Below are 225,753 nucleotides of genomic sequence, written 5' to 3'. Positions count from 1 at the left end.
CGAGACATATCCGCCATGCGGAGCATGAACTTCCCGGATCACATTGGCCTCCGGCAAAAACCGATCCCATGTGTCAACGAAATGCACCGGTCCACCCACGGCAGCCATCATGCGTCCGAACCGTTCGGCTGCACGACCATCGCGGATCACTTGGGTTATTCTGGCGTTCCCTTCCTCTGCCGAAGCGCACATACCGGCATCCGCCATGAGAACGCCCCCCAACTCGGCCGAGATTTCCGCCAAAGGTGATCCCTGCCCGCTGGTTAGCGCCTTCATCACCTCAGCCACCTCCAGCGCGTTGCCCAGCGCGGACGCAAGGGGCTGACTCATGTCGGTGATCACGGCGGAAGTCCGGCAACCAGCGGCATTAGCTGTTTCGGTCAAGGCCTGCGCCAAATTGCGTGCCTCATCGAGTGTCTTCATGAACGCGCCGCTGCCCACCTTAACGTCCAGAACCAACGCATCCGGGCTAGCCGCCAGCTTCTTGGACAGGATTGATGCCGTAATCAGGTCAAGGCTCTCCACCGTCGCCGTCACATCGCGCACCGCATACAGCCGCTTGTCCGCAGGGGCGATCTGGCCCGTTGCCCCCACGATGGCTGCCCCTGTGTCTTTCAGCACTTGCGTCAGTCGCGCCTGCCCGATCTGAGTGGTCACTCCCGGTATGGCCTCGAGCTTGTCCAGAGTGCCCCCGGTATGGCCCAGACCACGCCCCGAGATCATCGGCACATACGCCCCGCATTCCGCCAAAGCCGGGGCAAGCAGCAGGCTGACGCAATCGCCAATGCCACCGGTCGAATGTTTATCGACCACCGGCCCGTCCAAATCCCACGTCAGCACCTCGCCGCTGTCGCGCATGGCAACAGTCAGATCAGCCCGCCCATTGGCCCCCAGACCGCCCATACAGACAGCCATCGCAAAGGCCCCGGCCTGCGCGTCACTGACGCCACCATCGGCCAGGCCTTGCGCGAACCACATTAGTTCGTCGCCAGTTGGTACTTCCTGACGGCGAAGTTTGGCGATGATCGAGCGCGCATCCATGAAGTCAGACATCCTCCATATGCGACGCGTCGAACGCACCGGGCAACAGATCGGCAATCGTGGTTTTGGTTTCCAGACCATCAACCGTCGCCATCGTAACGACCACATCCCCATTGCCGAATTCGGCCAGTTTCTGACGGCATCCACCACATGGGGGCACCGGCTGCGGGCTGCTGGCGACCACGTAGACCTCGGTCAGTTCTTTTTCACCAGCGGCGACCATTGCCGCGATTGCCCCGGCCTCGGCGCACGTACCTTCGGGGTAAGCAATATTTTCGACATTGCAGCCAAAATAGATCACACCTGAACTGGACCGGATCGCCGCCCCGACCTTGAAATTCGAATAAGGCGCGTGGGCATTTTCCCGAACGGCCAAAGCTGCATCTTTCAAAGACATGGCGAATCCCAATTTTTGATCATCTGGTCAGAATATCATACCCTACTGGAAAGCGACGGGGGAATTGAAGCCCCCTTGACGCCATTATCCACTTCTTCATGGCCCTAACCCAACGTCGTGTTGAAGGTCCCCGGCAAAGTCACCTCAAGCAGTTCCACATCCTGCGAGGGCTCCGACAGCCGCGTTCGCATTCCCGGCGGGATGACGAAGGCATCGCCCTGTTCCAACTGATAGGGCTCGCGCCCTTCACCCTCAAGTGTCACCTCGCCGGTTATCACGAAGGTAAAGTGTATGTCGGTGTCGTGGCTGGCCCATTGAGGGTTACCCTCGCCCCGGCGCACGACCTGAACGCCCGCCACGCCTTTGGTATTCTCGGCAATCGTCGTGTCACGACAGATGTAACCGGGCAAACGGAATGGCACCCATTCTGCCCCGTTCGCCTGATTGTAAACGAACCGCTGCCCATCCCATTCCCGATCCGGGCGGAAATGCGGTGTGGGCAGTTCCATCTCATGATCAATCTCCGTGACATGCTCGGCTGGGACACCAATCTCGATCACCTGAACGTTGTCTGACGCTTCCAGCACGCGGTGGCGGATTTCAGGCGGCTGAATAAAGCAATCGCCTGCCGTCAGGCGCATCTTGTCGCCCTGATCTTCGTAGACCACATCGACCCAGCCGTGGATGCAGAAGATCAGCTGAAATCCGACTTTGTGGAAATGCACCATATCGGGCACAGGACCACCATCTGGGATACGTATATGGCTGGCGATAATCGATCCGCCCAGCCGGTCCGGCACGAGATCGCGATAGTGCATCCCTGCCCGTCCAATGATCCACGGCGCCTGATCCTTGAGCCTACGGACAACAAAAGAGTGGACCGTATCCGGCATGACCAGCGGCGGGTTCAACTCGTCAATCTCGATCCGGGTGCCGTTTGGGGCTACAAGACTTCGTTGACCTTCTGCAAAACCCTCTGGATCGGATGTCAGAATGCGCAACGTTCCCGCCGCTTCAGCTGCATCTTTCTCGACCCGCAAGCGCAGACCGTGACCAGAGAACACGGCAACCCGAGGGTCATCTGCCGGATAGATCATATCCATCCGCATCCCCAGTACCTTGGTATAAAACGGGATATCGTTGCGCAGTTCCTGCGTCGGCAGTCGGATTTCAGCGCGCGTGAGGGAGTCGCCGGTATTGCTGGTCATTCTGTTTCTCTTCGGATTTTGGTTTTGGCCATCCGATCAGAACAGCAGCCAAAATGCCAATCGAAAAGTACATCTCCAGTGTTTCTTCCATCACGAACAAACGTGTAGCCATCGCAACCGAAAGGTATTCGTCGAACAATCCGCTGATTTCCTCAAGAAGCTGAGCCAGCACCGCAACACTTCCGGCCAGGAAAAAAATCATCAAAAAAGGCGCGCGGATCTTAAGTGCCTTAATTCCGTTCGGTATCCCATGCCAGAGCAATCCACCAATGACGATCGCAGCCAAAGCGATCCTTACTGCAGTCACATCAAGCAATAAATCAATCCAGTTTAGCACCACGAAAGGCGCGCTGCCTTCTGTGTACACCTCTGCCTCCAATTCGCGCTCGGCCAACAGCAGGCAGACCAATCCGATATACAGCCGCGAGATGCCTCGGAAACGCGTCAACGCGACCAGCCCGGAAACCAGTAACGCAGTGGCCGATATCGTCTCAATCAACCCACCTTCTTGGTTGAAAGCCGCAGCCGCTTCGGGCCAAATCATAACCACAAAAAGAAATGAAACCGCCGAAACAAGCACAACAAAGAAGACATTCCGATTGGCACCAATCCTGATTGAAGGGTTGGCAAATTGCGCACTAGCACAAGCTTTGTCTTCATGGCGCATGATAAGGTCCGCCGCTTCTGGTGTCCGTCAGGTTCCCCGGAATTGGCTGTACATAAAAACAATGCAGCAACTCTCAACCAACGTTTCGTTAACGTATCCGTGAGGCCTGTCTCTGACTTCGGTCCGAGGCGACATAGCCAAGCGCTGAGAAATAGTTTAACCATCAAACGAATATTGGAACGGAGTTGTATTACCGATGTCTGACACACCGAACCTGAGACAGGCCGCGCTTGACTATCATGCGCATCCAAAGCCCGGAAAGCTTGAGATCAAGGCAACCAAACCAATGGCAAATGGTCGGGACCTTGCGCGGGCATATTCGCCAGGCGTCGCCGAAGCCAGTCTTGAGATAAAGAACAACGCCGCCAATGCTGAGAAATACACGGCCCGCGGCAATCTTGTTGCAGTTGTGTCAAACGGCACCGCAGTTCTGGGCCTTGGGAATATAGGCGCATTGGCCTCGAAACCGGTGATGGAAGGCAAGGCCGTCCTGTTCAAAAAGTTCGCAGGCATCGATTGCTTTGATATCGAGGTGGATCAGCCTGACCCAGAAAAGCTGGCAGATATCGTCTGTGCTCTGGAGCCCACATTTGGCGCGATCAACCTTGAAGATATCAAGGCACCGGATTGTTTTATTGTCGAAAAACTGTGCCGGGAACGGATGAACATCCCGGTGTTTCATGACGATCAGCACGGCACGGCAATCGTTGTTGGTGCCGCAGCGAAGAACGCCCTGTATGTGGCAGGAAAGAGCTTCGAGGATATCAAAGTAGTTTCGACCGGCGGCGGTGCTGCCGGGATCGCCTGCCTCAGCATGTTGGTGAAGCTCGGCGTCAAACGCGAGAATATCTGGCTCTGTGACATTCACGGGTTGGTCTATGAAGGTCGCGCCGAGGATATGAACCCGCACAAGGATCAGTTCGCGCAGAAAACCGATCTGCGCACTCTGGATGATGTGATCGGAGGTGCCGATCTGTTTCTGGGGCTGAGCGGACCAAATGTGCTCAAGCCTGAGATGGTCGAGAAGATGGCCAAGACCCCGATCATCTTTGCGCTGGCCAACCCAACTCCGGAAATCCTGCCACAGGCGGCGCGCGAAGTTGCCCCTGACGCGATCATTGCAACCGGTCGCAGCGATTTTCCGAACCAAGTGAACAATGTGTTGTGCTTCCCGTTTATCTTCCGAGGCGCCCTGGACGTAGGCGCGACTGAAATCAACGACGAGATGCAGATCGCCTGCGTCGACGGCATCGCCGACATGGCTCGCGCGACGACCAGCGCCGAAGCCGCGGCGGCCTATAAGGGTGAGCAGCTGACTTTTGGTCCAGATTACCTGATCCCAAAACCCTTCGACCCGCGCCTCGTTGGGGTCGTTTCCTCATCGGTAGCACAGGCTGCTATGAAGAGCGGGGTCGCAAAACGACCCATTGATGACCTCGAAGCCTATAAAGAACGCCTGAACCAGACCGTGTTCAAATCTGCACTGTTGATGCGGCCAGTGTTCGAAGCCGCAGCCGTCGCATCGCGTAGAATTGTCTTCGCAGAAGGCGAGGACGAGCGTGTTTTAAGGGCTGCGCAAGCGATATTGGAAGAAACCACGGAAACCCCGATCCTGATCGGGCGACCGGACGTGATCAGCGCACGGTGCGAAAGGCTAGGCCTGACAGTACGACCGGGGCAGGATTTTCAAATCGTGAACCCTCAGGACGATCCCCGTTACTACGATTATTGGAATTCGTACCATCAAATAATGCAGCGTCGGGGGGTCACTCCGGATCTGGCCAAGGCCATCATGCGCACCAACAACACCGCCATTGCAGCAATCATGGTGCATCGCGGTGAGGCGGACAGCATGATCTGTGGCACTTTTGGTGAGTATCGCTGGCATCTTAACTATGTCGAACAGGTTCTGGATGATGGCGATTTGCGCCCGCATGGCGCGCTTTCGCTGATGATTCTGGAAGATGGCCCTCTGTTCATTGCAGACACGCATGTAAGGCAATTGCCGACACCAGAAGAACTTGCCGAATCCACCATTGGAGCTGCTCGTCACGTGCGGCGGTTCGGGTTGGAACCCAAGATCGCATTTTGTTCGCAATCGCAATTCGGCAATCAGGCCGAGGGATCAGGCAAGCGGCTGCGGGCTGCGCTTGAGATTCTCGATTCCGAGCCACGCGACTTCAGCTATGAAGGCGAGATGAACCTTGATCTGGCTTTGGATCCTGAATTGCGTGCACGTATCTTCCCGAACTCGCGTTTGGAAGGCTCTGCAAATGTCCTGATCTTCGCCCATGCGGATGCGGCAAGCGGTGTGCGCAATATCCTGAAGATGAAAGCGGACGGGCTTGAGGTAGGTCCAATCCTCATGGGAATGGGAAACAAGGCGCATATCGTAACGCCCTCGATTACGGCCAGGGGACTGCTGAACATGGCGGCCATCGCAGGTACGCCAGTCGCGCACTACGGATAAGCCCAGCGCCTATATCATTACGAATACATGACCGGGCACCAGATTAGGTGCCTGGTTTGATTCTGTTAGCGCCAGCACATTTGCAGTAATAAATTTGCAGATTTGCAAATCCTTACATATGACACTCAGAAGTCTGCTCAGATCAGAAGATTTGCAAAAATTTGCAAGCCAATCTGCGAGGTTCTGCAAAGATTTTGCGATAAACTGACGCGCCGTTATGCGCATCGCTTGCTCGAAACATCCACGATGCCTAACACATAGCTCAAGGAATTTGGGAGGAGGCCATCATGGCATATCAGGACGTCTACGAGAGCTGGAAGAATGACCCCGAAGCATTCTGGATGGATGCAGCCAAGGGGATCGATTGGGTTCAAGCGCCCAGCAAAGCTCTGTTTGACGACAATGCGCCTCTTTACGAATGGTTCAGTGATGCCAAGGTAAATACGTGCTGGAACGCAGTTGATCGCCATGTGGAAAATGGTCGTGGTGAGCAAACCGCGATCATCTATGACAGCCCCATTACTCATACCAAACGCGAAATCTCATACGTCGAGTTGCGCAATCGGGTTGCTAATCTGGCCGGCGCACTCCGTGCAAAAGGTATTGAGAAAGGTGACCGCGTCATCATCTACATGCCTATGATCCCCGAAGCGCTGGAGGCAATGCTGGCTTGCGCCCGACTAGGAGCAGTGCATTCAGTGGTATTCGGCGGTTTTGCCAGCAACGAACTGGCCGTACGTATCGACGATGCCAAACCCAAGGCGATCATCGCCGCCTCGTGCGGGATGGAGCCGGGACGCGTTGTGCACTACAAACCTCTGCTGGATGGCGCGATCGATCTGGCCACCCACAAACCTGAGTTTTGCGTAATATTCCAGCGCGAGCAGGAAGTCGCACAACTAATCGAGGGGCGCGACGTCAATTGGCACGGTTTCCAATACGGTACGGAGCCCGCAGAATGTGTACCAGTCAGCGGCAATGATCCAGCCTATATCCTCTATACATCCGGCACCACTGGTGCGCCCAAAGGCGTCGTGCGCCCGACTGCCGGCCATCTGGTCGCGCTGAACTGGACGATGAAAAACATCTACAATGTCGATCCTGGAGATGTGTTCTGGGCGGCTTCGGATGTCGGCTGGGTCGTTGGCCATTCCTATATCTGTTATGCCCCGCTGATCCACGGCAACACGACGATTGTTTTTGAAGGCAAGCCCGTCGGAACACCTGACGCCGGAACTTTCTGGCGCGTGATATCCGAACACAAGGTCAAAAGCTTCTTCACCGCCCCAACCGCCATTCGTGCCGTAAAACGCGAAGACCCAAACGCAGAATTGATGGCGAATTACGATCTATCCTGCCTTAAGGCTCTGTATCTTGCAGGAGAGAGGGCTGATCCAGATACGATCATCTGGGCGCAGGATGCGCTGAAAGTTCCGGTCATCGATCATTGGTGGCAAACCGAAACTGGCTGGACCATCGCTGGCAACCCGCTCGGAATCGAAGAGCTTCCGGTCAAGCTGGGATCACCTGCCAAGCCTATGCCGGGCTATGACGTTCAGATTCTGGACGAGGGCGGCCATCCTATGAAACCGGGCGAGTTGGGCGCGATCGCAGTCAAGCTCCCGCTTCCGCCAGGCACATTGCCAAACCTGTGGAATGCCGAGGCGCGCTTCAGAAAATCCTATCTTGAGCATTTTCCCGGCTATTACGAAACCGGTGATGCGGGCATGATCGACGAAGATGGGTATCTCTATATCATGGCCCGTACCGATGACGTGATCAACGTCGCCGGGCACCGACTTTCGACGGGCGGGATGGAAGAGGTGTTGGCCGCTCACCCCGATGTGGCAGAATGCGCTGTGATTGGGGTATCTGATCAACTGAAAGGCCAGATGCCTGTCGGTTTCCTGTGTCTGAATGCCGGTTCCGATCGGAATCACGCGGAGGTGGTAACCGATGTGGTCCAGATGGTTCGTGACAAAATCGGCCCAGTCGCTGCGTTCAAGAAAGCAGTGGTGGTGGATCGTCTGCCCAAGACACGCTCGGGCAAGATCCTGCGTGGTACGATGGTGTCGATCGCGGATGGCAAGGCGTATAAAATGCCTGCCACAATCGATGACCCAGCAATTCTGGACGAGATCACGGTGGCCCTGCAAACTATCGGCTACGCGCAGTAATTTCACGGTACGATCAAGCGGAGCGCCTTACGGCGCAACCGATTTGCGCTGTCGCGCGTGTGCGAGGCTCTGCCTCGCGCTCAGGGATATTTTTGGCCAGATGAAGGTTGGATCCGTTTTGCGATTGCGGGGCTTGTCATTGGGTCCTCCTCACCTCAGTTTGAGGTGAGGAGGACGAGCATGACACAGGGCGATATCTGGCGTTTTGATGCAACAGAATTGGCTGCGCTGACCCAAGCTGGCGAGTTGAGCGCAGAAGAGGTGATCAGTGATGCATTGGAGCGGATGCATCAGGTAAATCCCTCGCTGAATGCTGTCGTGGACGATCTGGGCACAGAAGCGTTAGAGCGTGCATCTGCGCTTGATAAGGCGCGCAGCAATAGTGCCTCGGTTGGGCCGCTGCACGGGGTACCCGTGACCATAAAAGTGAATGTCGACCAGAAGAACCATGCCACTACAAATGGTGTGGTTGCCTTGAAGGATGTCATTGCCCCTGATGACGCCCCGGTGGTTTTAAACTTGCACAATGCGGGGGCCATTGTCATCGGGCGGACCAACACGCCCGAATTCTCGTTCCGCGCTGACACGGATAATCCACTTCATGGGCGCACGCACAATCCTTGGGGCCGCCATATCTCGCCCGGTGGGTCGTCCGGGGGCGCGGGGGCTGCGGTCATGGCGGGCATCGGCGCACTGGCTCATGGCAACGATATCGGAGGTAGCTTGCGGTTCCCTGCTGCAGCCAATGGTGCGGTTACAGTGAAACCGGGGCTGGGCCGCGTACCGGCCTGGAACCCCAGCCAGAAGGTGGAACGCGGGATGCTGGCACAATCGATGTCGGTACAGGGCTTGATCACAAGAAGCGCAAAGGACCTGCACCTTTCGATGCCCAGCCTGATCGCCCCGGACGCCCGCGACCCCTTCCATGTGCCAATGCCTTGGCGCGGCGCGGGGCCGGACGTCCCAATCAAAGTTGCGTTCACCAAAAATACGTTCGAATACGCTTTGCATCCCGAAGTGGACAAAGCGCTAAGTACTGCTCGGGAGGCGCTGGTAGATGCCGGATATATAGTTGAAGACATTGATCCGCCGGATGTGTTCGAATGCGGGCGCATCGGCTATCGCGCGCTGATGGGTGAAGTGCTGACGTTGATGAAAAACGATATCGAGGCAGCCGGGTCTCAAACCATTCGTGATATTTTCGAGGTTTATTTTCAGGAGTTTCCTCCGATCGTAGGCGACGAACTGATTCAGGCGTTGGCGCAACGCAGCCATTATGCGCGCCAATGGTCGCTATTCATGCAGGAATATCCTTTGGTCCTGTCTCCTTTCCTGCCGCAACCGTTCTTCAGACCCGATCGTGATACCGAAGGTGCCGAAGGCGTTCATGAGGTGTTAGGATGCGCGGTCTATTCTTATGCGATGAATTTCCTCGGGCTGCCCGCCGCCAGCGTTCCCGCACGCTTGGCCGAATTGCCGAATGGGCCGCAACCGATCAATGTTCAGATTGCTGCTCGACGCTGGCGTGAGGACATGGCGGTGGATGCAGCGGTCGCGATCGAAGCGCGTGTGGGGCAGATGGCTCCGATTCTGTGGGATCGAATGAGCGCGCAAACCTGAGACATCGTCACTCAGGCCTCACAAATGAAATAGACCCCGGGATTTTGTCCCGGGGTCCGCATACTAAAATATGCCCGGATTAAGATGACGAGCGTAGCACCACCCACCCTCGCCAGCGCGAAAACTGCGCAACCATTCGAAAACACCTTTAGATGGCCACTCACTTCCACCTCGGCGTGTTCTCCGGGCAACTTGAAGTTAACAAACCCTTATCGCGTTGCATGTGAACTGGTTCACACAAGCGGTGGAAAAATGATCAACACGCTGAGATTTAAGTAAATTGTTCAGAGATCAACCGTTCTTCCAGGCCGTGGCCAGGGTCAAATAGAATACGATGCTGGATCGCAATCTCAGACCTGATCTCGACCCAATCGATATCCGGAAACGATATGGAATCGGCCGCAACGATAACCGGGCGTTTGTCAGCCTCGATCACATCGAATCTGACTTTCGCAACTTTCGGCAGCAAGGCGCCACGCCACCGCCGGGGGCGAAACGCGGCGATTGGCGTCAATGCCAGAACGTCCGCGCCAATGGGTACAATGGGTCCGTGAGCGGAATAGTTATATGCGGTTGAACCCGCCGGCGTGGCAAGCAATGCACCATCACACACGAGTTCGGCCATACGTACCCGCCCATCCACGCTGATCCGCAGCCGCGCTGCCTGCGGCCCCGCGCGAAGCAGCGAAATCTCGTTGATTGCAAGTGCTTGGTGCTTTTGGCCCGCCTGGTCCATTGCAGTCATCGCCAGTGGATTGATGACTTCTTCCTCTGCCTCTGCTAGCCGGGCCATCAGATCAACTTCGGCATATTCGTTCATCAGAAACCCGATGGTACCGCGATTCATTCCGTAAACCGGCTTGTCCAAGTGCTGGACGCCCTGCAACGTCTGAAGCATGAAGCCATCACCACCCAGCGCCACCACAACATCTGCGTCTCTCGGCGCTGCATTTCCGTAGCGCGCGACAAGCGCATCCCGGGCGGTCTGCGCAACCTTGGCATCGCTGGCCAGAAAGGCGATTCTCTTTGTCATGTTTTATAGTTTCCAGTGCTGCACATTTGGTTCCGAAACAAACATACCTTTCCGCAATAGGCCAGAGTTGACGCCATAGAGGGCCATTTCGTCGCTTTACAACCTTTCTGACACACGTCGTTTCCGATAGGAAATCCGCCAGATACACCCCAGCCATGCGGAGCGCACATGAACGCCAATCTTCGTGACAACGGATTTTTCACCCAGTCCCTCGCGGATCGTGACCCCGAGCTGTTCGGCTCGATCACATCTGAATTGGGCCGCCAGCGCGACGAGATCGAACTGATCGCCTCGGAGAACATCGTCTCTGCCGCCGTGATGGAGGCGCAGGGCTCGGTCATGACCAACAAATATGCCGAAGGTTATCCGGGCCGCCGGTACTATGGCGGTTGTCAGTTCGTCGACATTGCCGAGAACCTGGCTATCGACCGTGCCAAGCAGTTGTTTGGGTGTGAGTTTGCCAACGTCCAACCGAATTCGGGATCGCAGGCGAACCAAGGTGTATTTCAGGCGCTGATCAAGCCCGGTGACACCATTCTAGGAATGTCGCTGGATGCAGGTGGTCACCTGACCCATGGTGCGGCGCCGAACCAGTCGGGCAAGTGGTTCAACGCGGAACATTATGGCGTGCGCAAGCAGGACAACCTGATCGACTATGATCAGATCGAAGCGCTGGCAAAGGAACATAACCCCAAGCTGATCATCGCCGGAGGCTCGGCCATCCCGCGCGTCATCGATTTTGCCCGCATGCGTGAAATCGCCGATATGGTCGACGCCTATCTGCATGTGGATATGGCCCATATCGCCGGTCTGGTTGCCGCAGGCGCGCACCCTTCGCCCTTCCCGCATGCGCATGTGGCCACCACCACCACGCATAAAACCCTGCGCGGCCCGCGCGGCGGCATGATCCTGACCAATGATGAAGCGATTGCCAAAAAGGTAAACTCGGCCATCTTCCCGGGCATTCAGGGTGGCCCACTGATGCATGTGATTGCTGGCAAGGCCGTTGCCTTTGGCGAGGCACTGCGTCCTGAGTTCAAGGACTATATCAAGCAGGTCGTTGTGAATGCGCAGGCCCTTTCAGATCAGCTGATCAAGGGTGGCCTGGACACTGTGACCCACGGCACCGATACCCATGTGGTTCTTGTCGACCTGCGCCCCAAAGGCGTTAAAGGCAACGCAACCGAGAAAGCTTTGGGCCGGGCACATATCACCTGCAACAAGAACGGTGTGCCGTTCGACCCCGAAAAGCCGACGATCACCAGCGGTATCCGTCTGGGCTCGCCCGCCGGAACCACCCGCGGTTTTGGTGAGGCCGAGTTCCGCCAGATCGCAGACTGGATCATCGAAGTGGTCGACGGTCTGGCCGCAAATGGCGAAGACGGAAACGGTGCGGTCGAAGCCAAAGTCAAAGCCGAAGTCGCCGAACTTTGCGCGCGCTACCCGCTTTATCCGAATCTCTGATCCAATACGGATCTTAGAACAGAAAACGGCGCCCTGATCGGCGCCGTTTTTCTTTGAGGCGTGCAGCGGTCAGATATACCCGCGCCATCGTAGTACGAACACAGCCAACGCCGCCAACACGATCAGGCCCAACGCAAGCGAACCAAGAAAGCTCAGGAACCATCCCCAACGTCGATCTGCCAGATTGATCGCGTTCAGGTGGCCTTGCACCTCGTCCGATGCTTTTTCGAGCCGGGGCATATCCAAAACCATCCGCAGTTTGGGATGCTCGGCCATCTGCTCGGCCTCTGCCAGAACCAAGGCCTGTTTATAGACCTTGCGCGGCAAACGCCGCTTTGCGCGCCGGACCGAGGCAATCAGGGTCTTGTCTTTCACGCCAAGCTTTTTACGCAGCAACCGAATGGTCTCTGCGATCCGGGTCTGGATATCGATTTCCTGCGTCATTGGCGCCTCCTGACGGGACAATTTAGCCGCGCGTCACACCGGCGACAATGGGGCTGGTTGTTCCGCGCGGTGACGCGTATCACAGAAGCATGCTGAATACGATCATCCATGGCGACCCGACCGATCATCCGCCCCTGCTGATAGCGCATGGCCTCTATGGTTCGGCGCGCAACTGGGGAGTCATTGCGCGGCGACTGTCGGACGAAAGACAGGTGATCGCCGTCGATATGCGCAATCACGCCTACAGCTTTTGGGATGCTCAGCATGGCTACCCGGATTTGGCGCATGATCTGGCAAAGGTCATCGACAGCGTTGGCGGCATCGCCGATATCGTCGGGCATTCCATGGGTGGAAAAGCTTCGATGGTGCTGGCGCTGGAATATGGCGATCTGGTGCGCAAGCTGGTCGTCGCAGACATCGCACCAGTGGCATACAGCCACAGCCAGATTCAATTCATCGAGGCAATGCGGGCGGTCGATATGTCCCGCGTTCAGCGTCGTTCAGATGCCGAAGCACAGCTGGCCGATCTGGGCGTCGAAAAGGCGCTGCAGAGCTTTTTTACGCAGTCTTTGGATGTTGAGGGAGGCCGCTGGCGGCTGAACCTGGATGTACTGGCCAGCGAAATGCCAAAGATCATGGGCTTCCCCGAGATTTCGACCCATTGGGACGGCCCTGCTCTGTTCCTGTCCGGCGCAGCATCAGATTATGTGCTGCCCGAACACCGAGAGCAGATTCGCACCCTGTTTCCTGCAGCTCGCTTCGCCAAAATTCCCGGTGCGGGGCACTGGCTGCACGCCGAGAAACCCCGCGAATTCGAAGCTGCAGTCAGGACCTTCTTGAACGCTTAATCAAGCGCCTTGATACAGGCGTTTTGCCACCAGCCACGACACCGGCGCGGCAACAACCGCCCCTGCTGCTGCGGCGGAAACGATGGCCATCCAGGTCACCATCCCAACCGCTAGGACCGCAATCACGGCAGAACCCGCGATGGCTGTGGCGATCAAAGAATAAAGCGTGGCTGCTAGGCGTATCATGGCCAGTATCCTGTGTTTAAGCTTCTGGCCTTTACATTACAGCAACGGAATATGTGTGACTTTGATTTGGGTCAGATATGTAGCTACATCCCGCGATCCATGGGCCCGGTCGCCTCACCACCGCCATTCACCCAATCCGCAAAGCCACCCAGATTGTAGACGTGTAAATATCCCATTTCCTTAAGCAGTTTTCCAGCCAGCGCTGCCCTTCCGCCAGACGCACAATGCAGGATGATCACCCGATCCCTGCGCAGTTCTGCATCATGGGAAGGCAACTCGGGGTCGGCCCGAAACTCCAGCATACCGCGCGGGATATGATGCGCACCGACCGCGCGCCCTGTCCTTTCCAGTTCAGGCGCATCGCGAATATCCAACAGCAAGGCACCCTGCCCGATCAGTTCTTTGGCCCGGCTGGCGTCGATACGCTCAACTACCGCGTTTGCAGCTTGCATCATGTCTTTGACCGTCAATGGCATTTGCGCCCCTCCAGGAAATGAATCCGTGAAAGGCTAACATGCAGAAAATTGAAGGTGTAGACATTCAGGCGCTTAATGTTCGCGGAAAGCACGCGACATACTGTCAACCACCGGCTTGGCGATATAGGCCGCAAAGGTGCGCTCCTCGGTCTGGATCATGATCTCGGCGGGCATTCCGGGTGTCGGCACGAAGCCCCGCACGCGACCCATCTCTTCCGTGGTCAGAGAAATGCGCGCCAGATAGACCTCTTGCGGCATACCGGCAGAATCCTCGACAAGCGAGTCAGCCGAGACGTAATAGACCTCGCCCTCAAGCACTGGGGTTGTCCGTTGATTGAGCGCAACGAGGCGCACCGTCGCGATCTGCCCGGTGACCACGCTGTCGATCTCGGTACGCGGGATCTGCGCTTCGATGATCAATGGCGCATCGGCGGGCAGAATCTCAGCAATCTGTTCGCCAGTTTCGATCACCCCGCCCGGCGTGTGGTGATGAAGTCGCACCACTGTGCCTGTCACCGGTGCACGCACAACGGCACGGGCCAGAACGCTACGGGCCTGACGGGCTTTTTCACGCACACTTTCAAGATCGGCTTCAATCACGCCCAACTCGTCCAGCGCAGCCTCGCGGTAGGCTGAGCGGGTGCGCAGAATCTGCTCTTCATACTTCAGCAGCATCTGGTTTACCTCGGCCGTTTCAGCGCGCAGACGCGCCAGTTGACCTTCGGCTTCGGCCTGCACCCGGCGGATCGTATTCAGATCACCTTTGCGCACTAATCCTTTTTCAAACAACGAATATTTGGTCTCGTATTCTTCCTCGAGAATCTCTGATCGCCTTTCCATGCTGACCAATTGTGCTTCAAATCCTGACGCACGGATTTTCAACGCCTCCATGTTGCGCTGCAGCAAAGCAATATCGTTCAGCAGCGTCTTTCGCGATACATCAAAGCTGAGTTTCTGATTGTCGAGGATCGTCATGACCTCGACGTCGTCCGATGCTTCGATCAATCCGGGCGAAAACACGAGGGTTTCCTGTTCGCTATGCTCAGCCAGCAACCGTTCGGTCATGGCCTGAAGGCGAAGTTTGCGAATGAACAATTCGCGTTCACTCGCCTCGGCCGAGGTCTGATCCAAAGTCATCATGATCTGTCCGGCTTGAACAGATTCACCTTCCGAGACCAGTATGTTCTCGATGATACCGCCTTCCAAATGCTGCACGATCTTGTTGCGACCGGTCGCGACAAAGCTGCCTTGCGCGATGACTGCAGCGGCCAGAGGTGCACGGAAGGACCAGACGCCAAAGCCGCCAAAACAGACAATAAGCATGATAAAGCCAATCACGATGAATTTGGTGATCGAGCGCGGAACCTCAGAGTACCAAAGACCGCCTTCATCGGTGCGTGCCACGTCGTTCATCGCTTAATCCCCCTTGCCCTGTATTTCGGGCGGTTGCTGGCGCGGCCCGTTGAGCTGTTCCAGCACCTGTTCGCGCTGCCCGAACAGCGCCACGCGCCCATCGGTCAGCAGCATGATCTTGTCGACAACATTCAACAGAGTCGGCTTTTGCGTAATCACCACAACGGTGATCTTGCTTTCCTTTGCTTGCTCAATCGCACGCGCAAGCGCCTTGTCACCCGCCACGTCGAGGTTCGAGTTCGGCTCATCCAGAACAACCAAACGTGGGTTGCCGAAGAAGGCACGCGCCAAAGCAATACGCTGCTTCTGGCCACCTGAGAGAGGTGAGCCGTCCGCAGCAACCACCGTCTCATACCCCTGCGGCAGTGTAGCGATCATGTTGTGCACGTCGGCCAAAACGGCGGCATCGTGGATCTGCTCATCCGTGGCATCGGCACGCATCCGGCCAATATTGTCTTTGATGCTGCCGGGGAATAGCTGTACGTCTTGCGGCAGATAGCCAATATTTTCGCCAAACTGACGGGGATCCCAGTTGCGGATATCCATCAGGTCCAGCCGCACACTGCCCGAGGTCGGCAGGATCGACCCCACCAGCGTTTTGCCAAGCGTCGTTTTCCCCGCGCCTGAATTCCCGATGATCGCCAGAGTTTCACCCGGGTTCAGCGCAAAGGTAATCCCGTTCAGAACCACCCGCTTGGTGCCGCCTGGGACATATAGCAGGCGTTCGACATCCAACCGCCCCTCAGGCCGTGGTAGGCGCAGTTTTTCATATTGCAGGGCCGAGTTCGACAGCAGAGCCTTGATCCGCCCAAAAGCGCCGCGCGTCAGCAGGAAAGTATTCCAACCCTCAATCGAGCCTTCGATCGGCGCAAAAGCCCGCCCAGCGATGATCGAGGCGGCGATGACCATACCGCCGGTAATTTCACCTTGAAGGGCCAGAAAGGCGCCCCAGCCCAGAATGCCGATCTGCGTCAAAAGACGGACGGCACGTGAAATGGCCGCGAAGATCACGTTACGATCCTGCGCCTTGACCTGCCATGTCAGCGATTGTGCGGTGTCACGCCCCCAGATGCGCACTGCCTCGGGGATCATCGCTAAAGCGTTGATGATCTGACTGTTGCGCGACATTGAATCCAGATGCTGGTTCGCCAGGGATTGCGCCTGGTTGGCCTTTGCAAAGGGCTTGGCGGTCATTTTCTGGTTGATCAGCGCGATAATCATCAGGATCACAGCGGTCGTCACCACAATCATGCCAAGTTGCGGGTGCACTAGAAAAATCATCAGTATGAATAGCGGCGCAAATGGAACATCCAGAAATGAGATCAGAGTGCCCGAGACCAGAAAGCCCCGCACTTGTTGCAGATCCCCAAGAGTCTGATATTCGCGCCCATTGCCGTGCAGCGAGGCATGAGCGGCGGCGCTGAGAACCGGGGCACCAAGACGGGCAGCCACCTCGACCGCTGTGCGCATCAGCATGAACCGCCGAACGGCATCAAAGGCTGATTGAAATATTACGGCTCCGGCAACGATTGCCGTCAGCATGATCAGCGTATCCAGCGAGCGACTGGTCAGAACCCGGTCGCTGATCTGAAACAGATAAATCGGGATCGCAAGGATCAGGACGTTGGTCGCGCAGGTCAGCACCAGCACGAAAGCCAGATTGCGCCAGATCGCGCGCAGTGAGGTGCGCAGCGTCTTCTGGAAATCCTCAGGCGGCGTGCGTTTGTGGAATGTTTGGGGTGGCCCCTTGCCATCGCCACCACCCGTCCCCAGGCGCAGCAAGGGTTGGTTGGCCTTGGCCTCGATCGTGGTGCCCATGCGGTCTTTACCATCCGACGGCGCAGAGGGGGTCATGCGTGCTGTCGATTGGTCGGCGGTTTCACAATCGGGGGCTTCGGTATCGGCCACCCCAGTGTCGCCACCCGCAGGATCCTTATCTTGCGCGGGCCGCGACGACGCGCGCCGAAGGGGAGAACCAGCGCGCGGTTGTGATGTTTGATCCAACTGCTCTGCCTGGGTCTGCCCCGGATCATCCGGTTGTGTCGTCGCCTGAGGCGCTTCTGATTGTTGCCGCGAACGTTTCACGGGTTTTGCAACCGAGGTGTCACTTGCATCCAAGGTATCCGGTTCGGGTTCAGAATCCGCCAACTGCATTTCGCTTGTCAAACGCAGACGGGACGCTGTTTTTGCAAGTTTACTTTCATTTGGTTTTGCTACTCGATCTCGGGGTTCAAGGGTCAATGGGCCTCCGCCTCCGTGCCGGTCCAACGGACTTGCAAAACGGGTGCGGCGCGACGAAAAAACGATCGACATAAACTAACCTTCCGGTCACTCGTTAATCAGGAAATATCAGGCCAGCATGGTCTGCAGGCCATCAGAGGAATTCGCCATTTCGCTTGGCGTGAGATCGTTACCATTCGGGCCAATGCCGTTCTCGTAACCGGGCATTCCCGCCTCTTCCATCAAGGCGGCTATCGCCTCGTTGGTCATCTCTGCAATGTCCTCATTCGTGGGTATGTCGAGCAGGCTTGCCTGATGCAGCAACAGGTCAGAAAATGCCCCGTCCTCGGCCATGACAACCGAGTCTACTCCGGCCTTGGTTACATTGGCGGCATTCAGCATCGCATTGCTGCCTGCCAGAACCTCGGTCTGGTTCGCGTGGGGACCATTCAGATATACGTCATCCTGATCGGCAAGCATCGTCGATTGCTCGGCTACGTTGACCTGCACCAACGATCCGTCGATCTTGAGCACTCGCATCTGCTCCATGCCCGCGAACATCGGATCGTTCATCAGCGCCTCTTCCAGCGCCGCCATATCGTCCTCGCCCAAGGTCATTGCGCTGGCCATGGAATCGTTCATCGCCTGATGCGTGTCTTCGCCTTCTTTCTTGAGAGAGACCTGGTTCATGACCAGGTTCTCGTCCGATCCATCAATGGGTCCTGGCAATCCGCCCATCACCACGTCGTCATCCATCAAGACGTTTGTCTGGATAAACGCATCGACCGATATCATGTCGCCTTCGATCATGATCAGGTCATAATAACTGCCAAGTTGAAGAATATTGGTGACATCGATCAACTCGTTGTCGCCCAATGCGTACAGCGTGGTCGTCGCGTTAATCTCGGTATCAATATGATCGATATCCGTTGCGTCGATGTCCTGCTTGACAAAATTAGCAACGATCAGGTCGGTCGTAATCCAATCAACATGCACATATGCCGGGGCATCGTCTTCACTTGAACCTGTCTTAAGCCAAGGGGCTGACTTGCCTTCGACTTCGATCGTCGACGAGTGCACCACATTGGTGCCCGAGCCGCCATTCGTGCCCTTGTCTGTGTCAGATACAACGGCGACCTGGCTTACCATTGCCAGTTCGATCGCTTTTCCACCGACCGCGATATAAGGCGCATCGATCCAGGCTACGGTTGCGTTCATCTCGTTGATCGCAAGGTTGCCGCCTGCAATCACCGTGTGACCGTCGGCAAATTCGTCTTCCTCATCCTGATCCCATTCGGCGGGCATCATATCGGGCGTGTCGTCTTCTTCTTCCTCGTCCGGTCTATGATGCGCGGGCAGAAGATCGTCCCATTCCGGGGCTTCGTCCACATACTCACCATTGACGATCACGCCCATCGCTTCTTCGCCGTGGAACTGATAGACAACTGCACCTTCAACTTCGACATTGATCGGCGCCAACATCGCTTCGGCCAAAGATTCTACATACTCAATCGACAAGTAGTCCGAGATCGAGAACGAGGGCACGGCAAACGCGTGCATCGATGCTGCGACCTGCGCAGCCGCCTCGGCCAATGCGATCAGCTGTTCGACATCGCGGAAATCTCCCTCGCCGACAACGTCATTGTCGCGCAGGAAAATCGTCTGGAACGTGTAGGTCACAGCAGACCCGATAAGCTCTGTCACAATCTCCAGCTGCTGCTCGATCACAAACGTTGCACCTAGGCCGGTTGTCGCTTCGGGTAACGGCGGACCGTCTGAGAGTGGTGGTTCAAGTACAACGACCGTTTCAAATTCAGGGCCGTCGGTTGGGGGTGGAAGTTCAGGAGTGGCGGGGGGGGTGTCAAACCGATAGGAAAGCGGACCATATTTGCCCGGGTCCAGTTCCAGATCTGCCTTGATCCGGATCTTTGCAGGTTCTTCCAGTTCGTCCAGTTCAGCCTTGCGCCGCATGGCGGTGAACTCTTCGTACTGATCCCTCAACCGGGCTTTTTCAATCGTAAGATCAAAAGATCCAATAAAGTGTGCAATCTTTTCGGTAACACTATCGAATAACATTTCGATGATCCCTTACCCCCTTGCCAGCTAAAATTTCCGGTTCGGGATTTTCTGGGCCGAGGCCACATTGCGCGGCCCCGGCGATTTCATTGATCGGGGGCCGATAATGCGGCCCCCGATTTTTTGTCTTAGACGTCAGTGTCGTCGCTTGCGTAGGACGAGGTCATCGAACCACCAACCATGGTCGTATCGACTGAGTTACCTAGCACATTGGCACCCTGTACGATCGATTGGTTGAAGGCGTTCGTATCGACTACGGCAGCGGCCGAGGCGTAGGATTCACCGGTCACGATGCCATCGCCACCGTTATTCGAACCCCAATCACCGCCATGGCCTCCGGCACCGCCGTCACCCGAATAGGCACCGGCTGCGCTTCCGCCTGTCGTGTTGCCGCCCATTGTGTCACCAGACATGACGTCAACCATTGACGCGCCGCTAGTTCCACCTGCCGCAGTACCAGCAGCACCTGCACCGCCATCACCGCTGTATGCGGTACCAGTGGCATTGCCCGTTGCGGACGAATCCGAGTCATTGTCCGATGCAGATGCACCGCCGTATCCGGCAATCGCCTCAGCGAGGCTATCAGCAGAACCATCCGTGTCGGTCTCTGAGAATACATCTGATGCACCACCCAGACCACCTGTGGCCTCGGAAGCGCCAGATCCAGCAGCACTGGCGTTTGAATCCGATGCAGCAGAACCAGTTCCACCTGCACCGCCATCACCATCAGCCGTTGAAGTACCTGTACCCGTGCCATCACCGGAACCGTTGGCAGCGTTCGAACCACCATCGCCACCATCAGCGTCCGCATCACTTGCGTTGGCAGCCGAACCGTCAACATCACCAGATGTCTGATCGACACTTGGGCCTTCAGCGTCTTGATCACCTAAACCTTGAACATCGGCATCAGCTGCTGAACTTCCGTTGTTGTCTCCGCCGTCTCCGTCTCCACCGGTGGATGAACCACTGCCAGAATCAGCTCTGGAATTACCGGTGTCGGCATCTGCATCACCACGGCCGCTTTCAGAGATTTCCTGCTGGAGGCGCGCGATTGCTTCTTCGACTAGGCGCGAGAATCCACCCGAGCCATCGCCGCCGTCGCCTGAAGCGTCGCTATCGGTAGTACCAGTTCCTGTTCCGTCAGCTGTGTTGTCACCGCCGTCATTGTCGTTGGCGTCGGTGTTGTTATCGCTGTCGTTATCAGCGTTGCCATCCGCATTCGAGTCGCCGTCGCCACCATCTGCACCAGATGCATCTGCGTCGTTATCCGCTACACCCTTGCCTTTGGCGCTGGACTCTGAGTCAGCATCACCACCGTCAGCATCAGCATCGGACTCGCTGTACGCCTTACCATAGCCTTTGCCTACACCTTCGGAATCGGCATAACCGCCATCTCCGCCTTCGCCATCAGTCGTGTTATCGCTGTCGGTGTTGTTGTCAGCATTCGAGTCGCTGGTGCTGTCACCACCGTACCCGCCAATGCTCTCACCATCAGCGTTCGAATTGGATTTAGCTTTGCCGGTGCTTGCATTGTCGGCATTACCTGAATCGCCACCGCTACCACCTTTGGCATGGGCATCAGCGTCACCAGTGTCTCCGCCTTCACCGTAAGCGTCGCTACCAATGGTCTTGCCGCCTACAGCTTCACCGCCATAACTGGTTCCGCCTTTTCCGGAAGCTGCACCATTTGCATTGGAACTAATACCTTCCGCAGCGTTGGCTTCGCCACCATTGGCATCACCGTTTTGCTTGAATTCTCCGTAGTTACCAACTTCGGCATTATCCAACTGATCGTTGTCTTCCAAGCTTGCCAGCTGATTGTTGATCGACGACATATCGTTGCCAGGACCATCCAGCGAAATATCAAGGTTCAGATCATCACCGGGATCATAATTCAAGTCGCGACCGGCGGTGATTACATCACCAACGCTGGCGTTGTCGCCCAGATCCAAGTCTACCTGATCGTCATCGCGGGGAATCCATTCGCCGCCACCGAAGTCAATGTTGACCGCATTATTGTTAGAGTTGTCATTATCATTATTGTCTTCACCACCATTGGTGTTTTGCTGCTGCTGCTTCTGATTTTGATCCTGATCTTGCGCGTTGTCATTGTCGTTATCATTTTTAGAACGCTGTGACTGATCTTGTCCTTGTGAATCAGAGTTGTTCGCAGAGTTTTCAACGTCCTGATCTTGCTTTTGCTTCTGAGCGTTGATGTCAGCTTCGATATAGGCTTCGTCTACCGCTATATCTGTTTCGAAATCGGCGTCCAGATTATCGATTTGGACGTCATCAATTGTGGTCACGGTTGTTGTTTGGTTGGGTTGGCGTCTCATAAAATTTTCCACTTTTACTTAAGCACCGGACCGCCATTCATCTACAAAGCGGCTACAGGCGCGGTTGAAAACAGAGTTCGCGCACAAGGTGTCAAACTGGACACTCGCGCGGCAGTGAAAGTCTTCTGTTTGGTTTGTCCCCCTTTCTCGGCTAAGCCGATTCCATGACCACGAGAAATTCGCTGAAATACGCGGACCGCAGACACGTCAGGTTCAAGTTCACTTCACAAATAGAAGCCTAGGAATGGTCGCAGCGATAAAGGGGTATGCATAGCTGGCCGAAAGCATTATTTTCTGCAAATCACTGTTTAATATATATTTTTTTGAAATTCGGCTTATTTCGCGCCAGATTTTACCCGGAAACAATCATGCGCAAACATATAGGATTATTAACCCTGATATTTCATGGAGTTACGCTATAACCAGATGCGAAGAACCTGATCAAAGGTTCTAGTAAGCGGTATTGCAGAACCCGCCTTTGGTTGCTGAAACACGTACTTTCAGCTATGATAAGGGACTATTTGAGTTCAAAGTTACTGTTTCGCGCCATCCAGTTCTGTACCCGATTTAAAGTTTCAGAGGGTGGCGTTTGTATTAGTGGGGGGAAGATCAATGAATATTTCATTGCAAGAAGACGCCCGTGATCAGATTGAATATCCCGAAGAGCTGTCGATCATTTTTATCGGCAAGGAACTGTTCTACTCGAACCAAACCCTGAGAAGTGTTCAAAGCGAATTCGGCGTTCGTGCGTCAAGATATGAAAGCCTTGACGACCTGCTTGCCGAGAGTGGGAACTCTGTTCCCTCCGAGCGCATCATTGTCGTGGATCAGATGATGCTCGAAGATCTGTTGGCGCGGCCCGCTGATTACTCCCGGCTCGCCGAGACAGGATGTCTGGCCTTCGCCTATCGCAAGAAAAGTCCGGCCCGGGTTCTGTTCGAACGCTGGGATCGTACCCGTTTCGGCAGTGTCGGGTATTTGCCAATGAACGTGGCGCCGGATGTTTGGCGCGCAATACTGCGCCTTCTGATGCACGAGGAGCTGCACCTGCCCTGCTTTCTTGCCGACAGCATGACCGCAACACAAAGTGCGCCAGGCACACCTATCGAAAAACAGCCTGCAACCAGAACCCGGTCGCCTGACAAACTGTTGCGATACTCAAAGCTGACGCGCCGCGAAAAGCAAGTCCTGAGGCTGGTATCGCAAGGCAAGAGCAACAAGACCATTGCGTCGAATCTGGGCATCACCGAACACACCGTCAAACTGCATATGCACAATGTCTCGGGCAAGATCGATGTGAGCAACCGGACTGAAGCTGCGCATTTCTACTTTGAGGTCGCGCCGAACGAAGCGCGCAACGCGCCCGTTGGATGAGGCATTCGAAACCCGGTTCGACCGGCTCATTCTGTTGGTGGGTCGGCTCAACTATATGTGGACGAACACGGAAAGCCTGCTGATCCACCTGATCGCAGGTCTGACCGGGGCCAATAAAGATGTTGCGGTCATCATATTCCTGACGCTTAACACCACACGTGCCCGTATCGATCTGGTCGAACGTCTCGCCAAGATGGAGGGTCGCCCCCCTGAAATCCGCGATCCGATTCTCGAACACACCCAGCGGTTGTCGCGCCTGTCCTCTATTCGAAACAAGTACAATCACTGCATTTATTCTTTCGATCAGGAAAGCGGAAATCCAAAGACCATCCTGATGCGCATTGCTGATCGCAAGACCGACATCAAAATTGGTCGTGAAGACACAGTTGACGACAAAGCAATGAAAGAAATCGAGGATGTTGTCACTCAGCTCTCGAATGCCAACAGGGATATCTGGAAATTGATCACCCAGCTGGGTTTCCCTGTCTGAGATGGTACTGGTACGGGCGGTGGGACTCGAACCCACACGGCACTAAGGCCTTCGGATTTTAAGTCCGATATGTCTACCATTCCATCACGCCCGCACATCATCGTCGAAGTTTTGTCTCACCGCGCCGATGTCGTGTGCAGACACTTACAACCAACCAAAACGATTGAAAAGATACTCATTCATCAGATCCAGGGATGCATGCAGAACACGAACACAATCCTGCTGAATCAAGGCCGAGCTTGACAGCCTTCGGCCAATTCGTTCACGTCGGCGCAACACAAGATCAGGGAGCGAGCGATGAAACTAGTCAGTAACCCGTTTCGAGGTGGTTCTAAGCTTTCGGATCAGGCCCCTTATCCCTCCGTAGAGACAGATGGGTTGGGCCGGCATCGATTCTTCTGCCCTGACTTTGTCGAAACGCCCCTTGTGAATGCATCGGCGCTGGCACCCGTCGCGAATCTCTGGGTTAAAGATGAGCGAAGCCGTATGGGCCTGGGATCGTTCAAAGCGCTGGGTGCGGCTTATGTGATCGCCTGCGAAGCGAATGACATCTCGATCACGCCAGATGGTAACACGCTCAAAGGGCGCACCTATGTTACAGCAAGCGCGGGCAATCACGGGATGAGCATGGCCGCGGGCGCGCGCACTTTCGGAGCTGATGCAGTTGTCTACATCGCAGAAACAGTTCCAGAAAGCTTTGCAGATCGCCTGCGCGCTCAAAACGCACAAGTGGTCCGGGCGGGTGCGGATTACGCCGCCAGCATGGAAGCAGCCAGTCAGGCGGCGCAGGACAATGGCTGGACTTTGCTCTCGGACAGTTCCTGGGAGGGGTATACTGAACTACCGTACTTGCTGATGGAAGGGTATCTGCAAATGGCGGTCGAAGCCGCCGAGCAATGTACTGAGGCACCAACGCACGTTCTTCTGCAAGCCGGCGTTGGCGGCATGGCCGGAGCCGTCGCTGCCTATGCGCGGGTCGTTTGGGGAGATGCTCCGCAGATCATTATTGTCGAGCCAACCTCTGCCCCGGCGCTGCAGGCCAGTATCGAAGCGGGGCATTGTGTGTTTGCTGACGGGCCCGACAGCATCATGGGGCGACTGGATTGCAAAGAGCCCTCGCTGATCGCCTTGAACGGCTTGGCCCGAGATGCCGATCTGTTTGTGACAATCGAGGATGACACTGTCGAAGCACAGCTTCCGGCCATGGCGAAGGCCGGGTTGGAAACCAGCGCCTCGGGCGGTGCTGGCATTGCGGCCGTTCTGAACGACGCGATCCGTAGTGAACTGGGTATTGGACCGAATTCCAAAGTGCTCTGCATCTTGAGCGAGCAACCTGCATGAGAGGTTTCGCACCAGAGGAATTCGCGACCCGCGTTGCGCGCGCCCAGCATCGGATGCAAGAAACCGGTCTATCGGCCCTGTTGCTTACGACCGAGCCCCAGCTTCGCTATTTCACCGGTTATCTCACCCGTTTCTGGGAAAGCCCAACGCGGCCTTGGTTTCTGATCGTTCCGATTTCTGGCAAGCCGGTTGCAGTAATCCCATCCATCGGTGCTGCATTGATGGCACAGACATGGATCGACGACATTCGAACCTGGAGTGCACCCGACCTTGAAGATGATGGGGTATCCCTGCTGGCCGATACACTGAGAGAGTTGACGCCTGAAAACGCCTCAATCGGCTGCCCCGACGGGCATGAGACCCATGTAAGGATGCCACTGGCCGATCTAAGGCATCTCGAATCCGCAATTGGAGCGCGCCAAATTACGGGTGACCATGGCATCCTGCGGGCGCTGCGGATGGTGAAATCTGACGCCGAGATCGCAAAGATTCGAACTGCCTGTCAGATTGGTGCCCACGCCTTTGCACGAGTGCCCGAGATTGCCTCAGCAGGGACACCGCTGGATCAGATATTTCGAAACTTTCAGAGACTCTGCCTTGAAGAGGGTGCCGACTGGGTGCCCTATCTGGCCGGAGGGGCCGAGCAAGGCGGGTACTCGGATGTAATCTCACCCGCGACACAGACCCCGCTTCGTATAGGCGATGTACTGATGCTCGACACCGGCCTCGTCCACGATGGCTATTTTTGCGACTATGATCGCAATTGGTCCGTCGGCCCAGCGAGCAAGGCGGTACGCGATGCACATGCCAGATTGGTCGAGGCTTCGGATGCAGCGTTTGATCAAGCCCGTCCAGGCGTGACGGCTTCTCAGCTTGTTCATACGATGAACACAATACTTACCGATGGCAGCGCGGGAACCGATGCAGGGCGTCTGGGCCACGGGTTAGGAATGTCGTTGACCGAATGGCCTTCGCTTATTCCGGATGATCATACTGAACTGCAACCAGGAATGGTTTTGACGCTTGAACCGGGTATTGCGGTCGATGGCAAAATTCTCGTGCACGAAGAAAACATCCTGATAACCGAAGGCGCGCCCGAATTCCTCAGCCCCCGGATAGGACCGGAGATTGCCGAAATATGAGCACGTTGCCGTACACACTGGATCCTGACGATCCCTCGGCCGTACCAATGGGGCTGATCGTTTTACAGACCGACGAGACAATCGAACCTGAGTTTCGTAGCCTTTTTATCGATGACAAAAGCCCGCTTTATGTCAGCCGCATTCCCAGCGGGGCTGAGGTCAACACCGGCACTCTGGCGCAAATGGAAACCGACTTGCCCGCCGCGGCTGATCTGCTGCCAAAGGCGCGGCCCTATCGAGTTGTTGGCTATGGATGCACATCAGCCAGTTCGGTAATCGGATCGGATCGGGTTGAGCAGATGGTCATGCAGACCTGTAATACAGCGACCGTCACCAACCCGTTGCGGGCAGCCTCCGCCTGCGCGAGACATTTGGGCGTCTCAAAATTTGCACTGCTGTCGCCCTACATCGAAGAAGTAAACACTCCGTTGCGACGCGCGTTTGCAGAACAAGGCATCGCGATGGATGTGTTTGGCACTTTCGGCGAATCCGAAGAAGCCAAAGTTGTGCGCATCTCGACCGATTCCGTGGTCGATGCCGCCGTGCGACTGGGAAGAGATTCAACAGTCGACGCCGTATTCCTAAGTTGTACGAACCTTCGGACACTGACGGCTATCCCAAGGATCGAGGCGCAGATCGGCAAGCCTGTCCTGTCAAGCAACCAGAGTTTGGCCTGGCATATGAAACAACTGAACGTGTCGCAAAATTAGGCAAATGCGGCGTTTACGCGACTCCAATTGCTTTACGGGCTTGCGACCATTTGTTAGCCTCGTCATCAATGCACGAGAAGATCAATGAGGCCCGGACCAACCGGGTAATCATTTGACGCAACAGGGGGTCTTGTGACCGACACAAATAGCGACGCCGCGTTTGTTGAATTTCAACGCGTTCAAAAGTCTTATGATGGCGAGAACCTCGTCGTCAAAGATCTCAACCTGGCAATGCCAAAGGGCGAATTCCTGACCATGCTCGGGCCGTCCGGATCAGGTAAGACAACCTGCCTGATGATGCTTGCTGGATTCGAAACCGCCACCCATGGCGAGATTCTTCTGGATGGAAAACCCATCAACAATATCCCTCCGCACAAACGTGGCATCGGGATGGTGTTCCAGAACTACGCTCTGTTCCCGCATATGACTGTAGCCGAGAACCTTTCGTTCCCGCTGGAAGTCCGCAAGCTGGGCAAGTCCGAGCGCGAGGAGAAAGTCAAACGCGCGCTGGACATGGTGCAGATGGGTGCCTTCGGCAATCGTCGCCCCGCGCAGTTGTCGGGTGGTCAGCAGCAACGGATCGCACTGGCACGTGCGCTGGTTTTCGAGCCCGAACTGGTGTTGATGGACGAACCGCTGGGTGCGTTGGACAAACAACTACGCGAGCATATGCAGTTCGAAATCACCCGTCTGGCGCATGAACTGGGCATCACCACCGTTTACGTGACCCACGATCAGACCGAAGCTCTGACGATGTCCGACCGCGTGGCAGTGTTTGACGATGGTCGCATTCAGCAGTTGGCTCCGCCGGATCAACTTTATGAAGAGCCCGAAAACAGCTTCGTCGCGCAATTTATCGGTGAAAACAATACGCTAGAAGGCGTTGTTAAATCGATAGACGGTGACACTTGCCTTGTACAGCTGGATGACGGTTCGGAAATTGATGCAGTTCCGATCAACGTGCACAATCCGGGTGAGCGCACCAAGGTCTCGATCCGGCCCGAGCGTGTGGAATTCAACAAGGACCGTCTGCATGCCGATGCGCATACGCTGAAAGCCACGGTCAAGGAATTCATCTATATGGGCGACGTGTTCCGCTTCCGCATGTCGGTGGCGGGCAATGACGAATTCATTGTCAAAACACGGAATGCCCCCGACGCCATTCGCCTGCAACCGGGGCAGGAAATCGAAATCGGATGGTTGGCACAGGATTGTCGTGCGCTCGACGCATAGACCAAGCCGCGCGATACAAACGTGGTTTACCGAGGGACCAGCTGGCGAAAACCCGTGCGTCAGCTGACCAAACAACAAACGGGAAGTACTGGGAGTAACACATGAAAACTACCAAAACACTGCTGACAGCAGCTGCTATTGCGACAGCGGCTGGCGGCGTTTCCGCCGAAGAGATGACCATCGTCTCGTGGGGCGGCGCCTATTCCAAATCGCAGCTCAAGGCTTATCACGAGCCCTATTCGGAGAAGACCGGCGTCACCATCCTGAACGATGACAGCTCGAACGAGGCCGTCGCCAAACTGCGCGCGATGAACGAAGCGGGCAACATCACATGGGACGTGGTTGATGTGGTTGCGGCGGACGCAATCCGCCTCTGCGACGAAGGTCTAGCACTTGAGATCGATTTCGACACTCAACTGGCCCCTGCCCCCGATGGCACGCCTGCCTCCGAAGATTTCGGTGACCTTCTGGTCAGCGACTGCTTTATCCCGCAGATCGTCTATTCAACCACTTTCGGTTATCGCACAGATCTGGTCGGTGATACTCCGCCAACCGACATCTGCGCAGTATTCGATCTTGAAGCCTATCCCGGCAAGCGCTCGCTGGAAAAGCGCCCGATCAACAACATGGAATGGGCGCTGCTGTGTGACGGCGTCGCAAAAGACGACGTCTACGACGTTCTGGCCACTGCTGAAGGTCAGGACCAGGCCTTGGCCAAATTGGATACCATCAAGGACAGTGTCGTCTGGTGGTCTGCCGGTGCCGACACGCCACAATTGCTAGCCGATGGTGAAGTTGTCATGGGTTCGACCTATAACGGCCGCCTGTTCAGCGTGATCGAAGAACAAAAGCAGCCGGTAGCGATGCTGTGGGATGCTCAGGTATTCGATCTTGATGGCTGGATCATTCCGGCTGGCCTGAGCGAAGAGCGTCAACAGCGCGCGCTGGACTACATCATGTTCGCAACTGACACGCAGCGTCTGGCAGATCAGGCCAAGTACATCTCGTACGGCCCGGCTCGTGCCTCCTCTGCACCGCTGGTAGGTCAGCACGCCGATCTGGGCATCGACATGGCACCACACATGCCGACCGATCCGGAAAACGCCAAGAACACGTTCCTGTACAACTACGAGTTCTGGGCGGATTACCGCGACGATATCGACGCCAAATTCCAGGCTTGGCTGGCGCAATAAGCGTCTGATTTCCTGAGATTGTCGGGGGCGGCCTATCGCCCCCGACCCCAAAAATACCCAAGGGGTAACGATGACTGACGCCACCCAAAATACTGGTCCCATGCTGGCCGCGGACGGCACGCCACTCAAGCAATCGCTGGCCCGGTCACTGCGACGGCAAAAGCTGCGGGCCCTGATGCTGGTCGCCCCACTGCTGCTGTTCGTTATGTTCTCGTTCATCGTGCCTATTGCGGCGATGCTGTTCCGATCTGTGGAAAACAGCATCGTACAAGAGACACTGCCCCTGACGGTTGAAGCATTGCAAAGCTGGGATGAAACCAGCAGCGAGTTGCCCGACGAAGCCGTTTATGACGCCTTTGTCCGCGATATGGTCGTGGCCGTCGATAACAAGACACACACCCGGCTGGGTTCGCGTCTGAACTACGAAGAGACAGGCATGTCTTCGATGTTCCGCCGCTCGGGTCGGAAAATGGGTAAGCTGGACCCCGAAACCGATGGGCCGTTCAAAGACCAGGTCATCGAGATTCACGACGGCTGGGGTGAACCGCAGACTTGGGCGGTTATCAAGACGCATTCGCCCGCTGTCACCAATGGCTATTTTCTGAACGCTGTGGACATGCGCCGCACGCCCGAGGGCGCGCAGGCGCAGCCCGAGGACAAGCAGATCCTGATCAAGCTGTTCGGGCGCACTTTGTTCATGTCGCTGGTGATCACCGCGTCCTGTATCCTGCTGGCCTATCCGGTCAGTTATTTGCTGGCGACACTTCCGATGCGGGTGTCGAACCTGCTGATGATCCTCGTGTTGTTGCCCTTCTGGACGTCATTGTTGGTGCGAACCTCGGCGTGGAAGGTGATGTTGCAGCAACAGGGCGTGATCAATGAAACATTGGTCTGGCTAGGACTGGTCGCCGACGACGCCAGGCTGGTGATCATCAACAACCAGATCGGCACGATCATAGCTATGACGCATATCCTGCTGCCGTTCATGATCCTGCCAATGTATTCGGTGATGCAGACCATACCACCCTCGTACACCCGCGCCGCAAAATCCATGGGCGCGACCAACTGGACGACATTCTGGCGCATCTACTTCCCGCAATCCATTCCTGGCATTGGCGCGGGCTCAATCCTCGTGTTCATTCTGGCGATCGGCTACTACATCACGCCTGAAATCGTTGGCGGCACCAAAGGTGTCTTTATTTCGAACCGGATTGCCTATCACATCTCGTCCTCACTGAACTGGGGGCTGGCCGCGGCATTGGGAACGATCCTTCTGGGCGTCGTACTGCTGCTCTACTGGTGCTACGACAAGATTGTCGGCATTGATAACGTGAAGCTGGGATAATCGACATGGCCGCACTTACTCCGATATCCCGCAAACCTTTGTCCATGGTTTTGCCAAGCGTTGCGCTGGCAGGCGCCTTCGCCGGTATCTTTGTCGGCGCGGGCAATGGCTCGGTCTTCCTCGGCATCATTGGCGGTGCAGCCTTGATCGCCGCTGTGGCCTGGGTCTACATCAAGATACTCAAGAACGAAAAACTGGCCCGATGGATCAATATCCTTGGCTTTGGCATCGTCGGTTTTCTGTTCTCTGGCCCAATGGGCGGCGTGCTGGGCCTGTTGGGTGGATGGTTCTTCGTCTGGTTTATCTTTTGGCTGTACGAAGGTCGATATCGCCAAAAACTGTTGCCCTATCTGACCGCGAAACAAGTGTTCTATCACTACTTGTTCCGGGTGATCTGCGGCGCGATCTTCGTGTTCCTGATCACCCCGATCCTCGTGGTTTTGCCGCTTTCGTTCAACGCGCAGGACTTTTTTACCTTCACGCCTGAAATGCTGCGGCTCGACCCGGAAGGGTACTCGCTCAAGCACTACCGCGATTTCTTCACCAACAATGAATGGCAGCGCAGCTTCAAGAACTCACTCATCATTGCTCCGATTGCGACGATCATCTCGGTCTCGCTGGGCACGCTGGCGGCCATTGGCCTCAGCCAGAGCCACGTTCCAGGCCGCCGCGCCATCATGGGCATCCTGATCTCGCCAATGATCGTGCCGCTGATCATTTCAGCCACAGGCATGTTCTTCTTCTACAGCGATATCGGCCGCTTCATGGAGGGAACACTGGGCATGAACAAGAACTTTGTGGGCTATGTGAAAGTGATCCTCGCTCACGCCGTTCTGGGTATTCCATTCGTCATCATCACCGTGACCGCAACGCTAGTGGGCTTTGACCGCTCGCTGACGCGGGCGGCTGCGAATATGGGCGCGGGTCCGGTGCGGACATTCTTCAAGATTCAGATGCCCTTGATCTTGCCGGGTGTGATCTCAGGCGGCTTGTTTGCCTTCATCACCTCATTCGACGAGGTGGTCGTGGTACTGTTTGTCGGCTCGGCTAGCCAAAAAACGCTGCCATGGCAGATGTTCACCGGCCTGCGCGAACAGATCAGCCCGACCATTCTGGCGGTGGCCACGATCCTCGTGGTGATCTCGATTGCGCTGCTGACCACGGTCGAGCTGCTGCGCCGCCGGTCCGAGCGCCTGCGGGGCCTTTCCCCCGCTTGACGCAGGCCTAGGTCTGATCTAACGATTCACCTGTTCATCCCAGCCGCGATGGCGTCGCGGACGCACTGGGATGATCGGCTCTCGGACCCCGAGACCGCCTGTCCTGAACGCCGGGACAAGTGGCCGGGTTTGCCGCCCGGCAATGATGAGAGACCAAGTCATGACAGACACAACAAAACGCCCCGAATTCTTCATTTGCCACAATGGCGACAAAGCGCCCCTGCCGTTCAGCAAGGGCGAATACGACCGCCGCCTTGGCGCCCTGCGCGCAATCATGGCCAAGCATGACGTCCCCGCCGTCCTGCTGACCTCGATGCAGAACATCGCCTATTATTCCGGCTTTCTGTACTGCTCTTTCGGCCGCCCCTACGGCTGCGTAGTAACACAGGACGCTTGCACCACTGTCTCGGCAAACATCGACGCGGGCCAACCGTGGCGGCGCTCGGTTGAGGACAACGTCATCTACACCGACTGGAAGCGCGACAATTACTGGCGCGCAGTGGCCAGCCTGATCGGCGGGGCCAAACGGATCGGGATCGAAGGCGACCACATGACATTGGCGGCGCGCAACACGGCGCTGGACATGCTGGGCGGACCGGAACTGATCGATATCGCACCTGACACGATGTTTGCCCGCATGGTGAAATCCGCAGAAGAGATCGAGCTGATCAAAGGCGGCGCGCGCACCGCTGACGTGGGTGGGGCCGCCATTCACGCAGCGATCCGTGAAGGCGCCACCGAGATCGAGATCGCCATGGCCGGGCGCGATGCGATGGAAGAGGAAATCGCCCGCGCCTACCCGGATGCCGAATACCGCGACACATGGGTCTGGTTCCAGTCGGCGCTTAACACCGATGGCGCCCATAACCCTGTCACCAAACGCGCGCTGCAAAAGGGCGATATCCTGTCGCTGAACACCTTCCCGATGATCTCGGGCTATTACACCGCGCTGGAACGCACCCTGTTCCTGGGCGAGCCCGACGCAGACAGCCTGCGCCTGTGGAAGGCCAACGTTGCCGCGCATGAGCTGGGCCTAAGCCTGATCAAACCCGGCGCGACCTGTTCGGGCATCACGGCTGAGATCAACCGCTTCTTCGCGGATGAGGGCCTGCTGCAATACCGCTCGTTCGGGTATGGCCATTCCTTCGGCATCCTCAGCCACTATTACGGGCGCGAGGCCGGTCTGGAGCTGCGCGAAGATATCGACACGGTGCTGGAACCCGGCATGGTCGTCTCGATCGAGCCGATGCTGTGGATCCCCGAAGGCCAGCCCGGCGCGGGCGGCTATCGCGAGCACGATATCCTTGTGGTTGGCGAAGACGGGGCCGAGAACATCACCGGCTTCCCCTATGGTCCCGGCCACAACATCATCGATGCATGAAAAAACGGGTGGGGCGACATGCCCCACCTTCTACCGCTGGGCGCGTTCGTGAAAGATGAAGCCCAGAAAGTTCAGCAATAGCTGCGCCGCCAGAATTTGGGTACTTTCCGTCGGGTCGTAAGCAGGCGCGACTTCGACCAGATCGATGCCCACAACATCCCCGCGTTTGGCCAGACCCTGTAGAATTTCCAGTACATCGTAGTAGAGAAACCCGCCATGGCTGGGCGTACCTGTGCCCGCTGCGATTGAAGGGCAAAAAGCGTCGATATCTATCGTTACGTAATACCGTGCCCCCTGCGGGATACGCGCCAGCACTGCCTCGGCCCCCAGTTTGCGCACCTGCCGCACCGACAGGATATCCGAGCCCCGCGCGCGGGCGTCCTCGTAGCCCTCTTTCGCAGTGGATGAGACATTGCGGATGCCCAACTGCGTCATGCCCGAGACATAGTCTTTCTCAATCGCCCGCCGCATCGGGTTTCCGTGCCCGGCGGTCACCCCGTGGCGTTCATCGACGAAATCCAGATGTGCGTCGATCTGCACCACATGGATCGGGCCGTTCTGCGCGCAATCCTCGGCGAAGGCATTGATACAGGGGATGTTGATCGAATGGTCCCCGCCAATTGTCACCGGCAAGGCCCCTGCTTTCAGGCTCTTGCCCACCCCCAAGGCGATATTCGCATGACTCTCGTCGGTCTTGGTGTGGATGATATCTGCATCCCCCAGATCAACGATCCGCACCGAGCCATCCAGATAGGTTGCGTCATCTTCGTGATCATAAGCCCCGGCGTGGCCGAAACTGAACAGGGTCGAGGCTTCGCGCACGGCCCGAGGTCCAAACCGCGCCCCCGGTCGCCATTGGGTCCCGAAATCGAAGGGCGCGCCGAGAACGGCGATATCCGCCTCTATCTCATCCCAATTCTCAACATATGGAGATTTGGCGAAGGTTGAGATGCCGACAAAAGGCAGGTTTAGTCGCCCCGCCTTATAACCATGGTCTTGCATGGGTATTTCCTTTTTCATTGCCACTGTCACGTTCGATGACATCAATCGCAGCAGCATCTTGTGCTCAGGATGGACCAATGTCGAGATGCCCGGCGTGCAGCTTCAGAAATTCGAGCCACTCACGCGAGTGTTGCGTGTATGTGATCTGCTTTGCGGGCAAGATCGAATATGAACCCGATCGGAGGATGCCATGTCGATTCCACGTCGCAGCTTTGTCGGCCTGTTGGGGGCAAGCGCTGTAGCACCTCGCGCTCTTTGGGCGCAGGATGACCCTGTTTACGATGCCGTACGTTCAACTTTGTATGGCAGTCGGACCGATTTCGAAGCCGGGATGGCGTTCCTGACCGAGCGCGGCAACCCGGACGTTGTGCCCGCGCTTTTGACGGCGATGCGCTATGGCAGACGGCGAGAGCGAGACATTGCCAAAGTCATGGAAGCGTTGAGCGGCGCGCGCCACGGCACAGACTGGTTCGAATGGATGCTATGGCAAGAACGGAACGCTCAGATTGTACCTCATCCATCTTTGATACCGTTCAAACGCGAAGTTCTTTTGGGCATCGATCAGAACTTCGATGTTTTCCTGAAACCCGAATATTTGCAACGCGACAAGATGAAGATTCGGCTGGAAGAGATCAGTTGGGGTGGTGTGCTCAAGGACGGTATCCCTTCGCTGGACAATCCCAAGCTGATCCCGGCGGCGCGGGCGGACTACATGAAAGACGACGATCTGGTCTTTGGCGTCTCGATCAACGGCGATGTACGCGCTTATCCGCTGCGCATCATGGGCTGGCACGAGATGTTCAACGAGGTGATCGGAGGCGTTCCGGTAGCACTGGCCTATTGTACGCTGTGCGGATCGGGGATTTTGTTTGAAACGCAGGTCGAGGGGCGGCGGAAGCCGTTTGTATTTGGCTCGTCCGGGTTCCTGTATCGGTCGAACAAATTGATGTTCGACCGTGAGACGCATTCGTTATGGAACCAGTACACAGGTAAGCCCGTGGTCGGACCGCTGGTCAACAGTGGGATCGAGCTGAAGCAGCGTCCTGTGGTGATCACCCGCTGGGACAGCTGGAAGGCGTCGCATCCGGATACGCAGGTGCTGTCGCTCAGCACCGGTCATCGGCGCAACTATGGCTCGGGCGTTGTGTATCGCGATTACTTTGCCTCACCCGATCTGATGTTCCCGGCCTTGGTCGATCAAAGTAGGCATCGCCAGAAGGACTACGTGTTCGCCGTGCGCCAGTTCGGCGCGGCGCGGGCGTGGCCGTTGGACGCGTTCAAGGGCAAGCCGGTGATCAACGATGCGATTGGCGGGCGGGCACTGATGCTGATGGGCGACCCGGACAAACGCAGCGTGCGCGCCTACGAGCGTGGATCGCGCCAGTTCCGCGCGACCACCGATGGCGGGCTGCTGGACGAAACGGGCAACAAGTGGCGCGTCACCGAAGAGGCACTGATTGGCCCGGATGGCGCAGAGTTGCCGCGCGTCGCGGGACATATCTCGTATTGGTTTGCCTGGGACAATTATCTGGGCGACGCAGCCAGCGTTTACGGACGCTGATCAAGAATGTTCCTCGGCCGCTGTGGCGGCCAGCGCGCGGTTGTAAGCTTTCAGCGCGTCGATGTGATAGAGCGCGCCAACGGGGTTTTCACAGCCGTCCTTGTCGATGATCACCACCGGGATGCAAGGGATGTCATCGCGGTCGAAATATGGCATCGCGGCCTCAAGCGTGGCGCTGGCCTTGACGCATAGGCCTTGTTCGATCAATGCCTGCGCGTCTTCCTTGGAGATCGAACGCGCGTCCCCCAGCGGGCGCATCACAGCGCCTGCCCGCAACATTGCCAGCAGGTACGCCTGCGGCCCGGCGGCCAGATGTACATTGCGCCGTTCCAGCTGGGTCAGGAAGAAGGACCGGTCTACAAGGCGCGAGGCTAGCGCAGTGGACATCGAGACCGAAACCATCACGGCGAGGCCGATCTGCCAGTCTCCGGTCAATTCAAACACGATGAGCGTGGTCGAGATCGGCGCGCCCAGCACCGCCGCCGCCACCGCGCCCATCCCGGCAAAGGCATAGAGCGTATGGGTGCCTGAAACATCTGGCAGCAATCCGGTGGCGATCAGGCCGAAGGCCAACCCGGTCAGCGCTCCGATCATCAATGAAGGGGAAAACACACCACCACCCATGCGACCGCCCATGGTAATCGCCACTGCGACGGTCTTGATGACCGCGAACAGGATCGCGGTCGTCAGCACGAGGTCCCCGGTCAAGGCACGGATCGTGGTTTCGTATCCCACGCCGATGATGTGCGGAAACCAGACCGCCAACAGGCCGAGCATCGCGCCCGAAACACCGGGGCGCAGCCAGCGCGGCAGAGACAAGCGGTTTTGGATATGCGTGCCGATATCCTCGGCGAAGAAGATCGATCGCATCAGCAGCAGCGAGACCAGCCCGCAAATCAGGCCTAGGATCAGGAAGGCGGGCAGCTCGACATAGAATTGCAACGACCCGGGCGTATCCAGCGTGAATTCGGTCACGTCACCATAAGCCAGCCGGTTGATCACGGTCCCCGCGACCGAGGCGATGACAATGGGCGCAAAGGCATGAACGGCGAAGTGGCGCAACACAACCTCAAGCGCAAACAAGGCCCCGGCGATAGGGGCGTTGAAACTGGCCGAAACAGCAGCGGCCACAGCGCAACCCAATAGGTCGCGCCCGGTGATGCCGTCGGCGTGGATACGGTCGCTGACCCAAGTCGAGATGACCCCGGCCATATGCACAACAGGTCCTTCCCGCCCCGTGGATCCGCCTGAGCTGAGCGTGATCAGCGAAGCGAAAAAAGATGCGATACCGGCCTTCTTTTCAACCCGTCCATCAGTGATGGCCGCACCCTCGATCACATCAGCTACCGAACGCACACGGCCATCATCGGTGTACCTGTTCAGGATGATCCCGACGACCAACCCGCCGACCACAGGTGTAAGGAAAATCCAGAGCCAATGCAGCTTCTCAGCATGGCTGTGCAGGAATAGGATATCTTCGGTGTTGTAGAGATAAGCCTGCAACGACGAGATCGCCATCCGGAATCCCAGCGCCATGAAGCCTGCAGCGATCCCGATGACCAGAGCGATAAACCAGAACTGAATCTGGCTGGGGCCACGATGAAGCATTACCCGCCATGCATCCCGCAGCGCCGAGAGGGCTTGATTGAGCTGATTGCGCAGCACGGTGCGGGTCGATTGGGTCATTGGCCCTCGTTGGGGTGGTCGCCTGACCCTTAGTAAGCCACGCGCGCGCCTTAGAAAAGTCGGTTCACGACAAGATGCTCACAGAATGCGCGTCATGCATCCAACAGGGCACGGGCAGCGGCACGTGCCTCATCCGTAATGGTGTCGCCTGCGACCATCCGGGCGATTTCGTCGACGCGGTCGGGGTCGGCCAGCGGGATCACGGTGGACAGGGTCTGATCGCCGGTGACCTGTTTCTGCACCCGCCAGTGATGCGCCGCCCGTGCGGCCACTTGCGGCGAGTGGGTGACGACCAGCACCTGCCCGCCCTGCGCGAGTGCGGCCAGACGGCGGCCCACCGCGTCCGCCGTGGCACCGCCGACACCGCGGTCAATCTCGTCAAAGATCATCGTGCGGGCACTGTCTTCGCCCGTTAGGCAGACCTTAAGCGCCAGCAGAAAGCGGCTGAGTTCGCCGCCCGAGGCGATTTTGTTGAGCGGCCCTGACGGCGCCCCCGGGTTGGTGGCGACGGTGAAGGCCACCGCGTCGATGCCTTCGGGGCCTGCGTCGGTCGCGGTGATCTCGGTCCGGAACACAGCGCGTTCCATTTTCAGGGGCGCGAGTTCAGCCATTACTGCGGTGTCCAACGCACTGGCGGCCTTACGGCGCGTTTCGCCAAGCGCGGTGGCCGCGTTGTAATACGCAGCCTGTGCCGCGTCCACAGCAGCGCGTTTGTTGCTGAGGTCGGCGTCACCCGCATCCAGCCGGTTCAGGCGGTCGCGCAAGGTATCGGCGAAGGTGCCCAGATCATCGGGGGCCACATCGTGTTTCCGTGCCAGCGCGCGAATGGCAAAGAGGCGTTCCTCGGCCTGTTCCAGTTCCGCTGGGTTAAAATCGAGCGCTTGCAGACAGGCGTTGACCCCATCCTGCGCCTCGCCCAGTTCGATCAGGGCGCGACCCAGCGCTGCAATGGGGCCTTCCAACTGGCCACCCGCATTGTCCGACACGCCTTCCAGCCAGCGCACGGCATCGGCCATCGCGCCCTCGGCCCCGTCGCCGCCCAGCAAGGCAAAGGCACGGGCCACGTCATCGCGAATCCGTTCGGCCCCTTGCATCATGCGGCGGCGGGCGTCGAGATCTGCGTCCTCGCCCGGCTGCGGATCAAGCTGATCCAACTCGGCAACGGAATGACGCAGGAACTCTTCTTCGGCACGCATAGCCTCCAGCGCTGCCTCAGTCTGCGCCAGAGCTTTGCGGGCGATGGACATCTGGCCCCATGCGGCACGCACGGCGGCCAACTGATCCCCTGCCCCGGCATAGGCATCCAGCATTGCGCGATGCCCGCGTGGGTTCAGCAGGCCTCGGTCATCATGTTGGCCGTGCAGTTCGATCAAAGTATCCGACAGCGCCCGCAACACTTCGCCCGAACAACGGCGGTCATTGACCCATGCAGTCTTACGTCCCTCGGCCGTGTTGACGCGGCGCAGGATCAGCTCCTCGCCACCGGGCAGACCCGCCTCGGCCAGAACCGAATGGGCAGGGTGATCGTCAGGCAGTTCAAACTCGGCCACAACTTCGCCCTGTGCGGCCCCCTGACGAACCAGCTCGGCGCGCCCTCGCCAGCCCAGCACAAAGCCCAGCGAATCCAGCAAGATCGACTTGCCCGCGCCGGTTTCACCGGTCAAAGCATTCAAGCCCGGCTGAAACGTCAGCTCCAGCTGGTCGATGATCAGCATGTCGCGGATATCAAGGGCGCGCAGCATCGGGTTTTTAGCGTCCCAAGCCTTTAGCCATGGCCGTTACAACCACTCACCCTTGACGGTCTGGCGATAGATCGTGCTGAGCCAATTGTTACCTCGGCTCTTTAGATCGAGACCACGCGACGTCAGCAACGTGTACCCCGCGTCGTACCATTCCGAGGACTGATAGTTGTAACCCAGAATCGCACCCGCGGTCTGCGCCTCGTCCACCAGTCCCAGCGCCAGATACGCCTCGATCAGGCGATAGAGCGCCTCGGCGGTATGAGATGTGGTCTGAAAATCCTCGACCACCACGCGGAATCGGTTGATCGCCGCAGTGAAGTGATCCTGACGCAGATAATAGCGCCCGATCTCCATCTCTTTGCCAGCCAGATGGTCAAAGGCAAGGTCGAATTTCAGTACGGCAGATGTGGCATACTCACTGTCTGGGTAGACTTCGATCACCGTGCGCAGCGCCTGCAGTGCCTGAAAGGTCAGCCCCTGGTCACGGCCCACTTCGTCGATCTGATCATAGTAGCTAAGCGCCAGAAGATACTGGGCATAGGCCGCGTCTTCGTCAGTGGGATAGAAATCGATATAGCGCTGCGCGGCGGCGCGGCTTTCTTCATAGTTCTGGTCCGAATGGAATGAGAACGCCTGCATGATCAGCGCACGTTTCGCCCAATCGGAATAAGGATAAAGCCGCTCTACTTCAGAGAAATACCAAGCCGCGTCGTCCGAGCGATTCTGCGACAGCTCGTATTCACCGCGGGTGTAAATCTGTTCAGGCGTGAAACCTTCGAGGTTTTGGCTGCGGTCTGCCCCACGGTTACCAAACAGACCTCCGGCATTGCCACATGCCGTCAAAGTTGCTGCCAGAAGAAGCGCACCTGCGATTCTGACTGCCGCTTTGCTGCCAACCATTCCGCCCATCCTTGTCGTCTACTTAGCGGGAATTACCCCTGATCGGGCCTCGGTCTAGCACATAAAATTCCAGTGCAAAACGCCTTATCCACCCTCATGGCGCAAATGTCGTCAGAGTTGATCAGATCACGCAACCTGCGGGATTTCGCTTCGCACAAGGCCCTGGCCGGGCAGACGCGCGGCTTGTTCAGGGGTGCAAAGGATCGGACGCACAGCGCCCGGTGTTTCGAACAGTTTGCGCAGCAATGTGTTGGTCATCGAATGCCCCGACTTCTCGCCGACAAAGCGCCCCAGAATCGGACCACCTGCAAGATAGAGATCACCCAGAGCGTCCAGCATTTTGTGGCGCACCGCTTCATCCGTGTGACGGAAGCCACCCGGGGTCAGGACTTCGTCGCCCTGTACGACTACGGCATTGTCCAATGTGCCGCCCAAGGCCAATCCGTTTTCACGCATCGCTTCGACATCTGTGCGGCGGCAAAACGTGCGACTGTCGCAGAGTTCACGCGCAAACGATCCATTGCGCATGTCCAAAACCTTTGTCTGGCTTCCAATGGCGTCATCTTCGAAATCAATGTGGAACTCGATCTCCAGACCTTCCGCAGGCGCGATCGATGCCTTTGCGCCCTCTCGTTCAACAGAGACGGGCTTAAGCACCTCATAAGCTAGTACCGGACTAGCCTGACGACGAACGCCTTTGGCCATTATGCCCTGAACAAAGGCCACGGATGAGCCATCCATGATCGGGACTTCGGGACCATCGATTTCAATCAGTGCATTATGCACACCACATCCGGCAAGTGCCGCCATGATGTGTTCCACAGTCGATACCGACACATTCGCATCGTTAACCAATCGTGTGCAAAGAGGCGTCCGCTCAACAACGTCATAGATTGCGGGGATCAACGCATTGCCCAGCTCGATATCAGTCCGTTTGAACCAGATTCCATGACCTGCCGCTGCAGGCTTCAGAACCATCGTCGCAGGCTTGCCGCTATGCAGCCCAGTGCCCACAAACGTGACTGAAGATTTGAGCGTATGTTGCAATGTGAGCCTCGGTGAGTTGTGTCCAGCCTATCAGAGGCTGTGTTGCACCCTCAACTAAGGAAGGGGGCGTTGAGGCTCAACTCACCTTTTGCAACCGAATGAAACATGAATGTGACACATCGGCAAATCCCTGCTTACACCAGCTCAACACCTTGTGTTTCCACAAAAAAGGGCCGCGCGATGGCGGCCCTTCGGGATGATTTTGTTACCGCGATCAGTTGGCCTGACGCCGTAGGAAGGCGGGAATTTCGATGCGCTCCTGATCAGGATCGGCTTCATCCTGAACAGGTGCCGTTGCGTCAACCGACCGCATCGCAGGCTGTTGGCGCACCGGTTGAGCGGGCGTATCGGCCGCATGGCCGGTCATCCGGTCAATCAATCGGTTGAAGCCAAAACGCGGGCGATCCTCGGTCGCTTGCTGCGGCTGAGGGGCCGGTTCGCGAGGTGCCTCAGGCGTCGGACGCAGCCGGTTCGAAGGTACTTTCTGAACTGCGGCCTGCAACCGCTGCATCGCTTCCGGAGACGGTGTGCCGGGGGTCTGGGCACGCGGTGCGTCGTAGGAGTCGACTGTCTCTTCGACTTCGGGTTGCGGTTCGAACTGTGCAACCTGAGGCTGATAGGCGGGCGGAGGCAGCCCGTCATCTTCCTGCTCGGCAGCGGGTTGTTCGTCTTGCCAGCCATCGTTGAACTCGACATCTTCGATGGACTCGAAGAGCGTGGGCGCAATGTTGTCCTCAGCCAGGGCCTCATCTGCAGCGATTTGTTCAGGCGTGGAGTCTTCTGCCGAAACCGTGCGTGTCAGCGGAGCCGACATCGAACGGCGGGCGACCGGTACATCTTCGGTTTTCTCGCTGGCATCGATACCGGTGGCAACGACTGAAACGCGCATTCCGCCTTCCATCTCGGTGTCCAGGGTCGAACCGACAATGATATTGGCCTCCGGGTCCACTTCCTCGCGGATGCGGTTGGCGGCCTCGTCCAGTTCGAACAAGGTCAGATCGTGCGCACCGGTGATGTTGATTAGCACACCCTTGGCACCCTTGAGGCTGATTTCGTCCAACAGCGGGTTGGCAATGGCCTTCTCGGCTGCCTGAATGGCGCGATCTTCACCGGTCGCTTCGCCTGTGCCCATCATCGCCTTGCCCATCTCGTCCATCACGGCTCGAACGTCGGCGAAGTCGAGGTTGATCAGACCCGGACGCACCATCAGGTCGGTTACGCCTTTGACGCCCTGATACAGGACATCGTCGGCCATCGAGAACGCCTCGGTAAACGTTGTCTTTTCGTTGGCCAGACGGAACAGGTTCTGGTTCGGAATGATGATCAGCGTGTCGACGACTTTCTGCAGCGCATCAACGCCGTCTTCGGCCTGACGCATACGCTTGGCGCCTTCGAACTGGAAGGGTTTGGTGACAACCCCAACGGTCAGGACACCCAGCTCCCGCGCTGCTTGCGCGATGATCGGGGCTGCGCCGGTGCCTGTGCCGCCACCCATGCCGGCGGTGATAAAGCACATATGCGCACCCGCTAGGTGATCGACGATCTGTTCGATGCTTTCTTCAGCTGCTGCAGCACCCACGGTCGGACGCGCACCTGCACCTAACCCTTCGGTGACTTTGACGCCCAGCTGCACCCGCGCCGACGAACGGCTTTGCTGCAGCGCCTGTGCGTCTGTGTTGGCGACGACAAATTCTACGCCGTCCAACTGTTTTTCAATCATGTTGTCGACAGCATTGCCCCCAGCGCCGCCAACGCCAAATACGGTAATCCGAGGCTTGAGTTCGTCGTGCCCGGGCATCGAAAGATTTAATGTCATGCTCTGTCCGCCTGTTTTTTATGTTGCCGCAAAATGCGGTTTTTCTGACCTATCCACAGTCGATTTTACTGTGTCATTTCGGAAACGTCACCAGAAAAATCGCACGAATCCACAAAATATGGAGGAAATAAGGCAGCAAACAGCGGCATTTCGCTGTTACCGCGAAATGTTGCGGCGAAAGGCTCATGCGCCACTACACACGGAAAGACCCCACCCGCATTGAGGGGATGAGAAAACTTTTAGTCACTCGTTTGGTCGCGGAAAACTGCTCAATGTCCTGCCGCTGGGCCTCTGCCGGGCCTTGAACCTTATTTTGCGGCAATTTGGCAGTTGCCGCAACTGATTTCTTTAACCTACCGGGGCACTTGGGCAGTTCAGGCCATCTTCAGAGATGCTACGGACCTCTTGCGTTTCGCTGCCGACGAAGCGCGCCAGCCGCACCATCAGCCGGTCATTGTACAGGTAGGGCCACCAGCAGACTGGCAGGCCATCGGGCGCATCATCGTACAGAAAACAGATCTGGCCATTTGGCGTGGTGATCTGGCCATAGACACAGCCCCGCCCCTCCATCCGCCAGACCGAGAGCGTCGGGCTGAGAAATTCCTCAGTTCCGACCAACATACCGCTTCGGATTTCATGGAAGGTGATCGTTTTGCCAACGACGGCGCTCAGAAACGCCTCTGGCGCAATCAGGGTTTGAGCCGGGGCCGCAGCGGGCCCAAGGGCCGCGCCAACGGCTGCACCACGCAGGGCATTACCAATTGTCACGGAACCAGCGCACGGCGCGCTTGAACGGGCGCGCGGCATAGGTGTCGACCGGGATCTCAAAATCCCACCATTCGTCCTGAGGATGCGCCGCAAACAGGCTAAGCCCCACTGCCGAAGAAAAACCGGGCCCGGTCGCGGATTGCGGCAGGCCATGAACGCGCAGCGGGCGGCCCAAACGAACACGCTGACCCAGAATCCGGCTGGCAAGCCCGTCTAGCCCCATGATCTGGCTGCCACCACCAGTCAGAACGATCTGCTGGCTCGGCAGGTGATCGAAACCGGCAGCGTCCAGACGAGTACGCACCTCTTCGAGAATCTCCTCGACGCGGGGGCGCATGATGCCGATCAACTCGGCACGGCTGACGGTACGGCGGTCATGCTCCCAATCGCCAGTATCGCCACCGATGTCGATCAGGTCGCGATCATCGGCTCCGGTCGCGTGAACGCCACCGTTAAAGGTCTTGATCCGTTCGGCCACCGCTGCGGGCACGCCGAGGCCCATCGAAATGTCGCTGGTCACGTGATCCCCGCCCATGCGCACGCAATCGGCATAGATCATGTGTTTCTTCATGAAGATCGAGATGCTGGTGGTGCCGCCGCCCAGATCGATACAGGCCGCGCCCAACTCCTGTTCGTCCTCGACCAATGCGGAAATGCCCGAGACATAGGCCGAGTTCGCAATCCCTGCCAGCTCCAGATCGCAGCGTTTGATGCAGCGGACGATGTTCTGGATCGCCACCGCATCGACGGTGAGCATGTGCATATCCACAGCGAGGCTTTGCCCCAGCTGACCGCGCGGATCGATTAGTCCCGAGCGGTTGTCGAGCGCGAAATTCACCGGTTGCGCATGCAGTACCTCGCGCCCTTCGCCGTAATCGGGCACATCGCAGGCGTTCAGGACACGACCGACCTCGGCTTCGGTAACTAGTTGCCCTTCCAGATCGACCTGTGCATCCAGCCCGTACGAGCGCGGGTTCGCCCCTGAGAAGGATGCAATCACGTGATCCACGCGGATATCGGCCATCTTCTGCGCCGCCTGCAGTGCGGTGCGGATGGCGCGTTCGGTTTCTTGCATCGCAGTGACTTCGCCGAACTGCACCCCGCGCGAGCGGGTGGTCGCAGCGCCAATGACGCGGAACCCGGTCTGACCGGCCATCGAGCCGATCGAGTTATCCTCGGACAACCGCCCCGTCCCGTCGAAGCGCAATACAAGGCAAGCGATTTTGGAGCTGCCCACATCCAGAATGGCGACGACGCCGCGTTGCATCGCCTGCCGGCGCATCTGCCGCATAGCCCTTTGGGACTGATAAAGATCGGTCATCATGGTCGTTACTGCCCGCTACTCACATCTACTTTTGTGTTCCACCAGTCTTCGCTGGCCGTTTTGTTCATTCGGATGGTCGGTCGCTGCCCCAGTCGCATGTCGACCACGGCCACGTCACGTTCCAGAAGGTCCTGCACCTCGTTCACCGCCAACACGCGTTCCAGTGCGCGGGCCGGGCGTTCGGTCGGCAGCATGATGCGCTGGTTGCGATCCAGCACCAGATCCCAACGCCGCTCGCCCACGCGGACGAGGCCTCGGACCCGCTCGCCCAGGCTGCGGGCTGTGGTCAGGATTTGCAGCGCCTCGGGGACATGTTTGTTCGCGCCCTTCCCTGCGATCAGTGGCAGGGCTGCGTGATCGGCGCGTGCTGAAACACGGTCAACATGGGCTCCGGTTTCATCCAATAGCTCGATCCCGTCTCGGGTGCGCCAGACGATGACCGGCTGGCGTTCGACCACATCAACCTGAAGAATCCCGCCAGGGCGAATGCGTACGGTTGCCGATTTCACCGGGTCAAGCCCGGTGATGGTGTCGCGGATCAACTCCACATCCAGATCCCACGAGCTGAGCGGGAAATCGAGCGGCACGATCTCGCGGATATCCTCAGACAGTGCGGTTCCTGCCCCGTCGATGGCCATCAGGTTGACCATGAATTCGGGGCGCTCCTGGATCGAGGTCTTGATGTCGGCGATATAGGTGCTGACCGCCTCACGACGTTCTTCGGCGGCAAAGAAGCCACCCACCAAACCAACGACGGTCAGAACCGGCAGGCCAATTTTTAGCCCGCGCCGGATGCCGGGGGTGAGCATCCAGCGCTGAAAGCGGTAGCTGAGGCGCGAGGGCGCGGGGTCCACGTTGCGCGCGCGGCCAAAAAGACGCGCCCCGCGCAAATGCAGCTTAGGTTCGGTTTTGGGCTCGGGCCTTGGCGCGGCGGTGAAATCGGCATCCGGCCCCGCCAACGGTTTGGTCCGGTGAATCACCGGCGCGCGGGTGGCGGTCAGCGGTCGCATGAGGCGTCCTCCACCATCCAGGCGCAGAGCTGGCCGAAACTGATGCCAAGATGCTCGGCCTGTTCGGGTACCAGCGAAGTCGGCGTCATGCCAGGCTGGGTGTTGGTTTCCAGCAGAAACAACCCGTCGGCACCCCTGCCGTCATCCCAGCGGTAATCGGTACGGGACACACCGCGACAACCCAGCGCGTTATGCGCCTTCACCGCATAGTCCATGCAGCGGTCAAAGATGTCCTGCGGAATGTCAGCGGGCAGCACATGCCACGAGCCGCCGGGCTTGTACTTGGCATCATAATCGTACCAACCGCCATCGGTCATGATCTCGGTCACCGTCAGGGCGCGATCGCCCATCACGGTCACGGTCAGTTCACGGCCCGCGACGTATTTCTCGACCATCACCTGATCAGGCATCGCCTCGTCCAGTTGCGGCGGGCCGTTGGCATTTTCATGCACGATATAGATGCCGACGCTGGAACCTTCGTTGTTGGGCTTGGCCACATAGGGCGGCTCCATCACATGGACCTCGACCACCTCGACCTTGGGAACGATCAGGCTGGGTACGATAGGTAATCCTTCGGCGGCGTAGACCTCTTTGCTGCGCTGTTTGTCCATCGCAAGGGCCGAAGCCAGCACGCCGGAATGCGTGTAAGGAATGCGCATCCATTCCAGTAGCCCCTGCACACAGCCATCCTCGCCCCAGCGTCCATGCAGGGCGTTGAACACCACATCGGGTTTGATATCGGTAAGGCGAGCAGCAAGGTCCGGACCTGCGTCCAGTTCGACCACTTCAAAGCCTTCTCCCACAAGGGCGGCTGCGCATTCGCGCCCAGAGCTGAGAGACACCTCGCGTTCCGCCGAGGGGCCGCCCATCAACACCGCCACTTTGGGGTTTGTCCTGCTCGACATACCCAATGTGCGCCTCAATGTCCCCGGACCTTATGTGGTGGTCCGTACTGCGTTTATGCCTTTGATCCGTCGTCCTAATTTGCCTGTTATGGTCTGACGGTCGGGGCTTTATTCTTCCAGCGGATCACCGACCCGCATGATTTCCCACTCTAGCGTGATGCCGCTTGTTTCGTAAACCTTTTTTCGCACCTCTTCGCCCAGACCTTCGAGGTCTGCGGCGGTGGCGTCGCCTGTATTGATCATGAAATTCGAGTGTTTGGGACTCATCTGCGCGCCACCTTTTGTGGCCCCGCGCATACCCGCGTCATCGATCACTTTCCACGCCTTGAGGTCATGCACATCGTCCGCGCGCCCAGTCGACGAGAACCCGGCTGGATTACGGAAGGTCGACCCGGCGCTGCGGTCCTTGGTGGGTTGAGTTTCGTCGCGCTTTTTTAGCTGCGCCTCCATGCGAGCGTGCAGCTCAGCTGGATCGCCCGAGGGGCCTTGAAACGTCGCCGAGATCAGCACCGCGCCTTCGGGCAGGTCGGACTGGCGATAGCGGAAGCTGAGGTCTTGCGGGGTCAGGTCCACGATCTCTCCGGCGCGGGTGACGACGGTAGCCTTTTGCAACACATCCGCCGTATAGCTGCCGTAACAGCCCGCGTTCATGCGCACGGCCCCGCCGATCGAGCCTGGTATCGTGCGCAGGAAAGTCAGGTCCACACCTCCATCCGCTGCTTTACGCGCCACATGCGCATCCAGCGCGGCGGCACCCGCGCTGACGGTATTGCCCTCGACCGAGATGCCATTGAACCCGCGCCCCAATCGGATCACCACCGCCCGCAGACCACCATCACGGACGATCAGATTGGATCCGACACCCATAGGAAAGATGGGAACATCCGCAGGCAGATCACGTAGAAACGACTGAAGGTCTTCGGTATCGGCGGGTTGAAACAGATAATCCGCTGGTCCGCCGACGCGCAGCCAGGTGAGTTCGGAAAGAGAACGCGCCGCGGACAGGCGGCCACGGACGTCGGGCAGTTCGCTCATGCGCCTTCCCGCGATGCAAGGCTGCGCCCGCCTACTCCACCCATGATCACCGCAAACAGGAAGGGCAGGACCGCACCGGTCAGCCAGACGAAGGGTCCGAACGCCTGTTCTTCTTCTCCTGTCCCGACACCGGCCAGCACTATGATCAGTACCAGACCAAGGGCCGAGGTCAGCCCGATCAGCCACAGCAGTGCCTTGAGGCCGATCCAGCGCGCGGCGACAAAACCCGCAAGCGTCCCGAGGATCAGGGTAATCAGCGGCAAATAGGCGAAAGTGGCGATGTCGACCATGGGGGCCTCCTGAAAATGGCCAGTTACTTGTTCGCCGCCTTCATGCCCTGCATTTTCGCCTTTGTCCAACGGGTGAGGTAAATCACCGGCCAACGCAGAACTGACATACCTGCCGCCAGAACCAGCAGCCCGATCCATGGACCATTTTCATAGGTGACATAGCCTAGGATGGGGACGCCAACGGCGATCAGGAAATAGGCGCGCCGCCAATGGTTGTCCTTGCTGGGCAACATCGCCAACACGTTGGCGACAACACCCCACAGACCGGCAAGCGCAATCGACCAGTTCATTCCGACACCTCTTTACCCGTCCACTTGCGCCAGTAGTAGCGGATCGGGTTGCGGTACATCGAAACAAAACCGCCAGCAGCCAGGACTCCGACGAACCAGCCATAGTCTAAACTCAGCCACAGAATCAGAGCAGGCGCGCTGGCAAACAGTACAACACCCGGTGGGAATTGCAGGTGCATCGGCAGCATCGCCACAATGGTGGAAGCGAAGACCCAGACGCAGGCGAGTATGAGCGACAACGCCACGAGGTTAGCTCGCTTTGGCGATTAACCGGTCAGGCAAACCGTTGGCCCAGGTACTGATCGTACCTGCGCCGAGGCAGACAACCATATCGCCCGGGCGGGCCTGTTCACGGACAAGGCGGGCGAGGTCTTCTTCGTTCAAGATCGCGCGCGCGTGGCGGTGGCCGTGGCGGATCAGGCCCTGCACAAGATCGTCACGGCTGGCACCTTCGATCGGATCTTCGCCTGCGGCAAAGACCTCGGCAATAGCGACCACGTCGGCGTCGTTGAAGCAGGTGCAGAAATCGTCGAACAGGTCGGACAGGCGGGAATAGCGGTGAGGCTGGTGGACGGCGATAACGCGGCCCTCGGTGGCCTGACGTGCGGCCTTGAGAACGGCGGCGATTTCGACCGGATGGTGGCCGTAATCGTCGATGATGGTGACGCCGTCAATTTCTCCAACCTTCGTGAAGCGGCGATTGACGCCGCCGAAATTGGCCAGCGCGTCGCGAATTTCCGAAGCTTTCATGCCCAGATGACGGGCCACGGCCACAGCGGAAAGCGCATTCGAGACGTTGTGATCGCCGGGCATCGGCAGGGTACAGCCCTCAATCACCTTGTCTTCGTGGCGCAAATGGATGTCGAAATGGGCAACGCCGCCCTTATAGGTCAGGTTTTCGGCCCGCACATCGGCCTGTGCGTTGAAACCATAGGTGCGCACGCGGCGGTCGGAGATGCGGCCAACAAGCGCCTGCACCTCGGCATGATCTGTGCAGCAGACGGCCAAGCCATAAAACGGCAGGTTCGAGACGAACTCGTAAAACCCGTCGCGCAGTTGGTCGAAATCGCCCCAGTGCTCCATATGCTCGGGGTCGATATTGGTGACGATGGCGATGGTTGCAGGCAGGCGATTGAATGAGCCGTCGCTCTCATCCGCTTCAACCACCATCCATTCGCCCTGCCCCATGCGGGCGTTGCTGCCATAGGCGTGGATGATGCCGCCATTGATGACTGTGGGGTCGAAATCGCCCGCGACCATCAGTTCCGCCATCATAGTGGTTGTTGTGGTCTTACCGTGAGTTCCGGCGATGGCAATGTTCGAGCGCAGGCGCATGAGTTCCGCCAGCATGTCGGCGCGACGGACGACGGGCAGGCCCTGCGCGCGTGCCTCGTCCAGTTCCGGGTTCCCCGGTTTGATCGCGGTTGAGACCACGACTACGGCGGCGTTCTGCAAGTTCTCGGAACGCTGGCCTTCGAAAATCTCAGCACCCAGCCCAGCCAGCCGGTCAGTAATCTTCGAGGTTTTCAAGTCCGAACCTTGTACACGGTAGCCAAGATTCAAAAGCACCTCTGCGATACCCGACATCCCGATCCCACCGATGCCCACGAAGTGGATCGGTCCAACGTCCTGCGGCAGTTTGGTTGCTGGATTCATGAGGTCTCCTTCTGCGCCAGTTGCTCGACAAGGGCGACCAGACGCTCGGTGGCGTCCGGTGCCCCGACCGATAGCGCGGCATGGGCCATTTGCTGTGCGGCTTCGGGGTTGGTGAGAACCGTGGTCATTTGCTGTGTCAGCGCGGGAACGTCAAGGGCGTTTTCGGGGATCATGATCGCCCCACCTGCCTGAACCAACCCACGCGCGTTGGCTGTTTGATGATCTCCGGCAGCCGTGGCAAGCGGGATCAAAATCGACGGACGGCCAATCACGGAAATGTCGGCAATACTGGAGGCACCCGACCGGCTGACAACCAGCTGCGCGTCGGACATGCGGCGAGGTACGTCATCAAAGAAAGGCTGTACATCGGCGCGTATGCCGTGATCGGCGTAAAAGGCCTTGACCCGTTCACCATCCTCATCGCGGGCCTGATGCGAGACGCGGATGTACCCGCGCAGATATTCCGGCAGTGCAGCGATGGCCCCCGGCACCACGTCACTGAGGATACGTGCGCCCTGAGAGCCGCCCATCACCAGGACGGACATCGGGTACTCCCCAGGCGGGATATAGGGGGCAGCAGCGCGCTCAAGAACGGAGGCGCGAACCGGGTTACCAGTGTGTATGCCCTTGGACCCTTCAGGCAGATCGGTGGGCCAGACACCACAGGCCACTTGAGCCACACGCGTGGCAAACAGTTGGTTTACCCGGCCCAGAACGCCATTTTGTTCATGGATCATACGCGGCAGCTTCAGCAGGATGGCCGCGCCCAGCGCCGGTATCGACGGATAGCCGCCAAAGCCCACCACCACATCCGGCTTGTCACGCATCATCTGCGCAGCCATGCCAGTGACTCCAGCAGCAATCTTGGGTCCAACCAACATCTTGGCAGCCAAACCGCCTCGGGCGAAGGTGGCCGAGGATGCCTCGACAATCTCGACGTCTGCAGGGAACGCGCCGGTATAGCGCGCTCCGCGCGGGTCGGTGGATAGGCGCACACGCCAGCCTTTCTGCTGCATCGCCTCGGCCAACGCCTGCGCAGGGAACATGTGGCCCCCGGTGCCACCTGCTGCGATTAGTAGATAAGTTTTGCCCATCAGCCTCGTCCGCGCAGAATGTCGCCCAGCTCGCCCTGCGGGCGGGTTCGGGTGAAGGCCAGCAACATGCCAACCGCGATGCCACCTGCAATCAGGGACGATCCGCCATAACTGACAAACGGCAGCGTCATGCCCTTGGCGGGCAGAAGACGCACGGCGACGCCCATGTTGATCATAGCCTGCACGCCAAACATGCAGGCCAGACCAGTGCCAGCCAGACGGATGAACATGTCGCGTTCGCGCATCAGCCGCAGCAGCGAACGCACAACGATCAGCGAGTACAGCGCGATGATAATCAGCACCAGAATCAGCCCGTATTCTTCGGCCGCGACCGCGATGATGAAATCCGTATGCGCATCAGGCAGAGACCACTTGACCTGCCCCTCACCCACGCCGACGCCGAACAGACCGCCTTCGCGGATAGCATTGGTGGCATACCCAAGCTGGGTGGTCGGATCGAGTTCCTGATTAAGGAAACCATCGATACGACGGGCAAAGTGCTCGGAATTGGAATAGGCAAACATGCCGCCCAGAACGACCGCCCCGGCCATGCCGACCAGCAGCAGCATCGGGGCTCCTGCAACAAAATACATCACACCCCAACCAAAAAGGATAAGGCAGGCCTGCCCGAAATCGGGCTGCATCACCAACATTGCCACGATGGACATACACAGTGCGAAGGACCACAACCGCCCCGGCGGGCCGTTGATTTCCTGTGATGCGGCCAACAGCCATGCGGCCACTACGACAAAACCGGGCTTGAGGAGCTCGGATGGCTGCAACGAGGCAAAACCCAGCGAATACCAGCGCACCGCGCCTTTGCCAAAGTCTGTACCGAAGACCGGCAAGAAGGCCAGCGCCACGAACGAGGCCAGAAAGCCCAGAATCGCCAGCCGCCGCACCAGTGTCGGCGACATCATTGAGGTCAGCAGCATCGCGACCAGCGCCAGCCCGCCAAAGATCGCCTGACGTTCTACATAGTGGAAAGGATCGAACCCGTTACGCCCCGCTAGTGGCGGCGACGAGGCTAGCCCCAGCAAAAGCCCGATGACAAACAGGATCAGGACGCAGGACATCGTCCAGCGATCAATCGTTCGCCACCACTTCGGAAGAATCGGTTCGCCGCGCTGGTCCTGGACCGCGCCATACACCATCTCAGTCATGAGATACCGCCACTATCTGCCTCGTTAACGTCCCGTTTTCGGGATCTGATTGAGAGTCTACAGGGATTTTTACATTTGGGCTAGCAGAATGACAGGCAGAACTGGAATTCCGGAACGATGAGCCGCCGTTGACAAACGCGCATGCATTCAAGCAGCGCATGCTGCCTGTTCTGATCGACGGCCCGTTGAGGCTCGGTTTGAGTTCATCCAACTACCAACCGCGCCCAACGTCATTGTTCAAAAAGTAAATCGTCAGTCTTTGATGGGGTATCTGTCAGGCTCTTCAAACACATCGATCACTCGGGAACCCGCCTTGATGCGCCCGCCATGCTCCACTCCGGCTGGGATAGAATAGCTGTCGCCGGGCAGATAAACTTTCGTCTCTCCGCCAATGGTGAGTTCAATTTCTCCTTCCACCACCGTACCCCATTGGGCACCATGTGAATGTAGTGGGAGTTCCATTTCTTTAAGAAAAGTAAAAAAGGCGACCAAACCAGCATCAGATCGAATGACTGCCGTCTGCACGACGTCTTCGGGAAATGGCACGTCTAGTCTTGGAAAGTCTGTAATGAAGTTTGGAAAGCGCATATTTTTATCCCTTTAAATGGATTTAACCGGCAAGCATTAGCACAGAGCCTAGCATGTCAGAATGCACTACGAGTAAAAATCCACATACCATATGGCACAAACCCAAGTGCTGCTGAGAAATTCCGTGGGCCAAACCCACACCGTTTTTGGTCTGCGCTCTTGCCATCGCTCACAATCCACGCCATGCGCAGCATATGGATTTCGAGACGATCATCCTCGGTGCTGGCGCGGCCGGCATGATGTGCGCAGCCCATTGCGGTGGCCAGGCGCTGGTGATCGACCATGCAAAAGCTCCCGGAGAAAAGATCCGCATCTCGGGTGGTGGACGATGCAATTTCACCAATATGTATGCGGGACCGGGCAATTTCCTGTCTCAGAATCCGCATTTCAGCAAATCAGCGCTGGCGCGATATACACAGTGGGACTTCATCGAACTGGTCGATCGCCATGGCATTGCATGGCATGAAAAAACGCTTGGGCAATTGTTCTGCGACGGGTCTTCGAAACAGATCGTCCAGATGCTGCTGAATGAAATGGTCAAGGCCGAGGCCGAGCTCTGGGTGCAGACGTCGCTGCGCAACTTGCGCAAAACCGAAAGCGGTTTCGCTTTGGATGTCGAACGCGATGGCAAGCACATCCCTCTGACCTGTCGTAATCTGGTTCTGGCCACGGGTGGCAAATCGATCCCCAAAATGGGCGCAACGGGGTTGGCCTATGACATCGCGCAGCAATTCGGGCTGCAGATAACCGAGACACGAGCGGCGCTGGTGCCGTTCACCTTCTCGGACGGTCGGTTCAAGGATTTGTCCGGCGTCTCCCTGCCCGCTCGACTATCAAACGAGCGCACCAGTTTCGACGAGGCTTTGTTGTTCACCCATCGCGGGTTGAGCGGTCCTTCGGTGCTGCAATTGTCTTCGTACTGGCGCGAGGGTGAGGCAATATGGGTCAACCTGATCCCCGATTTGCCTTTATACGATCTACTTCGCGATCAGCGGCAGGCTGTTGGGCGCAAGGCGCTGACCACCGAATTGGCACGCCACCTGCCCACGCGTCTGGTGGAATACCTCGCACACCATATCCCGATGAAGGGCAATCTTGCGGATCAGTCCGACACGGCGCTGTCGGAACTGATCGCCGCATTGTCCAACTGGCGGCTTACGCCGTCGGGCACCGAGGGCTATCGCACCGCCGAGGTCACTCTGGGCGGGATCGACACTGACGGGCTGTCGTCTAAAACGATGGAGGCCAGGGATGTCCCCGGCCTCTATGTCATTGGTGAAGCGGTGGATGTCACCGGCTGGCTTGGCGGTTACAACTTCCAATGGGCGTGGTCCTCGGGCCACGCCGCCGGAAGTGCCATCGCAAGCCGTTAGCCTACGACGTTGTAACCCCGTCCGCGCATACAGTTGCGCACAATGACTTCCTTGTTCTGGTTCTTGTTGATCACGTCAGCACCTGCACCAACCAACGCACCGGCAACGGCGGCGCGACCCAGGTTGTCGCTGCTGTCCTGAACGATGCCGGTGACGGCTGCAGCACCTGCAGCGCCGATTGCGGCATTACCTGCGGTCGATCCGTCAACGCTGGCCTGCGAGGCTGCAAGTTGCTGGCACTGATACAGGTCCGAGTTGTAGTTCGGGCCTACAGGGCCATCGATCACGGGCTGATAGTTGGCCCCGGTATTGGTGCAAGCCGCAGCAGCCAGCAGCGCTGGAACGACCAGAAGAAGTTTACGGTTTGGCATATTCATGACCTCGTGTTGAATTTCCTGAAGGCAAAAACCAATGCAGGCAGTGCGTCAAGCAGATAGGCCCACAGCTTCGCCGAACCGGCGATCTATTGCAAACGCATTGCTTTCAGAGGCGTTTTTTAACCTGAACCACGAAGTCATCGCCACGTTGTTCGAAGTTGTCATACTGGTCGAAACTGGCCGCAGCAGGTGCCAATAGAACGGTTTCACCGGGCTGCGCATCGGCCATGGCCTGCATAACCGCCGCTTCCATAGTGGTGCAGACTTGCGCATCGGCCTGCAACTGCATTGCAAAGCTCGCCGCCTCACGCCCGATGACGTAGGCCTTGATTACGTGGTCCCCTGCCCCGTTCAGCGCCTCAAGCCCGCCTTCTTTCTCAAGCCCGCCACAGATCCAACGTATCTTCGTGAACGCGCTCAAGGCTTTGAGGGCGCTATCTACGTTGGTAGCTTTCGAGTCGTTCACATAGGTCACGCCATCCGCCTCGGCGATGATCTGGCTACGATGCGGCAGACCGGGGAAACTGTGCAGCGCATCTTCTATGACGCGCGGCGCAAGGCCCAATGAGCGACAGGCGGCATAGGCAGCACATGCGTTCTGGTGATTATGCGCACCGGGCAGGCCCTTGATCTCACGCAGGTCGATCGATCCGGCCTGACGGCCCTTGCGGTATTCCGACAGGAAACCCTTGCGGGCAAAGACCTGCCAACCCGCCCCGGTCAGCTTGCGCGCCACCGAGACGCGGATCACCCGGTCATCCGACGGCCCCTCGGCCAGCTGCCCGGCCAGAAACGCGCCCTCGGCTTCATCGATGCCGATCACGGCGCGGTCCGGGCCGCCTTCGGCGAACAGGCGACGTTTGGCGGCAAAGTAACCACCCATTCCACCATGTCGATCCAAGTGATCATGTGAAAGATTGGTGAAAACCGCCACATCCGGCGTCAGTGCGCGGGCCAGTTCGGTCTGGTAGCTCGATAGCTCCAGTACCACGACAGATCCATCGCCACCTGGGTCGATGTCCAGCACGCCGCGCCCAATGTTACCCGCCAGTTGCGAGTCGCGCCCGGCCTCGGTCAGAATGTGTTGGATCAACGCAGCGGTGGTTGATTTGCCATTCGATCCCGTCACCGCGATGACGCGCGGTGGGATGTCGTAGTTGTTCCATTCAGGGCCTGCGAAAGAGCGAAAGAACAGACCTATATCATTGTCGACCGGAACTCCGGCTTCCAATGCAGCGGCCACAACCGAGTTCGGCGCGGGGTAGAGATGAGGGATGCCGGGCGAGACAATTAGTGCGGCAATATCGTCAAACGCCCCGTGGCGGCGCAGATCGACACACGAGAATCCCTCGACCTCTGCCGCTTCACGCGCGGCGGGGTTGTCATCCCAGCAGATCGGCTCAGCCCTGCCAGCGCGCAGCGCTCGTGCGGTGGTCAGACCCGACCGACCTAGCCCCAGAACCGCTACTTTCTGCCCTGAAAACCCTTTGACCGGGATCATTGCCATACACCTTCTATCCGAGCCGCTCTTCCAGCCAGTCCGCCCGCCAAGAGACCGGCCCTTTTGGAACGTTTTCTATTACGAACCCATAGTCTGGTAACCGGTCGCACAAAGCATCGTATTCCGCAATAGCTGCGGCCAAGTTGTGCCGCCGGTCATCATCCTGTTCGAATATCTCAGGCCAAGGAGGAAAGAGAAACACGCATGGGTCGTAGCCCAAGTGCAGTATCTGTTCACGCACTTTGGTCTCCAACGGTGTACCGGTTCGATCAAACCAAATCATCGCGTCCAATGCCGAACGATCAAATAGCACAAGATCATCTTTGGCATTGTTGAAGTCTGATATCGCAAGTTCAATGATCCGGCGGCAGAATGCCTCGGTGTTGACCCAAGGCAGAGCGCGACCACCACCTTGTCTTTCCTCGGCAATGACACGACGACCCGGCTCGGAAACTGTTGAATATCCGCGACGGGCCATCTCCTCCAGCAGTGTTGATTTGCCACCACTGGAGAATCCAGAAAGCACGACGCAACGCGGGCTCATCTGACTTTCAGCGTCGCCAGCCCGATCATCGCTAAGATCAGTGAAATGATCCAGAACCGGATCACGATGGTGGGTTCAGCCCAGCCCTTTTTCTCATAATGGTGATGGATCGGCGCCATCAAGAACACCCGCTTTCCGGTCCGTTTGAAATAAAGAACCTGGATGATCACACTTAAAGCTTCAACCACGAACAGCCCGCCCACGACTGCCAATACCAACTCGTGTTTGGTAGCAACGGCAATCGCGCCCAGCGCACCACCCAGAGCCAGTGATCCGGTATCACCCATGAAAACCGCCGCCGGAGGGGCGTTGTACCACAGGAATCCCAGCCCCGCACCAAACAGCGCTGAAGTGAAGATGAAGATTTCACCGGTGCCAGGCACATAGTGAACATCAAGATACTCGGTGAAGTCGACCCGCCCAACCGCATAGGCAATCACACCAAGGGTCGAGGCCGCGATCATCGCGGGCATGATCGCCAGCCCGTCCAGACCATCTGTCAGGTTCACCGCGTTGGCCGCACCCACAATGACGATCACCGCAAAAGGGATATAGAAAAGGCCAAGATTGATCAGCGTATCCTTGAACACCGGCAGAGCCAGCTGGTTCTGCAAATCGCTGGGATGGTGCAGCGTCGCCCAGAGTGACGCCAGCACGGCAATGATGATTCCCAGCGCCAACCGCATCTTACCGGAAACGCCCTTAGTGTTCTGCTTTGAGACCTTGGCATAATCGTCCGCAAAGCCGATGGCCGCATAGGCCAGCGTCACGAACAGTACCATCCAGACATATGGATTGTCCCAGCGCGCCCAGATCAGGGTCGACGTGACCAGAGCGCCCACGATCAGCAGACCGCCCATGGTAGGGGTTCCAGCCTTGGACAGATGCGCCTCGGGGCCGTCATCGCGGATTGGTTGACCTTTGCCTTGCCGTTTGCGCAATACGTTGATCAAGGGTTTTCCGAACAAAAACCCAAAAATCAGCGCAGTCAGAAAGGCGCCCCCTGCCCGGAAGGTGATATAGCGGAAGAGGTTCCAGAAATCCCCACCGTCCGACAGGGCGGTTAACCAATAGAGCATTACAAAACCTTTCTCACAATACGGCGGCTCTCTGGCGCGCTGCCATGCCCCATTTGCCGCAGACCGTCAACGATCTGTGCCAGAGCCATGCTGAGAGAGCCTTTGGCCATCACTACATCGCCGCTACGGATCAATTCCGGCAGATGGGCGGCCATCTCATCGCTGGTTTCCGTCCACAACCCGCGCTTGCCCTCGGGCAGAGCCTGATGCAGCGCTTGCATCAACGGGCCGATGCAATGAACCTGATCAACAAGCGCCATCGCAGGCACCTCGGCCATGGCGGCGTGCATCGCCTGCTCTTGCGCACCAAGCTCTTTCATGTCGCCCAGAAACGCGATCTTGCGTTTGCCCGCCGACGTAGACAGCACGTCGAGAGCGGCCTCCATCGAGGTTGGATTGGCGTTGTAGCTGTCATCGAGCAGTTCAATCTGCCCGCCATCTGGCAGCGCGATCACCTCGCGCACACCGCGCCCTTTGACCGGAGACCAGCCGCGCAGACCGGCAATCGCCTGATCCAGATCGACCCCCAACGCGACACAGGCCGCCAGAGCGCCCAGCGCATTCATAGCAAAGTGAGTTCCCGCGGATTGGACATCGAATGTGATGTCTGCGCCGCCGACAATACCGTGTCCCCGCACCGAGTCAGGGCCTTGGAGCACGTTGGTCAGGGCATAGTCCCGCGCCTTGTGGCCAAATTCGACGATCCTTGCACCATGCGCAGCGGCGCAGTCGCGCAAGATGCCCGCGTGTTCGATATCGGCGTTGACGATAGCGGTGCCGCCCTCGGCCAGCCCGTCGAAGATCGCAGCCTTTTCAAAAGCAATACCCGCAACGGAGTCGAAGGCTTCGAGGTGGACGGCGGCTACTGTGGTCACCAGCCCCACATGCGGTTGCGCCTGACGCGCCAGCGGAGCGATTTCGCCCGGATGATTCATGCCGATCTCGATCACCGCGAACTCGGTGTCGCGCGGCATTCGCGCCAGCGTCAAAGGCACGCCCCAATGGTTATTGTAGCTGGCGACGCTGGCATGAGTTTTGCCTTGCGTCTCCAGAATGCTGGCCAGCATTTCCTTGGTCGAGGTTTTACCCACGCTGCCAGTCACCCCCACCACGCGTGCACCTGTCCGGGCGCGAGCCGCCTGCCCCAACGCCTCTAGACCCGTCTGCACATCGTCGACGATCAACAGCGGTGCATCTTCGGGCACGCCTTCGGGAATATGCGACACAAGCACTGCGCCTGCGCCTTTTTCAAGCGCTTGGGCGACGAAATCATGGCCGTCGCGGGCAGCCTTCAACGCAACGAACAGGTCACCCGGCTGCAAGGTGCGCGTGTCGATGGAGACGCCGTTCACCTGCCAATCGGTGGTGGCGCGCCCGTTGGTGGCCTCTGCGGCCTCGGCTGCGGTCCAGAGCCTCATGCGACCCTCCCGTCCAGCGCGGCAACGCTGATACTGGCCTGTTCCACATCGTCAAAGGGCAGGACCTGATCTCCGACGATCTGGCCGGTTTCGTGTCCCTTGCCCGCAATCAGCAGAGCGTCGCCCGGTTGCAGCGCGTCGATGCCGCGCAGGATGGCCTCGGCCCGGTCGCCGACTTCCGTGGCTTCGGGTGCGCCCAACATGACAGCACCGCGGATGGTGGCCGGGTCTTCGCTGCGTGGGTTGTCATCGGTAACAAAGACCAGATCGGCGTTTTCAGCAGCGGCCCGCCCCATCAATGGGCGTTTAGTGGCGTCTCGGTCACCGCCTGCACCAACAATGGCGATCAGACGTCCCATGACATGCGGGCGCATCGCCTTCAGTGCAGTGGCCACGGCATCCGGCGTATGCGCGTAATCGACAAACACCGCCGCGCCGTTGTCGCGGGTGGCAGCCAGCTGCATCCGTCCGCGCACGGTGATCAGGTGCGGCAAGGTTTCGAACACGCGGTCGGGGTCCTCGCCCGCCGCGATGACCAATCCGCAAGCCAGCAAAACGTTCTCGGCCTGAAAGCCGCCGATCAGATTCAGGCGGGTTTGATAGGCCTTGCCTTTCCATGAAAAGCGCAAATCCTGCCCGGTCGCGTCAAAGCGTTGATTCAGAAGACAAAGATCAGAACCCTCAGGGCCTACGGTGATGATATTCTGGCCGCGTGCCTCGGCGATCTTGCGCATCTCGGCACCCTTGGGATCGCCAAGGTTGACCACAGCGACCCCGTCTTCGGGCAGCACACGATCAAACAGACCCGCCTTGGCTGCGAAATAAGCCTCGAACGTGTCGTGATAGTCCAGATGATCCTGCGTGAAATTCGAGAACCCGGCAGCGGTCAGATGCACCCCGTCCAAGCGACGCTGTTCAAGCCCGTGCGAGGAGGCCTCCATCGCCGCATGGGTCACGCCATTTTCGGCAGCTTCGGCGAGACAGCGGTGCAGAGTGACCGGCTCGGGTGTTGTATGGGCCAGCGGCGCAGTCCATGCGCCTTCGACCCCGGTGGTGCCCAGGTTGACGGCGGCAAGTCCAAGCTCGGTCCAGATCTGGCGGACGAAACTGGCGACCGAGGTTTTTCCATTGGTGCCGGTGACCGCCACGATAGTCTGCGGTTGCGCGCCAAACCAAAGGGCGGCGGCCCCTGCCAGTGCCTGACGGGGGTCTTCCGTGACGATCAGCGCAGCATCGGATGCGGCCAGTTCGTCGGTGGCGATCTCGGCCCCTTTCGCGTCCGTCAGGATCGCGGCGGCCCCCATGCGCAAGGCGTATTGGATGAAGTCTCCACCATGGACTCGGGTGCCGGGAAGGGCTGCAAAGAGGAAACCGTCTTTGACCTCGCGGCTGTCAACAGCCAGACCGGTGATTTCGGGATTGGCCCCTCCCCGTGCGGTCAGGGCCAGTTCGCTGAGTTTCTTTGACCGATTGCCCATGACCCACCTTTCGCTGGACAGCCTAATTTGAGGTCAGCGTTATAGCAGCGCGCGCCTCAGGCTCAAGCCGGGGTCTGAGACCCAATAGCGGCGCCACCCGTCCAATCAGTTCGGCAGCAACGGGAACGGCAGTCCAACCCGCCGTGCGGCGCTTTTCGCCATAGGCCACGATGGACGGTTCATCCAGCGTGACGATTAGCACATATTTCGGATCATAAGCCGGGAAGATGGTGGCGAAGGTGGCAATCACCTTGTCCTCATAGTACCCGCCACGCGGCTTGGGTTTATCGGCAGTACCGGTTTTTCCCGCCACGTCGTACCCTTTGACATCACCAAAGCTGGCGGTGCCATCCGTGACCACTTTGCGTAGCATATTTTGCGCCTGCTTGGCGGTGTTTTCGGACATCACGCGAGGGCCGTATTGCGGGCCATTGCGGCGCAGGATCGTGGGGCTGACATAGTACCCGCCATTGGCAATCGCTGCGTAACCAGCGGCCAGATGCATGGGGCTGGTCGAAAGGCCGTGGCCATAAGAAATCGTCACGGTGCTCAACTCACCCCATTTCTTGGGCTTGAGCGGTTGCCCGCCCTTGGCCTCGACAATCTCGAATGGGGTTGGGTCGAACATGCCCAGCGCGTTCAGAAAATCCTGTTGCCGGTCGGCCCCGATTTGCAAGGCCAGCCGCCCGGTGCCTCGGTTCGAGCTGTACTTGATTACATCCGAGACACTGATCTCACCATAATTCTTGCCGTTAAACTCGCCAATCGGGAAGCGCCCGATTTTCATTGGGCCGGAAGTGTCAATGATGGTGTTGGAGTTCACCAGACCTAGCTGCACCGCCTGCGCGGCGGTGAAGATTTTGAACACCGAACCCAGCTCATAGACACCCTGTACATAGCGATTGAACAGCGGGCTGTCCGAGGGATCGAAGCCCGAGGTCGGTGGGCGCGGACGGTCATTGGGGTCAAAAGACGGCAACGACGCGGCCGAGACGACCTCGCCCGTATGGGCGTTCATCAGAACCGCCGAGGCTCCTTTGGCGTTCATGATCTTCATGCCGCCATAAAGCACCTGTTCCACCGCCGCTTGAACGGTCAGATCCAGCGACAGTTGCAGCGGCTTGTTGCCGTTGGCCGGGTCGCGCAGATAGCCGTCGAACTGTTTTTCGACGCCAGCTACGCCGATCACCTCGGCTGCGCTGACACCTTCGCGGCCAAAGCCCGAGCCGCCCAGAATATGCGCCGCGAGTCTGCCATTGGGATATAACCGCATTTCGCGCGGGCCGAACAGGATGCCGGGATCACCGATGTCATGCACCGCCTGCTTCTGCTCGGGCGAGATGCGCTTCTTGATCCACAGGAATTTTCGCTTACCGGTGAAGTCTTTGACCAAACGCTCTTTTTCCAGATCAGGGAAAATAGCGACCAGTTGCTCGGCTGCGGCGATCGGGTCAATCATCAGCGGTGGCTGCGCATAGACAGAATAGGTGTCCAGATTGGTCGCCAGAATACGGCCTTCGCGATCCACGATATTGGCGCGTTGCATGGCGATGGAGGCCCCCGGCGCACTTGCCAATGGTTCTTGCGCCTCGGATGTCGCCAGAACGCCCATACGAAAGCCTACGACCGAAAAGGCGCAAAAGAAGAAAAGACCCAACACCAACAGGCGGCCCTCGGCGCGCGCGCGGGCGCGGTCTTTCATGTCTTCGTGGCGTTTGCGGATGTTCTCTCGCTCAATCGCCTTGGGGTTTTCACCCTTTGCACGGGCGTCGAGGATACGGGCCAGAGGGCGAAGTGGTGTGCGGGTCATGGAACCTGCACCTCGATCAGTGCCTGAATGTCAGTGACGTCCTGTATTTCAAGCGAGTCGACGATGGGCAGATCCGGGTCCTCGCCATAGGAAATCTGATCGGCGCGACCAAACTGCTCAGCCCGCAGAGGCAGCAAGCTGAGACGTTCGAAATTCAAGTCCGCCAGCTCACGCAAACGATCAGGCCGGTTTAGATAGGCCCATTCAGCATTCAGCACGGCGAGTCGCGCCTGCGCCATACCGATCTGGCCTTGCAGCGACTGCGTTTCCTTCAGCACCTGCTGCGTGCGGTAGTTCTCTTGATAAGCCCAAAGCGCCAGCCCGAACACGGATAGTGCAGTCAACATATACAGAATACTCTTCATCTTGCCCTTCCCCCCAATTGCGGCATGCCGATGGCCCGGGCCTCAATTTCCCCTGCCGGGGCATCCGTTCTTATCGCGACACGCAATTTTGCAGAGCGTGCACGTGGGTTTTCTTCAAGTTCCTGCTCATCCGGCCCAACGGCCTTGCGGGTCTTGAGTATGAATTGCGGCTTCTCCTGCTCCATCTCAGGCGCATAACGGTTGGCGCGTCCGGTTTTGCCCGCGCGCGATTGGAAGAACCGCTTCACCATCCGGTCTTCTATGGAATGGAAAGTCACAACGGCCAGTTGCCCCCCCGGCTTCAAAGCGCGCTCGGCGGCCATAAGCCCCTGAAACAGTTCTTCGTATTCTGCGTTCACCGCGATCCGTAGCCCCTGAAAACTGCGCGTCGCCGGGTGCGATTGGCCCGGTTTGGGGCGCGGCAGGCAGGATTCGATAATCTCGACCAGCCGCAGAGTTGTTCTGATCGGTTCTTCGGCCCGCGCCTTGACGATGGCCTTTGCTATACGACGACTGGCGCGTTCCTCACCGAAATGGAACAGGATGTCGGCCAATTGCGTCTCGGCTGCCGTATTCACCAGATCAGCTGCGCTTTCACCATCTTGGCTCATCCGCATGTCCAACGGACCGTCTTTCATGAAGGAAAAACCGCGTTCAGCCTGATCCAACTGCATGGATGAGACACCAAGATCCAGCACCACGCCGTCCAGATCCTGTGCATATTCATCCATGCGAGAGAACACGCCCTGCTGCATCACCAGCCGGTCACCGTATTCCCCAGCCCAGTTAGCGGCCATTTCAAATGCCAGCGGGTCGCGATCGACGCCAATGACTTTCTCGGCCCCGGCCTCCAGCAACGCACGAGTATAGCCGCCTGCGCCGAATGTGCCGTCCAGCCAGGCACCGGATACCGGCGCCACGGCGGCCAACAATGGGCGCAGAAGAACGGGGATATGAGGTTTGTCCGATGAGGTCTGAGCGCCGGCCATGCCGTCACCCATCCCCGATGCCATCGAGATACTGCATCGGATCGAAATCATCCGGCAGATCGTCAAGCCATTCCTCGGTCGTGGCCAGTTCCTCGGCCTCGTATGTCTCGGGCTTCCAGATCTGGAAGGTATCACCGGCAGCGATAAAGAACGCCTCGTTCTCAAGGTCGATCTTGTTGCGCAGCTTTGCGGGCAGCACTAAACGACCCGTTTCGTCCACATTGGTCGGGAAGGACTGACCATGGAACATCCGCTGAAGCATCCGACGCTGCATCGAGCCACGTGGCAGCGCATCGATCTTGGCATCCACCTCGTCGATCGCTTCCATGGTGTAACATTCAAGGTATTTGCGGCGGTGGTCGCCATAGACAATCACGAGTTCAGGATTGTCACCGGGTTGCCAGCTGGGGTCCGAGGCCTCAAGCACACGACGAAACGAGGCCGGGATCGAGACCCTGCCCTTCGTATCCACCTTATGCTGGCTTTCGCCTCTAAACCTGCGCGCCAAGACGACTGTCCCTTTCGCTTGCGCCCCACCTCAAAATTCACGTTCCCCCCGGAAGTAAAACGGCGGGTTGATCTGCTGCCACTGATCAACCCGCCGCATTGACCCGCTTTGCGGGATGTCCAGCTGCGCGCGCCACCTGGGGGGATGTCTGCTCGCCCGCGCGCCGGATCTGTTAAGTGATGAAAGCGAGATGCCTGTATGAAACCTGTTTTTGTATTTTTGGTTCGGGGTCGTTTGGTGCCCCTCAACTGTCCTCGCCCTCATCGGGTACACAAGGGATGCCATGGGAATTCATGGAAATCAATAGGAAATTTGCATATGGAGGCCTGATGCAGGCTTCAGATCAAGACTAATGCAATCGAAACTCGGATCAAATATGCCACAAATTGTGCTCCTGATGCTTACTAGCACTAAATATGCAAGAATTGACGCCTAAATTATTCCTCCCATGAATTCCCAATAATTTTTAGAATTACATATTATTTGGCGCAGACACCCATGAATGACAGCCGAAGAGGACGAATCGCGGTCCCTTTACAGGCCATTCCCATAGTCGACCCATGCTTTCCCATAGCACCATCACCCCAGGCGCCGGACCTGCGGTGAGAAGAATTGCCCCTCTTGAGTTGACACAACATGCCCAAACAAACGCCAATTCCGCTCAATAGATAAGCGGTCACCATCACAGGGTCTGGACACACGAAACGCCAAGCACACGTGAAAACCAGTATTTTAAAGGCAATTATTGGGGCGTACCGGATTATCCTGCCAATCCATGCATTTGCTGCATAGCAGCATTGACGACGCGAACCATTGTGCAATCGCAGCATTTGCCTATCTTCAGTCTCAAGCAAACGCCGGACGATACCGGCAACAGTAAGAATGAACGGATCATGAAGATGGCAGTCGCAAGCACACAAACAGCTCTGAAAGGCACACCGGCAAATGGAATCTCAACGCTGGTTGAGACCGTGAAAACCCGGGTTGCTCGTTATCGCCTGTACCGTCAGACAGTCAACGAATTGTCGGGACTGTCAGATCGGGAATTGGCTGATCTGGGCTTGCACCGCTCGATGATCCGCCGGCTGGCCCAACAGGCCACCGAAGAGCAGATCGCGCGGTAAGCGCAACAAGAACACCGAGATCAGGTCCGTCTTCCTCCCTTTCGGACCTGTATTTCAGCGGCAGCGTCTCTCCTCCTCCCTGACGTTGCCGCACCTAATACCGGCCCTGACCGCCGGAACCTGATACATCGGGGCTCTCCTCCTCCCTGCCTCGATGTTGAAAGCGCGCGGCGACGTCTTCCTCCTCCCTGACGTCGCCGCGTCTTCCTCATACCGGGATCAAACCCGGGTTCGGATACATCGGGGCTTCCTCCTCCCTGCCCTGATGTAGAAAAGAACGGCGGTTCCCCTCCTCCTCCCTGGGAACCGCCGTTTTTCGTTTTTTGCGCACAAGATGTAGGCTGGGGTCGTGAACGCTTTGTCAGGAGTCTCCCATGGCCGCTTATTTCATCGCCCAGATTTCCATTCAAGACCCGGATGGGTACCAGAAATACCTCGAAGGATTCATGCCGATCTTTGACCGGCATGGCGGAAGGCTTCTAACCGTATCCTCAAAACCCGTTGAAGTGATCGAAGGCAGTTGGGAAGAAGATGGGATCGTCCTGATGGAGTTTCCGGATATGGCTGCCGCAAACGCGTGGAAGGACGATCCGGACTATGTCGAATTGGCCAAGATCAGGCAAAAAACGGCGACGGCGAATCTTGTGCTGGTCGAAGGGTTGTAAGCTTCAGAACGGCAAGTCATCCTTGTTGGTCAGAAAGCGCGAGACCACTTTCTTCACCCCTGCCTTGTCGAAATCGACCTCGACTTTATCACCTTCGATGCCGATCACTGCGCCATAGCCGAATTTCTGGTGAAACACTCGCTCGCCCAGCGTAAAGCTGGCCACGGCTGTCGCATCAATCACAGTATTCCGGCTTTCTTTTGGCTGAGACATGCCATATTGCCCCTGCCGCGCCTGCATCCGCTTCCAGCCCGGAGAGTTATAGACATTCGCCTCGGCTGCGCGGGTTTCGATCCCGGCTGCCTGCTGACCACCACCATAGAGCCCCGGAGGTGTCAGCACTTCCACATGATCTTCGGGCAACTCATCAATGAACCGGGACGGCATCGAATTCTGCCATTGTCCGAACACCCGTCGGTTGGCTGCAAAGGAAATCGTACAGACTTCTTCTGCGCGGGTAATACCGACATAGGCCAGCCTTCGTTCTTCTTCGAGGCCTTTGAGACCGGATTCGTCCATCGAACGCTGAGAGGGGAACAATCCATCCTCCCACCCCGGAAGGAAAACCGCGGGAAACTCCAGCCCCTTGGCCGCGTGCAGCGTCATGATCGAGACCTTGGCCCCGTCGCTGTCCTGCTCGTTGTCCATCACCAGGCTGACATGTTCCAAAAACCCCTGCAGGTTCTCGAAATTGTCCAGTTGGTTGACCAGTTCTTTGAGGTTTTCCAATCGCCCAGGCGCCTCGGGCGTCTTTTCGTTCTGCCAATGCGCGGTATAGCCGGATTCGTCCAAGACGATCTGCGCCAGCTCGATATGCGTATGCTCGGGTGCGCCGTATCGGATCGGTGAAACACTGTCATCAATCACCGTTTCATCGTCCACCTCAATCCGAGGCCCACGCGTCATTGCATTCCACCGCGCCAACCCGTCGATCAGTTCGCGCAGCGCCTTGCCACCCTTGCCCTTGATCAGGCTGTTATCGACCGCGATCCGCGCCCCTTCGATCAGAGACACGCCATTCTCGCGCGCCACCACCTGAATCGTTTGCTGCGCCTTGTCGCCGAGGCCGCGTTTGGGTGTGTTCACGATCCGCTCGAAGGCCAGATCATCCTCGGGGCTGACCACCAGCCGGAAATAGGCCATGGCATCGCGAATCTCCATCCGCTCATAGAATCGAGGGCCGCCAATCACCTTGTAAGGCAGACCAATGGTCAAAAACCGATCCTCAAACGCCCGCATCTGGTGCGAAGCGCGTACGAGGATCGCGATCTCATTAAGGTTCATCGGCCGCACACCGCGCGTGCCACCTTGCATCGCGTCGATCTCTTCCCCGATCCAACGCGCTTCTTCCTCGCCATCCCAATGGCCGATCAGACGGACCTTTTCACCCTCTTCGCGGTCGGTCCAAAGCTCTTTGCCCAAGCGGCTTTCATTGCCACGAATGACGTTGGACGCAGCGGCCAGAATATGCGGGGTCGAGCGGTAGTTCTGTTCCAGCCGGACCACGAAGGCGCCAGGGAAGTCCTTTTCGAACCGCAGAATGTTGCCCACCTCGGCCCCGCGCCAGCCATAGATCGACTGATCGTCATCGCCGACGCAACAGATGTTCTTGTGGCCCCCTGCAAGCAGACGAAGCCAGAGATATTGGGCGACGTTGGTATCCTGATACTCGTCCACAAGGATGTAACGGAACCAACGCTGGTATTGCTCCAGCACGTCCGGGTGGGTTTGGAAAATCGTGACCATGTGCAGCAACAGGTCGCCGAAATCCACCGCATTCAGCTCGCGTAGGCGAGTCTGGTATCTGTGGTAGAGCTCTGAGCCGGAAATGACATGGCGAGCTATCGCTCCACTTTCAGGATTTCGATGCTTGAACTCGTATGTCTTATCCGCTGATGCTACCTGCTCCTCGGTAAACAAGCGTTCGCACCATAGTTCAACGTCCGCAGATGCTGGAACCTTGTCTGGAGTCCATGCTTGGTTTTTCCAACCGTCCACGACCCCAGCAAACCATCGCGGCGGATGACGTTTCTCATCAACACTAGCCAACTCCATAGCCTGTTTCAGCAGGCGTTTCTGATCATCGGTATCCAGAATGGTGAAGTTAGACTTCAACCCCACCAGTTCCGCATGGCGCCGCAGCAGCTTGGCACTGATTGAGTGAAAGGTTCCCATCCACTTTACCGGATCTTTCAATAGATAGGGATCATCACGCAATCGATCCTGCATCTCGCGAGCCGCCTTGTTGGTGAAAGTAACTGCAAGAATTTGATCAGCACTGGCTTTTCGCTTCGCCACAAGATGAGTCAAGCGCGACATCAGCGCTCTAGTTTTACCGGTTCCGGCACCAGCCAGCATCAGCACTGGTCCGTCCAATTGCTCTACCGCCTCTAGTTGGCTAGGGTTGAGAACCTTCAAGTAGTCCCCAAACGACGGCATAGCCATAGCCCGCGCCGACAGCGATGCGCCTTCGAAGGCGTCCATTTCGTCAAAACTGCTCATGCCGGTAAACTACGCCGGATGGGCGCGGAGGGAAAGGGTTTGTTCACGGCTTGTTCGCTCAAATCAAATAGAATCATCCATCCAAAGGGCGCAGCGAGGATATTCGGAGAAACGGGCATTATTTGCTCTTTCCCACGGGGGATTGATGCCGCAATGCAGCATGTGCAATAAGTTTGCGCAAAAGGGCGGCGTTTGCGAGCGTTAACATGCCGGTTCTACCCAGAACTACATATGTACGTGGCCGTATTGTCCGCCTATGCACAAGGCCACAGCCATTAAGACCGGGACCTGAAATGACAGACTTCAAGAAAATCCTGATTGCCAATCGCGGCGAGATTGCCATCCGTGTGATGCGGGCAGCCAACGAGATGGGCAAGCGCACCGTCGCGGTCTTCGCCGAGGAGGACAAGTTGGGCCTGCACCGGTTCAAGGCGGATGAGGCCTATCGCATTGGCGCAGATCTGGGACCGGTTGCGGCGTATCTGTCGATTGACGAGATCATCCGGGTGGCCAAAGAAAGCGGCGCAGATGCGATCCACCCTGGTTACGGTTTGCTGTCCGAAAACCCGGATTTCGTGGATGCCTGTGTTCAGAACGGCATCACCTTCATCGGACCAAAGGCCGAGACCATGCGCGCGCTTGGCGACAAGGCTAGCGCTCGGAAAGTGGCGATTGCCGCCGACGTTCCGGTTATCCCGGCGACCGAGGTGTTGGGCGACGACATGGTAGCCATCAAGGCCGAGGCAGCCGAGATCGGCTATCCGCTGATGCTAAAAGCGTCTTGGGGCGGTGGCGGACGCGGGATGCGCCCGATCCTGTCCGAGGATGAGCTGGAAGAGAAAGTGCTGGAAGGCCGCCGCGAAGCCGAGGCCGCCTTTGGCAACGGTGAGGGCTATCTGGAAAAGATGATCACCCGTGCCCGCCATGTTGAGGTACAGATTCTCGGCGATAAGCACGGTGAGATATACCACCTCTATGAACGCGATTGTTCGGTCCAGCGCCGCAACCAGAAGGTCGTGGAACGCGCGCCTGCCCCGTACCTGACTGAAGAACAGCGCGCCGAAATCTGCGAGCTGGGCCGCCGTATCTGCGCCCATGTGAACTATGAATGCGCGGGCACCGTCGAGTTCCTGATGGATATGAACACCGGCAAGTTCTACTTCATCGAAGTGAACCCGCGCGTGCAGGTGGAACACACCGTAACCGAGGAAGTCACCGGCATCGACATCGTGCAGGCTCAGATCCTGATCGCCGAGGGCAAGACCCTGACCGAGGCCACCGGCAAGGCCACGCAGTCCGACATTCGCCTGAACGGCCACGCGCTGCAGACCCGCGTGACCACCGAGGACCCACTAAACAACTTCATCCCCGACTATGGCCGCATCACCGCCTATCGCTCGGCCACCGGCATGGGCATTCGCCTGGATGGCGGCACCGCTTATGCAGGCGGGGTGATCACGCGGTATTATGACTCTCTGCTGACCAAGGTGACCGCTTGGGCCCCAACGCCAGAAAAGGCGATTGCGCGGATGGACCGTGCGCTGCGGGAATTCCGTGTGCGCGGTGTTTCCACCAACATCGCATTTGTCGAAAACCTGCTAAAGCACCCGACTTTCCTGTCGAATGAATACACCACCAAGTTCATCGATGAGACACCGGACCTGTTCCAGTTCAAGAAGCGCCGCGACCGGGGCACCAAGGTTCTGAACTATATCGCCGACATCACTGTGAACGGGCATCCCGAAACCAAGGATCGCCCGATGCCGCGCCCCGACCTGAAAGAGGCCAGGCCCCCCGCGCCCAAGGCCGAACCGCAGATGGGCACCCGCAACCTGCTGGAGCAAAAAGGCCCGCAGGCGGTTGCTGACTGGATGAAGGCGCAGCGTCAGCTGCTGATCACCGACACCACCATGCGCGACGGGCACCAGTCGCTGCTGGCAACCCGGATGCGTTCGATCGATATGATCAAAGTAGCACCCAGCTATGCTGCGAACTTGCCGCAGCTATTCAGCGTCGAATGCTGGGGCGGTGCAACCTTCGATGTCGCCTATCGCTTCCTGCAGGAATGCCCTTGGCAGCGCCTGCGTGATCTGCGTGAGGCGATGCCGAACCTGATGACCCAGATGCTGCTGCGCGGGGCGAACGGGGTTGGCTATACCAACTATCCCGATAACGTGGTGCAGGAGTTTGTGCGTCAGGCGGCCAAGGGTGTCGACGTGTTCCGCGTGTTCGACTCGCTGAACTGGGTCGAGAACATGCGCGTCGCCATGGACGCGGTGATCGAAAACAACAAGATCTGTGAAGGCACCGTTTGCTATACCGGCGATATTCTGGACCCGGACCGTGCTAAGTATGACCTCAAATACTATGTCGGAATGGCCAAGGAGCTGCGTGACGCTGGCGCACATGTGCTGGGCCTGAAGGATATGGCCGGACTGCTGAAACCGGCCTCCGCCAAGATCCTGATCCGGGCGCTGAAGGAAGAGGTCGGGCTGCCGATCCACTTCCACACCCATGACACCGCAGGCATTGCAAGCGCCACCATTCTGGCCGCCTCCGAGGCCGGTGTGGACGCGGTGGATTGCGCGATGGACAGTTTCAGCGGCAACACCTCTCAGGCAACGCTCGGCACCGTGGTCGAGGCGTTGCGCCATACCGAGCGAGACACCGGGCTGGACATCAAGGCCATCCGTGAGATCAGCGACTATTTCGAGGCAGTGCGTGGCCAATACGCGGCCTTCGAGTCCAGCCTGCAGGCCCCGGCCTCCGAGGTATATCTGCACGAAATGCCTGGTGGTCAGTTTACCAACCTCAAGGCACAGGCGCGTTCGCTTGGACTCGAAGAACGCTGGCACGAGGTTGCTCAGATGTATGCGGACGTGAACCAGATGTTCGGCGATATCGTCAAGGTGACGCCGTCGTCCAAGGTGGTCGGTGACATGGCGCTGATGATGGTCAGCCAGAACATGACCCGCGCGCAGGTCGAAGACCCGAACACTGATGTCGCCTTCCCCGACTCGGTGGTGGACATGATGCGCGGCAATCTGGGCCAGCCTCCGGGCGGGTTCCCCGATACCATCATCCAGAAGGTCCTGAAGGACGAGGCCCCCAACACCGAACGCCCCGGCAAGCATGTCGAAGCGGTCGATCTCGAGGCCACCCGCGCCGATTTGTCCAAACAGCTTGAGGGCAAAGAGATCGATGACGAGGACCTGAATGGATATCTGATGTATCCCAAGGTGTTCCTCGACTATATGGGCCGTCACCGCACTTATGGCCCGGTCCGTACTCTCCCCACGCGTACCTTCTTTTACGGCATGGAGCCGGGCGAGGAGATCACCGCCGAGATCGATCCAGGCAAGACGCTGGAGATTCGCTGTCAGGCCATCGGCGAGACGGACGAGAATGGCGAGGTTCGCGTGTTCTTCGAACTCAACGGTCAGCCCCGCGTGATCCGCGTGCCGAACCGTTTGGTGAAAGCATCAACCGCTCAGCGGCCAAAGGCCGAAGTTGGTAACCCCAACCATATCGGCGCGCCAATGCCGGGTGTCGTTGCAACTGTTGCCGCTGTCACAGGTCAAGAAGTCAAAGAAGGCGATCTGCTGCTGACCATCGAAGCGATGAAGATGGAAACAGGTATCCACGCCGAGCGCGACGCGGTGGTCAAGGCCGTTCACGTCCAGCCCGGAGGTCAAATCGACGCCAAGGATCTGCTGGTCGAACTGGAATAACCGGTTTAGCCTTCTAAGCTAATAAGGGCCGTTCGGGGAACCGGGCGGCCCTTTCAACATCAGGAGGCCGCATGCTGACCATCACCCCGATCTACGCCGCGTTGATCGCATTTCTGTACGTCGCACTCAGCGTGAATGTCATTCGGCAACGCCGGGTGGGCAAAATATCGGTCGGGGATCATGGCGACAAGGCCATGATCAAGGCAATGCGAACGCATGCGAACTGCGCCGAATACGCTCCCTTTGCTTTGCTGCTTATCGCCATGGTCGAACTGCAAGATGCTGGCGGCTGGCTTGTGAACCTGCTGGGGATGTTACTTTTGGCAGGCAGGCTTCTGCACGCTTATGGTTTTGGCAAGACCCCACAGATCATCATCCTGCGCCAGATCGGAATGGGTCTGACCTTTACGGCCATATTGCTGGCGGCCATGGCGAATCTTGTTCTGGCTGTATGAGAACGTTTAGCCCGTCAAAACCTGCGTCTCGATCAAAGGAGCATGCGGGAGGCTAGGCTGCGCCTCTGCCAGTGTTTCATCGCTCTGACTGTAGATCACGGTGGTAAGAACAATCAGCGCCGCCAATGCCGCCATTTTAATGTCTGCAATATCTTTCATTTCCTCTGCCCAATCCCTTATTTCGTTCATTGCTATATCTCTTGAACACCGCAGCCCCGAATTTCCGTCGAAAGATTTTTTGCTGTATTTTGTGTTTTTCCGCTTGCAGCCTCGTTTGGGAATTTATACATCCCTCCTCACTCAACGGCGCGGGCGTAGCTCAGGGGTAGAGCATAACCTTGCCAAGGTTAGGGTCGGGCGTTCGAATCGCCTCGCCCGCTCCATTGAGAGGTCTACGGACCATATAAGTATCTGATGCGGGCGTAGCTCAGGGGTAGAGCATAACCTTGCCAAGGTTAGGGTCGGGCGTTCGAATCGCCTCGCCCGCTCCAGATACCAAACTCTCCGAACATGCTGGCTCTTTCGCGATTGCTGCGGCATCTTTGCTGCACATGAAATTACGACGGAGATGCGGATATGCCCGATTACGTCATTCGCGCCTTAACAGCAGACGAACTTCAAACCGCCGTTGATTGGGCGGGTCAGGAAGGCTGGAACCCCGGGCTGCACGACGCGGTCTGTTTTCGCAGTTCGGACCCCGAAGGGTTCAAGGGCGGTTTCCTGGACGGCCAGATGATCGCGTCCGCATCCGCCGTGAACTACGATGATGCCTACGCATTTCTTGGCTTCTACATCGTGCGTCCCGAGTTTCGCGGCTCGGGATACGGATTGCAGGTCGCCGAAGCGGTCAAGGCACATTGCCAGGATCGTAACATGGGCATGGATGGTGTGGTCGAACAGCAGGACAACTATCGGAAATTCGGTTTTGAACTGGCGTATGACAATTATCGATTCGCGGGCACCGTCGGCGGCATCCTGGATGCCCTGGGTCGCGTGGAGGACACTCGGGTTCGTCCAATCAACGCACTAACCGATGATCTAAAGTCGTATGACCGAGGCCTGTTCCCCGCCGCGCGCGACACGTTCTTGCGCGGCTGGTTGGAGGCACCCAGCCACGTTTCGCGGGTGTTTGAGGAAAATGGGCGGATCAAAGGCTATGCAACGTTGCGGCGCTGCCTGAGCGGGTACAAGGTCGGGCCTCTGTTTGCCGACAATCCACAAATCGCGCAGGCGCTTTTGGTTTCCCTTCTGACGACGCTACCCGCCGATCAGGCAAAGGCCGAGGTATTCATCGACAAGCCTAATCCAAACGCACAAGCCATGGAATTGGCCAAACAGTTGGGGCTGACCAAGGTATTTGAAACGGGGCGTATGTATTCCAGTCACGCGCCGGACATCGACCTTGACCGGATATATGGCATCACGACGTTTGAACTGGGTTAGAACGCCTTGAACGTCATCGTGGTCAGCGAGCGTTCGATATTGGGAATCACCAGCAGGTTTTCGTTGATGAAATGGCCCACATCCTCGGTTTCAGGGATGTAGAGCTTCAGCAGCAGGTCGTATTCGCCGCTTGTGGAATACAATTCGGAATGGATTTCACGCAGCGCGATCTCTTCGGCGACTTTGTAAGTGGTGCCGGGTTTACAACGGATCTGGATGAAAACGCAGGTGGACATGGGCCGGGCCTTGTTGGTTCGTGTTGCCCGCAGGCTGGCACGGGCCGCGTCCGGGTGCAATCCCCTGCAACAGTTTGCGACGAAGGCTTAAAGCGGTCTGGATAGGTCGCCCATCCGGGTCTATAAGCGCGCCTGTAGCAAAAGGAATTCGCCCATGCGCAGCGCTAAGATCAGCCGTCAGACCGCCGAAACCGAGATTTCGGTCGAGGTCAATCTGGACGGCACCGGCCAGTATGACAACCAGACCGGCGTCGGGTTCTTTGACCACATGCTGGATCAATTGGCGCGGCATTCGCTGATCAACATGACGATCCGTGCCAAGGGTGATTACCACATCGACGACCACCACACGGTCGAAGACACCGGGATTGCGCTGGGTCAGGCACTGACGCAGGCGCTAGGGGATAAAAAAGGTATTCGTCGGTACGGAGAATGCCACCTGCCGATGGATGACGCACAGGTGCGTTGTGCGCTGGATCTCTCGAGCCGTCCGTTCTTGATCTGGAACGTGGATCTACCGACGCAAAAGATTGGCACATTCGACACCGAGCTGGTGCGCGAGTTCTTTCAGGCGCTCAGCACCCATGGCGGGATCACCCTGCATATCGATCAGTTGCATGGTTTCAACAGCCACCACATTGCCGAGGCCGCCTTCAAGGCCGTTGCCCGTGCTTTGCGCGATGCGGTCGAAACCGACCCACGCAAGGCGGATGCGATTCCCTCGACTAAGGGCGCGCTGTAGATGCTGACAGCCATCATTGACTACGAGAGCGGTAACCTGCACTCGGCGGAGAAGGCGTTTCAACGGATGGCCCGCGAACTGGATGCGGGCGAGGTCGTCGTGACATCGGATGCAGATGTTGTCGCGCGGGCTGATCGATTGGTTCTGCCCGGTGATGGCGCTTTCCCGGCATGCGCCGCCGAGTTGCGCGGCCACAAAGGCATCTATGACTCTATGGTTGAAGCCGTTGAGCAGAAAGGCCGCCCGTTTCTGGGCATCTGCGTCGGAATGCAGCTGATGGCGACCAAGGGTCATGAATACTCCGCGACCGATGGTCTCGGCTGGGTTGCCGGTGATGTTGTGAAGATTGAACCCTCGGACAGCGCGCTCAAGGTACCACATATGGGCTGGAACGATCTGATTCTGGAAAGCGACCATCCGGTCTTTGACGGGATAAAATCAGGCGATCATGCCTATTTTGTGCACTCCTACCACTTCCGGGTGACGGATCCGGCGCAACGGTTGGCCTATGTGGGCTACGGGCAAGAGGTCACGGCCGTGATTGGCCGCGACACTATGGTTGGGATGCAGTTTCACCCTGAGAAAAGCCAAGACGTTGGCCTGCGGATGATCGGCAATTTCCTGACCTGGAAGCCCTGAGATTTACTGAACCCGTGTCCAGACCTGACCCCGGCAGACCAGACCCCCAACGGCACATCCCTTAACGGTCAGTTTGTTCTGGCTGTCCAGTGTCATTTTCGAACTATAGGTTTTGTCGCGATCCGGGGCCCAGATTTTGCCGTCGTCATAGCTGCCGTCACCCTCGGGGATCATGTCCCAGATGATTTGCTTGCCAAGGTTTTCGTACTCCAGCTGTTGGTTGCCTTGGGCATCAAATGCGCTGTCGATAGTTCCGCAGATGGCGCTGCCACATTCCGAAATCGACACATGCAAATAGCCGCCCGTATCGCCCGGAGCGGTCTTCCACAGCCCGTCTACCGGATCGGCAGCAAAGGCGGTGGTGGCCATCGCAGCGAAGACCGCTGCAAGAGAATATGTCTTCATGGTTATCTCCCTGTCTTTCCGGTCAGTCTGACCTGCCGTTCGGCACCGGGCAAGAATGACTTAGCGTCGCGTTGCGCCCCTGCCCTGCCTGTGCGATATCCCGCGCGTGTAACAGTGATATAGGGCCGCCCGACATGATCCTCTACCCCGCCATCGATCTGAAAGACGGCAACGCCGTGCGCCTGCTGCGTGGTGAAATGGATAAGGCGACGGTCTTTAACGAAGACCCTGCTGCGCAGGCCCGCGCCTTTGTCGAGGCTGGTTGCGAGTGGCTGCATCTGGTTGATCTGAACGGTGCTTTTGCCGGGGAGCCTGTTAATGCGGCACCCGTTGAGGCAATTCTGAAAGCCTGTGATGTGCCCGCTCAGCTGGGTGGTGGTATCCGGGACATGGCCACAATCGAGACCTGGATCGAAAAAGGTCTGGCGCGGGTGATTCTGGGCACCGTTGCAGTCGAAAACCCAGATCTGGTGCGCGAAGCTGCCAAAGCCTTCCCGGGCAAGGTAGCCGTCGGTATAGATGCACGAAACGGCATGGTTGCCACCAAGGGCTGGGCCGAAGAGACCGACGTACAGGTCACCGATCTGGCGCACAGTTTCGAGGACGCTGGCGTGGCAGCGATCATATATACAGACATCAACCGCGACGGTGTGATGCAGGGTCCGAATATCGAAGCCACGGCGGCGCTCGCGCAGGCGGTTTCGATTCCGGTGATTGCCTCGGGCGGCGTCAGCTCACTGGACGACCTGATCGCCCTGCGCGATTGTGGCGTCGAGTTGAACGGCGCGATCTCTGGCCGCGCGCTCTATGATGGCGCGATTGACCTGAAAGAGGCCATTCGCGCCCTGAACTGAGTTATTGAGCAGCTGCGGCAGTCAGTTTCGCCAGAGCACCGCGCATCTTTTCAATGACAGGGGATTTCTCGACCTCGTCGAGCTCGTCCATCGTCTCTTTCGGGTCTTCATAAGCCAGCCAGACCTGTCCATTTGCGTCTTCGTAGGCCTGCACCTTCAGCGGCAAGAACAGCCCCGCGCGCGGGTCGATCTGCATGGCGGGAGTGCCCAGAGCCGGGTTGCCGAAAATCAGCACCTGATTGGCCGGGATCGGCGTTCCGACCTTTTCCGCCCCCGCCGCGTGATCCACGCGGGCAAACACGGTGGCGCCCGCATTACCCACGGCGGCTTCCAGCGCGTCCAGCGCCTCGGCCACGGATTTGTTGGTTTCCACTTTGATGATGTCGTCAGCCATGGCGGACAGGGCGCCTCCGAATGTGAGAATTGAAGCCAAAAGAAGTTGTCGCATCTGCGTAATCCTTTTCATAAATTTCACCCCTAATTTCCATGGCTTCGCGACAGATCACAATCACAAGTCTGGCATCGGCGGGGCTTTGCCGGTACAGGTGCCCCGAGCAAAGGAAAGCCCATGCTGAAAACCCGCATCATTCCCTGTTTGGATGTCGCCGATGGCCGTGTGGTCAAAGGTGTGAATTTCGTTGGCCTGCGCGATGCTGGTGACCCCGTGGAATCGGCCAAGGCATACGACGCCGCCGGAGCGGATGAGATCTGCTTTCTGGACATCCATGCGACGCATGAGAACCGCGGCACGATGTTCGATGTGGTCCAACGCACGGCAGAGCAGTGCTTTGTGCCTCTGACTGTAGGTGGTGGCGTGCGCACCAAAGATGACGTGCGGGCGCTGTTGCTGGCGGGGGCTGATAAGGTCAGCTTTAACTCGGCCGCCGTCGCGAATCCGGACGTCATCGCCGAAGCAGCGGACCAGTTCGGCAGCCAGTGCATTGTCTGTGCCATTGACGCCAAGACAGTCAGCCCCGGCAAGTGGGAGATTTTCACCCATGGCGGACGCAAACCAACAGGCATCGACGCCGTTGAATTTGCCAAAACCGTCGTCGCCAAGGGCGCGGGTGAAATCCTGCTAACCTCGATGGATCGCGATGGCACCAAGGCCGGGTTCAACCTGCCCCTGACCCGAGCGATCAGTGACGCGGTGGAAGTGCCGGTCATCGCCAGCGGGGGCGTAGGCAATCTGGACCATCTTGTCGAAGGTGTGACCAAAGGTGGGGCCAGCGCGGTGCTTGCCGCCTCGATCTTCCATTTCGGCGAATACACCATCCACGAGGCCAAAGAGCATATGGCCGCCGCTGGCATACCGATGAGGCTGACATGAGTATTTTGCACGATCTGGCGGCTACGATTGAGGCCCGTAAAGGGGCAGATCCAGACAGCAGCTGGACCGCCAAGCTGTTGGCCAAAGGTCCCGAGAAATGTGCCGAGAAATTCGGCGAAGAAGCCATTGAAGCAATCATCGAAGCCGCCAAAGGGGACAGGGGAAAACTGACCTCCGAGGCGGCTGATGTGCTTTATCACCTGCTAGTGATGCTGGCTGCGCGCGATGTTGCGCTGGATGATGTGCTGGGCGAACTGGCCCGTCGACAGGGCACCAGCGGCATCACGGAAAAGGCATCCCGACCAAAAGACTAAGCGGGTTTCGTGCGATGACCCGGCCCGCTATACTCCGGGTTCGGATGCATTGAGGCAAAGGGCGCGCAGATGATCAGAGCTTTGGTGTTCGCGGCAGCGCTTGCCACCCTCGCCGCCTGTGCCACCCCTCCCCCGTCTTCCGGAGATGAGGTCCAGCGGCTGGCGGCTGAAATCCAAAGCCTCGGCCCCGATATCGACCCGGAAGAGGCCACCCGCGCCGCCCGCATCGCCTATGCCTATACTGCGCAACTGGCGCAGGAATACGAGATCACCGACCCTCCGCTTATCCATAACGCCAAGGTCAACAAAGGTCTGCGTCCGCGTGGTCTGTGCTGGCACTGGGCTGAAGATATTGAGCGGCGACTGGATCAGGAGCAGTTCCGCACTCTGGAAATGCACCGCGCCATCGCCAACGCGGATAACCCGTTCCGCATCGACCACAGCACTGCCATTATCAGCCGCAAGGGAGAGAGCATGTACGAAGGCGTCGTCTTGGATCCCTGGCGCTATGGCGGAGTGCTATTCTGGTCGCCCCTGGTTGAGGACACCCGTTACGAGTGGGTTCCACGCGAAGTGGTTCTGGAAAAGCGGCGACAGGAACAAGCATCCAGCCTGTGAGACTGAGCTTCTGCGGGCAGCGATCGAAGCGCCACAGCGACCCGACGAAAGCGTTACCCGTCGCGCCCAGGCTCGTTTGGATTGCTGGAAAACAGCGCGATTTTGTTGCCCTGAGGATCGCGCAGATAGCCAACATAGAAATTCGGACCATACGAGGCGCGAAAGCCCGGCTGGCCTTCGTCAGACCCGCCTGCGGCAAGCGCAGCGGCGTGAAGGTCGCGAACCTGCTGTTGGGTGCGCGCCTCAAACGCCACCATGGACCCGTTGCCAGCCGAAGCCGCGCCTCCATCAAAGGGTGATTTTACATAGAACTCGGGCTGAACCGGGGATTGCCCCGGCGGCACTGGCAGCGCATAGCTCAAGTCTCCGTGATACCGCTCCAACGCATAACCAAGGGCGGGCAGGAACGCCGAATAAAACCGCTCGGCACGCGTGATATCGTCAACACCAACAGTCACATAAGCAATCATTCCGCATGGTCCTGTCTTATTGGTTTGCTGAATGGGTATAGGTCAATTGGACCTCCCCCTCAACAAATGCACCATTTCTGTTCAATTCAGGCCGGGACGTAGACACAAACGTCAGGGCCGTCACAGCTTGGACGAAATCACTCCAGTCGCAAACCCACCCATACGCAGTTCGCCAAACAAGCGCTGATATTCGATCTTGGGGCAGCGGTTCATGACTACGTCGATATCGCGGGCCTGCGCTTTAGCAGCGGCCTCGGCATGTTCAACTCCGATCTGCATCCAGATGGTGCGCAAGTCGGGAAACGCATCCAGCGCCTCGTCGACAATGGGTGGCACGGCCTCGGAGCGGCGAAAGATGTCAACCATATCGACGGGCTCGGGAATGTCGGACAGCGAAGCCTGCACCGTCTGGCCAAACAGCATCTTGCCTGCATGGCCCGGATTGACCGGTATCACCCGATATCCCTTGAGCGACAGATACCGCGCCACGTAATAGCTGGGCCGCACCGGGTTCATTGAAACCCCAACCACCGCAACCACTTTGGTGCGCCTAAGGATTTGGGTCAGAACATCGTCGGAGTAGTCATTCATGAGCACACCATAAGCAAGCGCATGCAAAGAAAAAAGCGCCCAGGAAACTCCTGAGCGCCAGTTGTTGGAACGAGGGACAGTGAAATGACCCGCGGCAGTTCCATTCCGCGGTCACTGTGACATTTAAGCATGAGTTTTCTAAAAAAAAGAGGTCGCGCGCATTTTTGTGATGACACATCACAAAAGGCGGAATGCCGCCGAATGGGACCGTGCGCATTTCCTTCGGCGATCATGGTCAGAACGGCTCGTTACATAAGCCGCGCGCCGATCTTAAGCCAAGAGCAATAGGTTTTATTGGTAAAGAACCGCAGGCCAATGCCCCTCGGCCTCGCGGATGTAATTGGTGACATCGCGTTCCCAGATACGTTCGATCGCTTCCGAGTGGGTCAGATATAACCGCCCATCCACAATCTGCCATGCCTTGGGATCGGTACTGCTTAGCAGGCCTTTCGCCATCGCATAGGCGCAGTAACCACCAAACTGCGGGGCATAGGCGCGCGGATTGCGTTCAAATCGATCGCGATTTTCCTCTGACGCAAACCGCCAAATCGCACCCTTCCACATCAGCGCTATGTCGGGCTGACCCAACTCTGGTGCTCCAGCCTTGAAATAAGAAACCGCATCATAGCCTGAGACCGCCATCCCATCGTCCACGTAGAACATCGGCATTTCCTGCGCACCGACGACAGAGGCAAACGGGGTACAAAAGAGACTGATCAAGAAGGAACGTCGAGACAACATAGGTGATTCACTGGATTGCGGTTAGAGGGCTTCAAGATGCATATTTCAAACCGTATCTGAAACCCCCATGACGCCGATGTGAACTGGCGTGCGGTTGTTAATCGAAAACGTCTTCGATCACGTCCCAGGCTTCGTCCAACACCTTTGAGAACAGGCCCCGCTTTTTCTTCTTTTTGTATTTTTTGTGCTTCTGTGCCGGCTGGTAACTTTTGATCGGCCGATCTGCCAGTTTGGCTTTCGGCACCATCTTGAGATTATGCAGGGGTGCGCCGCAGCTTGCGCAACTCAGCTCGTGCTGTTGCTTTCCCCGAAGAACCAATGCGGCACGGGTTCCGCAATAGCAGCAGGTGGCAATTTTATGTGGAGTGGATATGGGGGCCTCCTGTCATCTGGGTTTGGATGCATATAGTGCGATAGCCGCGGCATTTGAGACGTTTAGAGAACCAAATCCCCCCGCCGCGTCAATTTTTACCAAATGATCGACGGTTTCCTTGGTTTTCTGACGCAACCCGGGCCCCTCAGCCCCCAGCACCAGCGCCACCGGGCGATCACGCTTGTCGCCCAGCGTGGCTTCTATCGTCTGTTCGGCCTCACCATCCAGACCCAGGACTAAATACCCCATGTTCTGCAGCTCGATGATCGTATCGGCCAAATTGCGCACGCGTAGATAGGGTTGTCGTTCCAACGCGCCGCTGGCAGTTTTTGCCAAAGCGCCGGTCTCGGGCGCTGAATGGTGGCGGGTGCCAATGACGGCGCTGGCGCCCAGCACTTCTGCCGAGCGTAGAATCGCCCCGACGTTGTGTGGGTCTGTCACCCGGTCCAGCAGCAGCACACGTGGGTTTTCCTGCCCAATACAATTCTCGGCAAGCCCACCCCATTCCAGCGGCTTGACCTCAAGTGCCGCGCCCTGATGAACCGATCCCGGATCAATCGGTGCGGTGAATTTTCGCGGATCAACCATCTCGGGTACAATCTCCGCAAATTCAATAGCTTCCAGCAGTTTGTCGCGGGCATTGCGCGTCACAATCAGGCGCAGCTTCTGCCGTTTCGGGTTCATCAGCGCGTCGCGCACGGCGTGTAGACCGAACAGCCAGACGGTTTCTGCCGCAGCCGCTTTGCGCGCCTGTTCCTTCACAACGACCCACTTTGGTTTCTTCATGATACGGGCCTCCGGGCCGGGAATTCGGTTTCCTGCGTCAAAGCGGTATTTTCCTGTTGACGCCCTTTAGACGCGCTAGTAATCACGCCTCCACGTCAGGTGCAACGCCTGACAGTGGGCGACAGGCCGCAAGGTGTGGCAGGGGACTGTAACTCCCTCGCGGAGACGCACGCCTGGTTCGATTCCAGGGTCGCCCACCACTTACTCACCGAAAAAATTGAGCCATTCGTTCGGGCCGATATCTGGGTGATAGCAACGTTCGATGTCAACTTCCATGGTCCCGGCGCTATTGCGATACAGGTCCAAATGACAGCGACATCTCTTCGTTGTTGTCAAAGCGGTATGGCGCAACCAAGGTTTTCACCTGTGCTGGGTCGACGTCCTTCGGGGCATTTCGAGCCGATTCCCAAACCCGAAGAGCAGCATTTGGCGCGCGCGGGTCCCGATCGCTGTAAACAGGATGATCGGGCGCAAAATAGGCCATGTTTCCGGAAATCCAATTGTCAGCAACAATTGCATTTTCGGGCGCTGTTTGCGCAATTATCTCAGAGGTCAAAGTAGCGAAAGGGGCCGCGCGTTTGGCATCCCCTGCCAGATTGTGATGCAGCATCGCCAGTCCAATAAACACCGCCAGAACGGCGCTGACCTGGGCAAATCGCCTTACGCCTTTACGACCTGCACTCGGTAACAACCACAAACACAGCACGGGGCCGGCATAAATCAATATCGGTTGCAGCCAGCGATCCTTTACGTTGGTGCTTCCGCTCACAAGCACTACAGCCGCCATAAGTAACAACGCCCAGACCAGAGTACGCGTCATCAATCGCCTCAGATCATCGCCTTTGGCGGCCACCCCTTGTCTGAGGTAGACCAACCAGAGAACACCCAGGACGATTAGCAAGAGCGATACAAACCCAGCCGACGCCAAGGCCAACTCAACCAAGCCTTGCAGCGCGATCAATGTGGTTGGGCCATCGCTGCTCATGTCCAACTTGCGCGCGCTTGCAAATGCGTGTTCGGGATTGTTCAGAACCCATAGCATCGGTGGTGTGACAAGCAATGCGGCGACACCCAACGAAAGCAGCAGTCGAGGCGACCAGAGAGGCTTGCGCGTCTCAGATGCACTGAAAGCCGCCAGCAACATGGCCAGCAGCGCGATCGCATAGTTGTATTTTGACAAACTTCCCATTGCCACGACTACGCCCAGCAAGACGAATCCCCAAGTCGTCGGTTTGCGAATTAGCCCCCAAATCACCGCGAAGGTCAGAACCGAGCAGAGATTGGCCAGAACGGTATGCGTCAGCGCGCGTTGCGCCTCCCAACTAAACTGATAGAGCATCAGAAGTGACAGGACCGACAGCCCTGCCCACAGTGGCGCATGACGGGTTCGTATGGTCAGGTACAGCGCGACAACCGTCGCCAGCAGCATCCCGTTCTTCAGCAGTGACAGCCCTAATATGCCGGGACCGGTTATCTGAAAGATGCCCCATTGCAGCCAGGCATAAAGTGGCAGTTGCGGGCCGTAGCCCCATTCCAGGCGGCGCGCATCAAGAAGTATCTCAGCCTCATCCAGACCAAGCGCGCCGCCGGTTGCAACTCGCAATACGACATGAAGCAGAAAGTAAGCCGTGACTATGCTTAACCAGAAGCAATCTGTCGACATCAACCCATCGAGACGGGATTGCTTCGCTGCCGGGTCATCGACCCCGCAAGCGGCTTCCAGAGATCGCTCATCTGAGACGCACTGATCTTCGATCATGGATAAGCCCATTTCGTCGGCACTCGCCCAGGATATCTGGCCGCCGGATTGCAACTTTGACCGAAGCTAGACCCGATGTGTGGGCTCAAGTCCACCATTTTTGCGGCAGTTGGGCGCGTGAAACAATGCGCGCAGCTCAGCAGATGGATGCCTGGGCTTCAGCCGCCAGATGCCGCGGCGGGTTGAACGTCAGTTTGGGATATTTTGTCAAACCACTCAGTCAGGCTGCTGACATCGGGGCCAAGCGCCTCGGCTATGCCGCCGGCGAATTCCTGAAACTTTTCAATGTTCAACTGATTGACGCCCACCAAGACGGGAATTTCACGTTCAAGAGCGTCGGCGATAATCGGGCGAAAGCCCCGCCCGTCCGCCTCATGCTTTCCGAACTTGTTGATGATCAGCAATTGAGGGCCATCCTCAAGCGACCGCGTCACGAGGCCGACGGCCCGTTCCAATTCAGCCGGATCCAGACGGCAACCCCGAGCGTTCTTGCCAAGGGATTGTGAGATGCGAATGGTTTCCCCGGTCGGAATGACTTTCAGATCCATATCGCATTTATATCCGTCGGCACATTCGGTGTTGGTCTGCACAACCCCGGCAATCGGTGTTCCGGCCTGCACAAGACCATCCGCAAATTCGCTAAGCAGGCGGTCAGTCGCACCGCGATCGGTTGTCGTTACATAGGCCAGATGCATTTTTTTTTGGACCTCAGATTTCAGTCGATGACGTTTCAGATAGCACGCGTCGGCTTGCCCGACCACCTTCATCCATCAAGGCAACGGAGAAAGCCCGATCACCGATGCGTGCAGGTGGAGGAGAACCGCGTAAGAAGCCAAAGCAGTCAACCAGACCCAAAGGCTGGGCCAAGGGCGGGGCGCGCTGAGTGACAGGCGCGCGGTATTGCGGGAAAGGCGTACCCATTCCGTCCCCAAATTGCGCGCGGTGCGGTGATCAATGAGCGCCATGCCCATCAACGCAAAGCCAGCAAACAAGCCGAACAGGATGACATGCGACAGGCTTCCATTGGCCAAGAGATGTGCCAAAGCCCATAGCATCAACGCCACAAGTATCGGATGACGCGTCGTGCGCAGGATTCCAGGGTTTTCGGGATCGAACGGACGGTGCCCCAGCCCTCCGAATGAGAACGGGTTCCGGATCGACAGGCCCGCAATGGCCAACCAGCAGACTATAGGCATGACCAGCAAAGGCACCCAGCGAAAGATTGGAAGCGGCGGGATCACTTCGACATAGGGTGCATTTGCGGCGGCGATGATCAACCAGGCCAAAACTGCTAGCGAAATCATTGAATAGCTGGCGAAATATGCGCGCTTTCCCATCGTACCGATCAGCCAGCCGCGCACTGCTGGGCGTGCTGGAATCATGTGGCTAAGAAGGAATGTGGCAAGTGCTGCGAGGAAGAGGCCCCAACCAGTCATCGTAATCTCCGAACGTGTTGCGCCCGGTTTAGGCCGTGACAGCGCGCTGGTCTTTGTCCGAAATCAAGTGAGGGCAAAGGGGCGGTTACCCGCCCCTGCCCTGTCTTACAGGCCCAGCGCCTTGCGGCGTTCCTCGGCAAAACCCTGCACCATACGATCAGCGATCAGTGCTAAAATAGCCATGGCGGCACCGGCCGAGATGCCAAGCCCCACATCCGCCTGCCCCAGCGCCAGATAAATCGACTGGCCCAGACCGGTTGTCCCGATCAGTGCCGCTATCACCAGCATGGCGAAGGCATAGAGGATGGTCTGGTTCAGCCCCAGTAGGATGGTCGGTGCGGCATAGGGCGCGCGGACGTCGCGCATGATCTGCCACTCGGTCGCGCCGCTGGAGATTGCGGCTTCCATCATTTCCTCGGGTGTGTTGACCAGCCCGTGTCGCGTGTAGCGGATCATCGGGACGATGGCGTAGGCGCAGATCGCCAGGAAGGCCGAGAACTCACCGATCTGAAACACCATCAGAACCGGGATCAGGAACACAAACAGTGGGATCGTCTGCAGCATATCACAGATCGGGCGAACCACTTTCCAGACCGGCCCCCAAACTGCGCTGGCAAGACCGATCAGCCCTCCGACTACTGCGCAGGAAAACACTGCGGCACCGCTGAGGTAGAGCGACAGGAGTGCCCGCTCCCACAGGCCTGAAACGAGGATGGTACACAGCAGCCCAACCGACAGCGCCGCAAGACGCCAGCCACCCGCGACCCAACCCAGCGCAGCCGCGCCCGTCAGGACAAACGGCCAAGGCAGGTTTGATATGCCGGTTTCCAGCATTCCGATCAGGATAAGAACGATCAGTCCACCGGTCAGATGCCCGCGCCATGTCATCAGCAGAGCGATAGCCGCACCAGCGGCGAACAGACCCCAGCTCATGCTCGGGGTCCACTGGAACCCCCAGGTGAACGGTAGTACAGCCTGGTCCAGACCGATCCGCAAGGGCAACAACACATAGAACAGAGAGTTGTTCTTGAGTGCGTCCAGCCAAGGCCCGTTAGCCTGCGTAAATGAGGTCAGGCCGGTGTCAATCGCCTCGGCCATCGGGTCCAGAACTGTAAGGTCAGACGGGTTCGGCAACCGGGACCAGAAGGCAGCGGTAAATAGCACTGCAAAGCCCAGCATCGCCCAGACAACGCGGCTGTCATATCGCTTGCGCTCGGTCGCCAAAGTGCCGCTCATCCTGTCGATGATCACTGCGAAGACAACGATGACCAGACCGGCCATGAGGGATTCACCGAACTGCGCCTTGCGCATGGTCAAAAGGACTTCCCAGCCGATGTCGTTGAAGCCGCCGATGACCGCAGCGATGATCACCATCGACAGGGCGGCCATCAGGCATTGGTTCACACCAACCATGATCTGAGTCGTGGCAGCAGGAATTTCGACCTGAAAGAGCTGCTGCCAGCGCGTCCCGCCGGACATGATCGCAGCTTCTTTGATTTCGGGCTCTACCCGTTCCAGCCCCAGCATAACGTTGCGAGCCATAGGTGGCGCGGCGTAGATGGCCGAAGCGATCAGGCCGACCACCGGACCGAAGCCAAACAGAAGCAGCAGCGGCGTCAGATAGGCAAAGGTCGGCACCGTTTGCATGATGTCCAGTACTGCCTGAACAAAGGCCTTCACACGTGGCACTTCATTGGCAAGAATACCGATAGCCCCGCCCATAATCAGCGCCACGGGGACAGACACGGCGACAAGGGCCAGCGTATTCATGCTCTCGGCCCAATAGCCTGAAGCCAGAACGAAGCTGAGGCCAAAGAACCCCAGCGCAGCCATCGGCAAACCGCCCAGATACCAACCCAGCGCAGTGACGACCCCAATCAAGATCGGCCAGGGCGTGCTGCCGAGCACGTAGTTTGCAGCATTCATCGGATACGTCATCAGGTCCGAAAACAACCGCATCGCCGGTTTAATGCCATTCAGAAACCAGTCGAGAAACGCCCCAACCCATTGCGTTGCAGGCAGTTCCCATTCTTTGGGCCATGTGATCAGCCATGGGGCAACGCCTTCCAGCGCAAGGCAAACCGCACCAACGACAAGGGTAATCAGCGCGGCCTGCGCCCCAGCCGTCAGGCGGGCCTGCCGCGCGGGGATATCCGTCACAGCGGTCATGCTTCATCCACCTGCAGGGCTGCGGCGAGATCGGACGGATGAACCGTACCGACAATATTGCCGTCTGCATCGCGGACGGGCACGGGTTCATACAGCTCCATGCAATGTGCGAGCGCCGCGTCGAGCGTCATGGATGTGGTCAAGCCCGGATCATCCGGCCCACGCTCAGCATCATCACGCATGACCGAAGCAACCTTGGCATGCTGGCCTTTGGCCACGTCCTTAGAAAATTCGCGCACGTAGTCGTCTACCGGACGCAGCACGATATCCGTCGGCGTGCCGATCTGAACGATTTTGCCATCGCGCATAATGGCGATGCGGTCGGCCAGTTTCAGCGCCTCTTGAATGTCGTGAGTGATAAAGACGATGGATTTCTTCAACGTCGCCTGGATGCGTAGGAATTCATCCTGCAGCTGGCGGCGGATCAAAGGATCAAGGGCCGAGAACGGCTCGTCCAGAAACCAGATATCGGGATTCACCGCAAGGCTGCGCGCGATCCCTACGCGTTGGCGTTGACCACCCGAAAGCTGCCGGGGAAAGCTATCTTCGCGGCCTTCCAAGCCGACCAGCGAGATTACTTCCTGCGCACGCGCCAAACGTTCCTTTTTACCGACGCCTTGCACACGCAGCGGATAAGCCACGTTTTCGGCCACGGTCATATGAGGGAACAGGCCAAAATGCTGGAAAACCATGCCCAGCTTCTTGCGCCTTAGTTCAGTCAGGGTCTTCTTCGATGCACCGATGACATTCTCGCCATCCACACGGATCTCGCCGCCCGTACCGGGCAGAAGTTGCGAAATGCAACGAATCAGCGTCGATTTGCCCGAGCCGGACAGGCCCATGATGACAAAAAGCTCGCCTTCTTTGACCTCGAAATTGGCATCCTGAACAGCGGGGATAAACCCCTGTTCGCGCAAATCGGCGGCGGCTTTGTCAGCGTCACTCCCTGACCGAGACAGCGCGTCGGTCAGAGCTTTGTCGGCACCTTGGCCAAACACCTGCCAGAGATTCTGGCAGGCGATGGCTGGCGTATTCGCTTCAGTCACTTAAGCGGACTCACTGCGTTGCCGCGTCAACGACGGGGCGCCATTTGTCTTCATTCTCGGCCATCCATGCCGCGACGACTTCTTCGACCGCGCCACCATCTACGTCGATCGCCCCCATCATTGGCTGCTGGTCTTCGACCGAAAGCTGATAGTTAGTCAGGATTTCATAGGCAGCGGGCCACTTGTCTGCCATGCCGCTCCAACCGGCCTTGAAGATACGTGACGGCGAGAAATCGCAATCATTCACTGCGTTGGGGTTCGGGCCCCAAGACGGATCGTTAAAGCACGCCTCTTCGCCTGCAGGCAGTTCGACAAACTGTACGTCATATGCCGACATCGCCCAATGTGGCTGCCAGAAGGTGATCAGCAACGGCGACTTGCGCTCGGTCGAGGCGCGCAATTCGGCGATCAAAGCGCCCTCGGAACCCGCGGGGACCGCTTTGAACGGCAATTCAAGACCGGTCATACGATCCGCGCCGGGCGTACCCCAATCCGCTGGGTAATCGACCAGACGGCCACCGGGCAGAGTTTCAGCCGTAGCAAAAACTTGCGCACACTCTTTCAGCGCTTCCCACGCAGGCAGGCCCGGGCACAGCTCCGCTACATGTGCCGGGTAGGCAATGCCTTCCTTGGCATCAAGCCCCAGATCGCCGATTTCAACAACGGTGCCTTCGTCGATCTTCTTGGCGTATTCGTCGGACACGTTGGACGACCAGATTTCCAATGTCGCGTCAATGTCCCCATCGGCCAACGCCTGGAACTGATTCATCATCCCGGCGGTCACGTATTCTACGTTATAACCGGCGGCCTTCAGCATCTCACCTGCCACATGGGTGGTCACATGTTGACCGGTCCATTCGTTGATCGCCAGCTTGATCGGTTCATCGACCGCGCCCATATCTGCGGCATGGGCCGCCCCGGCCACTGCGATAGCCAAAAAGCTTACGCTTAGCTTTTTCATAACAACAACTCCCTGTTTTTTACGTTTGCCCCATGGCGATATCGAGCCCGCCCAGGATCATTTGTGGTCACAGCACATTTCGCAACATGCACAAGTTTAGCCGAAAAAGGAAAGGGAACAGTTGTTCCGGGTCCGACGCGCTTCATCTAGCGTTAAACCACGACCCATCCCTGCTGCTCCACTCGGCAATACACACACTTAACACCGTCAGTTCGGAACCGTCAAAGATATTGATTGACTAGTCAATATAAAACACGCGCTTCATCTCAAGATCTGATTTGCCTTGTCAAATCTTCTTAATAAGGCAGCATCTGGATAAGGGAGGGTCTGGGAGATGCGTCACTTTGAAAAGATCTACCAGATATCGGCTGATCGCCACGGCGGCCCCGCCGAACTGGAAAGCAAGCTAAGCAAGCCTAAACCAATCGCCGAATTGGTGGCGATGTCAGATGATCGCTGGTTATCGCTTATTACGAAAACCGTGTTCCAGGCAGGGTTTAACTGGAAAGTGATCGAATCGAAGTGGGACGGATTCGAAACGGCATTTGACGGCTTCGACATTGGACGCTGCGCATTCATGGATGACGAGAAATTCGACGCACTGCTGCAGGACACCCGCATTGTCCGCAACGGAACCAAGATTGCTACAGTGCGCGACAATGCCGCGTTTCTGCTGGAACTCCGCGCGGAAGGTGGCGTCGGGCAAATTCTGGGCGGGTGGCCATCACAGGATTATGTCGGCTTGCTACAGATGCTCGCCAAGCGCGGATCGCGGCTTGGCGGTGCTTCGGCGCAGTATGCTATGCGGTTTGCCGGACGGGACAGCTTTATTCTGTCCCAAGATGTAACAGCTCGTCTGATCGCTGAGGGCGTTATCGACAAACCTGCAACCTCCAAAAAAGCAATGGCCGCTGTGCAGGCCGCGTTCAATATATGGATGGAACAATCCGGGCGATCGCTGACGGAAATCAGCCGGGTTCTAGCGATGAGCCTTTGAAAACGACTTGCAGCGCCGAGCTGCCGCATTAGGCTTAATGCTATGATCCGCCCCCTGTTGATTTCATTGCTGTTTCTATGTGTAGCCTGTGGTCGACCTCTAACCGATCACGAGCGCGCATTTGTCAGTAAAATCCACGGAGACACATTGAATCTGGATCGTGTGCGATTGGTAGAGGGTGCCCCCGTCGCAGCGGTTACATTTACCCGCAAAGCCCGCCCTCGGGTTGCCTGCCGTGAACGAATCTTACCACCTGTCAAAGAGGAAACCGTGACCGGCAAACCCGCGGGCGTTGCGCTGTTCAATCATGTATACTTCACGAAGGACTGGTATCTGGACGACTACATGAGCCAGTACCCCGATCAGGTGAACCTGATCGGGGCAATGTTGCTTGCGCATGAATTAACCCATGTCTGGCAGTGGCAAAATCGCAAGACAACTGGTTATCACCCGTTCCGCGCTGCGGCAGAGCATGGCCGGAAGGACGATCCTTACCTGTTCGACCTTGATACTTCGCCCGATTTTCTGGCCTATGGCTACGAACAGCAGGGCGCCATCGTCGAGGAATATGTTTGCTGCCGGGCGCTCGACCCCGACGCACCTCGAACCAAGCGTCTGCACGATATGCTAAGCGCCCAATTCGAAGTCTCGAAATTGCCCGGTAACAGGCGCGAAAGCTCCGTCCTGATACCCTGGGCGGGCGCAGAGATTAATGGCATCTGTCGCTGAGCTTTTTAGTTCACTTGCAGGGTCTTCAGGTACGCCACTAGATCCACGATTGGCTTGCTGGTCAGGATAGGCTGCCCTTCCGGCGATTTGATCGCGGTGTCGTTACCTTCGAAATAGGGGCCATAAACCGGCATCGGGCTGCCATGGCTGACCAACGGTTCGCGCCCGTCAATCCGCGCCACGACGCGCGCTGTCGGAAATACACCATTTGCATCGGCCAGCGTTCTCAGGTTTGTTGGCTGGATCACCAGCACCCCGGCCATTGGCCCATGCCCCGTTGCATCCAACCCATGACAGGTAGCGCAATAGTGCTGATACAGCTCGGCCCCGGTCTCCACGTCCTGAGCTGAAGAGGCCTGTGGTATCATGGTAAGTACAGTCAGCGCGCCCGCGCCAAGTATTGATCGGATCATCACTTTTCTCCCTCCTGCCTGGCAAATCGAGACTTGCCGGGAGTTCACGCTGGCGCAATGATCCAGATCAACGAAATAGGCGCAGGGACAAAAGGCAATGACACAATACGCAGCCATCATGCTGGCCGCCGGGATCGGCGTTCCCATCCTCGCCGCTCTGAATGCAGCCTTGGGCAGGTTGATCGGCTCACCCAATGCGGCCGCCGTCGTCCTGTTCGCGATCGCCTTTGTCGCTTCAGCGCTGGCGCTGTTGGTACTCGGTGGATCCGATGCCTTTGCCAAACTCACCCAAGCCCCCAAACATCTGCTGCTGGGCGGCGTATTAATCGCCTTCTATGTGCTATCAATCACCCATGTGGCCCCACATTTTGGCGTGGGCAATGCGGTGTTTTTCGTCTTGCTCGGCCAGTTGATCAGCACAGCTGCGATTGACCATTTCGGTCTGTTCGGCGCTCAGGTTACGCCGCTGACGTTCATGCGGGCAGGAGGCATTGCAGTAATGGCAATCGGGGTCGCCATCACTCAGCTGGCCTGAGCACGCCCCCTTCCAGCCGCAACATCCGGTCCATCCGCGCCGCCAGATCAAGGTTATGCGTCGCGATCAGCGCCGAAAGCCCTTCATCCCGCACCAGCGCCATAAGGGCCGCAAACACCTGATCCGAGGTATCGGGGTCCAGATTGCCGGTTGGCTCATCCGCCAGCAGCACACGTGGCTGATTTGCCAGTGCCCGGCAGAAGGCCACGCGCTGTTGCTCTCCGCCCGACAAGGCTGCTGGCCGGTGATCTGCGCGCGGAGCGACGCCAACGCGATCAAGCAACTGCATCGCACGGGCTTGCGCTGCTTTCTCGGAAGCACCGTTTGCCAGTTGCGGCAACACGATGTTCTCCAGCGCCGTAAACTCAGGCAACAGATGGTGGAACTGATAGACGAAGCCAACATCGCGCCGACGGATCGCTGTGCGCGTGCGATCCCCTTTGCCCGTCGCGCCCTGCCCTGCGACTTCGACTTCGCCGGTATCCGGGATATCCAGCAGGCCCGCGATATGCAGCAGGGTCGACTTGCCCGCCCCGGATGGCGCAACCAATGCCACAGCCTCACCCGCGCGCAGCTCCAGATCGGCACCGCGCAGAACCTGCACCTCTCCTGGGGTGCCTTGCAGATAGGTCTTGGTCAGACCGCTGAGCCTTAAAGTCACATCACTCATAGCGCAGCGCCTCAACCGGGTTCAGCCGCGCTGCGCGACGAGCCGGGAAATAGGTGACAAGGAAAGACAGGCCAAGTGACAGCCCTATCGCTTTCATGACGTCAGACAGGTGCAATTCGGCGGGCAATGCGTAGATGCCGCGAATGGACGGGTCCCAGACGCCGCCACCCATGACGTAGTTCACGAAGGAAAAAATCGGATCGATATAGATAGCGAAGAGGCAGCCCAGTACGACGCCCATCGCTGTTCCGATGATTCCCGTAAAGGCCCCGCAAATGAAGAACACCCGCAGCACTGATCCTTCGCTGAGCCCGATGGTGCGTAAGATACCGATGTCGCGCCCTTTGTTCTTCACCAGCATGATCAACCCCGAGACGATGTTCATTGCTGCAATCAGCACGAGGATCGACAGGATGATGAACATCACATTGTCTTCGACCTCCAGCGCCCGCAGGAATCCTCCAGAGGCATCCTGCCAAGTCCAGATCTGGCTGCGCTCACCTGCGGCCTCAAGGATCGGAATCAGGATCGGGGTCAACTCTTCGGGGCGCTCAACCATCACTTCGATCTCGTCCGCCACGCCTTCACGGTTGAAGAAGCTTTGCGCCTCGGCAAACGGCATGTAGACGCGCGTGCGGTCGATGTCATAGCGCCCGGCAGAAAAGACATAGACCACCTCATAAGCGTTCACGCGGGGAGATGTGCCAAATGCGGTTTTGACACCGTTGGGCGAGGTCAGTTTGACCCGATCCCCCACCGTCGCCCCGATGGCCCGCGCCACGCCCGAGCCGATGGCGATGCCGTCCGGGAACCGGGACAGGTCACCATAGGCCTCTTCGCTTTCTGCAATACCTGGCAACTCGGCCAGATCGTCGGGACGAATGCCAAAGACCTGCACGCCTGAACTGCGGTCCGCGTTGGTGATCAGCACCTGACCTTTGACAAGCGGTGCTGCCCGTTCGACCCCCGGCACCTGCGCGATCCGCTCGGCCATTCCATCGAAATCCGTGATGGTACGGTCTAGCCGCCCCTGCGCATCGATTTCTCCGGCGGAATAAACCGTGACATGTGCGTTGGCCCCAAGAATAGTGCCCACGAATTCTGACCGGAACCCGGACCGAACAGCCAGCGTCGCGATCAAAGCGAACACAGCGAGCGTAATCCCGATCAGCGAGATCCAGGTCATCACGCTAACGCCCCCTTCGGCCCTACGGGCACGGAGGTATCGCCAGGCGATTTTCCATTCGAAAGGGGCAAAGGGCGGGGGAGATTTGGCCATTCCTGCCTCGGGTTCAGATTTTTCGCGACCCTTTCGACATTTCGCCGGATGGTCAAGCCAGTTATCGTGCGGACACCGGTTCGGCGTTACTGCGCCCGATAAAGGGGCGAAAAGAACAGTTTGAAACGAATCATTTGCCCCAAGCGCCAACTCATCAGCGGCAGCGCGAGAAATCACTGGCCGCAAATTATACCAATGGTTGTGAACCCCTTCACAGACAAGGGCTTATTGTTTCAGTTATGAAGTCAATGTGAGATATCAGCACCCGACTGAGTCACAATCGCAACATTCAGGTGCGAAATATTGTTTCACAAATTGATTAGTGTGAGAAACTTTGTCACCCTATTTGTGTGGGGGACACATTTTAAGAGTTTAAGGGCGGAGGCACGCTCATGGGTATTCAAGAACATATGGAAGGTACGGGCCCGATTACTGCCCGTTCAGCAGCAACAGAACTGGATTGCGAAAGCGCCGCATTGTTGCGGGCAGCGATCAGGCCAGTTTTCACAAGCGCAGCAAGCTGGGCCGGGTTGGCCGACATACTGCGGGACAAAGGCTATCGCCTTGCTTTCCGGCAGGGGCGGCTGTGTATCACGGATCGCACCACTGACGAACGCGTCTGTGGATTGCGGTTTCTGGGCTTCGAACTGGCGGAACTTGTACGCCGCTTTGGTCGCCCGATCGTGGTCGCACGCGGCAGCGAAGCGGACGGCGATTTCCTGACCGCACGTCCGACCTCAGCTTCCTGAGCTAAACCGCCGAAGGTTGCACCGCCTTGTTCAGGCGATGCCCTCATAGATTTCTGCGATCTTGGTGACGGCCGCATCGGGGCTGAGCTCCTCACTTTCGCCGGTACGGCGGCTGGTGAGTTCGACAACACCATTCTTCAATCCACGCGGACCCACAGTGATGCGCCACGGCAGACCGATCAGGTCCATGGTGGCAAACTTGCCCCCTGCCCGTTCATTCCGATCATCATAAAGCGGCTCAAACCCCAGTGCGGTCAACGCGCTGTAGAGTTTATCGCACGCCGCGTCCGCCTCTTCATCGCCTTGCTTCAAGTTCACGATGCCGCAATGGAATGGAGTCACGCCTTCGGGCCAGATAATGCCCTTGTCGTCATGGCTGGCTTCGATGATCGCACCGATCAGGCGGCTAACGCCGATGCCGTGGCTGCCCATATGCACCGGAACCGGCTTGCCATCCGGGCCTTGCACAGTCGCTCCAAGAGCTTCGGAATACTGGGTGCCAAAATAAAAGATCTGCCCCACTTCGATACCACGCGCCACGCGGCGGCGGTTTTCGGGGATTTGGTCAAACAGGGCTTCGTCGTGGGTTTCGTCCGTTCGGGCGTATTTAGAAGTGAACTCTTCGAGGATCGCCTGACACTGTTCGCGGTTATCATAGTCGATCTCACGATCGCCGAAGGTCAGATCGGTGACCGCGCTGTCATAAAAGACCTCGGATTCGCCAGTATCGGCCAGTACGAGGAACTCATGCGTGTAGTCACCGCCGATAGGTCCAGAATCAGCGCGCATCGGGATGGCTTGCAGACCCATCCGCTCATAAGTACGCAGATAGCTGACCAAGTGGCGGTTATAGGCGTGCAGCGCGTCTTCTTTGGTCAGATCGAAATTGTATCCGTCCTTCATGTAGAACTCGCGCCCCCGCATCACGCCGAAACGTGGGCGGATTTCATCGCGGAACTTCCACTGAATCTGATAGAGCGTCAGCGGCAGGTCTTTGTAGCTGCTCACGTGGCCGCGGAAGATGTCGGTCACCAGTTCCTCGGCGGTCGGCGTGTACAGCATATCGCGACCGTGGCGGTCCTGCATGCGCAGCATTTCCTGGCCATAATCGTCATAACGACCGGATTCGCGCCAAAGGTCGGCTGATTGCAGAATCGGCATCTGGATCGCGATGTGCCCAGCCCGCGCCTGCTCTTCATGCACAATGTTCTCCAGCTTGCGCAGAACTTTGAAGCCCAATGGCAACCAGGAATAAATCCCGGCGGCGGCCTGTTTAATCATCCCGGCACGCAGCATCAGCCGGTGGCTGACGATCTGAGCCTCCGAGGGGTTTTCCTTGAGAACGGGCAGAAAGTAACGGCTGAGACGCATAACGTAACCTTACGGGTGAGAATTTCGCTGCAAGGTGATTATTCCAAAGCCTAGCCGGGGGCAATCGCACATCGGTGTTTTGCGACCCTACCACTGTCGGTTTTTCGATTGACCGCAACGCCGGGGTTTTCAATGTTGGCGCAAACGTCCAACCGCGAGGCAGCAATGCAAACAATCACCGAACCCGCCCGCCAGATCCCCGTTGTTCATCAGACAGACGTATTGGTTGTGGGCTCGGGCCCCGCTGGATTGTCAGCAGCGCTGGCTGCCGCACGCGCTGGGGCCGAAGTTTCCTTGATGGACAGATTCGGTTGCATGGGTGGGAATATTACGGCAGTCGGTGTCGAAGGCTTTGCCTGGTATCGCCACGAACAAACTGTCGAGGCCGGTGGCATCGGCATGGAGTTCGAAACCCGCGCCAAAGAGATGGGTGCAGCGGTGCCTGAAAGCCAATCGCTCAGCTACGAACTCGACAGCGAGGGCTTCAAACTGGTGGCCGACAAGCTGGTTGAAGAGGCTGGCGTCAATCCGATGTTGCACCGGCAATTCGTCGCCCCGATCATGGAAGGGGATCGCATCACTGGGGTGATTACCGAATCCAAAGCGGGGCGTGAGGCGATCTTGGCCAAGGTTGTCATCGACGCCACAGGGGATGCAGATGTAGCGCATCGCGCGGGCGCCCCGACCCACAAGACGCCACGCGAGGACATGATGGCGGCCTCAGTGATGTTCCATCTGGCCGGTGTCGATAAACGGGCCTTTATTGAAGGTGTCAAAGCCGACCCGCAGACCTATAAGGACTGGGGTGGCGGTGGCGAATGGAATATCGAAACCTCGGGCAAAGAGGACGACATGTTCTCGCCCTTCGTCAAGAAACCCTTCCAGCAGGCGATTGATGAGGGCCTGATACCGGCTCATTTAAACACGATCGCGGGGACCTGGGGGGCGATGCACGATACCGGAGAACTGACCTATATGAACCTGATTCATATGGACCAGATCGATGGAACCGACCCCGACAGCCTGACCTTTGGTGAGATCGAAGGCCGCCGACAGGCGATGCTGGCCATTGATGCCCTCCGCCGTTTCATGCCGGGGTGCGAAAACGCACGTCTACGCAATTTCGGCATGACCATCGGCATTCGGGATACGCGCAAGATCGATGCCGTCTACAACATGACCGAAACCGATGCCCGACATCAGGGCCGGTTCGAGGATTCCATCGGTATCTACCCTGAATTCATCGATGGCTACGGCATTCTGATCTTGCCGACCACGGGGCGATATATGCAGATTCCGTATCGCTCGATGCTTCCCAAAGGGATCAAGGGCCTGTTGGTTGCGGGCCGGTCCCATGGCGCGGATCGGGTCGCTCACGCCGCGACGCGCAACATGTCCTGCTGCGCGGTGATGGGTCAGGGCGCAGGGATCGCGGCGGCCTTATCGCTGAAAAGCAATCAGGAGCTCGACAGTATGAACCTTGCTCCTGTGCATCAGGAACTGGAACGGCAAGGCGTGAGAATTACCTAATGGAGCATATTCCAACCATAGATATCAGCCCGCTGACTGATCCTTCTGGTCCGCTGTATCAAGCAACGGTCGCGCAGATCATGGATGCCTGCACCAGTATCGGGTTTCTGTCGATCACAGGGACAGGCATCGCGCCTGAGCACATCGAGCAGGTGCGCGAGTGTGTCAGTGCGATCTTTGATATCGACGAGGCCCGAAAATGGGATCAGGCCATCACCCGCGATAACTATCGCGGATACATTCCGATGGGCTTCTTCACGCCCAATGACGGCTCGGGCCCGGCGGATAAGTACGAAGGATATAAGCTGCATTTCGAAGCAGCCGAAGATGCCCCGATCCGAGTTGAATGCGCGCTTTACGGCCCGAATATCTGGCCCCGAGAAGTGCCCCAGGCCCGCGCGGTAATACTGGATTACTGGCTACAGCTTGATGGCGTAACAGATCTTTTGCTGGGTGCATTGGAAGTGGGGTTAAAGATTCCAACCAACACCCTGCGCGACGCCTTCCGAGACCCGATGACCAACATGACCTTGCTACACTATCCGCCACAATCCCCGGATGAGCGTGGCTATGGAATTCATCCGCATAAGGACACCGACGCACTGACAATAATCGCTCCCGATCCGGTCGGAGGGCTTGAGGTGCAGACCCGCACCGGCGGCTGGATCACACCGGACTGCCCGCCCGGCGGCTTCGTGGTCAATATCGGCGACATGCTGGAACTGTGGTCGGGCGGGCGGTTGAAATCGACCCCGCATCGCGTGGTTAATCGATCCGGGCGTGAACGCTATTCCTTCCCTTATTTCGCCGTTCCGCGCCACGATGTGGTGGTTGCGCCACTGCTGCCTGCCCTGCCCGGCTTTGATCGCCCGAAGGTACATTGCGGACACTGGTCGGCGGAAATCTGGCGCACCAACTGGCCTGATGAAATGGCCACAGGTGAGACACCGGAACTGGGTACTCTGACAGACTAGGGTATAAAAATCGCGCGCCATGAACCGCTTGCATCGCCGGGCGTCATGGGCCAAGAACACGGCAATGCTGTGCAAACGAGGGATTGCGCCATGGCCTTGCCGGTGAAGGATCAGCTTAGATACTGGGGCATTGCCGCCGCTGTTTTCGTGCTGCTTTTGTACCTGTTGGGCGATGTCTTGCTGCCCTTTGTGATCGGTGGTGCGATTGCATATTTCCTTGATCCCGTTGCGGACCGCCTGGAAACACTCGGCCTTTCGCGCATGGCTGCGACCGGGATCATTACCGTTGTCGGCGTGTTTGGTTTTGTTTTGATGATTCTTATGGTTGTGCCCGCGTTGATCACACAGCTACTGGATCTGATTGATGTTTTGCCAAGCCTTTTTAAAGAACTGCGCGCCTTTATTGAGAAACAATTCCCGGCTTTGCTCGATCGCGAATCAAATACCCACCAGATGCTGGTGTCATTTGGCGAGACGCTGAAATCAAAAACCGGCGATGTGCTGCAAACCGTTCTGGCCTCATTGGGTTCAGCAATAAATGTCGTCGTCCTGCTGGTTATCGTACCGGTTGTCGCGGTTTATCTGCTGATGGATTGGGATCGCATGATCACCCGGATCGGAGAGCTCTTGCCCCGTGATCACGCCCCCACGATCAAACGACTTGCTGGTGAAATCGACGCCGTTCTTGCCTCATTCGTGCGTGGAATGGGTACCGTCTGCCTGATCCTCGGCACCTACTATGCTGTCGCATTGATGCTGGTCGGCCTGCAATTCGGCCTGATCGTCGGCTTCATTGCAGGACTGGTAACCTTCATCCCCTATTTGGGCGCCCTGATCGGAGGCACCCTAGCCATAGGCCTGGCCCTGTTTCAGTTCTGGGGGGACTGGGCACATATCGGTTTGGTCGCCGGTATTTTTGCTATCGGACAGGTGACCGAGGGCAACTTCCTGACGCCCAAACTCGTCGGTAGTTCGGTGGGCCTGCACCCGGTCTGGCTGCTGCTGGCCTTGTCGGTCTTCGGCGCGCTGTTCGGCTTTGTCGGAATGCTGATCGCAGTACCTGTAGCGGCTGCCTTGGGCGTGCTGGCACGGTTTGCGACCGAGCAGTATCTGCACAGCCGCCTATATACCGGGCTTGAAGGGCTCAATCAGGAAGACGAATAAATGGCCATGCAGCTAAGCTTTGATCTGCCGTCCAAGACTGCCTTGGGCCGCGAAGACTTTTTCGTCTCGCCTGCTAATGCGCTGGCTGTTGCGATGATCTCTGCCACCTCATGGCCTGGCAACAAACTGGTGCTGAGCGGCCCTGCAGGATCGGGCAAGACCCATCTAGCGCATGTCTGGGCCGGCGAGACCGGCGGTCGAATCGTACAAGCCGCCGCGCTTCGATATGACGACGTGCCGGACCTGGCGCGCGGTCCGGTGGCGGTCGAAGATGTGCCGGTAATCGCGGCGGACGTCGAGCAGCAGAAAACTCTGTTCCATTTGCACAATCTGGTTCTGGCCGAGGGCCACGCCTTGCTGATGACCGGGCGCACGACGCCGAAGCTGTGGCATCTGCCGCTGGCCGATCTGCAAAGCCGGGCCGAAGGTGCGCATCATGTGTCGCTTGAAGGGCCGGACGATGCGCTGCTGGGCGCAGTGCTGGCGAAGCTATTCACCGACCGGCAGCTCAATCCGGGGCCGGATGTCATAGCATATCTGGTCAAGCACATGAATCGAAGCTTTGAAACCGCCGCCCGCGTGGTCGAGCAGCTTGACGAAATTGCGCTGACTGAAAAACGCGACATCACCCGTGCGCTGGCGGTGCGTCTATTGAACACAGAGGCCGAACAATCGGATGCCTGCAATTGACCGGACAAGGGTGATCTCGCATCCTGTCGCGCAAAAGACCTGGGGACACCATGACCAAGATTGCCGAGACTGATTTCCCGGATCACGGGCTGTTCGGAAGGCCGCTGTTCGAAGATCCGGGCGCCCGTGCACTTTCCCGGGTCGGGGTTGTCGATATCGGATCGAACTCGGTCCGGATGGTGATTTTTGACGGCGCGGCGCGCTCACCGGCCTATTTCTACAATGAAAAGGTGATGTGCGAACTGGGCGCCGGCCTGTCAGAGACCGGCCGACTGAACCCTGAAGGTCGCAAACGGGCGCTGGCTGCCTTGCACAGGTTTCAGCATCTTGCCAGAGACCTCGGCCTGCCCGCCCTGCACGCGGTCGCCACCGCTGCGGTGCGCGAGGCCAGCGATGGACCGGATTTCTGCGCGCAGGCAAAAGCCGAAACCGGCCTGATCATCAACGTTGTCGATGGCGAGGAAGAAGCACGGCTCTCAGCTCAGGGCGTGCTGCTGGGTTGGCCCGGAGCTTATGGGCTGATCTGCGACATCGGTGGCTCGTCCGTCGAACTCGCTGAGATCGGAGGCGGCAAGGTCGGACGTCGCATGACTTCGCCCCTGGGGCCGCTCAAGCTGCGCGATATCAAAGGCGGTCGCCGGGCGCGTAAGGAGCATATCAAGAAGACGCTGGAAGAGATGCGCGACCGGATGGGCCCTCAACGTGATCGGCTGTTTCTGGTCGGCGGCAGTTGGCGCGCCTTCGCACGTCTGGACATGTTGCGCCGAGGCTATCCGCTGAACGTGCTGCACGAATACCGCATGACACAAAGTCAGGTACGCGAGACCATCAAGTTCATCGAACAGAATGATCCTGATGAATTGCGCGCATTGGCCGGTGTGTCGGGATCGCGTATGGCATTGATCCCCTATGCAATGGATGTGCTTTCACGCCTGATCCGCACGTTCAAACCAAAGGACATCGCGATTTCAAGCTACGGCATCCGCGAAGGATTGCTGTATGAACAGATGCCGCAACGCCTGCGCGACCGGGATCCTTTGATCGAAGCCTGCCGGTTTGCCGAAGCGAAAGACGCGCGCTTGCCCGGTTTCGGCAAACACCTGTTCGATTTTGTCATGCCCTTGTTCCGTTCGGCGCCGGAACCGATGCTGCGCCTGATCAAGGCAGCTTGTCTGCTGCACGACGTCAGTTGGCGTGCGCATCCAGATTACCGGGCCGAGGCTTGTTTCGAATATGTCACACGCGCCAACATGAGCGGGATCAAACATTCCGAGCGGATCTTTATCGGGCTCGCTTTGCAACACCGATATCGCAACAAACGTGAAGGGAGCCGCTTTACCGAGCTTTACGAACTGCTCGAAGAACGCGGCCAAGAACAGGCCGAAATCCTAGGCAAAGCACTACGGTTCGGAGCGATGCTTTGGATGCAGCACGACGCAGCCATGGGCAAGATGCGTTACTATCCCAAAAAACAAAAGCTCGAACTGCGTCTGCCCAAATCGGCAGGCGCATTGTTCAACGAAGTCGCCGAGGCCCGTTTTAACTCGTTGGCCGGCGCGCTGAAATCAGAACCCAAAGTGATCATTCGCGGATAATCAGATATCGGTATAACCGTTAGAAGTCTCTTCTTCCGGCACAACTTCTTCGGGCTGATCTTTGGGCTTCTTGCGGATGATAATGTCGCCGTTTGGTAACATCTCGGGCGATTCATACGCGCTCCAATCCTGCACCTGAGCAGCCAAATCAGCCAGCGCCGGACCCATTTCCCGCATGAAAGACTGCAAAGCCGGACCAAATTGGTCCGCAAGTCCACGCAGGTCTTCGAGCGTGGGCTCCATCTCTTGCCGCAAGCCTTCCAGAAACAACTCGGCACCCCGCTCCATCAGCGACTTACCTGAATCGTTCTGTGCTTGGGCAGGCAGGGCCAAGGCGGTACAAACAGCGCTGATCAGCATTAGACGTAGCATAGCTTGAATATAAGCGAGCGTGCCGAGTGTTGAAAGGTCAGAGGTCGATATCCAACGTCACTGGGAAGTGGTCGGATGCGGTTAGCAAGGCATCCCTCAGCTCGGGGTTGCCCCAGCAGGCGGCATCGCGAAACGGATGCCAGATGCGCCAGTTCGGGTGGTGGGCGCGCAAATCCTCGCTAATCATGATGTAGTCCAACAACGCCTCAAGATACCGTCCCTCATTAGGCCGCGCAAATCGTGCAGTTGCTGGGACAGAACCGGGGCGCAGTTCCAATGCCCTTGCTGCATGAGGATCATAGAGCCCCGCCTGCAACAATATCTCGACCGACGATCGACCGAAGAGGTGTTCGAACTCGTCCAGCCCGGGTCCGTCATTGAGATCGCCCAGCAAAATCACCGGCTCTTGCTCCGTCAAATGATGTCGGACCCGTCGACCCAGCCATACCGCCTGCGCCAACTGCTTACGGCGATTGGCAATCGAAATTCGTATCATCTCATCCCGCGATGCAGCGCCATGGGGCGCTTTGGACTTCAGATGCGCCCCGATCAGTCGAAACTCCTGCCCTGAGGTTGTTTGGATCGCCAATTCCATCGGAGGCTTTGAAAACCGAACAAGATCCTCGGTCGCATCCACATCCAGGTCGATCCGGAACTCGGCATCGAAACGCGGCGCGTTCTCAGCCTCCCTTGCGTCGTGTTTGGCTGTAAGAATTTCGGGATCATAAAGCAGGGCCAATTCCTGATGTGTATCATTGGGAAATCCCATGATTGCATGGCTTGTACGCAGACCGAACGCCTCGGCAAATCGCTGCAAGGCACGGACCGTATTCTGAGACTTGCCTGTGTTGGGGGCTTCGACGATCAGCATCGCATCGGCATCAATCGCCGTCAGCACCTTTGCGATCGCCTCAACCTGCCGGGCCTTGGTCACATCGTGACGCCCTGACCAGCTGTCATCGACAATCAGGCTGTCATTGCGATCAAACAGGTTGGCGAACCATTCGATATTGTAGGTCGCCAACCGCACGGATCAGACCCGAGCGCCATTGATTTCATCCCAGGCGCGGTTGATGTCGATCATCTTTTTCTCGGCCAGCCGCACCGCCTCTTCCGGAACGCCGCGTGCCAGCATCGCATCGGGGTGAGTTTCTCGCACCAGTTGCCGCCAAACCTTGCGAATTTCGGTCAGAGGAGCGTCGCGGGGAACGCCCAGAACCGTATAGGGGTCTTTCGGCGCATCCGGTACGAAACGCGCGCGCAGGGCCATGAACTGAGCGTCGGTCTGGCCGAAAATGCGGCTGACTTCTTCCAAAAACTCGTTTTCGTTCGGATGGTAGAACCCGTCCGCCATGGCAATGTGAAACAGCCCTTCCATCAAATCGCACAGGGTGGTGCTATCTTCGGCGAACATGCGGGCAATCCGGCGGGCATAGTCCTGATATCCAGCAACGTCTGTCCGTGCCATGTCAAAGACCTTGGCCGCCCCGTCTTCATCTTCGGGCGCGATCTGGAACACTTCACGAAAAGCCGTCACCTCATCCCGCGTCACCTGACCGTCGGCCTTGGCCATCTTGGCGCCAAGCGCCACGACAGCAATCGCGAAGGCCACCGAACGTTCTGGCGGCGTGCGCAGTTTCTCAAACACCGCAGTCAGGCTTTCGCCCTGGGCAAGCGCGTTCAGCGCGTCGGCTATTCTGGACCAGATCGACATGGGCGCACCCTAGCGTGCCTTGTCACGACTGTCAGGTGCGACAGATGACTGCGGGCCGAGTATTTTCTGCATCAGGACAAGATCCAGCCGCTGCCCCCATTTGAACCCCACTTCAGGCATGCGTCCCACCTGCTTGAAGCCAATTGCCTTATGGAAGGCGATGGCTGCAGGGTTGGCCGATGAAATGCCCGCCACCAAGACATGCACGTTATCCTCCCGCGCGATGGCTTCAAGAGCCTCCATCAACGAACGGCCAACATTCTGGCCTCTGGCTTCGGGTGCCAACTGTATCGAATGTTCGCGGCACTGCGCATATCCCGGTCCCGAGCGGAAGGTGCCATAGGTCGCAAACCCCTCGACGGCACCACTGCGCTCGGCGACCAAGAAGGCGGGACCTCTGGTTTCGATCTCTGCCACCACGCTTTCGACGCTGCGTTCATCGGTGGTGAAAGTGACCAGCGTATCACGGATAATCACGTTTGCTATCGCCGCAATCGCGGATGCATCTTGGGCTCTGGCCTGCCGGATGTTCATTCCAGCACGCGCAACCCGTGCGGTGTTTCGATTTCAGCGCGCAATGCAGCCGGGCCGCTGTCAAACGCGACATACTCCAACGCCCCCAAACCTTTGGCTAAGTCGATTGCATCCGGATGGCACACAATAAGGCGGCGTAACCGGCAGCCACTGTCCTGAAGCATTTGCGCCGGATGCAGATCACCCTGCCACTCAATAAGCGCCGGAAAGAGGTTGTCAAATGGCAGACGTCCATTTGGGGGGACTGCCATACGCCAGCGCAGCGCGCCTCGGTTCAGATCGATAGGTTGTCCGACGCCGTCGGGGAAAACGGTCAGAGACGCTTCGATATCCGGAACCCGGCAAATCCAGTTGGTCAGGCGGGGTGATCCGGTGAACCGGTCCAGATCGAACCAGCGCGTCCTTTGCGGTTTGGAGGCTTCGGGGTCGATCGCAATCGCCTCCAGATAGAGCCCATCCCGCAAGCCCAGAAGTCGATTATACGTTCCGAATTTTTCGTGCTTGCCGCCGTCCTGAAGCCGTACGCCCAGCGCCTGTTCGATATGGTCAGAAGCTTCTTCAAGCGTTTCGCCCGCAACAGCCAGATGATCCAGTAACATGAAGACGCCTCCTGATGACAAACGACCAGACCATTTGGGTCTGGTCGCATGTTTTCCGCAAAGGGGCGAAATCACAAGATTTTTCGTACGAAAAATCTTGGCGCCGGCGTTAGGTTTTGGCTTCGCCGATCAAACGCAAGATGTCTTGGGCCGCTTCAGGGATGTTCGTTCCCGGACCAAAGATCGCCTTCACACCGTGATCGTAAAGGAACTGGTAATCCTGTTGCGGAATGACCCCACCGCAGATGACTATGATGTCTTCAGCCCCTGCCTTTTTCAGTTCCTCAACCAACTGAGGCGCCAATGTCTTATGCCCCGCAGCCTGCGAAGAGATCCCGATCACATGCACATCATTGTCCACCGCGTCCTGTGCGGCTTCTGCAGGTGTCTGAAACAGAGGGCCGACATCTACGTCAAACCCGATATCAGCAAAAGCAGTGGCGATCACCTTGGCCCCTCGATCGTGGCCGTCTTGCCCCATCTTGACCACCAGCAGACGCGGGCGACGCCCCTCGGCCTTGGCGAATTCTTCTATGGAATTCTGAATCGCGGCAAAACCTTCGTCACCCTCGTAGGCCGCACCGTAAACACCGGCCAGGGTCTTCACTTCGGCACGGTGGCGACCGAACTCTTTCTCCATTGCCATGCTGATCTCTCCTACGGATGCGCGGGCTCGGGCGGCCTCGACGGCGGCGGCCAGCAGGTTGCCTCCCTCGCGGGCGGTTGTTGTCAGGGCGTCCAGCGCCTGTTGGCAAGCCGCCTCGTCGCGCGTTGCACGGATACGCTCCAGCCGCGCGACCTGAGCTTCACGCACGGCCACGTTATCGACGTCCAGAATATCGATCGGGTCTTCTTGCTCTTTGCGATACTTGTTGACACCAACGATGACCTCTTCGCCCCGGTCGATCATGGCCTGACGGCGCGCAGCGCTTTCTTCGATCCGCAGCTTGGGCATGCCACTGGCAACGGCCTTGGTCATACCGCCCATTTCCTCGACCTCTTCCATAAGAGCCCAGGCTTTTTCGACCAGCTCGTTGGTCAGGCTTTCGACGTAGTAAGAGCCCGCCAGCGGATCGACCACATCGGTCACGCCGGTTTCCTCTTGCAACACCAGCTGCGTGTTTCGCGCGATACGTGCCGAGAAATCGGTTGGCAGCGCGATCGCCTCGTCCAGTGCGTTGGTATGCAGTGACTGTGTGCCGCCCAGAACCGCGCTCATGGCCTCATAGGCGGTGCGGACCACGTTGTTATAGGGGTCCTGTTCCTGCAGCGACACGCCCGAGGTCTGGCAATGAGTTCGCAGCATTTTCGACCGTTCGGATTTCGCCCCAAACTCGGTCATTACCCGATGCCAAAGGGTGCGCGCGGCGCGCAGTTTCGCGATCTCCATGAAGAAATTCATGCCAATGGCGAAGAAGAACGACAGACGACCCGCGAACTTATCCACGTCCATGCCTGATTCCGTCGCAGCGCGCACATATTCGCGCCCATCGGCCAGCGTATAAGCCAGTTCCTGCACCAGGTTCGCCCCGGCCTCTTGCATGTGATAGCCCGAGATCGAGATCGAGTTGAACTTGGGCATCTCATTCGAAGTGTAATCGATGATGTCCGAGATGATCTTCATCGAAGGCTCGGGCGGGTAGATATAGGTGTTACGCACCATAAACTCTTTCAGAATGTCGTTCTGAATGGTGCCCGAGAGCACGGCCTTGTCATGCCCCTGCTCTTCACCTGCAACGATGAAGCTGGCCAGAACCGGGATCACCGCTCCGTTCATCGTCATTGAGACCGAAACCTTGTCCAGCGGGATACCATCGAACAGGATTTTCATATCCTCAACGCTGTCGATGGCCACACCGGCTTTGCCGACATCGCCCACCACGCGGGGATGGTCACTGTCATAACCCCGGTGAGTCGCCAGATCGAAGGCGACCGAGACACCTTGCTGGCCGGCCGCCAGATTGCGGCGGTAAAATGCATTCGATTCTTCAGCCGTCGAGAAGCCTGCATATTGACGGATCGTCCAAGGACGCCCTGCATACATCGTCGCTTTAACGCCGCGCGTAAACGGCCCGAAGCCCGGAAGCGAGCCCATATGCGGCAGATCAGCCGTGTCTTCCTGAGTATAAAGCGGTTTGACGTCGATGCCTTCCAGCGTCTCTTTGGTCAGATCGCCCAAAGGTCGGCCGCGCAGCTCTTTTTCAGCCAGCACCTGCCAGTCGTTGGTGTCGGTCATGTCGTTTTCCTCTGTTCAATTCTGGTTTCGGCGGGGGCGACCCCGCGTGCATTGCTATCTGTCCGGCAGACCAGTTCAGCCCTCCCATCGGCGCCCGAGGCAAGCCATTCCAGATCATCGGCATAATCAGCCCAAAGCTGCATCGCCTGTTCAGCGGTCAGACCATGGGGCGTAGGTTTGGGCGCAGCATTCAACGCAAGGCCATCGCTGAATTCGGGCGCGGTGCGACCCGTCAGCGCCTGAAGCTGCGCCTGTTGATGACCCGCAAATTCCTCAAACGGCAAAACGAGCAATGGGACGCCCGGGAAGGCGTGGCTAATATCGGTGATGACGTCTCGCCAGCTCCGCTTGCTTTGCGCGATGCGGGTCCACTTTGTGGGCTCTATTGGGGCGCTGCCACGTTTGAACTTATAGGCGGCCACGGAAGACCAATACATATCCAACGCGCGGATATTCAAAGCAATTTTGGTGACTCTTCCATCAAATGCCCTTGCCAAAAGCTGCCCACGTTCCTGCATACCTGGATAGAGCGAGGCAAAGGCAATATTGCGCTCCATTGAGCCCACGAAATTCTCTTGGCTGACCAATAGCTGCGTCGCGCCGTCTTTCTGACATACGTCCAGCTCGCGGCGTAATCCATCACAGACCTCAGGCGTCAATTTGTTCAAGCTGTTGAGGCCATTGGAGCGTGTTCGCTCCGGCCCCCAATACGCCAGACCTTGATCTGCAAGGAGCTGCACGTTCCGGCTCAGATAGTTCTGGAAACTGGTGCTTGCACATCGATGTGCGCCGCAATGCAGGATCACTTCCATCGACCTACTCTCCCAACGCGAAGGCCGCGGGAACGGCGCGTTTTGTAGGCAAATTGATAAATACGCATGGGTGGGTGCGGCGTCCACGAAGCAAATTTTTGGTGATCACACGCATTTCGTCAGTCGCATTCGCCCCAGCAGAGGCTATATTCATGACAACAGGAGGCCTCATGACACGCACGCTTGCCTTTGTTTTCTCGGCACTATTCCCGTTGGCCGCCTTGGCCGCCGACGCGACTGCCCCTGCGGATGACAGCTTTGTTCGTCCAGTAGCTGACAGCGATCTAAGCGATTTTCTCTGGACGCATCGCCCGATCGTCGTTTTTGCCGATACCCCGGCAGACCCAAGATTCCAGCAACAGATTGACATGTTACTCGAAGGCGAAGACGCAATGCGGGATCGCGACGTGGTTGTCTTGACCGATACTGATCCGGCGGCGCGATCATCGATCCGATCAAAACTGCGACCGCGTGGTTTCCAGATGGTGTTTGTCGACAAGGATGGTGTCGTCAAACTGCGCAAACCCAGCCCATGGAGCGTGCGTGAGATTGGCCGATCCATTGACAAGACGCCTTTGCGCGAACGCGAAATCCGCGAACGACGTGAGGGCGGCTGAGCACCTGCGACATGCCTCAAGATCCCGGCGGAAGCCGCTGGGAACCTTGAAAGATATGTCGCAGGTGCGCGCATCATCACTCGAACTCGATGATCACATCGTCAACGGCCAGACTGTCGCCGGGGCCCGCGTTGATCTTGGAGACAACGCCCTTTTTCTCGGCGCGCAGGATGTTCTCCATCTTCATCGCCTCAACGGTACAAAGTGCCTGACCTTCCTGCACCTCCTGACCTACTTCCACATCAATCTTCACGATCAAGCCCGGCATTGGGCAGAGCAGCATTTTCGATGTATCAGGCGGCAGCTTCTCGGGCATCAGGCGGGCCAGTTCGGCCTGACGCGGGGTGCGCACATGTACCTTGAGGTCAGCCCCTCGGTTTCGGATACGGAACCCGCCCGATACCTTTCCAACCTTCAAGACCAACGGGCTGCCATCCACGTCCAACACCGCAAGTTGGTCACCCGGCGTCCAGTCAGAGGACACACGCAGAGCTGACCCGTCTTTGAATTTGACAGTCGCGCCCTGTTTGTCAGCCTTAACCTTGACGCTGAAATCCTGCCCTTGCAGAGCGACATTCCAACGTTTGCCGACTTTCCGTTCATGGTTGTCCATCCGGCCTGATACGCGGGTGCGACGGATTTCGGCAACCCGGTGCATGGCAGCGCACGAGGCTGCGATGCGACGCAGATCTTCTTCGGGAAGGTCGACGCCTTCAAACCCGTCCGGATACTCCTCGGCGATGAAAGCGGTCGTCATGTCACCACTTACAAATTTCGGGTGATCCATGACCGCTGACAGGAATGGCAAATTGTGACCGATGCCTTCGACTTCGAAACTGTCCAGCGCCACGCGCATCGCCTCAATCGCCTGTTCGCGGGTCGATGCCCAGGTACACAGCTTGGCGATCATCGGGTCGTAATACATGCTGATCTCGCCGCCCTCATAGACGCCGGTATCGTTACGCACAGCGCTATCCCCTTTAGGCGCATCACCTTGCCATTTGTCATTCACAAGCAGCGGGCCTGCTGCGACCTCCTGCGGCGGGCGATAACGGGTAAGGCGGCCAATCGAGGGCAAGAAGCCACGATACGGGTCCTCTGCATAAAGACGGTTTTCAATCGCCCAGCCTGTCAGGGTGACGTCATCCTGCGTGATCGACAGTTTTTCACCAGCGGCCACACGGATCATCTGTTCGACAAGATCGACACCAGTGATCAGTTCGGTCACCGGGTGTTCCACCTGCAGGCGGGTGTTCATTTCGAGGAAGTAGAAGTTCTTTTCGCCATCCACGATGAACTCGACCGTACCGGCGCTGGCATAGTTCACAGCCTTGGCCAACGCGACCGCCTGTTCGCCCATCGCCTTGCGGGTTTCAGGGTCAAGGAACGGCGATGGCGCCTCTTCCACAACTTTCTGGTTCCGGCGCTGGATCGAGCATTCGCGTTCCCCGAGATAGATGCCATTGCCGTGACTGTCACAGAGCACCTGAATCTCGATGTGGCGCGGCTGAGTCACAAATTTCTCGATGAAAATCCGGTCGTCGCCGAAGGAGTTCGCGGCCTCGTTCTTGGATGACTGGAAACCTTCCCGCGCCTCTTCGTCATTCCACGCAATCCGCATGCCCTTGCCACCGCCGCCAGCGCTGGCCTTGATCATCACCGGATAGCCAATGTCGTTCGAAATCTTCACCGCCTCATCGGCGTCTTCGATCAGGCCCATGTAACCGGGCACCGTCGAAACCCCGGCCTCCTGCGCGATCTTCTTCGAGGTGATCTTGTCCCCCATGCTTTCGATCGCACCGACCGGGGGGCCGACAAAGGCGACGCCTTCGGCATCCAGCGCCTCGGCGAATTTGGAGTTCTCGGACAGAAAGCCATAACCGGGGTGGACCGCCTGCGCGCCGCTTTTACGGATGGCATCCATCACCTTGTCGATGACGATGTATGACTGGTTGGCGGGCGGCGGGCCGATATGCACGGCCTCATCCGCCATTGAAACATGCAGGGCGTTCTTGTCAGCATCTGAATAGATGGCAACCGTGCCAATGCCCATCTTGCGGGCGGTCTTGATGACCCGGCAGGCAATCTCGCCCCGGTTTGCGATCAGGATCTTGTTGAACATGGAACGTCCTTTGGCTTGATGTTCTGGAAACGCAAAACGCCGCCGCGGGGCGTTGACCCCACGACGGCGTGATGCGCAATGACGGACGGGACTTTTCCAGCCCCGTTAAATTCAGCTTTAGTTACAGTTGTTCTGGGTCTTGCAGTAAAGCACGTTGCCCGCAGCCCCGACTGCCGCCCCAAGCAGCGGATCTGCACTGAGGACCGCTGCCCCCAGAGCCCCCGCACCGCCGCCAAGGATCGCCTGTTCGCCGGTCGAGCCACCGCAGGCCGCCAAACCCGCGCAGGTTGCCAACGCAAGGGAAATTCGTTTGATTCGCATGGTTTCTGCCCTTCTAGATTTTTTGCAGTCTTTGAGAGCAGATGCCGATTTCGCGCCTTGTTATGCAATAACACGGACCACAAACTTGCGAATTGCGCAGGTTTTTGCCGCTTTTTGTCCAAACCTGACAAAAAGAAAACCGCGGACAGAACTCTGTGGGGAACACAAGCCTGCCCGCGGAAGGAAGGGGTACGGAATAGTAGGTGCTTGTGCGACGCAGGCAAAGTAGAGCCGCACGGCCCAATCACTGTGCACAGCACAATTCTGGCCGCCAACCAGTTATTGTTTCCATCTGAGATTCCGGCTGAAACCTGCCCATCCAGCGCGGCACCACGCAGATTTGCGCCGACGTCGTAATCGCCCGGACAGCGACGACTACGTCTGAAATCCGTCACGTTCCTGTTACAAATCGAAGACTTGTAGCGAGGCAGTGCGCGAGGCACCTCACGCAACATCACTACAAACTCACGCAAAAATCCTTCCGGTGACAGTAACTTAGATTCCGGTTTCAGCGCAGCGTGAAACGTCACATGTCTACCGACACTTTTGCTTGAAAAATTGAGAGCATCTTCTCTCAACTTGGTGATTTCCCAAGAATTCAGTTGCGTGGAACGGTGCCCCTGCACACTCGCACACAAGGAACTATCCATATGATAACAAAGGGTAAAAATGCTAGCCTGCTTGCTGCCAGCGCGCTTTCCGTGACCGGTATGCAAGCCTTGGCGCAAGATGCACAAACTCAGGCTGAACTGGATGCACTGCGCGCCCGGGTCGAAGCGCTGGAATCCTCCAATCCCGGGTCTGGCACTGGGGATCTGCAGATCGGCAACACCACTCTGGACGTCTACGGTTATGTCAAAGCCGACTTCTTCTATGACTTCGAATACGATCAGGGCGACACCGCATTCGTAAACGCGATTGGCGAACCCTCGGCCGAGACAGATGGTACGTTTGGCGCCACAGTCCGTCAGTCTCGTATCGGGCTGCGCACCAGCACGCCTTCGGGAATCGGAGACATTCAGGGCCAGATCGAAGTCGATGCCTTCGGCTCGGACGGAACCGCCGAATTCCGAATTCGTCATGCCAATATCCGAATTGGGGAACAATGGCTGATCGGACAATACTGGACCAATTTCCAACCTCTGGACACCTACCCGACCTCGGTGGAATTTAACGGGCCGGTCGGGATCGCTTTCGCGCGCGTTCCGCAGGTGCGCTACACCAACAATATCGGATCGAATACCACCTTCGCCGTTTCCGTTGAAGAAAACGTCGGCGGCTCGGATTCGGATGATCCTGTGCTGACTGGTTCGGTCGAATACAACGATGGCAAATACATCGCTCGTGCCTCGGCGCTCTACGGCAAGGCGCAATCCGGCGACGTCGAGGTCGATCAGACCGGTTTCTCTTTGTCGGGCTCGATCCGACCGTGGGAAGGTGGGTTGTTTCAGGTCAACTATGTCAACGGCGAGGCACTTGGCCCCTACCTGATCGGCTTGGGTGACGCAGTCGTCGGGGGTCAGGCCAACGATGTTGATGGCTACACCATCGAATTCCGTCAGGACCTGAGTTCCAAATGGAACGTCGGCATCGCCTATGGCAAGGAAGACTACGACCTGCCTACATCGACCGGTACTTTGTCGTTCACCGAGCTTGAGACGATCCACGTCAATGCCTTTTACAAGGCGACAGACAACCTGACGCTCAGCGCCGAATACATCTATGGAGAGCGGAACGACACAATTTCCGGCGACACATTCGACGGCAATCGTGTCCAGTTGGCCGCGCAACTCAACTTCTGATGAAAACAGCCTACCCTGCCCATTAGCGGGCAGGGTTCCAGTGTCACTGATCATCTGAGTGTTATGTGCGGCAGCCCCGGTCACAATCAGCGCACTCCGTCGAACACGTCAGGGAAAGATTGGCGCGCGGCGTCCAGATTGATCACCAGCAGAGCATCGTAGCTTGCAGGATCAAACGGGTCTTCGGCGGCGACAACCTCACGCCCGAACAGCCAACTTAGACGGCCCGCGTCCAGATTGCCTCGCTCAAAGGGCTGATCACCAAAATGCGCCCATAACGCCTCGATAAACGCGACATCTGCGCGCTTGTCGGCGGGTTTGCGATCGCGAAAGCGTTCTCGCTGGGTCAGCGGCGTAACGCCCTTGGGATTGGCCCGCCGAATGGTGAACTGGAAGTCTGTTCCGGGCAAACGTCCGGGGAAACCGCGATGTTTCAGCATTGCGAAACCTCAACGGACAAGTTCCAGATATGGCAGGCCATCGGACATGCCTGCGGGATTGAAGTGATCATGCGAACCTCCAGAGCTGCATCACTGTATCGGGACACTCTGAGACCGTGACATTGTTGGTTCATGGTCAGAGCCCCTCCCAGATACACCGGGATTGATCCAGCCGGTAGGCTTCGAAGAACTGCGTTGCGTCAGGTTCGGAGGTGCCGAACGCTACCGGTCTGTCCGAAAACGAAATCACAATCCGGGCAGGCTGCAATTCGTGCTGGGCCACGTAAGGCACCGCCAGTGTTTCACACAAATGCTCCATGTCGACTACGGCGACATCATATGTGATACGACCTGCAGTCGATCCGATCTTGGGTGCAATGAACCGAAACCGCACCCAAAGCTCACCCGGATTGGTGTCCAGAAGCACATCGCTAAGCTCGACCGGTTGACCCGACGGCACGGGCAGCAGGTTTGAGGCCAGCGCCGAACCTACTCCGACCAGCAACGTAAAAACCCCGGCGCATCCCCGGATCCGCCAGCGGCGGCTTCCTTCCTCCGGGGGAGCGTGCAGAGTGGTTGCAACCTGCACGGTCTTATGTCCGGTCAATCGGGGCATTTACGGCTCGGGCCTCCTCGGCGGGCATTTACAGCGGGATATTGTCGTGCTTTTTCCAAGGGTTCTTCAGTTGCTTGCCGCGCAGGCTCGCAAATGCACGTGATACACGGCGGCGGGTCGATTGTGGCATGATCACCTCGTCGATAAAGCCGCGCTCGGCCGCGACGAAAGGATTTGCGAACCGGTCCTCGTAGTCCTGAGTGTGTTTCGCAATCTTGTCGGCGTCGCCCAGATCGGCGCGGTGGATGATTTCGGTCGCGCCCTTTGCGCCCATCACCGCGATCTCAGCCGTGGGCCACGCATAGTTGAAGTCGCCGCGCAGGTGTTTGGAGGCCATAACATCATACGCGCCACCGTAGGCCTTACGTGTGATTACGGTGACCTTTGGCACGGTCGCTTCGCCATAAGCAAATAGCAGTTTCGCGCCGTGCTTGATCACGCCGCCATACTCCTGCGAAGTGCCCGGCAGAAAGCCCGGAACATCAACAAGCGTCAGGATCGGGATTTCAAAGCAATCACAGAACCGCACGAACCGGGCCGCTTTTCGGGAACTATCGATGTCCAAACATCCTGCCAATACCATGGGTTGGTTGGCCACGACGCCCACGGTCTGCCCTTCAAGCCGGATAAAACCGGTGATGATGTTCTTAGCGTAGTCTTCCTGAATCTCGTAAAAATCACCCTCATCCGCCACTTTGGTGATCAGTTCCTTCATGTCGTACGGCGTGTTCGGATTGTCCGGGATCAGCGTATCCAGCGATGTCTCGACCCTGTCAGGGCTGTCAAAAAACGGACGAACTGGCGGTTTCTCGCGATTGTTGAGCGGAAGGAAGTCGACAAGACGGCGCACCTCGGCCAGGGCCTCCACATCGTTTTCAAACGCACCATCAGCGACCGAAGACTTTTTGGTGTGGGTTGAAGCCCCGCCCAATTCCTCTGCCGTCACGACCTCATTGGTGACGGTCTTCACAACGTCTGGGCCGGTTACGAACATGTACGAGGTGTCTTTGACCATGAATATGAAGTCGGTCATCGCAGGACTGTAAACCGCACCACCTGCACACGGCCCCATTATCACGCTAATCTGTGGCACGACGCCTGAGGCCATGATGTTACGCTGGAACACCTCAGCATATCCGGCCAATGAAGCGACGCCCTCCTGAATCCGCGCCCCGCCCGAGTCGTTGATCCCGATCACCGGCGCTCCGTTTTGAACTGCCATATCCATGATCTTGCAAATCTTCTGCGCATGGGTTTCTGACAGCGAGCCACCGAATACGGTGAAATCCTGGCTGAAGACGTAGACCATTCGACCATTGATTGTACCCCAGCCTGTGACCACCCCGTCACCAGCAGGCTTTTGTTTCTCCATTCCGAAATCAGTGCAGCGATGGCTGACAAACATGTCAAACTCTTCAAAGCTGCCTTCGTCTACCAGCAACTCGATCCGTTCGCGTGCCGTCAGCTTTCCGCGGGCGTGTTGCGAGTCGATGCGTTTTTGCCCACCACCCAATCGCGCGTTGTTGCGACGGCCTTCGAGCTCGGAAAGGATGTCTTTCATGTCGGTAGTCTCCCAAGAGAATTTGCGCGACCATAACGATTTGGGATCGGCGGCCAAAGAAGTTTTCGGCAAATTTGCAAATATTTGGCAACACTATTTGAGATAACTGCAAATTTGTTAATTAACACAACAAGCCAAACTGCCGATGGCATTTCGCGCGATCAGGGTCTAAAGGTAAACCATGCAGTTCAGTTCACCCTCTGTCAGCCGCACGCCCCCCACGCTTGCAACACTCGTTTTGTTGTCAGGATTGTCGGCGCTGAGCATGAATCTGTATCTGCCCAGCCTTCCCTTTATGGCGACGTATTTTCAGACTGATTACAAGGTGATGCAGCTTTCGATCGCGCTTTATCTTCTGGTCAACGCGGCACTGCAAATCTTAATAGGACCCATTGCCGATAAGGCCGGACGTCGGCCTGTACTGCTGTGGGGACTCGCCCTTTTTCTGCTTGCAACGCTGGGGTGTATATACGCCCCAAATGTCGAGACCTTTCTCGCTTTCAGAATGTTTCAGGCCGTCATTGTCGTTGGTATTGTCTTAAGTCGTGCGGCTGTGCGGGACATGTACGAACAGGACCAGGCTGCTTCGATGCTCGGATATGTCACCATGGGGATGGCAGTCGTCCCGATGATCGGTCCTGCTGTCGGCGGGCTTCTCGAAGAAACTTTTGGCTGGAAAGCCAATTTCTGGCTACCCTTTGCCCTTGCGGCGCTAGCGCTGGTGCTGACCTACCAAGATTTTGGCGAAACCGCAGCCGCAAGCGGCAAAACACTGATGCAGCAATTTCGCGAATATCCTGAATTGCTGAGATCGCCCCGCTTCTGGGGCTATTCCCTGTCCTCGGCGTTCTCTTCAGGTGCGTTCTTTGCCTATCTCGGGGGCGCACCCTTTATCGGGACCGAAGTGTTCGGCATGACAGCCGCCGAGGTCGGCATCTACTTTGGTGCGCCTGCGATTGGCTATTTCTTCGGCAACTTCATCAGCGGTCGATTCTCGGTTCGCTTCGGCGTCAACCGAATGGTGCGCTGGGGATGCTGGCTGAATGCAATTGGCGTGGCCCTATCAGCTTTGTTGTTCCTAGTGGATTTGGGAACGGCGCTCAGCTTCTTCGGCCTGATGACCTTCGTCGGGTTGGGCAACGGCATGGCGATCCCAAATGCAACCGCCGGATCGCTTTCGGTCCGCCCGCATCTTGCGGCCACTGCCTCTGGTTTGAGCGGTGCGATCATGTTGGGCGGCGGCGCGGCACTCAGCGCATTGGCAGGCGCATTGCTGACGCATGAGACGGGCGCGATGCCTCTGCTTTGGCTGATGCTGGCAACCGCCGCACTGGCAATCTGCGCGATCAGCGTTGTTATCTGGCGCGAACGGCAATTGGGTCTGTAGACGGCTTGCGCGACAGGGTTTGCAAAGTTAGCCTGCAGATTCAGTAAAGCTGCAAAGAACCGCCATGGCCACTCAGAAACTATACGCTGGCGCCAAGCTGCGCGAAATGCGCACACGCCTGACCCTCACGCAGAAGGATTTCGCCGCAAAACTGGGCGTTTCACTGCCCTATTTGAACCAGATGGAGAATAACAACCGGCCGATCTCGACGACCGTTGTTCTGGCACTGGCGCAAGAGTTTGGTATGGATGTGACCGAACTCAGCACAGGGGATAGCGAACGATTGGTTTCGGATATGCGCGAAGCACTGGCCGATCCGGTGTTCGCCGAAACGGCGCCCCCTCTGGCTGATCTCAGGCTCACCGCTTCAAATGCGCCCGCGCTTGCACGCGCGTTCATCGAGTTACACCGCGCCTATCGCCAGACCCATGAACGCCTCGCCTCGCTCGACGAGGCATTGGGCCGCGAGGATGCCCGTATTCAGGCCAGCCCATGGGAAGAGGTGCGCGATTTCTTTCACTACTGCGACAATTATATTGACGCCGTTGACCGCGCCGCCGAACGCTTCGCCAGCCGTGCCGATGAAACCAGCGATATTCGGCAAGTCGCCCTGAACAGCCTGTCAGAACGCGGCATTCACGTCACTTTCGCCGACACAGAAACCTTACGCAGCTACAATGCTGGTGACAAAAACTTGCGCCTTTCCTCGCGCGCCGCACCACAAACGCAGGTCTTCCAACTGCTGCTGCAGGTGGCGTTGATCAGTCAGGATAAGCTGCTTGAAGCAACGCTAGATTTCGCCCGTTTCCAAAGCGATGAGGCCCGCGCCATCGCCAAGATTGGCCTCGCCAACTATTTTGCCGGGGCTTCGCTGATGCCTTACGGCGCTTTCCTGTCCGCAGCGCAAGACTATCGGCATGATTTGGAGCTGCTCAGCAACCGGTTCGGGGCGTCGATTGAACAGGTGGCGCACCGCCTGTCTACGCTACAACGCCCCGGCGCAAAGGGGATTCCGTTCTTTTTTGTCCGTGTCGATCAGGCCGGAACGATCACCAAACGCCATTCAGCCACGCGTCTTCAATTCGCCCGCTTCGGCGGCGCCTGCCCACTCTGGAATGTCCACCGGGCATTCGAGACCCCGGGTCATTTCCTGCAACAGCTAGCCGAGACGCCGGATGGCGTCCGCTATATCTCATTGGCTCGTGATGTTTCAAAATCCGGAGGCTCGTTCGGTGCTCCTGTCCGCCGCTACGCCATCGCCTTGGGATGTGAGGTTCGTCATGCCGAAGCATTGGTCTACGCCGATAATCTCGACATAAACAACGCGAGCGCTTACGAGCCCATCGGCATATCATGTCGCATATGCGAGCGTCAAACCTGCCACCAAAGATCAGTCCCACCGTTAGAGCGCCGCCTGACCATCGACGCCCATAGCCGCGGCACCCTGCCTTATGAGGTCACCTGATCTTCGCCTGGCCATATATATCCTGCGAGTCCGGGGGCAGAGCCCCCGCCTAATCCTCAGCTTTTTGACAAGATCGCCCAGATCTCGTCTTTGAGCGCCGCGCGTTTCTTGCGCAAATCAACCTCGGCCAATTCCTCCATCGGTTCGACGTTGGTTTCAGCCCGATGCACGGTGCGGTTGACCTCATGATACTCATCCGCAAGTCGGGCAAAATGCGCATCCGTTTGCTTGAGCTGACTCATCACTTCGAGCTTGTCGGGGAACTCTTCAGCCAGTTCATGCGGGGTATGAGACATCCAGTTGGCTCCTTGTTTCAGCGTTACATCCCAAGGCTAAACATGACTGTCGCACTCCGCTTTGACGCCGATCAAATTCCGAGCGCAATCAACCAGCTTTCAGGATAAATGCACGCCGTGGGTTTTGGATGTGTCAGCGCTGTGCCGTTGCCCATCTCGGACTTATCCAGGGCTGGTCGTTCGCTTTGGGCAGAGGGTCTTTCTGCAGCAAATGGTCCGACACCTTTTCACCCACCATGATCGACGGCGCGTTCAGATTGCCATTGGTGATTTGCGGGAAAATCGAGCTATCGGCGACGCGCAATCCATCCACCCCAATCACACGCCCCTGCGGGTCGACAACGGCATCCTTGTCATCCGGACGGCCCATGCGGCAAGTCCCGCAAGGGTGATAGGCGCTTTCGGCATGCTCAGCGATAAAGGCATCTAGCTCATCGTCCGACTGAACCTCCGCCCCCGGTTGGATCTCTTTACCGGCAAAGGGTTTGAACGCCTGCTGTCCAAAGATCTCTCGGGTCAAGCGAATGCAGGTTCTGAAGTCTTCCCAATCCGAATCATGGCTCATGTAGTTGAACCGGATCACCGGCGCGTCTTCGGCTTTGGCAGATCGCAGAGTCACAGCGCCGCGCGAGGGCGACCGCATTGGCCCCACATGCGCCTGGAATCCGTGCCCTTCGGCTGCCGCCTGCCCGTCATAGCGAACCGCCATCGGCAGAAAATGATATTGTATGTCAGGATATTCCACACCCGGTTTCGAACGCACGAAGGCGGCGCTTTCAAATTGGTTCGATGCACCAAGGCCTGTTTTGGTAAACAGCCATTGCGCTCCGATCATTCCTTTGCTGATCAGGTTCCAATGCTTGTAAAGCGTGATCGGCTGGATCGAGGCCTGTTGGATATAAAGTTCTAGGTGATCCTGCAGATTGGCGCCGACGCCAGGGCGGTCGGCGACCACTTTGATACCGTGCTCGGCCAGGTGCGCCGCGGGTCCAACCCCCGAAAGCATCAGCAACTTAGGCGAATTGATAGACGAAGCCGCCAATACAACCTCGCGCCGCGCTGTGATCACTTCCCGTTTGCCACCCCGGATCAATTCGACCCCGGATGCGCGCCCGGATTCAATAATCACGCGCGCCGCAAGACCCCGGATGATTTCGCAGTTTTGCCGCTTGAGCGCTGGCCTAAGGTACGCATTCGCCGCCGACCAGCGCCGTCCTTTCCAGACGGTCTGCTCCATCGGCCCAAAACCTTCTTGTTTCTCACCGTTATAGTCGCCAGTGACCTCATATCCAGCCTGCTGACCTGCATCGACGAACGCCTTAAACAGCGGATTTTCACGAGGCCCTCGCGACACGTGCAGAGGTCCATCCGTGCCTCTCCAAGTGTGATCACCGCCATGACCACCATCATGCCAGGTTTCCATGCGCTTGTAGTACGGCAGCACATCTGCATAGGACCATCCATCTGCGCCCATCTCGGCCCAGGTGTCAAAATCCCGCGCGTGACCGCGCACATAAACCATGCCATTGATCGAAGACGACCCTCCGATCACCTTGCCTCTGGGGCAAGCAAGTTGACGATTGTTCAGATGCGGTTCGGGCTCGGATTTGTAGCCCCAGTCATATCGCGACATATTCATCGGATAGCTTAGGGCGGCAGGCATTTGGATGAAGGGTCCGGCGTCAGTGCCGCCATGCTCGATCACCAGAACCGAAGCTCCGGCCTCACTCAGACGGTAAGCCATCGCGCAACCAGCAGAACCGGCGCCAACAATGACAAAATCTGCTTCCATATTCGTGTCTCCGTTCACCTTCGGGGCAAGATTTTTCGACGAAAAGTCTCTGCACTTCCGACGGGTGCAATTTCAAAAATGTAAAGGATTACTCGCCACGCGGATAACGCTGGCTATCCTCGACATCGTTCAGGTCCATATGATTGCGCATGTACCGTTCAGACGCTTTCTGAAGAGGCTGATAATCCCAAGGATAATAGCCACCCTGCCGCAGTGCCTCATAAACCACCCAGCGCCGGGCTTGGCTGGCCCTCACATCGGCGTCAAAGCGATCCAAATCCCATCGCGCCTCGGATTTAGCACGCAGTGTTTGCAAGGTGCCTGCATGTTCGGGCAGGCCAGCGAGATTTTCCATCTCATGCGGATCAGCCTCGAGATCGAACAGTTGATCGGGGTCCAATGTACAGCGATTGTATTTCCACTTGCCATAACGCAAAGAGACTAAAGGAGCGTATGAGGCCTCGGCGGCATATTCCATTGCAACCGGCGCGGTTCGGTCTGTGCCCTTTGCCAACGGAACAAGGTCCTCACCATCCGTCCAAGGTGAGATTTCAGCCATATCGACGCCCGCCAACGTACCAAGCGTCGGTGTCACGTCGATCGTCGAAACTGGTGTATCGATGCGACCAACTGGAAGATCGGAGGCAGAAATCATGAGCGGCACGCGGGAAGAGCCCTCGAAGAAAGTCATCTTGAACCATAACCCGCGCTCACCCAGCATGTCGCCGTGGTCGGACACGAACAGTATGATCGCCTCTTGCCGCGTCGTTTCCAGAACCTCCAGTATCTCACCGATCTTGTCATCCAGATATGAGATATTGGCGAAATAGGCGCGACGGGATTTGCGAATATCCTCGGTCGTTATGTCGAAGCTGCGCCAGTCATTGGCATCGAAAATACGTTTGGAATGAGGGTCCTGATTGTCATATCCCAGATCCGCGATCTGTGGCTCAAGATGCTCACAATCTTCATACAGATCCCAGTACTTGCGTCGCGCCACGTAAGGATCGTGTGGGTGCGTGAAGCTGACGGTCACACACCAGGGGCGATCATCCTTGCCGCGTGCAAGGTCATATAGCTTGGCCTTGGCGTTATAAGCGACCTCGTCATCATATTCCATCTGGTTGGAAATCTCGGCAATGCCTGCCCCAGTGACCGAGCCCATATTGTGATACCACCAGTCGATGCGCTCACCGGGTTTACGATAGTCCGGCGTCCAACCGAAATCTGCCGGGTAGATATCAGTGGTCAGACGATCTTCGAACCCGTGCAACTGGTCTGGGCCGACAAAGTGCATCTTGCCGGACAAGCAGGTGTAATATCCTGCACGACGAAGGTGGTGGGCATAGGTCGGGATATCGCTGCTAAACTCGGCGGCGTTGTCATAGACGCCAGTGCGCGATGGCAGTTGACCCGACATAAAGCTCGCACGTCCCGGAGCACAGAGCGGCGAGGCAGTGTATGCATTTGCGAAACGCGTTGATCTTGCCGCCAGCTTCTTCAGGTTCGGCGCATGCAACCATTCTGCAGGACCGTCGGGGAAGAGGGTCCCGTTGAGCTGATCCACCATCAGGATCAGAATATTCGGCTTTGTCATTTTTCGGCCTCTAGGAAAACTCTCAGTACCCGCAGCGCATGGGTGACTGCCCGCTGCGGCTCTTGTGGGGAATTCAGTGCAGAGTGGATGTACAACCCATCGATCAGCGCGATCATACCTTCGGCAGCCTCGCTCGGGTCACTCATATGTGGACGCAACGCATGGATCAGGTTCGAGCGGATGCGCGCCTGATAGATTTGCCAGAGCCTCAGCGCATCATCGTTGGTTTGCGCCAAAACATAAAAAGTCATCCAAGCTGCGATAACATCCGGTGTGAAACACGATGGCGCGAAACAGGCGCGAATGATGGCCTGTGCGCGCTCTTCCGGATCTGCCGTGCTGAGTTGTGCGCGCGCTTCAGATCCAAAATCCGTCAGGATACGCCGCATCGCGGCTAGGAATATCTGTTCTTTGCCCCCAAAGTAATGATGCGCCAATGCACTGGACATACCTGCGCGTTTGGCGATCTGGCTAACGGTGACATCAAGGGATTTTTGCGCGCCAAGCTCGGCGATCGTCGCCTTGACGATCGCGTCCCGCCGGATCGGCTCCATTCCGAGTTTTGGCATCTTCGCCTCTTCGCCATACCTGAGTGCAAGGAAGGCTAAGCGGTTTTTATTGACTCGTCAATCAATAACGGTTCTTGGTTTCGCCGGTGGGGTCTCAGAACCTTGCGGCGGTGTGCCGCCACGGCTCAGCACGGCTTCACGCCAGGTGATGAAGCTGACGGCAGCCAGGATCAGAGTGCCTCCTGCAATTACCCAGATGTCGATGCGTTCATGGAAGGCCAAAGCGCCGAGCAAAGTGGCCCAGATCAGCTGCAGGAACGTCACCGGCTGGGTCACGGCCACCGGGGCAGCCTGCAATGCAAGCGTCATGAAATAGTGCCCCGCAGTCGCAAAGCTGGCGACGATGAAAAGTATACCAAGATCGCGCAGGCTGGGCGGCTCCCAAACCGCGACGGCGAAAGGGATAAGCGCGATGGTGACCCATATCGATAGATGGGCAACAACCGCTGAGGGACGGGTATCACGGACCATGACTTTGGCCAGCAGATAGGAACCACCAAGCGCAAGTGCAGCCCCCAGCATCGCTATGTGACCGGGCAATATCTCGCGAAAGCCCGGGCGCAGGATGATCACTACTCCAATCACAGCAACACCAATCGCGGCGATACGACGAAAAGCTAGCTTTTCACCCAAGAACAGTGCCGCACCCACCGTGACGTAGATAGGTGTCATGTAATTCATCGCGGTCACCTCGGCGAGGGGGATGCGCGTCATCGCAAAAAACCAAAGCATGACGGCGATGGCGTGGACCATTCCGCGTAGTCCAAACAGCGTAAGATTGCGCGGGGTCAATGGAGTTCCGAGGATCGCCCGGATTGCGGGCAAAAGAAACACCAGACCCAGGACATAGCGCAAGAATGCCGCTTGAATGGGGTTCATGCTGGTTCCCAGCACCTTCACCAGCGCATTCATGCCCACAAAGGACAGCCCGGCCGCAAGCATCCAAAACATGCCAACAAGCGGGCGGTGCTGATCATTAGGTGAGGTCATACAAACGGTTGAACACCGAATTCTGATCCGGGACAACCCTTCACATGATAACAAGTTTCAACGCGATCATAAGCATCACGATTCCGATGATAAAATCAAGAATCTGCCATGCGCGCGGGCGGGCAAAAATCGGTGAAAGCACTCTGGCACCGTAGCCGAGCGAAAAGAAGAAAACGAAACTCGAAGTCATCGCCCCTATCGCAAACCCCATGCGATCTGAATATTGGGCCGATATCGACCCGATCAATACGACCGTATCCAGATATACATGGGGGTTGAGCCAAGTGAAGGCCAGCACGGTCAGCATGGCCGCACGCAGGCTGGTGCGCTGCCCTGTTGCGGTATCCATCACCGCCCCACCTTGCCAGGCAGACCAAAAACTACGTAGGGCGTACCAAATCAGAAACACTGCCCCACCATAGCGCATCACCGTTTCAAACCACGGCGCGGCCTGAGCCAGGGTGCCGAACCCTGCAACACCCGCCCCGATCAGTATCGCGTCAGACACTGCGCAGGTCAGGCACAGTGCAAAGACGTGCTCGCGCCGCAGGCCTTGGCGCAGAACAAAGGCGTTCTGAGCGCCTATCGCCAATATAAGGCTAAAACTCAGGGCAAACCCGGCAATCATTGATGGGAACATGCAGCCTCCTGTCGATACTCGTTGACTACATGGCCGGTGTAAATCTATCAAATTAATGATGATTACCCAGATTAAGTAACTCTAATGCTCCTCGATCCTCATCAGCTATCAGCATTGGCGGCGATCTTGCGACACGGCAGCTTTGAGGCCGCAGCCGCAGAGCTATCCGTCACCCCGTCGGCTATTTCGCAGAGGATCAAGGCGCTGGAGGATCGTGTTGGTGCGGCCCTTATTCATCGCGGCACCCCATGCATCGGCACTCCGGCGGGTCTGCGGATCGCCCGTCATGCCGAAGATATCGGCCTGTTGGAGGCAAAGTTGGCGCGAGAGCTGACTTTGGATCAGCGTGAAGGTCCGGTACGGGTTCGCGTCGCGCTACCGGCTGACAGTCTGGCCACATGGTTTATCGACGCGATGGCGCGCGCCGAAGACATACTGTTCGACCTTGTAATTGACGATCAGGACCATTCGGCTGACTGGCTGCGGCGTGGCGACGTAAGTGCGGCGATAACGGTGGGTGGTCAGAACATTACCGGATGCGATGCCATCGCGTTGGGCACTTTGCGCTATTTGCCGACCGCGAGCCCTGGCTTCATGCAGCGGTGGTTTTCTGATGGGGTTTCCGCCAATTCCCTGGCACAGGCCCCCTGCTTGACCTTCAACCGTAAAGATAATCTGCAGAAATCCTGGATATATGCCCAGACAGGCAGCCGTCTTTCGCCACCGTCTCACTTTCTGCCGTCCACAAACGCCTTTGTTGACGCGGCAATCGCCGGTTTAGGATGGGGTATGAACCCCGAAAGCCTTGTAAGAAGAGCGATCGCAAACGGGCAGATTTGTGAAGTAATCCCCGATGCGCCGCTCGATATCGAACTGACCTGGCAGATCGGGCGTGTCCTTGGCCCTGCCCTTGCACCCTTGACCCAAGCGGTACGTCGCGCGGCAACGCAGCAACTGATCGCACCGGCGGCAGATTAGGCCTGCGACTCTGAAGCCTTTTGCGGTTTCGCGATGCGGTAACAGCTAAATGCCGCCCAGATGCTTGCCAGCACGATAAACACGATGGCAGCGGCAACCTCGTGCATATGTGCAACCACAGCCAAAATTGCAGACAGTGCAACGGCAGCGAGTCTGCAGATGGATTTGATGGCTGCTGCGCCCTGAATACGTTGTTCCTTGGGCGCAACATCTAAAAAATACAGCTGGCGCGCACTGGAAATTCCAGTTGTCGCCACCGAGACGACAAACAGGGCAATGGCGTGCAAGTGAACTTCGTGATCGATACCGGCATAGTGGAACGCCAACAAAACGATCCCTGTCACTGCGACCAACAAGTTGCCCGCGACCATCACGGTACGGTGTGATTTCATGTTCACCAATTGCCACAAGGGCGCCGAGACCAGATAGCCGGACGCGGATGAGATGATCATGGCCGTCAAACCCTTGGCCGAGTTGTGATGTGCCTCGGCAGCGATGAGCGCAAAAAACGGAACCGACAGCGACACGACAACCAAAGGAAGCCGCAGAGCCATATAGCGCCGGAACCATGGCTGTTCGAACATACTTACGATTCCGGAGATGATGTTCTGCAGCGATTGACGTCCTGCACCTTTAGGTTTTCCATTACCGGACTCATCGGGGGCGATCTCGGCCATGCCGAGAATGCATAATGCTGAAAACAAGAAAAACACGACCGAGGCCGCAATCACCGCGGAATGCCGCGAGAATGGCGGGTACTCTTTCGTGATCTCGTGTATCAGCAACACCAAGCCGATGGCACAAAGACCTCCCGCGCCCAATTGGAGATAACGGATAACCATCCGGGATTTCGATTTCAGATGATCGCCCAACAGGTCAGACAGCATCAGGGATTGGCTTTCTTCAATAAGCCCAATCATGAAAAAGGCGATCACAAAGGCAATGGCCGTCAATGAGACACTGCCGGTGGCCGCGATCAAAAGGGCCATCAGAAGGCAACCGCCAATTCCGATCTCGGTCAGGGCAATCCCGCGTTTCTTCCGCGCCTGCGCAGCAATGGAGCGGGCGAAAAACACGTCCGAGATCATGCTGCCAACCATGCGGATCGACACCAATGCACCGGCAAGGAACATCGGTAACTCCAGCGAGACCGCAAGGAATGGCAATACGATAGACGGGCTGCCCAAAGTCCACGCCACCTGGGAAAGGATACTTTGGCTAGCCAGAACCGGGACATTTCGTCGGGCCGGATCAGTCGATTTACTCGCCATTTGCGATGCTCTGCATGATGTGCCTACGGTTGCCTTTCAGGTCCTTCAGCCTCAATGATCTGAGTTTAATCGCAAGAGGCTTCAGGACCAAGGCTTGTGTAAAACGCGCAGCTGCAACAGAAAAACCCGGCCGCTGGGCCGGGTTTGGTTCATCTGGCGTTTGTCCGATACATCAGAGCTGCGCCATAACCTCGTCGGTCGCTTCGAAGTTAGTGGTCACGCGCTGAACGTCGTCGTCGTCTTCCAATGCATCCACCAATTTCATCAGCTTTTGCATGTCTTCCAGACCCAACTCGGTCGTCGTTGTCGGCTTCCAGACCAGCTTGGTGGATTCGGATTCGCCCAGCGCCTCTTCCAGCGCGTTCGACACATCGTTCAGGTCCGTATCTGCACACCAGATGATGTGACCGTCATCCGAGCTTTCGACATCCTCTGCCCCGGCCTCGATCGCGGCTTCGAAAATCGTATCCGCATCGCCTGCGTCTGCCTGATACACAACTTCGCCCTTGCGGTCGAACATGAACCCGACCGAGCCGGTTTCACCCAAGTTTCCACCATTCTTCGAAAAGGTCGAACGAACAGTCGAGGCGGTACGGTTGCGATTATCGGTCATCGTTTCAACAATCACGGCCACACCGTTGGGACCATAGCCCTCATACCGGATTTCTTCGTATTCATCGCCCTCGCCTGCTACGGACTTCTTGATCGCACGGTCGATCACGTCCTTGGGCACCGAATTCGACTTGGCCTCTTTCACCGCCAGACGCAGGCGCGGGTTCTTGTCCGGATCGGGGTCGCCCATCTTGGCGGCGACCGTGATCTCTTTCGACAGCTTGGAAAACAGTTTGGACCGCGCGGCGTCCTGACGTCCCTTGCGGTGTTGGATATTGGCCCATTTGGAGTGGCCTGCCATGGTGCGTCCTCGTCATCGTGATTGCGTGTTTGGCGCTCATATAGACGTTTGCGGGGCAAAGGATCAAGAGAGCGGCTTGCCCTGTCTTCGCCCGTGACTATGGTGGCGGTATGACGACAGATCAGATCATTCTTTTTTCCCTTTTCATCGCCGTTTTCGGAATGCTGCTCTGGGGGCGGTTCCGCTATGACCTTGTAGCATTCACCGCCTTGATGATCGCGGTCACGCTGGGTGTGGTGCCCGTTGACAATGCCTTTGCCGGGTTCGGGCACCCGGCCACGATCATCGTGGCGTTGGTGCTGGTGGTTTCTGCCGGTCTGGTGCGCTCGGGTGCAGTGTTCATGATCACGCGCACACTGGTCGACGCATCGCGCGGATTGGGCGCGCATATCGCGCTAATGGGCGGCATCGGGGCGATCCTATCGGCCTTCATGAACAACGTCGCGGCGCTGGCGCTACTGATGCCAGTCGATATCCAGACCGCGCGCAAAGCGGGGCGCCCGGTCGGCCTTAGCCTGATGCCGCTCAGCTTTGCGACGATCCTGGGAGGGATGGCCACGCTGATTGGTACGCCGCCAAATATCATCATCGCCTCGATCAGGGCTGAAACACTGGGCGAACCGTTTCACATGTTCGATTTCGCACCGGTGGGCGGATTGGCTGCAATTGCGGGGCTGGCGTTCGTCGCGCTGATCGGCTGGCGCCTCATTCCCAATCGCGGCGCGCAGGAAGAAACCTCGGAAGTTTTGGCCGAATACATCGCCGAACTGACGATCCCGCCTGAATCGCCCCATATCGGGAAACGGGTCAGTGAGCTTTATGAGGCCGCCGAGAAATCTGACGTCGCTATCATCGGCCTGATCCGGGACGGAAAGCGACGCTATGGTCGATCAACCCACGCAACCCTGCATGAAGGCGATGCGCTTGTTCTGGAAGCACGCCCCGAAGCGCTGGATGAGTTCCGCGCCGCGCTCAATCTGGATTTCTCGGACGCCCGTCGGCAGGAGGTTTTGACTGCCGAAGGCGAAGGGCTGGAAGTGGTTGAAGTCGTTGTCCCCGAAAGCGCGCGCATCACTGGGCGAACTGCGCAGGCGTTAGGACTGGCCTGGCGACAGAGTACAGTCCTGATGGGCATTTCACGCCAAGGGCGCCGGATCACCAGTCAGGTTCGCAAAACCGAGGTCGAGCCCGGCGACATCTTATTGCTGCTGTGCCCGCGCGACCGAGCACCCGATGTCACTGAGTGGCTCGGCTGCCTGCCCTTGGCCGAGCGCGGCTTGAATGTAACCGCGAATGAGAAAGCCTGGCTTGCCATCGGCCTATTTGCGGCTGCCGTGTTGGCGGCCAGTATCGGGCTGATCTATCTGCCGATCGCACTGGGGTTCGTGGTCGTAGCCTATGTTCTGACTAAGATCATGCCGATTGCGGATATCTACAACCACATCGAATGGCCGGTGGTTGTATTGCTGGGGTCAATGATCCCACTGGGCAGCGCGCTTGAAACCTCGGGCGGAACCGAGTTGATCGCCAACGCCTTGATTCAGCTGACCAACGGCCTGCCCGCCTGGGCAATCCTGACCGTACTGATGGTCGTGACGATGACCCTGTCCGATGTGTTGAACAACACAGCCACCGCCATTGTCGCCGCCCCGGTTGGCATTCAGATGGCGCGCACGCTTGAGGTGTCGCCCGATCCGTTTCTGATGACGGTGGCCGTTGCGGCGTCTGCCGCGTTTCTGACGCCCATTGGGCACAAGAACAATACGCTGGTGCTTGGTCCCGGAGGATACCGCTTTGGCGATTACTGGCGCATGGGGTTGCCGCTGGAAATCCTGATCATAGCGGTCTCGATCCCCGCGATCCTTGTGTTCTGGCCGCTTTGATGGCTAAAGGCTTCCTATGAAACGCTTTCTGATCCTGCAACTGCGCCCGGAAACCGATGCATCGGATGCCGAATATGCCTCGATACTGGACAAAACCGGGCTGAGCCCTGCGCAAACTCATCGCATCCGGCTGGATTGCGAAGACCTGCCCGAAGGGCTGGATGTCGTCGATTACGCTGGTGTCATCGTGGGTGGGGGTCCCGGCTGCGTCAGTGACGATCCGACCACCAAATCCGCGCTGGATGCAAAGATCGAAGGCGCGATCATGAGACTGATGCCCCAGATCACTGCGAAAGATCACCCGTTCATGGGCTGCTGCTATGGCTTGGGTATTCTCGCCGTACATTTGGGCGGAGATGTCAGCAAACGGCAATTTGGCGAACCGGTCGGACCGTCCGACTGCCGTCTGACAGAAGATGGCGCTCAAGACCCCTTGACCGCAGGCCTAAAGCCGAAATTCGAAGCGTTTGTGGGACATAAGGAAGCCGTACAGCTACTGCCGGATGGCTGCGTTCATCTGGTAGCGTCTGACCCCTGCCCGTTTCAGATGATCCGCTGGGGGCAGAATGTCTATGCCACCCAATTCCACCCCGAAGCGGACGCCAAAGATTTTGAACAGCGGATCAACATCTACAAGGACCACGGCTATTTTCCGCCAGAGGATGCGCAAAGCTTGATCGATATGTGCCATGCCGCAGACGTTACGGAGCCGGGTGAAATCCTGCGCCGGTTTGCTCAACGCTACGGGTGACCCAACGGCGTTGTTGCCTGATCTACGACCCCTCGCATAGGCTGGCCCGAATGACTTTGGGAGGAGTTGTTCTTGGACCTGCTTATCAACGTTGGCCTGCCCATTTCGCTGGCCATTATCATGTTGTCACTGGGGATCGGGCTAGAAGCCGCCGATTTCCGCCGAGTTTTGGCGCGGGGGTACCCCTTCGCCATTGGCGCCATCAGTCAAGTTGTGCTGATACCATTGGCTGCCTTCGCGACGGTCACTCTGTTCGGACTGCCCGCTGAAATCGCCGTGGGTGTCATGCTTTTAAGCTTTTGCCCCGGTGGGGTCACCAGCAACATCCTCGCAAAATTTGCCAAAGGTGATGTGGCGCTGTCGGTCAGCCTGACAGCGGTGATCAGCCTGCTGTCCATCGCGACCGTCCCCATTCTGGCCGCATGGTCCATAGATCATTTCATGGGCGAGGCCGCACCCAAAGTTTCGATCAGCGCATTAGCCACCGCGCTGTTCCTGATCACGACCCTTCCAGTCGCCATTGGCGTCGCCATACGTCACTTTGCAAGGGGGTTCGCCATTCGGGTCGACGGCCCGCTTTCGACGCTCGCATCGATACTGTTCGTGCTGATCGTCGCGGCGGCACTGGCCGGAAACTGGCAGTTCTTCATCCAAAACCTCAGCTCGATTGGGGCAGCTCTGATCGCGTTGAACGTTGCGCTTTTGCTGATCGGTCTGGGGCTGGCGCGCATCGCCAATCTGACATGGAGTGAGGCGAAAACGATCTCGGTCGAGACTGGCATTCAGAATTCGGCGATGGGAATTACGCTGGCAGCTTTGATCACCGGCACCACGACCGGCTTCAGCCCACTTGCCGTTCCTGCCGCCGTTTATGGTATCACGATGTATGTGGTCGTAACCCCCTTCATCCTTTGGTTCCGCAGCCGCTGAAAGGACATCCGATGACCAATAACACCGCAGACGCGATCGTGATCGGAGGCGGCCTTGCGGGCCTCTCGGCGGCGGCCGAATTGGGCGACCGGGGCAAGCGGGTGATCGTGCTGGATCAGGAGCCTGAGCATTTTCTGGGTGGACAGGCGTTTTGGAGCCTCGGCGGCCTGTTCATGGTCGACACCCCCGAGCAGCGCCGCATGGGCATCCGCGACAGCCACGATCTGGCCCTGCGCGACTGGATGGGCAGCGCGCAGTTTGACCGCGATGAAGACAACTGGCCCCGCAAATGGGCTGAAGCCTATGTCGAGTTCGCCGCAGGTGAAATGCGTCCGTGGCTGCATGAAATGGGGCTGCGCTGGTTTCCCGTCGTGGGCTGGGCCGAACGCGGCGGTTCTTATGCGGACGGCCATGGCAACTCGGTCCCTCGCTTTCACATCACTTGGGGAACCGGCCCAGGTGTACTTGAGCATTTTATCCGCCGCGTCCGCGCGCATTTCGACGCCGGCTTGATCCAATTGAAGTTCCGTCACCAAGTCAGCCACATCATTATGCAAAATGGTTCTGCCAAAGGCGTGTCAGGGGAGGTCCTGGCCGATGACGGCATTCAAAGAGGTGGCAAGACCAACCGGGACGAAGTAGGCGAATTCGAAGTCTATGCCCCTTCGGTTATTGTCACCTCTGGTGGGATCGGTGGGAATTTTGAGATGGTGAGACAGAACTGGCCCCGCGACCGGCTGGGTGAACCGCCCAAAGATATGGTGGCTGGCGTTCCGTTTCATGTCGATGGCCGCATGATCCCGATCAGCGAGAAAGCTGGCGGACATGTCATCAACGGCGACAGAATGTGGCATTACACTGAAGGTGTGCGCAATTGGGATCCGATCTGGCCCGCGCACGGTATACGTATTCTACCCGGCCCAAGTTCGATGTGGTTCGATGCGCGCGGCAATCGCCTGCACCCCCCTTGCTTGCCGGGGTTCGATACGCTGGGAACGCTGAAAGAGATCCTGAAAACCGGATATGAATATAGCTGGTTCGTTCTGACCCAGAAGATCATCAAAAAGGAATTTGCGCTATCGGGGTCCGAGCAGAACCCGGATTTCACTTCGGGCAGCTGGAAAGAGGTGATCCGTCAGCGCATCCTGTCTGGCACCAAGGCGACTGGCCCGGTCGAGGCATTCAAGGAAAAGGGCGAGGATTTCGTCGTCGCCAACACGCTGACTGAATTGGTCAGCGGCATGAACCAATTAGGCGGAGGTCTGATAGACGAGACGCATTTGCGCACCCAAGTCGAGGCACGGGATTCTCAGGTCGACAATCCGTTTTCCAAAGACGCCCAGATGATGGCCATCCTTGCGGCACGCAATTATCGGGGCGACAAGCTGATCCGGACGGCCAAACCGCACAAGTTCCTCGATCCCTCAAACGGCCCGCTAATCGCGGTCAAGCTGCACGTACTGACCCGCAAGACACTGGGCGGGCTGCAGACCAATCTGGACAGTCAGATGATCGGCGCCAATGGACAAATCGTCCCTGGCTTGTTTGCAGCCGGAGAGGTCGCGGGCTTTGGCGGCGGCGGCTACCACGGGTACAACGCGCTAGAGGGCACGTTTCTGGGCGGTTGCATCTTCTCGGGTCGCAACGCAGGAAGGTCCCGCGCAGTGGCCTGATTACTGGGTGCGCACGAATTTCAGTATCGGCTCACCTGCAGCATCGAGCAAAACCATGCTGTCGCCGGCAACGGCATAGTTCGTCACGTTTTGCAGGGCAGCAAAGAACTGATCCTCGACCTCGTCCAGTTCTGGCGGGCACGCCATTAAAGTCGCGGCCATATTGTCTGGAAACTCAAGGCTGTTGCCGGTGATCTCGGCTTGCCCAGAAAACCGGTTGCAACCGCCCGTGCCACCGAACGCACCACCTTGAGCGAAGGAAAGCTGGGGCGGCCGTTTTGTGTCGAGCACGGTTCCACCGATACCGATGGCTGTCCACTCAGTCCCTTCCAGGGTCGCGGGGCTCTGAGCACCGGCCTGCACCAGCACAAGATCAGCCGAATTGCCTTCGCCGTTGGTCAGCACGGGATGGACCGTATCCGTCGTAAACAACAGCTCACCCCCGCGATAGATCGACCCGCGTACTGCATAGGTCATCCCCTCGCGGATCAGCGCGTCATCAAAAGTCAGTTCAAATTCCGAGGGCACTCCGTTCAACGCATAGCGTTGCGCCGCCAGCGTGACCGCTGCCGCATCGGCCCGAGAGATATCCTGCAATTCGACAAATAGCGTCGCATCCGGTGGCAGGGCGATCCGTTCACGGTAGGTTGCCGTGCCAGTGACTGTTCCTGCCGAGCTTTGGCTGCCCAGCAAGGCCAATACGATTGCTCCGGCCACAATGGCCTGCCCGAGTTTTGGAAAAGGCATGATCCCATCCTTTCACATTCATCTTAGGCAAAAAGATTGTGACGATATCGACATTTACAAGGCCCGAAACACCAGGTCGGCGAATCCGTGCCAGTGTCAGAGCGGCCAGATGAACGGAATAAGAAGTGACGCCAGCAGACCCACAGTCAGGTTCAGCGGCACACCAACTTTCAGAAAATCGGTGAATCTGTACCCACCCGGGCCATACACCATCATGTTGGTCTGATAGCCAATCGGCGTCGCAAAGGATGCCGATGCCGCCACCATCACCGCGACCACCAGCGGGCGCGGATCAATTCCTACAGCCTGAGCCAGAGAGATCGCGATCGGAGTGACCACCACCGCCACGGCGTTGTTCGAAACCAATTCGGTTAGCACCGAGGTCAACAGATATACGGCCCATATGATCAAGAAAGGTGGCAACATGCCAAGCGCCGGTGCGACCGCTTCGACAATCAGTTTAACCGCGCCCGATTTATCGAGCGCAGCCCCAATTGCGAGCATGGAGAAGATCAGGGCCAGCAATCGGCCTTCGACAAATGAGAACGCCTCATCCGCGTCGATACATCGGGTCAGCAAAACCACAGCAACGGCGATGATCGACAACAGCAAAATCGGTGCCACGCCCAACCCCGCCAGGGCGACGATCCCGACCAGCGCACCGATGGCTATGGGCGCATGGCTGCGGCGAAACGCTCGTGCCGAAGGTTGCGTAACATCGACCATATCCATATCGGCGGCCAGCTTCTGGATATCCGCAGGCGAGCCCTCTAACAGCAGCGTATCCCCGACGCGCACGGTCAAAGCATCCAACTGACGCCCGATATTCTGGTTCCTGCGATGAACCGCCAGGACGTAGACACCATATCGGCGACGTAACCGCATCGCACCAAGCGTTCGACCGACCATACGGCAGCCCGGCGTGATCAGAACCTCAACCGTCTTGGTCTCAACAGCTGAGACCTGATCCACGCGCTTGAGTTCCTTGTTGCTTTGAAGACTCAGCAATTCGGTCATCTCGGTGCGCAAAACTACCCTGTCGCCCACTTTCAGCGTCACCCCCTTAAGGTTCCGCCGCAGTGAATCATCGCCTCGGATGACGTCGATCAGGCGCACACCGGGGCGCTTGAACAGCTGAACACCGGTCACTTCGCGGTCGATCAGATTGCTGTCGGGTGGGATAACCGCCTCAGTAAAGAACTTCATCTTGGACCGGTCGCTGAGCATCTCAGCCATGCTGTCACGCTCGGGTAGCAGTCGTGGCGCAATGAAGCGCAGGTACACCATACCGTAGATCACCAGCGCGATGCCCAGCGGGGTAACCTCGAAGATTGAAAACGCCGTCATACCCTGTGCGCGGGCCACACCATCGACCAACAGGTTAGTCGAGGTGCCAATCAGCGTCAGCGTACCCCCAAGGATCGCCGCATAGCTGAGCGGGATCAACAATTTGGACGCCGAAACGTTCAGCGTGCGGGCGATCTGGATAAAGACCGGGATCATTACAACAACAACCGGTGTGTTCGACACCACCGCCGAAGCGACGACGACAAACGCCATCAATAACCCGATAGCAAACCGAGGGTTCACCTGCGCCTGCTTCTGCGCGAGCGAGGTGAAGGCATCAAGCGCTCCGGTGCGCACCAAGGCACCCATGATGATGAACATCGCGCCGATGGTCCACGGCGCGGGATTCGAAAGGACTGCAAGCGCACTTTGATAGGGCAGGATACCGGTTGCCAGCATCAGGGCCGCCCCGCCGATTGCGACGACTTCGGTCGGATAGACCTCGCGCAGAAACATGATGAACATGCCCGCTACGATCATCAGCGCCAGAATTGCGCTGCCCATCTCTGTCAGTTGAAGGAATTGCATTCTTGGTATTCTGTCCGAACCCTGATCTGGCACACGCGCCTAATAGGTAGTTTCACGTATTGCGTGCGGCGGGGCAAGTCTGACGTGCTTTTCAGGGTTTAGACTGCTGCAACCGCCCGCCAACACGAATCATCTGCACGGATTTTGCGCTTCCATCGCGGTCATCGGTTTCGACAAAAACTCCGCTCAAGGTCGCCTCACCGGTCGCAGGCGTAAACCGCGCCTTGGGCATCCCGGTTATGAACCGGCGCATCGGTTCCTGCTTGTCCATTCCGATGACCGAGTCATAGTCGCCGCACATCCCGGCATCGGTCAGGTATCCTGTACCGCCCGGCAATACCTGCGCATCCGCGGTAGGCACATGCGTATGCGTCCCAACCACAAGACTCGCGCGTTTGTCGCAATAATGGCCCATCGCCATCTTCTCGGACGTTGCCTCGCAATGCATGTCGACGATGATCGCCTGCGCCTGGCCGCCGCGTGGGTGCGATTTCAGGATCGGTTCAATGGCCGAAAAGGGATCGTCAAAGGGGCGTTTCATGAAGACCTGCCCTAACACCTGCACCACCAGAACCTTGCGACCGCCCGGCGCGGTGAACAGTCGATGCCCTCGCCCCGGTGCCCCTTTGGCATAATTCAACGGACGCACGATGCGAGGTTCTTTCTCAATAAACTGCAGCATGTCTTTCTGGTCGAAAGCATGATCGCCCAAGGTGATACAATCGGCTCCCGCGTCCAAAAGCAGCTTGGCGTGGTCCCCGCTCAGCCCCATTCCGTTCGAGGCGTTCTCGCCGTTGACAACGACAAAATCCAGCCGCCATTCGTCACGCAGACGTGGCAAATGCTGTTGGATGGCGGCGCGACCCGAACGCCCCATGACGTCACCAAGAAACAAAATCCTCATGATTGCGGTCCTAGGGGCTTGAAGTGGCAATAACAAGGCAGAAGCAAACAATCACTCAGCCTGAAGGCTGCCAATGTAAAGGAAATCGCGATCGCGCATAGCGAGGGATAACTTAGAAAGTTAGCACCCGGCTTTCAGTAATCACCATATCGAGTGGTTGATCGGTCGGCTCCAGCGGCAGATGTTCGGCTTCCTGCGCATCAAAGGCAAATCCTATGGCAAGCGTCGGGCGCTTGGCGCGCAACCCTTCAAGCGTGCGATCATAGAAGCCGCCGCCATAGCCCAAGCGGCCACCCTTCGCATCAAACGCAACCAGTGGCACGATCAGGATTTCCGGGTCGAAATAGTCATCGATCTCGGGCACTTTCGCGCCGAAGGGTCCATCTTTCAGTATGCCCTCAGGCGTCCATCGAGAGAAGCGCAACGCCTGCCCTGCGGCCTGAATGACAGGCACGCCCACTGGACCATATGCAGAAGCCTCGGCCATTGCAGGCAGCGGGTCGATTTCGGTGCGGATCGGCATGTAGCCAGACATGGGAACACCGCGATGACCCGCCAGAACCTCGGACAAGCGCCCGGCCGCGCCCGGGATGCGCATATCAAACGCTACCTTGCGTCGCGCGAATGCCGCCTTGCGCGCTGCGGCCTTGATTTCGGTCAGATCGGTTGTCTCGTTCACAATAGCACCACGCTGGCAAGCCCCAGAAAGATGAAGAACCCCATGACATCCGTTGTCGTGGTCACAAAGGTTCCTGACGCCAGCGCCGGGTCAACACCCAGACGGTCCAGCACGACCGGTACTACCGTACCAGCAAAGCCCGCGATGATCATGTTCACGACCAGCGCAGATCCGATCACGACACCCAGCAGCGGGGAGTCGAACCACATCATCCCGACGGTTCCCAACACGATAGCGAAACACAGCCCGTTGAGCATTCCCACCAGCAGTTCTCGCCGGATCACGCGCCCTACGTTCGAGCCGGTCAGGTCGCGTGTTGCCAACGCCCGCACTGCAACGGTAAGTGATTGGGTCCCGGCATTGCCCCCCATCGAGGCGACGATCGGCATCAGGATCGCGAGCGCCACCAGTTGATCAATCGCGGCCTCAAACTGAGAAATCACCAGCGATCCGCAAATCGCGGTAACCAGATTGACACCAAGCCAAGGCAAGCGGCGCCTACTGGTTGCCGCTACACTATCGGACAGAGAGCTTTCGTCCGAGACGCCCGCAAGACGCAGCATATCCTCTTCGTATTCTTCGTCCAGGACCACCATCGCATCGTCGATGGTGATGACACCGACCAAACGACCGTCGCCATCCACGACTGGAGCCGAAATCAGGTGATACTGATTGAACGCATAGGCCACGTCCTCTTCATCCTGTTCGACGGGGATGGTGTGGAATTCATCTTCGGCAATGTCCTGCAGCGGTACCTCGCGCCGGGTTGCCATCAACTTGCCCAGCGTGACCTGAGCAACCGGTTTCAATCGCGGGTCAACAAGTATGACGTGATAGAACTGTTCCGGCAAATCGTCGTTGGCACGCATGAAATCGATGGCCTGCCCCACGGTCCAGTGATCGGGCGCCATGACCACCTCGCGCTGCATAAGGCGGCCAGCAGAGTTTTCTGGATAAGATAGGGCTTGCTCTGCCGCGACGCGTTCGGAGTCTTCAAGCGCGCCCAGGATGGTTTCTTGCTGCGGCTCTTCAAGGTCTTCCAGAAGGTCAACAACGTCATCACTTTCCATATCCCGAACGGCTTCGGCCAGAACGTCCGGTTTCAGGACATTGATTACTTCTTCCCGAACTGACTCGTCGAGCTCCGACAGGATATCGCCGTCGAACTCTTTGTCATACAGCCGGATCAGGCGCGCACGGTCGTAAGGATTGATCTGTTCCAGAAGGTCAGCGATATCGGCCGCGTGCAGCGGCTCCATCAGCTCAATCAGCTTGGCACGATCTTCGACATCAACCGCATAAAGGATGGCCGCAACGGTTCGCGGGTCCAGCGCATAGGCGTCCTCATCGCGGGGCTGATCGGGTCTGGCTTCGTCGTTGCCTGTCGTCATGCGCTGCCCCTCTTTCTTGTCGATTGCCCCTAGATAGAAGAAGCAGCTACCGGAAAACAATGACAATGGTCCAATTTACCCGCATCTTTCGCGCCCCTATGCTGGTTGGCGGTCCAAAACAGGCGGAGAACAGAACAAATGGCGCAAAAGACGCTTCTGAAGGGACGTGTGCTTAGCTTCAACGGATCACCGTTCGAAGGTGAGCCCACCGATGCGACCAAAATTCACCAAGCCGTCCTGATCGAAGATGGCCGCATCGCGGCACTGGGCCAGGCGTCCGACCTGTCTGACGCGCATCCCGACGCCAACATTAAGGATTATGGCGATCACCTGATCATGGCGGGATTAGTGGATTCTCATGTCCACTATCCGCAGACGGCAATGATCGCGAGCTGGGGAAAGCGGCTGATCGATTGGCTGAACAGCTACACGTTCCCTGAAGAGATGAAGTTTGACGACCCCGCCTATGCCGCTGAAATTGCGAATAGATATCTGGACCTGACCGCTGCCCACGGCACCACAACCATGTGCAGCTTTTGCACCATTCATCCCGAGAGTGTCGATGCCTTCTTTACCGCGGCGCAGGCGCGTGGGCAGCGGGTCATCGCGGGTAAAACTTGCATGGATCGCAATGCGCCTGAGGGGCTGCGGGATACTGCACAAACCGGGTACGACCAGTCCAAAGCTCTGCTTGAAAAGTGGCATGGGGTTGATCGCATATCTTACGCCATCACTCCACGATTTTCGCCGACATCGACGCCAGAACAGCTGGAGGCGATGGGCGCGCTTTGGGCCGAGCATCCCGACTGCCTGATGCAAACCCATCTGAGCGAACAGACCGATGAGATCGAATGGGTCCGATTCCTGTTCCCCGACACGCGCGACTATCTGGATACGTACGAGCAGTTTGGATTGCTGGGCGGAAATGGCCTTTATGGGCACGCGATCCATCTGGAAGACCGAGAGCGGGATCGTCTGCGCGAGGTAGATGCAGCCCTGATCCACTGCCCCACTTCAAACACGTTTATCGGCTCTGGCCTGTTTGACATGAATGGTCTGATCCACTCAGGGCACCGCGTGGGCTTGGCCACCGACACCGGAGGCGGCTCAAGTTTTTCAATGCTGCGCACAATGGCTGCGGCCTATGAGATTGGTCAATTGCGGGGTTATCCTCTGCACCCGTCGCAATTGCTTTGGCTTGGAACGGTGGGATCGGCTCGTACCCTGCGGATGGATGACCGTATTGGAAACATCGCCGTGGGCATGGAAGCCGATCTGGCGGTGCTGAACCTCGCATCGACGCCTGCTATCGCCCAGCGCGAAGCTCATGCTGATGATCTTTGGGAAGCGGTGTTCCCGACCATCATGATGGGTGATGACCGTGCCGTAACCGATACCTGGATCGCCGGACGAGCTGTTTCTGGTTGATAGGAATGGGCCTATGGCCCATGCCTCCGGCGGAGGTATTTTTAGCCAGATGAAGAGCGGATCCGCTATTCTGCCAGCGCGCGTGCCAGACGATTCTGGGTTTCTATGACCCTTGGCAGGTCGATCGTGGCGATCTGACTGTTACGAACAATCTGGCGTCCCTCGACAAAGAGGTGTTTGACACGCGTCGGTCCGGCCAGAAGGAGCGCAGCGGGGTCCCAACTGCCTGCACTTTCAATTCCTTGCACGTCCCAAATGGCAATATCAGCTCGTTTACCGGGCATAAGCCGGCCGCAATCGGGCCGATTCAACACATCCGCCCCGCCTCGGGTGGCGATCTCAAGCGCCTCACGGGCCGACATGGCGTCAGCGCCGTTTGCGACTCGTTGCAGCAGCATAGACTGGCGCGCCTCGGCCATCAGATTGCCGCTGTCGTTGCTGGCTGATCCATCCACGCCCAACCCGACTGGCACGCCTTGATCACGCATTTTTCGGACTGGCGCGATACCTGAACCAAGACGACAATTGGAACATGGACAGTGCGCAACGCCGGTTCGGCTACGTGCAAACAGGTCAATCTCGGCGCCATCCAGCTTGACACAATGAGCGTGCCAGACATCCGAACCGGTCCAGCCTAATTCTTCGGCGTATTGGCCGGGTCTACATCCGAACTGATCTTGAGAATAGGCAATATCCTCATCGTTCTCCGCCAGATGGGTGTGCAGCATCACACCTTTGTCGCGCGCCAACAGCGCGGCATCACGCATCAAGTCTCGGCTAACCGAGAACGGCGAACATGGCGCCAAACCAACGCGACACATCGAACCCTCAGATGGGTCGTGATAGGCGTCTACGACACGGATCATATCCTCCAGAATAGCCTGCTCGGATTCGACCAAAGCATCAGGAGGCAGTCCACCATCACTTTCGCCAATGCTCATAGCCCCACGCGTGGGATGAAAACGCAGCCCCAGCTCTGACGCTGCATGGATCGTGTGTTCAAGCCGCGCGCCATTTGGATATAGGTAAAGGTGGTCAGAGCTAAGCGAGCAGCCGGACAGTGCCATCTCGGCCAATCCGATCTGGGCAGATATAAACATCTCGTCAGGACCAAAGCGGGACCAGATGGGATAGAGCGTTCGCAACCAACCAAACAACAATGCGTCCTGCCCGCCGGGAACCGCGCGGGTGAGCGTTTGGTAGAGATGGTGATGGGTGTTCACCAGACCGGGGGTCACAACACACCCATTTGCATCATGTATTTCGCCATCGCTCGTAAGGCGCTGGCCAATCTGGGCAATCTTACCATCCCGAACCAGCAGATCAGCGCCTACAAGCTCTTGCCGATCATCATCCATCGTCAGGATCATATCGGCGTTACGGATCAGAAATTCTGTCATTTTCGCACTCCCGCATACTGCCCGTCTCATGCATGGAGTGATGGGCTGGTGGAAAACGGGCGTAAGAACCAGCCGTGATCAGTTTAAAGTCGCAAAGAAGGGTCGGCAACCCGTTTAGTATTGCTTCAGAATTTCTAGCGCTGCCGCATGAATCTCAGTATTGGCTGCAGCGAGCGCACGCCCACCATTATGAGCCGGATTGCCCTGCCAATCCGTCACAATACCACCCGCGGCCTCGATCACCGCGATTGGGGCCTGGATATCGTAGGAATTCAATCCGGCCTCGACCACTAGATCGGTTTGACCTGCAGCGAGCAACGCGTAGGCATAACAATCCATCCCATAGCGTGTCAGCTTCGTTTTCTGAGAAACCGCCTTGAATGCGGCGGCCTCGACCGCGCTGCCAACCTCCGGGAAAGTGGTGAAGATGATCGCCTGGTCCAGAGATCGAGTGTCACGCGTCCCAAGTTCTGTGCGTCCCAAAGGGCCTTTGACAAATGCGTGCTCTTTATCTCCGATAAAACGTTCGCCGATATAGGGCTGATCGATCACACCAAGCTTCGGTCCAGTCTCATCGCTTAGGGCGATCAGAACACCCCATGTGGGCGTACCACTTATGAAACCGCGCGTGCCATCAATTGGGTCCAGCACCCAAACTCGTCCGGTAGTTCCCTCGGAATGACCGAACTCTTCCCCCAGGATACCGTCCTCAGGCCGGTGATCAGCCAGCACCCTACGCATTGCTTTTTCTGCTTCGCGATCAGCGGCTGTCACCGGATCAAAACCGGCATCGAGTTTGTTGTCTGTCTTCAGGTTAGATTGGCGGAAAAACGGAAGAATGGCCGCCCGCGCAGCGTCGGCCATTTCTTCGGCAATCTCTAGATCGCTTCGTAGGGTGTTTTGCATTGCTTACCCGTGCGCCCCACACCCCGCGAAGTCAAGCGCTTGTATCAGGCGACGTCGCTCAGCACGCGTGCCAGTTCAAACAGGCGGCGACGCTGGTTTTCCGGGATCGCATAATACGAGCGAACAAGATCAAGCGCTTCTTTGTCACCCATCAAATCCGCAGGAACCGATTTCTTGTCTGCATCCGACTTCTGAGCCTCTTCAAGACCCTCGAAGAAAAAGCTAACGGGAACATCCAACGCTTCGGCAATGTCCCACAAACGCGATGCGCTTATACGGTTGGCCCCTGTTTCGTATTTTTGGATTTGTTGAAACTTGATACCAACTTGCTGCGCCAACTGCTGCTGAGTCATGCCAATCAGCCAGCGGCGATGCCGGACGCGTTTGCCCACATGGACATCGACGTGATGGGTCATTGGTAGTCTCCTTTACACAAACACCTGTCCGGGAAACCGCGACAGCAGCCATCGCCGCTTAGTTAGCGGGTCGCTGCTTAAGAACTCCCTAATTCGGATCGTGCCCCCCGAACAGCACCATAGAACAATATTGCCGCAATCCGTTATTTTTTCAAGCTGGTTGAATCAGAGAATTCGAACAGTGGTTTGTGGTTGTACGGCCAGCATAGAGATTAATAGTTTCCAAATGGGAAACAGTTGATCCACCCTATTCAGTTTAACGCTGTGAAGATTGCGAATGGAATTGACAAACGGCCAAGCCAAACGGCCTATGGCGACAAAAGAGCGGAGACCAATGATGCAGGCATTTCGTATCGAGACCAAAGGGGCACCCGCTCAGCTATGCGAAACACGCGAAGTACCGCTGCAAGAGAACCAAGTTCGTATCGCAATCCGCGCCTGCGGCCTGAACTTTGCAGACCTTCTGATGCAGAAAGGCACGTATCAGGACACCCCCGAAGCACCGTTTACGCTGGGCATGGAGATTGCGGGGATTGTCACCGAAATTGGAAACAATGCTGCGCATTTGAAGTTGGGTGATCGTGTTGCAGTCTATTCGGGTCAAGGCGGCCTGGCCGAATCAGGCGTTTTTGATGCGGACCGGGCAATTCCCCTTCCAGATTCCATGAGTTTCGAAGACGCGGCCGCGATCCAAATTGCCTATGGCACCAGCCATATTGCTCTTGCGCACCGGGCGCGACTGCAATCGGGCGAGACCCTACTGGTCACCGGTGCTGCCGGTGGCGTGGGATTGACCGCAGTTGAAATCGGAAAACTGATGGGTGCGACAGTCATCGCCCAAGCCCGCGGGCAGGACAAATTGGCCGTGGCACAAAAAGCTGGTGCAGACCATCTGCTTGACGCAAGCGAAGACTTGCGCGACCGCGTTCTCGCTCTGGGTGGTGCTGACGTTGTCTACGATGCAATTGGTGGTGATGTCTTCAAGGCCGCCTTCCGCGCAACCAACCCTGAGGGTCGCTTATTACCGATCGGATTTGCCGGAGGTGAGGTGCCACAGGTTCCAGCCAATCGTCTTTTGGTCAAGAACCTGACCGTGATCGGCGTATATATCGGCGGCTATCTGAATTTCCGGCCCGAGATCGTGCACGACAGCTTCAGCACCTTGTTCCGCTGGCACTCAGAGGGCCGGATAAAGCCTCATATCAGCCACGTCCTGCCCTTGCAGGACGCAGCAAAAGGTTTGGAACTGCTGCGCGATCGCAAATCCACCGGCAAAGTGGTGATCCGCGTCAACTCGCCACTTTAAGCGGCTGCGCCGTTGGATGATTGAAATTTTGGCGCAGTAGGTTCGCAAGCTCTGATACGTATTCCTCACGTACCCGCTCGGCACCATAAAGGTTTATGAACTGCACGGGCAAATCCGGCAGCACCCCGGCATGGTCAATCAGTTCCTGATGGCTCGGCTGGGTGCCTTCCAGCAAAACTCCCACAGCCAGATCAGCGCTGACGGTGGCTTCAACGGTGCGGTCGGAATCGCTGTCGATGCTCATATCCCATTCGATTCCCGCATCATCCAGCGCCGCTGTCGCAACCGGACGGAAAATGCAATTCCGGCAAAACCCCAGCCGCAAAGGCTTTTGGCGCCAGGCAGATCCGTTCAGCGCGCCAACCCAACGCAAAGGCATATGGTGCAGGGTTTCGGCACCTTCGCCCGCACCCGATTCCGTAGTCACAATCAGATCGAAGCTTCCGCGTGCGAACTCTTCTTTCAAGTGCCGCGTGTTGGAAGTGACCAAGTTCACGCTGACCCGAGGAAAGCTGGCATTGAAACGCTTCAACACGCGCGGGATGAACGGATGAACGACGTCATGCGGTACGCCTAGCACGACCTCGCCCTCAAACGCCTGATCCGTCAACCGCCCGATTACCTCATCATTCAACGCAATCATCCGCCGTGCGTATGCCAGCAATTGCTCTCCGGACGCCGTTAGCGCGATGGTTCGACCGGACCGATCCAGTAATTCCAGCCCCAAAAGCTCTTCCAGCCGCTTGAGCTGCATAGAGACTGCAGATTGCGTGAGGTGAAGAAATCCAGCGGCACGTGTCACGCCACCATGATCAGCAACAGCTACGAAAGACCGCAATGTAGTGATGTCCAGATTTCGCATGTTCAAGATTCCTTATGAGACTCGTCATAAACATTCATTTCCAAAATATGTCAGACTACTCCATATAGATCAAGGAAATTGATTGAAGCGCTGGGTTTCATCAAACAATCAGGAAAGGGCAATGATCATGACCCATATAGCCATCTCAACTCATCGTCGCATCAAGCGTAAGGTGATTGGTGCTCGGATACTTGACCTGTTTAACCTCGCTCGTCAGCGGCGCGCCCTCGCCCAGCTTGATGATGATGCACTGAATGACATCGGCGTTTCACGCAAAGACGCGCGTAACGAAGCAGAGCGCCCGTTCTGGGACGCGCCCGACAGCTGGCACAAACATCTGTATTAATTCGAAAATACCGGCGGCTTGAGGGATTTGGCGACCAAGCCGCCGGTTTTTTGGCGACAGTTGCAAAAATTGCCGACAGTTTTGCTGAGTTTCAGGCTTAAAACCCTTGAAACGAGGGCCACACTCTCCGATATTTACCGGGAAACCGGCTCGCATCCGTGGGCTGCGAACAGAATATTGAAGGGAGACCCCTATATGGCACAATTCGACACGATCCGGACGGCGTCCGGCGCTCGCGCTGCCGAGATAGACGAGGGCCTGCGCGCCCATATGAACAAAGTCTACGGCACGATGTCCGTAGGCATGCTGATCACATTTGCCGTGGCATGGGCCGTGGGCTCGAGCCCGCAACTGCTGTCGATCTTCCGTGATCCGGTCACGCTGAGCCCCAATATCCTGGGCTGGATCGTGATGTTTGCACCTTTGGCGATGGTGTTTGGCTTTGGCGCTGCGATCAACCGGCTGTCTGCATCTGGCGCACAGCTGTTTTTCTATGCATTTGCAGCCGTCATGGGCCTGTCGCTGAGCTGGATTTTCGTAGCATTCACCGGCATTTCGATCGCGCAGGTGTTCCTGGTGACTTCGATCGCGTTTGCAGGTCTTTCGCTGTACGGTTATGTGACCAAGAAAGACCTTTCGGGCATGGGCACCTTCCTGATGATGGGTGTGATTGGCCTGATCGTTGCGATGGTCATCAACATCTTCCTGCAATCACCAGCGATCATGTTCGCAGTGTCGATCCTGGGTGTGCTGATCTTTGCCGGCCTGACCGCCTATGACACGCAGAAGATCAAAACCACCTATCTGCAGATGGCTCATGCGGGCGATCAGGAATGGCTTGGCAAAGCGGCGATCATGGGTGCTTTGAACCTGTATCTGGACTTCATCAACATGTTCATGTTCCTGCTGCAACTACTGGGCAACAGAGAATAAAACCGCTTCCAACAGAATACAGAAAGCCCCGCTTGGCACTTTGCTAAGCGGGGCTTTTTTTATGTTGCTCTTCAAAAGCCAATACCAAGCCTTGGTGAATTCGCATGATGTTCCGACCAGTTTATTTTGCCTCCACAAATTTTACACGCCCTCATAGCCGGATAGTCGCCCGTATTTACGCATAGTCCTCATGCTCAATTCACCGATTCCCATCAAAGCTCCGCGAACAATGATCAGCCTGCAGTTACTGTAGCAGTCGGCAGTCAACCATGTTGGCGCAACCCTAATTTTGCACCACTCTGAAAGCCGCGTTTGCAAGTTTGCATATGCGTTCATCAGCGCCTTTCGCCATTGGAACGTTCGTGTACTTGGTCGATCCAATCAAAGAATTTCATAATTTTGATTGCCGAAACCGGTTTCGGAGAAAACAAATAGAAGAATGATGACGAATCCAACTCTCCAGCAACCGCAGTCTCGCCCCCGGAGTCATTCTGGCCCCGGCAGGGTAAAACTGGATCAATTGGCCGATCATCTTGGGCTTTCTAAGAGCACGGTGTCCCGCGCCCTGAATGGATATACCGACATCTCGGAATCCACGAGAAAGCGCGTTGAAACCACGGCGCGAAAGATGGGCTATCGCCCACTCAGCCATGCGCAGGCGATACGAACCGGGCGGGTGCGCGCCATTGCCATGGTCATCAACAGCGAAGAACCAGACCGGCATAATCCATTTCTTCAGGATTTTCTGGCCGGAGCATGCGAAGCGGCGAGCGCATCCGACTGGACGATGACGATTTCTACGGCGAAGTCCGAAAAAGATATGCTTGATGTATTGGGGCGGCTTGTCGAAGAGCGCAAAGCCGATGGATTCATTCTGCCCCGGACCGAGGTCGACGATGCGAGGGTGAAATACCTGCAAGAGTTGAAGGTTCCCTTCATCATGTATGGCCGCACGGGGTATGGGCAGGCGGACTTGCAGGATGAGACATCCTGGTTCGACATTTCGGGTGAATCTGCAACCCGTGATGCGGTTGGTCGGCTCGTCGATTTTGGCCATACACGTATCGGATATGTCGGTAGCGATCCGAAATTCAACTACAGCCATCTGCGCCGTGACGGTTATCTTGAAGGTCTCAAGATCGCGGCCTTGCCTGCCGATCCCGAGTTGATCCGGGAAGGTGCTCGTACGCGCGAGGAGGGTGCGGTTGAGGCACGCGCGCTTTTGACGCTGAATCACCCACCTACTGCAATAGTATTTGCAACGGATCTGGCTGCGCTGGGGTGTTACTCGGTCTGTACAGAACTGGGCCTCGAGGTCGGGCAAGATGTATCAATTCTGGGATATGACGGCATCCCTGAATGCCAATATGTCAGCCCTGGTCTTACCACGTTCAGCGTCGATTCTAAGCGGGCAGGAGAACGCCTTGCGACGATGCTGATCAGTCAGACTCGCGGTGAAGCGCCCGCAGATCTGCGTGAGATTGGTGAGGCCGTTCTGATCGAACGCAATTCCGACGGGCCACCAAGCGTTACAGCCGAGGAACTGGCCCGAAAAATTCAACTTTCAAAAGATCATAACCGGGGAGGAAACCGACTATGAAACTTGCACCTGTAGCATCGCGAATGATGCTTGGAACATCGCTTGCGCTAGTATTGGCGGCGATGTCCGCTCAGGCGGATACGATCCGCTTCTGGACCACCGAAGAACAGCCCGAGCGGCTGGCCAAGCAACAGGAAATGGCTGACCAGTTCAAGGCTGAAACCGGCACCACGGTCGAGGTTATCCCGGTCACCGAAAGTGATCTGGGTACACGCGCCACAGCAGCATTTGCCGCCGGAGACCTGCCAGATGTGGTCTATCATCCGCTGCAATATGCCCTGCCATGGGCCGAAGCGGGCATTCTGGATACCGAAGCCGCCACCGAAGTGATCGAAGAACTGGGCGCCGACACCTTCGCCCCCGGCGCGCTTGGTATGGCGGCGTTCAATGACGAAACCGCGTCGGTACCGGTCGATGGATGGACCCAAATGGTTGTCTACCGCAAAGACCTGTTTGATGAAGCGGGCCTTGAGGCCCCGAACTCATTCGCCAACGTCGTTGCTGCGCTGGAGCAGTTGCACAACCCGCCCGAGATGTACGGTTTCGTTGCTGCAACCAAAGTTGATGAAAACTTCATGAGTCAGGTTTTGGAACATGTGTTCCTCGCCAATGGCGTGACCCCTGTTGGCGCGGACGGATTCCAGCCGCTGGATGAAGCCAAGACCATAGAGGTATTGGATTTCTACAAGGCGATCTCGAAAGCCTCGCCCCCGGGTGAGCTATTCTGGAAACAATCGCGCGAGCTGTATTTTGATGGCAAAGCAGCGATGATCATCTGGTCGCCCTTCATCCTTGACGAACTGGCCGGTCTGCGCGACAGCGCCCCGCCGACGATCAACGATGATCCGACCTCACGCGATCTGGCCTCGAAGACTGGTATCGTCACTAACTTCTCGGGCCCATCGAACCCAGATGGCGCGGCTTGGGGTGACGTTCGTTACTTTGGCATCACCAACGACGCCGACACCGACGCGGCGATGGAGTTCGTGAAATTCGCCATGGATGACGGCTATACTCAAACACTGGCCATCGCACCCGAGGGCAAGTTCCCGGTCCGTCGCGGTAATGCTGACAACCCGACCGCGTTCTCGGAAGCATGGGCAGAGCTGCCTGTTGGCGTGGACCGCAAAGCCCCGTTGGGCGAACTGTATGATCAGGCGATGATCGATGAGATCGTCGGCGGTCTGGACGTGGCGCAGCGCTGGGGCGTTGCTGAAGGCCAGCTGGCTTTGGCGTCCAAAATGATCAACAGCCAGGCAATTAACCGGGTCGTGCGCCAATATATCGACGATGAAATCGATGCCGCCGCTGCAGTGGCCGCAATGAACGACGAGCTCGCGAAGGTTCAGTAACCTTGTGACACATGCAGCGGCGATTACGCCGCTGCACCCAACCCTTCGAGGTATCCCATGTCTTCGGCCACCCCACCGACCGGAACCGGGGCGCTAGCCAAACGCGAGGCGCGTCTGGCCTGGACGCTGCTGGCTCCGACAGTGATCAGTGTATCGCTTGTGGTGATCCTGCCCTTGCTGGCGATCTTTTGGATCAGTTTCAAGCCCTTCACCCTGTCTGACCTTCGTCCGCCTGCACCTGTGGTGCGTGAAAGCTTGCGCGGATCTGGCGAGGATCAGCGGATTGAATACCGCGTCCGCAACTCAAGTCAGGACATCGCCGTTGTCGGCGTCACCCTGACAGATGTTCTACCGGACGGCGTGACGGCGCGCGAAGTTGCAAGTCCCTGTGTTCTGGACGGGCAAAACCTGTTCTGCGATTTCGGCACACTGGAAGGCGGTCAACGCGAACGCATCCGTATTCCGGTCACATTGGACGGAGATCCGGACGCTTTCGAAGAGCTGCTCGAAGGATCAGAGCCCGGCGTGACCGGTAGCGGACCCAGCGTCCTGACCAACCTTGAATTCAGTCTGGAAAACTACGCCCGTGTCTTTGATGGAGACGAGTTCTGGGGCGTGCTGTGGGTCACGTTGTTCTACACCGTGGTCGGCACCATTGGAGCTTTGGTGATGGGCCTGTTTGCAGCCTTGTTGCTGAACAAAAGCTTCAAAGGGCAAGGGTTCATACGCGGCCTCTATCTGTTCCCCTATGTGGCGCCAGTCATCGCTGTGGCCTTCACATGGGTCACCTTGTTCGACCCGTTCTCAGGTTCTGCCAACGCATTGTTGGTGCAGATGGGACTAAGCAGTGAACCGATCAACTTCTTCGGGGAACGCCCTTTGGCGCTGATCATGGTCACAGTGTTCGAGATCTGGCGCTATTTCCCGCTGTCCTTCCTGTTCATTCTGGCGAGGATGCAATCCATCGACTCTAGCATGTATGAAGCAGCGGATATGGATGGAGCCTCACCATTCCAGAAGTTCTGGCTGCTGAGCATCCCGCAACTGCTGGGCATCCTGTCGGTACTGTTCCTGCTGCGTTTCATTTGGACGTTCAACAAGTTCGACGACATCTTCCTGCTGACCGGCGGCAATGCCGGCACCCGTACTCTGACTGTAAATGTCTATGAACAGGCCTTTGCGGTTTCGAACATCGGCGCAGGCGCAGCGGTGGCCGTTGTGATCCTGATGTGCCTGATTGCCTTCAGCTTCGTCTTCTTCCGCTTCATCAGCCGTGAGGAGGGTTTGTGATGCGCAAAGGGTATATAACCGCCCCGATTCTAGGCGCGCTCTGGCTGGTGGTGATCGCCACAACAGTCGCCATCACCATGTCATTCTCGACCGGGGCTGCGTTCCGGCCACAGGTCTTGCTCTGCTTGATATGGGGGGCTGTTGCCGGTCTGGTGTATGTCCGCTTCCCGGCGCAACGCGCACCGGCCCGACTGGGTGTTTCCGCCTTGTTAGGCCTGTCTTGCCAGACCGGAGTCGGGCCTGTCCTGATCGGCTCTGACACATCCCTGCAGGCAATACTGGTCACCGTGGTAGCGATGGCAGTCGTGATGCACCTATCCGTTGCCGCAATCCTGAAAGAGACACCGTTCGGCGAGCTCACCCGCCACGAGTACGAAGAGGCCGTGATCCGGTTCTGCACGGGCTTTGGCTATATCTTCTTCACGGCGATCGTGATCATCCCGTTCTATGTGATGGTGATGACCAGCCTGAAGTCGCAACAGGCCCTGTTGCAGAACCCGCTGGATTTCTCGGTAGATCTATCACAAGGCACCGCGCTGTTTCGCAGCTATACCGAACTGTTTCGCGATTTCAACTTCGGCACCTATCTTTGGACCTCGCTCTACGTCTCGGTCCTGACGGTCTTTATCACCCTGCTGTTCAGCGTCCCCGGAGCCTATGCGGTGGCGCGGTTCCGTTTCTCGGGGCAAAAGGCGTTCTCACGCTCGATCCTGCTGATCTACATGGTGCCGATGATCGTCCTGGCGCTGCCGATCTATATCGCGTTCTCGCTGACCGGCTTGCGCAACTCGATCCTTGGCATCGTCATGATCTACCCGGTCACGACGATCCCAGTCGCGCTGTACATGCTGCAAGGATATTTCCGTGGCTTGCCGACTGAGGTGGAAGAGGCCGGTCTCATGGATGGGCTGTCGCGGCTGGCAGTGATTTGGAAGATTACGCTGCCGCTTAGCCTGCCTGCGCTGGCGTCGGTCTCGCTCTACGTCTTTATGATCGCTTGGAACGAGTTCCTGCTGGCCTTCATGCTGCTGGACGACCCTTCGAAATTTACCCTGACCCGAGGCGTCACGATGCTGAACTCCTCGGAGATTCCCCGACAACACCTGATGGCGGGTGCGGTGATCGCCACCGTTCCGATCATGGCGCTGTTCCTGGGACTTGAACGTTTCATGACTAAGGGCCTGACTGCGGGGTCCGTCAAAGGATGACTGAGATGAACCAACATACAAACCCCGACCGCGAGGCGCGCAACATTCTGGTTACCAATGATCGCGGCGGCTACACCATCCCGACCGAAGGGCTTTACCCCTATCAATGGAATTGGGACAGCGCGATTGCGGCGCTTGGCTTTGCCGAGTTCGACATTGATCGAGCCTGGGTGGAACTTGAAACACTGTTCTCGGGCCAGTGGGACGATGGAATGGTGCCGCATATCCTGTTCCACAAACAGGATGACGGATACTACCCCGGCCCGGATGTCTGGGGTGGCCACGGGCCGATCCCGTCCTCTGGCATCATTCAGCCCCCGGTGGCTGCAACTGTGGCGCGGAAGATCTGGGAAAAAGATGGCGATGCAGGCGCGGACCGCGTTCGCGCGCTTTTCCCATCTCTGCTGGCGTGGCATCGCTGGATCATGAGATGGCGACTCGACGAACACGGCGCGGTCTGCACCACGCATCCGTGGGAAGCTGGTCGCGACAATGCACCGGACTGGGACAAAGCAATGGAGGGCGTAGATCCCACAGGTGTCGGAGACTACCAGCGTCGTGACACAAGCCACGTCAACAGTGCAGACCGACCGACCAAATACGACTATGACCGCTATATCAAATTGGTTCAGATCGGCTGCCAGGCCGACTGGGATCAACAGAAGTTGCTGAGCCTGAATCCCTTCCGAGTCGCAGATCCGACGATGACATTTATCGCTCTGCGCGCCGCACGCGATCTGCAGGAGATCAGCGAAAGGCTTGGAATTGCTGCGGATGGACTAAGTAGCGACATTCAAAGGCTCGAAGCGGGCGCGCGATCTTTGTGGAACGAAACGCTGAGCTCGTTCGACTCGCGTGATGCGCTGACTGGTGATTGGGCCGGAAGCATCTCTAACGCGTCGTATCTTTGCTGGTTTGGGGGACTTGACTCACAGCACATGCTGGAGCGCCTGCGGGCGACGCTTGCAAAAGTACCCTTTCCAGTTCCCAGCTATGACCCCGCGATGCCCAACTTCGACCAACGCAGGTACTGGAGGGGTCCCACTTGGGGGTTCATGAATATGCTGATCGGGTTTGGATTGGCGGATATGGGGCACCTCGAAGAAGCCGAGGCACTGCGCCAGAAAACGTCGCAGCTGATCGCAACAAACGGCTTCGCTGAATACTACGATCCTCTGACCGGCAGCCCTGCCGGAGGGAATTCATTCACCTGGACAGCCGCGGTTTGGCTGCATTGGGCAGGGAGGAACTAATGGGCAGCATCGAACTAAAATCCGTCGAAAAGTGGTTTGGCTCGGCCCAGGTCATCAAAGGCGTTGACCTAATGATTGATGAAGGTGAATTCATCGTCTTCGTCGGTCCGTCGGGCTGTGGAAAATCCACCCTGCTTCGCATGATCGGTGGGCTTGAAGATATCTCGCGCGGATCGCTACTAATCAACGGCAATGATGTCACGGATCACCCACCCTCCAAGCGGGGTCTGACGATGGTGTTCCAGTCCTATGCGCTTTATCCCCACCTGACGGTCGCCGAAAATATGGGGTTCTCACTTAAGGTCGCGGGTGTTCCGAAGGCCGAGATAGCAGAGCAGGTCAATAAAGCCGCCGAGGTTCTCAAGCTGGGACCTTTTCTGGAACGTCGCCCCAAGGACCTGTCCGGTGGACAGCGGCAGCGCGTTGCCATTGGTCGTTCTATCGTGCGCGACCCGACGGCGTTTCTGTTCGATGAACCGCTTTCGAATCTTGACGCAGCGCTTCGTGTCGAAATGCGTTACGAAATCGCGAAACTTCATCAGAACCTAAAGCGCACTATGATCTACGTGACGCACGATCAGGTTGAAGCGATGACATTGGCCGACCGCATCGTCGTGCTTGAGTACGGCAAGATCGCGCAAGTCGGCACACCCCGCGAGCTTTACGAACGCCCTGCCAACCTGTTTGTCGCACAGTTCATTGGCAGCCCCAAAATGAACATATTGCCGTGCACGACTCAGAACGATGGCTACACTTTGGAACATGGCAGAGGCGGCGACTTCGCGCGCTCGGGTGTAGCAAGCAAACTCGGCATTCGCCCCGAACACATCGATGTTGTATCATCGGGCGATGGGCAATGTGATGGCATCATCGAGGTGATTGAGTATCTGGGGGCAGATACCTTCCTGATCGTGGATTGCGGCGCCGAAGAGAAGGTTACCGTGCGCCTGAATGGGGACACCGCTCTAAAGCCTGGGGCAAAGATCGGCCTGCATTTTCCCACCGACAAACTTCATTTCTTTGACGAGAATGGGCAGGCATTGGTAGAACAATGAACGTTGCTTCCTATCAGTTGAGGTTAAACAGTTCTGCTGATCGGGGCTGAGTTTCACCACTGACTATTCTTTGGCGGTGAGGCGAAATAGAGAACACGCATAGCGCTTGCTTGGATGCCAACGGATGGCGGGGGCCTCTGAACTCGCGTGATCATCGTCCGGTGTGTCACATGGATTGAATGACCGCTGCTGGGTTTGGGCCCTTGCTCAGCGCCTCGTAAGACTTGCAGAAACACTGAAACTAGAAAGCCCCCGCCAATGGCGGGGGCTTTTACTTAGATTGTGTAAGCTAAATTAACGGCAGTTCAGTGGCACTGCAAAACCCGAACTGCGCTCGGACGAACCTTTGCGGTATACATCACCCGCGGGCAAACATCCGGTAAAGCGTTCCGTTTGAGCGCCAAAGGCCGAGCCCACCGATGTATCAACTTTGGTGGAGTTGTTTTCCGTACGCAGGACGCCGAACAACTGACCGTTTACACTGACATTGCTCAGGTACAGATTGGTATCACTGCCAGTGAGTTGAACTGAATTCGCATCTGAGCGACCGCCATTATCGATAGCGACACCCGCGATCTTTTCAAGCTCGGCTTTGTCCGATGTAACCTGGACCGTTGGTAGCTTGGCCAGTTCCGCCGGGATGTTGGTTTCTGGCGGCAAAAAGGCTACGGCGCCTTTTACATCCGACACTGTGCGCGGTTCACCATCAATCCCGGTGAAACCAACACCTTCGCGGTTAAAGGGGTCTTCGCAGGCTGACAATGTCAGAACAGCAAGAGCGGGCAACAAGATTTTTTTCATGGCGGTCAACATTTTGGAAAGGGTTGCTGAAGCGTAGCGGCAGGGGATTAGAAAAAGCAAGCCGCTGAGATTCAGAACACCCAAACCTCTGATGCGCCCCTGCAACGCCCCCGCTTGGTTTAGGCCGACCAAGAGATACCCCAAAACAATACAAAAAAGGACCCTGCATGGCAGAGTCCTTCTTCAAAAAGTATGTCAGAGGGCAGATTACTTGATCTTGCCTTCTTTGTACTCGACATGCTTCCGAGCGACCGGATCGTATTTACGAATGGTCATTTTCTCGGTCATGGTGCGCGCGTTCTTCTTGGTCACGTAGAAGTGGCCCGTGCCCGCGGTCGAGTTCAGACGGATCTTGATTGTCGTCGGCTTCGCCATGGTTATCTCCTGCGTCCGAAAAGGCAGGGGCCTTTCGGTTGAATCCTTATGAGCGTGCGCTTTTAACCGCTCATGCGCCCAAGTCAACCGGATTCGCCGCGTTGGGGGAACAATTCCTGACACGGCTTCAAGAGCAGTCGATTTGGAACGCTCACGATTCTGTGATAGTGTCGCCGGAACCTTCGAAGCCCGTTTTGCGGACTTAGGTAATACCGGGCTGGATGTAAATTCCGGCAGACAACACCGCTCACAACTATAGCAACGCCCGGCTGTCTATTTGGCCGGGTCTTTTCCGGTTTGCGCGCAATCCTGCACGCGACACGGCCAAGGAGTCGGCCGCTTTTAGCGCTCCGAATAAACTGCAACCAAGGGAGAGAAATATGCCTGTTTTCATTACCTATGCGTCTTATTCGCAAGATGGGGTCAAAGGAATGTTGGCAAAACCGGAAGATCGCACCGGTCCCGTCAAGGTCTTGCTTGAGAAAGCAGGCGGCAGACTGATCTCATTTTATATAACCACTGGAGGCAATGATGTCGTCGTTATCAGCGAACTGCCTGAAGGCAGTGATGCTGTGGCAATTGGCATGGCCGTCGCGGGCACGGGTGCGGTTTCGAGGATCGAGACCGTTCGCGCATGGTCGGCGCAGGAATTTGTTGCCGTCGCCGAAAAAGCTGCAGCACTTGGCGGCACCTACACACCTCCGGGCGGGTAACAGGAGATGCGCGGAGGGCCTGTAAGCCGGATCCTGTTCCAGGGTTGCCCCCTTCGATGACCATTCCTCTAGGCCGTGCATTGCTGCGCGGCTCGAGCTGCCAACCCGGTCCCTCTCGGCCAAGGCGTGCCTAGCGGCGGTATCGGTTTGCACCGACCGGCCCGCGCGGGGACCCTATTCGGCATTGCTCCCGGTGGGGCTTGCCGTGCCGCCACTGTTGCCAGCGGCGCGGTGGGCTCTTACCCCACCGTTTCACCCTTGCCACACGTGTGTGGCGGTCTGATTTCTGTGGCGCTTTCCGTCGGGTTTCCCCGCCCGGGCGTTACCCGGCACCGTTGCCTTGTGGAGTCCGGACTTTCCTCTCGGGCCTAACGACCCCAGCGGCCATCCGGCCCTCCGCGCGTGGGTTGGGTAGGCTCTGTGCGTGATGGCGTCAAGAGGGGTTGGGGTGGTGAAGGGGCCAGCCCCTTCTTGGCCTACGGCCAATTCATCCCCGAGATATTTTTGGCCAGATGAAGGGCGGATCAGGTCGATTTTGGGAGCGGACAGAGGGCTATGAGATCATCGGGGTGCAAGGGGCCTGAGGCCCACGGGCGATAGCGCAGGCGTGTGGAATTTAGGAGCGTCTTCTCCTCGCTTGTCGCTGTGTAGCCCCGGTTCTGCGCCAGCTCGCGGAAGTTGACGTTCGGTTCGAGGGCAGTACCACGCCGAGCGGCAAGGCGCTGGTGTTCCAGCCTTTGCCAGTCGAACCGAGGGCCGGGGTCGGACTTGCGGCCCGGTGCCATGTCGGAATGCCCGATCACACCCTCTGGCGCGATGGTCCAACGCTGCATGAGTTCGGGCAAAAGCTGTTCCAATACACGCATTTGGGGTTCGGCAAACGGGTGATCTCCGCCATTGTCCAGCTCGATCCCGATCGAGCGGGAGTTTATGTCGGCTTGCCCTTGCCACTCCCCTGCCCCGGCGTGCCAAGCGCGATCTTCCTCTCGGACAAGCTGCCAGAGCGCACCGTCGCGACCGATCAGGTAGTGGGCGGAGACCTCGGGACCCGGATCGCAGAGACGTTCAAGCGCGGCAGCAGCGCTCTCCATTGCAGTGTAGTGCAGCACGATCAGCTCGGGTGACAGCCCATCCCGGCGGGGGCCGAAATTGGGCGATGGGTGCCAGATGGGGGAGAGCTTAGTTGTTGACGGCACTGCGGAACGGGCTGGGGTCCCAGCCGCAGGCGTAACCGTCGCCGTCCGGATCCAGCCCTTTGCGGTCACGCTGGGGGCCTCCATTCGACAGAAACTCAATCTGCGCCTGATCAGGAGATGCGAACTGAGCGCAGTTGCGCTGTGCCTTGGCCTGCAGGTTAAATCCGGCTCGGCTGTACAACTGGGTACCGATGGGGTTCGAAGTGCTCAGGGCGTATTGCACGATATTGGGTTGCCCGTCAGAGCCGCGCTCGGGCACGGCAGTAGGGGCGACGACCTCGTAAGACTGCCGATTCTGTTCGATACGAGCAGCGTCGGCATCGATACTGCGACGGTTTGAGACAGCCTCAAAATCCTGCTCATCAGAGATACTTGGGTTGTTTGTTGCAGTCAGAGGCGCGACGCGCGTCTCTTGACCCGACGTATTCGCCAAGGCAATGGCCGTCTGGTTGGCGATGTCAGAGGCGTCGCCTGTTGGTACGGCACCAACAGCCCCCTGCGCCGAGAGCGGCTGTTCGGAAACCGCCTCGGGTGGTGCAAGCGGATTACCGGCAAGACCCTGCCCGGCCAGTTCGGCCTCGCGCTGCGCCTGATATTCCGGCGTATTGAAACCGGTACCCGAAACAGGGGTAACGGTATCACATGCCGCGATCAGCCCAAGGGCCGGGATCAGAAGCAATTTGCGCATTTGGCTGCTCCGGTTCTTTATTGCCGTGTCAGGATTGAGGATTACCACCATTTTCCGGGCTTGGCCACAAACCCAGCCGCACTCTCTAGCGCGTAGGCGGTGTTGAGCAGATCGCCTTCCTCCCACGGACGGCCGATCAGCTGCAGACCCAACGGAAGGCCCTGTTTGTCCAGACCAGCAGGCACCGAAATACCGGGCAGGCCAGCGAGGTTCACTGTCACGGTGAACACATCGTTCAGGTACATCTGAACAGGATCAGCCTCGGTCATCTCGCCCAGACCGAACGAGGCCGACGGCGTTGCCGGGGTCAGGATCGCATCAACGCCTGCAGCAAAGACATCTTCGAAGTCCTTCTTGATCAGGGTACGGACCTTGCGGGCGCGGTTGTAGTAGGCGTCATAGAAGCCTGCAGACAGCACGTAGGTGCCGATCATCACCCGGCGCTGGACCTCATGGCCGAAGCCTTCGGCGCGGGTTTTTTCGTACATCTCTGTGATGCCATCGCCCTGAGCCAACTGCGCTCGGCGGCCATACCGGACACCGTCATAGCGGGCGAGGTTCGACGACGCCTCGGCAGGAGCAATCACGTAATAGGCAGGCAGCGCGTATTTAGTATGCGGCAGCGAGATATCGACGATTTCGGCGCCCGCGTCTTTCAGCATAGCGGTGCCATCGGCCCAAAGCTTTTCAATCTCGGCAGGCATGCCGTCCATGCGGTATTCCTTCGGGATACCGATTTTCTTGCCTTTGATATCGCCGGTCAGCATCGCCTCGAAATTTGGCACGGCCAGCTCGGCGCTGGTGGAATCCTTGGGGTCATGACCGCACATGGTTTCCAGCATGATCGCTGCGTCACGGACGTTCTTGGTCATCGGACCGGCCTGATCCAGAGAAGAGGCGAAGGCCACAATGCCCCAGCGCGAGCAACGACCATAGGTTGGCTTGATGCCGGTGATACCGACAAAAGCAGCAGGCTGGCGGATCGAACCGCCGGTATCGGTACCGGTCGCGGCCAGACACAGGTCAGCCGAGACAGCCGAGGCTGAGCCACCGGACGAGCCGCCGGGTGTCAGCTGTGCATCGTCATTGCCGCGCCGCCACGGGCTGACCGCATTGCCGTAAACGGATGTTTCATTAGACGAACCCATCGCGAACTCGTCCATGTTCAGCTTGCCCAGCATCACAGCACCAGCATCCGCCAATTGTTGCGACACGGTGGATTCGTATTCGGGCTTGAACCCCTCGAGAATTTTCGAGGCCGCTTGCGAGGGCACGCCCTTAGTGCAAAACAGGTCCTTGATACCGATCGGCAGGCCGCACATCGAAGGCGCGTCGCCGCCTTTGATCCGCTCATCCGCCGCCTTGGCGCGCTCCAACGCGATCTCGGGCGTCTTGTGGACAAACGCGTTCAGCGCGTCGGCTTCGTCAATGGCCTTGAGGCAGGCCTCGGTCAGTTCGACCGAGGTCACTTCTTTGGCACGCAGCGCGTCGCGGGCCTCGGCCAGGCCCAGTTTGTTCAGTTCGCTCATGACTTACTCCACAACTTTTGGAACAGCAAAGAACCCTTCGCGCGCATCGGGGGCGTTGGATAGGACCTTGTCCTGCTGGTTTCCATCGGTGACCACGTCCTGACGACGCTTCAGGCGCATCGGCTCGACCGAGACCATCGGCTCGACGCCTTCGACATCCACTTCGTTCAGTTGCTCGATAAACCCGAGGATATTGTTGAACTCGGACGCCAGCGCAGGCAGCGCATCATCCTCGACCTTGATCCGGGCCAGTTTGGCCACCTTGGCGGCGGTGCTTTGGTCAATCGACATCGGAAACCCTCATCTACGTTAGGGGGCGTTTACCTGCCTGCCGCAACACTCGCAAGAGCGGCAGACGGGGATTCAAACCCAATATCGCCAGCTGCCATGCATATTTGAATGGCTGATATGCAAATAAGTAAACCGATTAGTTCAGTTTTGCCATTGAAAAAATGAACCGAACAGTTCACCTCAATATCGTGACGCAACGAGAAATCGGAGACACCTCATGAAAACCCTTCTTCCCGCCTTCATATTGTCCGCTCTGGTTCTGACCTCGCCCGCCCTGGCTTTGGGTATCGATATGAACAATCTGACCCGAAACCTTAGCTTCCCCGCGCCTGTTTCGGAGCCCGTGACGAGGGACCACACCCAGGCAGGCAAATAACCCTGACCTGCGCGCCGGATCGGTACGCCCCCTCCCGATCCGGCGCTTTTTACAATTGACTGCTGCACCCATTCCAACAACTCGTTAGCATGGTCTTGGATCAAACGCCGAACCACCCGTCAGGTGCAGTTCAGGCGAGCTAACGGAGCAGAGAATGAGCACACGCAAGCAAACCGTTCTGGACGCAATTGACGCAGCAAATGCGCAAGACCCTAATATAGAGGACGGCCAGCCGGTCGAGCTGCTTTATGGCCAACGCATGAGCACCGAGCTGGATCGGCTATTTCCCGATGCGTCGGATGCTTTACAGATCGCCGCACGTGGTCAGCATGTCGAACGCTGGAAGCTAAAGCGCACTGAATACCCCGAAGGACGTGCAGGGTATCTGGCCTGGAGGAAGGCGCAAGGCGTATATCACGCTGACGTTGTGCAAGGATTCATGGAACAGGCTGAATATGGTGCGGACGATATAGAAGCCGTCGGGCAAATGCTGCGCAAACAGGGGATCAAGCGCAATGCCGAGGTACAGGCGCTTGAGGACGTGATCTGTTTCGTTTTTCTGAAATGGTACTTTGAACCTTTTGCCGCCAAGCACTCCGCCGAAAAAATCCAGCGCATTGTTAAAAAAACGGCTTTCAAGATGTCAGCCGAAGGCCGCGCGCGCGTATTGGCTGAATTTGATCTGCCCGAGGCTTTGGCTGCTGCGTTCAGGGATTAACCAATCAGGATGATGCTTCGGTGGTTCTGATCAATGTCCTGATCCTGCAGCCACCGCAGCTCCGGCAGGTGGATTTCGGATCGCCCGCAGATAAACCTCAATCATCCAGCCCAGCATAACTGCATTCAGAATGTGCCACATAAAATGCGTCCCCGTTGGCAGATACCCGCAAATTGGAGTGTCCAGTGATCGAAAGGTGATCGAGGTGATCAGGACAGTTGCTCCTATTGTCAGCCCACGCGCAGTGTCCGGGGCTTTCCGGCGCAACAGGACCGCATAAATCAGAATCAATAGAGGAACTGGGGCGTATGCCGCCGAGCCACCAAGCCCAGGCACCAACTGGAATAGCGGGATCGTCAGCGCCACGTATGGAAAGAACAGCGCGGTCAAACCCAGCGCGTATCTGTTGCTCAGCCGCCAGACATCGCGATTCACTGCGTAGATGTAAACGAGGATGTACAGCAGAATTGGCGTCACATCCAAGATCGCCGCCCAAACCTGCGCATGGGTATGGAACAGATAGCTGCCAATTCCGATCATCGCCAATATGACAACCAAAGCCATCGCCAAAGGTGCGCCCCGCCCGCGCGCCCTTTGCCACATCACAAATGCAGCAATAAGAAAGGCCGCATTGGTAATCGCGTTTATCGGCTCGGCCCAATACGCGGGTGAGAGCCTCTCACAATATCCATCAACATACTGCGTCCAATCCATAGATTTTTACATAGCCGATGCTAGGCTAACTCCAAGCGGAAAATGGGAGGATTCTCTATGGATATCATTTGGCTGGGACATGGCAGCTTTCGCATCGAAACAGCAGGACAAGTTCTATTGATCGATCCCTGGCTGACGGGCAACCCGTCTTTGCCCGAAGATCAGCATGACGCAGCCGTTGCGGGCGCGACGCATATCCTGCTGACTCATACTCATTTCGATCATGTCGTCGATGTGCTGCCGCTGGCCAAACATCTAAACGTGCCCGTGGTCGGGCAATACGACCTGATGGGCTACTGGGCCGAGGCTGAAGGTATTGAAACGGTCGGATTCAACAAGGGTGGCACTGTTGACCTAAACGGTGTCAAATTAACGATGGTGCCTGCGTCGCACAGCTCGACCTTCTCGACGCCTGATGGTCTTCGCACGGGTGGAACCGAGGTCGGCTATATGATCGCGTCCGAGGACCGTATGCTCTATTTCTCTGGCGATACCGACATTATGGCCGACATGGAGTGGATGGGTGATTATTACAAACCCGATATCGGCATCCTTTCGGCAGGCGGCCACTTTACCATGGACATGAAGGGCACTGCCTATGCTGCCAAGCGGTATTTCAATTTCAAGACAGTGATCCCGTGCCATTACAAGACCTTTCCGATTCTCGCGCGATCGGCTCAGGAATTGGCTGACGGGTTACCCGGTGTCGATGTAATCGAGCCCGAGGTCATGCAGGCGATTTCTCTCTGATGCCCGCGTCGGATTTCAGCGCGCAGGAATACGCTGACCGCATTCACAAGACCCGTTCTGCGATGGATCAACAGGGTATCGAGACCATGTTGATCACGGACCCATCGAACATGGCGTGGCTCACCGGTTATGACGGTTGGAGCTTTTACGTACCGCAGATGGTCATCCTGCCCGCCAGCGGATCGCCCCTTTGGTGGGGCAGAACGCAGGACAAGGCGGGGGCTGCGCAGACCACCTGGCTGGACCAGATGGACCTGCTGGACTGGCCCGAAGAGCATGTGCAACACCCGGACCACCATCCGGTCGACGCGCTCGTCCTTGCGTTGCGGGATCGCGGCTGGACCTCTGGTATCGGCGTGGAGATGGACAACTATTATTACTCAGCCGCCAGTCACCGCATCCTCGAACGCGCCTTCGGTGCATTGATTGATGCCACAGGGCTTGTGAATTGGAAGCGCGCCGTAAAAAGCGATGCCGAGATCGCAATGATGCGCAAGGCGGGTCAGCTGACCGCACATATGCACGGTGTTCTGCGTGACGCATATCGCGAAGGATTGCCCAAAAACCAACTTGTCGCCGAAGTGCAGGCGGCAGGCATCGCCGGACTGCCCGGCCTAGCCGGAGATTACCCTGCTATCGTGCCGATTGCACCCTCCGGTCGTGAGGCTTCTGCCTCGCACATTACTTGGAACGACCGACCTCTGGCGCGGGATGAGGCGACCTATTTCGAAATCTCCGGCTGCTATCGACGCTATCACTGCCCCGCCAGTCGCAGCCTGTTTCTGGGTGATCCCCCGGATGATATCCGCCGGGCCGAAGCCGCCGTTCTAACCGCTATCGACGACACAATGACCGCCGCACGCCCTGGCATCACCTGCGAAGAGGTCGCGGCTTGTGTCTATGACAGTTTCGCCCGCGCGGGGTATGTCAAAGCCAACCGCACCGGCTATCCCATCGGGCTCAGCTATCCGCCCGACTGGGGCGAGCGCACCATGAGCCTGCGACCCGGTGACACGACGGAATTGCAAGAGAATATGACCTTTCACCTAATGCCCGGCCTCTGGACCCCAGACTGGGGACTGGCGATTACCGAAAGCTTTGTGGTGACGTCAGATGGGGGCAAGCCCCTGGCTGATATCCCACGTGAAATGGTCGTAAAAACTTAACCGCGCTGCGCCGCGAAGAAGCGTTTCAGCAGCGCGGCAGCCTCTTCGGCGGCAATGCCGTCATAGACCTCGGGTCGATGGTGGGCCTGTGGGTGTGAAAACACGCGCGCGCCATGCGCGACACCGCCAGATTTCGGATCGGAAGCGCCGTAGTAGATGCGCCGGATGCGGGCTGCGGCCAGCGCTGCGGCGCACATGGCACAAGGCTCAAGGGTTACGTAAAGGTCATGATCGGGTAAACGCTCGGACCCGGCCGCGGCACATGCGGCGCGCAGAGCCAGAATCTCAGCATGGGCAGTGGGGTCATTCAACTCGCGGGTGCGGTTCCCATCTGCGGCCACCACCTGCCCGTCGGGCGCGACGATCACCGCGCCGACCGGCACTTCACCTCGGTCTGCTGCCGCCTGTGCCTGTTCCAGCGCCTGTTTCATGTGGGATCTGAACTTCATGCCTCTGACTGCCTCAGAAACCCGTCTTTCGCAAGCCGCCGGGATGGGTTATGGCCGGAGGATGACCAATACCCCTCCTCCCGGCGACCGGATCGCCAAAGTGCTGGCCCGCGCCGGTGTCGCCTCGCGCCGCGAAGCTGAACGCATGATCGAAGCCGGACGTGTGACCGTGAATGGCAAGGCGATCAACAGCCCTGCGCTGAACGTAACCGCCAAGGACAGGATTACCGTCGATGGTAAACCAGTATCCGAGCCCGAGCCATCACGCCTGTGGCTCTATCACAAGCCACCGGGACTAGTGACGACGGCGCGTGACGAAAAAGGCCGCAAGACGATTTTTGACGACCTGCCCGAGGATATGCCCCGGGTCATGAGCGTCGGGCGACTCGATCTGAACTCGGAAGGATTGCTACTGCTGACTAATGATGGCGGCATCAAGCGCAAGCTGGAACTACCCTCAACTGGATGGCTGCGCAAATACCGGGTGCGGGTAAATGGACGCCCCAAAGACGAGGATTTCGAACCGCTGCGCAAAGGCCTGGTAATCGATGGTGAACGGTTTCAGCCCATGACCGTGACACTGGACCGTCAACAGGGCGCGAACGCTTGGCTGACCATCGGCCTGCGCGAAGGCAAGAATCGCGAAATCCGCCGCGCTATCGAAGATATCGGTTATGTGGTGAACAGGCTTTTGCGGGTTTCTTACGGCCCATTCCAACTGGGCAACCTGAAACCCGGCGAGGTTGAAGAAATCCGCCGCCGTGTCATGCGCGACCAACTGGGGCTGGATGCTGAGGATAGCGGAATACCCCCGGCCAAACGCCCTGCTCGACCGCAGCGCAAAAGACCAGCAATCGGCAAGAAACCTCGCAAGTGACGCGGGTTATTCAACCTTCCCCCTAGCGCCAAGCCCTCGTATCGCCTAAATTTTCCCTGATGGTCACAGTTGGGGGGCGCTATGTCCGGGACCGGAGTACAAAAATTGGCCTATGCGGCCCTGTTGGTGCTGTTGTTCGGCGTCTGCACCGGTCTGTTGGGGGGCCTGTAGCGAAATGGCCAAACGGTACGGCGGCAAATTCAGCCCAGAAGGCGATGTTTCCTCGCAGGATCAGCCATCGCGTGGCCAATTCGATGGTGCCCGTGTCGAACCGGCAGGTGCACGCGCGAACATCCTGTTTGTCCCGGCGATACCACTGGTGTTTCTGTCTCTGAACGATGGCGCGATCGGAATGACCATCGGCCTGGTTGCGGCAGGGCTACTGACCGCTGCCGCGTTTCTGCTGCGCGAAGGTTTAAGGGCCGAATCCGCTTACAACGCCCGCCGCACCGCACGCAGACCTGCGTTTCCCCGCAAGGTGTTTTCCAGCGTTCTGACCGGTTTGGGGGCGGCGCTAGCCTCATACCGGACCGAATTTCTGGACGCCGAAACAGCATCACAGGTAAGCCTGCTGGCCCCCATCCTGTTTGGCGCCGCTGCAACGGTTCTACATTCGGTTTCCTTCGGCCTCGACCCAATGAAGGACAAAGGAATGGAGGGTGTCGACACCTTCCAGCAGGACCGTGTCGCACGCGTGGTCGAGGACGCCGAAACCCATCTGACCCAAATGACAGATGCAATAAAACGCGCAGGTGACCGCCGGATCGAAGCGCGGGTCGAACGCTTTCAGGATACAGCCCGCGATCTGTTTCGCACGGTCGAGGAAGACCCGCGCGATCTGGCTGGTGCCCGAAAATACCTGACGGTTTATTTGCAGGGCGCGCGCGATGCGACGGTGAAGTTTTCGGACGTCTATGCACGGACGCGTGATGCGCAGGCGTTGGCGGACTATTCGGCGTTGCTGGACGATCTTGAACAGAATTTCGCGGCGCGGACGCGAAAGATGCTATTGGATGACCGCAGTGATCTGACGGTTGAAATTGATGTGCTGCGCGACCGGCTGCAGCGCGAAGGCGTCCGGTTGGACTGACCGGCTTTTATGTAAGCGAGGATTACCCCATGTCCGATGAGATTAAAAACAAGGCAGTCGAGGCTGAAACGCTGGTGCAGGAAGTCACCGCCGTAGCCCTCCCCGAGCCGCAGGCCGAGATTGTCCCGTTGGAAGAGGCCGACGAACCAGTTGGTGCCGAGATCCGCAAGCGGATGGGTGAGATCGACATGGGCGACACAAACTCGATCGTCTCGTTCGGATCATCCGCACAGGCGGAATTGCAAGAGATCAGTCAGGCCATGCTGGCCGACGTGCGCAACAAGGATGTGGGCCCGGCGGGTGACAGCCTTCGCAATATCGTAACAACGATCCGGGGGTTTTCAGTCAGCGAACTGGATGTGCGTCGCGAACGCAGTTGGTGGGAAAAACTGCTGGGCCGTGCTGCGCCCTTCGCCAAATTCACAGCGCAGTATGAGGACGTTCAAAGCCAGATCGACCGGATTACTGATGATCTTCTGGGGCATGAGCATACACTGCTGAAAGATATCAAGTCTTTGGACCTGCTGTACGAAAAAACGCTGGAGTTCTACGACGAACTCGCACTGTACATCGCAGCGGGAGAGGAGAAGCTGACCGAGCTGGACAGCCATGACATTCCTGAAAAAGAGACCGAGGTTCAGGCCGCGCCCGAAGACCAACAGGTGATGAAAGCGCAGGAATTGCGCGACTTGCGTGCCGCGCGCGATGATCTGGAACGCCGGGTCCACGACCTGAAGCTTACCCGTCAGGTGACGATGCAATCGCTGCCCTCCATCCGTCTGGTGCAGGAAAATGACAAGTCGCTGGTGACCAAGATCAACTCGACCCTCGTCAACACAGTACCGCTCTGGGAAACCCAGCTGGCACAAGCTGTCACCATACAGCGCAGTGCCGAGGCCGCCGCTGCCGTACGTGATGCCAATGATCTGACGAATGAATTGCTGACCTCGAACGCCGCCAACTTGCGCGAATCCAACAAAATGATCCGCGAAGAGATGGAGCGTGGCGTCTTCGATATCGAAGCCGTCAAACAAGCCAATGCAGACCTGATCGGCACCATCAACGAAAGCCTCGCCATTGCAGACGAAGGCAAGGCCAAACGCGCCGCAGCCGAGGAAGAACTGAAGAAGATGGAGGCCGAATTGCGCGACACGCTCGCCTCGGCCAAGGCGCGACAGGACGGGATCGGCGACAATGCCGGAACGGCTGTTCCCGGATAATGGAAACAGCGGGCGTGCGGCCATTTCATCGCGCTAAGATTGCAGTATTGGGCTTGTCGCTGCTGGCATTTGCTGGCTGCGATGAGGCATTGACGACGACGATCGCTCCTGAACCTCAACCTGCCCAGCCGCAAGGCCTGAGCAATGCATATCAAGCGCCCTCACCAGCGAGCCTTGATCTCGCGCGATACTATGAAAGCGTACAAAACAACTTGCTGACGCGCGGGTTGCTGAGAACCGATGGCGGTGGCCCTGATACGCCCTATGATGCCGATGATCTGGCCCGGAACTTTGAGACCATAGCGTTTTATAATGAATATCCGGGGCAAGCCGTTGCCAGCGGCAGCAGCCGCACCAGCCGACAGCTTAGTCGCTGGTCGTCGCCGGTTCGCATAAAGCCCGAGTTTGGTCCATCGGTTGCACCTGAAGTCCGCCAGCAAGAGACCGCCCGAATTGACGCCTACGCCAACCGCTTGTCGCGGCTCACTGGACACCCGGTCTCAACCACCACCCGGAATGCAAATTTCCACGTCTTCGTGGCGGGTGAAGATGATACCGCTTATGTGCAAGCCCGGCTGCGACAACTGATCCCGGGCATAGGGCAGGCGCAACTTGACCTCTTCGACAAACTGCCGCGCTCTTTCTATTGCTTTGTATTCGCTTCGGCGTCGAACAGCGCGCCACAGACATATACCCGGGCTGTTGCCCTGATCCGGGCGGAACATCCCGATCTGGTGCGCCTGAGTTGCGTCCACGAAGAGATCGCTCAGGGATTGGGGCTGCCGAATGACAGCCCGTCTGCCCGGCCATCAATCTTCAACGATGACGACGAGTTCGCCCTGCTGACAAGTCATGACGAAAAGCTGCTGACCATCCTTTATGACCCGCGCCTTAAGGCTGGCATGACCGCTGAAGAAGCGCGCCCGGTGGTCCGTATCATTGCACGCGAATTGATGGGGCAGTCGCTCTGACCCCGAAGACAGGAGAAATCCAATGGGAATTTTTGATTTTCTGACCGGCGAATTTATCGACGTCATCCACTGGGTCGACGATACGCGCGACACGATGGTCTGGCGGTTCGAGCGTGAAGGACACGAGATCAAATACGGCGCCAAGCTGACCGTGCGCGAAGGTCAAGCGGCGGTCTTTGTGCATGAAGGGCAGTTGGCGGATGTCTTCACCCCAGGTCTCTACATGCTTGAGACAAACAACATGCCGATCATGACGACGCTGCAGCATTGGGATCACGGCTTTCAGTCTCCGTTCAAGTCTGAAATTTACTTCGTTAACACGACCCGGTTCAATGACCTGAAATGGGGCACCAAGAACCCGATCATGCTGCGCGATCCCGAGTTTGGACCAACACGCATCCGGGCCTTCGGCACCTATACAGTGCGGGTCAAGGACCCGGCGAAATTCCTAGTAGAGATCGTAGGCACCGATGGTGAATTCACCATGGACGAGATCAGCTTTCAGATCAGAAACATCATCGTGCAGGAATTCAGCCGCGTCATCGCAGGCTCGGGGATCCCGGTTCTCGATATGGCGGCGAACACCGCCGATCTGGGCAAGTTGATCGCAGCCGAGGTATCGCCGGTGCTGGACGGATATGGTTTGAGCATGCCCGAGTTCTACATCGAGAACATCTCGCTGCCACCAGCGGTCGAGGCCGCGCTGGACAAACGCACATCGATGGGGTTGGCGGGCGATCTGGGCAAGTTCACGCAGTATTCCGCAGCCGAAGCGATGACTGCGGCAGCCAACAACCCTGGCCAGGGTGGCGGCATGGGAGCGGGTCTTGGCATGGGAATGGGCATGGCGATGGCGCAGCAGATGTCGAACATGGCAGCGGGTCAGCCGAGCGGCCCTTGGGGCGGTTCCGCCCCCGCTGCCCCGCAAGCCTCAGCACCTGCGGCACCGCCACCCCCGCCACCCGTCGAGCACGTGTGGCATATCGCGGTGGATGGCCAGACCAGCGGGCCGTTCTCCAAGGCCAAGATGGGCCGAATGGCGACCGATGGTGAGATAACGCGCGAGACCCACGTTTGGACCGCCGGACAGGACGGTTGGAAGAAGGCAGGCGACGTGCAGGAACTGGCACAGCTGTTCACGATCCTGCCTCCGCCGCCTCCGGGCGCGTGATCTGACATTTGGTAACCTGATTTCGAGGTTCTGTCATGGCGAAAGACGAACACCGTTTCCCCTGTGACCAATGCGGGGCGGATTATCGGTTCAATCCCGGTGACGGAACGCTGACCTGCGATCATTGTGGCAACACCAGAACGATCGGTGCTGGCCCATGGGGTGGTGCGAGTCTGCGAGAGCTGGATTTCGACGCCGCCATCGCGGATCGCTTGCCTGACAGCGAGATTGAAGAAACCCGTGTTCTGACCTGTCCGAACTGCGCGGCTCAGGTTGAGTTTGATCCGAACACCCATGCTGCGGAGTGCCCGTTCTGTGCCACTCCGGTAGTGACCGATACAGGCGTTAACCGCCATATCAAACCTCGCGGTGTGTTGCCCTTTGCACTGGATGAACGCTCGGCCCACAAGGCAATGGGGGATTGGCTGGGCCGACTGTGGTTTGCACCCAACGGGTTGAAGGAATACGCCCGAAAGGGACGCAAGATGCAGGGCATTTATGTCCCGTATTGGACCTTCGACGCTGATACCAAGTCGAGCTATCGTGGGGAACGCGGTGTGGTGTATTACGAAACTCGCACTGTGATGCGCGATGGAAAGCGCGTGCAGCAACAGGTTCCTAAAGTACGCTGGACTCCAAAATCCGGACGGGTCGCACGGTTCTTTGACGATGTTCTGGTGTTGGCGTCTCAATCGCTGCCCAAATCCTATACCGATGCGCTGGAGCCATGGGACCTGCCTGCGCTTGAGCCATACCAGCCAGAATATCTGGCCGGTTTCCGCGCCGAAGCTTACACGGTCGAACTGCGAGAAGGTTATCAAGAGGCCCGCGCACATATGGCACGGGTGATCGAGCGTGACGTGCGGTTCGATATCGGAGGCGATCGTCAGCGCATTCACGCTGTCGACACCGAAGTGCGAGATGTCACATTCAAACACATCCTTTTGCCGGTTTGGATGGCGGCATACAAATACCGCGGCCAGACCTATCGTTTTGTGGTCAATGGCCGGACTGGCCGCGTTCAGGGTGAGCGTCCCTGGTCCGCAATCAAGATTACGATCGCCGTGGTTCTGGGCCTTCTCGTTGCGGCCGGCGTCGGGTATCTGGTGGCAACTGGACAGCAATAAAGCTGATAAGCAGAGCAGGCTCATGGAACCTACTCCTCGGCATGCCTGAAAGGAGATGTTGAATTGCACCTTGACGCTCTGAACGCGCTCTTGGCCGATCGTTTTTCTTGCCGTGCCTTTCGCACGGACCTGGTGCCGCGCGAACAGATTGAACAGATCGTCGCCAGTGCTGCGCGTGTTCCAAGCTGGTGCAACGCGCAACCCTGGCAGGTCGTCATCACCAGCGGGGCCGAGACAGACCAGTTTCGGGACGCGTTGCAACACGAAGCTTCGCACGTTGCGCCTACTCCGGACGTACCCTTTCCAACCGGCTACTCCGGTGTTTATCAAGAGCGCCGTCGCGCCTGTGGCTGGGCCCTCTACAAAGCGGTTGGTATCGAAAAAGGTGATCGCAGGGCTTCGGCGCAACAGATGATGGAAAACTATGCTCTGTTCGGCGCCCCACATTGCGCCATACTGTCCAGCCCGGCTGAACTGGGCCCTTACGGCGCGATGGATTGTGGTGGCTTCGTGACCGCATTTTCACTGGCGGCGCAGGCCCTGGGTCTGGCTTGTATCCCGCAGGCAGCGGTAGCGGCCCATGGCGCATTTCTTCACCGTTACTTCGGGATATCAGAAGATCGCTTGATTCTGTGCGCGATTTCGTTCGGATATGCGGATATGGATCACCCGGCGAACGCGTTCAGAACGGAACGTGCCGCGCTGGATGAAGTGATCGATTGGCACGAATAGCAATAGAATACAGGACCTGCAGATGCGCGCCTTACTTCAACGAATTTCCAGTGCCTCGGTCAAAGTCGATGGAACAGTGATCGGGCGATCGGGCCCCGGATTGATGATTCTGGTTTGTGCGATGCAGGGGGATGGAGAGAAACAAGCTGATCAATTGGCTGAAAAGATCGCAAAGCTCCGTATCTTCAAGGACGACGCGGGAAAGATGAACCGGTCGATATTGGACATTGAGGGCTCGGCCCTGGTGGTCAGCCAGTTCACCTTGGCAGCTGACACATCGCGTGGAAACAGGCCTGGGTTTTCCGGGGCCGCCCCGGCGGCTGAGGGCGAACACCTCTACGAGGCGTTTGTACACAACCTTTCATCGCGGGGCATTCCGGTTGAGACAGGTGCGTTCGGAGCTGACATGGCGGTAGAGTTGGTCAATGACGGACCAGTCACAATTTGGATGGAAAGCTGATGCAGAGTTCGCAAAAGGCACAGGACATTTGGCGCGCAGGTGTGGCGGCGGTTGATGGATATCGCGCAACGCTGGAGGCCACTCAGGCGATCGAAGCCCCAGATCAGATATTGGCCGTTGGAAAAGCCGCAGGGGCCATGGCCCGTGCCGCCGTCGAACGGTTTGGCCCAGTGCCCACTCTGGTGGTTACCAAGGATGGCCATGGCCACGACCTGCCTAAGCATATTGTGGTGATTGAAGCTGCACACCCGGTTCCCGATGCCCGCAGTCTGAAGGGTGGGCAGGCATTGCGCGAAACGGTTGAGGCGATGAAACCCGACAGCAAGCTGCTTCTGCTAGTTTCGGGAGGGGCTTCTTCGCTTGCCGAGGACCTCGTGGCCGGTACGACATTGGATGATCTTGAGGCCCTCAACCAAAGACTGCTGAGTGAAGGTCTCGACATCGGTGCAATGAACACGGAACGGCGCAAGCTGTCCCGGATCAAGGGTGGCGGTTTGTTGTCGGCATTCTCGGGGAAAAGCGTGATCGTTCTGGCGATCTCGGACGTCCCGGGTGATGATCTGGGTGTTATTGGCTCCGGTATCGGGTCATTGCCCGACGAACCGGAGTTTTCTGCCCACACCGCGATAATCGCATCAAACGCACACGCGCGCGACGCCGCAGCATTTGCGGCTGAGAACTCAGGCATCAAGGTCCTCGACAACGAAGAAGCGATGCACGATGACTATCTCTCGGTTGCAGCTAAATTAGGAGATCGGCTGCGGAATATGCCCAAGGGCGCCATGGTATTTGGCGGCGAACCAACCGTGGTCCTACCTGATGCGCCAGGGCGCGGTGGGCGTAATCAGGCCCTTGCTCTAGCACTCGCGCGCGAAATCGCAGGGCAATCTGATTTGACCGTCATCGTCGGAGGAACAGATGGCACCGACGGGCCAACAGATGCAGCAGGCGCCATCGTTACCGGCGACACTTGGTCTGATAAGGCGCAAGCGTATCTGGACAATGCAGATAGCGGCAGTTTCCTCGACAAGGCGGGGGCGCTGTTGGTCACGGGACCCACAGGCACAAACGTAATGGATCTGATTGTTGCAATAAAAAACTGATCCCAGACCCTGACCCCGCCCATCCGAAAAACCCACCAGATAGAATCACTTAAAGGCCGGAATGGCGTTTGATCTGTGGAACGAAAGTTCATGCTAAACTGACCAGGCAACTATCGGATAATTTGTTCAGGTCAGAGTAAGTAGTTAGGAATAAGGGGTTTTGGATTTCCAAAGGCTCATAACAAGATCATCTGGCGCGATCAAAGGCGGAACCTCCCCATTATTTCAAGAGATTTGCACTTGCCCGCTGCCCTGAATTGCACCTAAGTTGACTCATGCGTCAATAAAAAGCCCACCAACGGGCTGAACATCCTATCAACTGGGAGAAATCTGGATGAACGAACAACTCACTCACATGTCAAAGCAGGTCACAGCTGGAAAGCTGACCCGCCGTGAATTCATGGGTAAAGCAGCGGCACTGGGTGTCTCGGCCGCAATGGCAAGCACTATGTTTGCCGATGCGGCACGTGCCGCTGGTCCGAAAAAGGGCGGCGATCTGAAATTCGGTTTGCAGGGTGGTGAATCAACCAACTCACTTGATCCGGCAACCTACGCAAGCTCAGTCCCGTTCCAGAACGGCAAGCAGTTCGGCGACCAACTGGTCGAAGTGGCGCCCGACGGAACCATCGAACCGCGTCTGGCTGAAAGCGTCGAAGGAAGTGCAGACGCGAAAGTATGGACGTTCAAGCTGCGTCAAGGGGTCGAGTTCCACAACGGCAAGACCATGACCAGCGAAGACGTGCTGAAAACTATGCAGCGTCACTCGAACGAAGATTCCAAATCAGGTGCCTTGGGCATCATGAAAGGCATCGAGTCGATGAAGGCCGATGGAGACAATTTCCAGGTCACACTGACCGAGCCGAACGCTGACCTGCCGTATCTGATGGCCGACTATCACCTCATCATTCAGCCCGATGGCGGCATGGATAATCCTGCGGCAGGTATCGGCACCGGCCCGTACAAACTAGAAGTGGACGAACCCGGCGTCCGCCACTTGTTCACCAAGAACGAAAACCACTGGAACAGCGATTTCGGCAATTTTGACAGCGTAGAAGTTGTTGTGATCAACGATGCGACGGCACGGACCGCTGCACTGCAGTCCGGACAGGTCCACGCCGTCAACCGCGTTGAACCCAAAGTTGCCGACCTGTTGGGCCGTGCGCCTAACCTGACGGTGCATTCAACCGCTGGTCGCGGTCACTATGTCTTCATCATGCATTGCGACACGGCTCCGTTTGATAACAATGAACTGCGCACCGCACTGAAGTACGCCATCAACCGAGCGGAATTGGTTGACAAAGTTCTGCGCGGCTATGGCTCGATCGGGAATGATATGCCGATCAATTCAGCCTATCCATTGTTTGATGAAACCATCGAACAGCGCGAATTCAGCGTTGAAAAGGCTGCAGAGCACTATAAGAAATCTGGACATGATGGCTCTCCGATTATTTTGCGCGTTGCCGATGGTGCGTTCCCAGGTGCTGTAGATGCTGCTGCTCTGTTCCAGCAGACTGCTGCACAGGCTGGAATTCCGCTTGAAATCAAGCGTGAGCCCAATGATGGCTACTGGTCCGAGGTTTGGAACGTTCAACCCTTCTGTGCGTCTTACTGGGGCGGCCGTCCGGTTCAGGACCAGATGTACTCGACTGCGTATCTGTCGACCGCAGACTGGAATGACACGAGGTTTAAGGTTCAGGCGTTTGACGACTTATTGTTTGCAGCAAAGGCGGAACTCGACCCTGAGAAACGCAAAGCCATCTATAGCCAGATGGGTCAAATGGTCCGCAACGAAGGCGGCCTGATCTGCCCGATGTTCAACGACTTTGTCGAAGGCGTCAGCAACCAGTTGGATGGCTGGGAATCTGACCCAACGCAAGAGATGATGAACGGCAACATATCCCGCAAAATGTGGTTCGTCTAAAACGGGCTACGGATAATGCATCCCATCATCAAATTGGTTTCCCAGCGCCTGGCGCTGGGACTCCTTTTGCTGCTCGGCGCTTCGGCCCTGATTTTCGGCCTAACCGAAGCCCTACCCGGAGACGCCGCGCAAGCCGTCCTGGGGCAGTCCGCAACTCCAGAGGCCTTGGCAAACCTACGCGAAGAAATGGGCCTGAACCGGCCTGCCCTTACACGCTATTTCGAGTGGTTGGGCGGCATACTTCAGGGTGACCTGGGTCAATCCCTGACCAACAAACTTGATATCTCCGAGAGTATTGGAAAACGCCTTGGGAACACTCTGTTCCTGGCTTGCGTGGCAGCAATAGTTTCCGTACCGCTTGCAATCTTTCTGGGGCTGCTTGCCGTGCGGTTCCGCAATCGCTGGCCCGACAAACTGATTTCAGCCATCACCCTGACGACGGTTTCGATCCCCGAGTTTCTGATCGGTTATGTGGTGATCTACTATATCTCAGTGAAATTGGGGTGGTTCTCGTCGCTTGCGATGATCAATGATTCTATGTCGTTTGGACAAAAGTTGAATGCAATCGCACTGCCTGCCTTTGTTCTGACGCTGGTCGTGCTGGCGCAGATGATGCGCATGACGCGCGCGGCCATTCTGAACCTCATGCAATCGGCCTATATCGAAACCGCTGAATTGAAAGGCCTCAGCACATTTCAGGTTATTGCCCGCCATGCCTTTCCTAACGCGATTTCACCGATCGTGAACGTAGTCATGCTGAACCTGGCCTATTTGGTCGTGGGTGTTGTCGTGGTCGAGGTTGTGTTCGTCTATCCCGGTATGGGGCAATACCTTGTGGATGCCGTGACCAAACGTGATGTGCCGGTTGTTCTGGCCTGCGGCGTGGTGTTTGCGGCCGTTTATATCGGTCTGAACATGGTTGCAGATATCGTGTCGATCCTTGCCAACCCAAGACTGAGGCATCCGAAATGATAAAGAACATTCCTCTTTCGGCTCTGATTGGCCTTATCTTCACCTTCGCTTATTTCTTCGTGGCGATCGCCGCCCCGTTGATTGCACCCTATGGAATGGCAGAAGTCGTCGGCGACGTCTGGGAGCCGAGCAGCTCCGAACATCTGCTAGGCACTGACAATATCGGTCGCGATCTGCTGACCCGCATGATCTATGGCGGGCGCACGACAATCTTCATCGCGGCAGCGGCGACGCTGCTCAGCTTTCTGACCGGTACGTCGCTGGGCCTGCTGGCTGCTGTACTGGGCGGATGGGCTGATCAGGCGCTCAGCCGTACGGTGGATCTGATCATGTCAATCCCGACTCTGATCCTGGCACTGGTCATTCTGGCCATCGTTCCGGTGACCGTCCCGATCCTGATCCTTGTTATGGGCTTACTGGATGCCACCCGCCCGTATCGCCTATCGCGATCTGTAGCGGTGGACATCAACGTGATGGACTATGTTGAAGCCGCCAAGCTGCGCGGCGAAGGGCGCGCCTGGATCATCTTCCGGGAAATCCTGCCCAATGCGCTGTCGCCACTTGTGGCCGAATTCGGGCTACGGTTCATCTTCATGGTTCTGTTCATCTCGACCCTGTCGTTCCTGGGACTGGGCGTCCAGCCACCGCTGGCTGACTGGGGCGGTATCGTGAAGGAAAACAAGGATGGCATCGTCTATGGCATCGGCGCAGCGCTTTATCCCGCTGTGGCCATTGCGACGCTGGCAATCTCGGTCAACCTGGTGGCTGACTGGGTCCTGAATCGTACCACATCGCTGAAAGGAGGCCGGGGATGAGTGATGTCCTTCTCAAGGTCCGCGACCTCAAAATCGGCGCGACCGTCTATCCGCCGGGTGAAAAGCCCCATGACATCGAGATCGTGCACGGGGTCAGCTTTGACCTCGCGCCAGGCAAGGTGCTGGGTCTGATCGGCGAATCCGGGGCTGGCAAATCTACCATCGGTCTGGCCTCAATGGCCTATGGCCGTGGCGGTGTGAAAATCACCGGGGGCGAGGTTTGGGTAAACGGGCGTGATATCCTCAAGACATCTCATGGGGATATCCGCAAACTGCGCGGTGGTGAGGTAACATATGTTTCCCAATCCGCCGCCGCATCGTTCAACCCCGCAAAGAAGATCATGGATCAAGTGGTCGAGGCCGCAGTTGAGCAGAAGAAGTTTTCGCGCAAAGAGGCTGAAGCCCGCGCGCGTGAGCTTTTTGCCAAGCTGGGTCTGCCCGACCCTGACAATATCGGTGATCGTTACCCGCATCAGGTTTCGGGTGGACAGCTGCAGCGCTGCATGACGGCGCTGGCGCTTTGCCCTGAGCCTGATCTGGTGGTTTTTGACGAACCTACCACGGCACTGGACGTGACTACCCAAATCGATGTGCTGATGGCCATCAAAGACGCCATTCGCGACTCGGGCGTTGCCGCCTTGTATATCACCCATGATCTGGCAGTTGTGGCCCAGGTCAGTGATGACATCATGGTGCTGCGGATGGGCGATACGGTCGAATACGGAAATACCGACCAAATCATCAACCGCCCGCAAGAAGAGTACACACAGGCGCTGGTTTCGGTCCGCTCAATCGAGCACGAAGAGAAAAAACCAACTCCTGAACCCGTGCTGAGCGTCGATGGTATCACCGCACGCTACAAAGGCTTGAATTTCGACGTGCTGCATAATGTCAACGTCGAGCTTCATCCGGGCCAGACACTGGCGGTTGTGGGTGAATCCGGGTCGGGTAAGTCTACGCTGGCACGGGTCATCACCGGGCTTCTTCCACCCCGCGATGGTGAGATTACCTTTGCGGGCCGCAAGCTCAGCTCTGATCTGAAAGGCCGCACGCGTGAAGACCTGCGTGAGCTGCAAATGATCTACCAGATGGCCGACGTGGCAATGAACCCGCGTCAGACCGTCGGTACGATTATCGGCCGCCCACTCGAGTTCTACTTCAACATGCGTGGCGCCGAGAAACGCAAGCGGATCGTTGAGCTGCTGGATGAGATCGAACTGGGCGAGAAGTTCATCGATCGTTATCCGGCGGAACTGTCAGGTGGTCAAAAACAGCGTGTCTGTATCGCGCGATCGCTGGCAGCCAAGCCAAAGATGATCATCTGTGATGAGGTCACCTCGGCGCTCGACCCGCTGGTCGCGGACGGTATCCTCAAGCTGCTGCTGGATCTGCAAAAGATCGAGGATGTGGCATACCTGTTCATCACCCACGATCTGGCGACAGTCCGTGCGATCAGCGATAGTATCGCGGTGATGTACCAGGGTCGGGTGGTTCGCTACGGTCCCAAGAGCCAGGTGCTAAGCCCTCCATTCGACGACTATACAGACTTGCTGCTTAGCTCGGTGCCTGAGATGCATCTTGGCTGGCTGGAAGAGGTTGTCGCTCACCGCAAAATGGAGAGCGCGGGGAACTGATCCGCGCCCTTCTCATAGAAACACCGAAGACCATTCAAATTCCCGGCGCTGTGAACACAAGCAGACGTCGGGATTTTGCTATTTGGGGCGCAAATGCGCAGCCATAGCCGGACGAATCTCATAGGTTCGCCGGAACGAATACTCAGAAACAAGGGCCGGAACATGGACCGCAAACTGCTTTTGATCATCCTCGACGGCGTCCCCTGGCGCAACTTTCGTCGACTGTTTGGCAATCTTGAAGGATGGGTCGACAGCGGTGCTGCCCGGGTTTGGAAACTCTGCTCTGTACTGCCTTCGACCTCTGCCAGTTGCTATGCGTCGATCCATACCGGCGTCACACCGCAAGAGCATGGCTGCACCGGCAACGGCAACGTCTTCCGGCTAAGCCACAAGGATGTGTTCAGCCAGGTGCGTGAGGCAGGCGGCATAACCGGCGCGGTCACCCACAGCTATTGGTCTCAATTCTTCAATCGCCACCCATTCGACTACGTCCGCGACGTTGAATATGACGAGCCCGACAGCCTGACTATCAACCATGGTCGATTTCATTCGATGACGGGATACGGCAAAGCGAACCAGATGACGCCCAGTGATGTCGATCTGTTTGCCTCGCTGACCAATCTGTGTCTGCGCTTTGGGCTGGATTATGGCATCCTGCACACCTGCACACTGGACAGTATGGGGCATCGTTTCTTCCACGATTGCGCCGAGATGGACCATGCCTGTTTTGTCATGGACGAAATGCTGGCCCCGTTCATTCCGCGCTGGCAGCAGTTGGGCTATGACGTCATCGTGACGGCTGATCATGGACAAGACGAACGTGGCCATCACGGAGGGCGCAGCCCGTTGCAGCAGGAAACAGCGCTTTACTACTTTGGAGAGGCCAAAGGCCCTGATCCCGATACCGTGATAGACCAGCTACAGCTTGCACCAACCATACTTCAGCGCATGGGCGCACCGGTGGCGGATACGATGAAAGCCAAGCCGTTCCTGACCTGACGCGGTTCAGTCGTAGGACCAAATCCCCTGCCCCAAAGCCTCAATCGCCACGGAAATCCGCTCAAAGCTGTCCGCGGCGCGCCTGACCGATGTTCGGGCGCGCAGATATCCGTGGACCAAACCGGCCTCGTTGATGCAATGGGCCTGCCCACCTGCGGCTGTGATCCGGTCGCAATAAGCTTGCCCGTCATCGCGCAGCGGATCGCAATCGGCGGTCACCACCACCGTCGGCGGTAGCCCCGAGAAATCGACGTCATGCAACGGTGCATAGGTAGGATCGTTCTGGGGCGTGGTACCTTGATACCGAACAGTCTCATAAAACCGGATATCGTCCAATGTCAGCAGCGGGGCATTGGCATGTTCGATATACGACCCCTGCGACATATCTCCGCCTAAGCCGGGATATATAAGGACCTGCCCCAGCACATTTTCCAACCGACTCCGACCATGGTGCGAAACGGCTGCTGCCAGATTGCCACCCGCGCTGTCACCGGCCAGCACGATCGGTTCGCCGTATTCCTGAACCACCCAGTTCGTGGCGGTCCAGCTATCCTGAAACTGCGCCGGGTGCACATGCTCAGGGCATAACCGATAGTCGACCGAAACGATCCGATAGCCCGTCTGGGCGCAGAGTTCCGCACAAACATCATCGTGGCTATCCAAGCCCCCGACGACGAACCCACCACCATGTATGTAGACGACGGTCCGGGTGGGGTCACCGGCGCTATAAATGCGAACAGCTACGCCATCGGCGGACCTGTCGCGCACCTCGATGCCAGGTGGGCGCGGCTGGCGGAAGTCCTGACACATCGCGTCATAGACCCGGCGTTGGTCAGCAATGGACATCTCTACCGTATCATCCGGATAGCTCTCGGCTGTGCGCCGGATGAAACCCCAGGTCTCCTCGTCGATCAGACGTTCATAGTCCATTGTTCCTCCGAATTATTCAGACCACTCCCATGGCCGGGTAAACGAACCCAGTACTTTTGAGACATCGTCTTCGGAAGACCCATTCGCGTCAAGCTGCGCGACAAGACCCCTCTTCTTGTCGTCGATTACCGAAACGACCCGCGCTTCAATGCCTGCGGCGTCCAATGCACCGTTGTAGATGCGAGTGATGGCTTGCTTGCGCAGTTCGGGTTTGAAAACCTTGCCAACGGCGGTTTTCGGCAATTCATCCAGAATGGTCATGTGCTTGGGCTGTGCCGCGCGTTCGTGGACGTGGACCTTGCAATAGTCCATCAGCTCCTGTTCAGTGACCGAGGCCCCCTCGACCAGTTCAACAAAGGCGCAAGGCACCTCACCCGAATGCGCATCGGGCTGACCGATGGCCCCTGCAAAGGCGACGGCATCATGGCCCAGCAAGGCCTCTTCGATTTCTGCAGGATCGATATTGTGTCCGCCGCGAATGATCAGGTCCTTCGCGCGACCGGTGATCCACAGATAGCCGTCCTCATCAAACCGTCCCAGATCGCCCGTGCGCAGGTATTTATCGAAATGATAGAGGTTCGTATTCTTGTCGGTCTCGGTATAAGTATTGCCCGCGTATACGCCGGGGTTCGAGATGCAAATTTCACCGATCTGATCTACGCCGCACTCGGTTGGTCCATCCGGCCCGTCCTGCAGGATTTTGACATCCGTATAAGGGAACGGGATACCGATCGAGCCGATCTTCTTTTCCCCATCCACGGGGTTGCATGACACCAGACAAGTGGCCTCGGTCAGGCCGTAGCCCTCGACGATAGTAACGCCGGTCGCTTCTTCAAACCGACGGAACAGTTCGACCGGCAACGGAGCTGATCCCGAAAACGCCGTTTTCACGCTGGATATATCCGCATCCACAGGTCGCTGCATTTTGGCTGAAATCGCTGTCGGCACTGTGATGATGAACGAAACCTTCCAGCGTTCGATCAGTTTCCAGAAATTGTCGAATACGCCATCACCGCGATACCCGGCAGGCGTCGGGAATACCACATGTGCACCAGACGACACCGCCGCCATCACGATGACATGCACCGCAAAGACATGGAACATCGGCAGAGGGCACATGATGACGTCGTTTTCGTCAAAGAGCAGCGTGTTGCCCAACCAGCCATTGTAGATAAGGCCCGAGTATTTGTGCTGCGCTACTTTCGGCATGCCCGTAGTGCCGCCCGTGTGGAAGTAGCACGCCACCCGATCTTCCTGGCTATCCTCAAAGTTCAGCGTTTTAGGCTGCTTGTTCAGCTCATCAAGGAAGTTCTTGTAATCCGCATGGGCCAGCTTTTCTTTATCACCCATCTTTGGGCGCAAGAACGGTACAAGCCAGGATTTGGGCGGCGTCAGATAGCGATTCAGGTCGATCTCAAGGATCGTGTTGACGCCCGGAGCGTGGCGTACTGCTTCTTCAACCTTTTGGGCTACATCGGTTTTGGGGAAGGAATTCAGCGTGACCACGACCTTCGCCTTGGTCTCACGCAGGATCGCCGCGATCTGCTCCGGCTCCAGCAATGGGTTGATCGGGTTCACGATCCCGGCCACCGCACCGCCCATCATGGTGACCAGCGTCTCGTTACAGTTGGGCAGCACATAAGCCACCACATCGTTTTCTCCGATGCCAAGGGAACGGAACAGATTGGCCGCTTGGTTGACTTTTCCCAGCAGTTCGGACCATGTCAGCGTCTCAGCTTTGTCACTCGGTCCAGACAACAACTGAAAGCTGATCGCTTTGTGGTTCGGGAACTTGCCCGCCGTCCGCGACAACAGCTGGTGGAAGGTGACGGGTACATCCCGATCCTCCCACGTCATCTCCTGCTCGATGCGCGCCTTGTCTTCCAATCCCACAAAGGCCATGTGGCTCCTCCCCTGATCTGTCTCCCGTGTCGCGCACAGGCTTGTTTGTCACCTCCAAGATGGAAGCAAAACACACCATGCGCAAGCAAGGGCTTAGCGATCAGGTCCGGGAATATGTAGAATGACGCTACGGCGAAACGAGATGTGCCGGAGCGTCACTTTATTCTGCAGCCACCCCGTCGGTGAACTGCAAGCGTGCGAGGCGGGCATACAAACCGTCCTGCGCCACCAGATCGTTATGGGTACCCTGCGCCACAATGCGCCCGGCTTCCAGCACGACAATCCGGTCTGCCTTCTTAACGGTCGCCAGGCGGTGCGCCACGATCAGAGTGGTGCGCCCTGCCCTCATGTTATCGACCGCACCCTGCACCGCACGTTCGCTTTCTGCGTCCAAAGCCGAGGTCGCCTCGTCCAGCAGCAGCACCGGTGCGTCGCGCAGGATGGCACGTGCGATGGCGATACGTTGCTTCTGACCACCCGACAGCATTACGCCCCGTTCGCCTACAAAGCTGTCATACCCTTCGGGCAAAGCCGAGATGAACTCATGCGCGGCAGCGGCTCGGGCGGCGGACTCGACTTCGGCATCTGAGGCGTCCAGACGGCCAAAGCGGATATTCTCGCGCGCCGAAGCGGCAAAGATCACGGGGTCTTGCGGGACCAGCGCGATGTGCTGGCGGAAGTCGTCACGGTTCAACTCGCGCAGGTCGAGCCCATCAAGGCTGACCTGTCCCGCATCGGGATCATAGAACCGCTGAATCATCTGGATGACTGTTGTCTTGCCCGCACCAGACGGGCCAACAAAAGCCACTGTCTCCCCGGGTTTGATTTGAAGTGACAAGTGATCCAGCGCAACGACGTCCGGGCGCGCGGGATAGTGGAATGTCACATCGTCAAAACGTATCTCTCCGCGTACGGGCACAGGCAATGCCTTGGCCTGCGACGGATCGTTGACTGTATCTTCAGCGTTCAGAAGCTCGACCAAACGCTCCGTCGCACCTGCAGCGCGCTGCAACTCACTCCAGATTTCCGACAGTGCCGCGACCGAACCCGCCATGATGATCGAATAGATTACAAACTGGATCAGCACACCCTCGGTCATGATCCCGTTGCGCACGTCATTCGCACCCATCCACAGCACGCCAACGATGCCCGAGAAGACGAGAAAGATCACTATGACGGTTAGAACCGCACGTGTCTGGATCCGGCGAAGAGAAACTTCGTACGAAGTTTCTGTCATCTCTCCGAACTGCGTCCTGCTGGCGTCCTCATGGGTAAACGCCTGCACGGTTTGCACAGCGCCCAATGCCTCACCAGCATTTCCAGAAGACGCCGCGATCCAGTCCTGATTTTCCCGGCTGATCACCCTTAGCCTGCGACCCAGCACCAATATTGGTACAACCACCAGCGGGATCAGCAGCAACACCATCCCGGTCAGCTTGGCCGATGTCAGCAGCATCAGCACCAGTCCGCCGACGAACATCAGAAGATTGCGGAGCGCGATGGACACAGACGAACCCAACACCGACTGGATCAGCGTTGTATCGGTGGTAATGCGGCTCAGAACCTCGCCGGTCATGATGCGTTCGTAAAACTCGGGGCTCATCCCGATCACACGGTCAAAAACCGCCTTTCGGATATCGGCCACCACACGTTCACCCAACCGGGTCACCAACGCATAGCGAATGCCCGTTCCCACGGCGAGGATCCCGGCAATACCAAGGGCGGCCAGAAAGTACCATTCCAACAAATCGCCATCTTCGATGCGGAAATTGTCAACCACTCGCCGCACAGCCAACGGCAGTGTCAGTGTCATGCTGGCCGTGAGGATCAAAGCCAATGTCGCGCCGATCATCAACAGGCGATAGGGTTTCATGAACGGCCACAAAGACCGCAGAACACCTATTTTCTTTGACCGCGCACGCTCTTCCTGTGCACGCGGAGCCGAATTGTTCGCTGGACTGGCGGCGCTGGTTCTTGCCATGTCTGGCCCTTGTATTTTGGTCGATCGCCCTGATCAGGCGTCATTCCCAGCTTCTTGGCGTCAGAGGCGTTTGGGGTCAAGCTGAAGACAAAGTTTTGCAGCCCGATAAGGGCTAAATGACGCAACTTGTGTGGGGGATCAGCTGGAGCGGGCGGCGGGAATCGAACCCGCGTCATTAGCTTGGAAGGCTAAGGTCTTACCACTACACAACGCCCGCTCAGCGAGGTCACCACCTATTTCATACGAAATTTGACGTCAAGAGGATGTTTCGGGAAAACGCATTTCGCAATCCGAGTTGGAGACAAGTTACGGATGCTGGCTCAGCACTGAACCTCTCCAAGGTCTCGGCATGTGCCAGTTTGCCGACAGGTGTTTGCTGGATGCAAAACCCAACGCTGCCATTGGAAACTACGGCATCACCGTATCGGATCTCTGAAATCCATTTCGAAATGACTTGAAACAGAAAACTGACCATCCAAAAAATATATCTCAGCCCAAACCGGCCAGTCCGCTGAGACGGGTCTGAACAGGCGCCGTTTAGCGCCTGACCGACGCCATTCACGAAAATGTGCTATAGTTCGAAAATCCGCCGTCCGGCGCTGTTTGCCCGTCCTCGGCGGAATTTAAGCGGGGGATTGAATGATGACCGAATTTGACCTCGGCACGTATCGCCGTGCTGTTACCACTTCTTCAAGCGAAGCTCAGAAACTGTTCGATCAGGGGCTCATCTGGTTGTTCGGGTATAACCATGAGGCCGCTGCCGCCTGTTTCGAACAGGCCATAACTCATGACCCGAATTGCGGTATGGCCCATTGGGGCATCGCCTATGCGATTGGTCCAAACTACAACAAGCCGTGGGAGTTCTTCGAACCCGATGAAAAAGTTGCGACCCTTGATCGGGCGCGTCAGGCAATCGAAGCGGCGTTGGCGTTGCGCACATCCTCTACCCCGGTCGAGGCGGCGCTGATCGAAGCGATCTCACAACACTTCCCGTCGGACCCAGAGATCGAGGATTACGCCCCGTGGAACGACGCGTTCGCCGATTCGATGCGCGCGGTTTATTCCGATCATCCGGACGACCTGGATGTCTCATCTGTGTTTGCCGAATCCCTGATGAACCGAACGCCATGGCAACTTTGGGATCTCAAGAAGGGCGTGCCCGCCGAAGGTGCATCCACCTCCGAGGCTCAAGCCGTGCTGGAAAGGGCCTTTGAAACGCTGCCCGGTGCATGGGGTCATCCCGGCCTGCTGCATATGTATATCCACTTGATGGAGATGTCGCCCACTCCGGAAAAGGCGTTGCGACACGGGGACCGGCTGGTCGATCTGGTGCCCGACAGCGGGCATCTGGTTCACATGGCAACGCATATCGACGTGTTGTGCGGCGACTATCAGAATGTGGTCTGGCGCAATCACCGAGCCGCAGCGGTCGACAAGAAATATGAAGCAATGGCCGGGGGTGAGAACTTCTATACCGTCTATCGCGTGCACAACGTCCACTTTGAGGCCTATGGGGCGATGTTCCTTGGGCAACCCGAATTGGCGCTGGCTGCGTCCGAGGAATTGATGCACCTGCTGCCCGACAACGTAATCCGTTTCTTCCCGGATTTGTTCGAATCCTTCTATGGCAAGAAAGTCCATGTCATGGTCCGCTTCGGCATGTGGCAGGAAATTCTGGATGAACCCATGCCGGGCGACGCGGAGCTATACAGCTATACCACCGCCGCGATTCATCAGGCGCGGGCTGTGGCTCTGGCCAACTTGGGTCGCATGGACGACGCAACGCACGCACGCGAAGTGGCCGTTCAGGCCAGGAAAGACGTCCCAGATAGTCGACTGGTATTCAACAACACCGCCGAGGATGTTTTGATGATCGGCGAGGCGATGATGGATGGAGAGATCGCGTTCAAATCCGGCGACCGTGAAGGCGGGCTTGGTCATCTGCGCCGCTCGGTCGAGTTGGACGACAATCTGGTTTATGACGAGCCATGGGGATGGATGCAGCCGACAAGGCACGCCCTGGGTGCCTTGTTGATGGAAGCCGGTCAGTTCGATGATGCCGAGGCCGTCTATCGGGCCGATCTGGGTCTGGACGACACGCTCGCCCGCGCCTGCCAGCATCCCGGCAATATCTGGAGCCTTCATGGCCTGCATGAATGCCTGATCCGTCGCGGTGAAACGACCGAGGCCCGTCATATCAAGCTGCAACTGGACAAAGCTGCTGCACGGGCCACGGTGCCTATCCATGCCTCATGTTATTGCCGCAGCAAGGCAAAGGCGGCTTAGGCTTCTGGTCGTTTGGCGATAGATTCGCCTAAACATTGATCAGCGCCGCAGGTAGATCGGCGTCAATCTGCATGCGGCGCAGATCAAAAGAAGCTTTGCTCAGACTGTCAATTTCCTGTCATGTGATCGCTCTAAACCCACGGTGCGATTCTTAGTTCAGACAGCCAGGAGCTATCCATGACAGACGTCGATCTTACCACCCTTTCCGCCGACGATTGGGATGAGTTGCACTTCCCCCGCCCGGATGAACACGACTTCGACCGCGTGGTTGAAAGCGCTATCTCGCGACGGGGTTTCCTGTCAGGAGTTGTGGCTTTTGGGTCGGGCGCTGCGGCGATGGGCGCTGGTTTGTTGGGCTCAACTTCAGCACAGGCGGTCGATGCGCAACGCTTTGCCTTCACGCCGATTCCCGCCCAGACCGATGGGACAGTCCACGTTCCGGAAGGTTATGAGTGGAAGATGCTAATGCGCTGGGGCGATCCGCTGTTTTCCGAGGCCGATGGATACGATTTGACCGATGGCGGTAAGGTTGAAAACTCGGACAAGGTTTTTGGCGAGAATACGGATGGGATGGAGACATTCTCGTTCCGGGGTCACGAGCTGATTGCGATCAACCACGAGTACCCGAACCGCAAGATCAACCTGCCTGCCGCGCAGGAAGGTGTTCCAACCCGTGCCGATGACGTTCTGAAATTGCAGAACATTCAGGGTGTGACCGTGATGGAGATCAAAGAAAGCCCGGAGGGCTGGTCTGTGGTGAAGGACAGCCCCTTCAACCGCCGAATCCACCACAACACTCCAATGAAGATCGTCGGCCCCGCCGCCGGTCATGACCTACTGAAGACCGAGGCCGATCCGACAGGCACCGCGTCGCTGGGCACCATGAACAACTGTGGTTCCGGCAAGACACCGTGGGGCACCTACCTGACCTGCGAAGAAAATTTCAACGGCTACTTTGGTTCGTCCGACAAAAACGCCAGCTACGATCAGAAGGTCGCGGACGGTATGAAACGCTATGGCATCAAGGCTGAAAGCTGGAACGGTTACGAGCTGTTTGATCCCCGCTTCGACACCTCGAAAAACCCCAATGAGCCGCACCGCGCAGGCTGGATCGTTGAAATCGACCCGACCAAACCCGACAGCACTCCGGTCAAGCACACCGGCCTTGGTCGCTTCAAGCATGAAAATGCTGAGGTCGCGCTGGCTGCGGACGGTCGTGTCGTGGTCTATATGGGCGACGATGAACGTGGCGAGTATCTTTACAGGTTCGTCTCGAACGCGGCCTATGCGCCCGGTGTCGACACTCAGGGCTTGTTGAATGACGGCACGCTATATGTCGCCAAGTTCAATGACGACATGAGCGGCGAATGGCTGCCGCTGACGCCGGAAACAACCCGCATGGACGCGGCCGAAATTCTGATCTTTACCCGTATGGCCGCATCGGCTGCGGGCGGCACCACAATGGACCGCCCGGAATGGGTGGCCTCAAGCCCTGTTGCGGTCGAGGCATATTGCTGCCTGACCAACAACAAGAACCGTGGAGTTAAGCCAAATGCTGGGGGTGATGACACTGCAGTCAACGGCCCTAACCCGCGCGAGGCCAACAAATACGGCCAGATCGTGCGCTGGCGTCCAGCGGATGAAGATCACGCGGCCACTGGCTTTGATTGGGATCTCTATGTCATGGCCGGAAACCCAACTGTTCATTCGGATAACCGTGGCGGATCGGCAAATGTGAACGAAGGCAACCTGTTCAACTCACCCGACGGCATGGCCATCGATTCGACTGGTCTGGTCTGGATTCAGACAGACGGGAATGATGACAACGAGGAAGAATTCGCAGGAAACGGCAATAACCAGATGCTAGTTGGCGATCCCGTGACCGGGGAGATTGTGCGCTTCATGACCGGCCCGAATGGCTGTGAAGTCACCGGTCTGGCCTGGTCGACCGACCTGCGCACCATGTTTGTTGGCATCCAGCATCCGGGCAGCAATTGGCCCGATGGCGGTACGCCGCGTTCGTCGGTGATTGCGATCAAACGCACCGACAACGGGCTGGTCGGCTAATCAAGCCCTCGCATCAAAAGCGCTCCTGAACTTCGGTTCCGGGGCGCTTTTTCGTCTCAATTCAAATATCCTCACCCGGTGGATCAAGCAGCCCGCCCGGCGCAAGCAAGGCACGCTCTGAAAGCCACGGGTTCAGTTCGAGTGCATGGTTCAGCGCCGTTCGCGCTTCGTCCAGCCGCTTGAGACCCAACAGCGATAATGCCCGCCCGCTAAGCGCCGCTACATGGTTCGGGGACAGCTCAATGGCCCGATCCAGATCGATCAGGGCCGCACCGTAATCCTGCTGCAAATAGTTGACGAACGCCCGTTGATTGTACCCCTCGGCATAATCCGGGCAATAAGCGACCAGAGCGTCAAACTCGGCCAGCGCACCGGTCAAATCCCAAGACTCGCGCAGAGACATCCCGCGATCCAACAGGGTTTGAGATCGGGCGTCCGGCGCATCGGTCCAGAGTTGCCACATCCGTCCCGAAATGCCCCGCGCCTCGCGCTCAGACGACGCGGTTTGGGCTTGCGTAATCAGGGCGTCGACGCCAGAGATATGATCCGGCGCAACCGGGCAATCTGCAGAAGCCTGAGCGGCAGAACCAGCGAGTATGGCAACGATAAGTACGTTTTTCATCCTCTCTAACCTGATCCATCAGTCGTTTAGGTCAACTGCTTTATAGCGGAGCCAGCAACCCGGTTTCTTTCACCGCCTCCATCGCAACGAAGGTGGAGGTGTTGGCAACATGCGGCAGGGATGAGATTTTCTCGGCTAGCACCGTGCGGTATTCCGTCATCGATCGGGTGCGGATTTTAAGCAGATAGTCAAAGTTGGACGCGATCATATGAGCCTGTTCAATCTCAGCAACTCTGCGCACCGCTGCATTGAACTCGGCCAGTGCCTTTTCACGAGTATCTGTGAGACGCACCTCGACAAAGGCCACATGGTCAAGGCCCAGACGGATCGGGTCCAACATGGCGCGATAGCCTGTGATGATCCCGTCAGCCTCAAGCCGCTTGAGCCGCGCCTGTGTCGGCGATTTTGACAAGCCGATCCTGCGCGCAAGGTCCGTCACTGAGATGCGGCCATCTTCAGCTAATGCCGTAAGGATCGCGCGGTCAAAGCGATCAAGGCTGGACAAGTCGTTTTGCATGATTAAGCTCCTATATTTCAGCCAATTCGACCAGAATTCGAGAAAATTCGGTCCATTCTCCTGACTATAGGCGGTTATATTAGGCAAAAGCCCCGGAGTACACATGTCACACAGCCTACGCACCAAAATCGACACTCAAACTTATGCCGACCAGTCCACTGTACTGGACGCGCTGATCTCTCAGGCCAAGCTGTCAGAGGCCGACCGAACGGCCATTTGTGAGGCTGCAGCACAGCTGGTGCGCGACATCCGCTCAAGCACGTCGCCTGGCATGATGGAAGTGTTTCTGGCTGAATACGGCCTATCCACTGATGAAGGCGTTGCGCTTATGTGTTTGGCCGAAGCGCTGTTGCGTGTGCCAGATGCGGATACCATTGACGCACTGATCGAAGACAAGATCGCCCCGTCAGACTGGGGAAAACATCTGGGACAATCATCCTCGTCACTGGTGAACGCGTCGACATGGGCGTTGATGCTAACAGGCCGGGTCCTGGACGAAGACAAATCCTCGCCCGTCGGCGCGCTGCGCGGGGCCATCAAGCGGCTGGGTGAACCAGTGATCCGCACCGCAGTTGGTCGTGCGATGAAAGAAATGGGGCGTCAGTTCGTTTTGGGCGAAACCATTCAATCCGCCATGAAGCGCGCCAAAGGAATGGAAGATAAGGGCTATACCTACTCGTACGACATGCTGGGCGAGGCGGCACGGACCGAGGCCGATGCTGCCCGCTATCACCTGTCTTACTCGCGCGCGATCGCCGCTATTGCCGAGGCCTGCACCCATAAAGACATTCGCGAAAATCCGGGCATCTCGGTCAAGCTGTCGGCCCTGCACCCCCGTTATGAGCTGGCACAAGAACAACGGGTGATGGACGAACTGGTGCCCCGGCTGCGCGCGCTGGCTTTGCTGGCCAAGGCGGCGGGCATGGGACTGAACGTTGACGCGGAAGAGGCAGATCGCCTGTCGCTCTCGCTGCAGGTGATCGAAGAAGTTATGGCAGAGCCTGCACTGGCCGGTTGGGACGGGTTCGGCATCGTTGTGCAAGCCTACGGCCCACGCGCCGGGTTGGTGCTGGATACGCTCTATGACATGGCCCAGCGGCACGACCGCAAGCTGATGGTGCGGCTGGTCAAGGGCGCTTATTGGGATACCGAGATCAAGCGCGCGCAAGTCGAGGGCGTCGATGGTTTTCCGGTCTTCACCGATAAGGCGGCGACGGATGTGTCCTATATCGCCAACGCCCGCAAGCTGCTGGGAATGACCGACCGTATCTATCCGCAATTTGCCACGCATAACGCCCATACGGTCAGCGCCATCCTACAAATGGCGGACGGCCAGCCATTCGAATTCCAGCGCCTGCACGGGATGGGTGAGACCCTGCATCAGATCGTGCGCGACAAGCGGACCTCGCGCTGCCGTATCTATGCTCCGGTTGGTGCGCATCGGGATCTGTTGGCCTATCTGGTGCGTCGCCTTCTGGAAAACGGGGCAAATTCCTCGTTCGTCAATCAGATCGTTGATGAGGAAGTCGCCCCAGAAACCGTTGCCGCAGATCCGTTCGTGGCCGTTCAAACACCTGGCAAACCGCTGCCAACCGGGCCTGAGTTGTTCGCACCGGAACGCCCAAACTCGAAAGGCTTTGATCTGCACCATACGCCAACGCTAGACAAGATTGACATCGCACGCGACGCCTTCCGCGCCCATCATTGGTACGCCCGACCTTTGCTTTCGGATGATGCACAGCCTTTGGCAGACACTCCCGTGATCAATCCCGCGCAACCACTGGATCGTCCCGGTTCGGTTGCTGCGGCCAGCCCCGAAGACGTGGAACTGGCGTTGGCCAGCGCTTGCCCATGGCAGGCTTCAGCAGAGAAGCGCGCTGAAATTCTAAATAGAGCAGCCGATCTCTACGAAGCGCATTTTGGAGAGCTGTTTGCCCTGCTCGCCCGCGAAGCCGGAAAATCCGTGCCCGATGCGGTAGCCGAGCTGCGCGAAGCGGTTGATTTCCTGCGCTACTACGCCGCCAATATTCCTGCCGCCAAACCCGCCGGAATATTCACCTGCATCAGCCCATGGAACTTCCCTCTGGCGATCTTCACCGGGCAGATATCGGCTGCGTTGGCCACCGGCAACGCTGTGCTGGCAGCCCCTGCCCCGCAAACGCCATTGATCGCCCATCGTGCCATTCAACTGATGCATGAAGCAGGCGTTCCACGCGATGCGCTGCAACTTCTTCCGGGCGGGCCGAAGGTGGGTGCGGCGCTAACTTCGGACGAACGCGTCTCTGGTGTGGCCTTTACCGGTTCCACCGCGACCGCGCTGAAAATCCGATCAGCAATGGCGCAGCACATGCGGCCGGGTACGTCATTGATCGCCGAGACCGGCGGTCTGAACGCCATGATCGTAGACAGCACCGCTTTGCCGGAACAAGCGGTCCAATCGATTATCGAAAGCGCGTTCCAATCGGCAGGCCAGCGGTGCTCGGCCCTGCGTTGTCTTTATCTGCAAGAGGATATTGCCGAGGACGTTCTGACCATGTTGCAAGGGGCGATGGACGCTTTGCATGTGGGCGATCCTTGGCTGATATCAACTGATTGCGGCCCGGTCATTGACGCGCAAGCCCGGCAAATCATCGCGGACCACGTGGCCCAGGCCCGCTCAGAAGGACGGGTACTGAAGGAGATGACAACGCCTCCTGAGGGTACATTTATCGCACCGACTCTGATCGAGATACCCGGCATCTCGGCGCTAGAGCGCGAGGTGTTCGGTCCGGTTCTGCATGTCGCCCGGTTCAAGGCGCAAGATATCGACAAGGTCATTGCGGATATCAATGCCACGGGGTACGGCCTGACTTTCGGCCTGCACACTCGGATCGACGACCGGGTGCAGCATGTGACCGAGGCGATCCATGCCGGTAATATCTACGTCAACCGCAACCAGATCGGCGCAATCGTCGGCTCGCAACCCTTCGGTGGCGAAGGTCTGTCCGGCACCGGCCCCAAGGCGGGCGGTCCGAACTATATGGCACGGTTCTGCGCACCTGATCGGCAGAATGCTTCGGGACGCTGGGACAGTTCGGCTGAACCAGGTGCGCCCGAAGGGCAACCTGCAACGCCCAGCACCCAATCTCTGCCCGGTCCCACCGGCGAATCAAACCGCCTGACCGAATATGCCCGTGCGCAGCTTTTGTGCATGGGTCCGGGGGCCGAGGCCGCCAAGGCTCAGGCGGATGCGGTCAAATCGTTGGGTGGTACTGCGATCCAGATGACCGGCACGTTGGACCTGCACCGCCTTGAAAACCTGACCGGTTTCTCGGGCGTTCTGTGGTGGGGCGACGATGACACTGCCCGCCAGATCGAACAGCACCTGGCCCGGCGCGATGGACCGATCATCCCGCTGATCCCCGGCCAGCCCGACCGCGCGCGGGTTCTGGGCGAACGCCATGTCTGTGTCGACACCACCGCCGCCGGAGGCAACGCCGCCCTTCTGGGAGGTGCGGCATAACCGGACCTTGACGCTGGGCGGTGAAAAGCCCAGCGTCGCGCCATGTTTCCGATCCGAGACCATAACCCTTCGGGGCGTACTCCGTTTGTTGTTTATGCCCTTATGGCTGCGAACATACTGATCTTCCTCAGCTATGTGGGTGTCATGGAGAATGCGCGGCTGATCAATCAGCTTTATATTGACTACGCGGTCATTCCTGCCCGGATAACTGACGGCTATGGGTTCGAGACACTCGTGACTTCAATGTTCCTGCATGGGGGCTGGATGCATCTGGCGGGAAACATGCTGTTTCTGTGGATATTCGGCGATAACCTCGAAGACGAAATGGGGCATGTGCTGTTTCTCGTGTTCTATCTGCTGGCGGGAATCGGAGCGGGGCTGATTCACGTCATTTCGGCACCGGATTCGGTGGTGCCAACAATTGGCGCGTCTGGAGCGATCGCTGGTGTCATGGGCGGCTATCTTCTGCTTTTCCCAAAAGCGCGCGTAGATATCCTGCTGATTCTGATCGTCTATATCCGGATCTTCACTATCCCGGCCTTTATCATGCTGGGGGTCTGGCTGGGGCTTCAGTTCCTTGGCAGCCTGGCCAGCAATCCCGATGAAGGTGGCGTTGCCTATTGGGCGCATACCGGAGGGTTCTTTGTTGGTCTGATCCTGTGCATCCCCCTATGGCTCAGGCGCGGAGGGACTGGGTTCTGGAACCGCACCCACGGCCATCCGCCGCATCCGGAACACAAGTACAAACTCTCGCAATCGCGCATCCCCAGAGTGCCGCGCAAATAATCAAGCGTCAGCTCTTGGGTAGCCTACCGCCGCTCAGGTGGGTGATCTCTTGCGCCGCGCGCATGACCAGATCGCCCAACTCGGGCGCGCGTTCGCGGCTGAACCTTACGGTGGGTCCGGATACCGAGATACCGGCGCAAGGCTCAGCCCTGTCATTGAAGATGGCCGCACCAATGCAAGACATACCTTCATACCGTTCTTCGTGATCGTAAGACCAACCTCGGGTACGAGTTTCAGCCAGATCTGCATACAGGCCCGAAGCGGGCAACTGCGTATTTTCAGTGAAAGCAACCGGATCAATCCGGCCCAGAACTTTGCCTAAACTCTCTTCGCTCAACGCAGCGAGAATAGCCTTTCCTGTACCGGACGCATACATGGGCGTCCGCGCACCGGGTGGAAAGAAGGCCCGGATGGGGTTCTGAGTTTCGACCTGCCCGACAAAGACCACCTCTGCTCCATCGGGTACGGCCAGATTTGCGGTCTCACCGCTGTCTTGCATCAGACGCCGCAGGATCGGCCTGCCGATTTCCAGAACGCTGTTGCGCCGCAGAAAAGACGCACCGGTCCGATAGGCTTCGATTCCGACCAGCCATTCCTGCCGTTCCTCATCAAAGGATACGAATCCGTGTTTTTGCAGTGTCACAAGAATGCGATGCGTGGTGGCCGTCGGTACATCGACCTCGCGGGCAAGATCGCTTAGCGCGACGCGCTCTAGCCGGGCAACGGTGGTAAGTACGCTCAGCGCCCGATCCAATGATTGCATGGTCCCGGCCGAACTTTCTTTGAACAGCGATTTGGGTCTGCCGCGCGGTCGCTTTTGCGTTTCCATTTCTCACCTGGCTTTCGGACTTTCCCCCGAAAACCCGAACCAATTTTTCTGGCCCGGAATTCTCCGAGATCATTTTGATAAACTGAATTCCTATCCGTTTCAGCACCTTATCAATTTAACGGGTAAAATGAAAATATTTTTCAAGAAAATTGCAACACACAACCGTTCAAGCGACACTTGGGTCCAAAGCAGAGGATTGAGTTATGTCGCATCAAAACCCGGTCTTTATCCCAGGCCCAACCAACATTCCTGATCGTTTGCGCCTTGCCATGCAGGTTCAGACGCAAGACCACCGCGCCCCGGACTTCGTTGAAACCTTCGCCCCGGTACTGGAGGATACAAAACAGGTCTTTGGCACCACCGAAGGCCAGATCGTCACTTTTCCAGCCAGCGGAACGGGCGGTTGGGAGGCAGCTATTACAAATACGCTCAGCCCCGGTGACAAGGTTCTTGTCGCCCGCTACGGCGTCTTCAGCCATCGCTGGATCGATCTGTGCGAAAGACACGGGTTGGACGTTCAGATTGTTGAATGTCCATGGGGAACAGGCGCGCCTGCAGACAGGTTCGAGGCGATCCTGTCCGCGGATAAAGCGCATGAAATCAAGGCCGTATTGGTGACGCATAACGAAACCGCGACAGGTGTGCGTTCCGATATCAGCGCTGTACGCGGTGCGATCGATGCGGCGCATCACCCGGCCATGATGTATGTGGATTGCGTGAGCTCTTTGGCCTCAATGCCGTTCGAGTTTGACCGGTGGGGCGTGGATATTGCGGTCTCGGGGTCGCAAAAGGGGTTCATGCTGGCCACCGGCATGGCGATCCTGTGCGTCAGCCCCAAGGCTCTGGCAGCAATGGATACCGCCCAACTGCCCCGCACCTTCTTTGATTTCCGTGATATGATGTCGGCAAATGCGTCTGGCGGCTTTCCCTATACTCCGCCTTTGCAGCTGATCTACGGTATGCGCGAAAGCCTTAAGATGTTGTTCGAGGAGGGGTTGGACAATGTCTATGCCCGCCACACCCGTCTGGCCGAAGGTGTGCGCCGCGCGACTGCGGCCTGGGGCCTGAAGTTGGTCGCACAATCTCCTGACCTCTACTCGGATACCGTCAGCGCCATTTTTGTGCCCGAAGGTTTCGACAGCAACGAACTGACTGACCATACCTTCAACACCTATGGGGTATCCTTCGGCATTGGTCTGGGTGAGTTGAATGGCAAAGCGTTCCGTATTGGCCACTTGGGCAGCCTGACCGATGTTATGGTCCTGTCGGGGCTGGCCACGGTCGAGATGGCCATGGCCGATCTGAACTACCCAGTGAAGCTTGGCAGCGGGGTTGCTGCGGCGCAGGAATTCTATCGCGCCAGCTCAACTAGCCACGCAAAAGCCGCAGCTTAGGGAGGACAGTCATGTTGGATCAAATCCCCGTCGCCGACCTGACGTATGACGACGTACAGGCTGCGCATGAAAGGATCAAGCCGCACATCCGGCGCACACCGGTAATGACCTCGGACTATCTGAACGAATTGACCGGCGCACAGCTGTTCTTCAAAAGCGAGAACTTTCAGGAAGCAGGTGCATTCAAAGTGCGCGGTGCCAGTAATGCGGTCTTCGGCCTAAGCGATGAAATGGCGACCAAGGGTGTTTGCACCCACTCAAGCGGGAACCACGCCCTGTCGTTGTCATATGCGGCGGGTCGCCGGGGCATTCCATGCAATGTGGTGATGCCGCGCACCGCGCCGCAGGCCAAGAAAGACGCGGTACGACGCTTTGGTGGTACGATCACTGAATGCGAACCGTCCACGTCGTCCCGCGAAGCGACCTTTGCCGAGGTGCAGGCCCGAACAGGCGGAGAGTTCGTGCACCCGTACAACGACCCTCGTGTTATCACTGGTCAGGCCACATGTTCGGCTGAATTGCTTGAGCAGACCGATGGCCTGGATGCAGTTATCGCGCCAATCGGCGGTGGCGGGATGGTCTCAGGCACCTGTCTGACGGTCTCGAACCTGGCACCAGGAACCGCGATCTATGCGGCTGAGCCTGAGCAGGCGGACGATGCGTACCGTTCCTTCAAAGCGGGTCATATCATTGCGGACGATGCCCCGAAAACGGTGGCGGACGGGCTGTTGGTCCCGCTCAAGGAAAACACATGGCACTTTGTGTCGAACAATGTGACCGACATCTTCACCGCGTCCGAGCAAGAGATCATCGACGCAATGAAACTCACCTGGAAATACTTGCGCGTGGTGATGGAGCCGTCTTCGGCCGTTCCTCTGGCCACCATTCTTAAGAACCCCGACACCTTCCGGGGCAAGCGCGTCGGCGTCATCATCACCGGCGGCAACGTGGATCTGGACAAGCTGCCCTGGCTGAAAGGGCAAGGAGAAACAGGATGAACAAACCGATGAACAGTGATCAATTCGAAGTTGGCTATGACATCCCTGCCGCGATCGGCATGGATGAATCCGAAATCCAGACGCCTTGCCTGATCCTTGATCTGGACGCGCTCGAGCGTAACATCAAGAAGATGGGCGACTATGCCAAGGCACATGGGATGCGGCACCGGGTGCATGGCAAGATGCACAAATCCGTAGACGTCGCGAAGCTGCAGGAACAATTGGGCGGCGCAGTCGGCGTCTGCTGCCAAAAGGTTTCCGAGGCCGAGGTGTTTGCGCGCGGAGGTATCAAAGACATTCTTGTCTCGAATCAAGTGCGGGACCCGGCCAAGATTGACCGTCTGGCGCGCCTGCCGAAGCTTGGTGCACGCACAATCGTTTGCGTCGACGATGTGGACAACGTCGCTGACCTTTCAGCTGCTGCCGCTAAGCATGGCACTGAATTGGAGGTTTTTGTCGAGATCGACTGCGGCGCGGGCCGCTGTGGTGTCACCATGACCCCCGCCGTGATCGAAATCGCCAAGGCTGTTGAGGCCGCCCCTAACCTGAAATTTACCGGCATTCAGGCCTATCAAGGCGCGATGCAGCATCTGGATACGTATGAGGCGCGCAAAGAAAAACTGGATACCGCAATCGCCATGGTCAAGGATGCCGTCGACGGATTGAAGGCTGAAGGGATCGACTGCGAGCTGGTTTCGGGCGGCGGTACGGGGTCTTATTACTTCGAAAGCAACTCGGGCGTTTATAACGAGCTGCAGTGCGGCTCTTATGCCTTCATGGATGCTGATTACGGTCGGATTCTGGACAAGGACGGTCAACGGATCGATCAGGGTGAATGGGAAAACGCCTTGTTCATTCTGACCAGCGTGATGAGCCACGCCAAAGCGGACAAGGCAATCTGCGATGCGGGTCTGAAGGCGCAATCCGTCGATAGCGGCCTGCCCTTCATCTTTGGGCGGGACGATGTGGAATACCTGAAGTGCTCGGACGAACACGGGGTGATTGGCGATCCGGATGGGGTGCTGAAGGTCAATGACAAGCTGCGGCTGGTGCCCGGCCACTGTGACCCGACCTGCAACGTTCATGACTGGTACGTCGGTGTGCGCGGCGGCAAGGTTGAAGCCCTTTGGCCGGTCTCTGCCCGTGGCAAGGCCTATTGATCAACAGATGAATGCAGGGGCGGACGTTTAGCACCGCCCTTTCTAATGCCATCAAAAAGAAAGACAAACGCGATGATCATCGTTCCTGAAAAGGAAATCGGCGCTCTGTTAGGCCGACAGGAAAGCTATACTGCGGTTGAGCAAGTGTTTGCCGCGATGGCGGCTGGGGATGCCTACAACTTCCCGGTCGTGCGCGAGGCCATAGGTCATGCGGATGCGCTCTATGGGTTCAAAGGCGGGTTTGATCGCACGGGCATGAACCTTGGCCTGAAAGCAGGCGGGTATTGGCCAAACAATCTGGAAACGCACGGGCTGATCAATCACCAATCCACCGTGTTTTTGTTTGATCCAGATACGGGTCGCGTTCGGGCCATCGTTGGGGGCAACCTGCTGACCGCACTGCGCACGGCTGCAGCCTCGTCGGTTTCGATCAACCATTTGGCACGCAAGGATGCCAAGGTGATCGGAATGGTCGGCGCCGGGCATCAGGCGACATTCCAATTGCGCGCGGCATTGGAACAGCGGGATTTTGAGAAAGTCATAGGCTGGAACTTGCATCCAGAAATGCTGCCAAATCTCAAAAAGGTCGCGGCTGAAGCGGGGCTGCCTTTTGAGGCTGTGGATCTGCCCGGCATGGTGCAGGCGGACGTGATTGTCACCATCACCTCCTCCTTCGCACCTAGCCTGATGTCTGAACATGTCTCGGACGGCTCTCACATCGCATGTATGGGCACCGATACCGTCGGTAAGCAAGAGATCGCCACAGACCTGATCGCGCGCGCAAGCGTCTTTACCGACGAGGTCGCGCAGGCCGTGAGATTGGGTGAAAGCCAGCATGCCGTGGCTGCCGGAATGAAAGCCGAAGGCGATATCCGGCAGATCGGAGAGGTCATTAACGGTACCCATTCCGGGCGTGTGTCCGAGGCTGAGGTGACCGTGTTCGACGGTACTGGCGTGGGGCTGCAAGATCTAGCTGTGGCAAGCGCAGTGGTCGATTTGGCAGTCCAGCAAGGGATTGCGATCGAGGTCGACTTCTAAACCAAAACGCGCGCCCGGAACGGACGCGCGTACCATGATCAAATGACCGGGGTTGAATATCAGCCCCGGATTACCTTTGCGAAATTGTCAAAGATCGGTTCATTGGCGCAGATCACTTCGCCATCCTCAAGCACGCTGCCTTCGGGGTTCAGCGCCTGAACAAAGCCGCCCGCCTCTTTCACGATGATGATGCCTGCGGCCAGATCCCAGGCGTTCAGGCGACGCTCCCAAAAGCCTTCGTAACGACCGGCGGCCACATAGGCCATGTCCAGCGCGGCAGCACCCCAGCGACGAACACCTGCACAGGTAGGCATCAGACGGGCCAGGTCCTGCAAGGTCGCAGGCAGGTCCGAACGGCCACCGAATGGCAGACCCGTCGCGAAGATCGACTCGATCATGCGATGGCGGCCCGACACGCGGATGCGCATGTCGTTCATCCACGCACCTTCGCCTTTTTCGGCAAAGAACATCTCATCCTTGGCAGGGTCATAGATCACACCCGAAACGATCTTGCCCTTATGTTCCAACGCGATTGAAACGGCCCAGTGCGGCAGCCCGTGCAGGAAGTTGGTTGTCCCATCCAGCGGGTCGACGATCCAGCGACGAGTCGGGTCTTCGCCGTCAATCGCGCCGCCCTCTTCGGCCAGCCAACCATAGGTCGGACGGGCACCCAGCAATTCCTCTTTCAGGATGGCTTCGGCCGCGATATCGGCCTTCGACACAAAGTCGCCCGCACCTTTCATCGACACCTGCAGGTTCTCGACTTCACGAAAATCCTTGACCAGAGAACGCCCCGCCTTACGCGCGGCCTTGATCATGATGTTGAGATTTGCACTGCCAACCATTTTCCATAGGCTCCTGTCCGGTCAAGCCGCGCGTATACTGGGGCAACGCGCCCTTGCCAAGAGGAATGATGCGCATGGCTGATCTGCGTCCGGTGTTATTGAGTCTGAAGCTTACGCGCCTCGGTCCGCGCCAGTTTCACCAACTCTTGCACAAAGGGTTTTTCAAGGTCTTCGCTGCGGACCGCAGCATATAACCTGCGGGTAATCCCGTCTTTGGTAAGCGGGCGCGTGACGTAGTCCGAGCTATACTTTACCTCGCGCACCACCCAGTCCGGAAGAACGGATATGCCCCTATTCGAAGCCACCAACAACAAGATCACAGCGGTCAGTTCAACCTGTCGGATGGTGGCAGGCTCGACCCGGGCCGGGATCAGCAACTGACTGAAAACATCCAACCGGGTTCGTTCGACCGGGTAGGTAATCAGTGTCTGACCTCGGAAATCTTCAGCTTCGATATAGGGCTTTTCAGCCAATGGATGCGAAGACGCCGCGACAAATACGGCCTGGTAGTCAAAGAGTTCGACAAATTCGACACCCGGCAGATCTTCGGGGTCAGAGGACACCACCAGATCAACCTCTTCTTTCTGCAAGGCGGGCAACGCGTCGAATGCAAGGCCCGGGCGGATATCCACATCAACGTCTGACCAGGATTTGCGGAAAGCTTCAAGCACCGGAAACAGCCACTCGAAACAAGCGTGACATTCGATCGCAATGTGCATCCGACCGGTTCGACCGTCGCGCAGCGATGAAAACTCATCCTGCATCGCCTCGACCTGAGGCAGAATTTGTTCAGCGAGCCGCAGCAGCCGCAAACCAGCTGCCGACAACTTCATCGGCTTGGATCGACGTAAAAACAGCTCGACCCCGGCCTGATCTTCCAACCCCTTGATCTGGTGACTTAGTGCGGATTGCGTGATGTTTAGCTGATCAGCTGCACGCGCAAGCCCACCGCATTCGTGGATGGCTTTGATCGTCCGTAAGTGGCGAAATTCGATATGCATTACTCACGTGACTCATGTTGTTGTTGAACAATATGAGTTTGTCTCACACTACACATAATGGCACAAGGGTATAAATGACAGCTACGAGGCCACTATGACCAAGCCTGAAATTTCATTCGAGTTCTTTCCGCCGCAGACTCTGGAGGCCTCGTTTCGCCTTTGGGATACGGTCCAGACCTTGGCGCCGCTGAACCCGCGGTTTGTATCGGTGACTTATGGTGCTGGTGGTACAACACGTGAGTTGACGCGTGATGCAGTTGCAACCTTACACAAATCCTCGGGGCTGCCTGTTGCTGCGCATCTGACCTGTGTCGATGCCTCGCGTCAGGAGACGCTTGAGATTGCAGACACATTCGCGCGCGCAGGCGTTCAGGATATCGTTGCCCTGCGTGGCGACCCCCCCAAAGGTCAAGACCGGTTCGCCCCCCACCCGGATGGCTTCGCCAACTCGGTAGAACTGATTTCTGCACTAGCCGAGACCGAGATGTTCAGCATCCGTGTCGGCGCTTATCCGGATAAACATCCAGAAGCAAGCAATGCCCGCGCTGATGTGGATTGGCTAAAGGCCAAGCTGGATGCGGGCGCGGACGAGGCGTTGACCCAATTCTTCTTCGAGGCTGAAACCTTCTTCCGGTTTCGCGATGCCTGCGAAAAAGCGGGGATCGACAAGCCTATCGTACCGGGCATTCTTCCCATCGAGAACTGGAAGGGTGCGCGTAACTTTGCAAAACGCTGTGGCGCCCACATTCCCGACTGGATCGAGAACGCATTTGACAAAGCAATCCGGGACGATCGCGAAGATCTTCTTGCGACGGCGCTATGCACCGAACTCTGCTCGGACCTGATAGAAGGCGGCGTGGACAAACTGCATTTCTATACGCTCAACCGACCTGAGCTTACTCGGGATGTTTGCTTTGCCCTGGGCATTACCCCCCAGACCGAATTGCAGAACGTCGCCTGATCCCACTGTTTTTGCGCTTGCCCTGTATCGCCGGGCACGGCAGTCGTCTGCCATGCTCATTTGCGACAACCGCTGCGCAGGCGACAATCTCGATATGCACCCGTCAACTGTTGCCCTACCTCAGTCTAATTCCTGAAAAAATTTGACAAAAATGTGATCAATGGCAATCTGACCCCGTTGTAGTTTTAATGAGTGTTTTGAGTATGAAGCCAGTGAGCAAGGTACAGGCTCGGGCCGAAGCGTTGCAGGTTCTTGGTCTGCCCCCAAATGCAAACGCAAACGAGATTCGTGAAGCCTGGCGCAAAATCGCGTTCCACGATCATCCTGATCATACCGATGGTGATTATTCCGGGTTTTCGGATGCCAAATCAGCCTATGATTTTTTGCGTAAAGAAGGGATGACACGCAAAAACGGTTTAGATTCTTCTACACCGCGTCGTCCTCGTCTGAAGAAACGCGTAATCGAACTGGCCGCAGATGAAATCAAAGCTTGTCACGATCTGTTAAAACCCGAACACGCGCTGAAGGATTTATCGGAACTAGGTGAAACGGACGCCGCCAAAAGTGCCCGCGACTCTTCGGACCATGTTCCTGATGCAATCGGATGCTTCGGGCGCGATCTTACCTACTTCGTTGCATCGTCAGTCTGCGAAGGGTCTAACCGCGTTGCATTGCCAACCTCGGTCCTTTCCGGCTACCGCAAGTCAGAAACAGAGATTCTGACCTTTCGGTCCAAAGGCTCGGGCTCCGGTGAGATTGTCATTCCTGACCCGATACGCGAGAGGAAATTTCCCGGTGCCAAGAGTGTAACAATACGGTTCGAAGCGGATCAACACATGCGGGATATGTTCGAGTTGGCGGGGTGAGAGAACCCGCCAGCGAAAAAAGCCCGGCCTTAGTGGCCGGGCTTTCTTTCATTAATCGGAATCAGTTGGAAATCGGGCCTTCTGATGTGAATTTCGGGATCACGCTGGTCGAAGCGGCATCCCCTTCGATTCCGGGCCAGTTGCCTTCCGCCAGGTCGATGTTGGCCGGAACATCCTCTTCCCAGAAACCAACAACAACATCAGTGATGTTCAGATAGAGCTTGTCATCGACAATACGCCACAGATTTGGGTTGCCCGGAACCTTGCCGCCTTTCGACACGCCGTATGCACAATGGCCATCATATTGCGGTGCGTAAAAGGCCGGGTTTTCCAGAAACTTGTCACGGTTCTCTTCGGTCGCAAACGCCCAGGTAACACCATTATAGTCTGCGGTGATGTCGGCCCGACCGCGAACAGCCTCGGGTTGCGACTGGCCTACAGGAACCTGATCCAGGCTGCGGTAAGCAACAACGTCGTATCCCGATACGGCAAATCCGGTGCCATCAACATATTGTTCTCCGGCGAACGCGGGCACGGCAAAAGCCATCGTCGCGGCAAGGGTCAGCGCAAAGCGTTTCATGTGATTGGTCCTCATGTCCTTACGGTTTCTGGTCACCCGAACTGCGGGTCTGGTCAAACAATAGGTAATTTTGGCCCGGCGCGAAGACCCCCTCGCGCCGCTGTGAAAACCAGAGGGGTTTTGTGAGGTGAACGAGGCGCAATGTTACAAATATCTCGCCACATCCGGGGTTGGACTTTGAGTTTTGCAATATTAGCTGTGAAGGCGGCGGCGTTTTGGCCAAATGATGCAGAAAGGCAAAAGATGAGCGAACAATCCACTTACACACCCCCAAAGGTCTGGACTTGGGACAGCGAAAGCGGAGGACGCTTTGCCAATATAAACCGGCCCATAGCTGGTGCGACCCACGAAAAGGATCTTCCGGTCGGGAAGCACCCGCTTCAACTGTATTCGCTCGCCACCCCGAACGGCGTCAAGGTTACGGTCATGCTGGAGGAGCTTTTGGCATTGGGCCATTCCGGGGCCGAATACAATGCGTGGCTGATCAACATCGGTGAAGGTGATCAGTTCAGCTCGGGCTTTGTCGGGGCCAATCCTAACTCGAAGATACCGGCGCTGTGGGATCATTCAGGTGAAACACCTGTGCGCGTTTTCGAGAGCGCCTCCATCTTGCTGCATCTCGCTGAGAATTTCGGTGAGTTTCTGCCCGCCAGCGGTGCCGAACGGACAGAAGTGATGAACTGGTTGTTCTGGCAAATGGGCAGCGCGCCATATCTGGGCGGTGGCTTTGGCCACTTCTACGCTTATGCGCCTGAGAAATGGCAATACCCGATCGACCGTTTCGCGATGGAGGCCAAACGCCAGTTGCATGTGCTGGAACTGGAACTTGCCGATAAGCCTTATATTGCAGGTCAGGACTATACGATCGCCGACATGGCGATCTGGCCGTGGTACGGGCAGCTTGTTCTGGGCCGTCTATACGATGCGGCAGAATTCCTGGATGTCGAAAGCTATGAAAACGTGATGCGGTGGGCCAAAGCCATCGATGCTCGGCCCGCCGTTCAGCGCGGCCGGATGGTCAATCGTGCGTTTGGAGAGCCGCATACGCAGTTGCACGAACGCCATGACGCCAGCGATTTTGAGACGCGCACGCAGGATAAACTGGAAGCGGCAGACTAACGCCCTGCGCTACTTCAATATTGGGGGCCGCTCGGGATCACTGCCCGGCGCGGCCCTTTCCATTTGGGGCGCTTGAGGCTGGGGCAAATCGAACCGCAGCCCAACCTTTGCCAAGGCAGAAGTAGCCGGATCCTGCACTTCAAAAAAGCCAACATCCAGCGCTCCGGCCTCGATCCCCGAAAAGGTCAATGCCTCGGATACGGCGCGTGCAAGCGCTGGCTGCGCGCCTTCGACCGCTGAAACAAAACCCAATAAATGGCCCTGCCCCCCATCTTCAGTCTTTGTCCCAACCAGAAACGCCGCCGCAGCCAGACCTGCAGCCGTCGCCAGCTTTACATCAAGCGCGGTCAACAGAACATCAGGCAAACCGGAGGGCGGATGGAATTCGGCAAGTCGCTGCTGCACCTCCTTAGGACCATGCTGCAGCGTGTCAGACAACCAACCGAGCGCTTCAGCGGGGATCAACATCGACGACGGTGCAACATCAAGGTTCAGACCCAGCCCGACCCCCTGCCCCGACAACATCCCTGAAAGAACACGACCCGACAGAGCGACATAGGGGACCGGTCGACCCGCAAATGCCGCCATTCGTTCCTCGAGATCAAACACCAGAACAAAACGACCATCCGCCACATCGAACAGCTCAGGCGAAATGCTTTCATCCTTCGCTTCCTCGGTCAGCATCAGGAACAGCTCGCTATCGGCCAGTCTTTCGAAAAAGCGTAGTCGAGCGTTGTCGTCTTCCGGGGCCGCCTGCATGGCGTTATGTGCAGCATCCAAAGCTGTGGCTTCAGTCATTCAGAACCTCGTGCACCCGTTTCTGTAGCACCGGCAACAGCTCGGCCTCGAACCAGGGGTTTTTCTTCAGCCAAGCCGTATTGCGCCAGGACGGGTGAGGCAAGGCAAAGACGCGCGGCGCATGGTCTCGCCAAAGGCTGACGGTCTCGGTAACCGGTGTTTTTACGCCAAGATGGTATTTATGGGCATGACCCCCGACGAGGATCGTCAACGGTACTTCTCCCAACGCAGCCATCACCTTGTCATGCCAGGTGCGCCCGCATATCGACGGCGGAGGCAGGTCGGCCTTGCGCTCATTGTATCCGGGGAAGCAAAACGCCATCGGCACGATGGATACGCGCGAACGGTCATAAAATGCGTTCTCATCCAGTCCCAGCCAATCCCGCAGCCGGTCACCCGAAGGGTCGGTGAAAGGCTTCCCTGAAGCATGGACGCGCGCGCCCGGTGCCTGACCTGCGATCAAAATGCGCGCACCGGGGCGAAACCAGACCACCGGGCGCGGCTGGTGCGCAGTCGCGGTCTGCGCGAACCTGTCCGCACACAAACGGCAGGCTTGGATGTCCTCAATCAGCGAATTCATCGGATCAACAGGCTTTTGCAATGTTCATCGATGAAGATAGGCATCATCTACCCTCTAGCCAATGAAACCGTCCTTGCAACACATCAATGTCATGAACGCGGATGCGCATTGATCATTTGTTTCATATTTCGACATAATGTGGCCAACATGGATCGGTAGCACACCGATCCTCAAACCGTCAAAACCCCGAGCGATCTGCAGGCCGCACATGCTGGAATTCGAAAATGTCAGCAAGTCTTTCTGGACCGGAACCCGCCGCAAGGTGATTCTGGATCGGGTCTCGTTCCGGGTTGAGCTTGGAACATCTCTTGGCGTGCTGGCCCCGAACGGAACCGGCAAGACCACGTTGATCAACATGATGGCAGGGCTGGAAAAGCCCGACGAAGGCGTGATTCGGCGCGACTGCCGCGTATCCTTCCCCATGGGCTTTGCAGGAGGTGTGGCCAAGCGCCTGTCCGCGCTGGAGAACGCACGCTATATCGCGAAGATCTACGGCATGGATCCCGACTATGTCGAAGCCTACTGCAAATGGCTGTGCAACTTGGGTGAGTATTTCGACCAGCCGCTCGGAACCTATTCGTCCGGAATGCGGGCCCGGTTTACATTTGCACTGATGCTGGCCCTAGATTTCGATATGTATCTGATTGACGAGGGGATGCCCTCGACAACCGATGTCGAGTTCAACAAGAAGGCGGGCGACATTCTGAAAGAGAAGCTGCGCACGACAACCTTGGTGATCGTATCGCACAACCCTTCGCTTCTTGAAAAATTCGCGCGGCAGGCTGCGGTATTGGTAGACGGCCAGCTTTACATGTTTGAAACCTTGGAAGAGGCAAAGCAGCTCTATGACTACCAAACCCAAGGCTAGGAAATACAATCCCGACCGCACGGCACGCGGTTCTGGCACTGCCGAGGCACGCTCGGACGCCATTTCGCGCATCCGCAATGCAACCCAAGGCACGAACTCGGCTGACGACACTCAGCAACCGGGCAACGAGTTGGATGCGATCAAACGCGAAGGTCTGACAGGGCGGCAATTGCGCGTCGCGCGGCGTTTGGCGCACAAGAACGGGCTTGCGGCGACGTCTGACTACGATGCGGTCCGGCTGTTACGAAAGAAAGGAATTGATCCGTTTCAGCGCACAAACCTGCTTGATCTGGCAGCTCCTGACAAAGGCAAGCCAACTGGTGATGACGCCGCGCAAGACAATATAAAGATTCACCTGCCGCAAACGACCAGAGACTCGCAGAGGAACCTGCCGGGACCCGAGCTCAGCCCGGCCGAACGTCGTGAATATGAAATCGGGCAGATCCAGAAAGACATCGCCCGCCGCCGCCGCCGCAAGCTTGCCGGGCTATTCGCACGATTGACGGTGTTCGTATTCATTCCAACGTTTATCGTGGGCTACTATTTCTATCGCGTGGCGACTCCAATGTATGCCAGCGACTCGGTGTTTTCGATCCTGCAAGCGGATGGCGGCGGTGCCTCGTTCGGTGGATTTCTGGCGGGCACGCAGTTTGCGACAGCGCAGGATTCCGTGTCCACTCAGGAATTTCTGGAATCCAAGGATGCATTGGAACGGCTTGAACGTGATGTCGGATTTACTGAGTTTTTTCGGCAGGATTGGATAGACCCGATCCAACGATTGCCGGCTGATGCGACGCTTGAAGAAACCTACAAGCTTTATAAACGTATGATCACAATCGGATATGATCCTAGTGACGGCGTCATCCGAATGGAGGTCGCAGCGCCGAGCCCCGAGATAGCGGTCGATTTGTCCAGGCGGCTTATCTCTTACGCGGAAGAGACCATCAATGGTCTGACTGAATTGAAACGCGAAGACCAGATGCGCGATGCCTTGGCGAGTTTTGAGGCTGCGCAAGAGGCACGCAGACAGGCTCAGGAAGACCTGATCGAACTGCAGCTACAAGGTGCGATACTGGACCCGCAAAGTGTGATCGCCAGCCTGCGAGGAAGGATCGATCAGTTCGAATTCGAGCTGCAGGACAAAGAACTACAATTGGCCGCGCTTCTCGATAATACGCGCCCCAACCAGGCCAAGGTGGATGGTACACGGGCGGATATCGCGCGGCTGCAAGCGGTCCTTGATGAGTTGAATGCCGAGATGCTGGATGTGTCGGCGGGCGAAAATTCGCTGGCGCGTTTGAGCGTGCGAATCCAGATGGCTCAGGCCGATCTGGCGGCGCGTGACATGATGCTGCAAACGGCAATGCAGCAAATGGAAGCTACGCGGACCGAGGCCAATCGAAAAGTGCGGTATCTGACCGTCTCGGTGAACCCGGTCGCCAGCCAGGAGCCCAGCTATCCGCGCAAGTTCGAAAATACGATTTTGGCATTCCTGTTATTTGCTGGTATCTACCTGATGATCTCGCTTACCGCGTCGGTCCTTCGTGAACAGGTATCCTCGTAAGACTCATGAAACATGTAAAAATAGCCGACCTGACGGTTGGCAATGACCTTCCGCTGACCATCATTGCCGGCCCTTGCCAGCTTGAAACCGCCGATCACGCCCAAATGATCGCCGGCACCATGAAAGAGGCATGCGACGCCGCAGGTGCGCAATATGTGTTCAAGGCCTCGTATGACAAAGCTAACCGGACCTCGCTGTCCGGCAAGCGCGGCATGGGCATTGATTCCGGGCTGCAGGTGCTGGAAGATATCCGCAAGACCATGGGCATACCGGTACTGACCGATGTCCATACCGAAGCGCAATGCGCGATTGCGGCTGGGGCCGTCGATATTCTGCAAATCCCTGCGTTTCTGTGTCGTCAGACGGACATGCTGCTGGCGGCGGGCAATACCGGCAAAGCGGTCAACGTAAAAAAAGGGCAGTTTCTTGCCCCGTGGGAAATGCCGAATATCGTCACAAAGATCGAAAGCACTGGCAATCAGAACATCCTGCTGACCGAGCGTGGAACTTCGTTTGGCTACAATACGCTGGTCGCGGACATGCGATCGCTGCCGCAGATGGCGCAAACCGGATATCCGGTCGTCATGGACGCGACCCACTCGGTGCAACAGCCCGGCGGCCAAGGTGGTTCCTCGGGTGGACAGCGTGAGTTTGCGCCGGTGATGGCGCGCGCCGCTGTATCTCTGGGCGTCGGAGCCGTATTCATAGAAACCCATCAGGATCCCGACACCGCCCCCTCAGATGGGCCGAACATGATCCCTCTGGATCAAATGGGCCATCTGGTTGACACATTGATGCGATTTGATGCGCTGGCCAAAGAAAACCCAATTCAGATTTAACGATTGAGATTTGTGATGACCAAGCCTTTGCCTGAGGTGACCCCAAACACCTGGAGCTTTCTGCGCGATCCGATGATCAAGCCCACGGGCTTTCGCGAATATGACGCGCGGTGGAAATACCCCAATGAGATCAATCTGCCAGGCATGACGGCCTTGGGGTTGGGTCTGGGCACACAGATGCTCAAACGCGGGATCGAACCCGTGATTGCAGTGGGAAATGACTATCGCGATTATTCCCTGTCGATCAAAAACGCTCTGATCGTTGGACTTATGCAGGCGGGTATTCAGGTGAAAGATATCGGCCCAGCGCTCAGCCCGATGGCGTATTTCGCGCAATTCCATCTGGACGTACCGGCGGTTGCGATTGTCACGGCAAGCCATAACCCGAACGGTTGGACCGGCGTCAAAATGGGCTTTGACCGCCCATTGACCCACGGCCCTGACGAAATGTCGGAACTGCGCGACATCGTCTTGAATGGGGAAGGCGTCGCGCGCCCGGGCGGGTCATATGAATTCGTCGACGGTGTGAAAGAAGCCTACATCGACGATCTGGTCGGTGACTTCAGAATGTCACGTCCGCTGAAAGTGGTCTGCGCCACCGGAAACGGCACCGCCGCCGCCTTCGCGCCCGAGATTTTCGAAAGGATCGGGGTTGAGGTTGTGCCCAGCCACACACGGCTGGATTACACATTCCCCAATTACAACCCGAACCCGGAAGCCATGGAAATGCTGCATGACATGTCCGACACAGTCAAATCCAGCGGCGCGGACCTGGCGCTAGGGTTTGATGGTGATGGCGATCGTTGCGGTGTTGTGGATGACGAAGGCGAAGAGATATTTGCCGATAAGGTCGGCGTCATCATGGCCCGTGATCTGGCCAAGCTGCATCCAGGTTCGACCTTTGTAGCCGATGTGAAATCCACTGGGCTGTTCGCCAGCGATCCCGAGTTGCAAGCGCTTGGGGTCAAAGCCGACTACTGGAAAACCGGCCATAGCCATATGAAGCGCCGGGTCAAGGAAATCGGTGCGCTGGCTGGGTTTGAGAAATCGGGACACTATTTCTTGGCGGAACCGGTCGGGCGCGGATACGACTGCGGAATGCGCGTGGCGGTGGAAATCTGCAAACTGATGGACCGCAACCCGGACAAAAGCATGTCAGACCTTCGGAAAGCACTACCAAGGACATGGTCGACACCCACCATGTCTCCGTACGCAGCGGATACAGAAAAATACGATATTCTGCAGCGCCTGGTCGGCAAATTGGTTGCCAAGGCCGACGCCGGCGAACACTTCGCAGGGCGGGCTATCAAAGAGGTCGTGACCGTCAATGGAGCCCGGGTCATTCTGGACAATGGCAGTTGGGGCCTCGTTCGCGCATCATCCAATACACCCAATCTGGTCGTCGTCTGCGAAAGCAGCGAAAGCGAGGATGAAATGCGCGCGATCTTCGCAGATATCGACGCCGTCATTCGAACTGAACCCGGCGTGGGCGAATACGATCAGACAATCTAAATGACACTATGAAGGGCGCCCATTTCGGCGCCCTTTGTTATCGCGCTCAGATCAATCCCCGCCAAACAGCTTGAGCAGGCCTTTCTTGGCCTCATCCTCAAGCTTGTTCTTCAGCGCGTCTTCGATGTGACCGGAATCCGTCACCGTGGTATCCAGTTCTTTACCAACCTTTTCCAAAACCTTCTTCTTTGCGTCGTCTTCCAGTTCTTTGACTTTGCCTTCGGCTGCCGCCTCAATGACTTTGGTAAGGTCCGGCTTGATCGACGGGTCGCTCCACGGACCTTTAATTCGGACGGGTACCGATATCCCCTGCCCTGAGTTGGCGCGCAGGGCGACTGGTGTGAACAGATAATCGATATCGCGAGCTCCTAAGCCAATGCGGCCCGTACCGTCCGCCCGGAAATTATCCAGCTGCATCAACAGGTCCTTGTTGGTCAAGTCGCCATTCTTCATCGTAAAGCTGGCCGTAAGGCTGTTGAATACGGTCGTACCACCCGATCCCTTTCCCCGCCCCATAAGGCGGTCAAGATCCAGCCCCGAGATAACGCCCCGCCCGACCTCGATATCTCCTTTGCCGCTGAGCGATCGCATGATCTGATCTTCGCTCTGTCCGACGCCCAGAAATTCAAGATTGCCTGAACCGGTGCCCGAAAGCCGTTTGATATCCCCAAGCGTTTCGAGCGCTTCGTTGATATCGATATTGGCGGCTTTCAGATTTCCACCAACCGACAGACCGTTGCGATTATTGGCGACCACCTGGCCGTTCAATTGCCCCGAGAACAGCGAGGCCGGGTGCATCTGCAATACAGCCCGCGACCGATCAAGGCTGAGTGTCAGATCACTTTTCCCAAAGGTCATACCCGGAACCGCAATCGAGGTGGCTTGCAAGCGGATCTTGCCATTTGCCAGCGCCAGAAACGACGCATCAATTGGGGCTTTTGACCACCCTTCCGTATCTGAGGTGCCGTCAGAAGAGTTGCCTCCGCTTACCTTCGATAAGTCGAGATCACCTGCGTTCAGACGCGCAGACATCTGGGGCGGATTTGAAATCTGGATATCAGCTTCGCCCTCAAGCCGGTTTTGATCCAGAACCGCGATCATGTTGCGCAATGAAATCCGCCCGTCCCGGGTATAGGTCATCTGCCCGGATACGCTCGCGACCTGTCCTAGTCCCTCCGGAACGGTGACTCCTCCGTGACCAAACGCGGCCAGCATCCTTTGGGTGTCCTTGGCCGTGACCGTCGTCTTGCCATCCATTTCGCCGGCCAGATTCACCCGGCCCGAGAACTGAATATCTCCGCCAGGCGCGGTTAGGCTCAGCTGCAACGGCGTGACAGCGCCGCTGGAAAATGCGGGCAAGTCGGGGATGGTAAGGTCCACTGCGACGCTGCCGCCGGGGACGGACATACTGGCTTGCATTTCCATTGGGGCCGTTACGTCAGGCCAGCGGGCCGAAAGATCGACATCGGCAAAATCCATACTAACCGCGCCATTCTCAAGATAGATTAGGCGCGCATTGGTCAGTTCCAACCGCTCGAGCGTGATGGGTCGGCTTTCAACGGCTTGCGCCGTAGCGCCCGTTTGCGAGGAGTTACCTGGCTGATGCAGCTCCCAGTTGCCGCGCCCATCGGCGCGTTCAAGGCGTAGAACCGGGCTATCGGCCAACACCCGTTTGATCCGGATATTCCCAGACAACAACGCCGAGGCATCGACCCCAACCGCGAGGCTTTGGGCGCTAAGCATCGGTTCCGGCCCGGCCCAAGGCGCATTGCCAAATGTCACAGGGCCGGTTTCCATCCCCAATACCGGCCAAAATGACAGTTTGACGTCACCGGTCAACTCGAGATCGCGGCCTGTTTGCGCCTTGACTTGTTCAGCAAGTATTGTCGCCAGTTTTTCGCCTGGCATCAGCAGCAAGGCACCAATGACCAGCCCGAAGGCTGCAACTATGAGAAATAGAAAACGAATGAGCCACTTCATGGGTCTGCCTTTCCGGCCTTTCTGCTCTGTTTCAAGTCAGCCCCGAGCGGGCGGGATTTGCAAGGGGAAGCTTTCCCCTCTATATGCCCGGCCATGAGCACGAACCCACCGAACCTCCGCCCCGATCTAGCCCCAGAGGCCCGGATCGCCGAGACGCCCCGCCGTGGCCAACCGACCCTTGGAATGGTGTCGCTGGGTTGTCCAAAAGCGCTGGTTGACAGCGAACGTATCCTGACCCGGTTGCGGGCCGAGGGGTACGGTATTTCGCCGGACTACACGGGTGCTGATGCCGTTATTGTGAATACCTGCGGGTTTCTGGACAGCGCCAAGGCCGAGTCGCTGGACGCAATTGGCGAGGCATTGGTTGAAAACGGCAAGGTCATTGTGACCGGCTGTTTGGGGGCTGAGCCTGACTACATCCGGGAACACCATCCGCGCATTCTGGCGGTTACAGGACCGCATCAGTACGAACGGGTGCTGGACGCAGTACATGCAGCCGTACCACCCGACCCAAACCCTTATGTCGATCTGCTGCCCGCTTCGGGCGTCAAACTTACCCCGCGCCACTATAGCTATCTCAAGATTTCCGAGGGCTGTAATCATAAGTGCAAGTTTTGCATCATCCCCGACATGCGCGGTAAACTCGCAAGCCGCCCGGCCCATGCAGTGCTGCGCGAGGCCGAGAAACTGGTCGACAGCGGCGTGCGCGAACTGCTTGTGATCTCACAGGATACCTCGGCCTATGGGCTGGATCGTAAGTATGACGTGAACCCATGGAAAGATCGGGAGGTGCGCAGCCATATCACCGATCTGGCGCGTGAACTGGGCCAGTTCGATGCGTGGGTCAGGCTTCATTACGTCTATCCCTACCCCCATGTGCGCGATTTGATTCCGCTGATGGCAGATTCGGGTAGCAATGTGCTGCCGTATCTCGACATTCCATTCCAACATGCGCATCCCGATGTTCTGAAACGCATGGCCCGCCCTGCCGCCGGGGCAAAAACTCTGGACGAGATTGCCAACTGGCGCGCTATTTGTCCTGATATCACTTTGCGATCAACCTTTATCGTCGGCTACCCCGGAGAAACCGAGGCAGAGTTCCAGACGCTCCTGGACTGGATGGACGAAGCGCAGTTGGATCGTGTCGGCTGTTTCCAGTACGAAAATGTCGATGGCGCCCGCTCGAACGACCTGCCGGATCACGTCCCGGCCGAGGTCAAGCAAGAGCGATGGGAGCGTTTCATGGAGAAAGCTCAGGCCATTTCTGAGGCCAAGCTGGCAGCAAAGGTTGGCCAAAAACTCGATGTCATCGTAGACGAGGTGGATGAAGAGGCCGCGACCTGCCGCACTAAGGCCGATGCTCCAGAAATCGATGGCAACTTGTTTATCGACGAAGGCTTCGAAGGCCTGAAACCCGGGGATATCGTCACGGTCGAGGTAGATGAAGCCGGAGAATACGACTTGTGGGGGCGTTTGCACCCCTCGGCGTAACGAAAGGCGTCTGTCCCTAGAACAAGCCGATCAAAATCACGATCCACGCCACTCCGGCAGCGACTGCAGACAACGCCACCGCTGCACTTGCTGCATCCTTGGCTTGCCCCGCCAACGCGTGGTGCTCGGTCGAGGTGTGATCGACGGCACGCTCGATGGCCGTATTAAATAACTCGGCCACCAAGACCAGAATGCCCAAAGCAAGGATCAGCGCCCGTTCTGCCGTACCTAGAGGGAGTGCAAGCGCCAATAAAGCCGAAATCAGGTTGGCCCAAACCCACCCACGAAACGAATACTCTTGCCGCCAGGTTGCAGCCAGGCCCTGCCAGCTCCAGCGGGTACGATCCTTTAGGTGGTCAAAGAATTTGCGCATGGGGTTTCCGATCAGTCGTCCTGCAAGAAGACGTCCGCGACCCACAGCAGAAAGGCAAGAAAAAACCGCCTCGAGGGCGGTGTTCTTTTTAAAGGTGTGCAGGCGGCCCTGCGATCAGAACCGCCTGCTTAATACTTATTGGGTGACCGGGTTACATACGGTCTGGCCTGCTTCGGTTGTGGCCAGTTCATAGCCTGCCGAGCAACTGGGTGTACCAAACTTGTCATAGTCGGGCTGGATGTAAACCGGGGTCGGTTCCTCTTGCTGCGAGCACGCAGTCAATACAACGGCCGTGGCGCAGATAGCAGCAAATTTCAGTTTCATGTCCATCAATCCTCTATTACTTTTCTGATATTGCCCAGTTTTTCGGGGCCGGTATCAGAATAGGACCAAGAATTTCATATGGCAACCGAATCGATAACGCATTCGTGAATAAAGGCGAAACCACGCTGGAAGGCGGGTTTTCATTCGCAGTCTACCTTTTTTGACAAAGAGCCCTAAACTTTGACTTCGACATCAGCCAAAGACGGAGTAGCCACATGTCAGACGCCCCGATCATCGCCCAGAAATCGCCCTATCCGGTCGAAGTGACCGAAGGAAAAACCTATTTCTGGTGCGCCTGTGGCAAATCCAAGCGGCAACCGTTTTGCGATGGTTCGCACAAAGATACGTCGTTTGAACCCGTAAAATATACTGCTGATGCCAGCAAGAAGGTCTTCTTCTGTGGCTGCAAGCATTGCGCCAACCCGCCGTTATGCGACGGAACGCACAATAAGCTCTGAAGGTCAGGTCAAGTCGTTCAAAACCTGAGCATTGGCACAAAAATCAGGCGCTTCCCCAGCCAGTCCTTGTTGTGCGGCAAGCCATATCTGACAACGTTCGTCGCATATTGCGCCCCGGCATCGGGTCACCAGCTGAGCGTAGTCGGCAGGTGTCAGTTTCCCTTCGGCCATTGCTTCGGTCAGAGAAATCCCTAAGGATCGCGCGACCGAGCGTGTCAGCCAAAAGTGTTTTTCGATCTCGCCCAGAGATGTTCGATCCATTTGATCACCTTTGCTTGCTGACCCTCAAGGTGGCGAACCTGTGCCGGTTTGGGCAGGTGCAGGGCGCGCTTTCCGCCGTTTCGTTCTCGTTCAACCAGTCTGGGCATGCCCGCGCCCATTCGCACCCGCGGCAGAGCTGAACCATATCTGCCCATTCCTGTTGGCTCAGGTGCCCGTCGCGATGTGCGGTGGCAAGGTCGGTTCCCGTCGCCTGTGCCATTCGCAATACAAGACGAAGATGGGTCATGATCCGTCCAAGTCGTGGCACGGTACCCCCCTTTGGCGTTACGGCTTGAGCCTGTTCAGCAGCTCGTGATTGCGGCAGTATTCAGGTGTGTCGGGCGCTGTCAGGTTCTTGGCCAGAAACGCCTTGCAATGGCCCGGATTCGGGCATTCCGTGCACCGCAATACCGCGTCCGAGATTTCGTCGAACTGTAAGGCCCCTTTGATGGCAACTTCTTGCAAATCTACGCCCAGCGTCGTGGCCATCCGATCTACAAGGTCGGCGTGACGTCGCAGCGTTTCACGATCAGACATGCGGTTTCCTTTTCCATTCACTCTATGGAAAGAGTAACGCATGCCCCGCACAGTGCCCTTGACTCAGGTCAATGCCCGGTTGCCAGCTGGTCCAGATAGGCCCGCGTGGCGTCCTGCACGCGGCGAAAGCGGTCCCCGCCCAGCTTCTTGCCACCGTACCAGCGTGTCACGATGATTACGTGATCCGTCAGCTCGGCCCGCTCCATCATCCGCAAAATGACCATTGCCGCGCCAGACTCTCCGTCATCAGCCTTGAGCGCACCGTTTGGCAAGATGGCCGCCCAAGTGTTGTGAGTTGCCTTCGCATATGCCTTGTCGGATTTCAGTTCCGCCAGTACCGCATCGACATCAGCACGACTGGTGACCCCCGCGCCGGTCACAGCATATTTCGACCCGCGATCACTGAGAACGACACCCAATCGGGTTAAGTTGACCATTATCGTAATCCCAGTTCCCGCGCCGTTTGCAACACAACTTCGACCCGCTGGGCATTGGGAGGGTGCGTGGCAAGGAAACGATCACCCGGATCAGGAATGCGTTGGAAGAAAGCCATCCCGGCCAGCGGGTTATACCCCGCCGCGTAAGTGATCTGTGTCCCCAGACGATCCGCTTCCAATTCGAACTCACGCGTGTAGTTCTGCACCCCGACCTCAGCACCCAGCGCCTGTGCGCGCTCAATCCCTGCATCGTCCGCGCCCTGATTGCGCGCGAGTTCACCGAATATCCGCGCGCTCTCTTTGGCGTTCTGCGCCTGCCGGGCGATGTGACCCAAAATATGGTGGGCGGCCTCATGGCTCATGACAAAGGCCATCTCGTCCGCGTTCTGCGTTGCATCGATCATCGGCTGTGTAAAAACGACTAGCGGCCGCCCATCCTTGTCCAAGGTCTGAAACGCATTCGCTGGGGCCTTTGACGAGAGATCAACCAAAATCACAAAATCACAATTGGCAGTCCTCGATTGGCGGCGGCATTCCCGGCTTGCGGTCGTTCCGACAGCCCGGCTGACCTGCTCGAATACGCGCGCCCTGTCCTTTTGTTCTGATGACGATGGCTGCCATTGATCGGCCGGGATCGCGATAACAGGCGACATATCGCAAGCCGCCAACAGCATCACCAGCAACAGGGCAAGACGGCGCATTCACATTCCTTTCGGTCACTCTGTCGGCAGACAAGCATAGCGCGGCATTTAAGGCCGGGCCACAGCCGATTACAGCTTGCAACGGGTTGCATTGCGATCTTATGCCCTGCACTCTGCACATATGTTTTCAATTGAACACGAATTCGACTCGACGGTGATTACGCTGGTGGACGAAGGCGCAAAGCCTTTGCAAGAGGATGTCGTCATCAACAACTTCGCTGAATGCGTCACGCTCGAGCAGTTGGACCCGCGGACCGATCAGATTCAGAAGATTACCCTGTCACCAGAGCAGGTACGCGATCTGGCCGCTGCGCTGGATTTGCCCGAGGGCGTTTATCAGATACGTGAGTCCGAGAGCACCAAAGACTAGTGGTTCCTTTTGGATCTTGCGTCTGATCACAAGCAGCAATTCAGATTGAATTTGTCGCCTTTTGATGAGCAGTTTGCCCTTGAAAGAGAACAGTATGCCTCCGACATACAGACTGCCATGTGAAGGAAGTTAACATATGACCCTGAAGAACCAAGCTGCGCTGGATTTTCTGCACGCGCGCCGGTCTCGTCCGGCCAAAACGCTAGTATCCCCGGCCCCGACCCGGGAAGAGCTGAGGCCGCTGCTGACTGCTGCAGCGCGCAGCCCGGACCATGGAAAGCTGGAACCCTGGCGTTTTGTTGTTGTCGAGCATGGGGCCATGCAACGCCTTGCAGATCTTACAGAAACTTGTGGTCTCGCCTTGGGAAAATCGCCCGAAGATATCGCCAAGGCGCGCAGCCAATTCGAAATGGGCCATTTGGCGGTTGCTGTTATTGAGGTGCAGAAACCTTCTGACAAGATACCGGCAATTGAACAGACCTATTCAGCGGGTGCGGTATGTCTGGCTCTGCTGAACGCAGCGCTGGCCGCAGGTTGGGGGGCCAATTGGTTGTCCGGCTGGCAATCGCATGATCGCGAGTTTTGCGAACAGGGGCTTGGCTTGGCCGAAAACGAGAAGATTGCAGGCTTTATCCATATCGCAACCGAAGGTACGACCCCGCCCGAACGACCGCGCCCCAATGTGGCGGCACTAACCCAATGGGTTTCCGAATGATCATCATCCAGTCGTTTCTACAGGCGCTGGGACAGATCGGCGACCCAAGATTCCGCAAGGTACTTCTGTTGGGTGTTGGCCTGACATTCGCGTTGTTGGTGGCTGCCTATGCCGGCTTTTTGTGGCTGATCAACGCGCTGGTCGGCGATCAGGCCACCTTGCCAATACTGGGTGAGGTGACATGGCTGAACGACCTGCTCAGCGTGTCATCATTCCTGCTGATGATGGTGCTGTCGGTGTTTCTGATGGTCCCCGTTGCGTCAGCCATCACCTCGATGTTTCTGGATGAGGTCGCACAGGCGGTTGAGGATAAGCATTACCCCGGTCTGCCGCCGGCTCAGCGCATCCCCTTTGGCGATGCGCTAAGGGATACGCTCAGTTTTCTGGGTGTACTGATCGTTGCCAACCTGTTGGCATTGATCCTCTATGCACTCTTCACGCCATTCGCGTTGTTTATCTTTTGGGGTATGAACGGGTTTCTTCTGGGGAGAGAATATTTCACCCTGGCTGCGATGCGCCGACTGGGGCGCGAGGGGGCGCGAAAGCTGCGCGCAAAGCACGCGACAACCATTTGGGTCGCCGGTATTCTTATGGCGGTCCCGCTCTCTGTGCCATTGGTCAACCTGTTGATCCCGATCCTAGGAGCGGCGACCTTCACGCACATTTATCACGGTCTGTCGGGTAGCCAAACCTGAGCTACTCGCGCGGTTCCAGTTGGTTCAGCCAATCGAAATCGCGCACGCTGATTACGCCGGAGATAATGATGCCTGCAATGATCGCCCACAGCACGACCGATATCCCGGTGGTAATCCACAGCTTCTTCTTCATGTGATGGACTTCCGGCGCACCTGCATGAGTGCCCGGAACAATATCCCCCAGATCCCCCTGCGTTTTGATGCGCACAGGCAGAACAATCAGCAAGGTCAGAAACCAAATTACAGCGAAAAGAACCAGAGCGGCGGTAATGGTCATCGACTTCAGACCTGCTCCAGCTCAACGAGGCATCCGTTGAAATCCTTCGGGTGCAGGAACAACACCGGTTTGCCATGCGCTCCGATCTTGGGTTCACCCGATCCCAGAACGCGCGCACCGGTCTCTTTCAGATGATCGCGGGCCGCGATGATATCCTCGACCTCATAGCAGACATGGTGGATGCCGCCTGATGGGTTCTTTTCCAGAAACCCGTTGATCGGGCTGTTCTCACCCAGCGGATACAGCAATTCGATCTTGGTGTTGGGTAGTTCAATAAAGACCACGGTGACCCCATGATCCGGCTCATCCTGTGGAGCGCCGACTTTGGCGCCAAGCGCATTGCGATACTGGGCCGATGCGGCCTCCAGGTCGGGAACAGCAATGGCTACGTGGTTAAGGCGACCAATCATGGGACTCTCCTTCCTTCTGCGTTGCAGCGGTTATGGGGGCAGTATACCCAAAGGACAAGTGCGCCAAATCGTCGTTAACCCTGTATTAGCCAGAAGTTCCTAGCGTGAGGCATCTGCTAAACAGGAGTTCTGCCATGGACGATTCGGGACCTTTCGCCTCTCCAGCGCTGGCCACCAAGATGCGACCGCTGCTGGGCCAAACAATCCTTGTGGTCGAAGACAGCCGCTATGCATGCGATGCAATACGATTGATGTGCTTGCATAGCGGTGCGCGTATCCGTCGTGCGGATTGTCTGAAATCAGCGCGGCGCCATCTGCAAATCTATCGTCCCTCGGTCCTGATCGTCGATATGGGTCTTCCAGACGGGTCCGGCGCTGACCTGATAGCCGAAATGACCCATGCTGTACCCCGCATCGGTGTCATTCTCGGGCTGTCTGGCGATGACAGCATGCAGGTTATCGCCAGACGCGCAGGTGCAGATGGGTTTCTGGCCAAACCCCTGACCTCGGTCGCTTATTTCCAGACCTCGATACTTGAACTTCTGCCCGAAGATCGCCGCCCAGTAGGTCTGGATTTCGTCAGGGATAATATCGTTCAGCCCGATCCGCTGGCTTATCGGGACGACATGGCCCATATCGCCGACGTGCTTACCGGCCCCACTGATCAGCGCGCATTGGATTATGCGGTACAATTCCTGCAAAGCGTTGCGCGAGACGCCGAAGATACTGTGCTTGCCGAAGCAGCCCGGGACCTCGCCCAATCTCGTGCGCAGGGGACACCGGTCACCGCCCAGGCTGCACGGATTGCGGGTCTGGTTCAGAATCGGCTCGAACGGCAAGAGGCGATCTGAGATGCTGACCGCTTACTTTATTACCGCATCGATTCTTTGCATCTGGGTCTATCGCCTGACACGAGAGACGGCCAAGAGCATCCGCAATCGTCGGGATGCCGCAAATCCACTGGATTGAGCTGAGCTTGTTTTAAGCCCACCACGCAACTCAGATTTGCGTGGCGCGGCGAATACACCGATTGTTTTGCACTGCCCCAAACGTAAACCGCCCGCTCAGGGCGGGCGGCTAGATTTAGTCTTGCGGGATGATCCTGAGACCCAGTTCCATCAACTGATCCGAGGTCGGATCGGATGGCGCGTCCATCATCAGGTCTTCAGCGCGCTGGTTCATCGGGAACATCATGACTTCGCGGATATTAGCCTCATCCGCCAATAGCATCACGATCCGGTCGATACCTGCGGCACAGCCGCCGTGCGGCGGGGCGCCGTAGTGGAAGGCGTTAAACAAGGCGCCAAAGCGGGATTTGACTTCGTCTTCGCCGTACCCTGCCAGTTCAAAGGCCTTCAACATAATCTCAGGCTTATGATTCCGGATCGCACCTGACACCAGCTCGTAGCCGTTGCAGGCCAGGTCATACTGATACCCGCGTACGTCCAGAGGATTGCCCTGCAGCGCCTCCATTCCCCCCTGCGGCATCGAGAAGGGGTTGTGTTCGAAATCAATCGCACCGGTTTCTTCGTCCTGCTCGTAGATCGGGAAATCGACGATCCAGGCAAAGGCAAAGCGGTCTTTCTCGGTGAGGCCAAGTTCTTCGCCGATCACATCACGCGCTTTACCAGCGACCTTTTCGAAGGCTTTTGGCTTACCACCCAGGAAGAACGCGGCATCACCGACGCCCAGACCCAATTGCTGACGGATCGCCTCGGTGCGTTCGGGGCCGATGTTCTTGGCCAGTGGACCTGCGGCCTCCATACCCTCGCCCTGATCACGCCAGAAAATGTAACCCATACCGGGCAGACCTTCTTTCTGGGCAAATGCGTTCATACGGTCACAGAATTTGCGGCTGCCACCGCTCGGCGCTGGGATAGCGCGGATTTCGGAGCCTTCCTGCTCCAACAGTTTCGCGAAAATCGCGAAGCCAGAACCGCGGAAGTGGTCAGAGACCACTTGCATCTTAATGGGGTTCCGCAGGTCAGGCTTGTCGGTGCCGTACCACAGGGCTGAGTCCTTGTAGGAAATCTGCGGCCACTCCTGATCGACCTTGCGCCCGCCCCCGAACTCTTCGAACACACCAGTCAGCACGGGCTGGATGGTGTCGAACACATCCTGCTGCTCGACAAACGACATCTCTAGATCGAGTTGATAGAAATCGGTGGGCGATCGGTCTGCACGCGGGTCTTCATCGCGGAAGCAGGGTGCAATCTGGAAATACTTGTCGAAGCCCGACACCATGATCAGCTGTTTGAATTGCTGCGGGGCCTGCGGTAGGGCGTAGAACTTGCCCGGATGTAGTCGCGAGGGGACCAGAAAGTCGCGTGCGCCTTCGGGCGACGATGCGGTAATGATCGGTGTCTGATATTCACGGAATCCCTGATCCCACATCCGGCGGCGCATAGATGCGACAACGTCCGAGCGAAGGGTCATGTTTTGCTGCATCGCCTCGCGTCTTAGGTCGAGGTAGCGATAGCGCAGACGTGTTTCCTCGGGGTATTCCTGATCGCCGAACACCATCAACGGCAATTCGTCGGCAGCACCAAGAACCTCCAGCTCACGCACATAAACCTCGATCTCGCCTGTCGGCAATTTCGGGTTAATGAGATCAGCGTCGCGGGCTTTGACAGTGCCGTCGATGCGGATGCACCACTCGGACCGTACCTTTTCCAGTTCAGCAAATGCCGCACTATCGCCGTCGCACAAAACCTGGGTCACACCGAAATGGTCGCGCAGGTCGATGAACAGTACGCCGCCGTGATCTCGGACACGATGCACCCAACCGGACAGGCGGACGGTTTCACCGACATTGGCGGCGGTCAGAGCGGCGCAGGTGTGGCTGCGATAGGCGTGCATGGATCATATCCCTTCGGGCGCAGAATTCGTCGCGCCGATACACCCCGTCAGGCTTGGAAAGTCAAGGCGGGTCGCGCCGTCAAAACGGCCTTTGCACGTTGCCCGAGTAGAAATAGACGCCCAGCCCTGCCGCAAAGATAATATTACCGGCAATTGCGTGCAGAAGAACTGCATAAAAGAATGATCCGCGCTTGCGGTAGGCCCAAGTGAACAGGAGGCCTCCGACGAAAGTCATGATGGCAACGACCCAGCTCCAGTACATGAGGTGCGCAAGCGAAAACAGGCCGGCGTTCAAAAGGTATGCGACCCGCCCTTCAGGTAGGATCGCGTGATAGCGTCGGAAAAAGAGAGAGCGGAAAAGCAGCTCTTGTGGCAGAGCGGATAACAACGGGTAGCCGATACAGATGAATATCAACATCTCTGGCCGATGCAGCAGCAAAACAAAGGCTGCATCCGGTCGCGCCCACAGCACCAGGGCGGAACAGAAGGCAGCCATGAACAGGGTAAATGCAAAGACTTCGGTCCACGACCAGTTTCGCCAGCCATACCGAAGCTCTGCCCAGGAAAAACCGGGCGTATCCTGCAGCAGCAGTATGCCCAGTCCGGTAAACGCAAAAAGCGAGGGGAACATCCAGTTTGGCGGGAACAATGTCGCGATGGCTATGGGAACCGCCACAAAGAAGAGCACAAACTCAATCCTGAGGCGTGAGTTGGTAACAGGGGTCTCCACCCATTCGGTATTTTTGCTCAAGGTGCCACAAGCTCCGCACGGATCAGCCCCCGAAGGGAATTTCCACAGTGGATAGATTGCGCGTTTTTTAGATCGGTCAAGGTCAGAACGGATTCGGTAACTTCTTTATTATCCAACAATTCCTCGCGCAAAACCCCGGGAAGCAATCCGCATCGCAGTGAGGGCGTAAGTCGTCTGCCGTCGGGCATGGTCAGGAACAGGTTCGTGATAGTGCCCTCGCAAAGCTCATCCCGTTCGTTCAAAAACAAAAGCTCATCAACTCTTAGCGGCAAGCCTGCCCGCGCCATGTCATAGACGGCCCGTCGGGTCGTTTTGTAACCCAGCCAGATATCCGATGATGATAGTCTCTGTTTGGCCAAATCCACACGCCAGACGGGCGGATTGGCAGTCAATTCTCCGGACGTCAGTTCAAATTTGCCATCCGCGTCCAAGGTCAAACGGCAGCGCAATGCAATCTCACCCAAACTCGCATCCAAAATCGTCCAAGCGGCGGTTCGGTCAAAATCAATGCCGAACTTCTGTGCTGTGTGCGCCATGCGGGCCAAATGACGATCAAGCCTGACGAACCCCTGCCCCGGCCTGTAGGCCAAAGTTTCGATCAGACGGAAATCAGGCTCAGTTGGTGGGCGAAGCGGGCTTTCCATAGCGCCTCCTCATATTCCGATGGCGCGGTGCTGTCCCAGACCAGCCCGCCGCCTACGTTAAGGGTCGCCTTGCCGCCTTCAACCATGAGGGTCCGGATGGCCACGTTGAATTCCGACCGACCGTCCGGGGCCACCCAACCGATGGTTCCGCAGTAAACATCGCGAGGCCAAGGTTCCAGTTCGGACAGGATCTCCATCGCGCGAATCTTTGGCGCTCCGGTGATTGATCCGCACGGGAACAAGGCGGTCAGAATATCAGAAAGGCCTACGCCAAGGTGTAACTGCGCCTGCACAAGCGAGACCATCTGATGGACAGTCGCATAGGTCTCAACCTTGAACAGCTCGGGTACTTTCACCGATCCGGCCAGCGCGACCCGGCTAATATCGTTGCGCAGCAGATCGACGATCATCAGATTTTCGGCCCGGTTCTTTTCATCCGAAGACAGGAAAGCGCGTCGACGCTCGTCTTCGACTGGGTCCTCGCTGCGCGGTTGAGTTCCCTTCATCGGGCGCGTTTCGATCCGGCCCTCGGCGTCGGTTCGGAAAAACAGTTCGGGCGAGCGGCTCAGCAGATCAGGCAGCCCCTCTTGCTCAACCAAGGCGCCGTGGCCGACGGGTTGACCAGCCGCAAGCGCCGCATAAAGCGCGACGCTGTCTCCGGTTACATCGAGATCAATTGGGAAGGTCAGATTTGCCTGATAAATGTCACCCGCACCAATCGCCTCATGCACTGTACGAAAGGCCTGCGTATATCGCGCCTCGTCCCAGCGGGGCTGAAACGCAGTGACACTGCCCGACGCCTTTGGCAGTCCAACGCGATCCGGTGCGTCAAACACACCGAAACACAGTAGTGGCAGGCGTCGTCCTTCTGGCAGCCGGTCTGCCAGACGTGGTTCCAGCACGTAGCCCAGTTCATAACTTGCGTACCCTGCCAGCCAGGCCCCATCCGCGCGCGCCTGATCCAGCGCCGCCAGAGCCTGGGGCACCTCCGCCGCGTTATCCGCGCGGATAATCCGGGACGGACGCTCAAACCGGGTTCCGCGCCCAGCTGGTCCTTGATCGAAACGAATACGCAATTGCATCCTCATTTGCCGTGCTGCGCGGTATAGAGAATAGCGCGCCAAGGGAAAGAGGGGAAAGCGGCAATTTCAAACCCGTTTCCGATACCTCTTGCACCTTTTCGCGCGGTCCCTATAACGCAGGACAATTTGGGCGCTGGGGCGGTGCCCTGACTCGCGGACAATTGAAGGGGCCAAGCCATGCCGAGAAGAACCGACATCCAGTCGATCATGATCATCGGGGCAGGCCCCATTGTTATCGGTCAGGCC

General features: G+C 57.5%; 219 protein-coding genes, 5 tRNA genes and 1 other RNA gene (2 of these 225 only partly in view). 100 read left to right on the top strand and 125 right to left on the bottom strand.

Annotation, left to right across the window (positions count from 1 at the left end; genetic code table 11):
- The 4 genes from ACR0AU_RS11765 to ACR0AU_RS11750 all read right to left on the bottom strand — a co-directional run.
- Positions 1-1,041, bottom strand: partial view of a thymidine phosphorylase gene (locus ACR0AU_RS11765; protein ID WP_480795745.1) — the 5' portion only. Its footprint begins 267 nt before the window's first position; only the first 1,041 of its 1,308 coding nucleotides appear in the window; the start codon lies at positions 1,039-1,041; its stop codon lies beyond the left edge, outside the window.
- Positions 1,042-1,045: 4 nt separating this feature from the next.
- Positions 1,046-1,438 (bottom strand): cytidine deaminase, encoded by a 393-nt coding sequence (locus tag ACR0AU_RS11760; RefSeq protein WP_170391936.1) that lies wholly within the window; start codon positions 1,436-1,438, stop codon positions 1,046-1,048.
- Between the two features lie 104 nt (positions 1,439-1,542).
- Complete coding sequence (locus tag ACR0AU_RS11755) at positions 1,543-2,646, bottom strand: cupin domain-containing protein (RefSeq protein ID WP_170732893.1); 1,104 nt, start codon at positions 2,644-2,646, stop codon at positions 1,543-1,545.
- Entirely contained in the window at positions 2,609-3,313 is a 705-nt protein-coding gene (locus tag ACR0AU_RS11750) for a hypothetical protein (RefSeq protein ID WP_480795700.1), read from the bottom strand. Before ACR0AU_RS11750 ends, ACR0AU_RS11755 begins: the two co-directional genes overlap by 38 nt.
- A 196-nt stretch (positions 3,314-3,509) precedes the next feature.
- Between ACR0AU_RS11750 and ACR0AU_RS11745 the strand changes: the two genes are divergently transcribed.
- The 3 genes from ACR0AU_RS11745 (at position 3,510) to ACR0AU_RS11735 (ending at position 9,580) form a co-directional block, all read left to right on the top strand.
- On the top strand, positions 3,510-5,783 hold the full coding sequence (locus ACR0AU_RS11745; RefSeq protein ID WP_170732895.1) for an NADP-dependent malic enzyme: 2,274 nt from the start codon (positions 3,510-3,512) through the stop codon (positions 5,781-5,783).
- Positions 5,784-6,070: 287 nt separating this feature from the next.
- Complete coding sequence (gene prpE / locus ACR0AU_RS11740) at positions 6,071-7,960, top strand: propionate-CoA ligase PrpE (RefSeq protein WP_170512254.1); 1,890 nt, start codon at positions 6,071-6,073, stop codon at positions 7,958-7,960.
- A 180-nt stretch (positions 7,961-8,140) separates the two neighbouring features.
- Complete coding sequence (locus ACR0AU_RS11735) at positions 8,141-9,580, top strand: amidase family protein (RefSeq protein WP_170732897.1); 1,440 nt, start codon at positions 8,141-8,143, stop codon at positions 9,578-9,580.
- 271 nt (positions 9,581-9,851) lie between these two features.
- Here the strand turns inward: ACR0AU_RS11735 and ACR0AU_RS11730 are convergent, their stop codons facing one another.
- On the bottom strand, positions 9,852-10,613 hold the full coding sequence (locus tag ACR0AU_RS11730) for an NAD kinase (protein ID WP_170391948.1): 762 nt from the start codon (positions 10,611-10,613) through the stop codon (positions 9,852-9,854).
- Between the two features lie 168 nt (positions 10,614-10,781).
- Here ACR0AU_RS11730 and glyA point away from each other — a divergent pair, with 168 nt between their 5' ends.
- On the top strand, positions 10,782-12,077 hold the full coding sequence (gene glyA, locus ACR0AU_RS11725; protein WP_480795699.1) for a serine hydroxymethyltransferase: 1,296 nt from the start codon (positions 10,782-10,784) through the stop codon (positions 12,075-12,077).
- A 69-nt stretch (positions 12,078-12,146) separates the two neighbouring features.
- Here the strand turns inward: glyA and ACR0AU_RS11720 are convergent, their stop codons facing one another.
- Positions 12,147-12,521 carry a hypothetical protein gene (locus ACR0AU_RS11720; RefSeq protein WP_170391953.1) on the bottom strand — a complete coding sequence of 125 codons (375 nt, stop codon included), beginning with the start codon at positions 12,519-12,521 and terminating at the stop codon, positions 12,147-12,149.
- Positions 12,522-12,610: 89 nt separating this feature from the next.
- On the opposite strand from ACR0AU_RS11720, the gene ACR0AU_RS11715 reads away from it, so the two are divergent.
- Positions 12,611-13,369 (top strand): alpha/beta fold hydrolase, encoded by a 759-nt coding sequence (locus ACR0AU_RS11715; protein ID WP_170732899.1) that lies wholly within the window; start codon positions 12,611-12,613, stop codon positions 13,367-13,369.
- Here ACR0AU_RS11715 and ACR0AU_RS11710 read toward each other — a convergent pair whose 3' ends face one another.
- The 6 genes from ACR0AU_RS11710 to ACR0AU_RS11685 form a co-directional block, all read right to left on the bottom strand.
- Entirely contained in the window at positions 13,370-13,555 is a 186-nt protein-coding gene (locus ACR0AU_RS11710; protein WP_170391965.1) for a hypothetical protein, read from the bottom strand.
- A gap of 83 nt (positions 13,556-13,638) precedes the next feature.
- Entirely contained in the window at positions 13,639-14,031 is a 393-nt protein-coding gene (locus tag ACR0AU_RS11705) for a rhodanese-like domain-containing protein (protein ID WP_170391967.1), read from the bottom strand.
- Between the two features lie 72 nt (positions 14,032-14,103).
- Positions 14,104-15,444, bottom strand: a complete 1,341-nt coding sequence (locus ACR0AU_RS11700) for an HlyD family type I secretion periplasmic adaptor subunit (protein WP_170391969.1) — start codon at positions 15,442-15,444, stop codon at positions 14,104-14,106.
- Between the two features lie 3 nt (positions 15,445-15,447).
- Complete coding sequence (locus ACR0AU_RS11695) at positions 15,448-17,757, bottom strand: type I secretion system permease/ATPase (protein WP_170732901.1); 2,310 nt, start codon at positions 17,755-17,757, stop codon at positions 15,448-15,450.
- A gap of 36 nt (positions 17,758-17,793) precedes the next feature.
- Positions 17,794-19,740, bottom strand: a complete 1,947-nt coding sequence (locus ACR0AU_RS11690) for a type I secretion protein (RefSeq protein ID WP_170732902.1) — start codon at positions 19,738-19,740, stop codon at positions 17,794-17,796.
- Positions 19,741-19,868: 128 nt separating this feature from the next.
- On the bottom strand, positions 19,869-22,076 hold the full coding sequence (locus ACR0AU_RS11685) for an MSCRAMM family adhesin (RefSeq protein WP_170401336.1): 2,208 nt from the start codon (positions 22,074-22,076) through the stop codon (positions 19,869-19,871).
- A gap of 612 nt (positions 22,077-22,688) precedes the next feature.
- On the opposite strand from ACR0AU_RS11685, the gene ACR0AU_RS11680 reads away from it, so the two are divergent.
- Both ACR0AU_RS11680 and ACR0AU_RS11675 read left to right on the top strand, forming a co-directional pair.
- A complete protein-coding gene (locus ACR0AU_RS11680; protein WP_170401338.1) occupies positions 22,689-23,450 on the top strand; it encodes a helix-turn-helix transcriptional regulator in 762 nt (253 codons plus the stop codon).
- Complete coding sequence (locus tag ACR0AU_RS11675; RefSeq protein WP_170732903.1) at positions 23,443-23,940, top strand: hypothetical protein; 498 nt, start codon at positions 23,443-23,445, stop codon at positions 23,938-23,940. The genes ACR0AU_RS11680 and ACR0AU_RS11675 overlap by 8 nt, the downstream gene beginning before the upstream one ends.
- Before the next feature lie 8 nt (positions 23,941-23,948).
- Here ACR0AU_RS11675 and ACR0AU_RS11670 read toward each other — a convergent pair.
- Positions 23,949-24,034, bottom strand: a tRNA-Leu gene (locus tag ACR0AU_RS11670).
- Between the two features lie 203 nt (positions 24,035-24,237).
- Here ACR0AU_RS11670 and ACR0AU_RS11665 point away from each other — a divergent pair.
- The 8 genes from ACR0AU_RS11665 (at position 24,238) to ACR0AU_RS11630 (ending at position 33,502) form a co-directional block, all read left to right on the top strand.
- Positions 24,238-25,281 carry a pyridoxal-phosphate dependent enzyme gene (locus ACR0AU_RS11665; protein WP_170512273.1) on the top strand — a complete coding sequence of 348 codons (1,044 nt, stop codon included), beginning with the start codon at positions 24,238-24,240 and terminating at the stop codon, positions 25,279-25,281.
- Positions 25,278-26,423 carry a M24 family metallopeptidase gene (locus ACR0AU_RS11660; RefSeq protein ID WP_170732904.1) on the top strand — a complete coding sequence of 382 codons (1,146 nt, stop codon included), beginning with the start codon at positions 25,278-25,280 and terminating at the stop codon, positions 26,421-26,423. Before ACR0AU_RS11665 ends, ACR0AU_RS11660 begins: the two co-directional genes overlap by 4 nt.
- Complete coding sequence (locus tag ACR0AU_RS11655) at positions 26,420-27,133, top strand: aspartate racemase/maleate isomerase family protein (RefSeq protein ID WP_170732905.1); 714 nt, start codon at positions 26,420-26,422, stop codon at positions 27,131-27,133. Before ACR0AU_RS11660 ends, ACR0AU_RS11655 begins: the two co-directional genes overlap by 4 nt.
- 132 nt (positions 27,134-27,265) lie before the next feature.
- Positions 27,266-28,366: an ABC transporter ATP-binding protein gene (locus ACR0AU_RS11650; protein ID WP_170391997.1), complete on the top strand. Its 1,101-nt coding sequence runs from the start codon at positions 27,266-27,268 to the stop codon at positions 28,364-28,366.
- Between the two features lie 101 nt (positions 28,367-28,467).
- Positions 28,468-29,559, top strand: coding sequence for an extracellular solute-binding protein (locus tag ACR0AU_RS11645; protein ID WP_170391999.1), 1,092 nt, complete (start codon positions 28,468-28,470; stop codon positions 29,557-29,559).
- Between the two features lie 70 nt (positions 29,560-29,629).
- A complete protein-coding gene (locus tag ACR0AU_RS11640; protein WP_170512242.1) occupies positions 29,630-30,904 on the top strand; it encodes an ABC transporter permease in 1,275 nt (424 codons plus the stop codon).
- 5 nt (positions 30,905-30,909) lie between these two features.
- Positions 30,910-32,121, top strand: a complete 1,212-nt coding sequence (locus tag ACR0AU_RS11635; protein ID WP_170732906.1) for an ABC transporter permease — start codon at positions 30,910-30,912, stop codon at positions 32,119-32,121.
- Between the two features lie 160 nt (positions 32,122-32,281).
- On the top strand, positions 32,282-33,502 hold the full coding sequence (locus tag ACR0AU_RS11630) for an aminopeptidase P family protein (RefSeq protein ID WP_480734567.1): 1,221 nt from the start codon (positions 32,282-32,284) through the stop codon (positions 33,500-33,502).
- A gap of 30 nt (positions 33,503-33,532) precedes the next feature.
- Here the strand turns inward: ACR0AU_RS11630 and speB are convergent, their stop codons facing one another.
- Positions 33,533-34,504 (bottom strand): agmatinase, encoded by a 972-nt coding sequence (gene speB, locus ACR0AU_RS11625; RefSeq protein WP_170732908.1) that lies wholly within the window; start codon positions 34,502-34,504, stop codon positions 33,533-33,535.
- 190 nt (positions 34,505-34,694) lie between these two features.
- Here speB and ACR0AU_RS11620 point away from each other — a divergent pair, with 190 nt between their 5' ends.
- The gene (locus tag ACR0AU_RS11620; protein WP_170420850.1) at positions 34,695-36,065 is read left to right on the top strand and encodes a DUF3179 domain-containing protein; all 1,371 of its coding nucleotides are present in this window, start codon (positions 34,695-34,697) and stop codon (positions 36,063-36,065) included.
- Here the strand turns inward: ACR0AU_RS11620 and ACR0AU_RS11615 are convergent, their stop codons facing one another.
- The 17 genes from ACR0AU_RS11615 to ACR0AU_RS11535 form a co-directional block, all read right to left on the bottom strand.
- Entirely contained in the window at positions 36,066-37,751 is a 1,686-nt protein-coding gene (locus ACR0AU_RS11615; protein ID WP_170392011.1) for a chloride channel protein, read from the bottom strand. It abuts the gene before it with no gap.
- A 92-nt stretch (positions 37,752-37,843) separates the two neighbouring features.
- Positions 37,844-39,493, bottom strand: a complete 1,650-nt coding sequence (recN, locus tag ACR0AU_RS11610) for a DNA repair protein RecN (protein ID WP_480795698.1) — start codon at positions 39,491-39,493, stop codon at positions 37,844-37,846.
- A 36-nt stretch (positions 39,494-39,529) separates the two neighbouring features.
- Positions 39,530-40,393 (bottom strand): outer membrane protein assembly factor BamD, encoded by an 864-nt coding sequence (locus ACR0AU_RS11605; RefSeq protein ID WP_170392015.1) that lies wholly within the window; start codon positions 40,391-40,393, stop codon positions 39,530-39,532.
- Between the two features lie 126 nt (positions 40,394-40,519).
- Entirely contained in the window at positions 40,520-41,440 is a 921-nt protein-coding gene (gene lpxC, locus ACR0AU_RS11600; RefSeq protein WP_170401357.1) for a UDP-3-O-acyl-N-acetylglucosamine deacetylase, read from the bottom strand.
- 214 nt (positions 41,441-41,654) lie between these two features.
- Complete coding sequence (ftsZ, locus tag ACR0AU_RS11595) at positions 41,655-43,256, bottom strand: cell division protein FtsZ (RefSeq protein ID WP_170732910.1); 1,602 nt, start codon at positions 43,254-43,256, stop codon at positions 41,655-41,657.
- Positions 43,257-43,604: 348 nt separating this feature from the next.
- Positions 43,605-44,024: a hypothetical protein gene (locus tag ACR0AU_RS11590; protein WP_480591835.1), complete on the bottom strand. Its 420-nt coding sequence runs from the start codon at positions 44,022-44,024 to the stop codon at positions 43,605-43,607.
- On the bottom strand, positions 44,011-45,345 hold the full coding sequence (ftsA, locus tag ACR0AU_RS11585; protein WP_170392023.1) for a cell division protein FtsA: 1,335 nt from the start codon (positions 45,343-45,345) through the stop codon (positions 44,011-44,013). Before ftsA ends, ACR0AU_RS11590 begins: the two co-directional genes overlap by 14 nt.
- A gap of 8 nt (positions 45,346-45,353) precedes the next feature.
- Positions 45,354-46,358 carry a cell division protein FtsQ/DivIB gene (locus ACR0AU_RS11580; RefSeq protein ID WP_170732913.1) on the bottom strand — a complete coding sequence of 335 codons (1,005 nt, stop codon included), beginning with the start codon at positions 46,356-46,358 and terminating at the stop codon, positions 45,354-45,356.
- Positions 46,346-47,263 carry a D-alanine--D-alanine ligase gene (locus ACR0AU_RS11575; protein ID WP_480795697.1) on the bottom strand — a complete coding sequence of 306 codons (918 nt, stop codon included), beginning with the start codon at positions 47,261-47,263 and terminating at the stop codon, positions 46,346-46,348. The genes ACR0AU_RS11580 and ACR0AU_RS11575 overlap by 13 nt, the downstream gene beginning before the upstream one ends.
- A 108-nt stretch (positions 47,264-47,371) precedes the next feature.
- Positions 47,372-48,298, bottom strand: coding sequence for a UDP-N-acetylmuramate dehydrogenase (gene murB, locus ACR0AU_RS11570; protein ID WP_480795696.1), 927 nt, complete (start codon positions 48,296-48,298; stop codon positions 47,372-47,374).
- Positions 48,295-48,588 carry a hypothetical protein gene (locus ACR0AU_RS11565; protein ID WP_170401372.1) on the bottom strand — a complete coding sequence of 98 codons (294 nt, stop codon included), beginning with the start codon at positions 48,586-48,588 and terminating at the stop codon, positions 48,295-48,297. The genes murB and ACR0AU_RS11565 overlap by 4 nt, the downstream gene beginning before the upstream one ends.
- A 23-nt stretch (positions 48,589-48,611) precedes the next feature.
- Positions 48,612-48,878, bottom strand: coding sequence for a DUF2484 family protein (locus ACR0AU_RS11560; protein WP_170392032.1), 267 nt, complete (start codon positions 48,876-48,878; stop codon positions 48,612-48,614).
- A complete protein-coding gene (locus ACR0AU_RS11555; protein WP_170401374.1) occupies positions 48,875-49,123 on the bottom strand; it encodes a DUF2484 family protein in 249 nt (82 codons plus the stop codon). The genes ACR0AU_RS11560 and ACR0AU_RS11555 overlap by 4 nt, the downstream gene beginning before the upstream one ends.
- Before the next feature lie 4 nt (positions 49,124-49,127).
- Entirely contained in the window at positions 49,128-50,534 is a 1,407-nt protein-coding gene (murC, locus tag ACR0AU_RS11550; RefSeq protein WP_170401377.1) for a UDP-N-acetylmuramate--L-alanine ligase, read from the bottom strand.
- Positions 50,531-51,628, bottom strand: a complete 1,098-nt coding sequence (locus ACR0AU_RS11545; RefSeq protein ID WP_480795695.1) for a UDP-N-acetylglucosamine--N-acetylmuramyl-(pentapeptide) pyrophosphoryl-undecaprenol N-acetylglucosamine transferase — start codon at positions 51,626-51,628, stop codon at positions 50,531-50,533. Before ACR0AU_RS11545 ends, murC begins: the two co-directional genes overlap by 4 nt.
- Entirely contained in the window at positions 51,628-52,791 is a 1,164-nt protein-coding gene (ftsW, locus tag ACR0AU_RS11540) for a putative lipid II flippase FtsW (protein ID WP_480795694.1), read from the bottom strand. The genes ACR0AU_RS11545 and ftsW overlap by 1 nt, the downstream gene beginning before the upstream one ends.
- Positions 52,792-53,043: 252 nt before the next feature.
- Positions 53,044-53,379: a cupin domain-containing protein gene (locus ACR0AU_RS11535; protein ID WP_170392042.1), complete on the bottom strand. Its 336-nt coding sequence runs from the start codon at positions 53,377-53,379 to the stop codon at positions 53,044-53,046.
- A 194-nt stretch (positions 53,380-53,573) separates the two neighbouring features.
- Here ACR0AU_RS11535 and ACR0AU_RS11530 point away from each other — a divergent pair, with 194 nt between their 5' ends.
- Complete coding sequence (locus ACR0AU_RS11530) at positions 53,574-54,752, top strand: BaiN/RdsA family NAD(P)/FAD-dependent oxidoreductase (protein WP_170401383.1); 1,179 nt, start codon at positions 53,574-53,576, stop codon at positions 54,750-54,752.
- Here ACR0AU_RS11530 and ACR0AU_RS11525 read toward each other — a convergent pair.
- The 10 genes from ACR0AU_RS11525 to mraZ form a co-directional block, all read right to left on the bottom strand.
- The gene (locus ACR0AU_RS11525) at positions 54,749-55,123 is read right to left on the bottom strand and encodes a glycine zipper family protein (protein WP_255611713.1); all 375 of its coding nucleotides are present in this window, start codon (positions 55,121-55,123) and stop codon (positions 54,749-54,751) included. The genes ACR0AU_RS11530 and ACR0AU_RS11525 overlap by 4 nt on opposite strands.
- Positions 55,124-55,235: 112 nt before the next feature.
- A complete protein-coding gene (gene murD / locus ACR0AU_RS11520; RefSeq protein ID WP_480795744.1) occupies positions 55,236-56,630 on the bottom strand; it encodes a UDP-N-acetylmuramoyl-L-alanine--D-glutamate ligase in 1,395 nt (464 codons plus the stop codon).
- 13 nt (positions 56,631-56,643) lie between these two features.
- Positions 56,644-57,174 carry an AAA family ATPase gene (locus tag ACR0AU_RS11515; protein WP_480795693.1) on the bottom strand — a complete coding sequence of 177 codons (531 nt, stop codon included), beginning with the start codon at positions 57,172-57,174 and terminating at the stop codon, positions 56,644-56,646.
- Complete coding sequence (gene mraY / locus ACR0AU_RS11510; protein ID WP_170392049.1) at positions 57,171-58,253, bottom strand: phospho-N-acetylmuramoyl-pentapeptide-transferase; 1,083 nt, start codon at positions 58,251-58,253, stop codon at positions 57,171-57,173. Before mraY ends, ACR0AU_RS11515 begins: the two co-directional genes overlap by 4 nt.
- On the bottom strand, positions 58,253-59,671 hold the full coding sequence (locus ACR0AU_RS11505) for a UDP-N-acetylmuramoyl-tripeptide--D-alanyl-D-alanine ligase (RefSeq protein ID WP_480795692.1): 1,419 nt from the start codon (positions 59,669-59,671) through the stop codon (positions 58,253-58,255). The genes mraY and ACR0AU_RS11505 overlap by 1 nt, the downstream gene beginning before the upstream one ends.
- Positions 59,668-61,149 (bottom strand): UDP-N-acetylmuramoyl-L-alanyl-D-glutamate--2,6-diaminopimelate ligase, encoded by a 1,482-nt coding sequence (locus ACR0AU_RS11500; RefSeq protein ID WP_480591851.1) that lies wholly within the window; start codon positions 61,147-61,149, stop codon positions 59,668-59,670. Before ACR0AU_RS11500 ends, ACR0AU_RS11505 begins: the two co-directional genes overlap by 4 nt.
- A 22-nt stretch (positions 61,150-61,171) precedes the next feature.
- Positions 61,172-62,959 carry a peptidoglycan D,D-transpeptidase FtsI family protein gene (locus ACR0AU_RS11495; protein ID WP_170392055.1) on the bottom strand — a complete coding sequence of 596 codons (1,788 nt, stop codon included), beginning with the start codon at positions 62,957-62,959 and terminating at the stop codon, positions 61,172-61,174.
- Positions 62,956-63,324: a cell division protein FtsL gene (gene ftsL, locus ACR0AU_RS11490; protein ID WP_480795691.1), complete on the bottom strand. Its 369-nt coding sequence runs from the start codon at positions 63,322-63,324 to the stop codon at positions 62,956-62,958. The genes ACR0AU_RS11495 and ftsL overlap by 4 nt, the downstream gene beginning before the upstream one ends.
- Positions 63,321-64,313 carry a 16S rRNA (cytosine(1402)-N(4))-methyltransferase RsmH gene (gene rsmH / locus ACR0AU_RS11485; protein WP_170733102.1) on the bottom strand — a complete coding sequence of 331 codons (993 nt, stop codon included), beginning with the start codon at positions 64,311-64,313 and terminating at the stop codon, positions 63,321-63,323. Before rsmH ends, ftsL begins: the two co-directional genes overlap by 4 nt.
- Before the next feature lie 4 nt (positions 64,314-64,317).
- Complete coding sequence (gene mraZ / locus ACR0AU_RS11480; protein ID WP_170401403.1) at positions 64,318-64,821, bottom strand: division/cell wall cluster transcriptional repressor MraZ; 504 nt, start codon at positions 64,819-64,821, stop codon at positions 64,318-64,320.
- An 899-nt stretch (positions 64,822-65,720) separates the two neighbouring features.
- On the opposite strand from mraZ, the gene ACR0AU_RS11475 reads away from it, so the two are divergent.
- Together ACR0AU_RS11475 and ACR0AU_RS11470 are read left to right on the top strand one after the other, a co-directional pair.
- On the top strand, positions 65,721-65,945 hold the full coding sequence (locus ACR0AU_RS11475) for a DUF1127 domain-containing protein (protein ID WP_170392061.1): 225 nt from the start codon (positions 65,721-65,723) through the stop codon (positions 65,943-65,945).
- 374 nt (positions 65,946-66,319) lie between these two features.
- Positions 66,320-66,610 carry a DUF1330 domain-containing protein gene (locus tag ACR0AU_RS11470; RefSeq protein ID WP_480795690.1) on the top strand — a complete coding sequence of 97 codons (291 nt, stop codon included), beginning with the start codon at positions 66,320-66,322 and terminating at the stop codon, positions 66,608-66,610.
- A gap of 3 nt (positions 66,611-66,613) precedes the next feature.
- Here the strand turns inward: ACR0AU_RS11470 and ACR0AU_RS11465 are convergent, their stop codons facing one another.
- The gene (locus ACR0AU_RS11465) at positions 66,614-69,112 is read right to left on the bottom strand and encodes an ATP-dependent helicase (protein ID WP_480795689.1); all 2,499 of its coding nucleotides are present in this window, start codon (positions 69,110-69,112) and stop codon (positions 66,614-66,616) included.
- Positions 69,113-69,405: 293 nt separating this feature from the next.
- Here ACR0AU_RS11465 and ACR0AU_RS11460 point away from each other — a divergent pair, with 293 nt between their 5' ends.
- Together ACR0AU_RS11460 and ACR0AU_RS11455 are read left to right on the top strand one after the other, a co-directional pair.
- Positions 69,406-72,843 (top strand): pyruvate carboxylase, encoded by a 3,438-nt coding sequence (locus tag ACR0AU_RS11460; protein ID WP_480795688.1) that lies wholly within the window; start codon positions 69,406-69,408, stop codon positions 72,841-72,843.
- Positions 72,844-72,914: 71 nt separating this feature from the next.
- Positions 72,915-73,298, top strand: coding sequence for an MAPEG family protein (locus ACR0AU_RS11455; protein WP_170401416.1), 384 nt, complete (start codon positions 72,915-72,917; stop codon positions 73,296-73,298).
- A gap of 6 nt (positions 73,299-73,304) precedes the next feature.
- Here ACR0AU_RS11455 and ACR0AU_RS11450 read toward each other — a convergent pair whose 3' ends face one another.
- Positions 73,305-73,487: a hypothetical protein gene (locus ACR0AU_RS11450; RefSeq protein WP_170512283.1), complete on the bottom strand. Its 183-nt coding sequence runs from the start codon at positions 73,485-73,487 to the stop codon at positions 73,305-73,307.
- A gap of 119 nt (positions 73,488-73,606) precedes the next feature.
- Between ACR0AU_RS11450 and ACR0AU_RS11445 the strand changes: the two genes are divergently transcribed.
- From ACR0AU_RS11445 to ACR0AU_RS11435, 3 genes are all read left to right on the top strand, one after another.
- Positions 73,607-73,681, top strand: a tRNA-Gly gene (locus ACR0AU_RS11445).
- Between the two features lie 33 nt (positions 73,682-73,714).
- A tRNA-Gly gene (locus ACR0AU_RS11440) sits at positions 73,715-73,789 on the top strand.
- Positions 73,790-73,874: 85 nt separating this feature from the next.
- Complete coding sequence (locus tag ACR0AU_RS11435) at positions 73,875-74,741, top strand: GNAT family N-acetyltransferase (RefSeq protein ID WP_170594744.1); 867 nt, start codon at positions 73,875-73,877, stop codon at positions 74,739-74,741.
- Here ACR0AU_RS11435 and ACR0AU_RS11430 read toward each other — a convergent pair.
- Positions 74,738-74,977 (bottom strand): Lrp/AsnC family transcriptional regulator, encoded by a 240-nt coding sequence (locus ACR0AU_RS11430; RefSeq protein WP_170325761.1) that lies wholly within the window; start codon positions 74,975-74,977, stop codon positions 74,738-74,740. The genes ACR0AU_RS11435 and ACR0AU_RS11430 overlap by 4 nt on opposite strands.
- A 154-nt stretch (positions 74,978-75,131) precedes the next feature.
- Here ACR0AU_RS11430 and hisB point away from each other — a divergent pair, with 154 nt between their 5' ends.
- Complete coding sequence (gene hisB, locus ACR0AU_RS11425) at positions 75,132-75,719, top strand: imidazoleglycerol-phosphate dehydratase HisB (RefSeq protein ID WP_170563807.1); 588 nt, start codon at positions 75,132-75,134, stop codon at positions 75,717-75,719.
- Positions 75,720-76,358, top strand: a complete 639-nt coding sequence (hisH, locus tag ACR0AU_RS11420; protein WP_170392075.1) for an imidazole glycerol phosphate synthase subunit HisH — start codon at positions 75,720-75,722, stop codon at positions 76,356-76,358. It begins immediately after the preceding gene.
- A gap of 3 nt (positions 76,359-76,361) precedes the next feature.
- Here the strand turns inward: hisH and ACR0AU_RS11415 are convergent, their stop codons facing one another.
- Positions 76,362-76,763, bottom strand: a complete 402-nt coding sequence (locus ACR0AU_RS11415) for a DUF2147 domain-containing protein (protein ID WP_170392077.1) — start codon at positions 76,761-76,763, stop codon at positions 76,362-76,364.
- 134 nt (positions 76,764-76,897) lie between these two features.
- On the opposite strand from ACR0AU_RS11415, the gene hisA reads away from it, so the two are divergent.
- The gene (gene hisA, locus ACR0AU_RS11410) at positions 76,898-77,617 is read left to right on the top strand and encodes a 1-(5-phosphoribosyl)-5-[(5-phosphoribosylamino)methylideneamino]imidazole-4-carboxamide isomerase (protein ID WP_170392079.1); all 720 of its coding nucleotides are present in this window, start codon (positions 76,898-76,900) and stop codon (positions 77,615-77,617) included.
- Between the two features lies 1 nt (position 77,618).
- Here hisA and ACR0AU_RS11405 read toward each other — a convergent pair whose 3' ends face one another.
- A complete protein-coding gene (locus ACR0AU_RS11405) occupies positions 77,619-78,065 on the bottom strand; it encodes a DUF302 domain-containing protein (RefSeq protein ID WP_480439179.1) in 447 nt (148 codons plus the stop codon).
- A gap of 120 nt (positions 78,066-78,185) precedes the next feature.
- Here ACR0AU_RS11405 and hisF point away from each other — a divergent pair, with 120 nt between their 5' ends.
- From hisF to ACR0AU_RS11390, 3 genes are all read left to right on the top strand, one after another.
- On the top strand, positions 78,186-78,947 hold the full coding sequence (gene hisF, locus ACR0AU_RS11400) for an imidazole glycerol phosphate synthase subunit HisF (RefSeq protein ID WP_170392081.1): 762 nt from the start codon (positions 78,186-78,188) through the stop codon (positions 78,945-78,947).
- Positions 78,944-79,261 carry a phosphoribosyl-ATP diphosphatase gene (locus ACR0AU_RS11395; protein WP_170392083.1) on the top strand — a complete coding sequence of 106 codons (318 nt, stop codon included), beginning with the start codon at positions 78,944-78,946 and terminating at the stop codon, positions 79,259-79,261. The genes hisF and ACR0AU_RS11395 overlap by 4 nt, the downstream gene beginning before the upstream one ends.
- 69 nt (positions 79,262-79,330) lie before the next feature.
- Complete coding sequence (locus ACR0AU_RS11390) at positions 79,331-79,879, top strand: hypothetical protein (RefSeq protein ID WP_170661969.1); 549 nt, start codon at positions 79,331-79,333, stop codon at positions 79,877-79,879.
- Positions 79,880-79,932: 53 nt separating this feature from the next.
- On the opposite strand, the gene ACR0AU_RS11385 is transcribed toward ACR0AU_RS11390, so the two are convergent.
- The 5 genes from ACR0AU_RS11385 to rlmB all read right to left on the bottom strand — a co-directional run bounded on the left by ACR0AU_RS11385 (position 79,933) and on the right by rlmB (position 82,840).
- Complete coding sequence (locus ACR0AU_RS11385; protein WP_170392087.1) at positions 79,933-80,349, bottom strand: VOC family protein; 417 nt, start codon at positions 80,347-80,349, stop codon at positions 79,933-79,935.
- Positions 80,350-80,469: 120 nt separating this feature from the next.
- On the bottom strand, positions 80,470-80,940 hold the full coding sequence (locus tag ACR0AU_RS11380) for a CoA-binding protein (RefSeq protein WP_170392089.1): 471 nt from the start codon (positions 80,938-80,940) through the stop codon (positions 80,470-80,472).
- 291 nt (positions 80,941-81,231) lie between these two features.
- Entirely contained in the window at positions 81,232-81,603 is a 372-nt protein-coding gene (locus tag ACR0AU_RS11375) for a YHS domain-containing (seleno)protein (RefSeq protein ID WP_170735482.1), read from the bottom strand.
- A 175-nt stretch (positions 81,604-81,778) separates the two neighbouring features.
- Complete coding sequence (locus tag ACR0AU_RS11370) at positions 81,779-82,054, bottom strand: hypothetical protein (protein ID WP_255612144.1); 276 nt, start codon at positions 82,052-82,054, stop codon at positions 81,779-81,781.
- 12 nt (positions 82,055-82,066) lie between these two features.
- A complete protein-coding gene (gene rlmB / locus ACR0AU_RS11365; protein ID WP_170732930.1) occupies positions 82,067-82,840 on the bottom strand; it encodes a 23S rRNA (guanosine(2251)-2'-O)-methyltransferase RlmB in 774 nt (257 codons plus the stop codon).
- A gap of 116 nt (positions 82,841-82,956) precedes the next feature.
- Here rlmB and ACR0AU_RS11360 point away from each other — a divergent pair.
- Positions 82,957-83,040: transfer RNA gene (locus ACR0AU_RS11360), tRNA-Tyr, on the top strand.
- An 86-nt stretch (positions 83,041-83,126) separates the two neighbouring features.
- Here ACR0AU_RS11360 and ACR0AU_RS11355 read toward each other — a convergent pair.
- The 6 genes from ACR0AU_RS11355 to ACR0AU_RS11330 form a co-directional block, all read right to left on the bottom strand.
- On the bottom strand, positions 83,127-84,599 hold the full coding sequence (locus tag ACR0AU_RS11355) for a glycosyltransferase family 39 protein (protein WP_170732931.1): 1,473 nt from the start codon (positions 84,597-84,599) through the stop codon (positions 83,127-83,129).
- 158 nt (positions 84,600-84,757) lie between these two features.
- On the bottom strand, positions 84,758-85,294 hold the full coding sequence (locus tag ACR0AU_RS11350) for a DUF2478 domain-containing protein (protein ID WP_170732932.1): 537 nt from the start codon (positions 85,292-85,294) through the stop codon (positions 84,758-84,760).
- A 75-nt stretch (positions 85,295-85,369) separates the two neighbouring features.
- Positions 85,370-86,035, bottom strand: coding sequence for an NnrU family protein (locus tag ACR0AU_RS11345; protein WP_170732933.1), 666 nt, complete (start codon positions 86,033-86,035; stop codon positions 85,370-85,372).
- Positions 86,036-86,140: 105 nt separating this feature from the next.
- A complete protein-coding gene (locus tag ACR0AU_RS11340; protein WP_170401463.1) occupies positions 86,141-88,204 on the bottom strand; it encodes an ABC transporter permease subunit in 2,064 nt (687 codons plus the stop codon).
- Positions 88,201-89,250 (bottom strand): betaine/proline/choline family ABC transporter ATP-binding protein, encoded by a 1,050-nt coding sequence (locus ACR0AU_RS11335; protein ID WP_170392104.1) that lies wholly within the window; start codon positions 89,248-89,250, stop codon positions 88,201-88,203. Before ACR0AU_RS11335 ends, ACR0AU_RS11340 begins: the two co-directional genes overlap by 4 nt.
- A 10-nt stretch (positions 89,251-89,260) precedes the next feature.
- The gene (locus ACR0AU_RS11330; RefSeq protein WP_170392106.1) at positions 89,261-90,211 is read right to left on the bottom strand and encodes an ABC transporter substrate-binding protein; all 951 of its coding nucleotides are present in this window, start codon (positions 90,209-90,211) and stop codon (positions 89,261-89,263) included.
- A gap of 334 nt (positions 90,212-90,545) precedes the next feature.
- Here ACR0AU_RS11330 and ACR0AU_RS11325 point away from each other — a divergent pair, with 334 nt between their 5' ends.
- Both ACR0AU_RS11325 and ACR0AU_RS11320 read left to right on the top strand, forming a co-directional pair.
- A complete protein-coding gene (locus ACR0AU_RS11325; protein WP_170732935.1) occupies positions 90,546-91,208 on the top strand; it encodes a DNA-3-methyladenine glycosylase I in 663 nt (220 codons plus the stop codon).
- Positions 91,209-91,250: 42 nt separating this feature from the next.
- Positions 91,251-91,937 (top strand): hypothetical protein, encoded by a 687-nt coding sequence (locus ACR0AU_RS11320; protein ID WP_170392110.1) that lies wholly within the window; start codon positions 91,251-91,253, stop codon positions 91,935-91,937.
- A 5-nt stretch (positions 91,938-91,942) separates the two neighbouring features.
- On the opposite strand, the gene ACR0AU_RS11315 is transcribed toward ACR0AU_RS11320, so the two are convergent.
- Complete coding sequence (locus ACR0AU_RS11315) at positions 91,943-92,350, bottom strand: c-type cytochrome (RefSeq protein ID WP_170512308.1); 408 nt, start codon at positions 92,348-92,350, stop codon at positions 91,943-91,945.
- A 97-nt stretch (positions 92,351-92,447) separates the two neighbouring features.
- Between ACR0AU_RS11315 and ACR0AU_RS11310 the strand changes: the two genes are divergently transcribed.
- Positions 92,448-92,885, top strand: a complete 438-nt coding sequence (locus ACR0AU_RS11310; protein ID WP_170512310.1) for a DMT family transporter — start codon at positions 92,448-92,450, stop codon at positions 92,883-92,885.
- Here the strand turns inward: ACR0AU_RS11310 and ACR0AU_RS11305 are convergent.
- Both ACR0AU_RS11305 and ACR0AU_RS11300 read right to left on the bottom strand, forming a co-directional pair.
- Positions 92,869-93,555, bottom strand: coding sequence for an ABC transporter ATP-binding protein (locus tag ACR0AU_RS11305; RefSeq protein ID WP_170392116.1), 687 nt, complete (start codon positions 93,553-93,555; stop codon positions 92,869-92,871). The genes ACR0AU_RS11310 and ACR0AU_RS11305 overlap by 17 nt on opposite strands.
- Complete coding sequence (locus ACR0AU_RS11300) at positions 93,548-94,834, bottom strand: lipoprotein-releasing ABC transporter permease subunit (protein ID WP_170512314.1); 1,287 nt, start codon at positions 94,832-94,834, stop codon at positions 93,548-93,550. The genes ACR0AU_RS11305 and ACR0AU_RS11300 overlap by 8 nt, the downstream gene beginning before the upstream one ends.
- A gap of 392 nt (positions 94,835-95,226) precedes the next feature.
- Between ACR0AU_RS11300 and ACR0AU_RS11295 the strand changes: the two genes are divergently transcribed.
- Positions 95,227-95,583 (top strand): hypothetical protein, encoded by a 357-nt coding sequence (locus ACR0AU_RS11295; RefSeq protein WP_170563856.1) that lies wholly within the window; start codon positions 95,227-95,229, stop codon positions 95,581-95,583.
- Between the two features lie 30 nt (positions 95,584-95,613).
- Here the strand turns inward: ACR0AU_RS11295 and proS are convergent, their stop codons facing one another.
- On the bottom strand, positions 95,614-96,954 hold the full coding sequence (proS, locus tag ACR0AU_RS11290) for a proline--tRNA ligase (RefSeq protein WP_170732937.1): 1,341 nt from the start codon (positions 96,952-96,954) through the stop codon (positions 95,614-95,616).
- 132 nt (positions 96,955-97,086) lie between these two features.
- Here proS and ACR0AU_RS11285 point away from each other — a divergent pair, with 132 nt between their 5' ends.
- The 5 genes from ACR0AU_RS11285 (at position 97,087) to ACR0AU_RS11265 (ending at position 102,907) form a co-directional block, all read left to right on the top strand.
- Complete coding sequence (locus ACR0AU_RS11285; protein WP_480795687.1) at positions 97,087-98,484, top strand: FAD-dependent oxidoreductase; 1,398 nt, start codon at positions 97,087-97,089, stop codon at positions 98,482-98,484.
- The gene (locus ACR0AU_RS11280) at positions 98,484-99,458 is read left to right on the top strand and encodes an isopenicillin N synthase family dioxygenase (RefSeq protein WP_480795686.1); all 975 of its coding nucleotides are present in this window, start codon (positions 98,484-98,486) and stop codon (positions 99,456-99,458) included. Before ACR0AU_RS11285 ends, ACR0AU_RS11280 begins: the two co-directional genes overlap by 1 nt.
- Positions 99,459-99,548: 90 nt before the next feature.
- Entirely contained in the window at positions 99,549-100,622 is a 1,074-nt protein-coding gene (locus ACR0AU_RS11275) for an AI-2E family transporter (protein WP_170392915.1), read from the top strand.
- A complete protein-coding gene (locus ACR0AU_RS11270; RefSeq protein ID WP_170392125.1) occupies positions 100,623-101,312 on the top strand; it encodes an HdaA/DnaA family protein in 690 nt (229 codons plus the stop codon).
- 50 nt (positions 101,313-101,362) lie between these two features.
- The gene (locus ACR0AU_RS11265; protein ID WP_170732939.1) at positions 101,363-102,907 is read left to right on the top strand and encodes a Ppx/GppA family phosphatase; all 1,545 of its coding nucleotides are present in this window, start codon (positions 101,363-101,365) and stop codon (positions 102,905-102,907) included.
- On the opposite strand, the gene ACR0AU_RS11260 is transcribed toward ACR0AU_RS11265, so the two are convergent.
- From ACR0AU_RS11260 to ACR0AU_RS11230, 7 genes are all read right to left on the bottom strand, one after another.
- Positions 102,908-103,267: a hypothetical protein gene (locus ACR0AU_RS11260; protein ID WP_480795685.1), complete on the bottom strand. Its 360-nt coding sequence runs from the start codon at positions 103,265-103,267 to the stop codon at positions 102,908-102,910.
- A 49-nt stretch (positions 103,268-103,316) separates the two neighbouring features.
- Positions 103,317-104,309: an endonuclease/exonuclease/phosphatase family protein gene (locus ACR0AU_RS11255; protein ID WP_170512355.1), complete on the bottom strand. Its 993-nt coding sequence runs from the start codon at positions 104,307-104,309 to the stop codon at positions 103,317-103,319.
- Positions 104,310-104,312: 3 nt separating this feature from the next.
- Positions 104,313-104,993: a molecular chaperone DjiA gene (locus tag ACR0AU_RS11250; RefSeq protein WP_170392133.1), complete on the bottom strand. Its 681-nt coding sequence runs from the start codon at positions 104,991-104,993 to the stop codon at positions 104,313-104,315.
- Positions 104,994-105,002: 9 nt separating this feature from the next.
- Positions 105,003-105,527: a GNAT family N-acetyltransferase gene (locus tag ACR0AU_RS11245; protein ID WP_170512323.1), complete on the bottom strand. Its 525-nt coding sequence runs from the start codon at positions 105,525-105,527 to the stop codon at positions 105,003-105,005.
- Entirely contained in the window at positions 105,524-106,126 is a 603-nt protein-coding gene (locus ACR0AU_RS11240) for a VOC family protein (protein ID WP_170732941.1), read from the bottom strand. The genes ACR0AU_RS11245 and ACR0AU_RS11240 overlap by 4 nt, the downstream gene beginning before the upstream one ends.
- Before the next feature lie 109 nt (positions 106,127-106,235).
- Positions 106,236-108,362: a methylmalonyl-CoA mutase gene (scpA, locus tag ACR0AU_RS11235; RefSeq protein WP_170661943.1), complete on the bottom strand. Its 2,127-nt coding sequence runs from the start codon at positions 108,360-108,362 to the stop codon at positions 106,236-106,238.
- Positions 108,359-109,174, bottom strand: a complete 816-nt coding sequence (locus tag ACR0AU_RS11230) for a hypothetical protein (protein ID WP_170732943.1) — start codon at positions 109,172-109,174, stop codon at positions 108,359-108,361. The genes scpA and ACR0AU_RS11230 overlap by 4 nt, the downstream gene beginning before the upstream one ends.
- Before the next feature lie 170 nt (positions 109,175-109,344).
- On the opposite strand from ACR0AU_RS11230, the gene ACR0AU_RS11225 reads away from it, so the two are divergent.
- A complete protein-coding gene (locus tag ACR0AU_RS11225) occupies positions 109,345-109,791 on the top strand; it encodes a DUF4174 domain-containing protein (RefSeq protein ID WP_170661939.1) in 447 nt (148 codons plus the stop codon).
- A 76-nt stretch (positions 109,792-109,867) separates the two neighbouring features.
- Here the strand turns inward: ACR0AU_RS11225 and ACR0AU_RS11220 are convergent, their stop codons facing one another.
- Both ACR0AU_RS11220 and ACR0AU_RS11215 read right to left on the bottom strand, forming a co-directional pair.
- Positions 109,868-111,913, bottom strand: a complete 2,046-nt coding sequence (locus ACR0AU_RS11220; RefSeq protein ID WP_480795684.1) for an ATP-binding protein — start codon at positions 111,911-111,913, stop codon at positions 109,868-109,870.
- 117 nt (positions 111,914-112,030) lie between these two features.
- The gene (locus ACR0AU_RS11215) at positions 112,031-112,234 is read right to left on the bottom strand and encodes a hypothetical protein (RefSeq protein WP_170392147.1); all 204 of its coding nucleotides are present in this window, start codon (positions 112,232-112,234) and stop codon (positions 112,031-112,033) included.
- Between the two features lie 650 nt (positions 112,235-112,884).
- On the opposite strand from ACR0AU_RS11215, the gene ACR0AU_RS11210 reads away from it, so the two are divergent.
- Positions 112,885-114,036: a DcaP family trimeric outer membrane transporter gene (locus ACR0AU_RS11210; RefSeq protein WP_480795683.1), complete on the top strand. Its 1,152-nt coding sequence runs from the start codon at positions 112,885-112,887 to the stop codon at positions 114,034-114,036.
- 86 nt (positions 114,037-114,122) lie between these two features.
- Here ACR0AU_RS11210 and ACR0AU_RS11205 read toward each other — a convergent pair whose 3' ends face one another.
- From ACR0AU_RS11205 to ACR0AU_RS11195, 3 genes are all read right to left on the bottom strand, one after another.
- The gene (locus ACR0AU_RS11205; protein WP_170392151.1) at positions 114,123-114,476 is read right to left on the bottom strand and encodes a hypothetical protein; all 354 of its coding nucleotides are present in this window, start codon (positions 114,474-114,476) and stop codon (positions 114,123-114,125) included.
- A gap of 136 nt (positions 114,477-114,612) precedes the next feature.
- Complete coding sequence (locus ACR0AU_RS11200; protein WP_480439172.1) at positions 114,613-115,092, bottom strand: DUF6497 family protein; 480 nt, start codon at positions 115,090-115,092, stop codon at positions 114,613-114,615.
- A 28-nt stretch (positions 115,093-115,120) separates the two neighbouring features.
- A complete protein-coding gene (locus tag ACR0AU_RS11195) occupies positions 115,121-116,653 on the bottom strand; it encodes an acyl-CoA carboxylase subunit beta (protein WP_170563888.1) in 1,533 nt (510 codons plus the stop codon).
- A 181-nt stretch (positions 116,654-116,834) separates the two neighbouring features.
- On the opposite strand from ACR0AU_RS11195, the gene ACR0AU_RS11190 reads away from it, so the two are divergent.
- Both ACR0AU_RS11190 and ACR0AU_RS11185 read left to right on the top strand, forming a co-directional pair.
- Positions 116,835-118,040 carry a multidrug effflux MFS transporter gene (locus ACR0AU_RS11190; RefSeq protein WP_170512337.1) on the top strand — a complete coding sequence of 402 codons (1,206 nt, stop codon included), beginning with the start codon at positions 116,835-116,837 and terminating at the stop codon, positions 118,038-118,040.
- 64 nt (positions 118,041-118,104) lie between these two features.
- Positions 118,105-119,505, top strand: a complete 1,401-nt coding sequence (locus tag ACR0AU_RS11185; protein WP_170732947.1) for a helix-turn-helix transcriptional regulator — start codon at positions 118,105-118,107, stop codon at positions 119,503-119,505.
- Between the two features lie 56 nt (positions 119,506-119,561).
- On the opposite strand, the gene ACR0AU_RS11180 is transcribed toward ACR0AU_RS11185, so the two are convergent.
- From ACR0AU_RS11180 to ACR0AU_RS11155, 6 genes are all read right to left on the bottom strand, one after another.
- On the bottom strand, positions 119,562-119,801 hold the full coding sequence (locus tag ACR0AU_RS11180; protein WP_170392158.1) for an HP1242/YdcH family protein: 240 nt from the start codon (positions 119,799-119,801) through the stop codon (positions 119,562-119,564).
- A 133-nt stretch (positions 119,802-119,934) separates the two neighbouring features.
- Positions 119,935-121,593, bottom strand: a complete 1,659-nt coding sequence (gene betA / locus ACR0AU_RS11175; protein WP_170732948.1) for a choline dehydrogenase — start codon at positions 121,591-121,593, stop codon at positions 119,935-119,937.
- Between the two features lie 88 nt (positions 121,594-121,681).
- Positions 121,682-123,190 (bottom strand): choline-sulfatase, encoded by a 1,509-nt coding sequence (gene betC, locus ACR0AU_RS11170; RefSeq protein ID WP_170732949.1) that lies wholly within the window; start codon positions 123,188-123,190, stop codon positions 121,682-121,684.
- Complete coding sequence (betI, locus tag ACR0AU_RS11165; RefSeq protein ID WP_170392164.1) at positions 123,187-123,759, bottom strand: choline-binding transcriptional repressor BetI; 573 nt, start codon at positions 123,757-123,759, stop codon at positions 123,187-123,189. Before betI ends, betC begins: the two co-directional genes overlap by 4 nt.
- Before the next feature lie 57 nt (positions 123,760-123,816).
- Positions 123,817-124,749 carry a DMT family transporter gene (locus tag ACR0AU_RS11160; protein ID WP_480795682.1) on the bottom strand — a complete coding sequence of 311 codons (933 nt, stop codon included), beginning with the start codon at positions 124,747-124,749 and terminating at the stop codon, positions 123,817-123,819.
- 40 nt (positions 124,750-124,789) lie between these two features.
- On the bottom strand, positions 124,790-125,389 hold the full coding sequence (locus ACR0AU_RS11155) for a LysE/ArgO family amino acid transporter (protein WP_170512381.1): 600 nt from the start codon (positions 125,387-125,389) through the stop codon (positions 124,790-124,792).
- An 84-nt stretch (positions 125,390-125,473) separates the two neighbouring features.
- On the opposite strand from ACR0AU_RS11155, the gene ACR0AU_RS11150 reads away from it, so the two are divergent.
- Entirely contained in the window at positions 125,474-126,367 is an 894-nt protein-coding gene (locus ACR0AU_RS11150; protein WP_480795681.1) for a LysR family transcriptional regulator ArgP, read from the top strand.
- On the opposite strand, the gene ACR0AU_RS11145 is transcribed toward ACR0AU_RS11150, so the two are convergent.
- Both ACR0AU_RS11145 and ACR0AU_RS11140 read right to left on the bottom strand, forming a co-directional pair.
- Positions 126,364-127,638, bottom strand: a complete 1,275-nt coding sequence (locus ACR0AU_RS11145) for an MFS transporter (RefSeq protein WP_480795680.1) — start codon at positions 127,636-127,638, stop codon at positions 126,364-126,366. The genes ACR0AU_RS11150 and ACR0AU_RS11145 overlap by 4 nt on opposite strands.
- Positions 127,639-127,810: 172 nt before the next feature.
- The gene (locus ACR0AU_RS11140) at positions 127,811-128,551 is read right to left on the bottom strand and encodes a YebC/PmpR family DNA-binding transcriptional regulator (protein ID WP_170392173.1); all 741 of its coding nucleotides are present in this window, start codon (positions 128,549-128,551) and stop codon (positions 127,811-127,813) included.
- 110 nt (positions 128,552-128,661) lie between these two features.
- Between ACR0AU_RS11140 and ACR0AU_RS11135 the strand changes: the two genes are divergently transcribed.
- The 4 genes from ACR0AU_RS11135 to ACR0AU_RS11120 all read left to right on the top strand — a co-directional run bounded on the left by ACR0AU_RS11135 (position 128,662) and on the right by ACR0AU_RS11120 (position 133,788).
- Entirely contained in the window at positions 128,662-130,434 is a 1,773-nt protein-coding gene (locus ACR0AU_RS11135; RefSeq protein WP_170401548.1) for an SLC13 family permease, read from the top strand.
- Positions 130,435-130,450: 16 nt separating this feature from the next.
- On the top strand, positions 130,451-131,185 hold the full coding sequence (locus tag ACR0AU_RS11130) for a glutamine amidotransferase (protein WP_170594678.1): 735 nt from the start codon (positions 130,451-130,453) through the stop codon (positions 131,183-131,185).
- Positions 131,186-131,257: 72 nt separating this feature from the next.
- Entirely contained in the window at positions 131,258-132,115 is an 858-nt protein-coding gene (locus tag ACR0AU_RS11125) for a bile acid:sodium symporter family protein (protein WP_480706771.1), read from the top strand.
- Positions 132,116-132,126: 11 nt separating this feature from the next.
- Complete coding sequence (locus ACR0AU_RS11120) at positions 132,127-133,788, top strand: FAD-binding dehydrogenase (protein WP_480795679.1); 1,662 nt, start codon at positions 132,127-132,129, stop codon at positions 133,786-133,788.
- Here the strand turns inward: ACR0AU_RS11120 and ACR0AU_RS11115 are convergent, their stop codons facing one another.
- From ACR0AU_RS11115 to mgtE, 5 genes are all read right to left on the bottom strand, one after another.
- A complete protein-coding gene (locus tag ACR0AU_RS11115; RefSeq protein ID WP_170401560.1) occupies positions 133,789-134,535 on the bottom strand; it encodes a YbaY family lipoprotein in 747 nt (248 codons plus the stop codon).
- 96 nt (positions 134,536-134,631) lie between these two features.
- The gene (locus ACR0AU_RS11110; RefSeq protein ID WP_480795678.1) at positions 134,632-136,410 is read right to left on the bottom strand and encodes an SLC13 family permease; all 1,779 of its coding nucleotides are present in this window, start codon (positions 136,408-136,410) and stop codon (positions 134,632-134,634) included.
- 91 nt (positions 136,411-136,501) lie between these two features.
- Positions 136,502-137,314, bottom strand: a complete 813-nt coding sequence (locus ACR0AU_RS11105) for a TIGR00282 family metallophosphoesterase (RefSeq protein ID WP_480591916.1) — start codon at positions 137,312-137,314, stop codon at positions 136,502-136,504.
- A gap of 112 nt (positions 137,315-137,426) precedes the next feature.
- Positions 137,427-137,993: a 5-formyltetrahydrofolate cyclo-ligase gene (locus ACR0AU_RS11100; protein WP_223116808.1), complete on the bottom strand. Its 567-nt coding sequence runs from the start codon at positions 137,991-137,993 to the stop codon at positions 137,427-137,429.
- Complete coding sequence (gene mgtE / locus ACR0AU_RS11095; RefSeq protein ID WP_170563935.1) at positions 137,990-139,384, bottom strand: magnesium transporter; 1,395 nt, start codon at positions 139,382-139,384, stop codon at positions 137,990-137,992. The genes ACR0AU_RS11100 and mgtE overlap by 4 nt, the downstream gene beginning before the upstream one ends.
- 138 nt (positions 139,385-139,522) lie before the next feature.
- Between mgtE and guaD the strand changes: the two genes are divergently transcribed.
- Complete coding sequence (guaD, locus tag ACR0AU_RS11090; protein ID WP_170732958.1) at positions 139,523-140,812, top strand: guanine deaminase; 1,290 nt, start codon at positions 139,523-139,525, stop codon at positions 140,810-140,812.
- Between the two features lie 65 nt (positions 140,813-140,877).
- Here the strand turns inward: guaD and ACR0AU_RS11085 are convergent, their stop codons facing one another.
- The 3 genes from ACR0AU_RS11085 to ACR0AU_RS11075 form a co-directional block, all read right to left on the bottom strand.
- Positions 140,878-142,212 carry an 8-oxoguanine deaminase gene (locus tag ACR0AU_RS11085; protein ID WP_480795677.1) on the bottom strand — a complete coding sequence of 445 codons (1,335 nt, stop codon included), beginning with the start codon at positions 142,210-142,212 and terminating at the stop codon, positions 140,878-140,880.
- Between the two features lie 114 nt (positions 142,213-142,326).
- A complete protein-coding gene (gene hisN / locus ACR0AU_RS11080) occupies positions 142,327-143,118 on the bottom strand; it encodes a histidinol-phosphatase (RefSeq protein ID WP_170392196.1) in 792 nt (263 codons plus the stop codon).
- Positions 143,119-143,162: 44 nt separating this feature from the next.
- Complete coding sequence (locus ACR0AU_RS11075; RefSeq protein WP_170343628.1) at positions 143,163-143,534, bottom strand: helix-turn-helix domain-containing protein; 372 nt, start codon at positions 143,532-143,534, stop codon at positions 143,163-143,165.
- 337 nt (positions 143,535-143,871) lie between these two features.
- On the opposite strand from ACR0AU_RS11075, the gene ACR0AU_RS11070 reads away from it, so the two are divergent.
- Positions 143,872-144,840 (top strand): NADPH:quinone oxidoreductase family protein, encoded by a 969-nt coding sequence (locus ACR0AU_RS11070; RefSeq protein WP_480795676.1) that lies wholly within the window; start codon positions 143,872-143,874, stop codon positions 144,838-144,840.
- On the opposite strand, the gene ACR0AU_RS11065 is transcribed toward ACR0AU_RS11070, so the two are convergent.
- A complete protein-coding gene (locus ACR0AU_RS11065) occupies positions 144,824-145,702 on the bottom strand; it encodes a LysR family transcriptional regulator (RefSeq protein WP_170392200.1) in 879 nt (292 codons plus the stop codon). The two genes, ACR0AU_RS11070 and ACR0AU_RS11065, sit on opposite strands and share 17 nt — an antisense overlap.
- 127 nt (positions 145,703-145,829) lie before the next feature.
- Between ACR0AU_RS11065 and ACR0AU_RS11060 the strand changes: the two genes are divergently transcribed.
- The 8 genes from ACR0AU_RS11060 to ACR0AU_RS11025 all read left to right on the top strand — a co-directional run bounded on the left by ACR0AU_RS11060 (position 145,830) and on the right by ACR0AU_RS11025 (position 154,739).
- The gene (locus ACR0AU_RS11060) at positions 145,830-146,048 is read left to right on the top strand and encodes a DUF1127 domain-containing protein (protein ID WP_480763120.1); all 219 of its coding nucleotides are present in this window, start codon (positions 145,830-145,832) and stop codon (positions 146,046-146,048) included.
- Between the two features lie 195 nt (positions 146,049-146,243).
- A complete protein-coding gene (locus ACR0AU_RS11055; RefSeq protein WP_010441904.1) occupies positions 146,244-146,981 on the top strand; it encodes a Bax inhibitor-1/YccA family protein in 738 nt (245 codons plus the stop codon).
- 439 nt (positions 146,982-147,420) lie between these two features.
- Positions 147,421-148,581 (top strand): LacI family DNA-binding transcriptional regulator, encoded by a 1,161-nt coding sequence (locus tag ACR0AU_RS11050; protein ID WP_480795675.1) that lies wholly within the window; start codon positions 147,421-147,423, stop codon positions 148,579-148,581.
- Positions 148,578-149,933 carry an extracellular solute-binding protein gene (locus ACR0AU_RS11045; RefSeq protein WP_170625244.1) on the top strand — a complete coding sequence of 452 codons (1,356 nt, stop codon included), beginning with the start codon at positions 148,578-148,580 and terminating at the stop codon, positions 149,931-149,933. The genes ACR0AU_RS11050 and ACR0AU_RS11045 overlap by 4 nt, the downstream gene beginning before the upstream one ends.
- A gap of 57 nt (positions 149,934-149,990) precedes the next feature.
- Complete coding sequence (locus ACR0AU_RS11040) at positions 149,991-151,223, top strand: carbohydrate ABC transporter permease (protein ID WP_170732960.1); 1,233 nt, start codon at positions 149,991-149,993, stop codon at positions 151,221-151,223.
- A complete protein-coding gene (locus ACR0AU_RS11035; protein WP_170732961.1) occupies positions 151,223-152,431 on the top strand; it encodes a carbohydrate ABC transporter permease in 1,209 nt (402 codons plus the stop codon). Before ACR0AU_RS11040 ends, ACR0AU_RS11035 begins: the two co-directional genes overlap by 1 nt.
- Before the next feature lie 5 nt (positions 152,432-152,436).
- Positions 152,437-153,684, top strand: a complete 1,248-nt coding sequence (locus ACR0AU_RS11030; RefSeq protein ID WP_480795674.1) for an MGH1-like glycoside hydrolase domain-containing protein — start codon at positions 152,437-152,439, stop codon at positions 153,682-153,684.
- Positions 153,684-154,739, top strand: coding sequence for an ABC transporter ATP-binding protein (locus ACR0AU_RS11025; RefSeq protein ID WP_170392212.1), 1,056 nt, complete (start codon positions 153,684-153,686; stop codon positions 154,737-154,739). The genes ACR0AU_RS11030 and ACR0AU_RS11025 overlap by 1 nt, the downstream gene beginning before the upstream one ends.
- Positions 154,740-155,033: 294 nt before the next feature.
- On the opposite strand, the gene ACR0AU_RS11020 is transcribed toward ACR0AU_RS11025, so the two are convergent.
- Both ACR0AU_RS11020 and rpmG read right to left on the bottom strand, forming a co-directional pair.
- Positions 155,034-155,540: a membrane lipoprotein lipid attachment site-containing protein gene (locus ACR0AU_RS11020; RefSeq protein ID WP_170392214.1), complete on the bottom strand. Its 507-nt coding sequence runs from the start codon at positions 155,538-155,540 to the stop codon at positions 155,034-155,036.
- A 207-nt stretch (positions 155,541-155,747) separates the two neighbouring features.
- Positions 155,748-155,915: a 50S ribosomal protein L33 gene (gene rpmG, locus ACR0AU_RS11015; protein WP_010441901.1), complete on the bottom strand. Its 168-nt coding sequence runs from the start codon at positions 155,913-155,915 to the stop codon at positions 155,748-155,750.
- A gap of 380 nt (positions 155,916-156,295) precedes the next feature.
- On the opposite strand from rpmG, the gene ACR0AU_RS11010 reads away from it, so the two are divergent.
- Positions 156,296-156,628, top strand: a complete 333-nt coding sequence (locus tag ACR0AU_RS11010) for a GYD domain-containing protein (RefSeq protein ID WP_170732963.1) — start codon at positions 156,296-156,298, stop codon at positions 156,626-156,628.
- Between the two features lie 6 nt (positions 156,629-156,634).
- Here the strand turns inward: ACR0AU_RS11010 and rnpB are convergent.
- From rnpB to gatC, 5 genes are all read right to left on the bottom strand, one after another.
- An RNA gene (gene rnpB, locus ACR0AU_RS11005) (RNase P RNA component class A) lies at positions 156,635-157,028 on the bottom strand.
- 124 nt (positions 157,029-157,152) lie between these two features.
- Entirely contained in the window at positions 157,153-157,824 is a 672-nt protein-coding gene (locus ACR0AU_RS11000; protein WP_480795673.1) for an N-acetylmuramoyl-L-alanine amidase, read from the bottom strand.
- Entirely contained in the window at positions 157,808-158,512 is a 705-nt protein-coding gene (locus ACR0AU_RS10995) for an excalibur calcium-binding domain-containing protein (RefSeq protein WP_170512388.1), read from the bottom strand. Before ACR0AU_RS10995 ends, ACR0AU_RS11000 begins: the two co-directional genes overlap by 17 nt.
- Positions 158,513-158,553: 41 nt before the next feature.
- A complete protein-coding gene (gene gatA / locus ACR0AU_RS10990) occupies positions 158,554-160,041 on the bottom strand; it encodes an Asp-tRNA(Asn)/Glu-tRNA(Gln) amidotransferase subunit GatA (RefSeq protein WP_480752401.1) in 1,488 nt (495 codons plus the stop codon).
- Positions 160,042-160,044: 3 nt separating this feature from the next.
- The gene (gatC, locus tag ACR0AU_RS10985) at positions 160,045-160,332 is read right to left on the bottom strand and encodes an Asp-tRNA(Asn)/Glu-tRNA(Gln) amidotransferase subunit GatC (RefSeq protein ID WP_170392224.1); all 288 of its coding nucleotides are present in this window, start codon (positions 160,330-160,332) and stop codon (positions 160,045-160,047) included.
- Between the two features lie 217 nt (positions 160,333-160,549).
- Here gatC and ACR0AU_RS10980 point away from each other — a divergent pair, with 217 nt between their 5' ends.
- Positions 160,550-160,708 carry a hypothetical protein gene (locus ACR0AU_RS10980; RefSeq protein ID WP_170401611.1) on the top strand — a complete coding sequence of 53 codons (159 nt, stop codon included), beginning with the start codon at positions 160,550-160,552 and terminating at the stop codon, positions 160,706-160,708.
- Between the two features lie 154 nt (positions 160,709-160,862).
- Complete coding sequence (locus tag ACR0AU_RS10975) at positions 160,863-161,426, top strand: DUF4202 domain-containing protein (RefSeq protein ID WP_170732966.1); 564 nt, start codon at positions 160,863-160,865, stop codon at positions 161,424-161,426.
- A 30-nt stretch (positions 161,427-161,456) separates the two neighbouring features.
- On the opposite strand, the gene ACR0AU_RS10970 is transcribed toward ACR0AU_RS10975, so the two are convergent.
- The gene (locus ACR0AU_RS10970) at positions 161,457-162,140 is read right to left on the bottom strand and encodes a ceramidase domain-containing protein (RefSeq protein WP_170401615.1); all 684 of its coding nucleotides are present in this window, start codon (positions 162,138-162,140) and stop codon (positions 161,457-161,459) included.
- A gap of 57 nt (positions 162,141-162,197) precedes the next feature.
- Here ACR0AU_RS10970 and ACR0AU_RS10965 point away from each other — a divergent pair, with 57 nt between their 5' ends.
- Both ACR0AU_RS10965 and ACR0AU_RS10960 read left to right on the top strand, forming a co-directional pair.
- Positions 162,198-162,890 (top strand): metal-dependent hydrolase, encoded by a 693-nt coding sequence (locus tag ACR0AU_RS10965; protein ID WP_170732967.1) that lies wholly within the window; start codon positions 162,198-162,200, stop codon positions 162,888-162,890.
- Positions 162,890-164,056 carry a M24 family metallopeptidase gene (locus ACR0AU_RS10960; RefSeq protein ID WP_480795672.1) on the top strand — a complete coding sequence of 389 codons (1,167 nt, stop codon included), beginning with the start codon at positions 162,890-162,892 and terminating at the stop codon, positions 164,054-164,056. Before ACR0AU_RS10965 ends, ACR0AU_RS10960 begins: the two co-directional genes overlap by 1 nt.
- On the opposite strand, the gene ACR0AU_RS10955 is transcribed toward ACR0AU_RS10960, so the two are convergent.
- Positions 164,053-164,505: a nucleoside deaminase gene (locus ACR0AU_RS10955; protein WP_170420696.1), complete on the bottom strand. Its 453-nt coding sequence runs from the start codon at positions 164,503-164,505 to the stop codon at positions 164,053-164,055. The two genes, ACR0AU_RS10960 and ACR0AU_RS10955, sit on opposite strands and share 4 nt — an antisense overlap.
- Between ACR0AU_RS10955 and ACR0AU_RS10950 the strand changes: the two genes are divergently transcribed.
- From ACR0AU_RS10950 to ACR0AU_RS10885, 14 genes are all read left to right on the top strand, one after another.
- The gene (locus ACR0AU_RS10950) at positions 164,504-165,382 is read left to right on the top strand and encodes a pseudouridine synthase (protein ID WP_170401625.1); all 879 of its coding nucleotides are present in this window, start codon (positions 164,504-164,506) and stop codon (positions 165,380-165,382) included. The two genes, ACR0AU_RS10955 and ACR0AU_RS10950, sit on opposite strands and share 2 nt — an antisense overlap.
- A 175-nt stretch (positions 165,383-165,557) precedes the next feature.
- The gene (locus ACR0AU_RS10945; RefSeq protein WP_480591938.1) at positions 165,558-166,472 is read left to right on the top strand and encodes a 5-bromo-4-chloroindolyl phosphate hydrolysis family protein; all 915 of its coding nucleotides are present in this window, start codon (positions 165,558-165,560) and stop codon (positions 166,470-166,472) included.
- A gap of 29 nt (positions 166,473-166,501) precedes the next feature.
- Positions 166,502-167,692 carry a toxic anion resistance protein gene (locus tag ACR0AU_RS10940; protein ID WP_170420695.1) on the top strand — a complete coding sequence of 397 codons (1,191 nt, stop codon included), beginning with the start codon at positions 166,502-166,504 and terminating at the stop codon, positions 167,690-167,692.
- Entirely contained in the window at positions 167,692-168,663 is a 972-nt protein-coding gene (locus ACR0AU_RS10935; RefSeq protein WP_170512399.1) for a DUF2927 domain-containing protein, read from the top strand. The genes ACR0AU_RS10940 and ACR0AU_RS10935 overlap by 1 nt, the downstream gene beginning before the upstream one ends.
- Positions 168,664-168,685: 22 nt before the next feature.
- Complete coding sequence (locus tag ACR0AU_RS10930) at positions 168,686-169,834, top strand: SPFH domain-containing protein (protein ID WP_170563990.1); 1,149 nt, start codon at positions 168,686-168,688, stop codon at positions 169,832-169,834.
- A 35-nt stretch (positions 169,835-169,869) separates the two neighbouring features.
- On the top strand, positions 169,870-170,961 hold the full coding sequence (locus ACR0AU_RS10925; protein ID WP_170732970.1) for a TFIIB-type zinc finger domain-containing protein: 1,092 nt from the start codon (positions 169,870-169,872) through the stop codon (positions 170,959-170,961).
- A 63-nt stretch (positions 170,962-171,024) separates the two neighbouring features.
- A complete protein-coding gene (locus tag ACR0AU_RS10920; RefSeq protein WP_480795671.1) occupies positions 171,025-171,693 on the top strand; it encodes a nitroreductase in 669 nt (222 codons plus the stop codon).
- Positions 171,694-171,715: 22 nt separating this feature from the next.
- A complete protein-coding gene (dtd, locus tag ACR0AU_RS10915) occupies positions 171,716-172,153 on the top strand; it encodes a D-aminoacyl-tRNA deacylase (RefSeq protein WP_170594645.1) in 438 nt (145 codons plus the stop codon).
- Entirely contained in the window at positions 172,153-173,256 is a 1,104-nt protein-coding gene (locus ACR0AU_RS10910; protein ID WP_170732971.1) for a DUF4147 domain-containing protein, read from the top strand. The genes dtd and ACR0AU_RS10910 overlap by 1 nt, the downstream gene beginning before the upstream one ends.
- 334 nt (positions 173,257-173,590) lie before the next feature.
- Positions 173,591-175,177: an ABC transporter substrate-binding protein gene (locus ACR0AU_RS10905; protein ID WP_170392257.1), complete on the top strand. Its 1,587-nt coding sequence runs from the start codon at positions 173,591-173,593 to the stop codon at positions 175,175-175,177.
- Positions 175,178-175,192: 15 nt separating this feature from the next.
- A complete protein-coding gene (locus ACR0AU_RS10900) occupies positions 175,193-176,149 on the top strand; it encodes an ABC transporter permease (RefSeq protein ID WP_170392259.1) in 957 nt (318 codons plus the stop codon).
- Positions 176,149-176,964 carry an ABC transporter permease gene (locus ACR0AU_RS10895; protein WP_170392918.1) on the top strand — a complete coding sequence of 272 codons (816 nt, stop codon included), beginning with the start codon at positions 176,149-176,151 and terminating at the stop codon, positions 176,962-176,964. Before ACR0AU_RS10900 ends, ACR0AU_RS10895 begins: the two co-directional genes overlap by 1 nt.
- Positions 176,961-178,598 carry an ABC transporter ATP-binding protein gene (locus tag ACR0AU_RS10890; RefSeq protein WP_170392262.1) on the top strand — a complete coding sequence of 546 codons (1,638 nt, stop codon included), beginning with the start codon at positions 176,961-176,963 and terminating at the stop codon, positions 178,596-178,598. Before ACR0AU_RS10895 ends, ACR0AU_RS10890 begins: the two co-directional genes overlap by 4 nt.
- 162 nt (positions 178,599-178,760) lie before the next feature.
- The gene (locus ACR0AU_RS10885) at positions 178,761-179,597 is read left to right on the top strand and encodes an alkaline phosphatase family protein (protein WP_170732972.1); all 837 of its coding nucleotides are present in this window, start codon (positions 178,761-178,763) and stop codon (positions 179,595-179,597) included.
- 6 nt (positions 179,598-179,603) lie between these two features.
- Here the strand turns inward: ACR0AU_RS10885 and ACR0AU_RS10880 are convergent, their stop codons facing one another.
- The 4 genes from ACR0AU_RS10880 to ACR0AU_RS10865 form a co-directional block, all read right to left on the bottom strand.
- A complete protein-coding gene (locus ACR0AU_RS10880) occupies positions 179,604-180,527 on the bottom strand; it encodes an alpha/beta hydrolase (RefSeq protein ID WP_170512444.1) in 924 nt (307 codons plus the stop codon).
- Between the two features lie 12 nt (positions 180,528-180,539).
- Positions 180,540-182,429 (bottom strand): acyl-CoA synthetase, encoded by a 1,890-nt coding sequence (locus ACR0AU_RS10875; RefSeq protein ID WP_480795670.1) that lies wholly within the window; start codon positions 182,427-182,429, stop codon positions 180,540-180,542.
- Positions 182,430-182,589: 160 nt separating this feature from the next.
- Positions 182,590-184,410 (bottom strand): ABC transporter transmembrane domain-containing protein, encoded by a 1,821-nt coding sequence (locus tag ACR0AU_RS10870; RefSeq protein WP_480795669.1) that lies wholly within the window; start codon positions 184,408-184,410, stop codon positions 182,590-182,592.
- A gap of 143 nt (positions 184,411-184,553) precedes the next feature.
- Positions 184,554-184,627, bottom strand: a tRNA-Gly gene (locus ACR0AU_RS10865).
- A gap of 425 nt (positions 184,628-185,052) precedes the next feature.
- Here ACR0AU_RS10865 and ACR0AU_RS10860 point away from each other — a divergent pair.
- Positions 185,053-186,696, top strand: a complete 1,644-nt coding sequence (locus tag ACR0AU_RS10860; RefSeq protein WP_170732974.1) for a tetratricopeptide repeat protein — start codon at positions 185,053-185,055, stop codon at positions 186,694-186,696.
- 177 nt (positions 186,697-186,873) lie between these two features.
- Positions 186,874-188,763 (top strand): PhoX family protein, encoded by a 1,890-nt coding sequence (locus ACR0AU_RS10855; protein WP_480795668.1) that lies wholly within the window; start codon positions 186,874-186,876, stop codon positions 188,761-188,763.
- A gap of 61 nt (positions 188,764-188,824) precedes the next feature.
- On the opposite strand, the gene ACR0AU_RS10850 is transcribed toward ACR0AU_RS10855, so the two are convergent.
- Both ACR0AU_RS10850 and ACR0AU_RS10845 read right to left on the bottom strand, forming a co-directional pair.
- The gene (locus ACR0AU_RS10850; RefSeq protein WP_170392277.1) at positions 188,825-189,385 is read right to left on the bottom strand and encodes a tetratricopeptide repeat protein; all 561 of its coding nucleotides are present in this window, start codon (positions 189,383-189,385) and stop codon (positions 188,825-188,827) included.
- Between the two features lie 40 nt (positions 189,386-189,425).
- Positions 189,426-189,902 (bottom strand): winged helix-turn-helix transcriptional regulator, encoded by a 477-nt coding sequence (locus ACR0AU_RS10845; RefSeq protein WP_170401672.1) that lies wholly within the window; start codon positions 189,900-189,902, stop codon positions 189,426-189,428.
- Between the two features lie 103 nt (positions 189,903-190,005).
- Here ACR0AU_RS10845 and putA point away from each other — a divergent pair, with 103 nt between their 5' ends.
- Positions 190,006-193,404 carry a bifunctional proline dehydrogenase/L-glutamate gamma-semialdehyde dehydrogenase PutA gene (putA, locus tag ACR0AU_RS10840; protein ID WP_170732975.1) on the top strand — a complete coding sequence of 1,133 codons (3,399 nt, stop codon included), beginning with the start codon at positions 190,006-190,008 and terminating at the stop codon, positions 193,402-193,404.
- A 42-nt stretch (positions 193,405-193,446) separates the two neighbouring features.
- Positions 193,447-194,190, top strand: coding sequence for a rhomboid family intramembrane serine protease (locus tag ACR0AU_RS10835; RefSeq protein ID WP_170732976.1), 744 nt, complete (start codon positions 193,447-193,449; stop codon positions 194,188-194,190).
- Between the two features lie 7 nt (positions 194,191-194,197).
- On the opposite strand, the gene ACR0AU_RS10830 is transcribed toward ACR0AU_RS10835, so the two are convergent.
- Complete coding sequence (locus ACR0AU_RS10830; RefSeq protein ID WP_170564028.1) at positions 194,198-195,019, bottom strand: IclR family transcriptional regulator; 822 nt, start codon at positions 195,017-195,019, stop codon at positions 194,198-194,200.
- A 203-nt stretch (positions 195,020-195,222) separates the two neighbouring features.
- On the opposite strand from ACR0AU_RS10830, the gene bhcA reads away from it, so the two are divergent.
- The 4 genes from bhcA to bhcD all read left to right on the top strand — a co-directional run bounded on the left by bhcA (position 195,223) and on the right by bhcD (position 199,609).
- Positions 195,223-196,413 carry an L-aspartate--glyoxylate aminotransferase BhcA gene (bhcA, locus tag ACR0AU_RS10825; protein WP_170732977.1) on the top strand — a complete coding sequence of 397 codons (1,191 nt, stop codon included), beginning with the start codon at positions 195,223-195,225 and terminating at the stop codon, positions 196,411-196,413.
- 11 nt (positions 196,414-196,424) lie between these two features.
- Positions 196,425-197,411: a beta-hydroxyaspartate dehydratase BhcB gene (bhcB, locus tag ACR0AU_RS10820; RefSeq protein WP_480795667.1), complete on the top strand. Its 987-nt coding sequence runs from the start codon at positions 196,425-196,427 to the stop codon at positions 197,409-197,411.
- Positions 197,408-198,571 carry a 3-hydroxy-D-aspartate aldolase BhcC gene (bhcC, locus tag ACR0AU_RS10815; protein WP_480795666.1) on the top strand — a complete coding sequence of 388 codons (1,164 nt, stop codon included), beginning with the start codon at positions 197,408-197,410 and terminating at the stop codon, positions 198,569-198,571. The genes bhcB and bhcC overlap by 4 nt, the downstream gene beginning before the upstream one ends.
- A gap of 72 nt (positions 198,572-198,643) precedes the next feature.
- Positions 198,644-199,609: an iminosuccinate reductase BhcD gene (gene bhcD, locus ACR0AU_RS10810; RefSeq protein WP_480795665.1), complete on the top strand. Its 966-nt coding sequence runs from the start codon at positions 198,644-198,646 to the stop codon at positions 199,607-199,609.
- 59 nt (positions 199,610-199,668) lie between these two features.
- Here bhcD and ACR0AU_RS10805 read toward each other — a convergent pair whose 3' ends face one another.
- Complete coding sequence (locus ACR0AU_RS10805; RefSeq protein ID WP_170732981.1) at positions 199,669-200,454, bottom strand: inositol monophosphatase family protein; 786 nt, start codon at positions 200,452-200,454, stop codon at positions 199,669-199,671.
- A 95-nt stretch (positions 200,455-200,549) separates the two neighbouring features.
- Entirely contained in the window at positions 200,550-201,455 is a 906-nt protein-coding gene (locus ACR0AU_RS10800; protein ID WP_170564044.1) for a LysR family transcriptional regulator, read from the bottom strand.
- A gap of 94 nt (positions 201,456-201,549) precedes the next feature.
- Here ACR0AU_RS10800 and metF point away from each other — a divergent pair, with 94 nt between their 5' ends.
- Both metF and ACR0AU_RS10790 read left to right on the top strand, forming a co-directional pair.
- Positions 201,550-202,416 (top strand): methylenetetrahydrofolate reductase [NAD(P)H], encoded by an 867-nt coding sequence (gene metF / locus ACR0AU_RS10795; RefSeq protein ID WP_170564047.1) that lies wholly within the window; start codon positions 201,550-201,552, stop codon positions 202,414-202,416.
- 203 nt (positions 202,417-202,619) lie between these two features.
- Positions 202,620-203,282, top strand: a complete 663-nt coding sequence (locus ACR0AU_RS10790; RefSeq protein WP_170648152.1) for a J domain-containing protein — start codon at positions 202,620-202,622, stop codon at positions 203,280-203,282.
- A 61-nt stretch (positions 203,283-203,343) separates the two neighbouring features.
- Here ACR0AU_RS10790 and ACR0AU_RS10785 read toward each other — a convergent pair whose 3' ends face one another.
- Positions 203,344-203,862 carry a YHS domain-containing (seleno)protein gene (locus ACR0AU_RS10785; protein ID WP_170392303.1) on the bottom strand — a complete coding sequence of 173 codons (519 nt, stop codon included), beginning with the start codon at positions 203,860-203,862 and terminating at the stop codon, positions 203,344-203,346.
- A gap of 243 nt (positions 203,863-204,105) precedes the next feature.
- Between ACR0AU_RS10785 and yghU the strand changes: the two genes are divergently transcribed.
- Positions 204,106-204,981, top strand: a complete 876-nt coding sequence (gene yghU / locus ACR0AU_RS10780; protein ID WP_170732982.1) for a glutathione-dependent disulfide-bond oxidoreductase — start codon at positions 204,106-204,108, stop codon at positions 204,979-204,981.
- A 9-nt stretch (positions 204,982-204,990) separates the two neighbouring features.
- Here the strand turns inward: yghU and ACR0AU_RS10775 are convergent, their stop codons facing one another.
- Positions 204,991-205,779, bottom strand: a complete 789-nt coding sequence (locus ACR0AU_RS10775; protein WP_170732983.1) for an SseB family protein — start codon at positions 205,777-205,779, stop codon at positions 204,991-204,993.
- Positions 205,772-206,359, bottom strand: coding sequence for a uracil-DNA glycosylase family protein (locus tag ACR0AU_RS10770; protein ID WP_480795664.1), 588 nt, complete (start codon positions 206,357-206,359; stop codon positions 205,772-205,774). Before ACR0AU_RS10770 ends, ACR0AU_RS10775 begins: the two co-directional genes overlap by 8 nt.
- Before the next feature lie 208 nt (positions 206,360-206,567).
- Between ACR0AU_RS10770 and ACR0AU_RS10765 the strand changes: the two genes are divergently transcribed.
- Genes ACR0AU_RS10765 through ACR0AU_RS10750 form a run of 4 tightly spaced genes read left to right on the top strand, consistent with a single transcriptional unit; the run spans position 206,568 to position 211,142 of the window.
- Positions 206,568-207,227: an ABC transporter ATP-binding protein gene (locus ACR0AU_RS10765; RefSeq protein ID WP_170392311.1), complete on the top strand. Its 660-nt coding sequence runs from the start codon at positions 206,568-206,570 to the stop codon at positions 207,225-207,227.
- Complete coding sequence (locus ACR0AU_RS10760) at positions 207,205-208,791, top strand: capsule biosynthesis protein (protein WP_170564051.1); 1,587 nt, start codon at positions 207,205-207,207, stop codon at positions 208,789-208,791. Before ACR0AU_RS10765 ends, ACR0AU_RS10760 begins: the two co-directional genes overlap by 23 nt.
- 5 nt (positions 208,792-208,796) lie before the next feature.
- A complete protein-coding gene (gene kdsA / locus ACR0AU_RS10755) occupies positions 208,797-209,630 on the top strand; it encodes a 3-deoxy-8-phosphooctulonate synthase (protein ID WP_170732985.1) in 834 nt (277 codons plus the stop codon).
- 15 nt (positions 209,631-209,645) lie between these two features.
- A complete protein-coding gene (locus ACR0AU_RS10750; protein WP_170732986.1) occupies positions 209,646-211,142 on the top strand; it encodes a phosphomannomutase/phosphoglucomutase in 1,497 nt (498 codons plus the stop codon).
- Positions 211,143-211,193: 51 nt separating this feature from the next.
- On the opposite strand, the gene ACR0AU_RS10745 is transcribed toward ACR0AU_RS10750, so the two are convergent.
- On the bottom strand, positions 211,194-213,122 hold the full coding sequence (locus ACR0AU_RS10745; protein WP_170732987.1) for an AsmA family protein: 1,929 nt from the start codon (positions 213,120-213,122) through the stop codon (positions 211,194-211,196).
- Positions 213,123-213,215: 93 nt separating this feature from the next.
- On the opposite strand from ACR0AU_RS10745, the gene rimO reads away from it, so the two are divergent.
- Positions 213,216-214,613: a 30S ribosomal protein S12 methylthiotransferase RimO gene (gene rimO, locus ACR0AU_RS10740; RefSeq protein WP_480795663.1), complete on the top strand. Its 1,398-nt coding sequence runs from the start codon at positions 213,216-213,218 to the stop codon at positions 214,611-214,613.
- A 16-nt stretch (positions 214,614-214,629) separates the two neighbouring features.
- On the opposite strand, the gene ACR0AU_RS10735 is transcribed toward rimO, so the two are convergent.
- Together ACR0AU_RS10735 and ACR0AU_RS10730 are read right to left on the bottom strand one after the other, a co-directional pair.
- The gene (locus ACR0AU_RS10735) at positions 214,630-214,986 is read right to left on the bottom strand and encodes a diacylglycerol kinase (protein ID WP_170420629.1); all 357 of its coding nucleotides are present in this window, start codon (positions 214,984-214,986) and stop codon (positions 214,630-214,632) included.
- A gap of 135 nt (positions 214,987-215,121) precedes the next feature.
- Complete coding sequence (locus ACR0AU_RS10730) at positions 215,122-215,310, bottom strand: hypothetical protein (protein ID WP_255611743.1); 189 nt, start codon at positions 215,308-215,310, stop codon at positions 215,122-215,124.
- Between the two features lie 215 nt (positions 215,311-215,525).
- On the opposite strand from ACR0AU_RS10730, the gene ACR0AU_RS10725 reads away from it, so the two are divergent.
- Entirely contained in the window at positions 215,526-215,768 is a 243-nt protein-coding gene (locus tag ACR0AU_RS10725; RefSeq protein ID WP_170401738.1) for a CDGSH iron-sulfur domain-containing protein, read from the top strand.
- 3 nt (positions 215,769-215,771) lie between these two features.
- Here the strand turns inward: ACR0AU_RS10725 and ACR0AU_RS10720 are convergent, their stop codons facing one another.
- From ACR0AU_RS10720 to ACR0AU_RS10700, 5 genes are all read right to left on the bottom strand, one after another.
- Positions 215,772-216,029 carry a DUF6455 family protein gene (locus tag ACR0AU_RS10720; RefSeq protein WP_170420627.1) on the bottom strand — a complete coding sequence of 86 codons (258 nt, stop codon included), beginning with the start codon at positions 216,027-216,029 and terminating at the stop codon, positions 215,772-215,774.
- Between the two features lie 4 nt (positions 216,030-216,033).
- A complete protein-coding gene (locus ACR0AU_RS10715) occupies positions 216,034-216,297 on the bottom strand; it encodes a DUF6455 family protein (RefSeq protein WP_480439149.1) in 264 nt (87 codons plus the stop codon).
- A gap of 17 nt (positions 216,298-216,314) precedes the next feature.
- Positions 216,315-216,566: a DUF6455 family protein gene (locus tag ACR0AU_RS10710; protein WP_170401746.1), complete on the bottom strand. Its 252-nt coding sequence runs from the start codon at positions 216,564-216,566 to the stop codon at positions 216,315-216,317.
- A gap of 68 nt (positions 216,567-216,634) precedes the next feature.
- Positions 216,635-217,003 carry a YigZ family protein gene (locus tag ACR0AU_RS10705; RefSeq protein ID WP_170392333.1) on the bottom strand — a complete coding sequence of 123 codons (369 nt, stop codon included), beginning with the start codon at positions 217,001-217,003 and terminating at the stop codon, positions 216,635-216,637.
- Positions 217,003-217,704 (bottom strand): M48 family metallopeptidase, encoded by a 702-nt coding sequence (locus tag ACR0AU_RS10700; RefSeq protein WP_170420619.1) that lies wholly within the window; start codon positions 217,702-217,704, stop codon positions 217,003-217,005. The genes ACR0AU_RS10705 and ACR0AU_RS10700 overlap by 1 nt, the downstream gene beginning before the upstream one ends.
- Before the next feature lie 121 nt (positions 217,705-217,825).
- On the opposite strand from ACR0AU_RS10700, the gene ACR0AU_RS10695 reads away from it, so the two are divergent.
- The 3 genes from ACR0AU_RS10695 to ACR0AU_RS10685 all read left to right on the top strand — a co-directional run bounded on the left by ACR0AU_RS10695 (position 217,826) and on the right by ACR0AU_RS10685 (position 219,484).
- Positions 217,826-218,074 (top strand): hypothetical protein, encoded by a 249-nt coding sequence (locus tag ACR0AU_RS10695; protein WP_170392337.1) that lies wholly within the window; start codon positions 217,826-217,828, stop codon positions 218,072-218,074.
- Positions 218,075-218,210: 136 nt separating this feature from the next.
- The gene (locus ACR0AU_RS10690) at positions 218,211-218,789 is read left to right on the top strand and encodes a nitroreductase family protein (RefSeq protein ID WP_170512462.1); all 579 of its coding nucleotides are present in this window, start codon (positions 218,211-218,213) and stop codon (positions 218,787-218,789) included.
- Positions 218,786-219,484, top strand: coding sequence for an EI24 domain-containing protein (locus ACR0AU_RS10685; protein WP_170732989.1), 699 nt, complete (start codon positions 218,786-218,788; stop codon positions 219,482-219,484). The genes ACR0AU_RS10690 and ACR0AU_RS10685 overlap by 4 nt, the downstream gene beginning before the upstream one ends.
- Before the next feature lies 1 nt (position 219,485).
- Here ACR0AU_RS10685 and ACR0AU_RS10680 read toward each other — a convergent pair whose 3' ends face one another.
- Positions 219,486-219,761 carry a DUF1467 family protein gene (locus ACR0AU_RS10680; protein ID WP_170392343.1) on the bottom strand — a complete coding sequence of 92 codons (276 nt, stop codon included), beginning with the start codon at positions 219,759-219,761 and terminating at the stop codon, positions 219,486-219,488.
- Between the two features lie 5 nt (positions 219,762-219,766).
- Positions 219,767-220,171 carry a methylmalonyl-CoA epimerase gene (gene mce, locus ACR0AU_RS10675; RefSeq protein WP_010441821.1) on the bottom strand — a complete coding sequence of 135 codons (405 nt, stop codon included), beginning with the start codon at positions 220,169-220,171 and terminating at the stop codon, positions 219,767-219,769.
- 134 nt (positions 220,172-220,305) lie between these two features.
- Here mce and ACR0AU_RS10670 point away from each other — a divergent pair, with 134 nt between their 5' ends.
- Entirely contained in the window at positions 220,306-221,022 is a 717-nt protein-coding gene (locus ACR0AU_RS10670; protein ID WP_170609476.1) for a response regulator, read from the top strand.
- 232 nt (positions 221,023-221,254) lie between these two features.
- Here ACR0AU_RS10670 and aspS read toward each other — a convergent pair whose 3' ends face one another.
- The 4 genes from aspS to ACR0AU_RS10650 form a co-directional block, all read right to left on the bottom strand.
- Positions 221,255-223,030 carry an aspartate--tRNA ligase gene (aspS, locus tag ACR0AU_RS10665; RefSeq protein ID WP_480795662.1) on the bottom strand — a complete coding sequence of 592 codons (1,776 nt, stop codon included), beginning with the start codon at positions 223,028-223,030 and terminating at the stop codon, positions 221,255-221,257.
- Positions 223,031-223,109: 79 nt separating this feature from the next.
- A complete protein-coding gene (locus tag ACR0AU_RS10660) occupies positions 223,110-223,781 on the bottom strand; it encodes a type II CAAX endopeptidase family protein (RefSeq protein WP_170732992.1) in 672 nt (223 codons plus the stop codon).
- Positions 223,778-224,425: an aminotransferase class IV family protein gene (locus ACR0AU_RS10655; protein ID WP_170564077.1), complete on the bottom strand. Its 648-nt coding sequence runs from the start codon at positions 224,423-224,425 to the stop codon at positions 223,778-223,780. Before ACR0AU_RS10655 ends, ACR0AU_RS10660 begins: the two co-directional genes overlap by 4 nt.
- Positions 224,380-225,507, bottom strand: coding sequence for an aminodeoxychorismate synthase component I (locus ACR0AU_RS10650; protein ID WP_480795743.1), 1,128 nt, complete (start codon positions 225,505-225,507; stop codon positions 224,380-224,382). The genes ACR0AU_RS10655 and ACR0AU_RS10650 overlap by 46 nt, the downstream gene beginning before the upstream one ends.
- A gap of 177 nt (positions 225,508-225,684) precedes the next feature.
- Between ACR0AU_RS10650 and carB the strand changes: the two genes are divergently transcribed.
- Positions 225,685-225,753: the beginning of a carbamoyl-phosphate synthase large subunit gene (carB, locus tag ACR0AU_RS10645; RefSeq protein WP_170401770.1), read on the top strand. It continues 3,276 nt past the right edge of the window; only the first 69 of its 3,345 coding nucleotides appear in the window; the start codon lies at positions 225,685-225,687; its stop codon lies off the right edge, out of view.

The sequence above is a fragment of the Ruegeria sp. CG1 genome (genome assembly GCF_056537265.1).
Note: the sequence above shows the minus strand (reverse complement) of the source record. Positions and strands in the feature narration are given on the sequence as shown.

Excerpts from the sequence above, each read along its gene's own strand:
- ACR0AU_RS11460 (WP_480795688.1), top strand. The coding sequence starts at position 69,406 with ATGACAGACTTCAAGAAAATCCTGATTGCCAATCGCGGCGAGATTGCC.
- ACR0AU_RS11470 (WP_480795690.1), top strand. The coding sequence starts at position 66,320 with ATGGCCGCTTATTTCATCGCCCAGATTTCCATTCAAGACCCGGATGGG.
- ACR0AU_RS11435 (WP_170594744.1), top strand. The coding sequence starts at position 73,875 with ATGCCCGATTACGTCATTCGCGCCTTAACAGCAGACGAACTTCAAACC.
- ACR0AU_RS10900 (WP_170392259.1), top strand. The coding sequence starts at position 175,193 with ATGCATCCCATCATCAAATTGGTTTCCCAGCGCCTGGCGCTGGGACTC.
- ACR0AU_RS11390 (WP_170661969.1), top strand. The coding sequence starts at position 79,331 with ATGATCAGAGCTTTGGTGTTCGCGGCAGCGCTTGCCACCCTCGCCGCC.
- glyA (WP_480795699.1), top strand. The coding sequence starts at position 10,782 with ATGAACGCCAATCTTCGTGACAACGGATTTTTCACCCAGTCCCTCGCG.
- hisN (WP_170392196.1), bottom strand. The coding sequence starts at position 143,118 with ATGCAAAACACCCTACGAAGCGATCTAGAGATTGCCGAAGAAATGGCC.
- ACR0AU_RS11025 (WP_170392212.1), top strand. The coding sequence starts at position 153,684 with ATGGGCAGCATCGAACTAAAATCCGTCGAAAAGTGGTTTGGCTCGGCC.
- ACR0AU_RS11355 (WP_170732931.1), bottom strand. The coding sequence starts at position 84,599 with ATGATCGAAGATCAGTGCGTCTCAGATGAGCGATCTCTGGAAGCCGCT.
- ACR0AU_RS10835 (WP_170732976.1), top strand. The coding sequence starts at position 193,447 with ATGTTTCCGATCCGAGACCATAACCCTTCGGGGCGTACTCCGTTTGTT.
- ACR0AU_RS11695 (WP_170732901.1), bottom strand. The coding sequence starts at position 17,757 with ATGTCGATCGTTTTTTCGTCGCGCCGCACCCGTTTTGCAAGTCCGTTG.
- scpA (WP_170661943.1), bottom strand. The coding sequence starts at position 108,362 with ATGACCGACACCAACGACTGGCAGGTGCTGGCTGAAAAAGAGCTGCGC.
- ACR0AU_RS11220 (WP_480795684.1), bottom strand. The coding sequence starts at position 111,913 with ATGTTCAACAAGATCCTGATCGCAAACCGGGGCGAGATTGCCTGCCGG.
- recN (WP_480795698.1), bottom strand. The coding sequence starts at position 39,493 with ATGCTGCGCGCCCTTGATATCCGCGACATGCTGATCATCGACCAGCTG.
- ACR0AU_RS11155 (WP_170512381.1), bottom strand. The coding sequence starts at position 125,389 with ATGTTCCCATCAATGATTGCCGGGTTTGCCCTGAGTTTTAGCCTTATA.
- ACR0AU_RS11475 (WP_170392061.1), top strand. The coding sequence starts at position 65,721 with ATGGCAGTCGCAAGCACACAAACAGCTCTGAAAGGCACACCGGCAAAT.
- ACR0AU_RS11655 (WP_170732905.1), top strand. The coding sequence starts at position 26,420 with ATGAGCACGTTGCCGTACACACTGGATCCTGACGATCCCTCGGCCGTA.
- ACR0AU_RS11295 (WP_170563856.1), top strand. The coding sequence starts at position 95,227 with ATGGGTATTCAAGAACATATGGAAGGTACGGGCCCGATTACTGCCCGT.
- ACR0AU_RS10850 (WP_170392277.1), bottom strand. The coding sequence starts at position 189,385 with ATGAAAAACGTACTTATCGTTGCCATACTCGCTGGTTCTGCCGCTCAG.
- ACR0AU_RS10950 (WP_170401625.1), top strand. The coding sequence starts at position 164,504 with ATGCCTCTGACTGCCTCAGAAACCCGTCTTTCGCAAGCCGCCGGGATG.
- ACR0AU_RS11345 (WP_170732933.1), bottom strand. The coding sequence starts at position 86,035 with ATGACTGGTTGGGGCCTCTTCCTCGCAGCACTTGCCACATTCCTTCTT.
- ACR0AU_RS11275 (WP_170392915.1), top strand. The coding sequence starts at position 99,549 with ATGGCCTTGCCGGTGAAGGATCAGCTTAGATACTGGGGCATTGCCGCC.
- ACR0AU_RS11030 (WP_480795674.1), top strand. The coding sequence starts at position 152,437 with ATGAACCAACATACAAACCCCGACCGCGAGGCGCGCAACATTCTGGTT.
- ACR0AU_RS10710 (WP_170401746.1), bottom strand. The coding sequence starts at position 216,566 with ATGTCTGATCGTGAAACGCTGCGACGTCACGCCGACCTTGTAGATCGG.
- ACR0AU_RS11455 (WP_170401416.1), top strand. The coding sequence starts at position 72,915 with ATGCTGACCATCACCCCGATCTACGCCGCGTTGATCGCATTTCTGTAC.
- ACR0AU_RS11240 (WP_170732941.1), bottom strand. The coding sequence starts at position 106,126 with ATGTTACTGGATCATCTGGCTGTTGCGGGCGAAACGCTTGAAGAAGCT.
- ACR0AU_RS11035 (WP_170732961.1), top strand. The coding sequence starts at position 151,223 with ATGCGCAAAGGGTATATAACCGCCCCGATTCTAGGCGCGCTCTGGCTG.
- ftsL (WP_480795691.1), bottom strand. The coding sequence starts at position 63,324 with ATGAAGAGTATTCTGTATATGTTGACTGCACTATCCGTGTTCGGGCTG.
- ACR0AU_RS11145 (WP_480795680.1), bottom strand. The coding sequence starts at position 127,638 with ATGGCGAGTAAATCGACTGATCCGGCCCGACGAAATGTCCCGGTTCTG.
- ACR0AU_RS11605 (WP_170392015.1), bottom strand. The coding sequence starts at position 40,393 with ATGGTTGGCAGCAAAGCGGCAGTCAGAATCGCAGGTGCGCTTCTTCTG.
- ACR0AU_RS11050 (WP_480795675.1), top strand. The coding sequence starts at position 147,421 with ATGATGACGAATCCAACTCTCCAGCAACCGCAGTCTCGCCCCCGGAGT.
- guaD (WP_170732958.1), top strand. The coding sequence starts at position 139,523 with ATGGCGCAAAAGACGCTTCTGAAGGGACGTGTGCTTAGCTTCAACGGA.
- ACR0AU_RS11750 (WP_480795700.1), bottom strand. The coding sequence starts at position 3,313 with ATGCGCCATGAAGACAAAGCTTGTGCTAGTGCGCAATTTGCCAACCCT.
- ACR0AU_RS11215 (WP_170392147.1), bottom strand. The coding sequence starts at position 112,234 with ATGCGAATCAAACGAATTTCCCTTGCGTTGGCAACCTGCGCGGGTTTG.
- ACR0AU_RS11105 (WP_480591916.1), bottom strand. The coding sequence starts at position 137,314 with ATGAGGATTTTGTTTCTTGGTGACGTCATGGGGCGTTCGGGTCGCGCC.
- metF (WP_170564047.1), top strand. The coding sequence starts at position 201,550 with ATGACCAAGCCTGAAATTTCATTCGAGTTCTTTCCGCCGCAGACTCTG.
- ACR0AU_RS11280 (WP_480795686.1), top strand. The coding sequence starts at position 98,484 with ATGGAGCATATTCCAACCATAGATATCAGCCCGCTGACTGATCCTTCT.
- ACR0AU_RS11270 (WP_170392125.1), top strand. The coding sequence starts at position 100,623 with ATGGCCATGCAGCTAAGCTTTGATCTGCCGTCCAAGACTGCCTTGGGC.
- ACR0AU_RS11715 (WP_170732899.1), top strand. The coding sequence starts at position 12,611 with ATGCTGAATACGATCATCCATGGCGACCCGACCGATCATCCGCCCCTG.
- ACR0AU_RS11700 (WP_170391969.1), bottom strand. The coding sequence starts at position 15,444 with ATGAACGACGTGGCACGCACCGATGAAGGCGGTCTTTGGTACTCTGAG.
- gatC (WP_170392224.1), bottom strand. The coding sequence starts at position 160,332 with ATGTCGATTGACCAAAGCACCGCCGCCAAGGTGGCCAAACTGGCCCGG.
- ACR0AU_RS10960 (WP_480795672.1), top strand. The coding sequence starts at position 162,890 with ATGCCCGCGTCGGATTTCAGCGCGCAGGAATACGCTGACCGCATTCAC.
- ACR0AU_RS11665 (WP_170512273.1), top strand. The coding sequence starts at position 24,238 with ATGAAACTAGTCAGTAACCCGTTTCGAGGTGGTTCTAAGCTTTCGGAT.
- ACR0AU_RS11515 (WP_480795693.1), bottom strand. The coding sequence starts at position 57,174 with ATGAGCCCGCGTTGCGTCGTGCTTTCTGGATTCTCCAGTGGTGGCAAA.
- ACR0AU_RS10725 (WP_170401738.1), top strand. The coding sequence starts at position 215,526 with ATGTCAGACGCCCCGATCATCGCCCAGAAATCGCCCTATCCGGTCGAA.
- ACR0AU_RS11060 (WP_480763120.1), top strand. The coding sequence starts at position 145,830 with ATGACCCATATAGCCATCTCAACTCATCGTCGCATCAAGCGTAAGGTG.
- ACR0AU_RS11720 (WP_170391953.1), bottom strand. The coding sequence starts at position 12,521 with ATGACGCAGGAAATCGATATCCAGACCCGGATCGCAGAGACCATTCGG.
- ACR0AU_RS10880 (WP_170512444.1), bottom strand. The coding sequence starts at position 180,527 with ATGGACTATGAACGTCTGATCGACGAGGAGACCTGGGGTTTCATCCGG.
- ACR0AU_RS11505 (WP_480795692.1), bottom strand. The coding sequence starts at position 59,671 with ATGAGGCTCTGGACCGCAGCCGAGGCCGCAGAGGCCACCAACGGGCGC.
- ACR0AU_RS10980 (WP_170401611.1), top strand. The coding sequence starts at position 160,550 with ATGAAAACCCTTCTTCCCGCCTTCATATTGTCCGCTCTGGTTCTGACC.
- ACR0AU_RS11205 (WP_170392151.1), bottom strand. The coding sequence starts at position 114,476 with ATGCTGAAACATCGCGGTTTCCCCGGACGTTTGCCCGGAACAGACTTC.
- bhcB (WP_480795667.1), top strand. The coding sequence starts at position 196,425 with ATGTTGGATCAAATCCCCGTCGCCGACCTGACGTATGACGACGTACAG.
- ACR0AU_RS11045 (WP_170625244.1), top strand. The coding sequence starts at position 148,578 with ATGAAACTTGCACCTGTAGCATCGCGAATGATGCTTGGAACATCGCTT.
- ACR0AU_RS11575 (WP_480795697.1), bottom strand. The coding sequence starts at position 47,263 with ATGTCGAGCAGGACAAACCCCAAAGTGGCGGTGTTGATGGGCGGCCCC.
- ACR0AU_RS11745 (WP_170732895.1), top strand. The coding sequence starts at position 3,510 with ATGTCTGACACACCGAACCTGAGACAGGCCGCGCTTGACTATCATGCG.
- ACR0AU_RS10785 (WP_170392303.1), bottom strand. The coding sequence starts at position 203,862 with ATGAAACGCTTTGCGCTGACCCTTGCCGCGACGATGGCTTTTGCCGTG.
- bhcC (WP_480795666.1), top strand. The coding sequence starts at position 197,408 with ATGAACAAACCGATGAACAGTGATCAATTCGAAGTTGGCTATGACATC.
- ACR0AU_RS11680 (WP_170401338.1), top strand. The coding sequence starts at position 22,689 with ATGAATATTTCATTGCAAGAAGACGCCCGTGATCAGATTGAATATCCC.
- gatA (WP_480752401.1), bottom strand. The coding sequence starts at position 160,041 with ATGAGCGAACTGAACAAACTGGGCCTGGCCGAGGCCCGCGACGCGCTG.
- ACR0AU_RS11230 (WP_170732943.1), bottom strand. The coding sequence starts at position 109,174 with ATGGAAGTGATCCTGCATTGCGGCGCACATCGATGTGCAAGCACCAGT.
- ACR0AU_RS11375 (WP_170735482.1), bottom strand. The coding sequence starts at position 81,603 with ATGTTCTACGTGGACGATGGGATGGCGGTCTCAGGCTATGATGCGGTT.
- ACR0AU_RS11530 (WP_170401383.1), top strand. The coding sequence starts at position 53,574 with ATGGATTTCGAGACGATCATCCTCGGTGCTGGCGCGGCCGGCATGATG.
- speB (WP_170732908.1), bottom strand. The coding sequence starts at position 34,504 with ATGCAAGACCATGGTTATAAGGCGGGGCGACTAAACCTGCCTTTTGTC.
- ACR0AU_RS11565 (WP_170401372.1), bottom strand. The coding sequence starts at position 48,588 with ATGGTCGACATCGCCACTTTCGCCTATTTGCCGCTGATTACCCTGATC.
- ACR0AU_RS10670 (WP_170609476.1), top strand. The coding sequence starts at position 220,306 with ATGGACGATTCGGGACCTTTCGCCTCTCCAGCGCTGGCCACCAAGATG.
- ACR0AU_RS11630 (WP_480734567.1), top strand. The coding sequence starts at position 32,282 with ATGACAGACACAACAAAACGCCCCGAATTCTTCATTTGCCACAATGGC.
- ACR0AU_RS11010 (WP_170732963.1), top strand. The coding sequence starts at position 156,296 with ATGCCTGTTTTCATTACCTATGCGTCTTATTCGCAAGATGGGGTCAAA.
- ACR0AU_RS11330 (WP_170392106.1), bottom strand. The coding sequence starts at position 90,211 with ATGAAAAAGCTAAGCGTAAGCTTTTTGGCTATCGCAGTGGCCGGGGCG.
- ACR0AU_RS10860 (WP_170732974.1), top strand. The coding sequence starts at position 185,053 with ATGACCGAATTTGACCTCGGCACGTATCGCCGTGCTGTTACCACTTCT.
- aspS (WP_480795662.1), bottom strand. The coding sequence starts at position 223,030 with ATGCACGCCTATCGCAGCCACACCTGCGCCGCTCTGACCGCCGCCAAT.
- ACR0AU_RS11210 (WP_480795683.1), top strand. The coding sequence starts at position 112,885 with ATGATAACAAAGGGTAAAAATGCTAGCCTGCTTGCTGCCAGCGCGCTT.
- ACR0AU_RS10995 (WP_170512388.1), bottom strand. The coding sequence starts at position 158,512 with ATGCGCAAATTGCTTCTGATCCCGGCCCTTGGGCTGATCGCGGCATGT.
- ACR0AU_RS10955 (WP_170420696.1), bottom strand. The coding sequence starts at position 164,505 with ATGAAGTTCAGATCCCACATGAAACAGGCGCTGGAACAGGCACAGGCG.
- ACR0AU_RS10805 (WP_170732981.1), bottom strand. The coding sequence starts at position 200,454 with ATGGTTGGCAGTGCAAATCTCAACATCATGATCAAGGCCGCGCGTAAG.
- ACR0AU_RS11615 (WP_170392011.1), bottom strand. The coding sequence starts at position 37,751 with ATGACCCAATCGACCCGCACCGTGCTGCGCAATCAGCTCAATCAAGCC.
- ACR0AU_RS10890 (WP_170392262.1), top strand. The coding sequence starts at position 176,961 with ATGAGTGATGTCCTTCTCAAGGTCCGCGACCTCAAAATCGGCGCGACC.
- bhcD (WP_480795665.1), top strand. The coding sequence starts at position 198,644 with ATGATCATCGTTCCTGAAAAGGAAATCGGCGCTCTGTTAGGCCGACAG.
- ACR0AU_RS10930 (WP_170563990.1), top strand. The coding sequence starts at position 168,686 with ATGGGAATTTTTGATTTTCTGACCGGCGAATTTATCGACGTCATCCAC.
- ftsW (WP_480795694.1), bottom strand. The coding sequence starts at position 52,791 with ATGACTGAGATGGTGTATGGCGCGGTCCAGGACCAGCGCGGCGAACCG.
- ACR0AU_RS11500 (WP_480591851.1), bottom strand. The coding sequence starts at position 61,149 with ATGGGCAATCGGTCAAAGAAACTCAGCGAACTGGCCCTGACCGCACGG.
- rsmH (WP_170733102.1), bottom strand. The coding sequence starts at position 64,313 with ATGGCCGGCGCTCAGACCTCATCGGACAAACCTCATATCCCCGTTCTT.
- betA (WP_170732948.1), bottom strand. The coding sequence starts at position 121,593 with ATGGAAGCAGATTTTGTCATTGTTGGCGCCGGTTCTGCTGGTTGCGCG.
- mraY (WP_170392049.1), bottom strand. The coding sequence starts at position 58,253 with ATGCTCTATTGGTTAACCGCCCTGTCGGACGGTGGGGATTTCTGGAAC.
- ACR0AU_RS10965 (WP_170732967.1), top strand. The coding sequence starts at position 162,198 with ATGGATATCATTTGGCTGGGACATGGCAGCTTTCGCATCGAAACAGCA.
- ACR0AU_RS10730 (WP_255611743.1), bottom strand. The coding sequence starts at position 215,310 with ATGAAACTGAAATTTGCTGCTATCTGCGCCACGGCCGTTGTATTGACT.
- ACR0AU_RS11760 (WP_170391936.1), bottom strand. The coding sequence starts at position 1,438 with ATGTCTTTGAAAGATGCAGCTTTGGCCGTTCGGGAAAATGCCCACGCG.
- ACR0AU_RS10765 (WP_170392311.1), top strand. The coding sequence starts at position 206,568 with ATGCTGGAATTCGAAAATGTCAGCAAGTCTTTCTGGACCGGAACCCGC.
- ACR0AU_RS10720 (WP_170420627.1), bottom strand. The coding sequence starts at position 216,029 with ATGGATCGAACATCTCTGGGCGAGATCGAAAAACACTTTTGGCTGACA.
- hisF (WP_170392081.1), top strand. The coding sequence starts at position 78,186 with ATGCTGAAAACCCGCATCATTCCCTGTTTGGATGTCGCCGATGGCCGT.
- ACR0AU_RS10690 (WP_170512462.1), top strand. The coding sequence starts at position 218,211 with ATGACCCTGAAGAACCAAGCTGCGCTGGATTTTCTGCACGCGCGCCGG.
- ACR0AU_RS11620 (WP_170420850.1), top strand. The coding sequence starts at position 34,695 with ATGTCGATTCCACGTCGCAGCTTTGTCGGCCTGTTGGGGGCAAGCGCT.
- ACR0AU_RS10735 (WP_170420629.1), bottom strand. The coding sequence starts at position 214,986 with ATGCGCAAATTCTTTGACCACCTAAAGGATCGTACCCGCTGGAGCTGG.
- ACR0AU_RS10700 (WP_170420619.1), bottom strand. The coding sequence starts at position 217,704 with ATGCGCCGTCTTGCCCTGTTGCTGGTGATGCTGTTGGCGGCTTGCGAT.
- betC (WP_170732949.1), bottom strand. The coding sequence starts at position 123,190 with ATGACAAAGCCGAATATTCTGATCCTGATGGTGGATCAGCTCAACGGG.
- ACR0AU_RS11070 (WP_480795676.1), top strand. The coding sequence starts at position 143,872 with ATGCAGGCATTTCGTATCGAGACCAAAGGGGCACCCGCTCAGCTATGC.
- ACR0AU_RS10750 (WP_170732986.1), top strand. The coding sequence starts at position 209,646 with ATGACCAAGCCTTTGCCTGAGGTGACCCCAAACACCTGGAGCTTTCTG.
- ACR0AU_RS11685 (WP_170401336.1), bottom strand. The coding sequence starts at position 22,076 with ATGAGACGCCAACCCAACCAAACAACAACCGTGACCACAATTGATGAC.
- rpmG (WP_010441901.1), bottom strand. The coding sequence starts at position 155,915 with ATGGCGAAGCCGACGACAATCAAGATCCGTCTGAACTCGACCGCGGGC.
- ACR0AU_RS11380 (WP_170392089.1), bottom strand. The coding sequence starts at position 80,940 with ATGAATGACTACTCCGACGATGTTCTGACCCAAATCCTTAGGCGCACC.
- ACR0AU_RS10935 (WP_170512399.1), top strand. The coding sequence starts at position 167,692 with ATGGAAACAGCGGGCGTGCGGCCATTTCATCGCGCTAAGATTGCAGTA.
- ACR0AU_RS11185 (WP_170732947.1), top strand. The coding sequence starts at position 118,105 with ATGGCCACTCAGAAACTATACGCTGGCGCCAAGCTGCGCGAAATGCGC.
- ACR0AU_RS11020 (WP_170392214.1), bottom strand. The coding sequence starts at position 155,540 with ATGAAAAAAATCTTGTTGCCCGCTCTTGCTGTTCTGACATTGTCAGCC.
- bhcA (WP_170732977.1), top strand. The coding sequence starts at position 195,223 with ATGTCGCATCAAAACCCGGTCTTTATCCCAGGCCCAACCAACATTCCT.
- ACR0AU_RS10650 (WP_480795743.1), bottom strand. The coding sequence starts at position 225,507 with ATGCAATTGCGTATTCGTTTCGATCAAGGACCAGCTGGGCGCGGAACC.
- ACR0AU_RS11730 (WP_170391948.1), bottom strand. The coding sequence starts at position 10,613 with ATGACAAAGAGAATCGCCTTTCTGGCCAGCGATGCCAAGGTTGCGCAG.
- hisH (WP_170392075.1), top strand. The coding sequence starts at position 75,720 with ATGCTGACAGCCATCATTGACTACGAGAGCGGTAACCTGCACTCGGCG.
- ACR0AU_RS11040 (WP_170732960.1), top strand. The coding sequence starts at position 149,991 with ATGTCTTCGGCCACCCCACCGACCGGAACCGGGGCGCTAGCCAAACGC.
- ACR0AU_RS10925 (WP_170732970.1), top strand. The coding sequence starts at position 169,870 with ATGGCGAAAGACGAACACCGTTTCCCCTGTGACCAATGCGGGGCGGAT.
- ACR0AU_RS11190 (WP_170512337.1), top strand. The coding sequence starts at position 116,835 with ATGCAGTTCAGTTCACCCTCTGTCAGCCGCACGCCCCCCACGCTTGCA.
- ACR0AU_RS11195 (WP_170563888.1), bottom strand. The coding sequence starts at position 116,653 with ATGAAAGACATCCTTTCCGAGCTCGAAGGCCGTCGCAACAACGCGCGA.
- ACR0AU_RS11415 (WP_170392077.1), bottom strand. The coding sequence starts at position 76,763 with ATGAAGACATATTCTCTTGCAGCGGTCTTCGCTGCGATGGCCACCACC.
- ACR0AU_RS11450 (WP_170512283.1), bottom strand. The coding sequence starts at position 73,487 with ATGAACGAAATAAGGGATTGGGCAGAGGAAATGAAAGATATTGCAGAC.
- ACR0AU_RS11065 (WP_170392200.1), bottom strand. The coding sequence starts at position 145,702 with ATGCGAAATCTGGACATCACTACATTGCGGTCTTTCGTAGCTGTTGCT.
- ACR0AU_RS11645 (WP_170391999.1), top strand. The coding sequence starts at position 28,468 with ATGAAAACTACCAAAACACTGCTGACAGCAGCTGCTATTGCGACAGCG.
- ACR0AU_RS10905 (WP_170392257.1), top strand. The coding sequence starts at position 173,591 with ATGAACGAACAACTCACTCACATGTCAAAGCAGGTCACAGCTGGAAAG.
- ACR0AU_RS11150 (WP_480795681.1), top strand. The coding sequence starts at position 125,474 with ATGCTCCTCGATCCTCATCAGCTATCAGCATTGGCGGCGATCTTGCGA.
- ACR0AU_RS11300 (WP_170512314.1), bottom strand. The coding sequence starts at position 94,834 with ATGGCCAAATCTCCCCCGCCCTTTGCCCCTTTCGAATGGAAAATCGCC.
- putA (WP_170732975.1), top strand. The coding sequence starts at position 190,006 with ATGTCACACAGCCTACGCACCAAAATCGACACTCAAACTTATGCCGAC.
- ACR0AU_RS10975 (WP_170732966.1), top strand. The coding sequence starts at position 160,863 with ATGAGCACACGCAAGCAAACCGTTCTGGACGCAATTGACGCAGCAAAT.
- ACR0AU_RS10695 (WP_170392337.1), top strand. The coding sequence starts at position 217,826 with ATGTTTTCAATTGAACACGAATTCGACTCGACGGTGATTACGCTGGTG.
- rimO (WP_480795663.1), top strand. The coding sequence starts at position 213,216 with ATGAGCACGAACCCACCGAACCTCCGCCCCGATCTAGCCCCAGAGGCC.
- ACR0AU_RS11085 (WP_480795677.1), bottom strand. The coding sequence starts at position 142,212 with ATGACAGAATTTCTGATCCGTAACGCCGATATGATCCTGACGATGGAT.
- ACR0AU_RS10790 (WP_170648152.1), top strand. The coding sequence starts at position 202,620 with ATGAAGCCAGTGAGCAAGGTACAGGCTCGGGCCGAAGCGTTGCAGGTT.
- ACR0AU_RS11325 (WP_170732935.1), top strand. The coding sequence starts at position 90,546 with ATGCGTCACTTTGAAAAGATCTACCAGATATCGGCTGATCGCCACGGC.
- ACR0AU_RS11340 (WP_170401463.1), bottom strand. The coding sequence starts at position 88,204 with ATGACCGCTGTGACGGATATCCCCGCGCGGCAGGCCCGCCTGACGGCT.
- ACR0AU_RS10945 (WP_480591938.1), top strand. The coding sequence starts at position 165,558 with ATGGCCAAACGGTACGGCGGCAAATTCAGCCCAGAAGGCGATGTTTCC.
- ACR0AU_RS10745 (WP_170732987.1), bottom strand. The coding sequence starts at position 213,122 with ATGAAGTGGCTCATTCGTTTTCTATTTCTCATAGTTGCAGCCTTCGGG.
- ACR0AU_RS11225 (WP_170661939.1), top strand. The coding sequence starts at position 109,345 with ATGACACGCACGCTTGCCTTTGTTTTCTCGGCACTATTCCCGTTGGCC.
- murC (WP_170401377.1), bottom strand. The coding sequence starts at position 50,534 with ATGAATCCAGCAACCAAACTGCCGCAGGACGTTGGACCGATCCACTTC.
- ACR0AU_RS11465 (WP_480795689.1), bottom strand. The coding sequence starts at position 69,112 with ATGAGCAGTTTTGACGAAATGGACGCCTTCGAAGGCGCATCGCTGTCG.
- ACR0AU_RS11180 (WP_170392158.1), bottom strand. The coding sequence starts at position 119,801 with ATGTCTCATACCCCGCATGAACTGGCTGAAGAGTTCCCCGACAAGCTC.
- ACR0AU_RS11525 (WP_255611713.1), bottom strand. The coding sequence starts at position 55,123 with ATGCCAAACCGTAAACTTCTTCTGGTCGTTCCAGCGCTGCTGGCTGCT.
- ACR0AU_RS11160 (WP_480795682.1), bottom strand. The coding sequence starts at position 124,749 with ATGACCTCACCTAATGATCAGCACCGCCCGCTTGTTGGCATGTTTTGG.
- ACR0AU_RS11660 (WP_170732904.1), top strand. The coding sequence starts at position 25,278 with ATGAGAGGTTTCGCACCAGAGGAATTCGCGACCCGCGTTGCGCGCGCC.
- prpE (WP_170512254.1), top strand. The coding sequence starts at position 6,071 with ATGGCATATCAGGACGTCTACGAGAGCTGGAAGAATGACCCCGAAGCA.
- mce (WP_010441821.1), bottom strand. The coding sequence starts at position 220,171 with ATGATTGGTCGCCTTAACCACGTAGCCATTGCTGTTCCCGACCTGGAG.
- ftsA (WP_170392023.1), bottom strand. The coding sequence starts at position 45,345 with ATGACCGATCTTTATCAGTCCCAAAGGGCTATGCGGCAGATGCGCCGG.
- ACR0AU_RS11640 (WP_170512242.1), top strand. The coding sequence starts at position 29,630 with ATGACTGACGCCACCCAAAATACTGGTCCCATGCTGGCCGCGGACGGC.
- dtd (WP_170594645.1), top strand. The coding sequence starts at position 171,716 with ATGCGCGCCTTACTTCAACGAATTTCCAGTGCCTCGGTCAAAGTCGAT.
- yghU (WP_170732982.1), top strand. The coding sequence starts at position 204,106 with ATGAGCGAACAATCCACTTACACACCCCCAAAGGTCTGGACTTGGGAC.
- ACR0AU_RS11135 (WP_170401548.1), top strand. The coding sequence starts at position 128,662 with ATGACGACAGATCAGATCATTCTTTTTTCCCTTTTCATCGCCGTTTTC.
- kdsA (WP_170732985.1), top strand. The coding sequence starts at position 208,797 with ATGAAACATGTAAAAATAGCCGACCTGACGGTTGGCAATGACCTTCCG.
- ACR0AU_RS10760 (WP_170564051.1), top strand. The coding sequence starts at position 207,205 with ATGACTACCAAACCCAAGGCTAGGAAATACAATCCCGACCGCACGGCA.
- ACR0AU_RS10845 (WP_170401672.1), bottom strand. The coding sequence starts at position 189,902 with ATGCAAAACGACTTGTCCAGCCTTGATCGCTTTGACCGCGCGATCCTT.
- hisB (WP_170563807.1), top strand. The coding sequence starts at position 75,132 with ATGCGCAGCGCTAAGATCAGCCGTCAGACCGCCGAAACCGAGATTTCG.
- ACR0AU_RS10940 (WP_170420695.1), top strand. The coding sequence starts at position 166,502 with ATGTCCGATGAGATTAAAAACAAGGCAGTCGAGGCTGAAACGCTGGTG.
- hisA (WP_170392079.1), top strand. The coding sequence starts at position 76,898 with ATGATCCTCTACCCCGCCATCGATCTGAAAGACGGCAACGCCGTGCGC.
- ACR0AU_RS11140 (WP_170392173.1), bottom strand. The coding sequence starts at position 128,551 with ATGGCAGGCCACTCCAAATGGGCCAATATCCAACACCGCAAGGGACGT.
- murB (WP_480795696.1), bottom strand. The coding sequence starts at position 48,298 with ATGAGCGAACTGCCCGACGTCCGTGGCCGCCTGTCCGCGGCGCGTTCT.
- ACR0AU_RS11580 (WP_170732913.1), bottom strand. The coding sequence starts at position 46,358 with ATGCGACCGCTGACCGCCACCCGCGCGCCGGTGATTCACCGGACCAAA.
- ACR0AU_RS11285 (WP_480795687.1), top strand. The coding sequence starts at position 97,087 with ATGTTGGCGCAAACGTCCAACCGCGAGGCAGCAATGCAAACAATCACC.
- ACR0AU_RS11305 (WP_170392116.1), bottom strand. The coding sequence starts at position 93,555 with ATGAGTGATGTGACTTTAAGGCTCAGCGGTCTGACCAAGACCTATCTG.
- betI (WP_170392164.1), bottom strand. The coding sequence starts at position 123,759 with ATGCCAAAACTCGGAATGGAGCCGATCCGGCGGGACGCGATCGTCAAG.
- ACR0AU_RS11755 (WP_170732893.1), bottom strand. The coding sequence starts at position 2,646 with ATGACCAGCAATACCGGCGACTCCCTCACGCGCGCTGAAATCCGACTG.
- ACR0AU_RS10870 (WP_480795669.1), bottom strand. The coding sequence starts at position 184,410 with ATGGCAAGAACCAGCGCCGCCAGTCCAGCGAACAATTCGGCTCCGCGT.
- ACR0AU_RS11250 (WP_170392133.1), bottom strand. The coding sequence starts at position 104,993 with ATGTCGATCTGGTCCAGAATAGCCGACGCGCTGAACGCGCTTGCCCAG.
- ACR0AU_RS11115 (WP_170401560.1), bottom strand. The coding sequence starts at position 134,535 with ATGCCTTTTCCAAAACTCGGGCAGGCCATTGTGGCCGGAGCAATCGTA.
- ACR0AU_RS11200 (WP_480439172.1), bottom strand. The coding sequence starts at position 115,092 with ATGCCCCGATTGACCGGACATAAGACCGTGCAGGTTGCAACCACTCTG.
- ACR0AU_RS10830 (WP_170564028.1), bottom strand. The coding sequence starts at position 195,019 with ATGGAAACGCAAAAGCGACCGCGCGGCAGACCCAAATCGCTGTTCAAA.
- ACR0AU_RS11710 (WP_170391965.1), bottom strand. The coding sequence starts at position 13,555 with ATGATACGCCTAGCAGCCACGCTTTATTCTTTGATCGCCACAGCCATC.
- ACR0AU_RS10855 (WP_480795668.1), top strand. The coding sequence starts at position 186,874 with ATGACAGACGTCGATCTTACCACCCTTTCCGCCGACGATTGGGATGAG.
- rlmB (WP_170732930.1), bottom strand. The coding sequence starts at position 82,840 with ATGAAGAAACCAAAGTGGGTCGTTGTGAAGGAACAGGCGCGCAAAGCG.
- ACR0AU_RS10875 (WP_480795670.1), bottom strand. The coding sequence starts at position 182,429 with ATGGCCTTTGTGGGATTGGAAGACAAGGCGCGCATCGAGCAGGAGATG.
- ACR0AU_RS11265 (WP_170732939.1), top strand. The coding sequence starts at position 101,363 with ATGACCAAGATTGCCGAGACTGATTTCCCGGATCACGGGCTGTTCGGA.
- murD (WP_480795744.1), bottom strand. The coding sequence starts at position 56,630 with ATGATCCCGGTCAAAGGGTTTTCAGGGCAGAAAGTAGCGGTTCTGGGG.
- ACR0AU_RS10885 (WP_170732972.1), top strand. The coding sequence starts at position 178,761 with ATGGACCGCAAACTGCTTTTGATCATCCTCGACGGCGTCCCCTGGCGC.
- proS (WP_170732937.1), bottom strand. The coding sequence starts at position 96,954 with ATGCGTCTCAGCCGTTACTTTCTGCCCGTTCTCAAGGAAAACCCCTCG.
- ACR0AU_RS11350 (WP_170732932.1), bottom strand. The coding sequence starts at position 85,294 with ATGCATCTGGCCTATGTAACGACAACCGATCGCGGTGCGACTGACCGC.
- ACR0AU_RS10655 (WP_170564077.1), bottom strand. The coding sequence starts at position 224,425 with ATGGAAAGCCCGCTTCGCCCACCAACTGAGCCTGATTTCCGTCTGATC.
- ACR0AU_RS11315 (WP_170512308.1), bottom strand. The coding sequence starts at position 92,350 with ATGATCCGATCAATACTTGGCGCGGGCGCGCTGACTGTACTTACCATG.
- ACR0AU_RS11405 (WP_480439179.1), bottom strand. The coding sequence starts at position 78,065 with ATGCGACAACTTCTTTTGGCTTCAATTCTCACATTCGGAGGCGCCCTG.
- ACR0AU_RS11560 (WP_170392032.1), bottom strand. The coding sequence starts at position 48,878 with ATGAACTGGTCGATTGCGCTTGCCGGTCTGTGGGGTGTTGTCGCCAAC.
- ACR0AU_RS10685 (WP_170732989.1), top strand. The coding sequence starts at position 218,786 with ATGATCATCATCCAGTCGTTTCTACAGGCGCTGGGACAGATCGGCGAC.
- ACR0AU_RS11055 (WP_010441904.1), top strand. The coding sequence starts at position 146,244 with ATGGCACAATTCGACACGATCCGGACGGCGTCCGGCGCTCGCGCTGCC.
- ACR0AU_RS11690 (WP_170732902.1), bottom strand. The coding sequence starts at position 19,740 with ATGTTATTCGATAGTGTTACCGAAAAGATTGCACACTTTATTGGATCT.
- ACR0AU_RS11735 (WP_170732897.1), top strand. The coding sequence starts at position 8,141 with ATGACACAGGGCGATATCTGGCGTTTTGATGCAACAGAATTGGCTGCG.
- ACR0AU_RS11545 (WP_480795695.1), bottom strand. The coding sequence starts at position 51,628 with ATGGGCAAAACTTATCTACTAATCGCAGCAGGTGGCACCGGGGGCCAC.
- ACR0AU_RS10910 (WP_170732971.1), top strand. The coding sequence starts at position 172,153 with ATGCAGAGTTCGCAAAAGGCACAGGACATTTGGCGCGCAGGTGTGGCG.
- ACR0AU_RS11385 (WP_170392087.1), bottom strand. The coding sequence starts at position 80,349 with ATGATTGCTTATGTGACTGTTGGTGTTGACGATATCACGCGTGCCGAG.
- ACR0AU_RS11395 (WP_170392083.1), top strand. The coding sequence starts at position 78,944 with ATGAGTATTTTGCACGATCTGGCGGCTACGATTGAGGCCCGTAAAGGG.
- ACR0AU_RS10680 (WP_170392343.1), bottom strand. The coding sequence starts at position 219,761 with ATGACCATTACCGCCGCTCTGGTTCTTTTCGCTGTAATTTGGTTTCTG.
- ACR0AU_RS11130 (WP_170594678.1), top strand. The coding sequence starts at position 130,451 with ATGAAACGCTTTCTGATCCTGCAACTGCGCCCGGAAACCGATGCATCG.
- ACR0AU_RS10775 (WP_170732983.1), bottom strand. The coding sequence starts at position 205,779 with ATGACTGAAGCCACAGCTTTGGATGCTGCACATAACGCCATGCAGGCG.
- ACR0AU_RS11110 (WP_480795678.1), bottom strand. The coding sequence starts at position 136,410 with ATGCAATTCCTTCAACTGACAGAGATGGGCAGCGCAATTCTGGCGCTG.
- ACR0AU_RS11075 (WP_170343628.1), bottom strand. The coding sequence starts at position 143,534 with ATGACCCATCACGTCGATGTCCATGTGGGCAAACGCGTCCGGCATCGC.
- ACR0AU_RS11430 (WP_170325761.1), bottom strand. The coding sequence starts at position 74,977 with ATGTCCACCTGCGTTTTCATCCAGATCCGTTGTAAACCCGGCACCACT.
- ACR0AU_RS11535 (WP_170392042.1), bottom strand. The coding sequence starts at position 53,379 with ATGCGCTTTCCAAACTTCATTACAGACTTTCCAAGACTAGACGTGCCA.
- ACR0AU_RS10705 (WP_170392333.1), bottom strand. The coding sequence starts at position 217,003 with ATGGTCAACTTAACCCGATTGGGTGTCGTTCTCAGTGATCGCGGGTCG.
- ftsZ (WP_170732910.1), bottom strand. The coding sequence starts at position 43,256 with ATGACATTAAATCTTTCGATGCCCGGGCACGACGAACTCAAGCCTCGG.
- ACR0AU_RS11495 (WP_170392055.1), bottom strand. The coding sequence starts at position 62,959 with ATGACCCGCACACCACTTCGCCCTCTGGCCCGTATCCTCGACGCCCGT.
- ACR0AU_RS11260 (WP_480795685.1), bottom strand. The coding sequence starts at position 103,267 with ATGCTGATCAGCGCTGTTTGTACCGCCTTGGCCCTGCCTGCCCAAGCA.
- ACR0AU_RS11320 (WP_170392110.1), top strand. The coding sequence starts at position 91,251 with ATGATCCGCCCCCTGTTGATTTCATTGCTGTTTCTATGTGTAGCCTGT.
- mgtE (WP_170563935.1), bottom strand. The coding sequence starts at position 139,384 with ATGACGACAGGCAACGACGAAGCCAGACCCGATCAGCCCCGCGATGAG.
- ACR0AU_RS11705 (WP_170391967.1), bottom strand. The coding sequence starts at position 14,031 with ATGCCATTGACGGTCAAAGACATGATGCAAGCTGCAAACGCGGTAGTT.
- ACR0AU_RS10770 (WP_480795664.1), bottom strand. The coding sequence starts at position 206,359 with ATGAATTCGCTGATTGAGGACATCCAAGCCTGCCGTTTGTGTGCGGAC.
- ACR0AU_RS11245 (WP_170512323.1), bottom strand. The coding sequence starts at position 105,527 with ATGAACATCCGGCAGGCCAGAGCCCAAGATGCATCCGCGATTGCGGCG.
- ACR0AU_RS10970 (WP_170401615.1), bottom strand. The coding sequence starts at position 162,140 with ATGGATTGGACGCAGTATGTTGATGGATATTGTGAGAGGCTCTCACCC.
- ACR0AU_RS11120 (WP_480795679.1), top strand. The coding sequence starts at position 132,127 with ATGACCAATAACACCGCAGACGCGATCGTGATCGGAGGCGGCCTTGCG.
- ACR0AU_RS11635 (WP_170732906.1), top strand. The coding sequence starts at position 30,910 with ATGGCCGCACTTACTCCGATATCCCGCAAACCTTTGTCCATGGTTTTG.
- ACR0AU_RS10800 (WP_170564044.1), bottom strand. The coding sequence starts at position 201,455 with ATGCATATCGAATTTCGCCACTTACGGACGATCAAAGCCATCCACGAA.
- ACR0AU_RS11310 (WP_170512310.1), top strand. The coding sequence starts at position 92,448 with ATGACACAATACGCAGCCATCATGCTGGCCGCCGGGATCGGCGTTCCC.